Below are 230686 nucleotides of genomic sequence, written 5' to 3'. Positions count from 1 at the left end.
ACCGGGGGCGACGAACCTCGTCACGGGGATCGCGACGGCTTACATGGATTCCGTTCCGCTTGTTGTCATCACAGGGAACGTTGCAACGAACTTTATTGGTACGGACGCTTTCCAAGAAGCTGACATTACAGGCATTACGATGCCGATTACGAAGCACAGCTACCTGGTTAGGGACGTAAACGATCTGCCGCGCATCATTCATGAAGCGTTCCATATTGCGAACTCCGGTCGTAAAGGTCCGGTTCTCATTGACATACCAAAGGATGTCTCCGCTCATAAAACGATATTTAAGCCCGTAACGGAAGTCAACATCCGCGGCTACAATCCGACGGTACAGCCGAACAAGCTGCAAGTCGACAAGCTGCTTAAGGCGATTGAAGAATCGGAGCGTCCGGTCATTATCGCAGGCGGCGGCGTTGTATACGCAGACGCATCCAAGGAATTGATCGAGTTCGTGAATGCGACGCAAATTCCGGTAGCAACGACGCTGCTCGGACTGAGCGGCTTCCCAAGCGCGCACGAGCTGTGGCTCGGTATGCCGGGGATGCACGGAACTTACACAGCGAACACCGCTATCCAGAATGCGGACCTCATCATCTCCATCGGCTCGAGATTCGATGACCGCGTAACGATGAACTTGAACGGTTTCGCTCCTAAGGTGAAAACGATCGCTCATATCGATGTGGATCCTGCGGAAATCGGCAAGAACGTGAAGACGGACATTCCGTGCGTCGGCGATGTGAAGACCGTTCTGGCTCTGGCGAATCAGAAAGCCAAGCCGGCTAAGAGCGCAGCATGGATTGCCGAAGTTCAAGCGAACAAAGAGAAGTTCCCGCTGAAGTACGGCGATACCGAGACGGAACTGAAACCGCAATACGTTGTTGAGATGATCAGCGAGACAACGAAAGGCGAAGCGATCGTAACGACGGACGTCGGTCAACATCAGATGTGGGCGGCACAGTTCTACAAATTCAAGAACCCGCGCTCCTTGGTAACGTCCGGCGGACTTGGCACCATGGGCTTCGGCTTCCCTTCCGCGATCGGCGCGCAAATGGGCAACCCGGACAAACTGGTTGTATCCATCAATGGCGACGGCGGCGTTCAAATGTGCGCGCAAGAGCTTGCGATCTGTGCGATTCACAACATTCCGGTGAAGATTGTGATTCTCAACAACCAAGTGCTCGGCATGGTTCGCCAATGGCAGGAAATCATTTACGATAACCGCTACAGCCACATCGATTTGGCCGGCAGCCCGGATTTCGTAAAACTTGCGGAAGCTTACGGCGTCAAAGGTCTGCGTGCCACGACGAAGGAAGAAGCAAGAAAAGCTTGGCAGGAAGCGCTTGACACACCTGGACCGGTCTTGATTGATTTCGTCGTGCCAAAAGGAGAGAACGTGTTCCCGATGGTTAAAGCAGGCGATACAATTAGCGACATGTTAATGGGGGATTCGGAATGATGACGACAACTAAACATACGATTTCCGTACTCGTAAACAATCAGCCCGGTGTTCTGCAGCGCGTTTCCGGATTGTTCGGACGCCGCGGCTTCAATATTGAAAGTATTACCGTAGGAGAGTCCGAAGAACTCGGACTTTCCCGGATGGTTATCGTCACGACGGGGGATGACAGCACGCTGGAGCAAATTTCCAAGCAGCTGTACAAGCTGATCGACGTAATCAAAGTCGTTGACCTGAGCTCGAACCCGATGGTAGCGAGAGAGCTCGCGCTGATTAAAGTGAATGCGGAGCCGATCATGCGTCCCGAAATTCTCGGAATTGTAGAAACATTCCGCGCCGCAGTAGTCGATATTGGACCTTCTTCAATCATCGTGCAAGTTGTGGGAGATTCGGATAAAATAGATGCAATGGTAGAATTGCTTCGTCCTTATGGCATCCGCGAGCTTTCCCGTACGGGAGCTACAGCCATGATTCGCGGTTCCGTCAGATAAATAGTTTGAAATTTTAAAATAAAGCAGCAACAAAGCAGCAGGCAAGGCTCCTTGAGTGGGGCTTTGAGCGGCGGACTCTTTAGCGCTTGAAAAGGGTAAACCGTTGAAACACCCACTCAAGGGGTAGACAAAACGGATTCATCATATCAAAGGAGGATTTATACGAAATGGCAGTTACAACTTACTATGAAAAAGATGCAGACTTAGCGGTACTTAAAGGTAAAACAATCGCAGTTATTGGTTATGGTTCCCAAGGACACGCTCAAGCCCAAAACTTGCGTGACAGCGGGTTGAACGTTATCATCGGTCTTCGTGAAGGCCGTTCCTGGAACGCAGCGAAAAACGACGGTTTCGAAGTCGTAACCGTAGAAGAAGCTGCTACACGCGCTGATGTGATCCAAATCTTGATGCCGGACGAAACACAAGCTCGCGTTTACCGTGAGTCCATTCAACCGAACATGAAAAAAGGCGCAGCACTTATGTTCTCCCACGGTTTCAACATTCATTTCGGCCAAATCGTAGCTCCTGAAGGTACGGATGTATTCTTGGTTGCTCCTAAATCCCCAGGTCACATGGTACGTCGTACTTATGTTGAAGGCTTCGGCGTTCCTGGCTTGATCGCGATCGAGAAAGACGCTACTGGCAACGCGAAAGCAATCGGTCTTGCTTATGCAAAAGGTATTGGCTGTACGCGCGCAGGGGTTATCGAAACTTCCTTCCGTGAAGAAACAGAAACTGATTTGTTCGGTGAGCAAGCCGTTCTTTGCGGCGGTGCATCTGAACTCGTTAAAGCAGGTTTCGAAACATTGGTTGAAGCTGGTTATGCACCTGAAATGGCTTACTTCGAGTGCTTGCACGAGCTGAAATTGATCGTTGACATGATGTATGAAGGCGGAATCTCCTCCATGCGCAGTTCCATCTCCAACACAGCGGAGTACGGTGACTATGTAACAGGACCTCGCATCATCACAGCTGAAACGAAAAAAGAGATGAAAGCTGTTCTAGCTGACATCCAACAAGGTAAATTCGCTCGCGACTTCATCTTGGAGAACCAATCCAACTTCGCGTTCATGAACGCGACTCGCCGCAACGAAGCTCAACACCCAATCGAGGTTGTTGGTTCCCAATTGCGCGAAATGATGCACTGGATCAAAAAGTAATTGAATGCTTGATTGAATCATATAGTTATTCATCCCCACAGGGAGTGATTGCGGAGAATTTCCCAGTCACTCCCTGTGAATACTATTTAGACGAGTAAATATTTAGGAGGTGACCATGGTGCGCAAAATCTACATCTTTGATACAACACTCAGAGACGGAGAACAATCGCCAGGCGTGAATCTGAACACCCAAGAGAAGGTCGAAATCGCGCTTCAACTAGAGAAGCTGGGTGTCGATCGGATGGAGGCCGGCTTCCCGGCTGCATCACCTGGTGACTTGGCGGCCGTCAATGCCGTGGCGAGAGCGGTGAAGAACGCCTCTGTCATCGGTCTGTCCCGCTCGAAGGAGACGGACATCGAGGCGGTCCGTGAGGCGCTGCAGGGCGCTCAGGATCCGTGCATTCATTTATTTCTGGCGACTTCCCCGATCCATCGCAAGCATAAGCTGAAGATGGAGAAGCACCAGGTGCTGGAAACGGCGGAAGCCGCAATCAAATATGCGAAGAAATATTTCAGCAAAATCGAGTTCTCGCTCGAAGATGCGGGCCGTACGGAGCTGGACTTCATCGCGGAAGTGACGGCAATGGCTGTACGCGCCGGGGCTTCGGTAGTGAACATTCCGGATACGGTCGGTTATATGACGCCGTACGACTACGGCAATATTTTCAAAATGCTGAAAGAAACGGTCCCAGGCATTGAGAAAATCCAGCTGAGCGCACATTGCCATGACGATCTCGGCATGGCGACGGCGAATGCGCTGGCGGCGGTTCTGAACGGTGCCGACCAAATCGAAGGCACCATCAACGGGATCGGTGAGCGGGCAGGGAACACCTCGATCGAGGAAGTCGTGCTGGCGCTGGAAACTCGCCAGGACTTCTACCAAGCGAAGACATCGCTGGTATTGAGCGAGATCTACCGCACCAGCCGTTTGGTCAGCAAGCTGACCGGCATGGTGGTGCCAGGCAACAAAGCGATCGTCGGCGCGAACGCGTTCGCTCACGAGTCGGGCATTCATCAGGATGGCATGCTGAAAGAGAAAACGACTTACGAGATCATTTCTCCGGAGACCATCGGTGTCAAGGAAAGCAAGCTCGTCATGGGCAAGCACTCCGGCCGCCACGCCTTCCGCGAGAAATTGATCGATCTTGGCTACGACCTTGCCGAAGAGCAAGTGAACGTAGCGTTCGGCAAGTTCAAAGATTTGGCCGACCGCAAGAAGCAGGTTGAAGACGAAGATATTCGCGCACTGATCGAAGAGAAGCTGATCGAAACGCCGGAAATCTTCGCGCTGGGCACGCTGCAAGTGGCGTACGGCAACCAAATGACACCGACGGCGACCGTACATGTCCGCTTCCAAGACGGCAGCGAAGTGGCGGAAAGCGCCGTGGGCAACGGTTCCGTCGATGCGATCTATAATGCGATCGACAAGGCGACGAAGGAAGAGGTCGAGCTCGACGACTATTCCATCAAGTCGGTTTCCCACGGGAAGGATGCGCTCGGTGAGGTGCATGTCGTACTCAAGCAGAACGATGTGTCCGTTCAAGGACGGGGCATTTCGACCGACATTCTGGAAGCAAGCGCCAAGGCTTACTTGGACGCTGTGAACAGGCTCATTGATAAACGCAAGACGCCGACAAGCAACAGAAGCAATGTGACGCTGATTTAATCAGCCGATCATGATATGACGGAACGATCAGGATAAGCACCTCACCTCCAAGCTAGAGGAGGGGTGCTTTCTACAAATGCGAAAGGATGCGTCCATATATGAAATATCGATTTTCTAAATCGCTAGAAGGTTTCTCATCCTCGGCGGTACGAGAAATTCTCAAGCTGACTCAAGGCAGCTCGATCATTTCTTTTGCCGGCGGACTGCCTGCCGAAGAGTTTTTCCCATTGGACGCGGTGAGCGATGCGTTTAAACGCGTTATAGGCGGCGGGAAGTCAGCGCTGCAGTACGGCCTTACAGAAGGGTACAAGCCGCTGCGCGAGTCCTTATGCAAACGGATGGCCGCCAAGAACATGCAGGTAACGCCGGATCAAATGCTGCTCACGACGGGCTCTCAGCAAGCCATTGATCTGCTGACCCGCGTCTATATTGATGAAGGCGATATCATTCTGGTGGAAAGACCGACCTACCTAGCGGCGATTCAAGTTTTTCAGGCCAAAGGCGCCAAAATCATTTCCGTCGAGAGCGATAACGATGGCATGATTCTGGAAGATCTGGCAGCTAAGGTCGCGCAGCATAATCCGAAATTGGTCTATGTGATCCCGACGTTCTCGAATCCGGCAGGCCGTGTATGGAGCTTGGAACGCCGCCAAGGGCTGCTGAACATTTGCCGCGAGGCGGATGTGCTGATCCTGGAGGACGATCCGTACGGAGAGATTCAATTCGACGGCGATGCAACCTATCCGTCCGTCTTCTCGCTGGGCGGTGCGGCGGAAGGCGGCAATGTGGTGTATACCAGCACATTCTCCAAAACAGTAGCGCCTGCATTCCGGACAGGCTGGGTCATGGGCGACGAAGAGATTATTCGCCAGCTTGCCCGTTTCAAGCAATCGGCCGATCTGCACTCCAGCACGATCGACCAGCAGACGCTGTATCACCTGTTGGAGCACTTCGATCTGGATGCGCATATCGCGTTGATCCGCGAGCAGTATCAAGACCGCATGACTTTCATGTCCGGCTTGCTGAAAGAACTGAACTGGCCTGGCCTGAAGTGGGAAGATCCGAAGGGCGGCATGTTCATCTGGGTCGAGCTTCCTGAGCATATTCGCGCAGAGGAGCTGCTCAAAATCGCCGTCAAGGAAGGCGTGGCTTTCGTACCGGGCTCGACGTTCTATGCCGAGAATCCGCAGTATAACACGATGCGCTTGAACTACACGCATACGGATCGCGAGAACACGATTCTCGGGATGCAGCGGTTGGCGAAAGCGATGGAATCTTACTTACAAAGCGTATAACACAAAAAGCATCGGCAAGTGTCATCACTTGCCGATGCTTTTTTGTTATGGCCAAACCCTACATATTGATTGCGCGCACTTGTAAGCCCTTGAGTGCGACTTTGTTACCCGACGGGTCGCTGATCTTCACGGTGACTTGCTCGCCGGCCAGTAAGTCCATGAAGTTATCGCTGAAGCGGATGTTGCCCTGCGGAACGTCGATCTTCACCATGCGGGCGTGAGCGCCTTGCGCCGTGATTTGCACCGTTTGCGCAGCTTCGTCCACGATAACGCTCAGCTTGGTCTGCGGCAGCTGGAGATCCTTCTGATCGCGCAGATAGAACAGGTTGTCCGGCGCCGCCCATGCCGTTGTGCTCAGCTTAACGACCACCTCGCTTGGCGAAGCGCCTCCCAGCACATCGGCTTCTTCCAGGCTGCCGAGCATGACGGCTGCATTCGCCGCTACTTGAGCCGGGAACGTATGGCTGAACAGCTCCTCGCCTGCGAAGTTCAACACCGTCAGCACGACATCTCCGGCCAGCACGTCCAGCGTGTCGTTAACCGCCCAGACGCGAAGCGGTTGTCCTGGCTCGTGATCGAGTGAAAGCAGCAGCGGGTGATAAAACTTTTTGGCATAGTAGAAAGAAGCTTTCGGCAGCAGCTCATAGTCGATCAGCGACCAGCTCGTTCCCGGCCAGCTGTCGTTGAGCTGCCATACGAGCGATCCGCTCGTCCGGTGCTTGTTGCGCCGGTAGTGCTCGATACCGTATTTCAAGCCCTCGGCTTGGGTCAGCATGGAGAAGTTCATATACGCCTCGATGTCGGACGGAATGCCGGTGTAGCCTTCCATAAGCAGGATGCCCTTCTGATGATTCGTATCCTTGTTCCGATACGCCATTTCTACGCTGTTCCAATAAAACTGGCCGTCCGGAATATTTTTCTCCAGCGTGTACCGGTTCGCGGAAGCGTGCATGCCGAATTCACTGCTGAAGAGGGTGAAGTCTTTCTTGTAATTTTTGAACGTGACGCCTTCGATACTGTAATCCAGAAGCGGTGCATCGCCGAACTGGCGAGGATAGACAGAACCGTGCCACACCTGCCAATTATGCCGGTCGCCGACATCGGGATCGTTCGCGTCATTGCCGCCGAATGGGGAGGAAGGCCAGTAAGCGCGGCTGTCATCGAGCAGCTCCAGCGCCTCCGGGATCAGTTCATGATAGATGATTTCCCCCCAGAACGGGCAGTCAATGTCGCCTCCGGACGATTTCATATCGTAGAGCCAGTCAATTTCGTTGTTTCCGCACCATAAAGCCAGGGACGTATAATTGCGTAACCGCTTGATGTTGTAGACGACTTCTCGGCGTACGTTCTCCATGAAGTCATGGTTATAATCAGGGAATAACGCGTTCGCGAAGGCAAAATCCTGCCAAACGAGCACACCGCGCTTGTCGCACTCTTCATAGAACACGTCTTTCTCATAAATGCCGCCGGCCCAAATACGCAGCATATTCATATGGGACGTGACGGAGAGATCGATCAAATCCCGGTAGCGCTGATCCGGAATGCTGCCGATGAAGTGATCGGCAGGAATCCAGTTCGCACCTTTGGCGAACAGCTTCACGCCGTTGAGGATGAAAGCGAACGCGTTCCTGCCTTGGTCATCCTGCAGCTGGAGTTCGATCGTCCGAATCCCGAAGGCTTTCTTATAACGGTCTACGAGCTCACCGTCGGCATAGAGCAGAACCTCCAGCTCGTACAAGTACGGCTCGCCGAGATCATGCGTCCACCATAGTCGGGGATTCGCAATATCGAGCGTGAAGGCATGGGTGGATGCCCTGCTCCCGCTTGCTTCAATCGCGCTCGCCGAGGCGGCAACTTGGCCGTCATGCGCTAGCAGGCGCACTTCATATTCCCGCTCAATGCCCTTACGGAAAGAGATGGCATCCACGTCGACCGCAATCGATGCGGCGGACTCGGAGCGCGATACCGTTCTGGCGAACACGCTGTCCAGCTTGGCCAGGCGCTTGCGTTCAAGGCGAACCTTCCCCCAGATGCCGACAGTAACCATGCGCGGACCCCAATCCCAGCCGAAATTCATCGCGGCTTTGCGCAGCCAAGGCCGTTCCTTCGTATAGGAGGACCATTGAACAAGCTCTTTGTCCCGGTTGTGCAAATATAAAGGATCGAATTTGACGGCGATCGTATTCTTGCCATCCACAAGCACACGCGTCACATCGAACGTATAGCCCATGAGCATATTGTTCGTCGTGCCGATTTCCTTACCGTTGACATAAATCGTGGCGAAGGTGTCGAGGCCTTCGAACGTCAGTTCGTGCTTCTCGCCCGGATTCGCTTCGAACGAATAGTTGAAGGCGCAGCGGTACCACCACTCCTTCTTCTCGATCCATCGGCTCTTCGCATCGTTATGTCCGAAATAAGGGTTATCGATAAGCCCGCGCTCGATAAGGGCGGAATGCACATCGCCAGGTACCTGCGCTGTAATCCAGAAGCGGTCGTCCAGTCCGGCTGCCGCTACTTCGAGCGGTTTAGCCTCGCCAACCTCGAATTGTTGAAGTCTCCATAAGCCTGATAATTCCATGTGTTGTTCTCTCCCTTGATTGTTGGTGCCTTATGATAGAGGAGTCAGCTTAACCTGTTTGACAGCTTCCTCCCTGAATTCGCTTGGCGTTTTCCCCGTGAACTTTTTGAACACTTGACTGAAATACTTGATATCCTCGAATCCTACCGCGCCCGCAACTTCGGCGACTTTGGCCGGGGATACCGCGAGAATTTCCATCGCCCGGTTGATTTTCTGCCGGGTCACATAGTCGCCGAAGGTAATGCCGGCTTCCTTCTTGAACACTTCGCTCAAATGGTTCGGATGCAGATGAACGAATTTGGCGACCTGCTGCAGACTCACGTCTTTGCCCAAATTTTGCTGGATGTAAGCCATCGCTTTCTGGGTATGCGTCGCTTGGCCTTCCCCAAGCCTATGGTGGTAGAGCTCCATGAGGGCGAGCAGGTGCTGGAACAGCACGTCTTTCAGCCCGGTGCCGCGGTGCAGGACGAGCGGACCCACCTGTTCCTCGATGCTGCCGGTGCGCCCAGTAGCGGCCATCACGCGCTCGAGCCAGCGATGCGCCGATAGCGCGGCGGAGCGGGTCAAGGACTCCAGGGATTCGATCGTCATCTGCGGATCTTCCAGCTCCGGCTGCATATACCGGTGCACCCAGTTTTTCAGTGCAATGGAGTCGTTCTCGAGCAGAATGGCGGAAAGCTCCCGTTCCTCCTCATGGGAACAGACCGTCTTGCCTCCTTTGCGAACGACAATATCCGAATAATCCAGGATGGATGTCTCCAAAAGCGGTTTATAGCTATGGGCATATTCAGCTGCTGTATAAGATTCATGCAAATCTTCAGCCCGATGAACCGGCTTTCCGATCGAGAGGCATACTTTGCATTTGAGCAGCCGCTCAATTTTGTCCAGCGCCGCCTGAGGAGGAGCGTAAGCCTCGGAGCCGGCTTTCTGCTGCATAGCGACAACAATCCGCTGCTTGTGAATCAAAGTCTCGCAGCGGATCAGCTCATGCAGCATATTATCTACGGCGAATAAGAGCAGAGAGGTCGCAGCCGCCGACTCATCCCAGCCTTCCGCGGTCACCATGCAGACGTGAAAGAGGCTGCCCTCTGCATCCGGTTGAGGAAGTAAGCGCGGCAAATATTCGGATAACAGATTGGCATCCATAGCTGCCGTCGCGCCTTCAATCACCAGCTGTTCGAATAGCCGGTTGCGGATCTCTTTATTTTTGTACTGATCTTGGTTATGGTGCTTCCACTTCTGTTCAATGCTCTGCTTGACCTTGAGCACGGTCTTCATGATTTCTTCGGGACGGCTGGATTTCAGCAAATAGTCGCTGACGCCCTGCCTGATCGCCTGCTGCATATAGACGAAATCGTCATAGCCCGAGAGAATGATCGTTTCGATTTCCGGCAGCAGTTCTTTGGCCTTGGCGGCAAGCTCCAGACCGTTCATATGCTTCATGCGAATGTCGGTCAACAGAATATGAGGATGCTCCTCCGGCATACGCCGCAGCGCTTCTTCCGCCGAGGCGGCCGGTGCCAGCAAATCGATCCCGATCTCTTTCCATTTGATGACTTTCGCAAGTCCCGTACGAATGATGACTTCATCGTCAACGATCATGATTCTCATGGCGTTCCTCCAATATTGGTATGACAAATGAAACGCAGGTGCCCGCTTGCCATTTGCTCTCGACCGTCAGGCCGGATTCAGGTCCATAATGCAGCTGCAGCCGTTCATGCACATTGCGCATACCGTAGCTTGCATCGGCTGCAGGCAGGCCATGCTGCGGATTCAAGCTGGCCCGGACTGCGTTCAGCTGCTCCTCGGTCATCCCGATGCCGTCATCCATAACTTTGAAATGGATCATAGATCCTTTTTGCTCGATATAGATGGCTATGTTGCCCTTGACCTCTTTCTTCTGAATGCCATGAATCATCGCATTCTCCACCAGCGGTTGAAGCAGCAGCTTCAGCATATAGGTGTTATTCAGCGCAGCGTCGACGGTGTAGGCAACCTCGAATTCATCGGGGAAGCGAATCGACTGCACGAGGACATAATTCCGAATATGGGCGATCTCTTGAGCGACGGTGCAGTATTCCTTGCCTTTGTTCAAGCTGAACCGCAGGAAGTCGCTCAATGCCCCGACCATCTCGGCAATGCGTTCCTCCTCAGCGAGCAGTGCGATCCAATGAATGGACGACAGCGTATTGTACAGAAAATGCGGATTGATTTGCGCCTGCAGCGCTCGCATGTCCGCTTCCTTTTTGCGCGTCTCCTCATGAATGAGCTGCTTCTTGAGCGCTTCGATATGCGTGCCCAGCATATTGTAGCTCTGTGCGAGCCTTCCGATTTCATCCCGCGAATCCGCTGCATATTGCGGCAGGGGCTCGTTGGGATTAATTTTGCTGAGCAGACGTGTTAGAACGCGAAGCGGATTCGTCACCCGTTGAATCACGAACAATGTCAGCACAACGTTCGTCAGCACAGCCAGCACGACGGCGATGCCGGATAGCTGCAAAATATACCTGTTTTGTGCGCGATAGAGCTGAGAGGGGATGATACCGAGCAGCGTCCATCCGATGGAAGGCTCCCGGTAATACAGCACATTCTGCTTGTCCTTCCCTTGGCCGTAGGTCCACTCGCCGGAAGGCTTCGCTTGGATGTTCTTGCTGACGCCGGGGAAGATCGACTCGACAGGCAGGGTAAGCCAGCTCTTGTCGGTCGCCGACATAATGTCATTGCGTGTGTTGAGCAGCGCTACCTGCCCGTGGCCTTCGGCCAGCTTCGGTTCGGACCAGATGCGGGACAGCACCTGCTCGTCGAGCGTAATCGAGAGCCATCCCAGCGTTTGATAATTGTTATAGCTGCGGTAAGGACGAATGAAGGAAAACACCCGCCGATCGCCTAAATAATTTTGGATATGATACAGATTCGTCCACGTTTTATCCTTGATCTGACCGATATCGACCATTTCAAGCATGTTCGTTTTGTAAATCGTCGACGTGGAGAGAGGGTCGCTTGCATTCGGATTGTTTGAAAAGATCGTAATGTTTGAAATGTAATCCTTGGAGTAAACGAGATTGGTCATGAGGCCTAAAATTTTGATTTTGGCCGTTTCGTCCGGTCTATTCATATACGCCTGAACTTCGCTTTGTCCGATGAGGAAGAGCGACATGTTCTCCACATCCTGCAAAATGAAACGGAATTTGGCGTCCATCTGCGCCAGTGTGTCCAGGCCCGCCTGCTGGGCCTTCTCCTCCGTAATGTTGGAGGAGATGACGAAGGCGAACGTACCGAGGAACAGCAAAGGGATCAATGTCGTCATGAGCATAATGACGGATAGTTTGCTTCTCAGCGAATCGCCGAACCATTTGACCATAACGCTATTGACCTCCTTAGCTGTGTGTTTCGATCCGAATTAGCCTTTCACGGCGCCGGCGGTCATGCCTTTCATCACCTGCTCTTGGAAGCCCAAGTAGACGGCGATGGTCGGAATAACGGCAATTGTCATGGCGGCAAGCGTCAAGCCGTAATCGGTTTGATAGCCGTCAGCAAAGTTGGCGATGCTCAGCGGCAATGTTTTCATGCTGCTTTTGGAAATGAAAACGAGCGCGAACGAAAAGTCGTTCCAGAAATGCAGAAAGCTCAAGATGATAACAGTTGATAGAGCCGGTAGTGAAATTGGCAGCATTATGCGCCAGAATACACCCCAAAGCCGTGTGCCGTCAATATAGGCGGCTTCTTCGATCTCTTTGGGCACCGAGGACAGGTAAGCCGTCAGTACGAAGATCGCCGTTGGCAGAGCGAAGGCGGTATAAGGCAGAATAAGTGCCCAGTACGAGTTCAGCAGGCCAACCTGCTTCAGCAGAATGAAGAGCGGAACCAGCGTGCTGTGAATCGGAATCAGCATCCCGATCACGAAGAACGTCAGAATGAGGCCTTTGAAACGGAACTTCAGTCTGGCAAGCACATAGGCGGCCAGGGAGCTGACGAATAAAGTAAGTGCCAGCGATACCAGGGAAACAATGACGGAGTTTAGGAAGGCCGTCCCCATTTTGGACGATTTCCAGGCTGTAGCGTAGTTGGCGAATTGCCAGGAAGTCGGAAGCCCGAACGGACTGTTGAAGAATTCCCCTGTCGTCTTGAAAGAGGAAATGATGAGCCAGAGCAATGGAAATAACGTTAGAACGGCGTAGATGGTTAAAAAGGTCCACAGCACGCCTTGCTTGATCAGCCCGAATGACAAGGCTGTTTTGGATGATCTTGCTTGTACAGGTTGTGCGGCAATAGGTTGCATGCGCGCGTTCCTCCTTTCATTATGCTTTCGATTTGCGGCTGGTAATCCATTGGCTTAAGCCGATGAAGATCAAGCTGATGAGGACGATTGACGTAGAGATCGCACTTCCGAAGCCGTAACGGTAAGAGGAGAACGTCGAGTTATACATATACGTTGCGAGCAGCTCGGTCGCGTGAGCAGGACCGCCCTTGGTCATCACATAAACGAGATCGAAGGATTTCAAGCTGCCGGAGATACATAGAATGATGGCGATTTGCACGGTCGTCCAGATCATAGGCAGCGTGATCGAGAACATTTTGCGGGCTCCCTCAGCGCCGTCGATTTGAGCGGCATCGTGAATTTCGCCGGGAATGTTTTGGAAAGCGGAAATGAAAATAATGAGATATAGTCCTACGAAGCTCCAGATGAGCGGAGGCGCTAGCGCGAAGATGGCGATTTTCGAATCCGACAGCCACTGCAGCTTCCAGCTAGACAATCCCAGCTTGTCGAGCAGGAAGTTCAGGATGCCGATTTGCGGGTGATAAATGTACTGCCAGATCATCCCGATGACGACGGAGGAGAGGACCATTGGAACGAATACGGCCGAGCGGATGAACCTTTGCAGCGCATTGCTTTTATGAAGCAGAATAGCCAGTATAAGCGCGATAGGAAGCTGGCCGAAGACGGATACGATCAAGAAAATAAAGTTATTTTTCAATGATCTCCAGAAAATCGGATCGTGGATGATCTCCACATAGTTTTTCAGACCGATAAATTTCGCCGCTCCGATTCCTTTCCAGTCAAAAAAGCTGTAGTACGAGGACCAGATGACGGGGACGAATACGAATAAAGCATAGATTAAAATGGCAGGCGCAAGACTTAGTATAACGAACCTGCGGACATAGGATGCATTCATTATGCTCACTTCCTTTGCATGTGAAAGTATCTAGCCCTGCCACAGATGTGGAGGGCTGGATATTTTTAGTATAAGTGTTTATTTACCGACTGCGCTTGCTTGCGAATCTTGAATCTTCTTCGCGATCGCTTCGGCGTTACCGCCCATCAGCAGCTCTTGCAAGCTGTTATTGATGACTTCAACGGTCGCTGAACTCAATTTGGAATCGTAAACTGGCGTGATTTTCGTCGTTTTCATCAGTTCGTTCAACTCAACGAAGAGCGGATGCGCTTTGCTTGGGTCCAGATCGATCTTGTAGCTCACGAGCGTAGAGCTGTTAAGCGTTGCTTGCTGGCCTTCCGGTCCGGATAGAGCATAGAACAGCTTAAGCGCAGCGTCTTTCTTCGCGCCTGTCAGCTTCTTGCTGACGCCAAGGCCTGTTCCGACGACGCCGGACGTTGTTTGAGCTTCGCCCTTACCGCCGTTAACCGGAGGCAGCAGCGCGATGTGCGTGTTCGCAAGTACATCTTTCGGTGTGTTCTGCACAACGTCGGCCATCGCCCAACCGCCGTCGATGAACATAGCGGCTTTGCCTTGGAAGTACAGCTGTCTCATCTGATTTTGATCGATGCTGTTGAAGCCGTCTTGGAACGCTTTGTTGTCGCTGAGCGATTTGAGCGTATTCAAGGATTGGATGAATTCCGGATCGGTGAATTTGGCGCCATCTTGCTTCGCCGCTTTCAGGAACCAGTCCGTGCCTGTCGTCCGGTCGGCAATCGCACTGAAGATCGTGGATTGAACCGCCCAGTTGGCTTTGTTGCCAAGCGCGATCGGGATGATTTTGTTGTCGTTGAACGTTTTGATCGCCGCGTTAAGCTCGTCCCACGTTTTTGGCACTTGTACCTTATATTGATCGAAGAGCGCTTTGTTGTAATAAATGAAAGAAGTCGGCGATAAGTTCATCGGAACGGAGTACACTTTACCGTCAACGGTATAGCCGTCCAGCGCGTTCGGAATGAAGTTGTTTTTCCACTCCGGCTTGCTGTCCAGGAATTCATTGATCGGCTGCAGCAGGTCTCCGCTAACGAATTCCTTCGTCATCGCATCCGGCCACATCACGAACAGGTCCGGCATTTCGTTTGCCGCGGCTACCGTTTTCAAACGGGTTTTCAAACCGTCTGTCGGAAGTCCTTCAACCTCGAGCTCGATATCGGTGTTTTGCGCTTTGAAGTCGTCGAGAATTTTGCGCATCGCGATCGCTTTCGCATCTTGACCGGACCAGTTATGCCAGATGGAGAGCTTGACTTTCTCTTTGGAACCGCCGGCTGCAGCTGTTGCCGCTGCGCTGTCTGCCGCTTTCTCGCCGCCGCCGCAGCCTGCAAGCAGGACGCTCGCCGCGAGCAATACAGTTGATATTTGAGTGAATTTTTTCATGGTAGACCTCCTAGTTATGCATCTATTTGTATATTTTACGGATTCGGTGGAATTTAGTAAGGAGAAGAGGATAAGGAGCAGGGTAGAAAATGATCGGATTATAGCTAGGTCTTAAGAACTGGTGGCGGGACTTCAGCTCCTTATGCTTATTCTTATAGGTGGTACCTATTAAAGCAATAGCTTTTATATCTAATGACCAAGGCAATCTTATGTTACAATGAGAGCATCATATAGTCGATAGAGATGCTGATCTAGCAGCTTTACTAATTGAAGGAGTGAATGACAGTCATGGCAGATGTGAAGAAAATCGCCGTCATCGCTGGAGACGGTATTGGTCCAGAAGTCGTTGCAGAAGCGGAAAAAGTGTTGAAACGTACCGAAGAGCTTTTCGGTTATCAATTTGAAACGGAACATGCGTTATTCGGCGGAATCGCCATCGATCAAACAGGCACACCGCTTCCGGAAGAAACATTGAAGGTTTGCCAATCCGCAGACGCTGTTCTTCTAGGTGCTGTAGGCGGACCTAAGTGGGACAACAACCCGAAAGAAACTCGCCCGGAGACAGGACTTCTTGGTATTCGTAAAGCGCTTGGTTTGTTCTCCAACATTCGCCCGGCTTTCATTTTCGACTGCTTGAAAGAAGCTTCCACGCTTAAGCCTGAAGTTCTCGAAGGCACGGATTTGATTGTTGTTCGTGAATTGACCGGAGGCATCTACTTCGGTGAGAAATTCCGCCGTGAGTCTGCGAACGGTCAAGAAGCCGTCGACACTTGCACATACAACGTGAACGAAGTTGAGCGTATCGCCCGTCAAGCGTTCGACATCGCGCGCACTCGCCGCAAGAAGCTGGCTTCCGTCGACAAGGCGAACGTCTTGGAAACATCCCGCCTGTGGCGTGAAGTGGTTAACCGTGTAGCGGTTGACTATCCGGATGTTGAGCTTGAGCACGTGCTCGTCGACAACTGCGCGATGCAATTGCTGCGCCGTCCGTCTTCCTTCGACGTCATCGTGACGGAGAACATGTTCGGCGACATCCTGAGCGACGAAGCAGCGATGCTGACAGGCTCGATCGGCATGCTGGCGTCCGCTTCCCTGGGCGAAGGCAGCTTCGGCTTGTACGAGCCGGTGCATGGCTCTGCCCCTGATATCGCGGGTCAAGGCATCTCCAACCCGATCGCAACGATTCTTTCCGTTGCTCTGATGTTCCGCTTGACGTTCGGTTACCACGACGCTGCGGATTCCATCGAGCGCGCCGTGAAGGAAGTGCTGGATGCGGGTCACCGCACAGGCGACATCGCCGTTGATAAGAGTAAAGCGATCGGTACGTTGGCTATGGGCCAACTGATCGTTGACGCTATGCGTAAATAAGGAAGAGAGCTTGCCTGCTGAACTAGCGGGCAAGCTTTTTTGTTTTTGCTTGCTGAGCTGGAGCTCGTAGACGGCGTAGGTGCAAGTGCGGCGGTGGGCGAGGGTGCCGAAGGCGAGTGGGGAGGCGGAGTTCCGGCGGTGGGCGAGCGTGCTACCGGTGAACGAGGCACTGGCGTGCTGGCAGGACATCGACTCGTAAGTACTCCTGATGAGAGGGGATAGTGGTGATAGTAGCGGTCGCGAAATGACAGTGGGGTAGGCCAGCCGCTGCTAATCTGTATGATTTTTCGAGTAGAATAGCCGTCGCAGTTACGACAGTGCTCCTGACGAGAGGGGATAGTGGCGATAGCGGAGGTCGCGGAGTGACAGTGGGGTAGGCCGGCTGCCGTAAATTACGCTGAAGGCTGATTGTAAGCTATTTTTCATATACAATTGCTGCTTTTTACCCTTATTGCGAAGATTCTATATGAAATTTCATATAGAATGGGGCGGGCTGGTACTCAGCGACCGTGTCATGAGTCAGGCAGAGTGAGATAGCGAGGAATCGCAGTTACGACAGTTCTCCTGACGAGAGGGGATAGTGGTGATAGCGGAGGTCGCGGAGTGACGATGGAGTGAGGTTGCTCAGGTGAAAAAGCAGCTGAATCATGCACGTTCATAGAGCTTTCATATATTAAAATAATTATTAATTAATATGGTCTCTAATTATTGACTTTCACCTATTCGGATGATACCATTTTATACGAATAAGATAGATTTGAGGAGGAATTATACACATGGCAGAGCGTTTAGTTGGTAAACAAGCTCCAGACTTTACAATGGAGACAGCTACCGGTGACGGTAAAGGATTTGGCAAAGCATCTTTGTCCGACTACAAAGGCAAATGGTTAGTATTGTTCTTCTACCCGCTTGACTTTACATTCGTATGTCCTACAGAAATCACAGCGCTTAGTCAAGCTGCTGATCAATTCAAAGAGCTGGACACTGAAATTCTTGGCGTGTCCATCGACAGCATCCACACGCACAAAGCATGGATCAATACACCAGTCAACGACAACGGTCTTGGCCAATTGGCATTCCCGCTTGCTGCTGACATCACGAAATCCGTTGCACGCGACTACGGCGTTCTGATCGAAGAAGAAGGTATCGCGCTGCGCGGTCTGTTCATCATCGATCCAGAAGGCGAATTGAAATACGAAGTTGTTAACCACAACGACGTAGGCCGCAGCGTGGAAGAAACACTTCGCGTTCTTCAAGCTCTGCAATCCGGCGGATTGTGCCCAATGAACTGGAAACCAGGCGACAAAAACCTTGTCGTAAAATAAGCTTTTCATACATAGAGAAGCTCCTCTTAGCTGGCATGCGAATGCGGGCGGGGGAGCTTTTCTTCGTCAGAAGGAGAACGAAGGCATATGACCGTACCTGCGCAACTGCGCTATACAAGGGACCATTATTGGATTCGTCAGGATGGAAATGAGGCTGTCATCGGACTGACGGAACTCGGATTGATCGAATGGGGGATGATTCTGTTCATTGAGCTTCCGGAGCGCGGTGCGGTACTGGGACAGGGAGATTTCCTCGGCTCCATGGAAACGGCTGAGGACGAGATGGACTTGCTCGCACCGCTGTCCGGAGAAGTGACCGCTGTGAATATGCTGCTGGAACGAGCGACAATGATGCTGATCGAATCGCCTTATGACAAAGGGTGGTTAATCAGAATGGCCTTAAGTGATCTAGCCGAGTTGGAGGAGCTGTGGGACGCTCCGACGTATGAGGGCGAATATTCGCTGGAGTAGGGTGAGCGCAAGCTCAATAAACAAGAAACCGCAGGGCTGGCACTTGATCTAGAATCAAATGACGAACCCTGCGGCTATTCCTATTTGGTCATGTTACGATTTTCCTGCGAGCTGCTTATACTTGTTCAAATATTTGACAACCGCCAGCACGTACGTCGCATGCGACCATGTAAGCGGAGCGACCGACACCGGATCCCCGTTGAAAGGGTCCAGCTGCTCGGAAAGCACGCCGCTCTCCATGGCATGCTTCACGACCCATTCCAGCGTTTGGCGCGGCGCTTCGAGATCGGCGAGCGATTTGGCGTATTCGATTTCCCACTCTGCGATCCAGAGCGTACAGATGATCCAGGGGTTGCCTGGCACATTCTCGATATCGGTGGAGCGTTGGAAGTAGTAGTCATGATGATAGCGGGCAATGCCGCCGATATCGGTTTTGATGGACAGTCCGGCTTTATTCGCTTTCATCGTGCCAACGACGCGCTCATCATCCGCAGGCAGCACCCCGAATTCGAAGATGCCGTAGACGGAGCTTTCGAGCGTCATGTCTTTGACCCATACGCCGTCCTCCATATATAAGCCGCGAACGAAGCGGCCTTCGTTCTCGTCCCACAGATGCTTGAGGATGCCGGCTTTAATTTTCTCCGCCGTATGCTTATAGCGGTTGCTCCGCTCCTCATCGCCGAACAAATTGCTGAAGTTGGAAGCGGCGATCAGTCCGCCATAGACGGCTGACGCGGTAAATGTATAGATGCCGTAACGCTCTTCCCATAGATCATAGCTCGGCTTCGGCAAGTTCAGCTCCTGATCGATGTATGTGGACATGAATCTGGCCGCCCGGCGGATGAGGTTGCGGTAGAGCGACTGCGCGAACTCTAGGCTGCCGTTTTTCTGAAAGTCGGCCCATAGCGCGAACAGCACAAGCGCGGTTTCGTCCTCCTGGATTGGCAGCTGAACGCGTCCCGAATGAATGTACGGGTGCCAACTGGAGCCTACGGTGCCGTCCGGATTGTATTTATGATGCAAGTAACCTTCGGGTGACAGCACGTTCGCACAGAAGTTGAAGAAGGGAATGATCATCCCTTGGTAGCCGGCCATGGACATGGAGTAGGCGATTAAAGCGCCGTCCCGAGGCCACATATAGCTGTAATGATCGCGATTGCTCTGCATAATGTCCGAATCGTTGGCGGCGATGATCGCGCCGTTCACATCGGTCTGCGTACGGACGAGCAGAAGGCTCTGTTTGAAGAGGCGCTGTACGTCTCCGTTCAAATCGCCGTAGTCCCGCTCGATCTTGTTGGCCCAACGCTGCCAGTAGACGGTTACACGGTCCAGCAGCTTGCCGGGGTGGCTGTCTTTGACGTAGGCATCGAGCTTCTTGACTTCCTCCAGCGTTTTGCCGGCGCCCATCCAATAGTACATCGTTTGGTTGGCGTTAGGAGGGACGAACAAGCGAAAGGAGATGGTGCTGTCCACGGAACCCTGCGCGATGGCATTGCCCATGAGATGTCCGTCTTCCGCGTCGCGCCAGGTGCCTTCGGCATTATAGAACCTTTTGACCCCTGTAGAATACTGATAAATGCCTTCCGTTCCGGTGCTGCCGTTGAACATGAAATACCGGTCTTTTTTATAATGGAATACCGTATTGGTCAAAGGGTAGAAGGCAGCGGTATCGCCGACCTCCGTCTCGTTAATGAGCAGGTCCTGGTTGAAGAACATCCGGACTTCCCGCACGGTATTTTTATGATTCGTGATTTGGATTCTTTTGAGGTAAATATCTTCCCGCTGGTGAACGCCGTCATTCATAAGCAGCGTGATCCCAAGTCCGGGATGCGTTGCCGTAACTTCGGTAACCAGGGAATCTTCTACATAACCCAGTTTAAACTGCCACTCCGGGGAATTCAGCCAGGCAAAGTCACCGTCCACCCAAATACCTACACGGCACTGATAGCCGCCAATATGGTTAAGCTGGCCGACGAAAGGATAGTACAGATCTCGCATGTAGGAATGCTGATCGAGATTAATAAGAAATTTTCCGTTTCCGATGACCAGATGTCTAGGCAATACAATCACTTCCCCACTCGTTTGTTTAATCGCACCCTCTGAATGTACGCAAAGGCCTGCCACTAGGTTACCTAATAATTACCAAGGAATCAATGATTCTTTGAAAAATATCTGAAAATTTCGACCGGTTGCGCTTTCATTTGGTATAGTTACCCATATTATTTGATTATTTCCTTCTGATGCGGGAATATACCTGATAATGGTTCGCAGGAACCTTTCATTTGCGAATAGATGCCGGAAGTGACGGCCGCAATCTGCTCCCAGCGGTAACGATTCGTTACCTCGAACAAAGCGCCGGAAGCCAGCCGAACGCCTTCGGACGGATGCTGCAAGAGGCGGACGATTTGCGCTGCCAGCAGCTCCGCATTGCCGGGAGACACGGTGATCCCCGTCACTTCATGCTTCACAATCTCGGACAAACCTCCCGTATCCGATACGATCAGAGGCGTACCGCTAGCCATCGCTTCGAGTGCAACAAGGCCGAACGGCTCATAGAGGCTGGGAAAAATACAGAGCTCCGCCCTGTGCAGCAGCAGTCCTTTGTCCTTATCGTCCAAGAAGCCTGTGAATACGACGGCATCTCCAAGCGGAGCCGCCAGCTCCTGCAGCCCTCCCAGCTCCGGACCCGCACCGGCGATTATAAGCTTCGCCTCAGGGACGGCATGCAGCACATCACTCATGGCAGCCAGGAGAATGTGCACGCCTTTCTCATAGACGAGCCTTCCGAGGAAGGCCAGTATGCGCTGCGGAGGATTCCCCGGCACAAGAGAAAGCGCTTGAGCAAGTGACGGGTTATCCCCTTGATGATCGGCGGCCGTAACCCGAAACGGCTTGACGCCATTGGGAATCAGATTCACTTTATGGGATGGAACCTGGAACAGTCGAGCCACCTCCTGCTGCATCGCCTGACTGCAGACGATGAGACGGTCGGCGGTTTCCGTTAATTGCTGCTCGAGCTGATGAATACGCTTCTGTACCGGAGTATCCAGCTTGCCTTGGTTCCGTCCGGCTTCGGTCGCGTGGATGGTTGCCAGCAGAGGCACACCGAGCGCCTCCCGGCATTCCTGAGCTGCATGGTACACGAGCCAATCGTGCGCATGCACGATATCGAACCGGACGCCTTGCCCGGACAAGCGCAGGATGGTGTCGGTGAAAGCCAGGTTCATTTGAAACACCCAGTCCAAGAAAGGCAGCGTTCCGGGTGCGGAGAGCACTTCCACACGGTGGACGTGCACGCCGTCCGCCACTTCATAGGGCGCGCAATCCGGCGCCAGGCACGTGACGACATGAACGTCGTGACCGTCGGCCGCCAGCGCTTCGGATAAGCCGCAGACGGCTCTGGCGAGCCCGCCGATGACCCGGGGCGGATATTCCCAAGCAAGCATGAGAATCCGCAGACGCGACGCTCCTTCGGGCAAGGCGGAAGGGGATGGAGCAAGTATGGAAGGGGGCTGAAAGCAGCGATAATCGACCTCGGGCAGCAAAGGGGATTTCTTCTCCAGTGCAATGACAAGCTCAGAGAGCTCGCGAGCTGCCGAGTCCTGTTCAGCCTCCGTTAAATTTAGCAGATTGTGGAAATTATCAATATGAGTCTTTATGCGCATCACCGCATAGCTTGTTACCGTCTCAGCGTCCAGAATGAACGTCCAGTCGCTGCTTTGGGCCAGCATGAGCTCGCGGACGGCCTGATTGAGCGCGCGGAGCTGCAGCGGCTCGGGCTTGCGGTGCCGCTGCGCGGCAAGCACCATGCGGTCCTCCGCCGCGTGCAGCAGCGGCTGCACCCACTGGCTGCGCGGCTGCAGCCAGACCTCGGCATAGCCGCCGCGGCCCCAGCTCGACTCCGGCAGCACCGCTGCCGCAGCCGGCGCATGAGCGGCGGCGTAGCCGCCAAGTGTCGTCATCTCGATGGTGCCGACACCGGCATCGCGCTGCGCAGCGAACCCGCGCAGCACTGCTTCCAGCCACTGGTGGCCCTCATGCCACCAGTGGCCGAACAGCTCGGCATCGTAGGGACATACGATGACCGGAGGCTGAACCGCGCCGTCGGCGATGCGGCTCAATTGCGCCACCCGGGAGGCCACGAAATGCTCAGCGTGCAGCTGAGCTTTCTGCGCGGCCCGCGCCGGGTGGTAGGGCGCCTTGGCGTCACCGCTGCCGGTGACGCGGTAGTACTTGAAGCCCGTGTGGACGCGTGCGCCGTCCGGCAGCACATAGGGCTTCAAGTACTCCCACTCGGCCCCGCCGTCGCGGCCGAGGTCGAAGCCGATATCGCGGTAGTACTCGCGATAGTCGGCATCGCCCGGGTACCCGGACTCGGCGCTCCATACTTGAGCGCCGGCTTCATGGTCCCGGGCGAAGACGCAGGCGCCGCCTGGCGAGCGCAGCGGCAGCCCCTGCCCGGCGGCGGGGTGCGCGTGCGCGTCGACGACGAAGTAGCGCAAGCCGAGCGCCTTCAGGTGGGGCTCCGCCGCAGGCGTGTAGCCGCACTCCGGCAGCCAGATACCGGCCGGAGGAGACCCGAAATGCCGCCGGAATTCACGGACGGCGGCTTCCAGCTGTGCGCGCAGCGCGGCGTCTTGCTTGATCAGCGGCAAGAATGCATGCGTCGCAGCGCACGTGATGAGCTCGAGGCAGCCTGAGAAGCTTAGGCTGCGGAATTTCCCGATGAGATCGCCCCGCAGGCGGTCGTACAGGACAAGATGCCGGTGATAGCGGTCGGCGTAGCTTCGGGCCACGGGGCCGAAGTCGGCGTGGCCCCACAGCCGGATGACCTCGCGCTGAGCCAGCTCGCAGAGCGTAGCCAGATGCTTGCGCGTCCGGCGCTGCATGCGCGGATCGTCCAGCATGGCGAGCAGCGGCGGAGACAGGGATAATGTAATCCGGAACGGCACGCCCTCCTCGAGCAGCCGGTCCATCATGTCGATCAGGGGAAGATAGCTGTCGGCAACAGCTTCGAAAAACCATCGTTCTTCCAGAGTGACGGTCGCTTCATCATGGCGAACGTAAGGGATATGGGCATGCAAAAGCAAAGCTACATAACCGTGTACGTCAGATCTCAATCGCAATCGCCTCCGAATTCGGTTTCTGCCGTGTACGTACGCTTGGGGACGTACACCGAGTAGGCAGAGAATTGCTCATCGGCTTCAGGCGCCAGGAGCTGTAAGGGAACGGCCGCAGGCCGATAAGTTACTTGATCTGTCAGGTTGGATGGAAATACTTGATGCGTATGTATATGGGGAGTCTGAATCGGATTAGAACGCAGAAGCGGAAGAAATTGTCCCTGTCCATTCCGAATGCCGAGTTCTGCGAAGTATCGCAAGCCGGGTTCAAAGCCGCTTAGGAAACAGGAATCTCCTTGCGGCAGCGGCAGCTCATACGCTTGAAGGGAGGGCGGCTCGCATCCAGCCTGTTCATCGATTTCATAGAACCGCAGCAGCGGCTCTAGCATAAGCCAGTCCCGATTGAAGTGCTCCTGCACCATTCTTTTTTTTCTGGCGGACAGCTGCCAGTAAGCGAACAGGTTGGTAGGAGTTTGCACGAGCAAGTGGAGGGCGTCCCTGTCACTCAAGTGGGCGTTGAAAGCTTGGGTTGGAATCTGACTCACCTTTTCTCAGGATAATTATGGCAAATAACCGGGAAAACCTGTGGACAATATTGTAGCATATGCACCCGCGAAACGAAAAATCTCCGCCTTTTATACAAAAGGGGAGATCTCCTGTATCCTCGCTACTTCGCCGGAGGCTGGTCTTCCATAAAACGGGTTTCCGTCAGTCGCATTAAAGAATCATATCGGTTGACTGAAGATAGGATCGACAGATAGTCATCCTGTTTAATGTTCGTATAGGATGCTTTGAAACCGGTATGATATTGAACCGTCATACTAGAAGACTGATCGTCATACTGGATAAAAGCAATCTGCCTGGAAACGCTGGGAATCATATTCACGCCGCTCTCCCCTTCATCTTAAGACTTCGAAACACCCGGTTTGGATATGTCTGTCATATCTTATGCTTATTGCAGCGCATTTAGAATGTGGTTTCGATAAGACTGTACAAGCTCCCGGGCTGCCGTCCGGTCTGCGGATTGGGCGATGAGCTGAACAACGGGATCGTCGCTGTCAGGCAGCAGTAGAATCCACCCGTTATCGTGATAAAATTTGATGCCGTCAACAAGATCGACGGGCGTATTTTTGGATCGTTCCATCATGCTGCGCATCACCTGGCCCTTCGCTTCCCAAGGGCAGTCGATGGCTTCGCGGTGCAGATAGAAGCTCGGAATCATCGCCAGAAGCTCGGAGAGCGGTCTTCCGGTTCGATTCAGATGAAGGACAACGAGTCCAATGGCCAGAAGCGAGTCGAACAGCGGGTGCATCCGCGCTTCAGGCGTCGCTTCCAAGATGGCGCGCTCCCATTCTTTGGTTCGCACGATTGTCGCTCCCAGCCCTTCGGCCATGCTCTCCAGGAGCGCGGGGGCGCTGACCGGAGCACCTATCGTCGTGCCAGGGCGGCCGTGCAGGTAGCACAGGTAGAGGAAAACCGTCTGCATATCGGGATCGACGATTTCCCCTTGCTCGGTAATGAGCTGCAGCGTCCGCCCGTCATCGGAAATATGGAGCCCGAGATCGGCTCCGGTCATCGAAGTGAAGACGGGAAGCGGCTCCTGCAGCGCGGCGGCAGATACATGGACCGTTTCGCTGCCCAAATTCTCGAAGAAGGGCAGCAGGTACGGCTGCAGCCAAGCACTGGCTTGGACAACGATACGCAGGGCAGGGGTGCGCGAGCTGTCGGCTTCTTCGGCGATTTCCCGGGAGAGCGCATCCACATACGTTCGCAGCCAATGCGTTTCATCCCGGTAGCTGCCCAGCTGCTTCATGGAAGCGCGTCCGTAGTCCTCCTGCCAGAAGCTGTTCTCCACCTTGCGTTCGGCGGCTCTGGTGATGGGCAGTCCTTCGGCGTCCATGCACGCCAGCCGGCAGGCTTCGTTCTCGCTGCCGGACCAATCGAGATGAATGCCTCCGGCGGCGCCCAACTGCCGGATCGCGAAGGAGGCGGCGGGCGCGAGGCAATCCCCGAGATCAATCACGTGCGTCCCCACGGATTGGAGGCTGGCGGTCAACGTTCGCTTCAATAAGCGAGTGAACGCATTCGGGGCGCAGCTGACGGTCAGCGTATGGCCGGAAGCTAGCGTGGCCCCGTAGGCGGTGCCGAATCTGGCGGCCATTTCGGGAGTGAGTTCCAAGTTGGGTAAGCCGCTTACGCCGCTGGTTCGGTATAGCGTTCTAGCGGCGTGATCTCCCCATATATAAGATGAATGAAGACGGGATTTATCGCGAATTTGTTTATGCGGCCATATTTTCACGTGAGGCTCGACGCGGCTGTTCGCCCCGATGATCACGTGGTTGCCTATGACGGAGCCTTCACCGAGGAAGGAGGCTTCTTTGCAAATGATTCGGCTGGTTAGCGTAGAACCGGACAATTCATTGTTCGGCAGCAAGTGGTTATGATCCCACAGCACGCTGCGGGTAAGCTTGCTTCCCTTGGCCAGCCGGTTATTGCTCCCTACGATGCAGTACTCGCCAATCTCCACCTCATCGCCGATGTGACTTCCAGGACCGATGTAGGCCGGACCGACGATGCGGGCGGAAGAGCTCGTCTCTACGCCGTCTGCGATGTAGACGCCGGGACGCAGCTCCGTACCATGAATGTCAAGCTGCACTTTGCCGTCCAGCATATCGAATTGCGTTTGCCTGTACTGCTGCAGGTTGCCGATATCCATCCAATACCTGGGGGAGACATAGCCGTACAGCCCTTCTTGATCCTGAAGCAGGGCCGGGAACAGCTGCGTGCTGAAGTCGAATTCCTGATCGAACGGCACCCTGTTCAAAATTTCCGGTTCGCAGATGTAAATGCCCGTATTGACGGTATCGCTGAATACTTCCCCCCAGCTGGGCTTCTCGAGAAACCGGGTGATGCGGCCGCTCTCGTCGGTCATGACGACGCCGTACTCCAGCGGATGGGAGACGCGGGTCAGCAGAAGAGTGGCTTTGGCTTTCTTCTCCTTATGGAAGGCAAGAGCCTCATGCAAGTCGAAATCGGTCAACGCATCCCCGCTGATGACGATGAACGTATCGTTCAGAAATTCATGCGCTTGCTTGACACTTCCGGCTGTCCCCAGCGGGGTCGTCTCTTCATAGTAGTGAAGCTTCACGTCATACCCTTCGCCGTCGCCGAAATAGTTGCGGATCACTTCGGGCTTGTACTGCAGCGTGACGGCGATGTCACGAATGCCGTGCTTATGCAGCAATTCGATAATATAAGCCATGCAGGGTCTTCCCAGGAGAGGCACCATGGGTTTGGGAAGATGGCAAGTAAGGGGACGAAGCCGCGTGCCCTTGCCTCCAGCCATAATAACAGCCTTCATATGGGAACCTCCTTATTTGCAGCCTAGTGTTTAAGTGACGACAAGTTCATAGGTCAGCTTCCTGTATTCCTCCTGAATCTCCTGAGCGATGCGGTCCCATTGATAACGCTTCTGCAGTAAGTTGTAGGCGCTGTCTGCCAGCTTGACAGCCACGCGGGGCTGCAGCAGCAGTTCCGTAATGTGCCAAGAGAGCGAGTCCGCATGTCCAGGCAGCGCCTTGTAGCCGTCCACACCGTGCCGGATAATCTCCGCCAGACCGCCCGTATCCGAGAGCACGAGCGGCTTGCGGTGTGCCATGGCTTCCAAGGCAACGATGCCGAAAGGCTCGTAGAGGCTGGGAATGACGCAGACGGAGGCAGCTCGATAGAGCTGTGCCCGGTAGTCGTCATCGATGAAGCCGGTAAAAAGTACGCGATCGTGCAAGCGGGCGGCGGCAGCGCGCAGCTCAGGCTCCATCGGACCTGATCCGGCGATGACGAGCTTCGCTTGGGGCACCTGCGCGAGGATCGAGGGCATCGCCTCGATGAGCACGTGAACGCCTTTCTCATACACGAGTCTGCCGATATAGAAAATGATCGGATCCTCTCCGGCAAGAGCGGGAGGACGCTCGCTTGCATCGGTTGGAGCGGGAAGCCGAATCCCGTTGTGATGAACGCTTACCTTCTCCACCGGGAGCTGGAAGATGCGCACGATCTCCTCTTTCATATAGGAGCTGCAAACAAAAACGCGGTCGGCCTCATAGGTCAGCTTCCATTCGATCTCATGAATATTTCGCTGCAGCTCCGAGTGCAGATGGCCTTGGTTGCGTCCCCATTCGGTCGCATGGATGGTCGCAATGAGCGGAATGCCGTAGCTGGTCTTGATTTCTCTAGCGGCATGGAACACCATCCAGTCATGCGCATGCAGCAGGTCGATGCGGCCGCCGCTTTCATGCCAGCGGACGAGGTGGTCCGTCATCGCCAGATTCAGTTCGAACGTCCAGTGGTAAAAAGGTGTAGGCCCCGAATGTTCCACAGGGAGCCGGTGAACGTATACGCCGTTCATCTTCTCGAAGGAAGGTGCGCCGTCATGGGCCGTCGTGACGACATGCACAATCTCACCGCGGGCGGCGAGCGCCTCGGCCAGCTCATGAACCGCCTTGGATAAACCGCCGACTTGCTTAGGCGGATATTCCCAGGCGAGCATGAACACATTGGCGCTGTGCTGCGTCTCCGCCAGCACAGCGTCCCAATCTTGGCGGCGCTCCATAATGGGAACAGGGGAGAGCTGCCGAATACTTACATAGTCGCGATAGTGAATATCCGGCAAGCAACGGTCCGCCTCTTCAATGGAAGCCAGCCAACTCTCGTCTACCGTCTGGCGTTCGATCTGGTCGCATAGGCGGTGGAAACAGCCGAGATGTGCGGTCGTCCGTTCAGCGGCATACTCGCTTAGAACGGATTCCGGCCGCATCATGAGCGCCCAATCGCTGGACTGCGCCAGCATCAGCTCGCGTGCCGCCTGATTCAAAGCCCGCTTGAGAACGGCGGCATCCAGCTTGCCGTGACGGGCGAGATGCTCATGACTTGTCGCCAGCTGAACCATACGCTTCTCGGCTTGGTGCAGGTGCCGGTAGATCCAATCACAGCCGCCGTGCAGCCATGGGTGAAAGAGCGACTCCCGGCCCAGGCTGGATTCGTTCAACTGGGCGGTACCTGCGGACTCGTATTCCTCGAGGTATTCGCCGGGTGTTACCATTTTGACCCCGGAATGTTCGTGGAATAGTTTGCGGCAGAGCTGATCCAGGAAGAGCGGGCCCTGCTGCCGCCCTTGTCCGAACAGCTCCGCGTCATAGGCAGCCGTAATAAGCGGCTCCCGGTCCAGCCAGCGGCACCCCCGTACGGCCTGCCTGCCCAGCTTGGCGATGTAGGCATCGGCATCGTCTCCGGCCTTCTCCAGGGCAAGCAACGGATGCAGCGGAATACCGGCATCATCTTTGCTCGCCCTGCTTGCCGCTTGCCCGGCTCTCTCCATGGCGGCGGAGCCGCAGGGAAACGCCATGACGCCATAGGGCGTCAGGGTCGGTGCCAGCAGTCCCCGAAGGGGCTGCGGCGATGCGAATTGCACGGCGAGGGCATCCGTGAAGAAGTAGCGGATGCCGGCTTGCTTCAGAATCCGCTCCAAACCAGGCGTATAGCCGCAGCCGGGTAACCACATGCCGCGGGGCTTCAGCCCGAAGTGGCGCTCGTAGTCTCTGACGGCCGTCAGGACTTGAGCACGGACCCCCTCCGCGGTGCTCATCAGCGGCAAATAGGCGTGCGTCGCGGCGGATGTGACAATCTCCACATAGCCAAGCTCTTGATAGTGCTTGAAGGCCGCAATCAAATTACCCTGGAAGCTTTCGTACAAGGTCTGGAGCGTCTGAAGCTGAAGCGCATGCTGTTTGGCCAGCGGCAGGAGCGAGGGGGTCATTAGCGAACGAACCTGCTCTTCGGCCTGCGCGATCCGCTCGCTGAGGGCTCGACGGTACTTGGCTTGCAGGAGCGGATCGCTGAATAGGGAGAGAAGCGTCGGTGTCAAGGCAAGGGTGATGCGGAAGCGCGTTTCATCCTGTACAAGCTGTTGGATAACGTCCAGTATCGGTAAATACGTTCCTGTCATGGCTTCAATGAACCATGGCGCTTCTAATGTCTCCTGTTCCCGAAGGAGGAGATAGGGAAGATGAGCATGCAGCACAAGTGCGAAATATCCCTTCGGCTCCGGCTTCGGCTTGATGCGATCGATCAAAGCGTAAGTCACCTCGCATAAGGAGAGTAGGCTTGAATGTTTTCGTAAACGAGCGGCACGCTTGGCGAGGCCCCCGTATCCGGCTGAGCCGGTGTCTTCGGGCCTTCCCACGCTGCTTCGGTATCTCTTGGCGTGACAGCGCAATTGGAGCGCAGCAGGGGAATGAATTCGCGCTCCCAGGTATAGGTGCCGACATCCACGATGTAGCTGCGATTCGCGCTCAACTGATGGAAGTACCAGTTATTCGTATCCGGCTGCGCCTGCATATCCCAGCTGGCATGAGCGTTATCGCCGCCAAAGATCACATCGGTGACGTCGTACAAACGCAGGATGCTCGGCATGTCCCGGTAATCGCACTGGAAATGCTGCGAGACCAGCCATTTGCGCCTGTCGGAAATTTCCCAATATGCATAGAGCGAATGCGCGCCTAAGGCCATAAGATGAAGGAAGTCCTTCTGATATCGCACCGGAATTTTATCGTCCTGAGCAGGTGAAGACTTCAAGCCGGTTCCTCTTTCCTGACATAATTTTCAACGGCTGATTGACTGTAAAAGTATTCGCCCCCACCCAGCAAAATATGCGCGGATTGCTAAAATCTAGATGTCCCGCAAAAAAGGAATTTCAACCTTTTCCGGCGAATATATTGGACTAATCCGGGAAAACGAAGATGATACTGACGATGCCGGCTTTCCTCCGCGGAAAGCGCTAAGGAGTGATTACGATGAGTTTTTGTTGTGGAGCTAGTATGATAGGCACGAAAGGCACGCTCAAGCACATTCGTACGCAAATTCACAATGTGCCCATCCTCTTCTGCCCGGTATGTCACCGCATTGAGGTTCATTATCTGGTGGAAAATGAATATGAAATATTGGCGGAGTATGCCCACGGGGATGGCGCTGCTGAAGTTGATTTCGTTGAGTATGTCGATGGCAAAGACCATCTGCTGCACGATAATTGTGTGAATCATGAGGGCGAGGAGCCTTTGGATATTGTACGCAGCCAAATTGATATGGCGCTTGATCTGCTGGGTGTGGCCAAGTCCTTGAACGACGCCGAGTGGGAAGACCAGTTGATGAAACGGTTGAAGATGCTGAGTGTGCGCCGGGATAAGCTGAAAAACAAAAAAACCTCCAAGAGGATGTAGGGACCCCAAAGTTAAACACGTTTAACGATCGAGGGGCCGTGCGGTCTTGAGGTTCTTGCTAGTAGATAGGGCTGCTTCTTCCTTAGTTGGAAGTTAGCAGCCTTTTGTTTGGCTCCAGATGTTCAGTTCTTGACGGCCATGTTCTGCAGCAGTTGTCCGAACTCTTTTTGCAGGCTGCGGCTTAGCGGAACTAATACCGGTGTATGATTCAAATGGATAAGAAACCGGCGGGAAGCGGGAAATCCGCTTTCTTTGACATAGGAGACAACGTGCCGCAGATTGACGAGAAATCCTTTGAACGGGCTGAATATGAGGGGAGAGCTCTGGGCCGCGATTTCCGATAAATTCGTGCTGGTCTCCACTTGGGCGCCGTTCATCAGATGAACCCGGGTCAACCGTTTATCCTCCTTCTCAACGAAGAGGATCGATTCCTCCGAGATCGGCAGATGCGATTTCTGATTTTTGACAGTAATCCATGTTGTTGGCACGGGAGTCGGCATTGCGCTCAACTGGCTGCGTTCCGACTGTATTTCATCGATGGCTTTGCGGATAGCCGCTTGAAATTTGGGCAGCAGCACAGGCTTGGACAAGAAGTAAAGCGAATCCAGGTCGTGAAAGCTTGTGAGGATATGCTCGATATTGGTCGTACCGCTGACCATAATGACCTTAGGCCGGTAGCCCGCGCTGTGTAAGGACCGCACCATCGCAATGCCGTCCAGGGAGCCTTCGAGTCCGATATCGACAAGCAGGATATCCGGACGCAGCTGCTCATATTGGCTGATGAATTGTTCGCCGTCGGAAACGACCGCAGTTACGCGCAGCCCGCATTGCTCGCTATAGCTCTTGAGCAGCTGGCCTACCCAATAATTATCTTCGACGATGGCAACCGTGAAACGATGCCCCATACGATCATCGCACTTCCTTCCTCCGCTCATTCGCCAATGCTTGCTGTCAACTTATGCGCAGAAACTGCCATCTTAGTCCACATTAAACGATAAAGCTTCGTTATGCTGTATAATTACCAGATGTAGATAAGTGAGTGTAATCTCCTGGAAGCAAGCTTAGAAATGAGGGGATTGTAATTGTTAACATGGGCGGAATATATACTAACCTGTTTTGATTTTGTTCCCATGATCCTGCTGTCATTAGTACTGTTCAGACAAAAAGTAAAACCACATTGGCTGGCTGTATCGCTAGCCGCTTGCGCCGGGGCGATCGTAACCAGGTTCGACCAGTGGCCTATCTTGTACATAAGCATTCTTGGTTTCCTGCTCATGGCCGTTTGGAAATTTCGTCTGATACCTGCAATCGTTATCGCCGTATCCGGCTATGTGGTATCGATCATCGTATCTACGGGCGTACTTCTCCTCTGCCAATGGGTATCTCTTACCCCGTATACCGAATTGCTGGCGAATCCGCAAGCATCCGTTACCGTTCTGACGATGATCCTCATCGCCAAATGCGCCGTCCTGATCGGCATGCGCAAGCTCCGGCTGGGATTCACCTTTCTTACGCACTATACCCGGATTCCGTTATCCAAAGAAAATGCGGGCTTCTACTTATATATCGCGGTTGTGATCGTCGGAATTCTCCATCGGCATGCCTCGCCCGAGAACGTCATCAGCGCTTTGATGCCTGTTCAATTGTTAGGGATGGCGACGGTGCTATTCGTTTATGCGATGTTAAGTAAGGAATTTCGTTTTCAAAGATGAACGGCGGGAGCCGGCTTCAACCTCTGCGGGAAGACCGTTGTTCCTGGCCTCGTACTCAAGCAGTGTCTGATGGTATTTCATTTGCGGCAGTGCGGCAATACCGACATAATGATCTGCATGTTCATCGAAATAAAGTTTGCCCTCTGCGGGGGCATACTTTTTTATTTTGTTCAGATTCACAAACAGATGCATATCCACTTTCGCAAATTGCTGCTCCATCAGTGCTTCTATGAAACTCGTAAAAGCTACGAGAGATTCTACGTTTTCTTCCACGACACCTTCAGCCGAATAATATTTAATAGATTTCGCGCCGAACTCCACGTACCATATATGCTCCAACCGGATGTCCCGATTCGTTTGCATGGACGACGCTTCCTCCAAATAACCCGCTTTCATCAAAAGATCTGTATATGGATACTGATAAGCTTGCGAAAGCTTACGCAAGGTGTCAGGAGATGGCTTGATGATGTCATTCGTGGTACGATTACGTCCTAGCTCCAAATCTCGTATATAGGCATGGGAAAGGCCGCTTTTGCTGGCAACTTTGCGCAGGGACATTTTCCCCCGCAGCGACTCGAGAAACTTGCCAAGTTGATTTCCATGTTCCAACGGAAACACCTCCTCTCCCTAATTGTAATGGATTCTATGCTAAAATGAAATCGCAGCCAAAGGTTTTATTTGCCAGTAGGTGCTCATTTGAACATCTATGTTATAATAAATTTGCTTTTTATTTGTATTTTACTTGAACCGTACCCCCCGAATCAGGATACATAAGGACGAAACTACTATATTGTGAGGTGGAAAGGTGCTACTGGTACTATTCAAAAGATTCCTTGGAAAAAAGGAATCCCCGGGACAAAGTGAACCCCATGCCTCTTCCCTTGAGGTTACCATACATCAAATTCAAGCAGGAGACCTAAGACTTAGGAACCAATTTATTTCCGATTACCAGCCTTACGTTGCCAAAGTGACAAGCAGGTTCTGTAAAAGATATATAGACCCGGCTCGTGACGATGAATTCAGTATTGCTTTGGGGGCGTTTAATGAAGCTATTAATCAATATTCCTCCGTGATGGGGAGATCCTTCCTCGGGTTCGCCGAAACCGTCATGCGAAGAAGACTTATTGATTTTCTGCGGAAAGAACAACGTTTCAAAGGACAGATTCCTTACAGTTCATTCGATCAGGAAGATGATGAAGATAATCTACTCAATCCGATTGAGGTTCATCAAGCCATTGAAGCTTATGAAAAACAAAAAGGACTTGAAGAACGGCGAAGCGAAATTATGGATTTCAGCCGCTGCCTAAGTGATTTTGATATCGATTTCTCTGAATTGACGGAAGCATCACCTAAACATGACGATTCCAGACAAATGCTATTCGGCATCGGTCGGACGCTGGCACAGGATGCGGAACTTATGCGGACTCTTCTGACGAAACGGCAGCTGCCCATTAAAGAGCTGCTGGAGCGAGTACAGGTATCGAGAAAGACATTGGAGCGCAACCGTAAATATTTGATCGCAATTGCTCTCATCTATAACGGTCCATACCCTTACTTGCGGGATTATTTACAGATTCGAGAATGAGGACAGCATAAAGAAAGGAAGAACAGCGCATGAACAAGGGAATCGTAATGGAAATCAGCGACAACTCCATTATCGTCATGGGTCCAGAGGGTCGATTTGAGAAGCTTCCTAGGGGGACGCGAAGTTGTGAAGTAGGGGAAGAAATTTTGTTTGCGCCTGCGCGCCGGCGCTTCCGTGTACCACAGATGGCCATTCTTTCCGGATTGGCGGCAGCAATGATCATGTGCTTCGTCTTGGTGTCGACATTGACGGGAGGCTTGCCAAGCGGCCAGGTGGTTGCATACGTCACTATCGACATTAACCCAAGCATCGAGATCGGCATCGATAATGATGAGCTGGTACAGGACTTGAAAGGGTTAAACCCCGACGGGGATGCGTTAATCAGCACGCTGGAGTACAAGGGCAAGCCGCTGGAAAACGTGACATCGGACATTCTCGATAAAGCCGAGCAAGGCGCCCTGGCCAAAGGGGAAGGGGACATCATTATCTCTTCCACCATCGTAGAGACGAGAGCCAATGTTGATGATGAAGCTATCGCCACCAAGCTGAAGGCTCAGGTCAGCAAACATATCGAAAAGGCTCATCCCGATCAAGTCCAAAATTATGAGGTGACAGCGTTCGCCGCCCCGCAAGAAGTGAGACAAGAGGCGAAAGCGAGCGGCGTGTCGGCAGGGAAATATGCGATTTATTTGAACGCTGTCAATAACGGAGCCAAAGTTTCCCTCGACGATATCAAAAGCGTCTCTATTCACCAGCTGGCCAAAGATAACGGAGGCCTCGACAAGCTCGTGACGCCGTCGAAGCCGATCGACAAATCGTCCCTGTCCAAACTGGTCGCCGAAGAGAAGTCCGGCAAGCTTAGCGAGCGCCTGCAGCAAATGCAGAGGGAGCAAGAGAAAGATAAGAACTCCCAGAGCAATGACAAGAACGCGAAGAGCACGCCTAAGTCAGGCAAGAGCGATGACGGTAACAACGGCAACAGCAACAACAACAAAGTCAGCTTTAAGCCGACGCCGACGTCAACGCCAAAAAATGCCCGCAATGACAGCAGGAATGACAACAACAAGAACGACAATAAGAACGACAACAAGAACGACGACAGGAATGACGACAAGAACGACGGCAAGACCGATAACAAGAATGGCAGATGGAATGATCGAGACGATTCGAAGGATCGTGACGATAAGAACGGCAAGAGTGACGACGACGATAAGAAGCCGGCACCAACGCCAACATCAACGCCAAAGACGGACCGCAAAGATGACGATGACTCCAAGAGTGGGTCATCGTCAAAGCCGCGAGAAACACCAAAACCTAGTGTAAAGCCAACCGTCAAGCCGACGAGCTCGAGCAAGCCTACGGCCAAACCGACGTTGAAGCCGACGCCGAAGGACGACCGGACCCCCGATTTCAATTGGAACTGGGGCAATCGTGATTGGGACTCCAAAAAAGATGATGACAATGATCGATGATCGGATCGCCCCCCCAAGTCTCTCTGATGAGCGGCTTGGGGTTATTTGTGCTGCCTGAACGGTAGAGCCGTCTGGCGGGACGACAACAGCTCGGCATGTTAGGGGACTCTGCTCAAACCCCACTTGATGGATCCCCAAAATTGAACTACGTTACCCTCATCAATTGCAATCTCTGCTCAACACCCACTTGATGGATCCCCAAAATTGTACATATAACAGAAAGAACAAGGGCGATGGTGGTTATAGCGCAGACTGTGATCCCAATGATTGGAGTAGATGGAATTTCTCCCGTTAATGGAGTGAGATGGGAGGCGATTTGGTCAAATAACTGGAAAGGCTCCAGTTATTTCATGCGATCTTCCACACTATTTGCCTTAAACGAGCAAATTAACGGGAGTAATTCCTGCTATGGGGCTTGTGAGAGGCGCTACAGATGAATTTAGCGGGAGAAAATCCAGCTAAGCGGTTCCGCTTGCTGCCTTCCATGATGGTTAAGCCCATACAGGAATCAGTCTGGCAACACCTTGGCAACACCTTGGCAACACCTTGGCAACACCTTGGCAACACCTTGGCAACACCTTGGCAGAGCCTAGCAACTCCCAAACAGATTTAGCCGCAGCAAGAGCTCAATGGACCGACTGCTTGAGGCACCTCTGGATATGTAATTGCGATGGAATTTCGCCATGTACATTCCTTATCCTGCAATTTTCCCCACATAGCTGCCAATAGCTCCCTGTAGTTCCGTGTAGTTCCCTTTACCGCTTAACGACTGCATGGAAAGTAGGACCAAGTTGTATTACAATGGTTGCATGTGCAATTATTCATATACCCGTTAACTGACAAGGGAAGGGAGCTACTCGCTTGAGATACTCTAGATTTGGAAAATCCGGCTACAACGTATCGTCACTTGGATTCGGTGCTATGAACCTGCCCGGCGTACCGCTGGAGCAGGCCAGAGAAACGCTTAATTATGCCTTGGATCACGGCATTAATTATATCGATACTGCTGCGGCGTACCGGAACAGCGAGGAAATTATCGGCGAATGTATTTCGCATCGCCGGGATGAATATTTTCTGGCGACCAAAACAGGCGCCCGCGATTATGCAACTGCAAAGTCGGAAATCGAGCGAAGCTTGGTGCGGATGAAGACGGATCATGTGGATCTGCTCCAAATTCACTATGTGAACTATGTGAGCGAGTTCAAGAAAGCGATGGACGTCGAAGGCGCATATAAGGCCGCCCTGGAGGCTCAGCGCGAAGGGAAGGTGCGCTTCATTGGCATCTCCGGACACAGGCCCGATTTGCTGACGCAATGGATTCAGAAGTATCCTTTCGATCAAATTTTGTTTCATTTGAACTTGGCGCAGCCCTTCGCCTTGGAGGAGCTAATCCCGAAAGCAACTGAGCTGGATCTGATGAAGGTGGCGATGAAGCCGTTGTCCGGGGGATTCATTCAACCTGTCGACCGGGCCATTCGCTATCCGTACAGCCAGGACGTGCATGTCACTATCTCGGGGATGGTCAGCATTAAGGAAGTACAGGAGAATTTGGCAGCCCAGGAGCAAGAGGTCGGTGTCGAAGAGCGCCGGGAGCTGGAGCAATTAGCGCTTGAGCTCGGACAACACGATTGCAGACGGTGCAATTACTGCTCCTGCCCGCTCGAAATTGCGATTCCGGATGTGATGATTGCGAGCCGGGTTCGGGAGAAATTTGGTTTGCTGCCGAAGGGCGATGCATTTTTTGAGCGGCAGAAGGAAAGAATAATAGGCTGTGCAGATCACGACCCTTGCAAAGAGCAGCCGCTCTGCGAACAGAAATGCCCGTATCATCTGCCTATGCAGTCCGTCATTCAGAAGGCGGCATCTTTTTATTAATGTGACAGGGAGAATGCCAGCATGTTTGCCAAAACAACGATCATCACAACGGACGTGTTCACGTCCTTCACGGATAACAAACACGGGGCAGACGCCATCCTCGTCTGCCTGAGCGAAACCGAGCTGCGCGAGGACACCGTCCTCGGCCACCCGCAGCTCGATCAGGCCCTTCAGCGCATGCGCGCCAAGGGCCTGATCACCGGCGCTTCGGGCGAGCTCGAGGCGCTGCCCACCCACGGCTTGCTGCCGTACGCGTACGTGCTCGTGGCCGGGCTCGGCCCGCGAGCCACGCGCGAATCGCTGCGCGCAGCCGCCGTCTATGCAGCGCGCGAGACGCTCGCGCTGAAGCTCGAAAGCTTGGCGCTGAAGCTGCCAAGCGGTATCGACAGCCGGTCCGCCGTCATGGCGCTGACCGAAGGGCTGCTGCTCGGTACATACCGCATCGCGGTGTACCGCAAGAGCGAGCCGGCGCGCGATGAGCTGCGCCGGGCGGTGCTGCTGGCCGAAGCAGCTGCAGATGCAGCGCTGCTATCGGCTGCGATCGCAACCGCCGAGACGGTTGCGGAGGGCACGAACTACGCCCGGGATCTGACGAACCTCCCGGCCAACAAGCTGCTTCCGGCTACGCTTGCCGCGGAAGCCTTGAAGCTCGCCCAGCACTACGGCTTCGCCTGCGAAGTGCTGGACGAGCGCGAGATTGCCGCCAAGGGCATGGGCGGCCTCATCGCGGTTGGCGCAGGGAGCGCCAACCCCCCAAGGCTGATCACCCTGCAGTACAAGGGTGATCCCGATTCCGCCGACGTGCTGGGCCTCGTCGGCAAAGGCGTAACCTTCGATACCGGCGGCATCTCGATGAAAAGCCCCGACGGCATGGAGGAGATGATCAGCGATATGGGCGGAGCCGCCACGCTGCTCGGAGCGCTGCATGTCGTCGGTCAGCTGAAGCCGAAGATCAACTTGGCCGTTGTCATACCGGCCGCGGAAAATATGACGTCCGGCACCGCTTACCGTCCCGGCGATATCGTCACGCTGCTCAGCGGCCACTCCGTCGAGGTGCTGAATACGGATGCGGAAGGCCGCATCATCTTGGCGGAGGGCGTGACCTACGCCAAGCAGCTCGGCGCTACGAAGCTTATTGATGTAGCCACGTTGACCGGCGCGATTCTGATCTCCTTCGCCGATGTGGCGACAGGGGCTGTGACGAACGACGACGAATTCCTGAAGCCGCTGCTGCAAGCGGCCGGTGAAGCGGGGGAGAAGCTGTGGCAGCTGCCGAACTACCCGGAATACCGCGACATGCTGAAGAGCGATGTAGCCGATGTCAAGAACTCCCCTTCCACCGACCGTTGGGCAGGCGCCATTACCGGCGGCTTGTTCGTCGGCTACTTCGCCGAAGAGACGCCTTGGATTCATCTCGACACCGGCGGCACCGCTTGGCTGTGGTCGGCCAAAGGCATCGAGCCCAAAGGAGCGACAGGCGTGATGGTTCGTACACTAGCCGCTTACTTGTGTGATTTGTATAAATAAATAAAAACACCTGGCTTTGCGATTTCCGCAAGGTCAGGTGTTTTATGTTTGTTAGGCGCCCACACTGCGTCCGGCCGCGGCCTGTTTGGCTGATGGGCCTTGCAACAGCTCGGCGATATCGGACATCTGAATGACGATCCGGTTAATTTCGTTCGTTGTGTAGGAAAGCTGGGCCATACGCTCTTGAAGCTGGGTGAGGGAGATACCGACCCAGTTTTTCTTTCTACGGTGCGGGAACAGGTCATATTTCAACACCGTCATTGTAGCGGCGAACGGATCAGGCTTAATATATACGTCTTTCATCACGTCGTCCAGATTGAAGAACAGCTTGGAGTTCTTCCATTTGACATAGCCGGGCTCGAATAAGATGACAAGAAAGTCCGACCCGGACTTGTCCTTGTTCTCCATCGTAATGAGCCGGACGGCGCCTTTGGCTTGATTCGGCTTGATGTACTGACCCGAACGGAGATCGGGCAGGAAAGGGACGATCAGTAACGGGCAGAAGCTGGCGATATACAAATAAACGGTTGACTCAAACAAAAGAGAGAGTACAATAAAAGTCAAAAAGAGCAATATACTTGCAATAAGGCCAATACGGTTTGGTTTCATAGTATTTCGATGATCCCGCCTGACATGATAGATTAGGTAGACTGTCCTATTTTAACATAAGCGCCCTATATCTTGTAAACTATTAGATCAGTCACGAGGCTTTACATTTGCAAAATGGAGGCGTCAGCTTATGAAAATGCTGGATAGCGTGTGGAAGCCTAGGAAAAAAATGTCTTACTACCGCAAAAGTCTGCTCATCGCCACGTTGGAGGGATTTCCGGCTGTCGTCATCTTCCAGCTTCTCGGCGGTCCGTTTTTAACCGGGTATTTGCTGTACCTTGGTGCGACATCAACGGAGATCGGATTTATTTTGGCCATTACGACCGTAGTGAACATCATCCAGATCGGCATGGCCGTCCTCATGCAAAAGTTCCGTAACCGCAAGCGGATGCTGCTCATCTTCGGCTCCACGCATAGACTGCTGTGGGCTTCCGTCGGCTTGATCCCTTTCCTTGTTCCCGAACATCTGTGGGTTGTGACGTATATCGTGCTCTATACCGTCGCTCATTTGGGCAATGCCGCAGGCGGCGTGGTATGGACCTCGTTGATCAGCGACGCGGTGCCGGGACCGGTTCGGGGGCGCTATTTCGGGCTGCGCAATACGATACTCGGTGCAGTCAGCTCTCTAGCTCTGTTCGTCGGCGGGCAGCTGTTGGACCGGTATCCCGGCGGGCAAGGGTTCCACTATTTATTCGTCATTGTCGGTGTCTGTGCGCTGCTCAACGTGCTGGCCTATTGCTTGTATCCGAACCCGCCGTTCGAGCCGTCGACGGCATCGAATCCGCTCGGGATGATCGGTAAACCGCTCAAGGACAGCGCTTTTCTGAAGGCGATTATTTTTCTGGCGGTGTTCTTATTCGTACAGAGCTTGACGGTGCCGCTCTTTTCGTATGTGATGCTCAAGCTGATGGCTATTAATTATGAAACGGTTTCCTATATTACGGTCGTTCATACGCTCGTGATGATGGGCAGTTATTATGTTTGGGGTAACCTAAATGCACGTTATTCCGCACAGACCCTGCTTCTGTGGTCGCTGCCGGTCATCGCCCTGGCCTGCCTGTTGTGGGGGGCGATTGCGTTCATTCCTGCGATTGCCGTGCTGTATGCGGTACATATTGTGCTGGGGGTCGGTTTGGGCGGCTTTAATCAAATGGTTTTTACGTTCACCATCGGCGATACGCCGAAAAGTGAAAGACCCATGTATATTGCGACGTATTCGGCGATTACCGGCGTTGCAGCATTTCTGGGCCCGATCGTCGGGGGCAAGGTGTATGCCTTGATTGCGGCAGCCCCGATCTGGATGCAGATTTATGGCGTTTCGACGCTCGTCGGCGCCGTGCTGCTCCTGCTGGCCTTGGTCATGGGACGCAGGGTACTTGGGAAACAAATAAGGAGTTGACGAACGAGGTATGGCAAAAAGAAGAATCGGAATCATCGGGCTAGGCGACATTGCCCAAAAAGTATACCTGCCCCTTCTTTCGGTGAATGAACAGGTAGAGATCGCAGGAATCATGAGCTTCACGCCGGCAACGGTTGAACGGATGGCCGCCAAGTACCGGATACCGTTCGGTACGACGCAGCTGGATGAGCTGCTCGCTCTTGGCTTGGATGCCGTCTTCGTACATAGTCCGACTCCGACGCATTATGAGATTGCCATGAAGTGCATGGAACGCGGTATAGCCGTCTATGTCGATAAGCCATTGTCCTATGACTGGGCGCAGTCCGTGGAGATGGCTTCTTACGCGGAGCGCAGAGGGGTGCTGCTGGCGGCGGGCTTTAACCGCAGATTCGCTCCGCTCTATATGGAAGCGCGCGACTGGCTTCGCAAAGCGGGCGGCTTCGACTGGTGCTCAGCCGTGAAGCACCGGATCAAGCAGCAGGGGCACAGTGCCAAAGAGACGCTGTATGACGATTTGATCCATATGCTGGATGTGCTGCTATGGCTCGGCGAGACTCCTTACGAAGTCGCCGTCCGTCATCAGCAGGTCGATCCCGAGGGCAGATTGCTTCATGCGTCAGGTACGCTTGCGTTCGACAGCTCGATGGGTACATACAGCATGGTGAGGCTGGCCGGCGTGGATTTGGAGAAGGTTGAGCTGCACGGAAGCGGGCGTTCGGTGGAAGTGACGAACCTGGAGACCGCGGTGTTCTATGAGCAAGGGGCCGCTCCGCGCGTGCAGACCTTTGGGAGCTGGGACACGGTGCTGGAGCGCCGGGGCTTTGCCGGTGTTGTGCAGCACTTCCTGGATAGCATAGATAATCCCAATGCCTGCACGATTCGCGGCGACCTTGTGCTGCCGTCCCATCAGCTGGTTGAACGTTTATCCGAGTAAGTAACGAGAGGCTGTCCGAAGTAGCGGAAACTACTTGGGATGGCCTCTTTTAAGTTGCGGAGAGCAGTAAACGGACAGTAGAATGATCGGCAAGAGAGCCGGGAACATGCTATGATGGAAAAAATGGAAACCACACCCAAGGAGGACTGCGCGGCGTGTCCAAAGCGGATCAAATGCTTGCCATATTATGGCTCATCAAGTCACACAAGCGAATCACGGCCAAGCAGCTGGCCGACAAGCTGGAAATCCATGTCCGAACCGTATACCGGTACATCGACGCGCTATGCGCGAGCGGTGTTCCGATTATTGCGGACTCCGGCCACAACGGCGGCTACCGCCTGCTCGGGCAGTTTAGCGATGCTCCGCTCGTATTCGATCTCGATGAGCAGAAGGCGCTCATTCATGCGGCGGCCTTCGCCATGGAAGCCGGTTATCCGTATGGCGAGAAGTTGAGTCAGGCCGTTGCCAAGCTGAAAACATACACGAATCAAGAGCAGCTGGAGCAAATTCGTCTGCACGAACAAGGGCTGGACGTCATTCAGCCGCAAGCGGATGCAGCGGAGGCTGCGCTGCTGCAAGAAGTGGAGTTGGCGGTTGCCCAGCGGGCTACGCTGCACATGCGGTACCAGAAGGGCTACGGCTCGGTGGCTGAGGACCGCGATCTGGACCCGTATGGCTTAGTCTGTTGGAAAAACAAGTGGTATGTTGTAGGCTATTGCCGTTTGCGGCATGCAATCCGCAGCTTCCGCGTCGATCGTATGAAAGAAGTGTCCCGAACGGAGCTGACCTTCGAGAGACCGGCCGATTTCTCGGCCCGCCAATTTATTCTCGACAGCGTACTTCCTGACCGGGATACCCCGGAAGAGCGGATCGATGTCGTCATTACAGGCCAAGAGCAAGCTCTGGACGATCTGTGCGGGCATTGGTACCTGGCTCATACGCTTGCGGAGCGGACAAGGCATGAAGCCCGTTTTCAGTTATCGGAACAAGCGATACGCGCCCAGCTGCCCTATTATTTGCTGAGTTACGGGGGCACCGTCCAAGTGAAGGAGCCGCAGCTGCTCATTCGGCTTCTCTTGGACATTACCCAAAATTTGCATCAATTTTATGCGTCGTCGTTGATTGACTGACCGTTTCTGTCAGTGAAGAGGAGGTACAATGTCGTTATCAAGCAACAACATTTCAACGCCTCGTTACTTCGGAAGCGGGGGTTCATTCTTAAGGAGGATGACGTATAATGACGAATCAAACGATTAAAACGTATAACTATCACGTGTGGGCGAATCAAAAGGTATTCGCGCGCTTGCAGGAGCTGCCGGAGGCCATTGTGCATCAAGAGGTTAAGGATGTATTCCCGACGATTCACCATGGACTGGTGCACATTTACCATGTCGACAAGGTTTGGTTGACGGGGATCCAAGGGGGCAGCTACGAGCAAATCAAGGAGCTGGCTGGCGTCACCCAAGCCAAGACCTCGGGCAAGAGTCTACAAGAACTGGAAGCGGCCTATGCGGAGTTGGCGGGTGAATTTCGCGATTTCCTCGAAAGCGTCGGCGATTTGCAAGCGGTGCGGCAGTTCAACCATCCGACATTCGGCGTGCTGAACGCTGAGATCGGAGAGTTGGTGCAGCATGTCGTGAACCACGGTACGTATCACCGCGGCAATCTGTCTTCGATGCTTCGTCAACTGGGACATGCAGGCGCTCCGAGCGATATGGTTTACTATTTATATGAAGTGAATAAATAGCTTTATTTGCCGAATGGGGTGTGTCGAGATCGGCCTCCATTGAGTAATTAACAACGCCGGTGTCCGTTAGCGCGGCGCAGGACCGTCAGCTCGGCCGGTTAGCGAGCGAAACAAGGGGCTGCCATCGAGGCAGCCCCTTTGTTTTATCCGCACGAACAGTTGAGCACAGGCTTGCGCGCGGCCAATGCTTCGTCCAAGCGGCTGACGACCGTGGTGTACGGCGCATTTTTGACGATATCCGGATTCTCCTCGGCTTCCTTGGCGATCAGGATCATCGTGTCGATGAAAGCGTCCAGCGTTTGCTTGCTTTCGGTTTCGGTCGGCTCGATCATGATGCACTCTTCCACATTCAGCGGGAAGTAGATCGTCGGCGGGTGATAGCCGAAGTCGAGCAATCGCTTGGCGATATCGAGCGTGCGGACGCCGAGCTTCTTCTGGCGGTTGCCCGACAGCACGAATTCATGCTTGCAGAAGCGCGGGTGCGGCACATCGAAGTACGGCGTCAACCGAGCCAGCATGTAATTGGCGTTCAGCACGGCGAACTCGGACACTTTGCGCAGACCTTCCGGACCGTACGTCCGGATGTACGTGTAAGCGCGCACGAGGATGCCGAAGTTGCCGTAGTAGCCTTTGACGCGGCCGATCGATTGCGGATAGTTGTAGTCGAAATAAAAGCTGCCGTCCTCCTTCTTCGCCACAAGCGGCGTCGGCAGGAACGGAATGAGCTTCTCTTTGACGCCGACGGGACCGGCTCCCGGACCGCCGCCGCCGTGCGGCGTGCTCATCGTCTTGTGCAGGTTAAGATGCACGACGTCGAAGCCCATGTCGCCGGGACGCGTGATGCCCATGATGGCATTGGCGTTGGCGCCGTCGTAATAGAGCAGCCCGCCGGCTTCATGCACGATCGCTGCGATCTCGACGATCTGCTCCTCGAACAGGCCGAGCGTGTTCGGATTCGTGAGCATCAGCGCGGCCGTATCCGGTCCGACCGCTTGGCGCAGCTCATCCAGATTCACGAGGCCGCGTTCGTCGGACTTGATCGTAACGGTCTCGAACCCGGCGACCGTAGCGCTGGCCGGATTCGTGCCGTGCGCAGAATCGGGGCAGATGACCTTGGTCCGCTTCTCGCCGCGGCTCTCATGGTAGGCGCGGATCATCATGAGCCCGGTCCATTCGCCGTGAGCGCCGGCCGCAGGCTGCAAGGTTACGCGATCCATTCCGGTGATGGCTTCAAGATCTTGTTGGAGATTGTACAGCAGTTCCAGGGCGCCTTGCAGCGATTCTTCCGGCTGGTACGGATGTATTTTGGCGAAGCCCGGGAAGCGGGCTACGTCTTCGTTGATTTTGGGGTTGTATTTCATCGTGCAGGAGCCCAGCGGGTAGAAGCCGTTGTCGATCCCGAAGTTGCGCCGGGACAGAGCGGTATAGTGGCGGATGACGTCCACTTCATAGACTTCCGGCAGCTCCGGGGCGCTCTGGCGCTGAAATTTGGCCGGCAGCGCTTCGTTCAGTTCCACTTCCGGGACGTCGGATTCCGGTAAGGAATAGGCGACACGGCCGGGGTGGCTCATTTCGAATATGAGCGCTTTGCCGTCGCTACTCACATTCACGTTGTTGTTATCGCTCATCGTCATACGAGTTCCTCCAATGCGGCTGCGAAGCTGTCGATTTCTTCGCGGGTTCTTTGCTCTGTGACGGCAATCAGCATATGGCCGGCGAGCTCGGGATCATCACGGCCCAAGTCATAGCCGCCGATGAAGCCGCGCTGCAGGAGCTTACGGTTCAGCTCCTGCACATCTGTGCCGTCAGGCAGCTTGACGGCGAATTCGTTGAAGAAGCTGCCGGTGAAAGGCAGCGAGAGCTTCCCGCCGGCTGCGAGACGGTTCGCGGCGTAGTGGGCTTTCTGGACGTTCAGCTTGCCGACGTCCTGTATGCCTTGCTTGCCCATCGTGGACAAGTACACGGATGCGCAGAGCGCGAGAAGCGCCTGGTTGGAGCAGATGTTCGACGTGGCTTTCTCACGCCGGATGTGCTGCTCCCGCGCTTGCAGCGTCAGCACGAACCCGCGCTTGCCCGCGCGGTCTACGGTTTGCCCGACGATGCGCCCCGGCATGCGGCGCATCCAGCTTTCGGCGACGGCGAAGTAGCCGCAGGTCGGCCCGCCGAGCGCGGCCGGGATGCCGAGCGGCTGGCAGTCGCCGACGACGATGTCGGCGCCGAGCTTGCCCGGCGCCTCCAGCAGCCCGAGCGTGAGCGGGTTCGCGCTCACGACGAGCAGTGCGCCCGCGCCGTGCGCGATCGGCTCTGCCGCCCGGATATCCTCCAGACAGCCGAAGAAATTCGGCGATTGGAGGATGACGGCGGCCGCGCCTTCGGCCTTGGAAGCGAGGTCGGCGAAGTCGGTCACGCCCTCCGGCGTGAGGCCGATCTCGACCACTTCCAAGTTCAGCCCGCGGGCGGTCGTGCGCAGGATAGCGCGCGCTTCCGGGTGCACCGCGCGGGAGACGAGCAGCCGGCTGCGCTTCGTCGCGCCGCTGGCGAGGGCGCCGGCTTCGGCCAGCGCCGTGGCCCCGTCGTACATCGAGGCGTTCGCTACGGCCATGCCGGTGAGCTCGCAAATGTACGACTGAAACTCAAAAATCGCCTGCAGCTCCCCTTGGGAGATCTCCGGCTGATAAGGCGTGTACGCGGTGTAAAATTCCGACCGCGAGATCACATGGTTAATCACCACAGGCAGGTGATGATCGTAGATGCCCGCGCCGAGGAAGCTGGCGTAGCGGTCGAAGTCGGCGTTGCGGGAGGCGAGACCGCGCATATAGCGCAGGAGGCCCTGCTCGTCGAGCGCCTTCGAAACGTTCAGCTCGCCCTGGAAGCGCACTTGCTGCGGAATATCTTGAAACATCTCTTCCATGGAAGAGATGCCGATCGTTTCCAGCATGTCTTGCTGATCCTGCTCGGTAATAGGCAAATAGCGATGGCGGTACGTCATGATAAGGGCTTGCTCCTCTCTGGTCACGGCTTTCTTTTGTAAAACGGGGTGGCGACGACCTTGGCCTTCACCTGTGCCCCGCGAATTTCCACAAGCAATTCCGTCCCCGGCGCGCTGTAGGCGGAATCGATTAAGGCGAGGCCGACATTCGTTTTGAACGTAGGGGATTGGGTGCCTGTGGTCACCTCCCCGATCGGGCTGCCGTCCGTGTTGAATACTCGGTAATGCGGACGCGGGATGCCACGCTCGATCATCTCAATACCGACGAGCTTGCGCGGCGTGCCGTTTGCTTTCTGCCCGGCAAGGACCTCGCGCCCGATGAAGTCGCCCTTATCCAGCTTTACGAAATAAGAGAGACCGGCCTCCAGCGGCGAAATGTCTTGGGAAAGCTCCTGTCCGTAGAGGGGAAGACGCGCTTCGAAACGCAGCGTATCGCGGGCGCCTAAGCCGGCCGGAACCAGGCCATGTTCTTCGCCGGCCTTCAGAAGCAGCTTCCACAGTAAAGCGGCGTCCTTGGCGTCGATATACAGCTCGAAACCGTCTTCGCCGGTGTAGCCTGTGCGGGACAGCAGAGCGTTAATGCCGGCAACGTCTACATTGGCGAGGAATCGAAACGTTTTCAAAGTATGAACGGGAGCCTTCGTAAGTTTGGCTATAATGCGCTCGGCATGAGGACCTTGCAGCGCGAGCATGGCGGTTTCATCGGAAATGTCCGTGATCGTGACATTGTCCATGGCGTTTTGCCGCATCCAGGCCACATCTTTATCGATGTTGGAGGCGTTGATGACGAGCATGTAGTCATTCGTGCCTAATTTGTAAACGAGCAGATCGTCTACGACGCCGCCGTCGGGATAACACATAAGGCTGTATTGGCAGCTGCCGTCTTCTAGCTTGGCAACATCGTTGGTGGTGATTAGCTGCAGGAAAGGCAGGGCGCCTACGCCGGTAACCTTGACCTCCCCCATGTGCGACACATCAAAAAGCCCGGCTTGCTGCCTGACGGCGTCGTGCTCTTTTTGAATCCCCGTAAACTGCACCGGCAGCTCCCAGCCACCAAAATCAATAACTCGCGCTCCATGCTCCGCATAAACCGGAAAGAGCGGTGTTCGTTTCAGCATGCTTTACCCTCGCCTTCGATAATGTACTTACCCTAGGTTGCCCAAAATCACCAAAAATTGCAGGCACGCAAAAAAGAGCAAAAGATATGCAACACAAACATACCTTTTGCCCTGTCCTTTGTACCTGAGAGTTACCTCGGCCGCTCGCCGAGTTTCCCCTTGGGTGTCCGACTCCCCGCTGCCTGCGGTGATCGAAGCTCTCCAGAGATGCGTCCGATACAGGTCCTTTTGCCTGAGAGATTCACCACATCCGGGCTTACTCCTTCGGCGCCGCTAGCTTGCCTTGCGGTCTCTCCCTGTACCATCATTCGCCAATATTCAATTTGTAGTATAGTATTAATATTTGCCTAGAGTGGTGTGAAATGTCAATTGTAAATTTGAATAAATTTTTAGCCGAACCAACCAAACGGGCTTGTTCCGTACAGGCTTGCGCCGCCGGTTGTCCTTGCCTATGTCCGCCTTGACATGGATGTTCCCGTTAGATTAAGCTATAAGCAAAATTTGGATGTAAGCGAGGGTGTAAACGATGAGTAATGTACAAGCGAATTTGTTATATACCAAAGAGCACGAGTGGGTAGAAAAGCTGTCGGACACGGTAGTCCGCGTCGGTATTACGGACTTCGCCCAGGATCAATTGGGGGATATTGTATTCGTCGAGCTGCCGAAAGCCGGCGCATCCATTACCGCGAACGAAAGCATCGGCAGTGTTGAATCCGTCAAGACGGTTTCGGATATTTTCTCGCCTGTGTCCGGTAAAGTGACGAACGTGAACGGAACCTTGGAAAGCTCTCCGGAACTGGTCAACAGCGCACCGTTCGGCGAAGGCTGGATGGTCGAGGTTGAGGTTTCCGGCGCTGACGCTCTTGAGGGTCTGCTTACAGCGGATGAGTATGCCGCTTACATCGGCAACGAGTAGGAGGCCGTCATGCAATTTGGTCATAAGCCGTCACAGGAACATGAACAGAATGACCGTATACCGCCTGGGCAAACGCTGACCCAAGGCTTCCCGGTGCTTCATTACGGATCCGTGCCTTATTATAACGATATGAGCAAATGGGATTTGCGCATCTTCGGCTTGGTTGAGGAGGAGGTCACGCTATCGTATCAAGAGTTCCTGGCCCTGCCGCGTCAGGAGTTCACGAATGATATCCACTGTGTGACGACGTGGTCTAAGCTGGACAACGTCTGGGAGGGCATCGCGGTTGCGGAGATCATGAAGCGGGTGAAGCTGAAACCGGAGGTAACGCATGTGATGCTGCATGCGGAGCATGGCTGGACGACGAACCTGCCGCTGGAGGACTTCCTGCGGGAGACGTCCTTCCTTGGCGTCCGCCACAATGGCGCGCTGTTGACCCCGGACCATGGCGCTCCGGTGCGTATGGTCGTGCCGCATCTATATTTCTGGAAGAGCGCTAAGTGGCTGCGCGGCATTGAGTTTATGCCGAAGGATAAGCCGGGCTTCTGGGAGCGGAACGGGTACCATATGTACGGCGATCCCTGGGCGGAGCAAAGATACGATTTTGATTAATTGCAGCTTCCAAGCACTGGGCGGATGGACGGCTCGGTGCTTGGGAGCTTTGTTATTTCAAGGCCTATGGATCGGGAAACAGCAGCACGCCTTCATGCGTCTTCCACTCACTTCACCAACCGCAGCAGTTCCGCTTTCACACTCTCGTAAGCGTTCCGGTCGTCTTTCTTGGCATAGAATCGCAGTCCGTCGATGCCTTTGAAAAGCAGGGCGCACTTCAGCCGATCTTCGAAATGGGGGATCTCCTGCCCGCGGTCGGCCCAGGCGCTGCGCACCATGTCGGGAATTTGCAGCTGCGGGGTCCAGAGGTGCTGGGAGGCCAAATCGAAGACGAAGTCACCGTAGAAGGCCATCTCCCAATCGACAATACCGGTTACCTTGTTACCGTCCGAAAGCATGTTCCCCAGATGAAAATCCCCATGTACGACATAGCGCTGCTCAGGTGAATGCTTGGCCAGCTCCATCATGACGCCATACAGCCTGTCGAACACTTTCTTTTCCAGGAAGGTGGTCTCGAATAGCGCAAACCACCCCTCCCAGAAGCCGGTCTGCTTCTCGAGAAAGAAGGATGCCAGGAAGTCCGTCCACGTATCGTGGGAGCCGTCGCCGGATGGCTGAATCCAGCCGTATCCTTTGGTTCCCCCTAATTGTAAGCGGTTAATTAATGCGAATTGCTCAACGACGTCCGGAAGGATCCTCCGGATATCCTCAATCGGATACGAAATGATCGTCCGTCCGGGCACTTTATCGGCAATGGCATAACATAAATCTTCGTTCGCCCGGCCGATCTCGCGTACGCGAGGAGCCGGTACGCCTTGTGGCGAGAACGTTGCGTGGATATATCGCTCGCGCACGAAGCCATCGCTGCCGCTATTGAAATGAACGATGAAGGACTGCTGCTGCTGTCGGAAACTGAACACTTTGCTAACTTCGCCTTGGTCTATCGGCTGTACGTCGGTAACCGGGCTTTTTAAGATTCGCTCCAGTAGAGCTTGGGCTGTTGCCGTATCCATAATCGGTTTAATTGGTGCCATGTCATCTTCAGCCTCCTTCGTCCATCATAAGTCCATCCTATGCTTGGATTGAACGGACTAGCCATGGTAAACAGGATACTAAACAGTCTAACACGAATTAGCGCTTATTTACAGGTATTCCCATCCCCTTCGTTCCCTCGATTCCCTCCATGCGACCTTCCGGACACTCTCCCATCGGCTCAGGAAACGGCTGCAGCTTGAATGTTGGTGAGCCGGAGAAGAGGAGTGCGGCATGCATGCAGGTTTGAGCAGCGAAGGCAGGTTACTTGTGCGCAGCTTTAACGCTAGGGGAGCAAGCGGAGAAAAGACTTCGACGCGGCTGATAGCGGAACGCCTCTTAACGTTGCGATGCCGATTCGCCGCTCGGGAATCGGCGGAGATAGCGGCACCTCGAAGAGCGCGCCGGCAGCGATCTCGTCCGCAACGTATTCGCGGATGACGAAGGCGAGGCCGAAGCCGCTACGTGCGAATTGCCCGAGCAAATCGAGGCTGCCCAGCTCGAATTCCGGCTTAAGCCGCACACCGTGCGCAGCCGCGTAGTCATCGATATACCGCCGCGTGCTGCCTCCCGGCTCCAGCATAAGCAGCGGGTAATCCATCAGCTCGCTAAGCGGCAGCGGCTGCCCGGAACCAGCCGCAGCGAACCGTTTGCCGCCGACGAGGCAGTCGTGAATCGCGGAGCTCTCGCGAAATTCGATTGCTTTGTCTGCGGCGGGCAGGTGGACGAGGCCGAAGTCGATTTTACCGTCCTTGAGCAGCGCAAGCGTCTCAGGCGTCGTTCTGTTCGTGACGTGAATGCGGATCGCCGGGTAGCGCTCATGAAATTGCTCCAAATAGGGCAGCAAAAAGTGTCTGCACAGCGTATCGCTTGCACCGATGTTGATCTCCCCGCTGTGCAGGTTGTGCATCTCCGCAATCGCCTTTTCGCCGCTCTCCATGAAGCTGAAGGCTTGTTCCACGTACCGGAACAGCACTTCGCCCTCCGCCGTAAGCTTAACACCCTTGGATGTCCGAAAAAATAACGGACCGCCAAGCTTCTCTTCCAATTGCTTGAGCGTGTGGCTTACCGCAGGCTGCGTGATGTGCAGACGCTCCGCCGCCCGGGACAGGCTGCCTGACCGGGCAGTCCAATAGAAGGTGCGGTACCACTCCATGTTAACGTCCATTTAGCATTACTTCCTTTTATATCAAGTATTAGTTATATCAATTTCTCTAATGCCTTATCTAGACATTATAATTAGCGATGTAATCAATAACAAGGCTGGGAGGCGAATACATTGACAGTAAAGGCAATTGTAGGCGCGAATTGGGGCGACGAGGGCAAAGGGAAGGTAACGGACGTGCTGGCGGCAACATCGGCTTATGTCGTGCGGTTTCAAGGGGGGAGCAACGCAGGCCATACGATCATTAACGACTATGGCAAGTTTGCTCTGCGGATGCTGCCATCGGGTGTGTTTTATCCGAAAGTGACGAATGTGATCGGTCCGGGAGCGGCGCTCGACATCGAGGTGCTGTTAGGCGAGCTGCAGGAGCTCGCATCCAGGGGAGTGCCGCAGCCGCAGCTGTGTGTTTCGGAGAGGGCGCAGGTCGTGCTGCCGGTTCATCGCCTGTTCGATGAGCTGGAAGAAGCGCGGCTTGGCGAGCGGAGCTTCGGTTCGACGAAGCGCGGTATTGCGCCATTTTATGCTGACAAGTATGCGAAGCTCGGCATTCAGGCCGCCGATTTGCTGGACGAGAAGAGGCTTCGGGACCGGCTCGATCACCTGCTTCCGGCCAAAAATACGCTGCTCCAGCATCTGTACGGTCGCCCCGCGATGTATGCAAGCGAGATGCTGGACCACCTTCTAGGGTTGGGCCAATCCATAGCGCCGTATCTGGGCAATACGACGGAGCTGCTACATTCGGCAATTCGGCGGGGGGAGCCGATTCTGCTGGAAGGGCAGCTTGGAGCGCTGCGCGATCCGGATCACGGGATTTATCCGTTCTCGACGTCTTCGTCAACGCTGGCCGGCTTCGCGCCTGTCGGAGCGGGCATTCCCGCGCATAGCATCACGGATGTGGTTGCAGTGGTCAAGGCGTACGCCAGCTGCGTTGGAGCAGGGCCCTTCGTGACCGAACTGCAGGGCGATGAGGCAGAAGAGCTGAGACGCCGGGGCGGGGACGCAGGCGAGTACGGCGTAGTGACAGGCCGCCCTAGACGCGTGGGCTGGTTCGATGCGGTAGCGACCCGGTATGGCTGCATGATTCAGGGGGCGACGGAGGCCGTGTTGACGAATCTCGATGTACTAGGGTATCTGGATGAGATCCCTGTTTGTATCGGTTACGAGCTGGAAGACGGCACGGTTGTCGATCGGTTCCCCGTAACCGCGAAGCTGGCCGGGGCGAAACCGGTTATCACGCGGCTGCCTGGATGGAATTGCGATATTACGCAAGCCCGGACGCTGGATGACCTGCCGGAAGCAGCCATTCAGTATATCGACTTCATCGAGTCGGCGGTCGGCGTCAAGTTCAAGACCGTTTCTGTTGGTCCAAGGCGCGATCAGATGATCGCCCGCGTGACCACCTAACATTGTGGAGCCGGCCACTGACGGGCTAGCAGCAGGAAACCTAGAACTCCATAGCGAAGATCTGGGAGAAGGTAAAAGCTGTTAATTCCCTACAGGACGGAAGGAGTGGCCCATGCAGCTGTATCATTTCAGTGAGGAAAGCGGAATTGAAGTTTTCATGCCGAGAGTGAAGGACAATCGCCGAGATATGCCTCCGGTCGTCTGGGCGATCGATGAGGAACATGCGTTTACGTTTTATTTTCCGAGAGATTGTCCGCGAATTGTGTACACCAGGAACGGGGGCATGTCCGCTGCGGATGAAAAGCAATTTTTCGGCCTAACTTCCTCCAATATTGTCGTGACGGTTGAAACCGGCTGGTATGAACGAATTCAACGCACAACACTTTATAGATACAGGATGCCGGAGGACACGTTTCAATTGTTCGATGCTTGTGCGGGCTATTATATTTCCCGGGAGACCGTCGTGCCGCTTGAAGTTGAGCCGATGACCCGGCTCCTGGACCGCCTCATGCAGCTGAACATCGATGTCAGATTTACACCGAATCTGCATCCGTTAAGGGATGCCATACTCGCCTCGTCGATTACAGACTTCGGCATTCATCGTTTCGGCAATGCGAAAGCGGTGAGCGGCGAATGAATGAGCAAAGCGCGCTGAATAAGAGAGCCTGGGAATATCGCGCCTATGAGTTTTGGACGAAACACCATGGTTCGCCGGAAGAGAAAGCGGCTGAGATCGTAAGGAACCCGCTTGCCTGCCTCAAAAAGCACCAAACCTATCTGGCCCATGCGGCGGGACGCAAGATTGCCAATCTGTGCGGTTCGAACGGCAGGAAGGCGGTTCCTCTCGCTTTGTTAGGTGCGGATGTCACCGTTTTCGATATATCGGAGGAAAACCGCCGATATGCCTTGGAGCTGGCCGCACATGCCGGCGCGTCGATCGATTATGTGGTCACGGATATTTATGAAATTGACCGGGAGAAGTATGGCGGGTATTTCGATATCCTATATTTAGAGGGCGGCATTCTGCATTATTTCCATGAGATCGGGACCTTCATGTCGATTCTGTACGCGCTGCTCCGAACGGGAGGCCAGCTGGTGCTCAGCGATTTCCATCCCTTGAGGCGGTGTCTTGGAGCTGCGGGGCCGGAGGAAGTGAAGTATTTCGATACGGAGCTGCGCCGTGGGGATCTCGCTTATAAAGGCTTCTTCGAGGAGGAGGAGCAGGAACAGTTTCCCCCTGTCATGCTTCGCTCGTTCACGCTCAGCGAAATTATCAATGCCGTTATAGAGGCGGGATTTGCGCTGGAGAGATTCGACGAGCATCGCGGATGGAACAAGGAGAATATCCCATGGGAGTTTACGATCGTGGCGGGGAAAAAGGCGGGCGCTGCGGAATAGGCGGAACTTACGCGAATTCTATGTTTCGTGGAAAATAAGAAAGATCAGCCAAATCTGTTGATTTAGCTGATCTTTTTGTTAGTCAGGAACCTGTGTATCCTGGAACGGTAATCGTGGCGGAACGGTAGCCGACGTCGGAGCCATGCGTAACTCTGAAAATGACCGTTACGTACTGGGTAGTAGCACCTAGTGTAATAGCGCCGCTTGGCGATATTTTCAGCACATCGTTGCTGCTATCGATAGCGACTGTATAGCCGGATGGAACTGCCGGCATGGCCAATTGCTGCTGTCCTGCGGCAGGCTGTGGAATTTCCATTGTGTGAGCTATTTGCTGTGCCGTGTATTCCAAGCTGAAATTCAGGAAAAACGGAGCCGCGTTCGTGTCGACGGTGAACGACTGCGGCGCATATTGGCCGGATCGGGAGGCAGTCACCGTGTAGGTTCCGAAGCTCAGATCTTTAAACCGGTAGAAGCCGCTGCCATCTGTATATGTCGTAGCCGTTGACGCTCCGCTTAGTTGAACCGATGCCATAATCACCGTCTGATTGTCAAACGATCTTACGAAGCCGAAAATATCGCCATAATCGACCTGCCTCACGTTCGTCCAGCTCAAGGAGGACGCCGCAGGCAATGTGGCTTGAACGAACCGGTCCGTGCCGCTGACGATGCTGACCGGACGGGACGGGCTGACGATTTCTCGAGGCTGTGTACCGGCGATCGATTGGTAAACATAAATGGTGCTGACTGTCGGATCGAGCAGGGCTGCGTTCAGTCTGTCCAGATCGCCGACGAATGCAATCTGGTTATTCGGTTCATCCAGCCTCTCCGAAATCAGGTACGAGTACGTCGAATAGCTTCGCCGAACGGGGCCGGCGTAGCCCCCGAGGTCGACGTTAAAGCGATCGACATTCACGCCGGCGGCATATGCAAGATCGTGATCCGTACGGACGGGAGTGTGGCTTACCGTTAGGAAGTACCGGTTGTGGACGTCGGTTGGACTCGAAGCCATGAGTGTCATGGCAGCATCCATATACCCCTGCTTACTCATATGCCAAGTGAAGGTCATCCCCTTGACGGCGTTCGAGAAGGAGAATGTGCCGTCAGCTGCCGAGGTCGTCGTCGTAACGAGATTGCCGTTAGCCGTCACCATCGTAATCTGCGCATCGGCCAGCGGGGTGTAATGGGAATCATAGGCAATGCCTGTGACGGTCACATATTGAGCCCCTATGATCGTGCTCGTGTCATTGGCGCCTTCCTGCACATTTACACCGAAGGCGGTGAAGCCAAGCGGCGAGCTGGCATAGAAGCTGCGCTGGCCGACAGGCACATTCGCCATGCTGAAGCGTCCCTGGCTGTCCGTGACGGTAGAAGTCGGCGGTTCCGATACGGAGGATCCGATGCCTAATGTCACGGTGACGCCGGACATAGGAATCATGTCAGCGTTGTAGACGGTGCCCGTCACAGTGCCTGTAGGCAAGGTCACTTGAAGGGGGGCTCTCAATGAGGTCGTTTGCCCGGCCAATACGGCGAAAGGGGCCGACTCCGCGCCATAGACGGCCGATGTAACGACATTGCCTGTGGATGCGGCGATGTCCGTAATCGTATAACGCCCCTCCGTATCGGTATATGCGGAAGTAGTCGTTCCATTCAGAGCGACGGCTAATTGGGCGAGCGGCAGGCCGGTTTGATCGACCGCGAGACCTGTGACGGTGCCGGTAGTGACAGCGTGCTCCGTGCTGACAGGCGAGACCTGCGCGAGCATCGCAGATACATCCCACCGGTTGTTGAGTCCGTCCTGGTTCACGTCGGCAAGGCCGTTGGTTTGGATATGTTTCACGAGATCGTCTATGTGAATTCCGTTGCTATCCGTATCGAATGGCGCTTGAGCCTGCACGACTGAGCCGCTAGTGCCGAAGAGTAAAGTCAATACGACGAGCCGGCGCGTTAAAAGTTTCAACAATTTCACGTCCTCTTTTGGTAATAATGGCATTTGACAAATTGATCAACCTACACATGTTTCGCCATAAACCGACAAATTCCTGTTCGGCCGTAGGACGTAAATCTAATTTCCCGGAAATTCGGGAAGATCGGGAAGTCCGGGAAGTCCGGGAAGTCCGGGAAGTCTGGAAAGTCTGGGAGGTGCGGGTAGTGCGGGAAGTGCGGAAAGTGCGGAAAGTGCGGAAAGTCTGGGGTGATCGGATGACCTGCTGACTGGTAACCGGCGACCGGTGAAAGGTGACCGAACGAACGGTATTTTGAGAAAAAAAGAAGCCCGTGTTCTTTCACTGACACTATGTTGTCACTGTACCTACCTTATAATGAAGATAAGTAAGATCGATGAAAGGGAGCGATACGGATGCTGCAAGGTGCACAAGAAGTAAGAAAGATGTACGATTTCCATGTTTGGGCGAACCAGACGATGTTGACACACCTGAGGAAGCTTGGTGAAGACATTTACAGGCAAGAGGTTCAAAGCGTCTTTCGAACGGTGGCCCAAGCGATGGCGCACATCTATATCGTGGATGCAGGCTGGCTGGATATGATGAGCGGCAAAAGCATGCATGAAGCGATGGCCGATTCCCGCGTGCTGACGCCCGAAGTGGAGTCGAAGACCATGCAAGAGATCGAGGTCATGTATGCGGAATTGGCGGATCGGTTCCAAGCATTTCTGAGAAGCCAAGAGGACTTGGGACGGACGATTGTGCTTGATAATCCGTATGCGGGCGTGCGGGATACGAGTTTGGCCGAGATGATTCTGCAAGTGGTCAATCATGGCACTTATCACCGCGGGAACGTAACGGCGATGCTGCGGCAGATGGGCCATGCTTCCGTGATGACGGAGTATGCGCTGTTCTGGTATGCGGGGTAGATAGCGAAGCCGCGATATCCATCGGAATTTCCGCTAGAAGCGGAAAAATGTATGCGATAATTCGAATAGAATCACCCGATTTCCCGCCACAAGGGGAATTGTATATGATAATCCGAATACACTCACACGAGTATTCACAAGAAACAGCCGAGGCGCTAGCCTCGGTTATTTCCTGTTGGCGGGGGGAAGGCCGCCTATCCAAAAATCGTATCCCTTTATCCATAATTAATGGATGTGAGATCGGTGCAGCTGTATTACAATATGGTACATATTTCAATATTTAAGCGCTTACTCGGCACGCAATGTAGAAGGTGGTGGATTCGCTCGCATGAAGCACCGTTTGGTCCTCCAATATATTAATCAGCATTTTAAAGTGAAATTAATTTTGACTTTGTCAGTGATTATCATTGTGTGCTCCGTGGTGACCGGGTATGTGTCCTACCGTGTTTATTTGAATTTGTTCGAAAGCGAGATCAGCAAACAATATCAGAGTACAAGCGAGCAAACGATGGAGCAGATCGGCTTCAAAATCCAGGATATGTACCGGATTACGGACTTTATCTTCTTCCATCCGCTCGTGGAGCAGATAGTCCAAGCCATGAACGCGGAGCCCGCGGAAGGGGAGAGTATGGCGTACCGAAGGTTCGTGCTGGAGCGGGATTTGGCGGATATTTTGCTTCCCTTGAAAAACGAGACGCCGCAAATACGCGCGCTGTACATTGTCGACCTGCAGGGCAACAACAATTATTTCAGCCACACCAATGCTTCGATGCAGGTGACTTTTCCGGAATTTTATAAGGCGGTCAAAAAGGGAATGAACAACAATACGGCGGAAATCGTCTGGCAGCGGATGTACATCCCGGATACTTCGGATCCGTCGGGCTCGAAGAGCAATCTTGTCGCCGCGCGCGTGCTGAAATCAACGAAGCAGCAAGCGGTGTATGGGATGCTGATCATGGTTATCGACGAGTCCTTCCTCGCAAGCACGCTCGAACCGCTCATGAAAGGCCATACCTCCGGAGCTTATATATTCGATCAATATCAGCGTCTTCTCTACAGCAGAGAGCCTGAAGGGCGATCCGGGTTCGTGCCGGAATGGGGGAACCGGGAGAAGACCTTCATCGAGCGTGACGGAGGGGACGACTATTTGTTCGTGAAAAGTGTCTACGAAGCCCGGTCCTTTACGCTGGTGAGCGGCATATCCCTGGCCGATATCGAAGATAAAGGGCGGATCGTGTACCAAGTGGCGCTCATCTCCGGCCTTGTCAGCGTCTTGCTGATGGCGCTCAGCGTATCGTTCTTCAGCGGCAGGCTGCTTCAGCCGCTGCATAGGCTCGTACAAGCGATGCAGCAGCTGCGTAAGGGCAATTTGCAGGTGGAGATTGCCAAGACCTCCAACGATGAGTTTGCTTTTCTGGCAGAGAGCTTTAATAGCATGGTCGCGAACATTCAATCGTTAATTCAGGAGGTATATATCAGCAAGCTGAGCGAGAAGGAAGCCGAGCTGAAGGCGCTGCAAGCCCAGCTTAATCCTCATTTTCTATACAATGCGCTCAATTCGATCTATTGGAAAATTATTCTGCTCTATGACGATGCGGAAACGGCTTCGCTTGTCACCTCCTTATCCGAGCTGCTGCGCTATTCGTTAGCTTCGGTTTCCACGCCGAGCACGCTGCAGGACGAGTTGGCCCAAATCCGCAACTATATCACGATTCAGGAAGCGAGGCATGGCGAAGGGTTGTCGGTAAGTATCGAAGCGGAGGAAGGGCTGGCGGGCTGCCGCATGCAGCGGCTTCTGCTTCAGCCTCTGGTGGAGAATGTGTTCGTTCATGCTTTTCGGGACCAGCCGGACAACAAGTTATTATGGATTCGGGCATACCGGCGGGGGGAGGATGTGTGTATCGAAATCGAGGATAACGGCTGCGGTATTGGGCCGGAAGCGATACAGAGCATTGCAGCCGTCCAGTCCGTCTATGACCCGGGCAGAGAGCGGGAGAGCATCGGGATCCGCAATGTCATCCGGCGCATCGATCTCGTGCACGGCGAGCCGTACCGTTTGGACGTAGAGCGTCTGGAACAGGGGACGTTGATGCGTTTGAGTTTGCCTTATGAAGCTGGTTATGCCCCTATAGGAGGTGCTGATGTTGAATCAGTTGCTGCTGGTTGAAGACGAGCCGTTATTTCGCAAAGGATTGGCCAAAATGATCGCCGATTCCGGGACGAACTGGCAAGTATGCGGGGAAGCGGAGAACGGCCTGGAAGCCGAGAGCTTGATTGCGGGATGTCAGCCTGATCTGGTCATCACGGATATTCGTATGCCGCTGATGGACGGCTTGGAGCTGCTCAAGCGGATGAAGGTCCGATTCCCGGATATAACGTTCGTCGTGATTACAGGCTATCAGGATTTCCAGTATGCCCAAACCGCGCTGCGTTACGGGGCTTTCGACCTGCTGATTAAGCCATGCAGCAAACAGGATATTTATGACGTCCTGGACAAAGTGGAGATCGCCCTACAGGAGCGGCATGCCAAGTTAAGGCAGAAGGAAAACGAGCATCAGCTGTTACTCGAAAATACGCTAAGGGGAATGTTCCTCAGGTTCCCGTACAGGTTCGAGGTGGCGGCGGAGCTGGAACATGCATGGATCGGCACGAGGCTGTACGTCTTATCCGTCACGGATTTCTATCCGGCGCACAAACAGTATCATAAGCGGGATGTGCCAGTGCTGCAGTTTGCGATGCTGAACATCATCAGCGAGGTGCTGGACGCCCACGGCGTTGCCGGCAAACTCCTGCTGATCGAATACGGGCGCTTTGCGCTGCTGCTGCCGCAGGCGGTGGATGGGCTGCATGTCGGTCAAGCCGCCTCTGCGACGGTCCAGCGTCTGCTCGGCATTGCGATCTCTCCGCAGCCGGCCGGCACGGTTATGAGCCTGAACCGATTGGCCGACTTATATGAGGCTGCGGTGGCCGGGAACGGGCTGCCGGCGGAGCCGGAGCAGGAGCCGTCTAACGGTCCTGCTGGGGAATACGGGATCAACCGCGTTCGCCAGCAGCTGGTCTCTAACCAAATCGCAGCTTATATCGCTGCCGGACAGATAGAGCTATTGAAGCAGTATTTGGAGATGAGGCTGCTGGACGTGCAGGGAATGCCGCCGGAAACGGGCAAAATCGAAGCGTTGTCGCTGAGCTTCGCCCTGCAGGATACGGCCCGCAAGCAGTTCGAAGGCGAGCATGAGCCCTATCTGCTGACGGAGCGCATCGGGAAGCTCCACAGCCTCTCCTCCGGAGACGAAGTGTACGCCTGGGTTCGACAGGAGCTGGAGCGGTTCCTGGGCAGCTTCTTGAAGTGGCAGGACAAGTACAGCGAGACTGCCGTCAAGAAGGCGGCCCGGTACATGGAGGAGCATTATGCGGAGCCGCTGCCTCTGCAGTTGGTCGCCTCGCAGGTTCATTTGAACGCGACGTACTTCAGCCATTTGTTCAAAAAGGAAACGGGGCGGAGCTTCGTCGATTATCTGATCGAACTCCGTATGGAGAAGGCGAAGCAGCTGCTGGCCAATACCGATCTGAAAATTACGGAAATATCCGGCATGATCGGCTATGATTTGCCGAACTACTTCGCGAAGCTGTTCAAACAAACGACCGGTCTGACACCGAAGGATTACCGAAAGCAGATGCAAGGATCCACGACCTAAAAATAATCTCTGTTTCCCCATAAATTGTGAATGTTAGCGCTTTCTCCACTCCTTACAATAAGAGCATAAGGTGCTTCAGGATGCCCGAAGCGAAAAGGAGATGATAGCGTACTCTTGTGAGCAGAAAGGTGGAAACCGCATGCCAGCTCGATGGCAACGATTATTCCTGCTACTGTCGCTCTCTGCATGTCTGCTGGCCCTGGCTGCGGGCTGCTCCGGCCGGCCTCCCGGCCAAGCGCCGGAGACGCCTGCGGGGAAACGCCCCCACATTACCGTCTCCATCTACGACCGGGGTAATATTACGTCCGGCGAGGGGACGATCGACAATAATATCATGACGCGCTGGATTAACGATGCCGGGCCTGTCGACGTGAAGTTCGTCCCGGTGCCAAGGACGCAATCCGAGCAGAAGCTCGCCACCTTGTTCGCCGGCGGCGGGGCGCCGGATCTTATCTTGGAGTATGCGCCGCAGATCAAGAATCCGCTCATCGACCAGAAGCTGCTGCGTCCGATCGATGACATGATCGAAGCTTACAGTACCGAGTATAAGGCGCTTCTGCAGAAATATCCGGCTCTGAGGAAGGCGGGGACGGGAGCCGACGGCAAGCTGTATCAATTCGGCCGCATCAACGAAACGATTCCGCAGCGCGGATTGTTTATCCGGATGGATTGGCTCCGGAAGCTGCATCTGGACATTCCGACCACGACGGAGGCGATGGTTCAGGTAGCGAAGGCGTTCACCGAGCAGGACCCGGACGGCAACGGGCGGGACGACACGTATGGAATGGCTCTGTCCTATAATGCCGGCGCCAGCGTGGACGAGATGTTCGGCATCACGTATCCCGGCTTCATCGTGCATGACAACGAGCTGATCCATGGGTGGGACAATATTGCGGCGGCAACGGCTTTTAAGAAGCAGCTGTACGGCGCTGGTTCGGTGGATAAGGATTATTTGAGCGACAAAACGGGCTCGAAGGCAAAGCAGGATTTCATCTCCGGCAAAATCGGCATCTACATGGATCAATTTAATGTTCCGGTCACCTTTTACAATGATTATTACGTCAAATTGAAAAAAAACGCCCCCAGCGCAGAGCTTGCGGTTATCCCCTACCCGAAGACGCCGGTCGGCCGGTTTAACCCGATCTTCGTGAATCCGGTGCAAATGACGGCCGTGGTGAATGCAGAAACGAAGAACCCGGAGGCGGTCATGAAATATGTTGACTTTGCTTCCTCCGAGACGTTCATGAAAACGATGTATTACGGCTTCGAAGGCGTGCACAGCCGAACATTGCCCGGGCAATGCCCGCAAGTGACCGATTTGAGCCGCTGGCAGCGGGAGTTCAATTACGCATCCGGCGATTTTGCGATGCTGACCTCCCCGACCTTGGCGGGCAAATGTTATTTCGGCACGGAGAAGCTGGATCCGAACGATCCACTGCAGCAGCAGGTGAAGACCATGTTCGAGCTGAATTCGTCTTATGTGAACTTCGACCTTCCGGTTGCGGGCCCGACCCACTCGGAGCAAATGCCGCAGCTGCCGAAGGAGCTTCAGGCCATTATGACGAACACGACAAGGCATGTCGGCGTAGGCGAAGGCGATATATGGATTAAGTCGATTGTGACGCCGGGCTACAGTCCGGAGCAGGCGAGACAAGATGCGATTGCTGCCTGGGAGAAGGCCGGAGGCCAACAGGTGGACGACTGGTATCGAAGCTTTTATGCGAAGAACAAGGACAGCATCATTTTAACGAAAGATATTTATGACATTTTCCGGGAGCAGCGCGCGATTCAGCACAAGTAAGCTAGCCGAGTCGTTAGATATCCCAGTCAGGCGGTGGTACACAGTATGGCATCTTTATTGGCCAAAAACATGAAACTTACGCTGCGTTATATCAATAAGAAAAAGTATCTATATCTGCTTCTGATCCCATGCGTCATCTATTTCCTGATCTTCAATTACGTTCCGATGTACGGCATCATCATTGCATTTAAAGACTTCAATTTTTCCAAAGGAATCCTGGGAAGCCCGTGGGTCGGCCTGGACAACTTCAAGTATATGTTCGGGCTAAGCGATTTCTATACGGTGTTCTGGAACTCCCTATATTTAAGCTTCCTGAGGCTTGTGTTCGGATTCCCGTTTCCGATCCTCCTCGCTCTGCTGCTGAATGAAATGCGCAACCGCACCTACCAGAGGGTGACGCAGACGATCATTTACTTGCCGCATTTCATCTCCTGGGTCGTGATTGGCGGCATTCTGGTTAATTTCCTGTCGCCTTCCTGGGGAATTGTCAACATATTCATCAAGCAGCTCGGCTTCGAGCCGATCTTCTTTCTCGCCGACACCAACTACTTCCGACCGTTGGTTATTCTCAGCAGCATCTGGAAAGAGTCCGGCTGGGAGAGCATTCTATACCTTGCCGCGATGGTCGGCATTAATACGGAGCTGTACGAGGCTGCCAGCATTGACGGGGCGGGCCGGCTGCAGAAAATCCGCTATGTCACGCTGCCGGGCATCAAGTCGACCATTGTCATCCTGCTCATTTTGCGGCTGGGGCACATTATGGGGAACGGCTTCGAGCAGATCTTCGTGCTCCAAAATCCTTTGAATCTGGGCGTTTCCGAGGTGTTCGAAACCTATGTGTACCGCGTGGGCTTGCTCGGCGGCAGGTTCTCGTTCGGGACGACGGTGGGGCTGTTCACGTCCGTGATCGGTTTAATCTTCCTGCTGGTCAGCAACCAGATCGCCAAATGGATGAAGGAGGACGGGATATGGTAAAAGGAGGTGGTCCGAGTGGTTATCCGTTCGTTTGGCGATAAAATTTTCGACGCTCTGAATTATATAATCGTCACCTTGTTTGCTCTGGCTTGTTTATTCCCATTTTTTTATGTAGCCTCCTTCTCCATCACACCTTATTCGGAATATCTCGAGAACCCGCTCAAGCTCATTCCCAATCAAATCGAGCTTTCCGCCTATAAGCAGATTTTGCAGATGCCTTTGATGTGGACGGGGTACAAAAACACACTCATCATCACGATTGTCGGCGTAGCGCTGAATATTACCCTACTAATCATATCGGCATACCCGCTTTCGAAGAAGGACCTCAAGGGCCGAAATGTCATCATGGTTCTGATCACGTTCACGATGTTTTTCAACGGCGGGTTGATTCCGAATTTTTATTTGATCAAAACTTTGGATATATACAACACGCTGTGGGCTATGATTTTGCCCGGTGCCCTGGGGGCTTACAATCTGATTTTGATGAAAAACTTTGTAAGCGCTATCCCGGCGAGTTTGGAGGAGTCCGCTTTCATGGATGGGGCCAATGAGCTGAAGGTGCTGTTCCGCATCATCGTACCGTTGTCCAAGCCGGCGATTGCCACCTTCGTCATTTTCCATGCCGTTACGCAGTGGAATACATTTTTCTCGGCGATCATTTACACCTCCAAGCGGGGCTTGTGGCCGCTTATGCTCATATTGCGAGAAATGGTTGTGGACGACGGCGGGATTGCCAAAGATGCGATGGATATGAACAATACCGGGGTGACGGTGTTCACGATTAAGATGGCGATCATCATCTTCGCGACGCTGCCGATCCTACTGGTGTATCCGTTTATGCAGAAATATTTCATGAAGGGCGTTCTCGTGGGCTCGATCAAAGGGTAATCGGTTTCGGTTCGGTTTCGGTTAAATCTGCACAGTCCCGCAGTTTTAATACAAGCTTTCATACAAAGGAGATGTTGAATTTGAAACGGTCCGTCAAAAACATTGCAAGCAGTTTGGTTTGTGTTGGATTGCTGTCTTCACTCGTCGTCGCCTGCTCCAATTCCAATGAGCCGGCCAGCGGCACAGCGACTTCGGCTCCGGGCGGCAGCTCGGCCGCACCGGCGGCAACGAAAGCGGCGGCGCCTACCACGATCCGGATGTTCAACAGGGTGAACGCGCAAGTCGTCATCGACAACAACCCGGTTATTGCCGAAGCGGAGAAGCTGGCGAATGTCAAATTGTCCATAGAAGCGCCGCCTATCAACAACTATGTCGATAAGCTTCAGGTACTGATGGCCTCGGGCGATTTACCAGACCTCATTTATAACTGGGGCGGCGCCGATGCCAACCTGGAGAAATGGGCGAAGGACGGCTTGCTTACACCTCTCGACGACCAAATTGCCAAGTATCCGAATTTAACGAAAAATATCTCCAAAGAAATGTGGGACGCAGTCAAATCGATTAACGACGGCAAAACCTATCTCATTCCGAGAACGAATGTGCTCAATCATTGGGGATATATTATCAATCAGCAATGGCTGAACAAGCTGAACCTGAAGGCTCCGACTACCTTGGATGAGTTTACTAACGTATGCAAAGCATTTACCGCGAACGATCCGGACGGCAACGGGAAAGCGGACACGTACTGCTTAAGCATGTCCAATCCAGCGCTGGGCAGCAACACTGTCTGGAACTCCACCTTCTTCCTGGCTTCCGCGTTCAATCTGCCGATCATCAATGGCGTCAAGGACACCGACGGCACCTACAAAATCAGGGAGAAGATGTCGGGTTACATTCCGTACCTGACGTATATTAAGAAATTGAACGATGAGAAACTCATCGATCCCGAGTTCTTGATTAACAAAATTTATGTGGATCAAGAGAAACAGAACCAGAACCGCGTCGGTATCATTTATGGTCACCAGTATGCGGTGATGGCGAACTTATCGAAGGACAAAGAATCGGATAAAAAATATTCGTATCAACCGGTGCTGAAAGACAGCAAAGGCGTCGCCACCGATTTGGTATCACCGGCGATGTGGGGCGGCTGGATGATTCCGAAGTCGACCAAAAACGCGGATGCCGTGCTGAAATTCTTGGATTGGGGAAATACGACGGAAGCGAATGCGCTCTTCCAGCTCGGACTGAAAGGCGTGACGTTCGACAATTACGATCCGGCGACCAAAAATATCTCTCGTACCGCCGATCAAGCGACGAAGCTTGCCGCTGTCACGAGCACGTACATGACGCTGGCCAACGCCATTGACGGCAACGGTGCGATCATTGAAGGCGCCGATACGCCTGAACGTTTGAATACGTATAAATCGCAGCTGGATGCTGCGTTGAAGCAAGTGACCGTGGTTAACGTGCCTGCGGTTCGTTCTCCGAAAATTTTGAACCTTAACAGCACGATCCCGGATTTGGTGAAAAAGAAAGATGATCAGGAGCTGAAATTCATCATGGGCCAAATTACGGAGGCGCAGTTCAAAGACTTCCTGTCCAAAGAATGGTACCCGGCAACCGCGGATGCCGAGAAGGAATATGTTGACTACATGAATAAGCTGGGGAAATAAATGAATGGGCCTAAGGGGGCGTTCCCTTAGGCTTTTTTTAGCTTGTCTGTCGGCGGACGAGTGGTAGGAGTGGCGGGGGGAGGCAGTGTAACGAGTAGTGTAGCTGGCAGGGCGGCAAGCAGGGGGCAGGCGGGTTAATGGCAGGGAGGCCATAAGTGGGGTAAGAAGTAGGTAGCAAGTAGAGTAGCAAGCAGGGTAATAGGTAGAGTAAAAAGTAGAGTAACAAGTGAGGTAAAGAAGTAGAGTGATAAGTACAGTAGCAAGCAGAGCAAAAGGTTGGGTAACGAGTACGGTAACAAGGGGGCAACAAGTAGAGTAACAGGGTAACAAGCATGGCAGCAGGTAGGGTAACAAGTACGGGGTAGAGTAAAAAGTATGGTATCAAGCTGGATAAGTGGGGGAAGAAGTAGAGTAACAAGTACAGTAGCAAGCAGAGCAACATGTAGAGTAAAAAGTACAGCAACAAGCGGGGCAAAAAATGACGTGTCCCTATTGGAGTACGGGTGGACCACGAGCGGAAAGACCAGCAGGGCAGCCTGATAACTGGAAATACTCCCGTTAATTATGGCTAATTGGCTGGCTGCAGTCGCTTTAGCTGGATATACTCCTGTTAATCCAGCTCACTTCGCGGCTCCCAAGGGGAAATGGGCGAAATTAACTGGAGGAATTCCAGTTAACTGTGCCCAACCCCTTAGGCGGAAAGAAATTAACGGGAGGAATTCCCGTTAAGGTTCCATAGTCTCAGATAAGCTGCCGAACGTCTGCTTCACGAGTAGGCTAACCAGCCGGATAGAGAGTTCAGTTCTTCGAGCGGCACCCGGCTGGGCTATCCAGCCGAACGCCAGCACGTTGCTTTACCCCCATATAGAAAAAGCTGCCCCCTTTCTTGAATTTCTATCATGTCGAACAAGGTTCATGTGCACTATAATAAAATAGGTAGAGTCTGTATTTTCGCAACAGGAAGGGTGCATGAAACCGCCTATGAATACATTGTGGCCGTTGTTGTCCCGCATGTTTCATTCGTTCTCGCTGAAGCAAAGAATATGGTTGACGTTCGTTGTGCTCATCACATTGGGACTCATGGCAACCGGGAGCATCGCCTATTTGATCGCTTCCAAAGAGATTGGGCAGAGGACGCTGCAATCAAGTCAAGATACGGTGAATCAGTCCTCGCAGATCGTGAACGAGAGGCTGAAAAATATCGGCATCGCCGTCAGAGCGCTGATGTTTAACGATGCCTTCAAGCAATTGATGAAGGATGTGGAGAGCCGGGACAAGAGCACCTACTACAAGTCGCTGACGGCTTTGCAGAATGTGTTCTCTCAAGTGAAATTCAATGAATCCATGATCGAGAGCATCTTGATCGCGACGCCGATCGGAGATTTTTATCCGACCTCCTACGTGAGGAATACGGCGAACTCCTTCTATGACTCGGAGATGTACGAGCATTTCAAGCAGTTGAAGCGGGGCTTTTGGAGCAAGGGGCATGTCGATCGGTTTTTTACCGGAAATCAGAAGGTCATCTCTCTCGTCGTTGAAGGCGTAGGCGATTATTCCTTCATGGGGTATGAGCCGACCGGCGTGTACGTCGTGGTGAATGTGAAGGAAGAGGCGCTGCGCGAGCTGTATATGGCCAATTTGTCCAAATCGAATAAAAGGTACGCGTTCATTGATGCCGGAGGCGAATCTGTGATCTACGGCGATCAGCCCGAGGAAGGAAGCTTCATTCAGGATGCTGCCTTTATGGCTCAATTCAGCGGAGAGATGAAAGGGTCGTTTTATTATAAGGATAGCGGCAAAGATTTCCTGGTGAATTATTCGCGTCTGGAGGCGAAGGACGATTGGATGATGGTGTCCATCCAGGCGAAGGACGATTTGCTCGCGAAGCTGAACAATATTAAGAAAGTGACGACCTACGCGATTCTTGGCTTCATCGTTCTCTCCCTGTTCATTGCGAACAATTTGACGCAGCTGCTGCTGAAGCCGCTTTACCGTTTGCAGAAGCTGATGAAGAGGGTAGAGGATAACGATCTGACGGTACGCTTCGAGAGTGCTTATCAAGACGAAGTGTCGCAGGTCGGGTTCCGGTTTAACCGGATGCTGGACGAAATTCAGCAGTTGATCGAAGACGTGAAGAACCGGGAGCGGGACAAAAGAAAGGCGGAAATCAAGGCGTTATCGGCGCAGATGGACCCGCATTTTTTCTATAATACGTTGAATACGATTTATTGCAAATCGGTGTTGGGCGAAAACGAGGACGTCAATGAAATGATTTTGGCATTGTCTCAGATGTTTCAGTTAAGTTTGAGCGGAGGCCGGGATCTCATCACACTGGCCGATGAATTGGACTATGTCCAGCAGTACTTGGCGATCCAGCAACGCTCGTATGAGCGCTTGTTCGAATGCCGCATGGAGGTCGATGAAGAGCTGCTTACTTGTCTTGTGCCGAAAATTATCATTCAACCGCTTGTCGAGAACAGCATTTTGCACGGGTTCAAGGATATGACCGCCGGCGGGGAGATTGCTCTGACGATCCGGCTGGATGGGGATTGGCTGCATATTATGGCGGAAGACAACGGGCATGGGCTTGTTCCGGAGAAGCTGCTGCAGAGCATGACGCACCCGGCTGCTTCGAAGCACGGCTATGCGCTGCGCAATATATTTACGCGATTGCAGCTATATTATGGGGACCGGCAGCGGATGGAGATTACGAATACGGAGAAGGGCGGAGCTCGTATTGAGCTGTGGCTGCCCTGCTATGGAAGCGAGGAGGAGTTTCATGAGCCGGCTGGTTAAGCTGTGTGTGGTGGATGACATTCGCAGTGTCGTCGAGATGATTGCAACCAAAATTCCGTGGGCGAACCATGGGATTGAAGTCGTCGGCAGCGCGACGAACGGCGAGGAAGGGCTTGCGATGATCCGCGAGAGCCGTCCGGACATCATTCTGACCGATATTCGCATGCCGAAAATGGATGGTTTGGAGATGACCCGCCGTATTCTGGAGCTGCTGCCCGGCAGCAAGGTCGTCATACTCAGCGCGTATACGGATTTTGATTATGCCCAGAAGGCGATTCAGTACGGCGCGCTGGACTATGTGAAGAAGCCGTTTTCCATCGATCAGATTGTGGCAGCGGTGGTCAAAGCCAAAGAGGTGTGGGAGCAGGAGAACCTGAACCGCAGCCATGTTCTGGCCTTGGAGCAGAAAATGAAAGAAAGCATGCCCGCGCTGCGTCAGGAATACTTGTCGCTGCTTGTGCATCACCAGATGAACGAAGCCGAGCTGGCGAAGCTGACGAGCTTTCTGGACATTCATGCCCTGAAACCGCCCATGGTCGTGCTGACGATCCAGATCGACCAGTTTACGGACAAATATGCTGAGGTTCCCGTGAAGGAGCTGGAGCTCGCGCGATTCTCCCTGCAAAATATCGTAGAGGAAACCATCGCTTCCTATACGTCGGCGGTCGTTTTCCGGGAAGCGTTCAACCGGTATATTTGCATTCTGAATATGGGGAATAGCGAGCTTCCGATGACGATTGCGGATCAATGCTGCGCCAATATCGCACGGCATACGAAGTTCACGATCTCCATCGGCATCGGCCTCGCAGCGGGGAAGGTGCAGGAGCTGCCCAAGAGCTATCAGCAGTCGCTTAGCGCGCTCTCTTATCATTTCTATACGGGAGGGAACGGGGCGTTCAGCTATAAAGCGGAGACCTCCGACCTTCCGGTTGAATGGATTTATACCGAGGAAAGCGAGAACGAGTTCATGTTCGCGTTCCGCTCCGGCAATCAGGATAAATGTATGGCCTGGATTCAGCATATTTTCGCCGAAATGGGAAGGGCGGCCGCCAGGCCGCAGCCGGGGATGGTGGAGCGATTGCTGCAAGGACTGGCGCTGCGTATGCTGCGCGTGCTTTCGGAGAAATTCCCGCGTGCTTCCTTGGCGGAGTTCGAGGCGGGCATGCAGGCGATCCGAAGCGACGGCGGCGCGGATTGGCAGGAGTATCAAGAGTGGTTCGTCCGTCTCTGCGCAACCGGCGGCCGGATGATTCATCAGGAGCGCGCCAGCGAGTCGCAGAAAATCATTTACCGTTCGATGGACTATATCAAAGCGAATCTGCATCAGGATTTGACGCTGGAACATTGCGCCAAACAGGTGAATTTAAGCTGGGGATACTATTCCAATTTGTTCAAGAAGGTGACAGGCACGCCATTCCAGCAGTTCGTCACACAGGCGAAAATAGAACGGGCGAAGGCGATGCTCATCGAGGATTTTCAGGTGCAAGAAATTGCACAGGGGCTTGGGTATGAGCACAGGCGCTATTTCAGCGAAGTATTCAAGAAGCAGACCGGCATGACGCCGACGGAATTTAAGGAAACGGCTCTGGGCAAGCCTTCTCCGTGAGGAGGGCTTGCCTTTTGTTTTAGGAGGGGCTGTTCAGCCTTATGGGAGGTCCTCTCCCGATGCAAATATAGAAAAACCTGCCCTCGTTCACGAGTCCACCACATTATCAGAGGATGCGAATTCTTTTAGTATAAGAAGTGTAAAGAGAAGGCACAATCGCAGCTAGCGCTGCGGGTTCGCAAACCAAAGGGAGGATTACAACATGGTAAAAAGATTAGGGACGGTCACGTTAAGCGTACTGCTCGCAAGCAGTCTGGCGGCATGCAGCTCCGGCAACAATGCCGCAACTACCCCGGCAGCTTCCGGCAAACCGGCGGAAGGAGCCGCCAGCTCAGCGCCTGCGAAGAAAGATAAAACGAAGCTCCAATATTGGACGGGCGACCGCCACGATATGGATTATATCAAAAGCGTTGTTCAGAAATTCAACGAAACGAACACCGATAACATCGAGGTCGAAATGGTCGTTAAAACGGAGGATTTCAACCAAGCGATCGACCTGGCCTTCGCTTCCGGACAAGCACCGGATGTTATGCGCGTGAAGGAAAATACGATCCAGCCATTCGCGCAAAAAGGCTATCTGAAGCCGATCGATTCGTATCTAACCGACGATATGAAGAAGAAATTCCCGATCATCGACGACTTTAACCGCATCGACGGCAAAATGTACAGCCTTCCGAACTACGGTTCCACGCTGCGCCTCGTGTATAACAAAGAGCTTTTCGCGAAGGCCGGCATTACCGCTCCTCCGAAAACTTTGAAAGAAATGGTCGAGGATGCGAAGAAAATAACGGCAGTCGGCAAAGCTTCCGGCTCCTACGGCTTCGCCCTTAATTTCAAGAGCCCGGAAAGCGCGCTTGGCCGTTCGGCCCGCGTGATCGCGGAAGCAAGCGGATTCGGCGGATTCGGTTACGATTTTAAAACCGCCAAGTTCGATTTCACGGGTTACAAAGATATCATTCAATCGTTCAAGCAAATGGTGGACGACGGCAGCACGCTGCCAGGCATGGAATCGCTGGATATCGACCCGCTGCGCGCGCAGTTCGCAGAAGGCAAAATCGGCATGTACATCTCCTTCTCCTCGGAGCCGGGCGTATATGCGAATCAATTCCCGGCCAAAATCGAGTGGGCCGCGGCACCGGTACCGACGATTGACGGAACGGTCAAGGGCGCAAGCTCCTTCTTGGGCGGCCAATGGCTCTCTATCTCCAATACGACCAAAAACGCCGACCAAGCATGGAAATTCATGCAGTTCATGTATGCCGACGAAGTGTTGAAAACGTACCATGAGAAAGGCTTCGGCTTATCGATGGTGCCGTCGATCTCCTCTGTTGCCAAAAAACCGGAAATCAAAGGCATCGAGGGCTTCCTGCCGACCGGCAACGACGGCACTTGGCCGCTGCAGCCTACGGTTACGGTGGAAGGGATGAAATACAACGATGCGTTCTTCAAATATATGATCAGCGGCGGGAACCTGGATCAAATTACGCAAGATTTGAACAAACGCTACAACGAAGCGCTCGATAAAGCTGTGGCCAAAGGCACTGTGAAAGTTCAGCCGAATCCGAACTTCGATCCAATGAAATTGATGGCGAAGTAAACCGCATAGCCGGATTTGCCGCGAGGGTGGAGTGATGAGCTCCACTCTCGCTCTCTAATGACAGAGATAACAGGAGGGGAATGGGATGAACCGGACTCGTCAGATCGGGTTTTCATATTTGTTTTTGTTTCCAAGCTTTCTGCTGACCATGGTGCTGGGGGTCTATCCGATCGCTTGGGCGATCCGTTACATGTTTTACGATTACAAAGGCTTTGGGGAAGCCTCGTTTATCGGTTTGGATAATTTCCGAAGGCTGATGGAGGATTCGCAGTACTGGCATTCCGTATGGAACACGTTCATTTATGCAGGCGGAAAGTTGATCATTACACTGCCATTATGCTTGGTGCTGGCCGTTATTCTGAACGGGAAGCTCCGCGGCCGCAACTGGCTGAGGGCGATTTATTTCATGCCGACGATTATTAGCTCCGCCGTTATGGCGGTCGTTTTCTTCATTATTTTCAACTCATATAACGGTATCTTGAATCAATATTTGCTGAAGTTTCATATCATCTCCGAAAGAATCGATTGGCTCGGGCCTCAACACGCCATGCTGACGACGATCATTATCGCCGTATGGGGGGCTGTCGGCAACTACATGCTGCTGTTCCTGGCCGGTCTTCAAAATATTCCTAACGACGTTTACGAAAGCTCATCGCTCGACGGTGCGAATAAATGGCAGCAGTTCTGGTATTTAACGATCCCGATGCTGGGTCCGGTGCTGCAGATCGTGATCATGCTGGCCATCATCAACTCGCTCAAGGGGTACGAAAGCATCATGGTACTCACGGAAGGCGGACCTGTCGGCAAGACGGAAGTCATGTATCTATACGTATACAAGCTGTTCTTCCCAACGCCATCCGGCACCGTGACGGATCAGCAGTTCGGCTATGGCAGCGCGGTCGGATTCGTGACAGCCGTTATTGTAGGCATCATCACGCTGGCATACCACGCGATGTCCAGACGCTTGAACAAACTTCAATAGGGAGGAAGCGGGGATTATGGAAGTTATGGAAACGGCTCCGGGGAAGCTCGGGGTCAACAAGAGAACGCAATCCTTCTCGATCGGCCAATTCGGCGGAAGATGCCTGCTTTGGATCTTCTTGCTGCTTACGGCGGTGCTCATCGCCTTTCCGGTCGTTGTCACTTTTCTGGGCTCGCTCATGTCCAATCATGAGATTACGAAAGGGGGCTCGATAATTCCGGCCTCCTGGCAGTTCATGAATTACAAGGAAGCCTGGATACAGGCGAACTTCGCCCGTTTTACATGGAACTCTCTGTTCTTAAGCGGCATGACAACGATCGGCACGCTGGTCGTGGCCTCGATGGCAGCGTACGTGGTAGACCGGATGAGCTTTCCCGGCAAAAAGCTGTTCGTCGGCATACAAGCCGCCACGATGTTCATCTCCATCGGCGCTGTCGTCATCCGGCCGCAATTCGAGCTGATGGTGAAGCTCCACCTGCATACGAATCTTTGGGGCGTCGTCCTTATTCTCGTAAGCGGACATGCGTATATTTTCTTTATTTTGCTAAGTTTCCTGCAAGGTATTTCCCGGGAATTAGATGAGGCTGCGCGAATTGACGGCTGCAGCAGCGGCGGCATATTCTGGCGGATCATTTTGCCGCTGATGCGTCCGGGGTTGGGCGTAGGCGCCTTGTTTACATTTTGCGGGGCATGGAACGAATATTTGCGTCCGCTCGTGTTCACGATGACGAATCCGAAGCTGCAGACGCTGACCGTAGGCCTGTCCTATTTGCGCTATGGCGCGTCGGCTGCGGTCCAAACACACTATATGCTGGCGGGCGCGTGCTTATCGATCCTCCCTTTGCTGCTCGTTTATATGGTTGCGAATCGATCATTTATGCAGATGACGGCAGGATCGCTCAAGGGTTAGAGCGAATCACTCCCGTATTGAAGGAGGGAAGGGTATGGATAAGAGAAGGTTGGACCGGCTCCGCGCCAACGCGGCGCGGCCGGAATTCGATGAAGGAATCGCTCTTCTGCGGAAGGAAGCGGAGGAGGCTTCGCGCATTACGTATACGATTCGAATGAACGAGCAAGGCCAGTGGACGCACTATTACTACTGTCATGAGGACGGGACGCGGCTCAGCTTCGAGTGGCATTCGCCGTTCAGTCATCAATGTCCCACCTGCGGCAAGGAACGGACAGGGGAGCCCTTCAATTCTGCATGGACGTCCATTGCGCATACGCAAATCGGCCGTGCCGTGTATCATATCGCGCTGCTGACGGCGATTGAACCCGACGTCAAGCGAATCGGCATGGTGAAGTCGTATTTAACCGCATACGCGGACTGCTATGAGTCCTATCAGACGCACGGAGACATTCCGTATAACGGTCCGGGCAAATTGTTCGCACAAACGCTGGATGAGGCGCATTGGATCATGGATCTTGCCTTGGGCTTCGATTTGATTCGGGGCCATCTGACCCCCGCAGAGGAAGCGCATATTCGCGGCGGGCTGCTGGAGCCGTGCGCCCGGTTCCTCATTCTGCACAAGGAGAAGCAGATTCATAATCACGCCGTGCTGATCACCTCCGCCATCGCAGCCATCGGGCTGCTGCTGGACGATCAGGCGATCGTGCAAGCGGGGCTTGCGGGCGAATACGGCTTGGAGGATCAATTGGCGCGCGGCGTTTATGAGGATGGCTTATGGTACGAGGGGAACGTACAGTATCACTTCTATGCCTTCCAATCCCTGCTCCACTATGCCTTGATCGCCGAAGGAACGCCATGGGAGGTGTGGTCGAACAAGGCGCTGAAGGCGATGTTCGACTACCCTCTGCATCTTGTGCTGCCAAGCGGTGCAATGCCGACGTTGAACGATGCGGGCTTGGGGGACAGCATAGGGACGTATACGAGGTACTACGAAATTGCCTTTGATGTGTACGGGGATCAGATTTATAAGGAACTGCTGCTGACAGCTTACGGAACAGAGTGGGCGGATCCGCGATTCAGCGGTGTTAGAACCGTGCGCAGGGATTCGGTGTATGCGCTGCTGTTCGGGCGGGAGCTGGAGCCGTTGACGGAACAAGTGCAGGAGCAGGAGCAGGTGCCGAGACAAGAGCAGGCGCCGGCAAGTGCAAGCGACAGCGGCAGGCTAGCGCTATGGGAGACTACCCACCGTACGCAGTCGTTCCCCGCAAGCGGGTTAACGAAGCTGGTTAACGGAGCGGGCTGGCAGGCGATCCTGAAGCACAGCAGGTTCGGCGGCGAGCACGATCATATGGATCGTCTGGGTTTATCCGTCGTATGCGGCAGCACGCCTCTTCTAGTCGATCCGGGAACGACGGCATACGGCATACCCGCGCATTACGGCTGGTTCAAGCATACGTATTCGCACAATACGGTAAGTATCAGCGGCGCCGACCAGCCTCCGCGTGACGGCAGGCTGGTGCAGCTTGTCCGGCAGCCATGGGGAGCATGGGCCGAGACAGCCGTGGATTGGTCCGGGGACGATTTCTATATGAAGGATGCGATCATCCTTCCGAAGGAACTGAGCCCGTGGGATGTGGAGGCGTACGCCGGGGTACAGATCAGGCGGGTGAATGTGCTGGCCGAAGACCACATGCTCGATATCGTGAGCGTGACCGTGCCGGAGCCCCGCGACGTGCACTTGTGCACGCATATCAGCGGCGAGCTGCGCAGCGATGCGGCAGCTTCATGGACACGAACGGAGGAGCGGCTGAGCCGGCTTGATCAGAAGTGGCTGAGGGACAAGCGGCGTCTGGCAGCCGGCGAGCGGGTGTTCCGCTACGAGCTGCGCGAAGGCGAGCTTGCACAGCTGATCTGGTGCTCGCAGCCGTCGGACATGTACGCCGCTCTCACGCCGGACAATCCGCCGAGCGGGAACCGCACTTCGCTGATCCAGCGGGCGGCTGCCGAGCGCGCCGTGCTGTTCATTCAGGCGCTGCACTATGAGCCGGCGAGCGGGGATTCGCGATCCGGGGCGCCAAGCAAGCTCCTGGTCGAGGAGCTTGGCGGCGATGCGTATCGCATCGAGCTGACGAAGCCGGGCGGCCGGCTGCGGTATGATTTGGATCTCAGCCGGGCGGAGGCCGGGCTGATCCGGGAATGAAGCCGCAGGGCTGCTTAGCACTGCTCCCGCCTTGCTGCTCCACTGCCGCTCAACTTTGCAGCGGCTCAGCCTCCACTTGCTGATTTGCCTCTTTCACCTCGAATAATCTTATGTATAATTCCAATCGTCTATTTCATGTAATAGATAGAGAGAACGATTGGAGGGGGCTGTGCAATGAGAGGGGCATGGAGGAAGCTGGCGGTTTTTACGTACCAAGAAGCAATGTGCTGCATATTCCCAGTCGGCATCTTCATGCTGCTGGCCATCACGAAGTTTGTGGATGTGCCGGGGATTTCCAGGTATGACCTTATCCTGGCAGGGTGCATCTTGATACAGATCGGCATGTTCGCGAGCAAGCTCGAGACGAAGGACGAGCTGCTGGTCATTTGTCTTTTTCACATCATCGGCATTGTACTCGAGGTATTCAAAGTCCATATGGGATCGTGGAGCTACCCGGAGGAAGCCTACAGCAAAGTATGGGGAGTGCCGCTCTACAGCGGTTTTATGTACGCTAGTGTAGCCAGTTATATATGCCAGGCTTGGCGGAGGTTGGATCTGACGCTCATCTCCTATCCCTCCAAATGGGTCTGCATTCCGTTTGGCGCCTGCATCTATTTGAATTTTTTCACGCATCACGCCGTGTACGACATCCGGTATATATTGATTGCCCTGCTGTGTCTTTTATTTTTTAAGTCGCACATCCAGTTTCGGTTAGACCGGAGCCTGTACCGAATGTCGATACCGGTTGGTTTTCTGTGTGTCGGATTTTTTATATGGATTGCCGAAAATATCGCGACCTACTTCGGAGCCTGGAAGTATCCTAATCAAAGCCATGCGTGGCATGTGGTGCATCCGGCCAAAATCGTGTCCTGGTTCCTGCTCGTCATCGTATCCTTCGTCATTGTCGCGGAGCTGAAACGGTTGAAAGCAAGAACCCAATAACGCCCGCGGGCAGAGGTGTGAATAACTTGCCATTATCCTTCTTAAGTCTATGGTCCATTAATGATGCCCTGCATCTGAACACACTGCAGGCGCAGCTTGATGAGCTGCGGCTTGCGGGGCTGGAAGGCGTCATATTCCATCCCCGGTTTTATCCGGACAGCCCTGCTTATCTTAGCAGCGGGTACTTGGACATCGTCTCCGAGCTGATTCTCTACGCCAAAGCGACGGGCATGTCGTTCTGGATCTATGATGAGAACGGCTGGCCCTCCGGCACGGCGAACGGCGAAGTGCTGAGGCGGCTGCCGCAGTCTGCGTGCGCCTGGGTGGAGTGGGTTCCACAGCCCTCCGAAGCCGGCGGAGGCCGTATCGCTTTCGGCTCGAAGACGGCCGTCTCCTCCTTGGATCCGTTGGCGGCTCAAGCCTTCCTCGACATTACGTACGAAGGCTACCGCCAAGGCTTAAGTGCAGAAGCGTTCGACTATGTGACGGGCTTCTTCTCCGACGAAGTCGCCTTCCTTGACGGACACGGCCTCACGGTCAAGACAGGCGCAATTCCGTGGGATGACCGGTTCGCCGAGCAATATGAGCGGCGCTATGGGGAAGCTCTGCTGCCCTTGCTCCATCTCCTATTCACCGAGGGAGAAGGATACGAGATCGTGCGGGTCCGCTACTGGGAGATGCTGACGGACGCAATTATCACCGGCTTCTATCAACCGGTCGCAGCTTGGTGTGAGAAGCACGGGAAGAAATTCACCGCTCACTTGAAAGCGGAGGAAAGCCCGTTCTTCCAGCTTGCCTACAGCGGATCCGCTTTTCAGGTGCTGAAGGGCGTGGAAACGCCTGCCATCGATGCGCTAGAACGCTTCCCGGGCAACAACTTCTATCCGCGGATCGCGCATTCCGTGGCGGTGCAGCAGGGACGGAGCGCTGCGCTGGTCGAGGCGATGGGCGGAAGCGGCTGGGGCATCTCTCCGCAGACGTTCACCGACTATTGTCTGTGGTTGGCCAGCCACGGCATCGAGATGTTCGTGCTTCATCTGAACCAGCTGAAGTTGACAACCAAAGCCGTACAGGACTGGCCGCCATCCATGCCAAGTCATGTGACTTGGAAAGCGGCGTTCCCGGCTCTGCTGGCTTCGATCAAAGAGCAGGCGGCGCGGCTTCCCGATTTGAAGCAAAAGCCGGATGTGCTCATCGTGACGCCGACTCGCGGCGTTATGGCTGCCTTCGATCCGATGGACTGTATGGTGATGAACGAGCATGACGGATCGAATATTCCCTCTACGCCGGCAGGTCTCTTTAATGCGAAGCTGCTCGCCTTGGTCGAAGCTAGCTATGCCGCCGGGGTGCATTACGAATTGACCGAGGAGCGGGTGATCGAGGAGGAAGGCGTCCTCCTGGACGGAATGCTGCGTATCGGGAAGCGAGATTATGATTGCGTGCTGTTGGCCGACGGCTGCAGATGGGAGGCAGAGGGCTATCCAGGGAAGCTCCGCGCTGCCGGTGTTACTGTTCGTGAAGCCCGCGACTGGCTGCGGGAGCTCCCTGCGAGAGCCGCTGAACAGGCGGACGCCCGAATCGCAGCTATTGTCTTACAGCAATCGCCATGGCGCGCAGAGCCTTTGACGACGAACCGGGTTTACGTAGAGCTTATTCCTGTACCGGAAGGGAGGCTTGCAGCCCAGCTGACGCTGGAGCAGCCTGACTTGATCGGCGGCTTGACGCTGCTGCTCCTCGATCCCGTCCAGGAAGCAAGGGTGAACGGTGAAATACTTTCCCTTGAACGAAGGGAGAACGGCTGGGAAGCGCAGCTCCCGAACCAAATGGCCGATTTAAGCGGCACGCTGCTTATTGAGGTCACCCCTTGTGCCGGCGGGGAGGCGCGTCCGATTGCTTTTGTGAGCGGGGGCTTTGCCGTCAAAAGCCTATCGCCCCTTATTGCCAAAGATGAGCGGCAATGGTTGACGGACGGGCCTTTCCGGCTTGTCCCGCTGACTGCCGGCGTTGACGCGGCGGATCTCATCGCGTCGGGCTTCCCGTTCGCCGCTGCGCCCGCAACCGTGACGAAGACCGTCACGCTTAGCGCTGCAGACAGCGCTGCCGCCATTCGGTTGACGGATGTACAAGGTGATGCGGCCTATGTGCGGCTGTCGGGTGAGGAGCTGGGCTGGTGCTGGGGACCGCATTGGACGGTCGCCTTGCCGCAAGCTGTGACAGCCGGGACCTGGGAGCTGGAAGTCAGCTTGTATCCGAGCACATTCAATTCCTACGGCCCTCATCGCCATTATGAAGGCGACCGTTACTTAACGAGCCCTGATCAATATCGCGGAGTCAGGAATTTCGCCGATCGCCCCAATGCCCCTGAGCATACGAGCGTGAGTTCGCTGCATTTCGTCAAATGGGGAATTTCCGGCGATGTAGAGCTTGTGCGAAGCGAATAGAATCGGATTTGCCGCATGCCGGCATGAAGGCAGTGGCCAGCGCCATGGTCCTGGTGCAGGTTCAATTCAAAAGATGTCCCAGGCTGATTCAGGCTCTTGGGGCCTCTTTTTTTTCATAAGGGGGTCTGTTAGCGGAATTGTCATTATTTTCAGTGAAAATGATTCTCAAACTCATTGACAACGGTTATCATCACCTTTACACTTAGATTGTAAAGCTAATTTCTCCTATAACTTGTACATAAACGAAGATGTGCGACATGTTCGTTTCTCAATATATGACCCTGGGAAGGATTGATACCGATGCATGCGATCGAGGCTCAAGAATTAACGTTAACCTATGGAGAATCCAGTATCTATGAGAATTTGGATATTGCGATTCCGAAGGGAAAGGTCACGGTGTTCATCGGCAGCAACGGCTGCGGGAAATCGACGCTGCTGCGCTCCTTGGCCCGATTGTTGAAGCCTACGAACGGCAGCATCCTATTGGACGGTCAAGCCATCGCCAAGCTTCCGACCAAAGAGATTGCGAAGCGTCTGTCCATTCTGCCGCAAGGTCCGGTAGCTCCCGAGGGATTGACGGTGCTGCAGCTGGTGAAGCAGGGCAGATATCCGTATCAGAGCTGGCTGCAGCAGTGGTCCGCCGAGGATGAGGATATGGTGAACAAAGCGCTGAAAGCGACGAATATGCAGCAGTACGCCGATCGCACGGTCGATTCCTTATCCGGGGGGCAGAGGCAGCGCGCTTGGATTGCCATGACGCTTGCCCAAGGGACAGATACGATTCTGTTGGATGAACCTACGACATACTTGGATATGTCGCATCAGGTCGAAGTGCTCGACTTGTTGTTTGACCTGAACATGAAGCAGCAGCGCAGTATAGTGATGGTCCTTCATGATATCAATTTGGCTTGCCGCTACGCGCATCATATCGTTGCTATTCACGATAAGAAGATCGCCGTTCAAGGTAAGCCGGAAGACATCATTACCGAAGAGACCATCCGTACGGTGTTTAATATGGAGTGCCAAATCATTCAAGATCCGTTGTTCGGCACCCCGCTATGCATTCCATTCGGCAAAGGCAGGAACGTAAACGGCCTTCAAGAGAGTCCGTTCAAGAAGCAAGCCCAAGCCGCCGCGCTTACGGTTTAACGGGAATTATAGACGAATCAAAGCCTCTATGTACGCTTCACGCGTACGTAGGGGCTTTTTATTTGTTTGGGGTGGCTTGCTCGTGTTTTCAGGGGCTTAACCAAATATACCCCATTTGGGGTATGGTGCTTAGGTCGCATAAACATGTATTTTTATAATTGAAAATGTGACATATTGTCGGAATCTGGTACTTGCCTACATAGAGAAAGGCCAATAGCGAATAGGAGGTATGTATGAGAAAAATAAGTTCATTACTGCTGGCGCTTATCCTTAGCTTTATAGGTATTATGCCTAATCCGAATCAGGCCCAAGCGGCTACGGCTTTAATCCCGGCGGCTATGAAGCAGCCGATCGCCGTGCGGAATATGAGTTTTAGCGCCATCGACCCGCAGACGAACCGATTTTTCCTCAAGGCGGGCGATTTGGGACTCCTGCGTGTGGAGTTTGAATCAGGAGGTTATGTGCTGTGTCATAGGGACAGCATCCTCATGACAGAGTCGGGGGGAAGCGGCAAAACGACGCAAGCGGCATTCCGCACTTCGTTGGATCCGCAAAGCGTGAAGGATTATATACCTGACTTTGTTTATCGGGTAGGAGCCTCCGACGCATCAGGGCGATTGACCCTGAAGCAGGGTCCGGAATTATGCTATACGAATGGCAAGCTGGATAATTCTTGGCATTCGTTCCCGAATTACAGAACGTACTTCAGCGACGGTACATCGATGGACAACGTGACTTACTTCAAGAGCTTGCTCAAGGAAGAGGTGTACATCGATAACGACGCGCCGGTGATCACGTTCGGACAAGCTTCGAATTCAAGTTACCTAAGAAATCACGCGGTTACGATCACGACAAAGGACCTGCCGGCAGAAGGCAAAGTAACGACTTATTACAAGTGGACGCAAGAGGCTGCCCCGCCTGCTCCAGGGGATATCAATACGGTCATTGCGAGCGGAACGTCCGCACCGGATCCGGAAGGCAACGGCGCTTATTATTTGCATGCCCGTGCGGTCGACATTGTCGGACACGAGACGATCTCAACGGCAGGGCCGTTTAACTACGATCATGAACCGCCGACGATCACGTTCGGGCAAGCATACAATTATATTTTCAAAAAGAGTCATGCCGTTACCGTAACGGCAGCGGACACACCGTCGAACGGAAATATCGCGCTGTTCTATACATGGACGCCAAGTTCCCTCGCACCGCCTGCCGCCGAAATTACGACGAGCATGATCAGCGGAGCGCCGGCGCTGGATCCGGCAGGCTCAGGCGTATTCTATCTTCACGCCAAGGCCATCGATGCCGCCGGGAACGTAACCGTTCAATCGACGGGACGTTTTTTCTTCGATAATGATCCGCCTGTTTTAAATCTGACGCCTTTATCGGGCAAGGCCAAGACAAGCCACACGATTTCGTATCAGATGTACGATAATCTTTCGTCTACGAAGTTGGACTATGCATGGCTCAAGGACGGGGCGGCTTATTCGACAGGCACAGCGACGGCGAGTTCGGGAACGCTTCAGGTGCCTAACAGCCTGGAGGGCAGCTACAAGTTGAAAGCGACTGCGGCGGACGATTCGGGCAACACCAAAACGATAGAGACACTGGCGTATATTATTGACAAATCGCCGCCTGTCGTGACGTTCTCCGAGCTGGGGAACAATACGCCGGCCAAGAGCCGTCAAGTGAAGGTCACCTTGCAGGAAGCTGGAGGGGGGCTGGCTCAATCCTCCTACATCTGGTCGAACAGCGTAACCGTTCCGCCCTCGAGCACCGCGGGCTGGATGCCGTTCGCGGACGGAGGCGGTACGGCGACGACGCAGAGCGCTACGCTCACTTCACCGGCAGGAGCCAATACCACGATGTACTTGCATCTTAAGACGGCTGACAGCGCAGGGAATGTCGGATATGGAACGACCACGCAAGGCTTTGTACTGGACAACACGAAGCCGACGGCGGTTTTCAGCAAAGCAAGCACATCGTCCTACAGCCATTCGGTGACGACAAGCTTGACCCTGTCCGACAACGTTACAACAGCGCTTGGTCAATATGTCATCAAATATCTCGTCTCGGATCAAGCAACCACAGACGGCACCGATGCCGATTGGAGCACGTCAACGAGCGGCGCCTTTACGATCACCGGCAAATCAGGCACTTATTATATTCATGCCAAAGTATACGACCAAGCCGGCAACTGGCAGCTCGTCAGGGGAGGACCTTATCTGCTGGATAGCGTGGCTCCTGAAGGAACCATCCATATCCCGGCCGAGCAGACGAATCTTAAAGCGGTTCCTGTTGAACTGACCGCGACGGATGCTCATGGGCCTATCGACATGAGTTTCTCCGTGAACGGCGGATCGACTTGGAGCAGTTGGGAGCCTTTCGCCGCCGCGAAGACGGTAACCATTCCGGAGACGGAAGGCACACGGACGATATCGGTTCAATACCGCGATGCGGAGGGCAATATCTCTCCCGCATATTCGGACACGGTCATCTACGATCTAACGAAACCGGCTGCGGTGAAGATCACCTACAGCACGGCGCAGCTTACGAACCAATCGGTCACAGCGACGCTGCAAGCTTCCGATAATATAACGGCCGCGGGCGACATCGACGTGCTCAATCTCACCGGCTTCAGCTATGAGTTTCAAGCGAATGGCACCTACACCTTCGTGTTCCGCGATAAAGCCGGCAATGAGAACACGGCCGTCGCTACCGTAACATGGATCGATAAGATCAAGCCGCAAGTTCAATTCAGCAGCGAGGGTGTTTCGGATAAAAGAAAAACGGCAAGCTCCGTTATTACCGCGACGGACAACGTCTCCGGAGCTAACGAGATGACGTACGCGTATGCCTGGTCCACGAGTGCGAACACGGAGCCCGAGACATGGACGGCGCTCCCCAGCAATCGCCAGGCCGATCTGAGCGGGGCGAACGGCATCTGGTATTTATGGGCCAAAGTGAAGGATAAGGCCGGCAATGAAACGATACGGCACACGAATTCGTTGTTCCAGCTGGACAATACAGCACCGGTCGGTACAGTCGCTTACAGCCCTCCGGGGCGCACCGCGGGCAACGTCAAAGCGGTCTTGTCGACCAATGAGTCCGTTCGTGTGACGAAGCCCGTTAGCGGCAGCAGAGAGTATGTTTTTACAGACAACGGAACGTTCGAATTTGAATTTGCAGATGACGCAGGCAACGTCGGCAGAGCGACGGCTGTTGTAACGGGCATCGATCGCAGCCTGCCTTATGCGGAAGTGACCGTAACGCCAGAGGATTGGACCAACGGACCGGTACGCGTAACGGTGGATGCCTCCGGCAATTCGGCTTTATCGTTACGTGGAATCGTCGTTCCGGAGGACGCGATACCGGTCTCGCAAACCGTCCAGAAGGTCGTCTACGATTTCGTATCCAACGGATCGCTGAGATACACGCTGCTCGATACCGCAACCATGTTGACGAGCGAGGATGAAGTTATCGTCGATCATATCGATGTGACGCCGCCGACCGGAGAGCTCATCTACAGCACAGAGAGCAGTACGAATGAGGACGTTACGGTAACGCTGGTTACGTATGATGAGAATCACGGTATCGTCTCCGTGGTCGGAGACCGAACCTTCACCTTTACCGACAACGGCACGCATACGTTCGTTTTCGCGGACGAAGCAGGCAATGTGTCGCAATTGACGGCCGTTGTGGATTATATCGACAAGACGCCGCCAGTTCCCGTTGTCACCTATAGTGCGACGTCATGGACGAAGGAAGACGTCAAAGCGACACTAACCTTCACAGGCGAGGATGCGCCGGTCAAGATAACGAACAACGGAGGCAGTTCGCAATATACGTTCAAGGAGAATGGAAGCTTCGTATTCTACTACCGCGATGCCGCCGGCAACGAAGGCGAAGTGACCGCTCAGGTGACGTATATTGACCGCACGCCGCCGACAGGGACGGTCACGTACAGCGAAGCGGGGTGGACGAACCGGGATGTGATCGCCACGCTGACCCCGCAGGACGACTCGGGGCAGCTCCCGACCATTGTGAACAACAGCGGTTCGACTGCCTTTACGTTTGTGCAGAACGGAACGTTCACGTTCGTCATGGAAGACGCAGCAGGTAACAGACGCGAAGTCAATGCGGCCTTTGACCGGATCGACAAGACACCGCCGGTCGCGATCGTGCAGTATTCGACGCCGATGTCGGCGAAGACGAATGCGGATGTGCGTGCGACTGTGGAAGCGAATGAGCCGATTGTCGCCATCAATAATAACGGCAGCATCTCGCGTGATTTTGCGGCCAACGGCAGCTACGGCTTCCGAGTGGCGGACCGCGCAGGCAATGAGGCGACCGTTACGGCGAATGTGTACAATATCGACCGCACGCCGCCTGTACTGACATTGTCTTACAGCACGGCTGCGCCGACCAAAGACGATGTTATCGTGACGGTAAGCGGCTCGGAAGCCGTACAGGTGCTGAATAATAACCGGGCGAAGCAATACGTGTTCAAAGAGAACGGCACGTTCAAATTTGTCGTTCAGGACTTGGCGGGCAATATCGCCGAGGCGGTGGCTACGGTAGCGAACATCACGAAAGCTACGGCGAAAGTAACGTATACGTTCAGTGAGACACAGCCGACACGCAACAACGTTACCGTTACATTCAACGCGGACCGTCCGCTTACATACGCAGGTATCACAGGCAATACGGTTACCTTCACGGAGAACGGCACCCGCTGGATTGAAGCGACGGATCAGCTCAATAACCAATATGTGCTGCGTATCGATGTGAATAATATCGACCGGGAAGCGCCTAAGCTGACTTTCCAGAAGGGGGACCAACTGCTGCTTGCCGTTGGCGAAGCCGTTAATCCGGGGGCGGACGTCCAAGTGTCGGACAATCTCGACGGCAGCTTGAACGATAAGCTGACGGTCACGCATGCGATCGATACGCGAACGCCAGGCGAGTACGACGTTACCTATAGCGTAACAGACCGTGCAGGCAATGTGGCTCGTATCGTGCGCAAAGCGATCGTCATCGCGCCTACCGCATTCTCGGTGTTCGTCAACTCCAAGCAGCTGCAGGAGACGGAAGCGGTCGTCTACGGCGAGGCGATTCAATTGCAATTATTTGGCCAGCAAGGAACAACCGTAGTCAAATGGGCGCGCGGATTCAAGAACAAAGGGGACTTCAAAGCCCTTGGGCAGGAACTGACAAGCGGCAGCCTGCCTGTCAAGGAATATGGCTTATACACGTTCTACATGCAAGATCAGGAACGGCAAACGAAGCTCGTTCATGTGTATATATTACCGGTCAAAGCTTCGGAATAACGGACAAAGCATCAACTGGACTAGGAGGGTTGATGCTTTTTCTCATGGATCGAGGAGGGGAAGTCATGCAAGCATGGCGAGTGAAATTGTGGAAGAAAATGACACTGGCGATCATGGCGATCGTGCTGTGTCTGCCATACGGGGGCGAGCTCGCGTTCGCCATTGATGCGGAGATACAGCCGCTGTCAGTGGCCAATGAGTTCATGGACGTCAGCATTAACAAGCAGAACGGCCGGTTCAGCGTCACAACGAAGACGGGATCTCCGCTCAAAGCGAGCGACGATAACAAACCGCTCTTGTTCCGCGACAAGCTGCCAGAGACATCGTTTACAACGTTCCGCATCAACGGTCAAGATTTCATTTATGGGAACGGCTACGGTTTCATGGGGTCCAACGGGTATTTTACCTATTCGCCTGAAAATAAAGGTCTATCCAACCAATCCGTATGGCATGTCGAAGGTCTGGAAATCATCCAGACGCTTACGCTCGTCGATGACCGGACGAACCCGAACGCCGGGAATATTAAAATTTCCTATAAAGTTAAAAATACGACCAAACAAAATCAAAGCGTCGGTTCCCGTATTTTGCTCGATACGATGCTGGGTCCGGAGGATGCCTCACCGGTGTCATTAGCCGGCGGCACTACGTATATTCGCAACGAAACGAAAATCGAAGGTTCGCTTCCGTATTATTGGCGGGCGACGGATAATCCGTTGAATCCTAAGGTCATGTCTTACGGTTTCCTGCAGGGCTGGGGAAATACATCCCCGAACCGGATGATTATTGCCCATTGGAACGGTATTTCCGAAACGAAATGGGATTATACGGTAAATCCGCAGCTTGATTTCACATCGGTGCAAAATGCCTATGGTTCGGCGGACAGCGCGGTCGCCATGTACTGGGATCCTTCCGGTTTGGCTCCGGGCGCAGAGGCCGTTTATGAGACGTACTACGGCTTGGGCAGCTTCTTCACCTCGCAGAAGGAAGCGGCGTACGGGTTGCAAATCGGAGCGCCGAAGCAGCTGAAGGTGAACGGCGCCGGTAACGGCTATCAGGAGTCGGCTTTTGAAATTCGCGTAGATATCGATAATACCTTAGACCGGTCGATGGCACAGCAGAACGTACAGGCTGTACTGGGGTTACCTGCTGAGCTTGAGCTCGTTCAAGGCGAGAAGACGGCCAAGGCTATCGGAGATCTGAAGGTCGGTGACATGAAGACGGTCACGTGGCATGTACGTCCGAAGCCGCAGAAATCGTACAAGGCGGCGCAATTCCAGGTGATCGTCCAAGCGGCGGGCGGAGCCGAAAACATTCAAGCTTCTTACGTCATCCTGCCGGGTTTATCGGGACAAATCCCGGAAGTGCAGCTGCTCGAAGCGCTGCCCAAGAAGCTGTACATGAAGGACGCCAACCCTTCCATCGCTCTGCAGGGCAAAGGCTTCGAGGTATTGAAAGGCGCTGCCGATTTGCAGGTACAGATGGTCAGAGCGCGGGACGGTGCTGCCGTTGTCGTGCCGAGTGCCGATGTCACGGTTGTCGATGACAAGCAAATGTCGGTCCGGCTGGATGATACGCTCTGGCCATCGCTGAAGGATGAGCCGGGAACCTACATCGTGCGCGTGAATGCAGGCAGCATCGGGACATTTGAGCGGACAATCGAGCTTACCCTGGACAAACGCTATCAATCGAGAGATTACGGCATTCTGCTCGTCGTCGGTGAGAACATGGACGCAGAGGGCAGTGAGACGTACACCCTCGTGCCGGTCGACAACGAAACCAAATTGGCTGAGCTGAAGCATCAGTACGAAGCCGCCTCCAAAGAAGCGCTGCTGGAATTCCGCGGTCCGATTCGCTCCTTGGATGCGAGCCATACTTACTTTGAAATTGGAGCGGGGGCCACGATCAATTCGGTCATTCGCCATGATGCGTCGAAGGATTTGAGCGCGATATTCGGGCAAGCTTCACAGAAGATGGTCATTCGCCAAAATTCACAGGATCTTACCCATGAAGGCGATTATATCGAGCTGAAAGGTAATGGCGTGCTGTCGATTCCGGGCTTTCCGTTCTCCTTCGGTCCATTCAGTATCGAGCTGGTGAATGGCAGCCGCTATTCGCTTGAAGCGGACGAGGATGCCGGCGAGAAGCCGATAGAAATTAACTGGGAAGTGCTCAAAGGATTGTCGGTCATCCAGCATATGTCGTTCTTCCAAGTGGAGATTAAGAATGCCGTAATCGGGGAGGAGAGCGTCTCGTTCGGCGGTTCCGTCTCTATGAATTTCAATCCGGGTCAGAAGCAGGAGGAAGAGGAAGACAACTCGGGGCAGAACGGCCAGAATCCGCCGCCCCCGCCGCCGGCCAATAACGGCGGCCAGCAGGGGGATGACACGGAGAAAGACCAGACCGACGACATGCTTCAGCTGGGCATCGCGCTGGATGAAGCCAAGTTCGGCATGCGGAAGGAAACGAACATGTTCGGCCGGGCGAACACCTTCGGCTTCATGGGACTCCGCGCCGAAGGCGAGGCCGGTCTGCCGAAGGGCATGGTGCCGGGGCTTGATTTCGGCGCAAGCGGGCGTGTTCTGCTGGACACGTTCGACCGCAAATTCGAAATCGAAGGCCATGTCCAGTTCCAGGTGGTCGAACTGGACGGCCTGCTGACGCTGCGCTTCACGGAAAGCGGCGTGCCGATCCCCGACAACTTCGTATTCGTTGTCGGCGGCGAGCCGGGCATTCCGTTAATACCGGTTGCTCCTGTTGCCTTTATCACCAAAGGCGGAGGGGGCTTCCGCAACCTGTATGATACCGTTATGGGCAATTTTACGATTTTGCCTCCGCTCAAGGTCGTCATGGTCGGCGGGCTGAGCGTCGCCAAAGTCATAACGGCGGATAATGTGACGCTCGGACTATCGATGCAAGGATTGGAGTTTTCCGGTGAGTTTGAAATATTGAAATTTCCGATTCTCAAGGAAGTATACGGCAGCATCGATTTCAAGGATTCTCTAACCAGCTTTGGCGTAGCGCTCAAGGCCGGCGCAAGGATGGAAGTGTTCGATGCCATCATCGGCGAAGTGTACGTCGTATTCGAATATGATTCCTCTAAGCACGGCTTGCTGGGTCCGGTCTATATGGCGGGCGGAGGCTCGCTGACGGTCCGCATTCCTAGGGCCGTGCCGATACTCGGCGGCAAGGAAATCGCCCACGCCTCCGGGGAGATTTCTTCAGAGAAGGTATGGGGCAAAGTGCGCATCATCGGCATTCCATTCGGTTATCAATATGTATGGGGCAGCCGCAGACCGACGCTGGCTTCCGCGCGCTTGACGGCCGACATGCTGCCGGAAGCGGAAGGACTGATGGAGAAGGAGTACATCGACGAATCCGGCAATGTATCCGCCATGACATTCGGAACGAACATCAAGCGGGTGGCCAGCTCCGAGTCCGCGAAGAAAACGGACGGTCTTGTACGCACGTTGTCGGCCTCGAACGAATACGAGCTACCCGTTTCAGCGGATCAGGAAGCAGCGCTGTTCGAGCTGACATACACGGGGGAAACGCCGCCGAAGCTGCAAGTGACGGACCCGGGCGGCAACGATTATCCGCTTGTACTGGACGAGAACTATCTGGTGCAAGAAATTTCACCGGAGGATTCCGAGACAGGAACTCTGGAGAAACGGGTATATATATCCGTTCAGAAGTCACAGTCAGGTTCAATCGAAGGCAGCTGGAAAGTGAAGTCCGATCAAGCGTTGGCGTGGACTCTAATGGATGTGGCCGTACCGGCAACGCTGACGGAAGTCACGGCCTCGGCAGTTGCATCGAGTCCGAATAAGGTGAGAGTGAATTGGACAGGCGATCACGCAACGAATGAACGAGTATCGCTGTTCCTAAGCTCGAATAACGAGAACGACCCGGGCCGTCTATTGGTGAAAGATATTCCGGTTCAAGACGGTACGGCGGAAATCACCGTTCCCGACACGATGGCAAGCGGGGCCTATTATATCAAAGCGGTCTTGTCGCAGGGCGATACGAACCTGGACAGCCGCTATAGCAGCGGAGCCGTTGAGTTCGTCAATCCGCATCAGCCCGCGCAGCCGCAAGAGGTACAAGCTGTGCCGGCGGGCAGCGGACTGCTGGGCGTATCTTGGTCCATGCCGCAGGAAGCGGACGGGTTTACGCTCCAACTGCTTGACGCAAGCGGGCAGCCCGTACCAGGCATCGGGACGGTGGATGTTGCGGGAGACACGAAGCGAACGACGCTGGGCGGCATGATTCAAGATCAGGCCGGTGTGAATTCCGGACTTGTACCGGGCGCCTCGTACAAGGTATCGATCGGTGCGTTCAAGAATGTGGACGGAGGCAAGGTGTACAGCCAGCCGGCCGTCTCGGCGGCGGCTTATGTGCCGGTGCCGAATCCGGCAAGCGTTCAGCTTACGCATTGGAAGATGAACGATGAACCGGTGACGAACGCCTACGGGGACGAAGGGCAGAGCAGTCCAACGACGTATGTCGTGAATGAATCCTCGTTCCAATTGCAGATGCATGCGGATCAGCCGGTAACTACCGAAGTCCGTGTGAACGACCGGACCGTAGGCACCTACACCGGGGGGGACTGGAAGAAGACCTTGGCCTTGGAGGAAGGGACGAATCTAATAGAATTGATTTCCGTCAACAGCAACGGGGATCAGACGCGCACAGGCACGCGGGTGTTCTCGGATACGACTGCGCCGGACTTGAAAATCGAGAGACTGGGCTCCATTTCGACGGATAAAACGGTGCTCGTCAAAGGCGTGGCGGAGCCGGGCAGCACAGTCCGCATCAACGGCCAGGCGGTATCCGTCGAGTCGGACGGCTCCTTTGAGCATGCCCTGGGAATGGCGGGACATTTGTCGGAATCCATCGTCGTCACGGCTACGGATGATGCCGGCAATGAGACGACGGCAAGCTCCGAAGTGATGAACCCTGTCGTAGACGGTATCGCCAAAGTTGAGCTTCGTCCTGTGGATGCTGCACCAGGCAGCGTCTCGCAGGATGGGGAAGAACTGAGTCTTCCCGCCGGAGGCCGGCAGGCGTTGGAGCTGGTCGCCACGGATACGAATGGCGTAGCGACCGTTCTCGATCCGAACCAGGTGAGCTGGAACGTCATGCTGGGCGAGGCCAACGGCTCCGTTTCGGAGGAGGGACTTGTCGGCGCTGATGCCGAAGGTGAGCTCGTCGTCAAGGCTTCCTATGCAGTGACGACGGATTACGCCTTCGAGGATACGCTCATCGTGAAGGTTGGCAAGCAGGCGGGTGCACCGGATCCGACTGCACCGGACTATGACGATTGGTATATCCCGCCGACACCGCCAAACCCGGATAGCGGCAGTTCTTCAGGCGAGGAACGGGAGCCAACGGACCAGGCCGTTGACGAGACGCTGCGCAGCATTTTGAAACGGCTGATCGAACAGGAGCATAATGTAGAATTCGTTACTTCCGCTGAGCTCCGGTCGAACGAGGAGGCGATTGTCACAATCCGCGACCGGGCGGTACTGAGAATTCCTTCGCAGCCGCTTCAAGATCGTGTGGGGCTGGGAGTCGGCATTGTCCGCAACCCGAGTGCCTATGAAACGGAAGGACTCAAGGTCATCGGGGATATCTACGAATTTAAGTTCGATAAGCAGGTGGCATTGAAAGAACCCGCCGAGCTGACGGTCCGCTATTCGCTGGACGAGATCCCGGACCCGGACAAAGCGGGCATCTACTGGTACAACGAGCGAACGAAGAGATGGGAATATGCAGGCGGCACGATTCAGCCTGTAGCAGGTACGATAACGGCCAAGCTGCCTCATTTCAGCAAATATGCACTCATGTACGATGCGCATAAGATAGAATTCCGGGATATGGCTAACCGTTGGTCCCGTTCGTTCGTTGAGCGGCTCGCGTCTATCGGCGCAGTGAACGGCATCCAGCAAAGAGATGGTCTTGTCTTCGAGCCGCTTCGTTCCATCACGAGGCAGGAATTCGCCAAGATTGCCGTCGGCGCTTTAGGAACGAAGCTATCCTACGACAGGCTTCCTGAAGAGTTCGCGGATCGTGGGGATGTTGCGGCATGGGCTGAGCCTTATATGCGGACAGCACTTGCGAACCGCTGGTTAGCAGGCGCCTCCAGTGAGAATAAGCTGTATCTTAATCCCGGCATGCCGATAACGAGAGCGGAAGCGATAGCCATCATCGGGCGTATGCTCGAGGGGCAGGAACTACCATCGGCAGCAGATCAGCCGTCCTTCCTTGATGCCGAACAGATCCCGGTGTGGGCTGGCGGTTATGTGCCGCTTCTCGCGGGACATGGGATCGTTAGCGGATATCCGGACGGTACGCTGCGTCCGAGCATAGAAATTACACGTGAAGAGGCGGCAGCCATGATTAGCAGATTCTTGGATTTGAAATAGCGTGTGGACCGGCTGGAATGCTCCAGCCGGTCCTTTTTGCAGGTGTAAGGTTATTTGCTGTTTTCTATGGTACTATAATGAGGAAAATCACCATAGTTTTCGAAGGAGCCGAACTCATGCTAACAGTGACAGGCTATCATATACAGCAAGTAATTTTTGAGGACCCGACGATTGTCGTTTGCCACGCATTCTCAGAGGAGCATGCTTGTGAGGTGCTGCTGAAAATTGTCAAAGAAGGCCATCGGGCCATTATCGAGAATGCCAAGCTCATCAACGAATACGAAATAGCCGGAAGCTTGCAAATGCCGGGTATTATCAAACCGATTGCACTCCTCAGGCAAGGGAATGGACTTGTTCTGGCCAGCGAGTGGGTGCACGGCTTGACGCTGCGCCATTTCGTACAGACAGCTCCGCTTACGGTTCCCGTGTTCTTGAAGCTGGCGGTTCAAATCGCCAAAATTCTCGAAGGGCTGCATAAGCAGCATATCGTCCATATGAATATCCGGCCGGACACTATTGTCGTCGTTCCTTCCTCGTTGAAGGTCAGCCTGACCGGCATGGGGCATTCCGTTCTGTCCATGGATGGAGGCCGGCAGGCAAGAAATATGCCGCTTATCGAAGGCTCTCCGCCTTATATGGCGCCTGAGCGGACAGGCCAATTAAACCGGGTGGTGACGGGCAGCACCGATCTGTACTCCCTCGGCGTCACCTTCTATGAAATGCTTTCCGGCGGGCTGCCTTTTCAAGCCAGAGATCCGCTGGAATGGGCGCATGCTCATTTGGCCAAGAAGCCGCAGCCCTTATCGGCCGGGCATCCCGAAATACCGGCGATTCTCGAAGAGATCATCATGAAGCTGCTGGAGAAAACCGTTGAACGCCGATATCAGAGCGCGTTCGGTTTAAGAGCGGATCTGGAAAGCTGCTTGCACATGTGGGAGCAGAGCGGAACCTTCAGCGCCTTCGAAATCGGCCGGCAGGACGTGCCCCGTCTGCTCGAGATATCGGGCGGAGACGATTCGGCAAGCGGGACTGCGGGGCATGCGGCTCCTGTCCTGCAGCCGAATGCGGCCGAAAGCGGCGATGCCAGTAGCGGATATGCACAAGTGCTGGAGCTGGCGGCGGTCATGCGGGCTTCGCAAGCCTTCTCGGAGGAGCGGGACTCGGCGCATCTGCTCGGTAAGCTGATGAGCATTGCCGTAGAAGTTGCCGGTGCGCAGCGAGGCTGCTTCGTTGCCATGCGGGCGGCGGAGCTGTATGTCGAGCAGGCGGTTGATACGGACGGCGGGATGGAGAGCGGGACGGAGAACAGGACGGAGAACGGGACGGAGAGCGGAATGGACAACGGGTCGGGCAGCCTGGGCGGCGGCTCGAAAGGCAGTGTGCCGCTAAGCCGGTATGAGGGAATTTGCCAAAACTTGGTCAGTTATGTAGCGATTAAGCGGCAATTTGTTATTTTGGACGATGCATCGAAGGTCGGATTATTCACGCAGGATCCTTATGTGGTGAAACATAAGCCAAGATCTGTGCTAGGCCTGCCGATCATCGCGCAAGGGGAACTGCAGGGCGTTCTCTATTTGGAAAATAACTATACAACCGGTGTGTTTGCGCCTGAACGTCTCGGCGTACTGCACATGCTCGCCTCGCAAATCAATTATGTCCAGAGGTTGATCGGGTATTACGGCGGTACGCCGAATCTTCAGGAGCCTGCGCTCGGCGGCGTGCTTACGGCACCGGTGCAGGGGTTGACGGAGCGGGAGATCGAAGTTCTGCAATGGATGGCCGCCGGCTTGTCCAACAAAGAAATCGCCGAACGGCTAGTGATGTCCGCAGGGACCGTCAAAGTGCATATGCGCAATTTGTTCGCCAAGTTACAGGTTAATAACCGCGTGAAGGCGGTTGCCGTCGCCACGCAGTTGAATTTGCTGCAGCCGGTCCCCCAGCCGAATGAAAGCGGTGCTCAAACGGGAGAATAAGGACAAGGCAGAAGTCCTTGTCATTCCTAGAAACTCTTCATACAATAATCATATACGACTTCCATCTCATACAAGATTGGGGAACTCCAGGATGCGCTTTAAAGATGTGTTTTCCATTATCGGACCTTCTATGATAGGTCCTTCCAGCTCCCATACGGCGGGAGCCGTCCGTCTCGGACGCGTCGTCAGACAGCTGCTGGGGGAGCAGCCGGCCAAGGCCGAAATGACGCTGTACGGATCTTTCGCGGATACATACCGGGGGCATGGCACCGACCTGGCGCTGATCGGCGGACTGCTGGATTTCGAAACGGACGATCCGCGCATTCCGCATGCCGCCGAAGAGGCGGAAGCTCGCGGTGTAGAGATTGCATTCCTGACGAGTAAAGATAAAGCGGATCATCCCAATACCGTCAAATTCCATCTATCTGCCGGAGACAAAGAAGTGGTCATGATCGGAGCGTCCATCGGGGGCGGCAATATTGAGATTGTGAGTGTGAACCAGTTCGATGTGAAATTTACCGCGGTCTACCCGACGCTCGTTATTTCACACCACGACCGTCCGGGCATGATTGCCGAGATTACGACATTGCTCGGGCGCAATCAAATCAATATCGGCTTTATGGATTTGGACCGGAAAGGCCGGGACCGCGAAGCGATGACGGTCATTGAGACGGACGTCACGGTTTCGGATGCATTGATAGAGGAGCTGGGCTCCCTGAGCATGATCTACGATATCAAACGCGTGGATCTCGCGGAAAGAGGCGAGTAATTTGAGATTCCGAACATTGAAACAATTAACGGAGGTATGCGCCTCCGAGGGGCAGACAATTGCAGACGTCATGCTGGCGGACCAGAGCCAGGAATCCGGCAGACCGCCGGCGTATGTCTTGGAGAAAATGCGGGCTTACTACCGGATTATGAAGGAAGCCGTGGAGAAGGGGCTGACCGAGGACACGACGTCCCGCAGCGGACTGACGGGCAGAGACGCTCAGCGCGTTGCCGGCTATATGGCGGCGGGTGAAGCCTCCCTGGGAGAGGAAGCTTGCAAGGCGATGGCTTACGCGCTTGCCGTCTCCGAAGTCAATGCGTCCATGGGACGTATCATTGCCACACCGACGGCCGGATCCTGCGGAATCATTCCGGGTGTCTTCATCTCCTCCCAGCAGCGGTTCGGCTGGGACGACGACCATATGGTGCGGGGACTGCTGTGTGCGGGGGCGATCGGTTATGTGATCGCGAACAATTCCTTCGTCTCCGGCGCGGAAGGCGGCTGCCAAGCGGAAGTCGGGTCCGCCATCGGTATGGCGGCGGGAGCGCTCGTCGAGCTCCGCGGCGGTACGCCGGAACAGGCGATGCATGCCGTAGGGCTGGCGCTCAAGAACACGCTGGGGCTTATATGCGATCCGGTCGGCGGGCTGGTTGAAATTCCCTGCATCGTCCGCAACGGCTTCGGCGCCGTCAACGCGATGGCGGCGGCGGATATGGCGCTTGCCGGCGTCCGCTCGGTCATTCCTTCGGACGAGGTCGTTCAAGTCATGTACGAGGTGGGCACAGCGATGCCGGAGAAGCACCGGGAGACGGCCAAGGGCGGTCTCGCACAGACGCCGACAGGCCGGCAAATTATGAAAGAGCTGAACCTGGGGAAAAAGCGGTAATGTCGGAAGACTCCGGAAGAGCCAGCGCTTGGCTAACGGACACAGAGGCCCTTATTCGATGAGAAGGGGCCTTTTTGCGCGTTCCGCGGTTTGATTTTCCAAAAAATTGGCATCCTAATCCTATGACGGACAAAGGCCAAGGAGTTCGATATGCGGAAAATAGCCATAACTTTCGTGATCATCACAGCATTCACAGCGTTGAGCGGATGCTCCGGAGCCCCCCAAGAATCCGATATCAAGGCGCTCGGTACGGAAGAAGTCCGGAGTATATCGGGTGAGCATGAGACCGACAACCGGATGGCCGACTGGAACCTGACCAGCGGCGACGCGGAGCTGTACATCGGAGATTTGGGCGTGGAACAGCTCTATGCCTCGAATCAGGTGAGAAGCATGGCGGCGGGAAGCGCTAAGCAGGCGCTGCTGCCCAACGGATTCCCGTTGATCAAAGCCGTGCCGAATCCGGACATCGCGCCCAAGGCCGGCGGATATGCGGAGAACGTGATCGAAACCGCCAAGAGTTATCTCGGCACGCCCTACGTGTACGGATCCAACCGCCTGGACCCGAGCTCCTTTGACTGCTCGGACTTTACGCGTTGGGTGTTCTTGTATGCTCTGGGCATGGACCTGCCTTGGGATGCCAAGAACCAAGCGGCTTACGTCGAGACGCTTTCCAAGCGGAAATACCGCGATCTGAAGCAGGCGAAGCGGGGTGATCTCCTGTTCTTCACGAGCTTCCGCGGCAACCGGGCGGCGGATTATGCCGATCTCGATCCGTCCCAGAAAACGATCAGCCATATGGGCATTTATTTGGGCGACGGCAAAATCATTCATTCGGCCTCGAAGAAAACCGGAGGCGTTCGGATCGATCACCTGTTCTTTAAGCATTTGGAGTATCGTTTTGTGTTCGGAGGCAGTGTATTGGAATAACAAGAAGACCCGCCTGGGCGAACAAGGCCTTGCAGCGGGTCGTTTTAGTAGGCTCCGGTTCCCCTTCCCCTCATTTCGGTATATAGTAGAGAGGTTGATATGTAGGAAGGGAGCTCATACGACATGCATACATCGATGACGGAAATACTTGATGGCGTTTTTCCCGCGGTCTGTTCGCTGGATTGTCCGGATCAATGCGGCTTGCTGCTCCATAAAGAGGCGGGCAAGATCGTTAAAATAGAAGGAGACCCCGACCACCCGGTTACGCAAGGGGCGATTTGCAATAAGGTTCGCAACATGACGGCGAGATTGTACGATGAACAGAGGCTGAAGTATCCCATGAAGCGGGTTGGCCCCAAAGGGGAAGGCAGCCGGTTCGAGCGCATTACTTGGGCGGAAGCGATCGCGGCGATCACCGGCCGCTGGAAGGAGCTGATCGCCGAAGAAGGCGCAGCATCCATTCTGCCATACAGCTTCTATGGCAATATGGGACGGATCGGGACCGAGGGGATGGACCGCCGCTTTTTTAACCGGATGGGCGCTTCGCGGCTGCTGTATGCAATCTGCGAGTCCGCCGGCACGGAGGGCTACAAATATACGATGGGCGGCAGCTTCGGGACCGATCCGGAGGATACGGTGCATGCGAAGCTTATCATCATGTGGGGGATCAACGCGGTCAGCACGAATATGCACCAGGTAATGCTGGCCGAGAAGGCGCGCAAGAACGGTGCGCAGATTGTCGTCATCGACGCCCATAGGAATCAGACCGGACGCTGGGCGGATTGGTTCATCCCCATCATGCCGGGGACGGATGCCGCATTGGCGCTCGGGTTGATGCATATTGTATTCGCCGAAGACATGGCGGATGAGAACTTCCTGCGGCAGCACACCGTAGGTTATGATGAACTGAGAGAGCACGTTCGTCAATACGAGCCATCCGTCGTATCGGCCATCACGGGGGTACCGGTGGACGATATATACCGTCTTGCCCGCTTGTACGGCCGGACGTCGCCTTCGTTCATTCGGATCGGGAACGGGATTCAGCATCATGACAACGGCGGCATGTGCGTGAGAACGATCGCCTGCTTGCCGGCCGTGACGGGACAGTGGCTGCACCAGGGGGGCGGAGCCATCAAGGGTAACGGCGCCTATCTGGAGCACAACATCGCTGCCTTGCAGCGGCCTGACTTGCGGAAGCAGGATGCCCGGCAAATCAATATGAATCTGCTGGGGAGCGCTTTGCTGGAGCTGGACCCGCCTATTCGTTCGCTCTATGTGTATAATTCGAATCCGGCGCTGGTCGCGCCTCACGCCAATAAAGTGCGAGAAGGACTGGAGCGGGAGGATTTATTCACAGTCGTGCACGATCTGTTTCTGACGGAAACGGCCAAATACGCGGATATCGTGCTGCCAGCGACTTCATCCTTCGAGAATACCGACTTCTACCGTTCCTATTGGCATCAGTATGTGCACTTGCAGCTGCCTGTGGCGGCGCCGTACGGCGAAAGCAAAGCGAACGTCGAAGTGTTCCGCTTGCTGGCTGCGGAGATGGGGTACGAAGACAAAGCTTTGCAGGACAGCGACGAAGCTTTGATCCGCCAAGCGCTGGATCATCCGGGTAATCCGGCACTAGCTGACATCACTTACGAGAGACTGCTGGAACGAAAGTTCATCAAAGCGGACGTCAAGCCGCTATTTCCAGAGAAATTGCGGACGCCGAGCGGCAAGATTGAATTGTATTCCCGAGAGATGGAGGAGAAGGGCTACCCGGGTTTGCCGACGTATATGCCGCTTCCCGACGAGGATGGCCTGCCGTTCCTGTTCATTCCGGCGCCGAATCACAACTTCCTGAACTCGACGTTCGCGCATAATGAGAAGCATGTGCGCATGGAGAAAACGCCGAAGCTTCATCTTAACGTGAAGGATGCCGATGCGCTGGGCATCGTCAGCGGTGATAAGGTGCGCGTATGGAATCAGCGCGGCGAATGTGAATTGACAGCCGCTGTAGGCTCCGATGTGCTGCCGGGTGTCGTGGTGAGCCAAGGCCTGTGGGCGGATAAGGCCGGCGGCAAAGCGTTGGTCAACGCCCTGACGCCGGATCGCGTAGCCGATATGGGCGGCGGCGCTACCTTTTTCTCCGGCCGTGTGCAGGTGGAGAAGCTTGATACGGAGTGACTTCTAGGCGCCTCTCTGCATAAGGTATGGCAGGAGGTGGTGATAGCCATGTCATTGCAGCACAAAGCATATGCCTGGATCGGCAGCCCGGTCGGTGTATCCATGATGGACGGTACCGGTACTTCCGGCATTCTGTGCAGTATACAAGGCGGATCGATCTACTTGATCGAGTACTTATACCATACGCAATTCGCGACGAAGCACTATGCGTTCAGCCAAATCCGGGACATCCTTCCGTTCCCGCAGTGCCCGCAGCCGCAGGTGCTGTATCAGTCGAAACCGCTCTACTAGTTAATTAAGCATATGAGATTCCGCGGGCGGAGCTGACCTGCATCTATAAAGGAAAAAAGCTATCTCGGAGGTTTTCGGACCTTCAGGGATAGCTTTTTTATTTCGGACAAATGGAACGATTGAATTTGTGCAACAATTGAGCGAAGTTCTCGGCATCCTCGTCGGACCAATCCTGGAGCAGCTCCTTCAGTTTGTTAGAACGGACGCGTTTATATTCGGCCATTTCCGTTAGACCCAGCTCGGTGAGCTGCAGGGAATACGACCTTCCGTCCTGAGGGTCGGGTAATTTGGAGACATAGCCTTTTTGTTCCAGAGCTGCAGCCTGACGGCTGACGGTTGAAATATCCAGCTGAAGCTGTTCGGCAAGAATCTTGACTCCTGTAGGAACCTCTTTGGATATACGGTGCATTAATAGGTAAGCGGCTCTGTCGAGATTGCCTAATTTCCGATGCGAGGAGAACGATGTAACGCGGCGGATGAAGATAGCCAGCTCTTCCTCTATCGTCTCTATGGATTGTTGATGCAAGTGGGTTCACCTCTCTAGCTTTACTGTGCCATGGTAACATCATCATACACAATTCCCTTTTCGGGCGCGAATTCGATAATTGTACATGAAATATCGAATATATTTCCGCTTCTAGCCGGCAGCATCGATGATTCAATTCGAAAAATCACATACGATTCGCGTTCGCGGCAGGATTTTGGATCCGGCATCCCATTGAAATTGTAAACGAATATTCATTGACATGGTCGCGATTAGTTGTATAATACAATATCATACTTTCATTATACAACTATTTTAGGGGGTTCGAAAACAAAAGTCTAAAACTTCAAAGAACACGCGTGATCAAAATTGCCCAGCTTGAAGATTAGGTCGTACGAGTACGATGATCAGTTGCGGTAATTTATTTGTGTTTAAGGCAATGTCTTATTAGATTTGCATGTCATATCGAAGAGAAGGTAGAGGAGAAAACATGAAACGTAAAGGAATGTTGTATGTCATTTTAATCGCTCTAGTTGTCGTAGGTGGAGGAATCGGCGGTTATTTCTGGTATGAAGGCCAAAATTACATTTCTACGGAAGATGCTAGACTTGCCGGAGATATTTATAAGGTCATGCCGCGTATTACCGGGAAAGTGACGTCGCTTGATGTCAATGAAGGCGATCATGTCCTTGCCGATCAGATCATCGGCCAACAAGACACCAACAATTTGGCGACCAGCAATTTAGATCAGGCCGCACTTCGTTCTCCCATTGAGGGAACGGTCATCAAAACGTTGGTGAAGGCCGGTGAGGTTTCATCACCTGGCCAAACGGTCGCGATGGTGGTGGATACGCACCAATTGTACGTGTCGGCCAATATCGAGGAGACGGAAATCAACCGCATCCAGCCGGGTCAAAAAGTCGAGTTTAACCTGGACGGATATTCAGGTAAAACGTTCATCGGCAAAGTGAAAGAAATCAGTAAGGCGACTGCGTCGACATTCTCTCTGCTGCCTTCAACGAATACAAGCGGTAATTTTACGAAAGTAACCCAACGTGTACCTATTAAAATATCAATCGATGACAGCCAAGGCATCGAGTTGTCTCCGGGAATCAGCGCCACGATCAAAATTCATTTGAAGGACAAATAAGGAAAGAGGTTAGAACCCGATGAAAAATTTAAAGAAATGGGTCGTTCCCGCGGCACTCATGCTGGCCGTTGTTAGTATTGTGCCCGGATGCGGCGATAAAGTTACAGGAGCGACGAATGCCGCGGCAGCGGTTAGCGTCAAAACGATCAAGCTCGGCCAACCCGTATCCGCCGGTTTAAGCGGTAAAATTATTCCGGACCAAGACATTAAAGTCGTATCCAAAGTTGCAGGCAAGGTAGCCCAAGTGAATGTGCAAGAAGGCAGCAAAGTGAAGAAGGGCGATTTGCTGGTGCAGATTGAGACCGGCGATTTCACCCAACAGGCGAAACAAGCGGAGTCCGCTCTGCAAGCATCTCAAGCCAAGCTGGTCGATACGCAGCAGGGTGCCCGCAAGCAAGAAATCGACGGGCTTCAGAGCGCGGTATCCGCTGCTCAAGGCGCTAACCAACAAGCGACAGCGGCGGTAGATCAGGCGAAAGCCGCTTATGATTTGGCGACGAGCGCTTATAACCGGCTGCGTAACGCTTACGACAGCAACTCGGGCGTGACGCAGGAAGATTTGGACAAGGGCACGATGGAATTCGAAAGGGCTAAGGCTGCTTACGATCAAGCGCAAGGGGCGCAAAAGGCGTCGCAAGCCCAATTGCAGGGAGCCGAAGCGAAGCTTCAACTGGCCAAAATCGGTGCGACGGATAATACGATTAAAGCTCTGCAGGCCGATGTAGACCGTCTGCAGGCCGGTCTGGACCTTGCGAACAGCAACTTGAGCAATGCGACCATTACAGCTCCGATCGACGGCGTCATCGTGAAGAAGAGCATCTCTGAGGGGGAACTGGCCCAGCCAGGCGTTCAATTGCTCTCTCTTGTCAATATGGATCAAGTCCAAGTCGAGCTGAGCGTTGAAGACAGCCAAATCGCGCAAGTGAAAGCCGGTTCACAAGTCGACGTTACCGTGCAAAATTTGCCGGGCAAAACGTTCAAAGGTGAAATCTCTTTCGTCAGCCCTGTTTCCAACACGAACAGCAGCACATTCCCCGTTAAAGTGAAAGTCGACAACAAGGACGGTCAATTGTTTGCCGGTATGGTAGCGGAAGTAACCATGAACGCTTCCCAACAAAGCCGTCTGGAAGTTCCAGCAAGCGCGGTTATGAAGAAAGACCAAAAAGAATATGTGTTCGTCGCCGATAACGGTACGGCACATCGCATTGAAGTTACGACGGAGAAGAAAAACGAAGATTGGGTTTATGTTCAAGCGAACGACAAAATTAAAGGAAGTCAACAAGTTATCGTGAATCCGACAGATCAGATCGCGGAAGGCACCACGGTAAAAGCCGAATAGGAGGCGCAGCTATGGCCGAAACATCGGCAGTACACCAACAACAAGCAGAAGGCAACGGAAAGATGTGGCTATCGCTGATTGCCATCGTGATGGGAACTTTCGTGGCGGTGCTCAACAGCAGCTTAATGAACGTTGCTATGAATAAATTCGTCGCTGTATTTGGCTCAGATATCAATACGATGCAATGGGTGATCACGGGCTATACCCTGGCTTCGGCTATGGTCATTCCGATGAGCGGATATTTGGGCGCGAGGTTCGGTAATAAAAACATTTTTATATTTTCTGTTGCGGGATTTACTATTTTCTCCGTAGTTTGCGGGATGGCCTGGAGCGCAAGCACCATGATTCTCTTTCGGATCCTCCAGGGCTTCGTCGGCGGCTTCATTATGCCAATCGGTATGTCTATCATTTATACGACGTTTCCCAAAGAGAAGATCGGTACGGCGATCGGACTGTGGGGGGTTGCCGCGATGTGCGCCCCTGCGCTTGGTCCGACGTTCGGCGGTTATTTGATTCAAAACTATAGTTGGCGGCTGCTTTTCTTCATCAACGTGCCGATCGGGATCCTTGCCGTTATTTTAGGCAAAGTTTTATTGAAGGACTCGCCTGGTAAGAAAGGATTGAAGTTTGATACGCCCGGGGCCCTTCTGTCGATGACCTTCTTCGGCAGTTTGCTGCTTGCTTTGAGCAAAGGGCAGTCTGAGGGCTGGGGTTCGCTGTTTATCGTTTCCTTGCTCTATGTGGCATTCTTCAGTTTACTGCTGCTCATTTGGGTAGAGCTTGGGACGAAGCAGCCCGTACTAGATTTGAAACTATTTACGAACTTCAAATTTACGATCTCTGTAATCTCGGGATCCTTGGTCATGATGGGGATGATGGGCGGCACGTTCCTGACGCCGCTGTATTTGCAAAACATCCAAGGGCTGTCCGCCATGCAGACCGGTTTGCTGATGATGCCGCAATCAGTGGCGATGGCGGTTATGATGCCCATAAGCGGCAAGCTGGCGGACCGGTTCGGCATTGTTCCATTATGTATCGTCGGACTTTCCATACTTGGCGTGACGACGCTGGAGCTTCATCATTTGACAACCGAAACGCCCAATCATTGGCTCAATGTCGTACTTACGATCCGCGGCTTGGGGATCGGCCTGTGTATGATGCCGCTCACGACCGCGGGAATGCAGGCTGTTTTGCCGCAGCAGGTCGGCAATGCCTCGCCGCTCTCCAACGTATGCCGGCAAGTAGCCGGATCGCTCGGTATCGCGATCTTCACGGCGCTCATGAGCAATCGTCAGCTCGTGCATTACCAGCATATTTCGGACAGCGTGCCTGTTGATTCCGTTACGGCGAACAGCGTGACATCGATGCTGTCGGGCGCGATCTATTCATGGTCGGTCGATATGGGCACTTCGGCCGGAACGGCCGCCGTATACCTGGCTGGCTTCATGCAGAAAGAAGCGTTAGTCCGCTCGATTGCCGATACGTTCTTTATTTCAGCAATTCCCGCTTTTATTTGTATTCCATTCGTTCTATTATTTATCCAAAGGAAGAAAGCGCCTGTTGAATTGAAAAAGTAATTGAAAGTAGCAGGTAATGGAAGAGATGTACAGATTTACTACGAGAGGGGCACTAACATGAAAAAGAGTTTATCCGTACTCATGAGTACGACAATGGCTGTGACGATGTTCTCAACAGCGGCATTAGGCGCTTCAGCGTCTAAGTCCTCGGCTGATTTTGGCGATTTGGCGAATCTCGATGCGGGCACCAAGGTGAAGTATGATGCGATGATCGCCGCGGGTATATTTGACGGGGTGAGCGATGGTGTCTTCGGATTGCATGATAAAATGAACCGCGCACAATTCGCCAAAGTGGCGGCTTTGATTTTCGGATTGAAGGTAGACAATGCCTTACGGACATCCAGCTTCAGCGATGTGAGTGCCGACGATCCCGCTAACGGCTACGCGCTTCCTTATATTGAAGCGTTGAAGGCGGCTCATTTGACCGACGGCTATGGAGCCGGTACGTACAATCCGGCGGGCGAAGTGACCAAAGAGCAGCTCGCCGCTTTCTTGATCCGCGGGCTGAATAAAGAAGCGCAGGCGAGTGCTGCCGCAGGGTCGAAGGATAACACCGTATCCGATTGGGCGCAGGGTTATGCGGCTTTGGCCGTTCAGTTGAATCTGCTGGGCAAACAAGCTGACGGCACCTTCGGCGGCGTTGCGCCGGCTACACGCGACCTGCTGGTGACTTCTTCTTATGAAGCTCAAAAGCAGTATGTGCCAGGAAGTCATCCGGCAGTCTCGGTGCTTCCCGCTGACGATATGAAAGCATATGCCATCACTAGCGATACGCAAGCGCAAATCAAAGGGATCCTGCAGGAAAAAACGTTGGACGGTTGGCGAATTGGCGCCGTTATTAAACTGAATAACGGGACAAGCAATACGATCCGGATTCCGGATTATGAGCTGCGCGTCAAGGCGGCTGACGGCACGGTGTATACGCTGCAGCCGAGCGCTAACAATGCCAAGTCGATTCTTCCGCAGAGCGATGCAACAATGAACTATATGGCGGACGTGAGCTTGAAATCGGACCTGAATTTGACCGATCTTCTATGGATTAACGTCGATACCAAAGTGTATCCTAAAAAGGAAACCTTATTGGCGGACGCCCCGGTGCAATCCATGATTTGGCGCGGCAAAGACGCAGTCATCAGCGATCCGGCCTTACTTGGCGATTGGGGAGCGGTGTTCTCCGCACCGGGTGAAACCTCCGGCTTGAAGTATTCGGCGACAACGTTGTCCAAGCAATTCGCAGGGCAATCGCCGACTTATGTCGTTCAGGTGAAAGTAGAGAATACCGGCAGTTACACCGAAACCGTGCCTGATTTCACTTTGGGCGGCAAATCCGACGGACAGCTATTTGTAGGCAAACGCGTGGAGCAAGAGGCAATTAGCTTGAATGCGGGCGAGCAAAAAAACATTCATTTCGCCGTCACGACCGATCCGACAGCTACGCTGAATGCTTTCTATGTACTATCAGCCCAAAGCTTCCTGAAGCAAGGACAAACGGCTCCTGTGCAGTTCAATACAGGCCGAATCGGCTTCCGGCTTCCGGCTAACGCAAGTTCCGGTACAGGTGCAGGAAATACTGCAAGCAGCTATGCATTCGGCACGCCGATGGCATTCGATTCGTCGAACGACTTCATCAATCCGAACTTGGCCGTGTCCTTGGAAGAGCTGCATGTCACGAACAATGAAGAAACGGGCAATAAAGTCGGCCTAGCGAAGTTTAAACTGTTCAATAACGGCGACAAGCCGATTCCAGTCCCTGTGTTCGCGGCGGAGCTGGCGGGCAAAGACGGGTACACATACTCGGGCAACCGCCAGACCGTCAGCGCGCAAGATATCGCTCCGGGAACGGGGATTGTCGTCAGCTATGGCTACACGCTCCCGTCGACCGATACGAACGAACAATATGCGCTGAATATTCAAGGCGTGCTGCCGGGACAAGGGCAACAAGCTGGATACAAATCAACCATTGCAAGCTATCAAGTGAATGTTCAGAGCAATACCATGGACCACAGCAATATTTCCTTATATCCGTTTAATTTGAATGTCAAAAGCTGGACCCTTTCGCAATTATCCAACATGGGCGCAACCGGATTCTCATATACGTACAAATTGAATCTGGATTTGGATCTTACCCGTGATGAGGCTGTGACTCTGGATAATAGCTTCTCCAAGCTGAAGTTGGAGCTGGTGGATGCGCTGGGTAAATCCATCGGATCCACGTCTTTCCCGTTCATAGGAGCCAACCGCTTGATGAGCGGCACACAGAAATTAACGTTTGGTAATTTGACGGATGATCAAATTCGCAGCAACGTTTATGTGAAGGTTTATGAAACGATCAGTACGCCGACCGGCGATGTTGACAGACTTATTACAGAGCTTAAATAAGAAGCGTTCGTTCAAGCTTGATTGCCGGACGAATGAACAAGGAGCTAAGCGCTTGAATGTGCTTAGCTCCTTTGTTTTTGAAATTCCTCTTCTGCCTGCGCGCGATCTGCAGAATATTCGGACATCAAAACAGCAGAAAACGGCCTTCCCCTCTATCATTAGCATGATTTCGGGGAAGGCCGTTTTTCATTTAGCGATTAGCCTTGGCTTGGTGCATAGCCAGGCGTGTTAAGAATATCGGCAAGCTTGGCAGCTCCTTCGGAGTAATATTTATCTGCCTCTTCTTGCGTGGCGCGATCCAGAGCGACTTGGAAGTCGAGCTCTTGTCGAAGCACATTCAAAACTTTCTCTTTCAACTCGCCTGGATCCAAGCTTGTGGCGGAAGCAACAAGCGTTTTGCCTTGGCGAAGGTCCGCAAGCACATCTTTCTCTTCCTTCTTGCCGAAGACGGCGGTGTCGTTGATCACGTGGTTAATGCGGTTGGTGATCACCTGCTCCAGATCGGCTTTGGCTTGACTCGCGGAGGCTGGTTGGTAGCCAGGTGTGTTAATGATATCCGCAATCTTCGCAGCCCCTTCAGAGTAATACTTGTTGGCCTCTTCTTGCGTTGCGCGATGCAGCGATACTTGGAAATCCAGCTCTTGTCTAAGCACGTTCAAGATTTTCTCTTTCAGTTCCCCAGAGTCCAATTTAGCGGCGGAAGCGACCAGTGTTTTGCCTTGACGAAGGTCTTCACGAACATCGCTTTCTTCTTTGCTGCTGAAAACAGCCGTATCATTGATGGCACGATCAATGCGGTTTTGAACGATTTTTTGCAGATCGGCTTGAACGGCCGTACTCGATGCCGGTGTAAATCCTGGCGTATTGATAGCGTCGGCGATTTTGGCGGAAGCTTCCGAATAGGCTTTATTCGCATCTTCTTGGGTTGCACGGCCCATCGCCACTTCGAAATCGAGGTCTTGGCGAGTCACGTTGGAGATTTTCTCCTTCAATTCACCTGGATCCAGGCTTGTAGCGGAAGCGACAAGCGTTTTGCCTTGGCGCAAATCTTCCCATACGTCGCTCTCCTCTTTTTTGGCGAAGAAAGCAGTATCGGTAACGATGCGGCTCAAGCGGTTGGCAATGAGCTTGCTTAAATCAGCGGCCTGCGCTTTCACACTTTCAGGATTATAACCGGGCGTATTAATCATATCGGTAAGCTTGCCGGCGCCCAAAGCGTAATACCGGTCAGCGTCGGCTTGCACGGCGCCTTTGGTAGAAACTTCAAATTGGAGGTCCTGTTTAAGCAGGGATAATAGATCCTCTTTCAGCTCGCCTGAATCCAAAGATGCTGCGGATTGAACTAGAGTTTTCCCTTGACGAAGATCTTCCATCACGTCAGTTTGCTCTTTTCCTGCATAGCTGGCCGTGTCACGAACCACGTTATCCAAACGGTTCAACACGAGGTGGGCCAAGATGGCATTATTGCCGGCAGACGGCAATTGGTTGCCTTTGGTTTCCAGAGCGGAGCCTAGCTGCTCAGCGAGAACCGCTTCACTGGTTTGAATTTCGTTAGCCGTAATGAAACCGTAGCTCTGTGCTTTATGTAAATCAAAGTTGATGATCGGGGTCAAGTCAGTGAGCAGCTCCGCGCTGCTAACGCCGGTTGCTTCCGTCAGCGTGCTGCCGGCGGAGAGAGCGTCTCTAATATCGTCTTCATCTTGACCTGTCGCTTCAGCGGCATTTTTGGCCAGAATGGATAAATGATAGTTAATAATTTGACTTGCAAAAGAATCGGCTTGAAGGACAGCCTGGGAAGCGACCGCTTCGTCAGCATGAGCTTTGCCGGCAGAGAGAGCGGAGCCGGAGAACAAGATGGCAGCGGCGAGTGTACCTGTGGTTAAAATTTTAAACGGTTTTTTCATGAAGAACATCTCCTTTGGAAAATAAAAAAGTAAACTAATTAAATATAATTAGTTATTATCGTTAACAACATTGTTAATGATCATAATATAAAACGCGGCAACCGCCATGTCAATTCAGAAACCCGAAATGTTGCACAATGTTCACATTATCGAAAAATGTCAATACTTTGTCATAAAAAGTTGACTGATAATTTATTTTTCACTATGATAATCATTGTCACCTAAATTATGTCGCAATGAGGGGAGAGTACGAGATGGAACAAGATGAACTGACTTTCTCTGAGTGGAAGCAAAATATTAGTGATTTTTTATCTTTGAATTATGAAAAAAAGGGATTCAGTCCCTTAGTCGGCAAAATTTTTGCGCAGCTGCTGTTTGCCACAGGACCTCTCAGTTTGCAGGATATTGTCGAACAGCTGGGTGTAACCAAAGCCGCTGTAAGCGTTCAAATACGCCATATGGAACGAGTGGGCATGTGCAGGAAGATGCCGTCCACCAATGACCGCAGGGATTATTATTACATGTCTGAGAGTTATAGTGTGAATCATATCCGCCGAATTGTTCAGGATTTGGAATTGTTTCATATATGGGCAGAGAAAACGATGAAAGATATTTCATCGATTGAGACTTGCAGTGAGGCTCAGCAAGAATCTCTCGAATATTTCGAGCAAAGGTTTTCATTGCTGGCTGCCATGTACGATATGCTGCATCCGATGATCAAGGATGTCGAGAAGAAGTGGGAACAGATCGTTCTGAACCGTAAGAAAGCCAAAGAAAAAGAATAGTTAATGCCCGGCGTAACCGATTTCATGGAGGCGGCGGGCTTTTTTTATGAAAAGAGGATTCAATACGCCAATTTTCCAATAATATCCCTCCTTCACCTAAACAAATGACAATGAAATGTGGGAAAAAGGGAGTAGTATGGTGAAATCGCAGTATATTGTATGCGCTTACATACATATGGGCAGCGTTCCTATTCACATAGGCCGTCGCTCATGTATCAGTCAATCGTCCCTGTATACGGTACTTGCGAGAGTAAACTGAATAAGGAGCATTGCGGCATGAATCATTTCTTTTTGCGACAAAGGCTAGCTGTGTTGTTAATGGTTTCGATGGTCTTATCTCTCCTGGTCCTTCCTGCCCCGGGCAGGGCTGCGGATGTGGAGGTGGATGTGGCTGCGCTGCCGACAAGCGCCGATGCGGCTATAGTGATGGATAACGCGAAGCCGGAAGTGGCCAATACCAATTATGACAGCAGAACGAATCTGTCCAGTTCGACGCAGGGGCTATTCAGTCTTTCGACCAGCAGCTCCAAGAAGACCGAAGTCTACTTCAAATTTGACGTATCTTCCGTTACGGACGCAACTTACAAATTCTACTTGCAAGTCTCTGCCAAAAAAGGCAGCAGTGACATCGATACCGCCCTCCAAGTATACGGGCTATCGAATAACGACTGGCAGGAATCGACCCTTACTTGGAACAATGCTCCGGTAACGGATCTGTCCTCCATGAGTCCGATAGGTCAATTCACAGTCACACAACCGAATGCCTCCAAGCCGGTTTATTACAATGTGGATGTAACGGATTATGTCAGACAGCATCTTCCGAGCCAATCGCTGTCTTTCCTCCTAGCGTCCGAATCTTCGAATCCGGTCAATATCTACGCGAAGGAGAACACATCGGCATCGAATCCGGAGCCTCAGCTGCTCGTAAGGCGCATCGTTCAGAGCGACACTACACCGCCGTCATGGGCCCCGGGATCTGCGCTTAAATCGCTCAATCTGGGCACGGACTTCGTTCAGCTGGCTTGGCCTGCAGCGACCGACGACAGTGCGGTTACGAACTATAAGCTGTATCAAAATGACGAGCTGCTAACGACGGTCACAGGGAGCACTTACTACACGGTTCAAGGACTTGCTCCCCATACGAACGTCATTTATAGCGTTTATGCAGGGGATGCCGTAGGCAACTATTCCTTAACGCCGCTGACGTATAACGTTATGACACTATCCGCGCCTGTGGCGCCTCTGCAGATCGTTGAAGTCAATGCGAGCAGCAGCGACGGCAATGTGGAAAGCAATACGCTGGACAACAACTTGTTCAGCCGCTGGTCAGCCTCTGGAGACGGTCAATACATTATGTTTGATTTAGGGCAACCGAAGACGATTGGCTATGTAGGTATTGCATTTTACAAGGGTGATTTGAGAACGACGTTGATTGATATTCAAACCTCCAATGATGCACAAAGCTGGACCAACGTATTCACCGGCAACAGCCGTCCGGGGACGGTTGATATGCAGGCTTTTGACATTCCGGATACGAATGCTCGCTTCGTGCGCATTGTCGGTCATGGCAATTCCGACGGCAGCACTTTCACGAGTTTAACCGAAGTCATGATCTACATGCCGTTTCCTTCCGGAGATACGCCGGTAGCGACCGTGCCGAACGTGACACCGACGGCGCCGCCGGGAACGGCTCCGTTCACACAGCCGGGCCTCACGAAGCCGGATGGCAGCCCGCATCCGGTACATACGCCTCATCCGGTTACGGGCGCTACGCTGAACGTACTTGATTATGGCGCGAACCCGGCTGACAACGGTCAGGATGACCGTGCGGCGATTCAGAACGCGATCGATGCTGCAGCTTCCGGAGACGAGGTCTACATCCCGAACGGTGTCTATAACCTGATGTCCTCGCCGGACGGGTTTATTAACCTTAAGCTGAAATCGGGCGTCAATTTGCGCGGGGAGAGCGAAGCGGGGACGATTCTGAAGTCGAGCATTGACGATGTGAAGAACAGCTCCGTCCTGAAATCGTCCAATCAGCATGATTTGCTGGTTTCCAACTTGACCGTTACATCGACTTGGAACCGAACGTTCTCGCTGGACCATGTGACGAACAATCCCGCAGCCGGGGGACCGGACAGCATGATCGCCATTGCCAACTATGGGGAAAATCCTTCCTATAACGTAACTATTGATCACGTAACGGTCGAGCGTTTTAGACGGATGGCCATTCGGATTGAGAACAGCCACGATGTCGTGGTTCGCCATGCCACCTTCCGCAATGCGACGGACCTAGGCGGCGGCGGCGCCGGCTACGGCACGTCGATTCAAGGAATGCCGAAGGTTGACAGGCTCGGGTTCGATAACGATACGTATTGGAACGTGGTTGAGGATTCGACGTTCGAAGGGCCGTATTTGCGCCATGGCTCGCTCATCCAGAACGTTGCGCATAATAATGTGCTCAGAAACAATCACTACAACCAAACAAAGCTGGATGCGATCGATCTTCATGGGGAACTCGAATATTTGAACGACGTATACGGCAATACGATTGAGAATATTTATACGGGCGGGGGCGTAGGCCTCGGCAACACGGGCGGTACCGCACCGAGCAACCATAGCAAAACGGGACCGAATAACTATATTCACGACAACGTAATCCGCAACTCACGCGAAGGCATCGTTGTCACGATGGGAACGCCGGATACGCGGATCGAGCGCAACATCATCGAGCAGACAACAACCGTTAATAATGGCGTTGGGATCAATATTTTGAACGGGCCCGGCACCCGCATCGTCAATAACATCATCCGTAACAATACGGCGCCCGGTTACTGGGGAATTTTGCTGGAGCACGATAACGGCGACCAGAATGCCGGCAATATCGGAGCGGGAGACCCTGCCAATGTGCTGATTTCCGGCAATACGATTACGGGGAACACCGGTGGCATTTATTTGCAAAAAGGGACGGATATTACCGTAGCGAAAAATATTTTGAGCAGTAACGGCACCGATTATTTGAAAGCCGATGGAGTTACGGCCACTGAAACTTGGCCTTCGGCAGACAATGCGTTGAGTGAATTAACCGTTAGTGCCGGGACGTTAAGCCCGCTGTTCGACCGCACTGAATCGTCCTACTCGGTTACCCTGCCCGCAGGTGTGCGGGAAATTCAAATAATCCCGACAGCTTCAAGCGCTGAAGCAACCGTAACCGTAAACGGAACTGCGGTGGACAGCGGAACCGCATCTTCGGCCATCCGACTGAACGTCGGGGCTAACGTCATCGGCATTGTAGTTACCGCAGAAAATCAAACGGCCAAGACGTACCAGCTCACCGTTACGAGATTGAAATCGGACAATACGAATTTGAGCGGACTAACAACGAACGCAGGGACACTAAGTCCTGTATTTAGTGCTGATAATACGGAATACGAGCTATCGGTCTCAAATGCGATAAAAGAGATTAGTCTTACACCGACTGCGGCGGATAGCGAAGCAACCGTAACCGTAAACGGAACTGCGGTGGACAGCGGAACCGCATCTTCGGCCATCCGACTGAACGTCGGGGCTAACGTCATCGGCGTTGTAGTTACCGCAGAAAATCAAACGACCAAGACGTACCAGCTCACCGTTACGAGACTCGCAGAGGAGTTTGACAACGACGACGATGACGACAACGACGCGCCGGTCAATCAAGGACCGTCAGGAGCGGTGGCTCCAAGCCCCGCTGCTCAGTTAAAAACGGAGGTGATGGAGAAGGACGGCAAGACCGTCGTTACCTCCAAGGTGGACGAAGTGACACTGGACGCCATCCTGAGAACGCAAGGAGAAGGCCCTCTGACACTCGCGGTCGGCGGTCCAAGCGGTACGGAGCAGGTACGGGTCGAATTGACGTCTTCCGTCATGCGTAAATTGGCGGATGTTCCATCCGTAACCCTGACCACTCCATTGGGCGGCGTTAAGCTCCCCGTCAAGCAGTTGAGCCTGGACCAGCTGGCGGCTCAGCTTGGAACGAAGCCGGAGAACGTACGCATCGAAGTGGTCATTACGCATCAGGATGGCGCCGCTGCGCAAGCAAAAGCGGACGGCCTTCAAGTCGTTGCATCCATCGATTTCGCGGTTCATGCTGTGGCAAGCGGTAACCAAACCGTGGAGATTGCCGGCTTCAAACGATACGTGCCGTACACAGTGAAGCCCGCGATCGCCGCGATCGCGGAGCGTAACTTGGCAGCGCTGCGAGTTGTTCAGGATGCTAATGGGACAACGAGCTATGAACCGGTGCCTTTTACAGTGATTAATGGTGAGATCACTTTCTACAGCCGCACGAACAGCACGGTGATGTTTATTGCAAACGAGATTTCTTTCAGTGATACGAGGCATCATTGGGCCCAAGACAGCATCGAACGGATGGCGAATAAATGGTTCGTTCAAGGCTTTTCCCAAGATGAATTCCGGCCTGACCAACCGGTCACGCGAGCTGAGCTAGCGGCGATGATTACCCGTGCGTTTGGATTGAAATCAGCTTCCAACAACGGGGCGTTTCGAGATACCGAAGAGACGGCTTGGTACAGTGAGGCTATTCATGCGGCCGTAGAAGCGGGAATCGCAACCGGCTATGAGGATGGAACGTTCCGGCCGGACCAGACGATTACCCGGGAGGAAATGGCGGTTATGATCGACCGCGCTTTGCAGGCGGCGGGATACAACGAGCAGCAAGAGCAGGGGCAGGCGCAGGCGCAGGCGCAGGCGCAGGCGCAGGACTATGAAGATCGTACGCTTATTCATTCCTGGGCCCAAGAGGCCGTTAAACGGCTTGGACAGCTGCAATTGATGGATGGTACAACTCCATCTACATTTGACCCGAAGAAGGAAGCTACACGCGCTCAGAGCGCCGTCCTTCTGCAGCGTCTTCTGCAAGTTTTAACATTTAAATAGCAGCTATAGCAATGATGGCAGAAAGGCTTCGACTAGAAGTCTTTTCTGCCATTTTTTATCTTTCCTAGTTTAAATCCAATGGTCAATAGAGGAATTTACCCGTTTTTGCAGAATTTACAAAGTAAATTATTCAAGAGCAGAGGGCGGGGAAAGAACTATGCTGCTGGAAAAATTGTTCCTGAACATCCTGATCGTTCTTGCACCTGTGTTGTTGCAAAGCGTGTTCGGAGAGAAATGGCGCTATGCGAAGTCGCCGGTTGTGATGGGCATGCTATATGGCATCGCCACGTCCCTCTGTTTGCTCTTTTCGTACAAAGATCTTAATCTATATTGGGATTTGCGGTACGTCCCCCTCGTCATTTCGACGATCTATTTCGGACCCGCTGCGGGATTCGTCAATTATGTGATGATGTTACTGACACGTACGTATCTCGGAGGCGACTCGGTCTGGTTCGGATATGTAAGTATGACGTTAAGCTTCCTGTTCCCGCTTATCGCTTCGAAGAAAGTAAGGCTGATGACCGGCCGTGCGAGGATTAAGGCGACGGTTGCGGTTTCATTAGGTCCTTTACTGGTTATGCTTTTCATTTTGCTATCGTATATGTTTTATGCGCATGAAGGTCATTTGGACAGCTTCGAAATGCTCACGGCATTACTTGCTTTCGGCATCATGCTTGTTCTGGGGGCGTGGCTGTCGGCTATGCTGATGGAAATTAACGTAGAACGAGCCAGGATGAAAGCGCAAATCCAAAAAGCTGAAAAAATGAAAACGTTAGGGGAGCTGGCGGCTTCTATCGCACACGAGGTTCGCAATCCGCTGACGGTGGTGAAAGGCTTCTTGCAGTTGATGCGTCCGAATGAACTAGGCAAAAACCAGCAGTACTTAACGATCGCGATGGAGGAGCTGGAGCGGGCCGAGGCTATCATTCATGATTATTTGAACTTTTCCAAGCCAAAGCCATTGAAGATGGAATCGTTCTCATCATCGGATATGCTGAACAACATTCTGATTCTGCTATCGCCTATGGCGATAAAGAATGGCGTAACGCTGACCTGCCAGCTCGACGAGCACATTTATATGCATTCGGATCGGGGACAACTGCAGCAAGCGTTGGTCAACGTCATCAAAAATGCTATCGAGGCAACGACAGCTGACGGTGAAGTGAAGGTTTGGTTAACGGGTATGACGGACGAGGTTCAATTCCGGATCAGCGATAATGGGAAAGGGATGAGCAAAGAACAGCTGTCCCGGATCGGCCATCTGTTCTATTCCACGAAGGATGTCGGGACGGGTCTGGGGACAGCTGTAACGATGCGCATTATTGATACGATGAACGGGAAAATCATATATGAAAGTGAAGAGGGCGTCGGAACGACGGTCACGATCACACTGCCCGTAAAGTCAAATTAGCGGTTGTCGATTTTCTCCGGGTACATGTCATGGTTCATTAGACGGTGCTCAGCCATCGCCTCGAATTTCGTGCCGGGCTGACCCCAGTTGCAGTAGGGATCGATCGAGATGCCGCCGCGCGGCGTGAATTTGCCCCATACCTCAATGTAACGAGGCTCCATAAGCTTGATCAAGTCGTTCATAATGATGTTGACGCAATCCTCATGGAAATCGCCATGGTTACGGAAGCTGAACAAATACAGCTTGAGGGATTTGCTCTCCACCATTTTGATATTAGGAATGTAGGAGATGTACAGCGTAGCGAAATCCGGCTGCCCGGTTACGGGACATAAGCTCGTGAATTCAGGGAAGTTGAATTTGACGAAATAGTCCCTGTTCGGATGTTTGTTATCGAAAGCCTCCAACACGGACGGATCATAGTTGAATACATATTTCGTGCCCTGATTGCCCAATAAAGTAATGTCTTTCAAATCTTCATTGCTTCTTCCTGCCATAGATGAATCCTTCTTTCATAGTTTTTTATAGAGGGAGTTTGCGAACCTCTTCTAGGAGCAAATAGTACCATATACAGGCCGAAAATGCACCATAGGAACATTTGGCATATGGCGGGGACGGGTTGGCTGTTCAGCATATTTTTCGTAAACAGGCATGGCATTGTCCGTACGGAGAAGGTAAAATAGATGGATATGTATTTAACAGGATGGAGGTTCATCAGCTTGCAAGCATTCCATGATCTCTTACAAGATATTTTGACGAATGGCATCAGAAAGGAAGACCGGACGGGAACGGGAACGATATCCGTATTCGGCCGGCAAATGCGCTTCGACTTGTCGCAAGGCTTTCCGCTGGTGACAACCAAGAGAGTGCCGTTTCGGCTCATCGCCAGCGAAATGCTCTGGTTTATTAAAGGAGATACGAATATCCGGTATCTGCTGCAGCATAATAACCACATTTGGAACGAGTGGGCGTTCAAGAGGTGGGTGGAAAGCAGCGATTATACCGGACCTGACATGAGCAACTTCGGTCTGCGCTCCCAACAGGATGAGGCGTTTAAGCTTCAATATGAGGAGCAGATGGCGACTTTCGTGCAAAAGGTGCTGGAAGACGAAGCGTTTGCGAAGCAGTACGGGGAGCTTGGAGACGTGTACGGCAAGCAATGGCGGGATTGGACGACGACGCAGGGCGGCACGATCGATCAGCTGAAGGATGTTATTCATATGATCAAAACGAACCCGGATTCCCGCCGGCTCATCGTCTCCGCTTGGAATCCGGAGGATGTGCCGAGCATGGCGCTCCCGCCATGCCACACGATGTTCCAATTCTACGTGGCGGACGGCAAGCTGTCCTGCCAGCTGTATCAGCGCAGCGCGGATACGTTCCTGGGCATTCCCTTCAACATCGCCGGGTACGCACTGCTCACGCATCTGATCGCACAGGAGTGCGGGCTCGGCGTCGGCGAATTCGTGCATACGCTCGGCGATGCGCATATTTACACCAACCATATCGAGCAGATTCATACGCTGCTCAGCCGAGAGCCGAGGGAGCTGCCCAGGCTCAAGCTGAACCAAGAGGTAGCTTCGGTCTTCGACTTTGACGTTAGCGATATTGAGCTGATCGGCTATAACCCGCATCCGACGATTAAGGCGCCGGTCGCCGTCTAGCGTATCTAGCGTACCGAGCGAGAGGAGAGACATGTTGCAATGAGCATATCATTTATTTTTGCCATGGACCGCAACCGGGCCATTGGCGTGAACAATACATTGCCTTGGCATTTGCCGGCGGACTTGAAGTTCTTCAAAGCGGTGACGATGGGGCATCCGATTCTGATGGGGCGGAAGACGTATGAGTCCATCGGCAAGCCCTTGCCAGGCCGGCGGAACATCGTCCTCACACAAAATCCCGCGTACCGGGCCGAGGGATGCGAAGTCATTCACTCGGTCAGCGAAGCGGTTCAAGCGTTCCGGGACGAAGAGCTGTTCGTGATCGGCGGCGCCGAAATTTTCCGCTTGTTTGCCTCCGAGGTGGACCGGATGTACATTACGTTCATCGAGCATGAATTCGCAGCGGACACCTATATGTCCGAACTCGATTTGTCCGATTGGACTTTGGTTTCTAGCGAGCAAGGCGAACGGAACGAGAAGAATCCGTACGAGTACTATTTCCGCATCTACCAGCGTAAACAATAAAGGCCCTGAGTTCCTCGTCGTGATGACGGAGAGCTCAAGGCCTTTTTGCTAGCTGCGTTTTCTAGTCAGCGAAACGATCAGGGACAGCGCGCCGAGCACGACGGCCGCGATGGACAGGTACAGCGGCGCCTTGGATTCGGAGCTGCCTGCGGCAGCCGGCGCAGCACCGGCAACGACATTGCCGTGGCTGTCCGTTACGGCGCCCGCTTTGGCTTTCACCGTCGTGACGGAAGCGGGCTTGTCTGATCCATCCGCGCCCACCCATTCCACGACACTGCCGTCTTTGTACGTCTGGTAAGCTTTCCAGACGATCTGGGTCGCTGTATCCGCGACTTTCCCCTGCAGATTGAATTCGCCGAATTCCGTGCTGGCCAGACCGTCGCCGGTTGCCGTCCATGTGACGCCGGTAATCTTGCCTGCGGAATCGTTGGCCAGCTCGTACTTCCAGCCGGCTTTCGGCTCGAAGCGGGAGATCGCAACGGCATCCAGCGGGAATTTCACTTCCACCTTCACCGTAGGAATATCTTTCTCCGATGGGACGCGCACGGTGAACTTCTCATAGCTGCCCTGCGTAGCTTCTTTCGGATAGACCGTAACGTGGGCGCTTGCCACTCCGGCCAGCAGCATGGAACCGATCAGCAGGATGCCGGTATGGAGCATTAATTTTTTGAACATGGTAAATTTCCCCTTTCGAATCACTCTTCTCATGTTGTCCATGTTACCTGTTCGGTAAGCGTCTGAGTATGACTCTAGTGGGCTATTTTTTCGACTAGTTTTGTCCTTTTCGTGTCAGGCCGTGTTTGATGGCGAATGCGGTAAGCTGAACGCGGTTCTCTAAGGCAAGCTTTACCAATATATTTTTCATATGGTTCTTAACGGTATGCTCGGAAATGAGCAGCTTTTCTGCAATTTGCCGGTTATTGTCTCCCTGCGCCACATAGGCGGTAATTTCCTGCTCCCGGGACGTCAGCATACTCGGGGTCGGCCCTTCGGCAGGGTTGCCCGCCGGGGCGCGAAACCGCTGGAACAGCTTGTCCGCCATCCCCCTGGCTACTTCGGAATTGTCGTCCAGCAGCGCGCGCAGGTAGGTGAGCCATTCGTCGGGATCCATGTTTTTGAGCAGATACCCCTGGGCTCCGAACTGCAGCGCCGTGAAGAGATCGGCGACGTCATCGGAGACGGTTAGCATCACGATGCGGATCCCGCCATACAGCTGCTTGATGCGCCGCGTCGCTTCGAGTCCATTCATGGGCGACATATGAATATCCATTAAGACAACGTCCGGCGCGGCTTCTCCGCACAGACGAATCGCTTCTTCACCGGAGCTGGCCTCGCCGACGATTTCGAAGTCGGCTACCTGCTGCAGCATGCTGTGTATCGCTTTCCGCGCCAGGGGATGATCGTCCACGATAAGAACGCGGTACGGTTGAATGTGTGTCATGATCCATTCCTCCCGTCCGTGGATCGCACGATCAGCGCAGTGCCGGGTTCGCTGCCGCCAGCGCCGGGGACCGCGGACTGGAACTCGAGCACTGCCCCTAATTCCTCCGCACGCTTATGCATCAGCTCAATGCCGTATTTCTTGCCTTTGGCTTCGTCATGCCGGACGCCGCGGCCGTTATCCGTAATCTCCAACCGCCAGGAACCTTGCTCAGCCGTCAGTGCCACTGCCGCTCTCGTCGCCATGGAATGCTTGCGGATGTTCGTGAAAGCTTCTTGGATAATACCGAACAGCTGCACTTCCTCCGTAGAGGAGAAGCTGCCCTCTTCGATGCTCAGCTCCTCCTGCAGCTCGATTCCGGTCACAAGCGTCCAGTCTTTGAGAAACTTATGGATGCGCTGCTCCAGACTCGTTCCTTCCTCGGGAGGGGTGCGAAGATTGAAGATCGCCTGCCGCAGCGAGTTATCAATCTCCGACACCGCCGCTTTCGCTTCCTCCAGATCGCCCTGCTTCAGCTTCACGTTCAGGAAGAACAGCGTCTGAGCCAGATCGTCGTGCAGGGCTCTGGCAAGACGTTCCCGCTCTTCATAGACGGCCCTGCGGGCTTCGCCCATCGTGAGCTGCTCATTGCTGCGTTCAATGCTCTGAAACATCCACGAAGCGAACAGATAAGACAGCAGCAGGGTGATGACGGTAATGGAGAAGTTGCCGGCTTCCATCGTCAAGTAATTCAGCAGAAATTCATGGCGAATATATTCGAAGCCGCCGATGATAATGACCGGTATAAGGATCGTAAACCATTTGAAAAGACGCAATGACATCGTGCATGTCCACTCCTAACTTGAGATTTCGATGTTTGGAACGGTTCCATTATAACAAATAAATGTTCGTTTTCTTTACAAAAATGTAAGCCGGGGACTTCTCAATGTGTGAACACGTGTGCTACATTGTTAATTAATCGTAACACGAAGATGGAGAGGCGGATGGAACAAGCATGTGGAAATCTTGGATGCAGCAGAAAAAAAGCTGGGGCGGATACGTGGGTTTTATTTTGCTCCTTCATATACTAGGGATCTTCGGGCTTTTCACCGTGGCCCAATCGTCTCCGGCTTTCTGGGGAATCGGGCTTCTCGCCTATACGCTCGGCATGCGGCATGCTTTCGACGTGGATCATATTGCCGCGATTGACAATACGGTGCGCAAGCTTGTGCAGCAGAAGAAGAACCCGCTTGGCGTCGGATTTTATTTCTCGCTCGGACACTCCTCGGTCGTCTTCCTGATGGCGATCGTTACGGCCTTCTCCGTACAGTGGGCCGAGCGGGAGCTGCCCTGGATGCAGCGCTTCGGCGGCGTCATCGGTGCGTCAGTGTCCGGGTTGTTTCTGGTGATCATCGGAATTATCAATCTGCTGATTTTGATCAACCTGTACAAAATGTTCGTGAAATTTCGCGGCGGCAAGCACAATGACGAGGAGTTCGAAGCGCTGCTGGAATCCAGGGGCTTCATTACCCGGATCATCAAGCCGCTGTTCTCCTTCATAAGCAAAAGCTGGCACGTATATCCGCTCGGCTTTCTATTCGGCTTAGGCTTCGATACCGCCAGTGAAATCGCGCTGCTGGCCATTTCCGCCCATGCGGCGAAGGAAGCCATTCCGTTCATCGGCATCATCTCGCTTCCACTGCTGTTCGCGGCAGGGATGAGCCTTTTCGACACGGCTGACGGGATGTTCATGACCAAAGCGTACAGATGGGCCTTCCATACACCGGTTCGGAAGCTGTATTATAACTTGACCGTCACCGCTTTGGCCGTTGTTGCCGCTTTAATTATCGGCGTCATCGAACTGGGCCAGGTGCTTTCGGAAGAGCTGGGAATGAAAGGATCATTCTGGGCATGGCTGCAGGAGATTGACTTCGGCGTTCTCGGCTTTATCCTGGTCGCCTTGTTCATCGCGGCCTGGATCGTCTCGATCGCCGTATGGAAATGGTTGAAGATTGAGGAACGCTGGAGCGCGAAAGCTTAATATACGACGATTGTCCTGGGTCCCGGAGCTAGCATCCGGGACCATTTTAGTACTGGTGAACATTGGAATATGAATTTTTTCTAAAGGTTATCCTATAAAGAAGGATTTTGCCGAAAAAAGTGGAATTTAATTGGTCTGATCTTTGATACCATATAAAGAAAGTAGGACTTATATGATTGAGTTTAAACATATTTCCAAGGTATATCCTAACGGAACTGTGGGTCTGAACGACATTAATTTAACGATTAAGCCTGGTGAGTTCGTAGTTATCGTGGGTCTTTCGGGTGCCGGGAAATCGACGCTGCTGCGTTCCATTAACCGCTTGCATGAAACGACGGCCGGTGAGATTCTGATCGACGGCAAATCGATAACGAAGGCGAACGGTGCCGAATTGCGCCGCATGCGGCGGGATATCGGGATGATCTTCCAGACCTTTAACCTCGTCAAGCGCTCTTCTGTGCTTCGCAACGTACTCTCCGGCCGTGTAGGCTATCACTCCACACTGCGTACTGTACTGGGTTTATTCCCTAAACACGATATCGAGCTTTCCCTGAAAGCGCTGGAAAGAGTGAACATACGGGAGAAAGCCTATTCACGCGCCGATGAATTGTCCGGTGGTCAACAACAGCGCGTATCCATCGCAAGAGCGTTGGCGCAAGAAGCCAAAATCATTTTGGCGGACGAGCCGGTAGCTTCCTTGGACCCTTTAACGACCAGACAGGTTATGGATGACCTGAAACGCATCAATACCGAGCTGGGCATTACGACGGTCGTGAACCTTCACTTTATCGATCTAGCGCGCGAGTATGCGACCCGGATTATCGGTCTTCGCGCCGGCAAAGTCGTCTATGACGGACCTGTGGCGGAAGCGACGGATGACGTATTCTCCGAAATTTATGGCCGTGCCATTAAGAAAGATGAGCTCTTGGGGGTGCAGGAGGGATGAGTGCGACGATCGTCAAAAGACCTCCTCGAACGAAATTATATCTTACAGCGATTATCATGCTGCTGTTCCTGGCCGGTAGTATCTACCAAACGGATGCAACCTTGACGAAGCTGGTGACGGGTACACCGGAAATTTTCAAATTTGTCGCGGAAATGTTCCCGCCGGACTGGGCGTTCTTCGGCGATATTTGGAAGCCGATGATGCAAACGATCCAGATGTCCATTATCGGGACAACGGTTGGCGCGCTGTTCGCGTTCCCGATGGCGCTGCTGGCAGCCCGCAACGTAACGACCAACCCATGGCTGTTCTATCCGGCAAGGCTGATCCTGAACTTGATCCGCACCATTCCGGATTTGCTGTACGCGGCACTCTTTGCCGTCCTCGTCGGCTTCGGTCCGACGGCAGGTACGCTAGCACTTATTTTCTTCACTTTCGGGATTCTGTCCAAGCTGTCCTACGAATCGACGGAAGCGATTGATCCGGGACCGCTGGAAGCGATGACCGCCGTCGGTGCGAATAAGCTGAAGCTCATCCGCTTCGGGGTCATTCCGCAAGTAGCGCCTACGTATTTGGCTCATTTCCTGTACACCTTCGAAGTGAGCATCCGTGCTTCCGCTATTCTCGGTCTCGTAGGAGCGGGCGGTATCGGCTTGCTGCTCAAAAATACGCTGGACCTGTTCCGCTACGACCAGTCCTGCGCGATCGTTATTTATACGCTGATCGTCGTTGTCATCATCGATTTGGTAAGTACCCGTTTCCGTACGTACCTGCTCAAAGGCAGCGCGAAACCGATGCCGGCTGCGCGTGCGCGTACCTTCAAAATTATCGGTTGGTTTGCCGTTGTCGCTCTGTTCATCTGGTCCTTGACCGGTCTTGAGCTTACGGGTTTCCAGCCCACGACCTGGATTTTGACGAAAGCGATGATCTCCGGTTTGTTCCATCCGGATTGGGCTTATGTCTACATCCCGGAAGGGGAAGATTTGCTTCGCTCCCTGCTTGAAACGTTATCGATCTCCTACTTGGGCAACTTCGTTTCGGCCGTCGTCTGTTTGCCGTTCGCTTTCTGGGCGGCAGCGAATATGAGCCGGATCCGGGTGGTTTCCGGGACAGGCAAGCTGTTCCTGAGCATCGTTCGGACGATTCCGGAAATCATCATGGCTTTGATCTTCATCAAAGCGGTCGGACCCAATGCTTACGCCGGCGTTATGGCGCTAGGCCTGCATTCCGTGGGGATGCTCGGCAAGCTGTATGCCGAAGCCATCGAGAATATGGATATGGGGCCTACGGAAGCGATGAATGCCGTTGGAGCGAACTTCTGGCAGCGGATGGCCTACGCCGTCGTGCCGCAGGTGATTCCCGATTTCATCTCGTATACGCTGTACCGGTTCGAGATTAACGTCCGTTCGGCAACGCTGCTTGGGATCATCGGCGCGGGCGGTATCGGTACTCCGCTTATCTTCGCGCTGAATGCCAGACAATGGCCGCGCGTTGGGATTATTCTCATCGGTATCATCGTCACCGTATCGATTATTGATTATGTCTCAGGGACGCTTCGCAAACGCATCGTATAGAAGCAACAGACGCCGCAAATGCGGCGTCTGTTTTGGTTTATCCCTATGCCAATGACCACTAGTTGGAAAGTCTCTTCTGTGCAACCAGGCGAAGCGGGCCGCGCCGAATCTGTGTTGCTGCAGAGGAAGGGCTGGCTGGTGTCAGCACTTCAATCTGTTCGATCAGCTCGATCGGGATCAAAACGTTGCTTATTTTCACGAGTCGAAAAGCCGAGTAATAATTGGTGATGACTCCTCGAATCTCGTCTTTTCCGCACCGGATGGAGACTTCATTTTTGCAGCTGATTAGCTTTTCGAACATCTCATTTTCACCCCACTATGATATATGACAAGTCCAGGTAAACATTTGTCATGCAAAAGTAAAAAAAAATTTGCGGACGTGCCACACTCATAGTATGCAGGCGCAGAACGGAGTAGAATGAAAAAAACCTCCGCATGGTTCATGCGGAGGTTTTCCGGGTTTCAATTCGTTATGAAGCGAGAGGCTTATTTCAAGCCCATTTCTTTGTTGGCATCACGGACGATGTTGAAGTCAGAGTCATTCGCTACAACATAGCCTTTGTGTGTGTAAACGTCGAAAATAACTTTTTGACCTTCCGGATCTTTCCCGATGGCGATGAAAGCGTCTTGGATTTTCTTCTTCCAAGCTGCATCCATATCGGAGCGAACGGCGATCGTATCGTTAGGAATTTTGTCAGAGAAGGCCAGAACTTTCGTTTGTTTGAAGATCTCCGGGTAATCCTTGATCATGTTCGTACGAATATCTTGGAATACGCCGACAGCGTCAACTTGACCGTTCAGCAGCGCGATAACCGCTTTGTCATGGCCTTGGAATTGTACGCCTGTTACATCTTTCACCGGATCAACGCCGGCTTTCTTCAGCAGAAGACCTGGGTAAACGTAACCAGCTGCGGAAGTTACACCTTGCCAGCCGATTTTCTTACCTTTCAAATCAGCCACGGATTTGATCGGGGAATCCGCTTTGACAAGAATTTCGGATTTGTAGAAGTTGACCAGCTCAGTCGTCGGTTGGCCTGTTGCATCGTCAACTCCGAAGCGTGTCGCTTGCGCGAGCAGGTCAGCCGCTTTGCGCGTATCGTGAGCAACAACGTAGTTGCTCGGAGGCAGGAAGCCTACGTCAACTTGTTTGGAAGCCATAGCTTCGATAACAACGTTGTAGTCAGTTGAAACCGACACTTTTACCGGGATGCCAAGCTTGTCACCGAGAAGTTTCTCAAGCGGCTTCGCTTTTGCTTCAAGCGTCTCTGCGTTTTGGGAAGGAACGAATTGCACTTTCAGTTCTTTAGGAACGAATCCTGCTGCTGCTGCCGGAGTAGCTGTAGCTGCTGCACCTGCGGAAGCGGAAGGAGCCGGAGTTTCTTTCTTTGCGCAGCCTGCAAGAAGACCAGCCGCAACAACCATGGACAAGGAGATAACCGTTAATTTCTTCATTTCTTTTTGACCTCCGTTTAATTTAATTTACTTTTTATCTATGATGTACTATAACATTAACATAAAATATATGGAAGATAGTGTGAAGTATTTGTTAAACTGACAAGGGATATGTATCTTCATACAAAATAATGTTATGGAGTGGAGAAATTGACGCAATCAATCGACAAAAACCAATGCAGCCTAACCATACTGGAGACAAGCGATCTGCATGGCAATATGCTGCCTCTGCATTATGCGAATAACAAGCCGAACGACGTCGGGTTATCCAAAGTGGCGACCCTGATCGCACAGGAGCGCAAGCAGTCGGCGAACGTGCTGGTCATCGATAACGGTGACCTCATTCAAGGCACGCCGCTAGCCTACCATCATGCCAGACTGGACAACGAGCCTATGGATCCGATGGTGCTCGGCCTTAACTATATCGGCTACGATGCGGCTGTGATCGGTAATCATGAGTTTAATTACGGTCTGGGTGTGCTGGGCAAAGCGGTCAAGGAATCCGACTTCCCCTGGTTATGCGCTACGATCCTCGATGAGAAGACGGGAGAGCCTTTCTTGGGCAAGCCCTATCTCGTCAAAGTGCTTCCGGAAGGCGTGCGGGTCGGCATACTGGGGCTGACCACGCCTTATATACCGAATTGGGAGAATCCTGCGCACATCGAGGGCTTGCAATTCGTGGATGCCGTAGAAGCGGCGAAGCGATGGGTGAAAGTGCTTCGGGAAGAGGAGCAGGCGGATGTCGTCGTCGTTTCCTATCACGGGGGATTCGAGCGGCACTTGGAGACAGGCGAGCCGACCGAGCCGTTGACCGGGGAGAATCAAGGCTACCGGCTGTGCATGGAAGTCCCTGGGATCGACGTACTGCTGACGGGGCATCAGCACCGGAGCATTGCAGGTCAGACGGTAGGGGGCGTCATTGTCGTTCAGCCGGGAACAGCGGGGGTCACCCTCGGCAAAGTGCGGCTGGCGTTGTCGAAGACAGACGGCGGCCAATGGGCGATCGCGAGCCGAACCTCCGAGCTGCTCCCGGTTGCGGGTGTCGAGGCCGATGCCAAGCTGATCGAGCTGGTGAGCGCCTACGAGGCCAAGACCCAAGAATGGCTTGACCAGCCGATCGGGAAACTGACCGGCGATATGCTGGTTAAAGACCCGATGGGGATTCGGCTCAAAGACAGCGCGCTGATTGAATTCATCAACCGCGTGCAAATGGAGCTGTCCGGAGCCTCGATATCGAATACGGCGTTGTTTGACAACGTTTCGCCGGGCTTCCCTGCGGATATTACGATGAGGGACATCGTATCCAATTACATTTATCCGAATACGTTGAAAGTCATCCGCATCTCCGGACAAGACATTAAGGATGCGCTGGAGCAGTCTGCGGAATATTTCGAGCTTACAGACGGCGGCGAGGTTCAAGTGAGCGCCAAGTTCAGGGAGCCGAAGCCGCAGCATTACAACTACGATATGTGGGAAGGCATCACGTATAGATTAAACATCTCCCGTCCCGTCGGAGAGCGCGTCGTGCTGCTGGAGTACGAAGGCCGGCCGCTGGACCTGGAAGCATCCTATGATGTGGTAATGAACAACTACCGGGCTGCCGGCGGCGGCAATTACGCCATGTTCCAGGATAAGCCCGTCATCAAGGATATTCCTACCGACGTAGCGGAGCTGCTTGCCGGATATATCATGGAACGGGGCACAATCGAAGCCAGTGTGAACGGGAACTGGGAAGTCGTTTGGGAATAGGCAAGACATGAAGAAGACCTCCGGGATCTGTTGCCTGGACGGTCTTCTTTTCGTAAATCGGTACTAGGCGATTCCTTGCGGATTGGATATGATTAGCATAGTACATACGATATGCACAAGGAGGTTTCACAAGTGAACAATGCAAATACGATCGAATTGTGGCCCGGAGCATCCAAGGATAGCATCGGTGAGGAGAACCAAGGATGCCCGAGCCTGACTTTGTATCCTGTAGCAAGTGAAGGCTTGAGCTCTGCCGTCATAGTATGCCCAGGGGGCGGCTACGGTAGGCGTGCGCCTCATGAAGGCGAACCGGTCGCGAAGTGGTTGAACGGGTTGGGCATCTCGGCGTTCGTTCTTAATTACCGCGTAGCGCCGTATGAGCATCCCGTTCCGCTCCAGGATGCCCAGAGGGCGATTCGCACGGTAAGACATCATGCCGAAGAATGGGGCATCGACGCGAATCGTGTAGGTATTCTCGGCTTCTCGGCCGGCGGACATTTGGCTTCCTCGGCAGGTACTTTGTTCGATGCAGGCAACCCGGAAGCCGCAGATCCGATTGACAGACAGGGCAGCCGGCCGGATGCTTTAATCCTGTGCTATCCCGTCATTTCGTTCTACGAGTTCGGACATGTCGGCTCTAAGCGGAATTTGCTGGGTGAGAACCCGGATGAGCAGTTGGTCAATCTGCTATCGACAGAGAAGCAGGTCTCGGCTCATACACCGCCGACGTTTCTGTGGCATACGGCCGACGATGCCGCCGTTCCCGTAGAGAACAGCTTGCTTTTTGCCGGCGCCCTTAGCCGCCATAAGGTGCCTTACGATCTGCATGTGTTCGAGAGCGGACGCCATGGCATAGGAATGGCGCAGGATCATGCGGAAGCGTACCTATGGCCCGAGCTTTGTGCGAATTGGCTGAAAAAGCAGCATTTTGCATGAACAAGCTCATCTATGAATGCCATCATGTTGGAGATGCAGCCATCGCGCTGACGTTAGGCACTGGCATTGACTTGACTACGTTAGATCTGGTGCAGCAAGTGAGCGCCTATTTGGAGAAGCATCCTTTCGACGGGTTCATGGAATTGGTAACGGCTTATACGACGATAACGATTTACTATGACTGCGTTGCGGTTTATCGGCATCATACGGATAAGGAACAGCTTCGCAAGCAGGAGAATGAGGCAGATGAACTGCTGCCCTACGAGATTGTGCAGCGGCACATACAGGCGTGCCTGGAGGGCTTTCAGCCGACCCCGCAAGGCAGCTCCGGCAGCGGGACGGATGTCATGGAGATTCCGGTCTGCTACGGCGGCGAGTTCGGCCCCGATTTGGACGAGGTTGCGGCTTATCATCATGTGACTGCCGAGACCATCATCCAACTGCACACCGCACACATATACCCGGTGTATATGATCGGCTTCGCCCCGGGGTTTCCTTATTTGGGCGGTTTGCCGGAAGGGCTTGCAACGCCGCGGAAGCCGAATCCCCGGGAGCGTATTCCCGCAGGCTCTGTAGGGATCGGCGGCGCACAGACGGGCATCTATCCGCTTGAGACGCCCGGCGGCTGGCAAATCATCGGCCGCACGCCGCTCGCACTCTTCCGGCCGGAATACGAACAACCGTCTCTGCTGCGAGCCGGCGACCGAGTGAGATTCGTGCCGATCACGCCGGAGGTCTTCCATGCTGCCGCGGAAAGGAGTGGGCGCAATGGGCTTTAGAGTCGTAAAGCCGGGACTCTTGTCGACGCTGCAGGATGAAGGACGCTTCGGATACCGCAAGTATGGGGTTATTGCTTCGGGGCCGATGGACTATTTCGCTCATCGGACGGCGAATCTGCTTGCGGGAAACAGAGCGGACGCGGCTGTTCTGGAGATGACGCTGAACGGCCCTGTCTTGTCCGCACAGGCCGATATGCTGCTGGCGCTATGCGGAGCGGATATGGAAGCGGATGTGGACGGAAGGCCGGTGTCGTCATGGCAGCCGTTTCACATGGAGAAGGGAGAGACGCTGCATGTCCGCTATGCCGTTCAGGGATGCAGAGCTTACCTGGCTGTGCATGGGGGCTTCGTGGCGAACAAGGCGCTGGGGAGCACAAGCACGTATTTGCGGGCGGCGTTAGGCGGTTATGCCGGGAGAGCGCTGCGAGCGGGCGATGAGCTGTCCATAGGCGACGCAAGGCAGTACCCGATGAAGCGGACCCCATCCGGTTATGTAAGCACCCATATCCGTCCTCCTTACGATGCCGCTCCTGTGGTCAGCGTCGTTGCGGGGAAGGAAGCCGGCCGTTTTACGGAGCAAGCGAAGGCCGCGTTGTATGCCAACAGCTTCACGGTTACCCCGCAATCGGACCGGATGGGGTACCGGTTGGAGGGGGAGGCGCTGTCCCTTGATAACGGCTGTCCCTCTGAGATGATCTCGGAAGCGGTCACTCCGGGAACGATTCAGGTGCCTCCGGGCGGGAATCCGATCCTGCTGATGGCGGATTGCCAAACCACGGGCGGTTATCCGAGAATCGCCCAGGTGATTACCGCGCATTTGCCCTTGGTCGCACAAGTAAAGCCAGGCGCTGCGCTGCGTTTCCGCGAAGTGAGCCTCAGAGAGGCTCAGGAGCAGCTCTTGCTGCAGGCGATGGATTTGAGGCTGCTGGAGGCTGGACTTAAGGCTTGGGCCAAGAACGGGCGCCATACCATATAAACTTGCTGGGGGTGTTCACGATCACGCTGCGTATTGATTTGAATTGCGACATGGGCGAGGGCTTCGGCGCCTATCGCCTTGGCCGTGACGCGGAGCTGCTGGATTACGTCAGCTCCGCCAACATCGCCTGCGGGTTCCACGCAGGCGATCCGGCCACTATGCGCAGCACCGTGCAGCTGTGCATGCGCAAAGGCGTTGCGATCGGGGCCCATCCGGGCCTGCCCGATCTGCAGGGCTTCGGCCGGCGCGAGATGGCGATCACGCCGGCCGAGGCTTACGAGCTGACGCTGTATCAGCTCGGGGCGCTGCAGGCGTTCGTCCATGCCGAAGGCGGCCGCCTGCAGCACGTCAAGCCGCACGGCGCGTTCTATCACATGGCGGCGAACCGCCATGATCTGGCCGCGGCCATTGCGGCTGCGACACGCAGCGTCAGCGCGGAGCTGACGCTGTTCGGTCCGCCCGGCAGCGAGCTGCTCCGGGCGGGCGCCGCCGCAGGGCTGCGGACCGCGAGCGAAGCTTTCGCGGACCGCACCTACCGGCGGGACGGCGCGCTGACGCCCCGGGACCAGCCCGGGGCGCTGCTGGCGAGCGCCGCGGATGCGGCGGCGCAGGTGGTGCGGCTTGTCCGCGAGGGGAAGGTCCTCTCCCTGGAGGGGGAGGATCTGAGCATGCGCGCGGACACGATCTGCATCCACGGCGACGGTGCGCACGCCGTGGAGTTTGCGCGCGATATCCGCGCGCTGCTGGACAGCAGCGGCATCGCGGTGCGCGCGCTGGGGCATTGACCGGGAAGAGAAGCCTCCGATTCCATAGAGTCGGGGGCTTCTCTTCTTTGCTCCCGCTGCGCCCAGCTCCCGCTGCGCCCAGCTCCCGCTGCGCCCAGCTCCCGCTGCGCCCAGCTCCTGCTGCGCTCAGCTCCTGCTGAACTCGCCTGCGCGAACCGCCTGGGAAAGAATCCTTATAACCATTCTTTCACTTGAGACCGGGCTGGGAATATGAGTAAATAGATATGTAGCCGGCCGGCTAATGACTTCGGAAAGGAGTGATCAAGGTGATTACAACAAAAGCGGAGGTGATCTCTGCGTAAGCAGAGATCATCGTTACAAAACCGGGGGCTCCTGGGCCCCCGCATAATTTTAACTTTGCGAGTAGACAGCGAGAAGCTTTTTACATATAATGAGAATTGTGAACACGAAGTGAACACAGGCAAGCAGGAGAGAACTTGCTCTCCACCCCCCAATTAAATTCCAATATTAGGTGAAAGGAGTGCTTTTTAATGAACACAATGACTAACACAGTAGCGATGATTGTTGCGGCCGCCGCAGAGGTACTCGTCTCCTAACTGAATATCATTCGTGGAATAACCGTTCACCTGAATTTGTATAATTGAATATACAACCCACAGGCACGATTATGGTCGTGTTTTTTTTATTCCATTTTGATAAGAATGGTATGAGGTTTAGGGGCGATGAGATTACACTCTGCAAATCATAACAAAGGTTCAACTTTGCGAAAATTTGAGGAGGTTTCCATCCATGAGTTACAAGAACGGGAAAGACGTTCTTCCCCCTAACCTATTGAAACAATTGCAAGAATATATCCAAGGTGAAATCGTATATATCCCTAAGAAGGAGCAGAAACGCGCCGGCTGGGGAGAAAATAACGGAACACGCATTATTATCGAGCGTAGAAACCAAGAAATTTACCGGTTGTACCAAACAGGTTCAACGGTGATGGAATTGATCAAGGTCTTCCATCTGTCGGAGGATTCCATCCGCAAAATTATTGTGAAAACGCGCGAATTGACGGCAAATCAAGCATAGAAGCAGCATCCATTGCGATGTTGCTTTTTTTCTTGTTTAATCAGGATAGAGGTGGGGGTTTCGTGATATTCGTATTCGTTTACGGCACATTGCTCGTTGGGGAAAGCAACCATGCGGTCGCCGCTCCCTATGTGAAATCGGTGCAACCCGGCACGGTTTACGGGCGTCTATTTGATGTCGGCGCTTACCCTGCGCTTGTGCTGGCGGAGGCCAGCGAAGGCCGGCGTGTGACGGGAGAGTGGCTGGAAGTGACGGAAGAAGGCTTGCGGGCGATGGATGCCCTGGAGGACTACTACGGTCCTGGCGAAGATAATGAATATGACCGGGTATGGGTTCGGGATGCCGATGGCGTGCGGGAAGGCTGGGTGTACACATACGCTCAGGCAGAAGGGCTTCAAGTCATTGACGGCTCTTCGTGGAAAGTATATAACGCCCGCAAAAGGAGTTGATTTTTTTCGTTTTTTTTCGACAAGTTCCTATCCTGCCTGAAGGCATGATGCTATAATTAAACTAATTAATTTGACTGAGGGAGATCCGTTTATGTCTGTTTACAAAATTTTGCTGGCCGACGATGAACTCGCACTCCGCTTTCTGCTGACGGAAACATTGTCTGACGAAGGTTATCAAATAACGGAGGTGGAAGACGGCGGACAGGCGATCGATCAGCTGCAGCAGGAAACGTTCGATTTAATCATTCTGGATTATATGATGCCTGAGCGCACGGGTGTGGAAGTATGCGAATGGCTTCGTCAGAGCGATAATGCCAACCGGGAGCTGCCTGTCATCCTTCTGACAGCCAAAGCTTTGGAGAAGGATAAGGAGAAAGCCAAAGCCGCAGGCGTTACCACGTATATTGTGAAACCCTTCAGCCCGCTGCAGCTTCTGGATACGGTCGGACTTTTATTAAATAGATAATAGGAATAGTTTAGAGATTATTTTATGAGCACGAAGGGTGATTGTCCGTCATGAATCATACGCATGTTGAGCGGTTGACCGGTTCTAAGTCAGAACGGGAAGATAAAGATGCAAGAATATTAAGACAAGGCAAGAAATTGTTTATCCGTGAGTTCGAGAAACAGCTGGAGCAACTGCAAGCGCTTCTAGATACGATCCGCCAGGAGCCGTCCTTGGATGACTTACATAAGTTTTATCGTATTGTTCATACGCTGAAGGGCAGTGCCCCGATTTTCGAATATGACCGAATCGGGAAGCTGGCCGAGGAGCTGGTTCGCATCTGGGAATGGACGCAAGCGGCCGATCCTGAGAAGGAAGACGTTCTTGAAGCGATGTCGCCGGTTCTGGAGATCGCAGGGCGCACACATAACCTGCTCCGCGAAATGACGATGGAATACGACATTGCTTTAACGGAAAGCCAGTTGGATGAGCAGAAGGATTCCGGCGCAGGCTCCATGCTCAGGACGCTGAAGAGCCGGCTGCTGCTTGTCGATGACGATGCAGTGCTCCGCTCCTATTTGACCCGCCGTTTGCAGCTGGATGATTGCATCGTCGATGAGGCGGCGGACGTGGAGTCGGCTACGAAGCTATTGCGCACCCACACGTATGATCTCGTGACGCTCGATCTTATGATGCACCCGCAATCGGGGTATGAGCTGTTCGAATTTCTCAAAGAGGATCCTACGCTCAAATGGCTTCCGCTCATCGTACTGTCAGGCCGTAACGACTTGCACGATAAGGTGCGCTGCTTCCATCTGGGGGCTGACGATTATGTGACGAAGCCTTTTCAATATGAGGAGTTAGCCGCAAGAATTTACGGTCTGCTCAAAAGAACGAGAAACTTCGAGCAGCTCGCTTTCCGCGACCCGCTTACAGGCGTCTTCAATCGCCGTTATTTCGACCTGCAGATCGGCATTGAGCTGCAGCGGGCTGAGCGGGAATCAGCGCCGATTTCGCTCGTTTTTATCGATATCGATTTTTTCAAAAGAATCAATGATACATACGGACACCATGTAGGCGACCTGGTGCTGCAGGGTCTTGCGCATTCGGTGCAGGTCAATCTGCGATCGACCGATTTGCTGGCGCGCTTCGGCGGAGAAGAATTCGTGCTGGCGCTGCCGAACACGACGCTGGAACAAGCTCATCAGGTTATGCAGCCCATTCTGGACTTCGTTCGCGAGAACCCGGTCGCCCAGTATGAAGGGCGCACCTTCTCCATCACGTTCTCAGCAGGTATAGCCCAGTGGCACGACGGGATGACGTTGGACGACTGGGTGACCGGTGCCGATGGAGCGATGTATCAAGCCAAGCAGCAGGGCAGGAACCGTATCGTAAGCGCCGTTATGGAGAAGGAAGCACAGACGCAGCCCGGGAAGTCCGGGACGTTGTCCGAGCCTGAGAAACGTCTGCTCATTGTGGACGACGATCCGATTCTGAGGGCTATCGTCACCTCGAGATTGGAGAATTTGCCGGTCGCGATTTCACATGCTTCGGACGGGGAAGAGGCGCTCTTCTTGCTGCAGGAGAGCAACTACGATGCCTGTATTCTTGACGGCATGATGCCGAAGCTCGACGGGTTCTCCTTATTGGACCGGATCAAGAAAGATTCGCGCATCATGAACGCCGAGATGAAGGTGCTGATGCTCTCCGGGAAGAAGAAGGAAGATGACTTGCTCAAGGGGTATCAGATGGGGGCGGATGATTATATGACGAAGCCGTTCTCTCTCGTCGAACTGGAAGTGCGCGTGAAGAAATTGCTGAACTTGATCTAAAGGCAGGGGCCGGACGTAAGTCCGCTCCTTTTTGCTTTTTTCATAGGAATGAGAGGAATGAGTGGAACGGGCTATTTTGCGGCGGCGGCACTTTCTGGTAGAGTAGGAATAGAGGATTCGGACAGAGATGAGAGACAGAAGGAAAGGAGCGATAGCCGCATGTCGGACAAAGAAGCGCTGGTACGCTTCGGCATCTCGATGCCGCAATCGTTAATTGAGCAGTATGACAAGCTGATCGCGACGCAGGGCTATGATAACCGTTCGGAAGCGATTCGCGATCTTACACGCAAGGCGCTGTTAGCCTCCAGCTCCATGCAGCCGGAAGAAACGGTGGCCGGAACGATTGTGATGGTCTACGATCATCATATCAGCGATCTGCCGATTACGTTGATGGAGCTGCAGCATGAGTATCATCATGCCATTATATCTACCATGCATATACATCTGAATCATCAGCAATGCTTGGAGATTTTGGTCGTACGCGGCAAAGTGCAGAAGCTCCGGGAGCTCCAGCAGCGCATTCAGGTGCTGAAAGGGGTCGGCTATGCCGAGCTGTCCGTCACGCATGTAGAAGAGCACGGACAAGCCCATACGCATTCGCATGGTCACACGCACGAACCTGCGTAGAGTTCGAATTTTTTTGCTAAAATGAGGGATGGAGGTGCGAAATGTCCCATACAAAGTGGTTCAGTCTGGAGGAAGCAAACAGCATGCTTCCGTTCGTCGACCAGGAGCTGAAGAAAATGCAAGCTTTAAAGCGTACTTTTGAGCAGAAATATATGGAGCTTCGCGTCAAGAAAAATGAGTTGGCCGAGAAGCCCGGCACGGAGAAGGACCCGTTCTTTATGCAAGAAGCCGAACTGGAATTTCTGCAGATCGAAGCGCGCGGACTTATTCAGCATTTTCAGCAAACGGGTGTAGAGCTGAAAGACATCGATACGGGTCTTGTTGATTTTCCGGCGCTCATCGGCGGACAAGAAGTATTGCTGTGTTGGAAACAAGGAGAGGACAGAATTCGTTACTACCATGGCAAAGAGGATGGTTTTGCCGGTCGTAAGCCGATTTCGGATTAGAGGAACTTATCTATGTACAAACAGAAACATCATACTCCCAAGCGCAAATGGTTCTCAGCTGCGGTTTTCATGTGTATATTAGCAATGATGCTCCTAAGCGCGCTTGTCGCTCCGCAGTCCGCATCAGCCCATGCGTCATTAGTACAGGCAACTCCCGAGTCGGGTGCCAAGCTGGCAAGCTCGCCGCCTCAAATCGCCATTACGTTCAACGAACAGCTAGATGCCGGACTTTATTATATCAAAGTCTTTAACCATGACGGCGATGAGATGACAAGCAATAAAGCGGTCTTGAATAAAGAGCAGACGGGTGTATTCCTGGATTTGCCGAAGCTGCCCGAAGGGGTTTATCTGGTTAGCTACCACGTCATTTCGGCTGACGGGCATCCCGTAGGAGGCTCCTACCCGATCACGATCGGGAATCCGCCGCAAGAAGATGCGCTTGATCTTCCAACGGCCCATGCTAACCATGATCACGGCGCAGGACCGCTGACGACCAAGGTTTTGCTGCAGTACGCCTCCCGCGGTTTATGGTATTTGATGGTGCTGGCACTCGCGGGCTGGGTGATTTGGCTGCGAATGCTAGGGACTGAGAACGGAAGAGCTGCGCGCACGGCGCTGGCATCCTGGACGCTGAATTTGCAGCGGGCCCAATTGGTTTCCTTATTATTCCTGATTTTCACCCACGTCGAGGATCTGCTTGGCGGCGGTGGCGTGGAAGAGCTGTGGAAGCTGCTCACAGCAACGAATGTCGGCATTTCGTGGCTGCTGCTGCTAGCCTTATCCTTCCTTGGTTTCGGTGTGATCGGCAGATGGGCATGGCTGGACCTGGTATGGCCGTTAGGCTTGCTTGCGGCCAAAAGCTTCAGCGGACACGCGGCCTCTTTTACCCCTGTATGGGCAACGATCGGCTTGGATTGGATTCATTTGGCGGGAGCAGCCATGTGGGTTGGCGGTCTGGTGCTGCTTTACGCGAAGTGGCGGAAGAGAAGCGCGGACGTCGGCGACTACATGCGCAAATTTTCGAACATGGCTTTGATTTCCATTGCCGTTCTGACGGTATCCGGCGCATTGTCGGTCCTGTTGTTCCTTCCGAGCTTGCGTTACTTGCTTTATGCCGGATGGGGAATTCTGCTGCTTGTTAAGGTCGGTGCCGTCGTGCTTGTTGTCATCACAGCTTCCGTAATCAGACTTCTGATGCGAAGGAAACAAGCGGTTCATTCTTTTATTTGGGTAAGGGTCGATTTAACGCTGATGGTGCTCATTATGCTGCTGGTCGGAATTCTCACTTACATTGCTCCGATCCCGCCGAATGAACCGCTGCAGTGGCACCAGATGGGCGAGAAGGTCCATGTTTCCGCAGATATTACGCCGAAGATACAAGGAAACAACACCTTTACGGCGAAAGTATTTTTACCGGAGAAATCCGGCAAACCGAAGCAAGTGCTCATGATCCTGCACTATGTGGACGATGAAGAAATTGCGCCTATTTCTGTTCCGATCGCGTTTTATGAGGATACGGAGCAGGAAGAATCTTATGGCTTCGCCAAATTCAGCTATCGGGCGGAAGGGGCGTACCTTCCTTTCCGCGGTAACTGGGAGCTGGAAATGCGCGTGATGGATACCGAGGATAATGAAACGGTCTACCGGAAAGACTTCATCGTGTACTAGTCCCGTACTCGTACGAGGATGAGAATGAAACCTAACCTAGCGGAAAGTAGGTGCTGTCATGGCTTGGATTAATATGCTCGAGAGAGATCAATTGTCGGTAAAATTGGATGAGAAGGATGAGATGGCCTTGCTGGAAGTCAACGATGGAGGAATCTCCCCGAACTACGTGACGATTCGACTGGACGAGAACGAGATCGATGAGCTGATCGAAGCTTTGCAGCGGATCAAACGAGCCATTCAATAGCATGAGAAGGTATATAACGAAGAGCGGTATTCGTCATCGACGAGTACCGCTCTTCTTAATTAAAATAAGCTCCAATCAAATTCCTGCGAAAGCTTGCCGAGCAGATGAACGCCCGCGGTGCTGTTGCCCTTGCGGTTAAGCGGAGGACTGACAAGACCGATGCCGTATTGTCCCGGCACCATCGTCAAGATGCCCCCGGACACGCCGCTCTTGGCGGGAAGGCCGACGTTCATGGCGAATTCCCCAGAGGCGTTGTACATTCCGCACATGAACATGAACGTCTTGGCGATCTGTACGAAGCGCCGCGGGATCAAGCGCTTGCCCCGCACAGGATCGACGCCGTTATGTGCCAGGACCAAGGCCATTCGCGCCAGATCCTTGCAGCTTGCCTGGATCGAGCAATGGCTGAAATACACGCGCAGCACATCCTCCACCTCGCCGACGAGGACGCCGTTATCTTTGAGGAAGTAAGCCAGTGAACGATTGCGGTGGGCGGTATCCGATTCCGATTGGAAAACTTCCTGATGGATAGCTAGCCCCGGGTTGTCTGCAATCTCCCGGAAAAATCCAAGAATACGATCGATCTGCTCGGTAGGCGTGTTTCCCGCGATCAGAGATGAAATCGCAATCGCTCCGGCATTGATCAGCGGATTGAACGGAATACCCGGCTCCACCAGCTCCAGCTTCAGCATCGAATTGAAGTCGTCGCCTGTCGGCTCCATCCCGACCTTAGAGAAGACCTGCTGTTCGCCATTATCCATCAAAGCCAGAATCAACGTGAATACCTTCGAGATGCTTTGCAGGGTAAAATGGTAATCGGTTTCGCCGGCTTGGACGGTGTTCCCATCTGCATCCATTATGCAGATGGCGAGCACATCCGCAGGCGCGTTGGCAAGCTCAGGAATGTAGGAAGCTACTTGGCCTTCCGCCGTGTGGATCTTATTGTCCGCAACCCACTCCGCCAAGCGGTCACTCAGGCGCTTCCATGTTGTGGATGACTCGTGTTGAATCATAAAGCTCTCATTCCTTCCTATGGATCAGGCTTTCCACGCTTGCGGGTGGTTGTCGCTGATCAGGTCCGTTGCGCTGGCATTGGCGATGACTTGCTCGGGATTTTTGCAGCCCGGGATCACCGTCGTTACGGCATCGTGCTTCAAGCACCAGGCTAATGCCCATTTGGCCATATCCATGCCTTCCGGAACTTCTTCCTTCTGGATGCGCTGCACTTCCTCCAGCTTCTGTCTCACGCTTTCCGCATCATGGCGGTGGCGAACGTCGGTATTGCTGAATACGGCGCCAGGTTTATATTTGCCGCTAAGATAGCCGCTGGCCAGAGGCACGCGTGCCAGAACGCCAAGGTCTTGCTCGATGCAGGAAGGGAATACAAGCTCCTCCGGCGCCCGGTCCAGGCGGTTATAAACGACTTGAATCGCTTTGGAATTCACTTGGGTCGAAGCTCCGGTCTGATGAATGTTGCTGTTGCTGCCGATGGAAGTTCCAAGATGGCGGATTTTCCCGGCTTGCACCAGCTTGTCCAGCGTCGTCCACAAGGCATCGTTGTCGAATACGCTGTCCGGTCCGGAGTGAAATTGATATAAATCTATGTAGTCCGTTTGCAAAGCTTTCAGCGAAGCATCCAGCTGTTTCACGACACTGTCCGCGCTGAATTCGTCGGTTCTGGTAAATAGATCATGGAAGTGGTGTCCGAATTTGGTCGCCACGACCCAATCTTCACGCTTGCGTCTGGTCAAATAGCTGCCAATGAAGGATTCGGACAGATGGTCCCCGTAGCACTCTGCGGTATCAATCAAGTTAATGCCTAGATCAGCGGCTTGATCAAGAATAGCGTCCGCTTCGGCTTGCGTGTACGTCAGTCCCCATTCTCCTCCGAATTGCCAGGTTCCGACACCAACGATGGAAACTTTCAGATCTGTTTTCCCAAGTCTGCGATATTTCATGGCGAGCACTCTCCTTTTTATAGTATCCAACCTCATTAAACGCTATTGACAGATTGATGTCAAAACAAATGAAACCATTATTTACAACAAAAAGCCCCCATCCTGGAATTTAAGGAGGGGAGCTCGTGGGCGTGCATTAAGCAAGGCCTGGCGAAAGGTCTTTTTCACCTTCTTCATTCGTCTTCTTGGATTTACGGCCGGACACTTTGATATTGCCGATGAACAGTGTGAGAACCGCGCCAAGCAGGACAAATACCAAACCGTACAGGAATACTTGGTGGAGCGAAGAGACTAGGGCGTTTTTCAAAATCGGAAGCATATGGTCCACGAATTCTTTCGGCATTTTGGCCAGCGCCTCTGGACTGAGCAGCGATGAATACAAGCCTTGCGGATTCGTATGGATCATGTCGCTCATCTGCGCCGCAAGACCGCCGGCTTCTGCGGGAAGCTGCTTGACGACAGGGGTCAAGTCTTGCTCCAGCAGCACCGATGACTTGTGATTCATGATCGCTCCGAGGATGGTCATCCCGAAGGTACCGCCGATTTGCCGGAAAAATTGGCTTGAAGAAGTGACGACGCCAAGCTCTGATTTCGGGAAGCTTTCCTGCAGGGCCAGGGTCAGAATCGGCATAACAAGCCCCATACCGAGTCCGAGCAGCACCATGTACAGGGAAGCCGTCAATTTCGTCGTATCGATGCCCATCGTACTTAGAAGATAGAAGCCCAATGCCATCACGAACATGCCGATCAGCATTTGCTTGCGAACGCCGACTTTATGAATGAATTGCCCGGACACGACGCTCGCGGCGATCATCGTAATCATGAGAGGCGTCATAACGGTACCGGAAGCGGAAGCGGATATGCCGACGATGCCTTGCATGAAGAGCGGCACGAACATAATCGCCCCGAACATCCCGATAGACATCAGGAAGCCTACGCCGTTAATGGTTGTGAACGTTCTGTTTTTGAATAAGCGGACGGGTAGAATCGGCTCTTCCGCTCTGCTCTCAATACGGACGAATGCCAAGAGTGAAACGATCGCCAATGCGAATAAACCGATGATTTGCCAAGAGAGCCAAGGGAAGTCTTTGCCGCCGAAAGTCAGCGCGAGCAGCAAGGAAACCACACCTATGATCATGGTGACGATACCGGGGATGTCGAACTTCACTTTGCCGGCTGCTTTATGCTTAGGCAGGGCAATGGCAATGAGAATAACAGCAAGAATACCGACAGGTAGGTTGATATAGAACACCCAGCGCCAGTCAAAGGCATCTACGATCCAGCCGCCGACCTGCGGACCGACGACGGAGGAGAGACCGAAAATGGCACCGAACACGCCTTGCCATTTGGCACGTTGTTTACCGGTGAACAAGTCACCGATAATAATCATCGCCATCGGCATCATGATCCCGCCGCCGAGCCCTTGCAAGCCGCGGAATAGAATAAGTTCCGTAATATTTTGGGACATCCCGCAGAGCGCGGAAGCGACGATGAAGATAATAAGTCCCGTCACATAAATGACGCGCCGTCCCATTAAGTCAGCGAGTTTACCGGCGATGGGGACAACAACGGTTGAAGTTAGCATATAGGCTGTCGTCAGCCAAACCATCAGCTCCAGGCCGCCTAGTTCGCCGACGATCCGCGGCATCGCCGTACCGACAATCGTGCCGTCTAGGGCCCCGAAGAGCATGGCGATGATGAGTCCTGTTAACAATAGACCGCGGTTTTTAAACGCGGGGGCCGAGGCATCGGCAAGATTGGCGCCCTCGGAAGAGTTCTTTTGCAAGTTTGTCATATGATGTTCACTCCTTTAAGCGTTTAGTAGTAGGATCTGAGCTTCTCGAAGGCAGCAACCATAATCTCGAGTTCGGCCGGCGGAAGCTTGGACAGACCGCGTGCGATAACCGCCGCTTGGACTTGTTCCGCTTTGGCTAACACCGCGTTGCCGAGCTCCGTATTTTCGACCAGAACGATGCGCCGGTCCGTTTCATGATGTTTCCGTATAACATGCCCGCTTTGGACAAGACGGTCGATCATGACCGTGATCGCACTGGGCTTTACACCCATTTTCTCAGCCAGAGCGGTCTGCTTGGGAGATCCGATTTTGCCGATCATGAAGAGCATGAAGAGCTGCGGTCCCGTTAGCTCGGAGTTCAATTCCGCGAGCACAAGCGAGTTGATTTTGCGATGCACCGTCTCGAACGTTGTACGGAACCGGTTGGTGTAATCTAACATCAAATCATCTTCCATCGTCGATCTCCTTTCCGATAATTAGATCATCAAATATTTCTATAGTAAAATATTTGAATAAAATAATATTTAAATTGTTTAAGTAAAATATACGCCTCGAAGCATTTGAAGTCAATAGGGAAAATAAGAGATTTGGAGGCGTCCGCACTTGCATATGTGTTGTATCTTGCATATAATAACTGGTACATATACGTGAAAATGCTTTGACGGAGAAGAGTACGCAGTGCTTCTTGACAGGGAGGGAAAGCCGATGATTGAGAGCTGGCCCCGAGAATCAGGCTGCCGAAGTTCGCTCCCGAGCAGTCCTTTGAACAACGGGTGAAGCCCCATGCTTCATCTTAAGTAGAGGGAACCGGACGCATTGTCCGTTATCTGGAATGAAGTGAGACCCGTCGTTTGTCGATGATTTGGCATGTGGCGGATCTAATTAGGGTGGTACCACGGCTTTTCGTCCCTTGCGAGGGAGCGGAAAGTCTTTTTTGCGTTTTCATTTCAGGGTAATTTGAGGGGCCTAAATCAGGAGGGATTTCAATGAAAGAGCGGTTAGAAGCTTTGAAGCAGGAAGCGCTGCAAGAGCTTAGCGGCGTTCAGAGCCAGCAAGAGCTGAATGATTTGCGCATTAAGTATTTGGGGAAAAAAGGTCCGCTGACCGAAGTTTTGCGCGGGATGGGGGCGCTAAGCGCGGAAGAGAGACCGATTATCGGTCAAGTGGCGAACGACGTTCGCGCGGCCATTGAAGCCGTGATTGAAGAGAAGCAGGCTGCTTATTTGCAGCAGGAAACGGAGAACAGATTACGTGCCGAGATGATCGACGTCACGCTGCCGGGCCGTCCTTCCCAACAGGGAGCTGTTCACCCTTTGAGCAAAGTGATTCAGGAGATTGAAGATATTTTCATCGGTATGGGCTATACGGTTGCGGAAGGCCCGGAGGTGGAGCAGGATTACTATAACTTCGAGGCGTTGAATTTGCCGAAAGATCACCCTGCCCGCGATATGCAGGATTCCTTCTATATTACGGAAGAGATTCTGATGCGCACGCAGACCTCCCCGGTTCAAGTAAGAACGATGGAGAAGCGCAAAGGCGATGTTCCGATCAAGATCATTTGCCCGGGCAAAGTATACCGCCGCGACGACGATGATGCCACACATTCGCATATGTTCACGCAGATCGAAGGTCTCGTGATCGACCGCAATGTGCGGATGAGCGATCTGAAGGGCACCCTGCTGCAATTCGTGCAGGAGATGTACGGCAAAGAGACGAGAATCCGCTTGCGTCCGAGCTTCTTCCCGTTCACCGAGCCTAGCGTGGAAGTCGATGTAAGCTGCGCGATGTGCGGAGGCACAGGCTGCCGTACCTGCAAGCAAACTGGCTGGTTGGAGATTCTTGGAGCGGGTATGGTTCATCCGCGCGTGCTCGAGATGGGCGGATACGATCCGAAGGAATATACCGGATTTGCTTTCGGAATGGGCGTAGAGCGTATTGCCATGCTGAAATACGGCATCGAGGACATCCGTCATTTCTACACCAATGATTTGCGTTTCTTAAAGCAATTCTTACATTTGTAAGCACCAGGAGAAGGAGGGGTTAAGCATGAATGTTTCATACCAATGGTTATCGAAATATGTAGATGTATCAGGCTTCACAGCCGAAGAATTAGCTGAAAAGCTGACCCGCAGCGGGATTGAAGTTGATATCGTGGAAGATCGCAATAAAGGCGTGACAGGCGTAGTCGTCGGCTTCGTGAAATCGCGTGAAAAGCACCCTGATGCGGATAAGCTAAGCGTTTGTATCGTGGATGCCGGACAGGGCGAAGATCTGCAAATCGTCTGCGGCGCCAAAAATATCGATGCCGGGCAAAAAGTGCCCGTCGCCATGATCGGAGCGGCGCTGCCTGGCGGATTGCAGATCAAACGCGCCAAGCTGCGCGGCGTTGAATCGCAGGGGATGATCTGCTCGGCCAAAGAGCTCGGATTGAACGACAAACTGCTGCCCAAAGAAATTCAGGAAGGCATTCTAGTACTCCCTGAAGATACCGAAGTCGGCAGCTCCATCCTGGATGTGCTTGCCATCAATGACAAAGTGCTGGAGCTAGACTTGACACCGAACCGCTCCGACTGCTTAAGCATGCTCGGAGCGGCTTACGAGATCGCTGCAATCCTCGGACGCAGCGTGAAGCTTCCGGATGCGGAAGCGGCATTGCAAGCGGCTGGTACAGCCGGCTTGAAAGCTGCGGACCGCATCAGCGTGAACATCACAGCGGCGGAGCAGTGCTCCCACTACGCAGCCCGCCTGATCGAGGGCGTTCGCGTAGGGACATCTCCGCTGTGGATGCAAAACCGCTTGATGGCGGCCGGTATCCGTCCCATCAATAACATTGTCGACATCACGAATTTCGTGATGCTGGAATACGGCCAGCCGCTGCACGCTTTCGACGCCGATCAGCTGAACAATGGCCACATCGACGTACGCCTTGCTCAGGCCGGCGAGAAGCTCGTCACGCTTGACGATGTAGAGCGTACGCTGGAGCCGCACATGCTGCTCGTTACGGACGGCACGAAGCCTGTAGCTATCGCTGGAGTCATGGGCGGCGCCAACTCGGAAGTGACGGGCGGCACGACGCGGATTCTGCTTGAATCCGCCAAATTCGCCGGCTCTTCCGTGCGCCGTACGTCCCGCCAGCTGGGCCTTCGTTCCGAAGCGAGCCTGCGCTTCGAGAAAGAAGTGAATCCGGAAGCGGTCCTCCCGGCATTGAACCGCGCCGCTGCGCTTATCGCTGAGCTCGCTGGCGGCCAAGTGGCGGACGGCATCGTCGAAGCCGTTGCCGGATCCCACAAGCCGGTCAGCATCGAGCTCGGAGTCGGCCGGGTCAACAACTACCTCGGCACCACGCTCTCCGTTGCCGAGATCGGACAAATCATCGAACGGCTGCATTTCACGTATGAGCCGGCAGGCGAAGACAAGCTGCTCGTGCATGTGCCGAGCCGCCGCGGAGACATTACGCGGGATGTCGATTTAATTGAAGAAGTGGCACGCCTCTTCGGCTACGATAACATCCCGACTACGCTGATGACCGGTGTGACGACGCCCGGATCCTTGACCAAAGACCAGTCGATCCGCCGCGTTGCCCGTAATCTTCTGACGCAGAGCGGGCTGCATGAAGTCATCACCTATGCCTTCACGCACCCGGACCAAACCGTTTCGCTGCCGAGTCTATACCCTGCAGCGAAGCCGGTCTCCCTCGCAATGCCGATGAGCGAGGAGCGCAGCGAGCTGCGGACCAGCCTGCTGCCGCATTTGCTGGAAGTGGTCAGCTATAACCGTAACCGTACGATGGATGACGTTGCCATTTTCGAAATCGGCAAGGCATTCGTGACGGAAGAAGCGGCTCTTGCAACGCTGCCGGAAGAAAAGCTGCTTCTTTCCATCGTACTGACAGGCAAAAGACGTCAAGCCCACTGGGCGCAGAAATCAGAAGCAGTTGATTTCTATGACCTGAAGGGAATTTTCGATCGTCTAGTGAGCTATTTGGGCGTTAAAGGTCTTTCTTACGCTTCTGCGGCACCTGAAGGCTTCCACCCGGGACGTACGGCAGAGCTTCTGCTTGACGGCAAAGTGATCGGCCGCATGGGCCAATTGCATCCGACGGTTCAACAACAGCGCGATCTGGACGACACCTATGTGCTTGAAGTCGAACTGGCTCCAATCATGGACGCGGCCGGAGATGCCATTGTTTACAAATTGCTGCCGCGCTATCCGTCGATCGGCAGAGACCTGGCCGTCGTTGTCAATACCAGTGTTCCGGTAGGTCATATGGAGCAAACCATTGCCGAAGTGGCCGGCGACCTGTTGGAATCCATCCAGGTATTTGACATCTATACTGGGGAGCGTCTTGGCGCAAATCGCAAAAGCGTAGCCATCTCACTCGTATACCGTCATGCGGAAAGAACACTGCAAGATGAAGAAGTCACCGAGCTCCATGCCAAAGTGGTTCAAACCCTTGAACAGCAATATGAGGCGGAGCTAAGAAAATAAAGCAACTTTCATGATAGTTGCAGGAGAATAGGCTGGTCTTATCGAAATTAACGTCGATAAGGCCAGCCTTTTCATTTAAGGGGGAAATAACGCATGAACGCTGAGGACAAATCCAAAATTACCGTTGAAATATATGGCAATCAATATAAATTGAGAGCAAGCAACAGCACTGGATATATGAAGCGAGTAGCCGAATACGTGAATGACCAAATGTTTCATATCGCCAAAGGTTACCCGCGTCTGGACTCCCAACGAATTGCTGTACTCGCCGCGGTGAACATGGCGGATGAATGCTTCCGCATGAACGAAATCATGGAAGAGTTGAGCGCATCACAGAAAGAACACGAAGCGACCAAAGCATCATATGAGAAGCTAAACGTCACCTTCAACCAGCTGAAGCATGACCACGATAAACTGCAATCTTTGGCAAACGAGCACAAAGGCAAACTGGACCAAAGCAAAGAGCAGCAGGAACAGCTGAGCCAAGAATTGCAGAAGAGAAAACAAGAGCTGGAGCAAGCCAATCAACAAGTGCAGCAAGCCAAGCAGCAGCAGGATCAAGCCAAACAGCATTATGAGGGGCTCAAACAGCAGCTTGAACAGGAAAAAAAGCAGACCGCTCAGGTGCGGCAGCTGCTTGAACAAGAGAAACAACAGCATGGGCGGGCTTCTCAGCTGGCGGAGCAAAGCAAAAAAGAGCAGGAACAGCTCAAACAGCAGCTTGGACAAGCCAAACAGCAGCAAGAGCAGGCGAAGCAGCTAAACGATCAGCTCAAGCAGCAGCTGGAGCAGGAAAAAAAGCAATCCACTGAAGCGCGGCAACTGCTCGAGCAAGAAAAACAGCAGTTTGAGCAGTCATCTCAACAAATAGAACAAGCCAAGCAAGAGCAGGAGCAGCTCAAACAACAGCTGGAGCAAGAAAAGCAGCAGCACGCACAAGCCAAACAACAGCTGGAGCAAGAAAAGCAGCAGCACGCACAAGCCAAACAGCAGTTGGAGCAATTCAAGCAGACGCAAGCTCAAAATAATCAGCAGCTGGAGCAAGAAAAGCAGCAGCACGCACAAGCCAAACAGCAATTGGAACAGTTGAAGCAGCAGCAAGCTCAGAGTAAGCAGCAATTGGAGCAAGAAAAGCAGCAGCATACACAAGCCAAACAGCAATTGGAGCAGTCCAAGCAGCAGCAAGCTCAAATTAAACAGCAATTGGAGCAAGAAAAGCAGCAGCATGCACAAGTCAAACAACAATTGGAGCAGTCCAAGCAGCAGTTGGAACAGTCCGAACAGCAGCAAACGCAGTTCAATAAGCAATTGGAGCTAGGAAAACAGCAACAAACAGCAATCAAACAGCAATTGGAGCAAGAACAACTCATGCACCAGCAAACCGCGCAACAGCTCGAATTGATGAAGCAGCAACAAGCAGAATTCAAAGAGCAGCAAGAACGGTTGGCACTGAGCTTGGAAGAAAAGCAGCAGCAATCGCAGGAAACGAAGGAGCAGCTGGAACAGTTGAAGCAGCAGCTTCTTGAAGCTCAGCAGCAGTTGGAGCAACAGAAGCAGCAGCAAGCCAAAGCCTTGAAACTGCAGGAGCTGGAAGTCAAGAGATTCGAAATGGAACTGCAGGAACAACTGCAGGCCAAACAAGAAATCGAAAAAGAAAAGCAGCAGCTCGTTCAGCAAATTCAGACTGTCAATCAGCAGCATCAACAGGAAAAAACTGCTTTATCTCAGAAGCATGAACAGGATAAAAAGCAGCTGAGTCAACAATTTAACTTGGATATAGAAACACTCGAGCGCCGGCACACACAAGATAAAGAGGCAATCAACCAGCAATATCAAGATGAAGTGGAGGTCCTCAAAAATCTGCACAAAGAGGAGCTTCAGGCTAACATTCACCGTTTGGAGCAGGACAAGGTCACCCTGGTCGAGCGTTTCCAAGAACAACAAAACAGTATTGTCCAGAAGTATGAGGAGCAAAAAACAACCATCATTCAACATTACCAGTCTCAGCTGGAGTCGCTCATTAAGCAGCAACAGGGAGAGCGGGCTTTGTTGAATCAGTACTTTGCAGAAGAGAAAGAACGCTTGGCGGAGGATTTCCAGAAAGAAAAAGAAGAGCTATTGGCTCAAAACAGGAATGATGCGGCTCAGCAAAAAGAACTCGAACAGATAACCAAAGAGTATAATGCGTTAAGAGAAGAATATGCTAAGCTGCAGACCGAGTATAATGAGTGGATTGAGCTGGTTGAAGCGGATAGTCCTACAAGGTAAATCAACTTGACGATGAACACATTAGATTACATCTTGCTGGCTATCGTTGCTTTGGGCCTGCTCTTGGGATATTTTAGAGGCTTTATCGCTCAAATCGTTTCGCTCTCGGGCTTTGTATTAGCCTACCTGGTTGCTTTTTATTTCTACAAAGATGTGGCCCCGTTCCTTCGCAGTACAGTTTCACTGCCCACCTATGAGAACTATGAAAAATATGAATTTATCGTAAAAGGTCTCAACCTCGACACGTATATTTTAAATGCGCTAGCTTTTGCCATCTTATTTTTCGGCGTGAAATTCACGCTGGTTATTATCGGAAGAGCATTGAACGTTTTGGCCAAAACACCAGGGTTGAACTTTATTAATCGTTGGAGCGGCGCACTTCTTGGTTTAGCCGAAGCATTGTTAATCATCATCATTGCAGTTAACGTCATGACCATCATTCCGTCGGACGGACTCCAGAAACTCCTTTCAAGCTCGGTCACAGCTCCTTACTTGATCAATGAACTTCCTAACCTTGCAGGTATGCTGCAAGAGCTTTGGAAGCAAAGAATAGCCCTCTAGAAGCTGCCTACTTCATCTATTTGAAGTTGGTGGCTTCTGTGCATTCTTGCCGCGAATTCAATCCGGAGCCAAACTATCAAGCTCTACCTATCCTCATCAATTCCCTTAAAGCCCCAACCCCAACCTATCCTGATTTAGCCCCTTCTAACTCAGTCCTACTCTCGTCGCCCCCTTCATATTGCACAAGCCCATTTTCTGAAGTATCTACAAGCAGCCATAATCGCCACAAAGTCGTGCCACCAACCCGAACCCCAACCCCAACCCGAACCCCAACCCCAACCCGAACCCCAACCCCAACCCGAACCCCAACCCCAACCCGAACCCCAACCCCAACCCGAACCCCAACCCCAACCCCAAGTATCCCTAACATTGGTCCTGCGAACTCCTACGCTACCTCGTTGTAGATATCACAGAAAAGGGCGAAAATGAAAGAGTTCCCCCTCCAATAAAGTAAAATTTTGCTTTACATGGGAACTTATGTTCGATATAATGGAAATATAGGAATGAATGTTCGCATCGAACTGCAAGGAGGAAATTTTATGAACTTATATGAATTTGAATCCTTGGAGGAAGTTTTTAAAACAGAGGAAGATTGCGAAAGCTTTTTGATGAAGAGGCGTTGGGGAGACGGCTTTTGCTGCCCGCGGTGCGATAACCATTTATTTTATAGAGTGAAAACCCGTAAGCTGTTGGAATGTAAGGAATGCCGTACACAAATATCGTTAACAGCCGGTACCGTAATGCATAAGTCCAAGCTGCCACTAATGCTTTGGTTCAAGGCCATTCAAGCATTAATTCGTGAAGGCCAAGCGTATTCCATTGCACAGTTTGCCGAGCTTTTGGGGGTGAATTACCGTACTGCTAAATTAATGCTGGAGAAGATCCAGTTAGCTTTATCTAAGGTACATAGAAACAAGTCTCAGGAAAAAGAAGCAGACAACTCAAAATCGCCTATTTTGATAACGAATTTTGGCAGTTTCATGTTTAAAAATTCCAAGAACATCAAATATGACGAAATAATTCTGTTTAAAAAATGGATGAATGCCTTTGTGTCCGTCCGATTATTCCCACTGTTCCTAAGATGTTACCAAATGTTATGAAAATAAAATGAATACAAAAAAACCTTACCGCTGAATGCCGCGATAAGGTGTGGAATTTCCGTTATAACTACTCGACAATCAGAGTAGATTTCATATTGGCGTGACCGCTTCCGCACATGATGGAGCAAGTAATAGGGAATGATCCCGTTTTATCCGGGGTGAAGGTAAATGTTTTGTTGCTGTTGTCGAGCTTAACATTGAATTCTTTAATAGATGCACCATGGACACCTTGGGAGTTGTCAAGGGAAATGGTAACAGGTTCACCCTTTTTGACATGATACTCGGCTTGGTCAAATTTGAAGTTCGTTGCTTTCAGAACGACGTTTTGGCCACCAGAAGCTTGGGTTGTAGCCGCAGGTGTTGTTGTTTCTGCAGGTTTTGATTCTTTGCCTCCGCAAGCTGTAAGCGCAATGATTAAGAAGACCCCCGTCATTAGAACGAGTAATTTTTTCATATGTATATACCCCTCCGAACAAATGTATTTGTTTCCCTATTTATTGTACAGTACCTGTTTTGAAAAAGCAGTGACAAACTAGTGAAGAAAGAGTTCCAATACTAGAGCAAAAGAAAAGATCGGCCCGGCGATTAATTACGCAGCAGACCGATCTCTTTTGGGCCTTATCAATGGATATCAGAAGTGAAAACTGATGATATTATCGACGATCTTCTCTTCCTGTGATCCCTTGCTCAAAAGGGGTTTTCACAGGAATGAACAGGTCGATGATTCCAATGACTAAAGCAGCTAGAATGGCACCTATGATGCTCGTCGACACATTGCTAACGACAAACTGAGCGGCCCAAATGACGAGCGCACTTACTAGAAAGCCTACGATTCCTCTGCCAAAGGGAGTGATCTGTTTGCCAAAGACCCCTTCGATGATCCAAGCGGCAATGGCAATGACCAACGCAAGGAAAAATGCACTCCAGAATCCACCAACTTGAAACCCCGGAACCAGCCAGCTGACAAACATTAATACCAAAGCAGATACAATAAACCTAACCAGATGTCCTAGAAGATGCATTCAAGAACCTCCTTTTTTCTGCCGCGAGAAATGGTTTGCGTCTCACGACTAGAAATGATGATTTTGTTGAACAATGCTTGGTGTGTTTGAAGTTTTACGGTTCCTTTGGCAGAAGGAATAGGTGCACAACTTAGTGTATCCAATTGTCTAAAAGTTTATGGTAGGTAGCATCTTCCATATAATCATTGTCTCCATAGCTAATCATGCTCCATTTGGTTTATAATAATGGGTAGAGAAAAGAGGTAGGGACAGTTGAACAAGAAAATTATTAAAACCTTGGAATATGGGAAAATCTTACATAAACTATCGCATCATGCGGCTACTTCGCTGGGGAAAGACGCGGTAGAGAAGCTCGAGCCGAAAGGCGATTTTGAGCTTGTGAAGCTGCGGCTGCAAGCAACGGATGAAGCTGTGAATGTGGAACGTTTGAAGGGTAACGCTCCTTTCGGCGGAATCAGGGACATTCGTGCTTCATTACATCGGGCAAGAATCGGCGGTATGTTGAATCCCAGCGAGTTATTGGATATAACTACGACCATGTTTGGCACGCGGAGACTCAAACGGTTCATTCTTGCTGTACATGAGGAATACGCAATTCCTATGCTTAAAGAGCAGGTCGAACTGCTCACTGAGAACAAGCCGCTGGAAGACAAAATCAACAGCTGTATCGATGAGAATGCGGTAGTTGTTGACAGTGCGAGTCCGGAGCTAGGCCGAGTGCGGAGTGAACTCCGCACAGGAGAGAGCAGGGTACGCGAGCGCTTGGAGCAAATGCTGCGCAATTCGTCCGTGCAGAAAATGCTGCAAGATGTCCTGATTACAATCCGCAACGACAGGTTTGTTATTCCGGTTAAGGCGGAATATCGTTCCAACTTCGGCGGAATGATTCATGACCAATCGGCTTCGGGAGCAACGTTATATATAGAGCCGGATGCCATTGTTCAATTGAATAATAAGATTCGTGAGCTTAAGTTTAAGGAAGAGGCCGAGATTGAGAAGATTTTGCGTGCGCTGACAGCACTCGTTGCTGAACAAGTGGATGTGCTCGTTTATGATGTTGATCAATTGGCTGAGCTTGATTTCACCTTTGCGAAAGCGGGACTGGCAAGAGAGCTGAAAGCGACGAAACCAAGATTGAACGACCGTGGATTTATCAAAATCAAACGCGGCAGACACCCGCTGATTGCTGCGGACATTGTTGTTCCTCTTGATTTGGAGTTGGGGAATGATTTTACGCAAATTATTGTTACGGGTCCAAACACGGGGGGTAAAACGGTATCCCTCAAAACCGTAGGTCTTCTGAGCTTGATGGCCATGTCCGGGCTGTTCGTCCCAGCGGAGGAAGGTACGCAATTATGCGTATTCGACGCGATCTACGCGGATATCGGGGACGAACAAAGTATTGAGCAAAATTTGAGTACTTTTTCAAGTCATATGACGAATATTATTAGTATTTTACGGGATATGACGCCGAAGAGTCTTGTCTTGCTGGATGAGCTTGGCGCAGGTACGGATCCTGCTGAAGGTTCTGCATTAGCGATTTCTATTTTGGATTACATTCATCAAATAGGCTGCCGTATCATTGCGACAACGCATTATTCCGAACTGAAGGCTTATGCGTACCAAACACGAGGAACCATTAATGCAAGTATGGAATTTGATATACAAAAGCTTAGTCCGACTTACCGTTTGCTCGTCGGTGTACCAGGGCGAAGCAATGCCTTTGCCATTGCGGAACGCTTAGGACTATCGCGGCGCATTATCGAGCATGCCCGTAATCAGGTCGGCGAGGAAGAGAAGCGCGTGGAGTCCATGATCGCTTCGCTCGAGGAGAATCGCCTCATCGCGGAAGCGGAACGCAACACGGCCGAGAAGCTGCGGCGTGAAGCGGAGGCGATGCGCCAAACGCTGGAAGCGCAGCAAGCGAAGTTCGACGAGCAGCGCGATAAGCTGCTGGAGAAGGCCGAGCGCGACGCCCGAGATGCCGTCGCCAAAGCGCGCCGCGAGGCGGACGAAGTCATCGCCGAGCTGCGGCGCATGGCGCTGGAGGAAGCCGGCGGGGTCAAGGACCACCGGCTGGTGGATGCGAAGCGCCGTCTGGATCAAGCTGCGCCCGAGCTGCGCCAGAAGCAGGTTCGTGCGGCGAAGAAGCGGCCTGAGCGTATCGAGGCCGGAGATGAAGTGCGGGTTGTGAGCCTTGGCCAGAAAGGTCACGTGGTCGAGGTTGTCAGCTCCACTGAAGCTACCGTGCAGCTGGGAATTATGAAAATGAAAGTCGAGATTGCCAATCTCGAGAAAATAGGCAGCGCAGCGCCGAAGAAACCTGCGCAACAGGTAGCGGCGACAGTTAAACGGACGCGAGATGAGAGCATCCGTATGGAACTGGATATGCGAGGCATGAATGTGGAAGAAGCATTGATTGAGGCTGATCGCTTCCTGGATGAGTCCTTCCTGGGCAATCTCGGGCAGGTATATTTGATTCACGGCAAAGGCACAGGCGTGCTTCGCACGGGGATGCAGGAGTACTTACGCCGTCATAAGCATGTGAAGAGCTACCGCATGGGGAACTACAACGAAGGCGGAGCCGGCGTGACGGTTGTCGAGTTGAAATAGCTTTTAAAAATATTTTCATCTTTTTGAAACTTCAATCTTCGGGGTTGCGTATGTAATCAGTGTAAGCACCGGTGACTAGATGACAACGTAACTCAACTATAAAAGATGGATCATCCTTAGGAGGAATTGAAAATGGGTATTTTTAAAAGGCTTCGCGATATGACAATGGCATCGATCAATGATTTGCTGGACAAAGCGGAAGATCCGGTTAAGATGTTGAATCAGTTCTTGCGCGACATGGAAGAAGATATTTTGGAAGCAGAGTCTGCAGTAGCCAAGCAAATTGCCATCGAGAAAAAGTTTAAGCTGCAGTATGAGGAAGCCGAAGAAATGGTTACGAAGCGCACCGAGCAAGCGATGAAAGCACTCGAAGCGGGAAACGAAGAATTAGCTCGCCGCGCGTTGGAAGACAAGAAAGAGCATCAAGTTCGTTTCGATGAGCTCAAGAGTCAATACGATCTTGCCAAAACAAATGCCGATCAGCTTCGCGGTCAATTGTCCGAGATGAAAGACGAATTCAACAAAATGAAAAATAAGAAAGATTTGTTGATCGCACGTGCTGAAACGGCAAAAGCGCAAAAACAAATCAACCAAGCGATGTCCGGATTCGGGACTGACAATGCGGCTAAAGGTTTTGACCGTATGAGCCAAAAAGTGCTCCAAATGGAAGCTGAAGCTCAAGCGAGCGGCGAGATCCGCGCGAAGAACCGCAGCTTGGACGACGAGTTGGAAGGGCTTGGCGCTAGCAAGAGCGGTATCGATGACGAATTGGCGGCAATGAAAGCAAAGCTTGCTGAAAAAAAACAATCTTAATGATATACTAAGAGTACCTGCGAGAGACTGAGCCAAACTCAGTCTCTTCTACCGTATATAGGGATTTTTAAACAAAATTTAAACTCTATACAGGAAAGAGGGGCAGGGAGACAAGATGAACGAAGAGGTGGATGTGTTGTTGAGTAATCCGTATTTATCGACGCTTGCATTTTTTGCAGTTGCCGTTGTTGCGCTTGTGATCTTTTTAACGATTTTCGAAATGGTCACCAAGTATGATGATTGGGCAGAAATCAAAAAAGGCAATCTCTCTGTCGCAATGGCGACAGGCGGGAAAATTTTTGGTATCTGCAACTTGTTCCGCTTTGCTATTTTAAACAACGATACGATGATGCATTCCCTCATTTGGGCGGGGTTCGGTTTCTTGCTGCTGCTCGTAGCTTACTTCATTTTTGAATTTTTGACGCCTTATTTCAAAATTGATGAAGAGATTAAGAACGACAACCGCGCAGTCGGTTTCTTGTCGATGACGCTATCTGTCTCCCTTTCTTACGTAGTGGGTGCTTGCGTAACTTAGAAACATACATAGTTTTGGAGGCTTGAAGATGAAATACCTGTGGGGCACTTTGTTTGCCATCGCATTTGTGTTCGTGGCGGCAGGGATTTATTATTTAATGAAATTTGCTTGATGCATAACTGGAGGATTAGAACATGAGTGCCAACGATGAAGTTGTATGTCCATGGTGCCAAACGGAGATTGTTTGGGATCCGGAGATTGGGCCGGAGGAAGAGTGCCCGCATTGTTTCAATGAGCTCGGGGACTACCGGAGCGTTGATTTGAAGGTGAAGCAGACCGGTCAGCCGCTGCGCTTCCAAGAGCAGGATTATGTGGATTCCGACGAAGATTTGTCGCTTGCTTGGGACAACTCTGATGAACCTTTAGATAAGTACGGAGAGAATGTACAGCATATTACTGACGAACAGGAAGAAGCTCCCGAATGCTCCAGCTGCCACGAATTGATGCTGCATGCCGGTAACGAGGTGGTTAGCGAAGCGGTGTTCACGCCGGTTATTCCCAAAACGCTCGGCAGTGCGTTCCTGACCGGACCTTTCACGATGAGTGTATATGTATGCCCTTCCTGTTTTAAGGTGGAGAAAATATTGTCCGATACGGATCGCCTGCTTATGGTTGAACGGATTAAATCGGAGTCCTAGTCGAAAGATGAAGAGTGAAGAACCGAGTCCCTATGGATTCGGTTTTTGTTCGTTTCAACCTCATATTTTCACTCGAATGGGGAAGCTTAACTAGAGCTATTCTTATCGCGGGGAAAGGTGAGGAGTATGCACAACGACCAGAGTATGCAGCGTCTGCATCCGGGAAAGACTGGAGCACGCGCAGAGAAGAATTATTTCGAGGATCGAGGACAAGTCGGTCAAACGGAAGGAGAGCCTAAGAAAGGCCGTCTGGACTCGCAAGCGATCCTCCTGCTTATTGTCCATACACTGTTTGGCTGCGCGAACGCTTTATCGGGCACCTTTGTCGGCGTCTACTTGTGGAAAGCGAAAAATGACTTCACCTTAATCGGATGGTTTACGTTAGCGACGCACCTGACGATGGCCATCACGTTCTGGTTGGCTGGCAAGTGGGTGAAAGAGCATAATAAAATGAACTGTCTGCGCATCGGCGTCGCTGTATCGGCTGTATTTTATATGCTGGTCCTTTGGCTTGGCGCAAATAGTATTCATTATTTCGTATGGCTCGGAATGGTGCAGGGAATTTCCGCTGGGTTGTTCTGGGTTGCCTTTAATGTCGTATATTTCGAGGTGACGGACCCGGATAACCGCGACCGATTTAACGGTACGGTGGGACTGCTTGGCTCGGGAGCCGGCATTTTTGCCCCGTGGATCTCAGGCTTTCTGATCGTTAAATTGGGAGGTGTGGCCGGTTATCGGCTCATTTTCTCCATTTCGCTGGGGATTTTCCTGGCTGGGGTCGTCATCAGCTTCTTCCTGAAAAAAAGGAAAGTACAAGGCCGCTATGAATGGATGTTTCCTATTCGCTGCCTCAAACAAAACGAAACGCCTTGGAAACGCGTCAGCTTGGCGCTTGTATTTCAAGGTGTACGGGAAGGCGTTTTTGGCTTTATGATCGCTCTCCTCGTCTATATCTCAACCTCCAGTGAAGCAAGTCTGGGAAATTTCGTACTCATCACGTCAGCGGTTTCGCTGGTAAGCTTTTGGGCGGTAGGCCGGTTTATCAAACCGCGATTCCGTAAGATCAGCATGCTGATCGGTGCGACGATGGTGGTCGCCATCATTGTGCCGTTCTTCTGGAGTGTCGGGTGGTCGACGCTGTTGATTTTCGGCTTGGGCGCAGCGCTATTTTTTCCGATGTACTCTGTACCCATGGTTTCAGCTGTATTCGATTTGATTGGTTCCACGGAAGAAAGCGCCAAACAAAGGGAGGAGTACGTCGTTCTGCGCGAGCTCTCACTTAATGTTGGTCGTGTATGCGGGGTGCTGCTGTTCATCAGTGTTATTTCATGGAATAAAGATCCGCTTGTTGTGAGTGTGCTGCTGCTCGTTATCGGCAGCTCTCCGCTCTTCAGTTGGTTCTTCATGAGAAAGCAGCTTTCCGTAATAAAATCTTGACATCTCCGGGGCTTCCCGATAAAAATGTGTGTAGAGTTGTATGGGGAAGAGGAGGGAGCAAGACCCTTGACACATCGTAAAATGGTAAACAGCATCACGGAGCTGATCGGGAATACGCCGGCGGTACGGATCAACCGATTGGTGCAGCCGGGGGATGCTGAACTTTATGTGAAGCTGGAATATTTCAATCCAAGCGGCAGTGTGAAAGATCGCGCGGCGTATAATTTAATTGCGCAGGCCGAGAAGGACGGGCTGCTCCGTCCGGGCGCGACGATTATCGAGCCGACGAGCGGCAACACCGGCATCGGACTGGCTATGAATGCCGCTGCCAAAGGCTATAAAGCCATCCTCATCATGCCGGATAATATGACCAAGGAGCGGATTAATCTGCTCAAGGCTTATGGCGCTGAGGTTGTGCTGACCCCCGCCGCTCTTCGGATGCCGGGGGCGATCGCGAAGGCGAAGGAGCTCAGGGATCAAATCCCGAATAGCTTCATCCCTCAGCAATTCGAGAATCCGGCAAATCCGGGCATTCACCGGACCACGACGGCTCCAGAGATATTGGAGCAGATGGAAGGGCGTCTAGATGCCTTCGTAGCCACTTCCGGCACCGGAGGAACCATTACCGGAACAGGCGAGGTACTCCGGGAACAGCTCCCGGACATCCAGATCTATGTGGTGGAACCGAAAGGCTCCCCGGTTCTGTCAGGGGGAAGCCCGGGGCCTCACAAGCTTGTCGGAACGAGCCCGGGCTTTGTACCGGCGATTCTGAACACGAGTGTCTATGATGAAATCGTACAGGTTGCGGATGAGGATGCGATCCGAACGATGCGGGACTTGGCAAGCCGGGAAGGCATCCTGGTTGGCCCGTCTGCCGGGGCTTCGGTATGGACGGGACTGCAGGTGGCCCGCAAGCTTGGTGCCGGGAGAAGAGTGCTGTGCATCGCGCCGGATACCGGAGAAAGGTATTTGAGTATGGAGCTTTTTGAATAACAGTGCCTGCAATTGCGTCCGCTCGGATCTTATGAACCGGCGGGCGTATTTATATTATGTAAATTATTCGAAAAAGATTGAATAAAAATTCATCATTAGGTATAATTATAGAAGTAAGAACGTTCGTATCGAGAGGTGGATGGATTGTGAAACTAGCCTATATTAACGAGATTCCGGAATACGATCAATGGAATGAATTTATTCGAACATATACAGAAGAATGCATAATGAATGGATGCGGGCATCCCGTGGACTGGAATCAGCTTCAAGCGGGACACGTCATATCCGTCTATGACGAGAACAAGCTGGTCGGCATCGGCTGCCTGGCCGGGGAGCCAAGCATCCATGTTCGCCCTGCTTACGAGCATCGCGAAATAGAACCGATGGTGACGAAGCTGCTCAAAGCCGAATCCAAATTCGGGTCGCTGCATGGATAATTTTAATATGGAACGATAGTAAGCTGCCTGATTATCAGGCGGCTTTTTTGTTAGTACGATAGGATAATTTGAATATACACAAATTATCTGAAAATTTGCTTGGCAGAGTAATTGAATTGGGATGGCAATTCATTGTAAGATTAAAGGATGAACGTATTAAGATTCTAGAAAGGTAGGTTTAACCATGGATACTTTGAAGCTCAAAATTCTCGAATTACTGAAAGAAGACGCCCGCCGCAGTGCGGAACTCATCGCCACAATGTTAGGAACGGCGGTGGAAGAGGTGGCGCGAGCGATAAGCGAGATGGAAGCGGATAAGGTCATCGTCAAGTACGCCACAGTCGTGAACTGGAGCAAAGTGGATGACGAAAAGGTTACCGCCCTGATTGAAGTGCAAATTACGCCTGAACGCGGACGCGGGTTCGACGCCATTGCGGAAAGGATCTATTTATATCCTGAAGTCAAATCAGTCTATCTAATGTCCGGCGCTTATGACTTGCTTGTTGAGGTCGAAGGCAATTCCCTGAAGCAGGTTGCTTCCTTCGTGTCCAACAAATTGTCGCCGATCGATCGCGTGCTTTCGACCAAAACGAATTTTATTTTGAAAAAATACAAACAGGACGGCATCATTTTCGAGGATCAAGCGGACGATCATCGGATGCTGGTCTCCCCGTAAAGGTGAGGTAGAGCCATGATCAAAAATGAGACAGTAATCCAACCGAGCAAAATTAAATCGATGCAGGACTATTTGGCTCCTGCCGTACGCGAAATGAAGCCTTCGGGCATTCGGAAGTTTTTTGATTTGGTCAGCAATAGCAAAGACGATATTATTTCGCTTGGCGTTGGTGAGCCTGATTTCTCCACCCCTTGGCATGTGCGTGAAGCGGCGGTGTACGCCCTGGAGCGCGGCAGAACGAAATATACGCCGAACTCCGGTATTCCGGAGCTTCGCGAAGCGATTGCCAATTATTTGTACACGTCGTTCAAAGTGAAATATGAGCCGTCGAATGAAGTGCTTGTGACCGTCGGGGGCAGTGAAGCGATCGACTTGGCGCTGCGCGCGTTGATTACGCCTGGCGACGAAATTCTGATCCCGGAGCCATGCTACATTTCATACTCGCCGATTACGAGTATTAGCGGAGGCGTTGCAGTCGGAATCGAAACTTTCGCGAAGGACCAGTTCAAATTAACGGAGCAGGCGCTTCGCGATGCGATCACGCCGCGTTCCAAAATTTTGATTCTGTGCTATCCGAGCAATCCGACCGGCGGCATTATGAGCTACGAGGACTGGCTGCCGATTGCCAAGGTTGTGGAGGAACACGATCTTATCGTTATTTCCGATGAAATTTATGCCGAATTGACTTATGGTCAGAAGCATGTCAGTTTCGCGGCGGTTCCGGGCATGAAGGATCGGACGATTCTGGTGAGCGGGTTCTCCAAAGCTTTTGCCATGACAGGCTGGAGAATGGGCTATGCATGCGGACATCGCGAATTGATTTCGGCTATGACCAAAATTCATCAATACACGGTGATGTGCGCACCGATTATGGGGCAGGTTGCCGCTCATGAGGCGCTGACCAACGGTTTGGAAGAAAAGGACCGCATGATGGAATCCTATAATCAACGCAGACGGCTGGTGGTCAAAGGATTCCGGGACATCGGACTCGAGTGTCATGAACCGCAGGGCGCATTCTATGCCTTCCCGAGCGTTGTCGCAACGGGACTAACATCGGATGAGTTCGCGCAGAGACTTTTATTCGAAGCCAAAGTGGCTGCCGTACCAGGAGATGTATTCGGATTAGGCGGCGAAGGCTTCCTTCGCTGCTCCTATGCGTACAGTGTTTCTCAGCTGAATGAAGCCTTAGAAAGAATCGGAAATTTTCTGAAAAAATTGTAATTGTACAGGAAAAATGTATATGAATTATTCATGAAAACTGGTATTCTTGTAGTAAGGAGGGATAAGCATGGCTTTTCTTGAATACCAACTATCAACCTATCGAAATCAGATGCAAATCAATGAACAAGAATTCGGACAACGTTGGTTGACTAAGCGTGCCAAGAAGCGAAACTCCCTTAACTTACTGGAAGAAGAGATTCATTCTCTGCGACGCAGGCTAGAGCAGATGGTGATCGACGGGGAAGAAATGACCTCGGATGCTGTCGTGGAGCTCAGCACGATTCTTGATCTCAAAATAAATGAATATATGAATAGCGGGAAGAAAAGTCGGTGAAAGCCGGCTTTTCTCGCGACTATCGATAAATGCAGACCGAATACGGAGGTACTAGGACAACATGAAAGTGAAATTGCTTGTTGTAATGCTGATGTCGGCTTTGATGATCATGCTGGCGGGATGCGGCGGACCGAAGCCGGATGTTTCCATATTTGTCATGGGTGCAAACGGATTTCCAAGCGAAGCAGGCGAGAAGCTGGAAGCTTCCCTCAAATCGAAAATTGGCGAGACGCCTACCGTCAAGCTGAATACATCCCCTATTTTTTCAATGGAGAAAATGATTGTCGAACTCGCGGCCGGAGGCAACGGTATCTTCATCCTGGGCGAGGAGCAATTCAAAGGCTTGAGCCAGCAGGCCGGATTCGTTAACCTGGATGAGACGATTAAGCCGGAGGATTACCCGGAGGGGGTCATCGAGATCGCCGAGGAGGGCAAGCCTGCCGAGAAGCATCTGTATGGCATTCCGCTCGCCGGGAACAAATGGATGAAAGAGCAGGGCTTCGAAGGGAAGGGCCTTATCGCCTTCATTCCTGTCAATGCGCCGAAGCTTGAAGAAGCGAAGCAAGTGCTGAAAGTGATTGCACAAAAGTAACAAGACGTCTATAATCGACGAATAGACTGATAGTCAATATGCAGCCATAGGTGCCGGCAAGCCAGCTTGAAGCGTCTCGCGAGAGATGTCCGACGGGGGTTGCCGCTTAATAGGGAAGCCGGTTAGAGTCCGGCGCGGTCCCGCCACTGTAATCCGGTCATGGATGATGCCGGAAAGTCAGGATACCTGCCTATGGTGCCGTTACGACATCCTTCGAGGAAAAGGATCGCGTTAAATCAGGAGGCAACGCACAGGTTGCTGAGCGCCACGATTTATCGTCCCCTTTGTTCTTCGGAACAGAGGGGCTTTTTGCGATTGAGGTTATTCGAATATCACGAGAGAAGAAAGAGGGTTTACTTATGCAGCAAAAGAAATGGATGCGAAGAGCGTTAGTCCTCACCGTCGCTCTAACGACGGCGGTTAGTTTGGCGGCCTGCGGCCAGAAAGAAGCGGAGATTACGAACCCGTCGAAGCTGGGCGGAGAGGCGACGAAAGCGCCGGTTGCGACTGCAACGCCGGCAGCGGCCAAGAAGACGGCATATCCGCTCAAAATTAAGGATGCTACGGGTAAAGAGTTTACGTTCGATAAGGCGCCTGAGCGGATTGCATCGGTGTCGCCGGCCGAAACGGAGGCGCTCTTCGCGCTTGGCTTGGAAGCCAACATCGTAGGCGTATCCGATTTCGACGATTATCCGGAAGCGGCGAAGTCGAAGCCCAAGTTAGGCAGCATTACGAAGCCGAATCAGGAAGCATTGATCGCATCTGGTGCGAACATCGTGTTTACCGGTGTTTCGATGAAAGCGGACACGGTTGAGAAGCTGCGTCAACTAAACATCAATGTGTTCAAAGTGGAGCCCAAAACGCTGGACGATGCGATGGCGAATATTGAAACGTACGGCTTGATTACAGATCGCCAGGAGCAAGCGGCGAAATTGGTGGCTAAGATGAAAGCGGACCGTCAGAAGGTTGTCGATGCCGTCAAAGACGTGAAGCAGGAGAACAAGAAGAAAGTATACATTGAATTCAGCCCGGGCTGGACAGTCGGCAGCGGCGAATTCATGGACGAGCTCATCAAGCTGTCCGGCGGCATTAACGTAGCCAGCGACACGAAAGGCTGGTACCAAATCAGCGAAGAGAAAATTATCGCACAGAACCCGGCGGTCATTCTGTTCGCGAACGGAGTCATCGACAGCAAGAGCAAGAAGTCTCTTGACGAAATCATTCGCACGAGAAGCGGATGGGATGCGATTGATGCTGTGAAGAACAAGCAGGTCATCGGCCTTGATCAGAACCTGCTGAGCCGCCCGGGTCCCAGATTGACGGACGGACTGCTGGAAATGGCGAAAGGCATCTATCCCGAACTGGTGAAATAAATGAAAAGAAAACTGATGCTGTGGGGAGGAGTAGGAGCGATACTCCTTCTTCTTTCTATTCTGGGAAGTTTATCGCTGGGGACGGCCAGCCTTCCGGCGATGCAGATCGCCGGCATCCTCGGTAAACATATCCCGTGGATTGGAGATTATATCCCTGTCACGTGGGAGCAATCCGCGGAGCAAATCATTAATAAAGTACGCTTCCCGCGCGTACTGCTCGGCATTCTGGTCGGAGCGTCGCTCTCTGTCGCCGGCGCGGCGTTTCAAGGCGTGCTCCGCAATCCGCTGGCCGATCCTTATGCGCTCGGCGTTTCTTCGGGCGCTTCGGTCGGTGCGGCATTTCTAATCTATTTCGGGCTGCAGATGGCCTTGTTCGGTCAATGGACGGTCCCGATCGTCGCTTTTGCGACAGGGCTCATTTCTTTGTTTCTCGTTCTCAGGCTGGCACAGATCGACGGGAAATTGAAGATGGAGACGCTCATTCTCTCCGGCGTCGTGATGCAGGCTTTTCTGGGCGCTATCGTTTCCTTCATGGTATCGATTTCCAAACAGGTCATCAATGAGATTATTTTCTGGCTAATGGGCAGCCTGGCCATGCGGGGATGGCCGTACATCACGATTATTACGCCGTATTTGCTCATCGGACTTATCATTCTGCTAGGCTATGCAAGGTCGCTCAACCTGCTGGCGCTCGGCGAGCGGCAGGCATCGCATCTGGGTGTGCATGTTGAACGGACGAAGCTGATTGTCCTTATCGTTGCCACCTTCATCACGGCAGCCGCCGTATCGGTAGCCGGGGTCATCGGATTCGTGGGGCTTATCGTCCCCCACTTGGTGCGCTTGCTGGCCGGCCCGGATTACCGGCTCATTATTCCGCTGTCGGCGATCGGCGGCGGCATTTATGTGCTCTGGGCGGATACGCTCGCACGGACGCTGCTTAGTCCGACGGAGATTCCGTTAGGTGTGATTACAGCCTTCCTGGGAGCGCCATTTTTTGCGTATTTGCTACATAAGGATAAGAAAACGTTAAGAGGTTGAACACATGATTAAAGTGGAGCAGCTTTCCCAAAACTTTCATACCCAGCAGGTGCTGGCCAATCTTTCTTTCGAAGTCAAGCACGGCGAGTTTTTCGGTATCATCGGACCTAACGGCAGCGGGAAATCAACCTTGCTTCGCCTGCTCTCGGGCGTGGATCCGGTCACCAAAGGCTCGGTCCATCTGGACGGACGCCCAGCTTCTTCGTATTCTCGCAAGGAGCTGGCCAGGTGGCTCGCCGTCCTGCAGCAGGATGCGCTGCCGCCGATCGGCTTCACCATTCGCGAAGTGGTGGAAATGGGGAGGTACCCGTTCCAGAATTGGCTGAGCGAAGATACCGCGGATGCGGAGGGTTTGATTGCCGGAATTATCCGCAAGCTGCATTTGGAAGGGCTCGTAGAGCGTACGATCGAGCGCCTCAGCGGAGGGGAGCGGCAGCGGGTCGCGCTGGCGAAGGTGATGGCGCAGCAGCCGCGGCTTCTCATGCTGGACGAACCGACCACGTTCCTGGATATCGGCTATCAGGTACAAATGATGGACTATATCCGGGAGTGGCAGCAGGAATCGCAGTTGACGGTCGTCGCCGTCCTGCATGATTTGAATTTGGCTGCCCAGTACTGTACAAGGCTGATGGTCGTACATAACGGAACGCTTGCCGCCATTGGAACACCGGCCGAGATTATGACGAGCGAGTTGATTGCCAAAGTATACGGAACAGAGCCTATCGTTCTGCAGCATCCAGTGAACCAAGCGCCGCAAATTTTGCTGCAGCCGGGGAAATAGTGGAGAAGCCAATCGGAGGATGAATGATGAGATGAGCAAACTGAATGCGATTATTGAAGCAATCGAGCCTATCGATCTGGACGTCGTGAAACAGGCTAACGACCATTTGAATCAATTGACCAAGCCGCAGGGCAGCCTCGGCAAATTGGAGGATATTGCCCGCCAGGTTGCGGGAATTACGGGAGAAATCAAGCCGGTGTTCGATCAGAAGGCGGTCATTGTGATGGCCGGCGATCACGGCGTGTGCGAGGAAGGCATCAGTGCGTTCCCGGCGGAGGTGACACCGCAGATGGTCATGAACTTCCTGCAGGGCGGCGCCGCAGTCAATGTGCTTGCGCGTCATGCCGGTGCGGATGTGGTGTGCGTGGACATGGGCGTTAACGCCGATCTGGAGCATCCGGGTCTCGTTTCGCGCAAAGTCAGGAAAGGTACGCGCAACATGGCCAAGGAAGCGGCGCTGACGCCGGAGGAGGCCGTACATGCGGTTGAGGCCGGCGTTCAGCTGGTGGATGAGCTGGCGCAGAACGGCTACCGTCTCTTCGCCACAGGCGAGATGGGGATCGGCAATACGACGGCCAGTGCAGCCATGCTGTGCGCGCTGACCGGCGCAGAGGCGGCAATCGCCGTAGGCCGCGGAACCGGCATCGACGACGCGAAGATGCTGCATAAGCAGTCTGTCGTGAACAGAGCGCTTAGCGTGAACGGACTGCTCCCGGAGCAGCTGGAGCAGGCCGGGGCGGGTTCAGATAGCGCAGACTTCGCGCTAGAGGTGCTGAGCAAAGTCGGCGGGCTGGAGATCGCCGGACTGGTGGGGGTTATTCTGGGCGCAGCGAAGAACCGGTGCCCGGTTGTCGTCGACGGCTTCATTTCGTCGGCGGCGGCATTGGTGGCGAGCCGGATCGCGCCTCGAAGCGCATCGTATATGCTCGCCTCGCATTTGTCGCAGGAGCAGGGCCATGCCGCCATGCTCGAAGCGGTCGGCCTCTCGGCGATGCTGCAGATGGATATGCGGCTGGGCGAAGGAACGGGCGCGGTGCTTGCTTTTAACTTGATCGAAGCCGCAGGCAAGATCATGAGGGAGATGGCGACCTTCGAAAGCGCAGGCGTGTCGCGGGAGTAGCCATAAGCGGCAGGAAAGCGGGAGAACATCAGGAGAACAGCAGGTTTCCTCCCAGGAAACAAGAGAAGGAGGCGAAAGCGGCATGGCGGTACTGGTAACGGGCGGCGCACGCAGCGGCAAGAGCTCGTTCGCCGAGAGGCTGGCGATGCACGGAACCGAGCGCGGATTATATATTGCCACCTCTCAAATCTACGATGAGGAGATGAGGGAGCGGGTGCAGCTGCATAAGCAGCAGCGGCTTCTCTCCGGGTTTCCGTGGGATACCCGGGAGGAACCGTACGAGCTGCAGGCGCTTCTGCAGCAGCTTCATGAGCGCGGCGGGGAAGCCGTCGTGCTGGTGGATTGTTTAACGCTATGGCTCAGCAATTGGCTGCTTCACTATGAACACGAACAGGATGCTTCGGCGCTCGTCATGAAGCATGTGGAGGAGCTTGCCGCCACGGTGTCTATGTACAACGGACAGCTCGTCCTGGTGACCAACGAGGTCGGAGACGGCATCGTGCCGGAATATCCGCTTGGCCGCATCTACCGCGACCTGGCCGGACGAATGAACCAGCGCATGGCCGAGGTGTGCGAGCAGGTGTTTCTTGTGACGGCGGGTATCCCGATCGAGCTGAAAAGCAGAGCCTACCGGTTGGACTCGCATCCGGGGGAAAGTAAATCGTTTCTGGAACGGTGAATGTAAATGATGATATGGATATACTCTTGGCAGGAACTCGTCTGCATGACGGCCGCCGCCATCGCAATCGATTGGATCATCGGCGATCCGAAGTGGCCGACGCATCCTGTCATTTGGATCGGCAGGTGGATCCGTAGGTCCGAGGACCGGCTGCGGGTAGCCGGAGACCGGCCTGCCCTGCAAAAGGCCAAAGGAGTCGTGCTGACGGTCTCGACGGTAGCGCTAAGCTTCGCCGCGGTGCTGCTGCTTGTGCTCGCTGCACGGGAAGTTCATGTGTGGCTGGGCTACGCCGTCAGCACGTGGCTGATCTCGACAACGATAGCGATCAAAGGTTTGAAGGATGCGGCGTATCTCGTTTATCATCCGCTGCGTACAGGCGATCTGGCCGGCGCCCGCAAGTACACCGGCTACATCGTAGGCCGCGATACGGCAGCGCTCGGCGAGGAAGAGCTGACACGCGCGGTCGTGGAGACCGTGTCGGAGAACATCGTCGATGCGGTGATTTCGCCGCTCTTCTATGCGCTCATCGGCGGGGCGCCGCTCGCGATGCTGTACCGGGCATCGAATACGCTGGATTCGATGGTCGGCTACCGAAATGACCGTTACCGTCATTTCGGCTGGGCGTCGGCCCGCTGGGACGACGCCATGAACTGGCTGCCGGCCCGGCTCACGGGCCTGCTGCTCATTCTCGTGGCCCTGCTGTCGCCGGGCCTCTCGGGCAGGCGCGCAGCGGCGGCGATACGCCGCTTCGCGCACCTGCATCCCAGCCCGAACAGCGGCATTCCGGAGTCGGCTGTCGCCGGGGCTCTCGGAATTGAGCTGGGCGGGCTGAACGTCTATGGCGGCGCGGCCAGCGAGCGCGCCCGTATGGGCTGGCCGCTGCGGCCGCGGACGCAGCGGGATATCGTCACCGCCGTACGCATGCTGTACGGCGTCAGCTTCGTCGTGATGGGAGGATTGCTGTGCATATGGCTCGTACGGTTGTAGATTGGCTGCGTGCTTGCATCGCAGCCTTTCAATTTCTTACCCGGTTGCCGGTTCCCGTGCAAATCGATTATACAGACGCTGTCTTCCGGCGGAGCGTGATGTTCTACCCGCTTGCCGGAGGCGTCATTGGCATATTGCTGCTGCTGGCGGCAAAAGTTTTGATGCTCGTCCTGCCGGCCATGCCCGCCGCCGTGCTGCTTCTGGCGCTCTGGGTCATCCTGACCGGCGGCCTGCATCTGGATGGGCTGATGGACACCGCTGACGGTATACTCAGCCACAGGCCCCGCGAGCAGATGCTGGAGATTATGAAGGACAGCCGTGTCGGGGCGATGGGCGTTATCGCCGCCGTGCTGCTGCTGCTGCTCAAGTTCTCGCTGCTCTATTCGCTGCTGACGGCTGCAGCTCACGGGACGGGTTGGCTCTTGCTCGCCGTCGTGCCGGTCTGGAGCCGCTGGTTTATGGCAGCTGCGATCGCTTGGTGGCCCTACGCCCGGAAGGAATCTGGACTTGGAAGTTTATTCCAAAGTGTGAAGGGCCGCCATGTGGCTGTTTCCTTCGTAGTAGCACTGTTCACTACTACGCTTCTAGCGGCAGGAACAGGGATAGATTCGAGCCCGCTCTTGTGGGCGGTTCCGCCCGTATTCGCCTTCGTCACGGTCATGGCCGGCTGGTCAGGCGCCGCCTACATGAGCCGCCAACTGGGCGGATTGACCGGAGATACCTACGGGGCTTTGAATGAGCTGCTGGAAGCTGCTCTGCTGCTTGGCGTTTGCATTTGGATCAGCATTTGATAAGGAAAGGTGAGGTTGCTGCATGTTAGAGCGTTACGGGCACGGAGGCGATCTGTGGACAGCCGAAGAAACGTTCGGCCGGCCCAAAGAGCAATTTCTCGATTTCAGCTCGAATATGAATCCGCTGGGCCCTCCCCCTGTTGTGAAACAAATCTTGTCGGAGGCTTGGCTGGATATTGTGAAATACCCGGACCCTGCGGTTCGCGAACTGCGCAGCAAGCTGTCGCAGAAATATCGAATCCCGATGGAGAGCATTCTGGTCGGCAACGGGGCGGCTGAGCTGATCGACCTGACGGCGAGGGTGCTGAAGCCTGCCGTAACGGCACTGGCAAGGCCGTCTTTCAGCGAATATGAAGAAGCGGTTCACAAGGCGGGCGGCCGGACGTACAGCATTCCGCTGCGGGCCGAACACGGCTTCGAGCTGCAGCAGGCGGACGTAGAGGCGGCTTATGAGCATGCCGAGCTGTTATTCCTGGGTCATCCGAACAATCCGACAGGCCGGCTGATTCCCCGCCCGACGCTGAATGCCTTAGTGCAAAGCGGTCGCAGCGTTGTGCTGGATGAGGCGTTCATGGATTTCATCCCGAACGAAGAGGAGCATTCCTTGCTGCAAGCGGCTTCGGCCAACCGCCGGCTGTTTGTCATCCGTTCGATGACCAAATTTTATTCGATTCCGGGCATTCGCCTTGGCTTCATGGTTGCGCATCCCGATGCGATCCGTCGAATCCGGCAGGAGCAGGTGCAGTGGAGCGTCAACTATTTGGCTCAGCGGATCGGTGCCGCCGTGCTCGAGGATGAGGCTTACGAACAAGCGAGCCGTTTATGGCTGCAGGAAGAGAAGGCATGGCTCGCCGGCCGGCTCAAGCAATTGGGTCTGGAGGTTGTGCCGGGTGAAGTCAATTATCTTCTCTTCTCCTTCCCGGCCAAGCTGGGACTGACGGTTCAGCATGCCCAACGGCTGATGGGCGAGCAAGGAATTCTCATTCGGGACGCGTCGCTCTTCGAGGGCTTGAACGAACGGTACTGCCGGGTCGCGGTCCGGCGGCGCGAAGATAATGAACGTTTAATTGAAGGGCTGCGCCTGACACTGGATGCAAGTGCGGACAGCGAACCGGAGGTGCGAACATGATGCCTAATCGGGAACGGGCGGCAACACTCATGGTTCAAGGAACCGCTTCGGATGTCGGCAAAAGTATTCTGACGGCGGCCCTATGCCGTATTCTTGTGCAGGATGGCTGGCAGGTCGCGCCCTTCAAGTCGCAGAACATGTCCCTCAACTCTTATGTCACTTATGACGGGAGAGAGATCGGGCGGGCGCAGGGCGTCCAGGCGGATGCGTGCCGCATCCTGGCGACAACCGATATGAACCCGATTCTGTTGAAGCCGAAGCAAGACATGGTCGCACAGGTCGTCGTGCACGGCAAGCCATATTCGGATCTGGATGCGAGAACGTACCGCGAATCGTACCTTCCGCAGGCGGAAGCGATCGTCAAGGAATCCCTGAGCCGGCTGCGCAGCGTGTATGACATTGTCGTGCTGGAAGGAGCGGGCAGTCCGGCCGAGGTGAATTTGAAGGATCGCGATATCGTCAATATGAGGCTGGCGGCTTGGGCCGACGCACCGGTCATTCTCGTCGCCGACATCGATCGCGGAGGGGTATTCGCCTCGATCGTCGGGACGCTCGAGATTTTGACGCCGGAGGAGAGGGAACGGGTCCGAGGCTTCGTCATCAATAAGTTTCGTGGCGACGTCAGCCTGTTGAAGCCTGGGTTGGATTGGCTGGAAGAGCGGACGGGGAAGCCCGTGCTCGGAGTCATTCCGTACTTGCCGCAGCTTGGCATTGAGGACGAGGATTCCGCTTCGTTGGATGCGAAGCGCATGAAGAAGCGGAATGCGGTCCTTCCAGAGAAATCCGCCGATCAGTTGGATGTTGCGGTCATTCGTTTGCCACGGTTATCTAACTTTACGGATTTCGATCCGCTGCAGGAAGAGCCCGACGTGCATTTCAGATATATTACGCACCTATCGGAGTGGGGAAATCCTGATGTTGTGCTGCTGCCAGGCAGTAAGAACACGATGGACGATCTGAGATATTTGACCGAGTCCGGTTTGGCTGACCGCCTAAAGGCCTATGCCGGAGAGGAGCATGGCTGGATCGCCGGCATATGCGCAGGCTATCAGATGCTTGGGGAGAAGCTGCTCGATCCGCAAGGCTTCGAATCCGATCATAAGGAGCTTGAAGGCTTGGGCCTGCTGCCGACAGAGACGGTGTTTACGGCCGAGAAGCGGACGGTGCGGGTGCAGGGAACCTCGCCGCTCTTCGCAGAGGATGGCTCCGAGCTGTTCGTAGACGGCTATGAAATCCATATGGGGCGAACGCGATTTTTGGAGAATGCCGTTATTCCTTTTCAAATTAGGGCGTATACTCAGGATATAGACCCTGCAAGTAGCCATGGCGACGGTGCCGTCGTGGATGAGGGGCGAATATGGGGCACCTATATTCATGGTATTTTGCATAATGACGATTTCCGCAGAGCTTGGTTAAACCGCATTCGGCTGCAGAAGGGGCTGGCGCCGGTTCACGGAGGCCTCCGGTACCAAGAGCGCAGGGAGGCTGCCTTCGACAGGCTTGCCGACCATGTGCGGAATCACTTGGATATGCAGCGCGTTTATGAGATGATGAACGTAACAAAGGGAGGACGCTAAAGGATGAAAATTTATACGCGCACCGGCGACGCCGGACAAACGGGAGTTATCGGCGGCCGGGTGGATAAAGATGATGCCCGTGTGGAAGCTTATGGCACAACGGACGAACTGAATTGCTACGTAGGCCAGGCGATGAGCTTCATGGATCCGGCCAAGTACCCCGATCTGCTGCCGGATTTGCTGCAAATTCAGCATGAGCTGTTCGACTGCGGCTCCGATCTCGCTCTCTTGAAGCAAGAGCTGCGTCCTTACAAGGTGACGGCGGCGATGGTGGATGCGCTGGAGGCCTGGATCGATAAATACGATGCGGAAACGCCGGATATTACACGGTTCATTCTGCCTGGAGGCGGAACCGTTTCCTCTACGCTGCACATTTGCCGTACGGTATGCCGCCGGGCTGAACGCCGGGTCGTTACACTGGCGCGCACACAGGAAATCAATCCGGAGGTACGCCGGTATTTGAACCGGTTATCCGACTTGTTCTTTACGATTGCCCGCACAGCCAATCACCGCGAGGGAATAGCTGATGTGGAGTATGTGCGCAGCGCCGAGGTGTTCAGACGTAAATCATGAGTTATTATGAGCCGCTAGTGTATATCGTGCCGCCGGAGGAAGAAGGCTTCATCCTCAAGACGGTGCTGCAAAAAAGATTGATGGTCTCACGCAAGCTGCTGTCCCGCCTCAAACTGACCGAGCAAGGGATTATGGTGAACGGGGTCCGGCAATATATCAATGTGAAAGTCAAAGCGGGAGACCGCGTCGAAATTCGCATGGAAGAGGAAGAGTCGGAGGATATTTTGCCTCAGGACCTTCCTCTGCACATTCTTCATGAGGATGACCATTTGCTGATCTTGGCGAAGGATGCCGGCATCATCGTGCACCCGACGCATGGTCATTATATGAACACGATTGCCAACGGTGTCGTGTATCATTGGCAGCAGGCCGGCATCACTTGCCGCTTCCGGCCGGTGCACCGGCTGGATCAGGAAACGTCGGGGGTGCTCGCCATCGCCAAAACTCCGTATGTACACCAGCAGATATCCGAGCAGATGATCCAGCATCAAGTGAAGAAAGAATATCTTGCCTTCGTATGGGGGCGCTTCGTTAATCGCAAGGGGACGGTCAATGAACCGATCGACCGGGATCCTGAGCAGCCGCATGTTCGCATTGTCACGCCTGACGGCTATTCGGCCGTGACGCACTATGAAGTCGTAGAGCAGTATGGACAGGCAGCGCTTGTCCGCATTTGGCTTGAGACCGGAAGGACGCACCAGATTCGCGTTCATATGAGACATCTCGGGCATCCGCTGCTGGGAGACAAGATGTACACGCTGCCCCAATTCGAGCAGGGACAAGCTGCGGAAGAGGTGGGCCGGCTGCTTCACCGTCAGGCGCTGCATGCATACAAGCTGGGCTTCGTGCATCCCGGAACAAGGGAATGGGCGGAGTTTAACGCCCCGCTGCCTGCCGACTTGGCGGCCTTGCAAGCATGGCTGCAAACCAATGAGTAGCGCAACCACACAACCATCCATCTCTTAGGGGTGGTTTTTCTTTGGAATAACTTGACATTCCTTATTATTTAGCCCAAAATTTTAAATAGATCCTCAATCTAACTCTAAGTCAACCCAAAGGAGCCCTTACATCATGGGAGTTAAAGTATATTGTTACGATAAATGCGGGACATGCCGCAGCATGCTGAAATGGATGCAGGCCCATAACGTCGAGGTGACGGAGAACGTTCCGCTATTCGAGTCGCCGCCTACCGCCGGGGAATTGGCCAAGCTGCTGCGTGACAGCGGGCTGCCTATCAAGAAATTTTTTAATACATCCGGTGAGGTCTATAAGGAAATGAATTTGAAGGACAAGCTTCCGGGCATGACCGAAGAGCAAATGCTCGCGCTGTTAGCTTCCAACGGCAGACTGATCAAGCGTCCGATCGTAACGGACGGCACGCGGGTCACGGTCGGATTCAAAGAAGACGAGTTCAAGGATGTATGGTCGAAGGGGTGATGTGAGGTGGAAGATCAGAAGAAGCCATCGCGCAAGAAGTCACCCTTGGCCATTGGCGGTTTTATAGCCGTCTTGCTGTCGCAAGGCAAGCTGCTTCTCGGATTTTTGAAGTTAGGAAAGGTTGGCGGGGCCGTCATTTCGATGTTTATTACGATTTGGGCTTACGCCTATCTCGCCCCGCTGCCATTCGCCATCGGGATCGTCGTTATGATCCTGATTCATGAGCTGGGGCACGTAGCGGCTGCCAAATTGAAAGGGCTTCCGGTATCGGCGCCTGTGTTTATTCCGTTTCTTGGTGCGCTGATTACCATGAAGAAGAATCCGACGGATGCGGCCACAGAAGCTTTTATCGGGATCGGCGGACCTGTGCTCGGGACAGTAGGCGGCGTTGGGGCGTTCGCGCTCGGCGTCTATCTCGACTCCCCTGTAATCGTTTCGGTCGCCTATGCTGCTTTCTATTTGAATTTGATCAATTTACTGCCGGTCCATCCGCTCGACGGAGGACGTATTGTTACCGCTGTCACCCGCTGGTTGTGGATAGTCGGATTAATAGGCGGTCTGGTGTTTATTTTTTATTTAGACTATTACGTCAATCAACTCATATTTTTCGCGATCTGGGCGATGTTCGCCTGGGATTTGTATAAAAAATATGTCAAATACAGAAATAAAGAGCAGCTGGTCTCGGTAGGCTCCCGTTTCGAATTCGCAGCGGACCATTTGCTTCAGCAGGGCTATATTATCCCCGGCGAGAATCATACGCGCGAGCTTGAATTCACGACCTATTCGGAGCTGCAAGGGGATGGCGGCGGCCGCCAAACGATCGTCATGTACTGGCAAGGGATCGGCTTCGAGGGCCATGCTTATTTGCCGGAGCAATCGATCGTTCGCCGAGTGCATCTGACCAAAGTGGATCACGTGCACAAAGAGGAAGGCTTCTACTTAGGTCTGCAAGTGCAGGTCGATTTCGTGCCGCTAGGGATCGGGGAACAATACTACGAAGTTCCGGCTGCCACCCGCTGGAAATTCGGAGCGGCTTATCTGGCGCTCGTGCTGTTCCTGCTTTATATGATAAGGCTCGTTCATCAGTCGGGCATTATCAATTAGTCCGATGAACCTGTTCAAACCAACATAATGAGGATAACAACCATGACATTTAAAGGATCCAAACGTTTAAATCAGCTAGGCTCTGCTATTTTTTCGGAAATGGCGGAATGGAAGCGAGAGGTTATGAACCAAGGGGTAGACGTCATAGATTTAGGTATAGGAAGTCCTGATCTCCCCCCGTCCGAACGCATTATCGAGGCGATGACCGAGGCTGTGCGCAATCCGGCCAACTACGGTTATCCGACATCGGAAGGCAGCTTGGCTTTCCGTGAAGCTGTAGCCAAATGGTACCGGCACCGGTTCGGCGTCGAACTCAATCCCGAGAATGAAATCCTGACATTGATGGGCTCGCAAGACGGCCTTGCTCACTTGGCGCTTTCTCTCTGCGATCCGGGCGATATCGCTATCGTGCCTGATCCGGGTTATCCCATATATTCGGCAAGTCTCGCGCTGGCGGGTGTTGAGCCTTATTTGCTGCCCCTCCGCGCATCCAACGACTTTTTACCCCAATTCGATGACATTCCAGATGATGTGGCTGCCAAGGCAAAATTCATCCTGCTTAACTACCCGAGCAATCCGTTATCTGCAATTGCAGATCGCGCTTTCTTCGAGCGATTGATAGCCTATGCGAAGAAGCATGAGCTGCTTGTCGTACACGATCTTGCCTACTCCGAAATGGCTTTTGACGGCTACAAGCCCATCAGTATTTTGGAGATCGAAGGCGCTAAGGAGGTTGCTGTCGAGTTTCATTCATTGTCCAAAAGCTTCAACATGGCAGGTTGCCGAATCGCGTTCCTGACCGGAAATGCAGATGCGGTGAAAGCTCTTAGAACGCTGAAATCCAATATCGATTATGGCGTATTTGGAGCCATTCAAGCGGCCGGCATCGCCGCATTAGAGGAAGATATGGAGAACGATCACTCCGTTGCCGCTGTTTACGAAAGAAGACGAAATGTATTCATTTCGGCTCTACAGGAAGCGGGTTGGGTCATACCGCCGCCGAAGGCAACCATGTTCATCTGGGCACCGATTCCAAAAGGATGGACCTCTCGACAAATTTCCCGGGAAATGCTGTTTCGCGCAGGTGTTGTCGTTATACCAGGCGACGCGTTTGGTGCGGAGGGAGAAGGCTTTGTGCGCATAGCGCTGGTGCAGGAAGAGGCCAGACTGCTGGAAGCGGCAAGGCGAATAGGCGATTGGCTGCGAAGCGTAGAATGAAAGTCTGAGATTTTGGTAAAAATAGGAGAATGAGAGATAGATGAAATCATCGTGTCAAGAAATTTGATGAATTGAAAGGGGTATGCATATGGATGCCATTTCCTCATTATCAGAACTGCTAGCTGAACAGAAACCATCTTCGTACGTAGAAATTCCCGGAGTATTGGGGCAGACATTCGGGCAGGCGACAATTGCCGCTACATTGCCTATGAGTAAGTTGTTTTCACTCTATGAAGTTGATTTAGAAGTTCAGCGTGCGATTATTCCGCGCAATCTTTCTAAACTCATCGATTATGTGAATCTGTATTTGGAAGATCGCCAACCGATCTATTTCCCAGGCATTATTTTCTCGGCCCGAGGCGCCGGACAATATGATGAAGACTTGCAAGCGCTTCGCTTGCAGCCAATTGAGAAATTGTACGTTGTCGATGGCCAGCACAGGCTGGCAGCGTTCCAGCGCATCATGGAAAATCTGCAAAGCCAGATGGCCCGGGCCAAGGATCGCCGCGAATATGACAAGATGGAAGAGATCACGGAGAAACTGCGCCGTTTGTACGCATTCCCGATTTCGACAATGACTTATCTGGACATCAACGCTCGTCAGGAGCGCCAGCTGTTCTCGGATATCAACAAACTTCCGCGCAAGCTCGGCGGCAATCTGGCCGTGCTTCGCGACCAGCGGAGATTTTATCACGTTGCGGCAACGGAGCTTGCTTCCAAAGCGCCTGCGATGCAGAAGCTTACGGTGGATATGTTCTCGGAACGCGGCAAATCGCCGGAGTACTTGTTCTCCTATCATCTGCTGATCGAAATTCTGGTCGCGCTGTTCGAAGGAAGAATGAAGTCGGCCGCCCGCAACAACGGCTACCAGTATGAAGAGAAAGACCTGCAGGAGTTAGTAGCCTTAGCCGGCACTTACTTCAACGGACTGCTGAATTATTTGGAGGCGCCGGCCAAAGGCGAGCTGGTCTGGTCGGAGAACATTCAAATCGCTTTAGCGTTGTTCATTCACGACGAAGCGACGAAGACAGGCAAGTTCAACCGTTACGCGCTTGAGCATGCGCTCAAAATTTTGCCGCATGTGAATTGGAACGCGATCTATGCCGGGGACGAGAAGGATCGTTTGCCTAGACGGACCCGTATTATGAAAGCATACAATTACATCAAAAGCTTCTATCAAGAACAGAATGCATTCCTGATCAGCGATAAGGAGGACGTGGGCTAATGGAAGGATTACGCCTGAAAATGACGATTCATCCGTTTTGCGAGAAATTCGGTCTGGCTACCGTAGCCTTGCGTGTGCAGGACTTGCTCAATTATACGATGATCGATCCGATGGTACAGCGCAAGCTCAGCAATATGCAAAGGCGCAAAATCTCGACGTACCTGCAGGAGCGCGAGCTGGATCATGTGTTCTTCGGTCCTGTTACCTTGTCCTTGCGGGAAGTGAATCAGTTGTCCAAAGGGGAGAAGGAATTCCTGCTGAAGCATGGCTCGAAGCTGTCGATTCTGGACGGTCAGCACCGGATTCTGGCTCTCGGCTATGTGAATGAGCAAATGCAGAAGGAAGTCCGGCGCTACGAGAAGAAGCTGGTACTGCTTAAGATCAAGCAGCGCAAGGCTCCTGAGGATACCGATATCCGTCAGGAAGTCGAGGAAACTGAAGGCACCATTAATCAATTGGAGAGCAGACGTCTGGATTTGATGGAAACGCAGCTCGCCGTGCAAATCTATATCGGCTTGACGGAAGAAGAAGAGCAGCAATTGTTCGGAGATATCAACTCCAAAGTGCAGTTGGTCAGCAAGGAGCTGGGCCATTCCTTCGATTCCATCGATCCGCTCAATCTCGTGATTCAACAGGTTGTTGATCATAACGTGTACTTGAAAGCGGTCGGTGTGGAGCGCCGCAGCAATTTGACGTCGTTCAACCGCAACTTTACTTGTTTCAGTTGGTTGTACGCGACAGCTACGATGCTGTTCTCGGGGCGGATGCAGCCATCTTACGAGCTGCAGCGCAAAATTCGCCACGATCCGTCGACGTACGTTGAAATTTTGCACCAATTCTTCAACACACTGCTGCCGATGATGCCGGAGCAGCCGGGGCTTGCGCAATATACGTCGGCGAACCGCGTCATTCAGGAAAGCATCGCGCTCTATGCGAACCGGTTCTTATTCCCGAACGGACAGTATAACGAGGATTGGACGGAATGCCTGCAAATTTTGGAAGGCTTCGACTGGTCCCATGAGAATGAGGAATTGATCTATGTCTTCGGTTCGCTGGATAACGGCAAGATTAACCTGATTCACGAGAAATCGTTGAAAAAGCATGTGAAGCTGGTGCAATTCTTCCTTGAGGGCACGGATTCGGCGAACAACGAATCGGAGCAGGAAGAATCTACCGCATAGGCTTGTAACTGAAAAACTTTCTATCTCACAATGTGTGAGCTAGAAAGTTTTTTTTGTTTTTTTGGAAATATACGAATTCCTACTACCATTTGTCTATACCAAATTATGAAAGCTAGAATACGATATCGTATAAAGTTTGAAAGGAGGAGAAAACGATGAGTTGCTCCGTATATGCTACTTTGGCTCGTATCAGCCTTGGCACTGTAATCACTGTTCATGCAGGTACTACTCCGAACCACACTGGTAGATTCCTAGGTATTGAAAATGGTAATCTTGTAATGGCTAGCACAGGTGGAACTGTATTCTTCATCCCAATCGACAGAATCTCCGTTATCCACATCCCTTAATTCATGTAAGAAAAAAGGAACGCAACAGGGTACAAGCCCTGCTCCGTTCCTTTTTTAATTAAAGACGAAAAGCGCAGGTGGTTTCAGCCACGTCAACTTTGTCCATACTGCATAATGACAGCAATTACAGTAGCAGGAGGGTCATGGAACCATGTTGGCCGTTCATCAACGTATGGCGGAGTTATGGACTTTGCGCAAGAAGCGGGAGTTAACCAAAGCAGAGCAGGATGAGCTGATGCTGTGCATGGAAGCGAACGCGACCTATGTCTGGATGCGAATAAAGCTGGAAAATTTATCGCTGTGCGCCTCGCTGACCAGCGACTACGAATGGCTGCATGAAATTTGCGAGCGCATCGAGAAGCTTGAACCTAAGCACTGACCAAGCCGGTCGGTGCTTTTTTCCTTTTCTGCTATAGTGTGGACGAGTATAATGGTAATAGTCTATATCTAAGGAGATGTCGCATGGTAAGCTGGTTCAAGCAAGCGGGGGAAGCCCCTTACAAATTGTTACTTCTCGGTTTATTGCTATTGACAGCGCTATACTTAAGACTATACCTGGCTCCCATCTGGATCGGCTACGACACGGATGTTCGCACCTTCCTGGCGTGGGCTGACAGAGCTTATACAGTTGGCTTATCCGGCATGTATACGAACGCCAAAGACTATTTCCTGGATTACCCGCCCGGGTATATGTATGTCCTGTATCTCATAGGCTTGCTTCATCATAAGCTTTCGATCCCGTGGGAGAGCGGAGCCTCTCTTCTCCTGCTGAAATTGCCTGCCATTCTGGCGGACATGGGGACTGTCATCCTGTTGTTCCGGCTGGCCGTTAACCGCAATGAGGGAGCGCGCACCTGGCTGCAAGCGATGGGCATTGCGGCATGGTTTGCTTTTAATCCGGCGATCTGGTCCAACTCTGCGATCTGGGGACAAGTCGATTCGTTCTTCATGCTGTTTATTGCAGCGACCTTCCTGCTTCAACAGCGGGGGAAGCTTCCGCAGGCCTCGGTCTGCATCGCATTGGCGCTGCTGTTGAAGCCGCAGGCGCTGCTCTTCGGCATTTTTCTGCTGATCGACGTCATCCGCAAGCGGAACCTGATGGTTCTGCTGCTCAGCGTTCTGAGCGGGTTGACGACGGTTGCCGTCATCTCTCTGCCATTTGCCATCGGAAGAGGCTACGGCTGGCTGATCGGGCTGTACTCGGGGACATTGGCGTCATACCCTTATGCCTCTTTGAATGCCTTTAATCTGATGGCGCTGCTCGGCGGTAATTTTATCGATATGAATACGAGCTTCCTGCATCTTTCCTATGCGAGATTGGGCATCGTGCTTATGGTTCTCTCCATCTTGTATTCATGCTATGTATACATACGCAGCAAGGGTCAAAGAGGAGCTCTATTGTATGTGGCGTTTCTATTTATTACAGCGGTGTTCATGTGTATGACCAAAATGCACGAGCGCTACCTGCATTACGGCTTGCTGCTGGCACTGCTCAGCTTCGTTTATACGAGGGACCGCCGTATCTTGGGCTTATTCATCGGTTTCAGCTTGACGCATTTCATCAATATCGCCGATGTGCTGCTGCGCAGCTTTCATCAGGATTACCATATTCCGCGTTATGACCCGCTGATGCTGGTCGTTTCGGGAGTTAATGTTATATTATTGGTCTATGCTTGTATATTGGGATGGAGGCTTTTCGTGCAATCACATCAAGAACCGAAGATCGAGGAGGATCACGTTCCTGTTCGGAAGACTCAACCGCCGGACATGAGGGAGGGGCGCTGGAACGCCATCTTCCAACCTAGCCGGGACGGGGTCGAGAGAAGCCCGAAGGGGCGCTTTTTTACGAAAAAAGATTGGCTGTACCTCGGCGCACTGGTCGTCGTCTATTCTGTTATCGCCTTGTTTCATCTAGGCGGTCATAAGGCTCCCGAGACGTTCTGGAAGCCGACAAGCGCAGGCGAATCGGTCATCGCCGATTTGGGCAGCTCGCATAACATTACCCGTATTAACACCTTTGGCGGTGTGGGAGAGGGCTCGTACTCTTTCTGGTTTTCCCAGGACGGCCAAGAGTGGCACGATCAGATCACAGTCAAATCCGATCATACCAAAGTATTCACCTGGAACACGGTGGAACCGAGGAAGGATGCGCGCTATGTGAAGCTGGTCATCGACGGGCAAGAGAGCGCGCAGCTGCACCTGCACGAGATCGGCATATTCGGGGACGGAAGCCCTGAGCTGCTGCCGGTACAACAAGTGCAGGAACAGGACATCAACCCGGCGGATGAAGGAAAACCGGTGAATTTGTTCGATGAGACCGGTGTAGTCCCTTATACGCCTACATACATGAACGGCACTTATTTCGATGAGATTTATCATGCAAGAACAGCCTATGAGCATATTCACCAGATTGAACCGTACGAGAGCACGCATCCGCCGCTGGGCAAAGTGCTGATGGCCGTCGGCATCTACATCTTCGGCTTGAATCCGTTCGGCTGGCGCATTGTCGGAACGTTGTTCGGCGTCGCGATGATTCCGGTTATCTACCTATTCGCGAAGCGCATGTTCGGACGGTCCGAGTATGCCTTCATTGCCGCCTTCCTGCTTACGTTCGATTTCATGCATTTTGCGCAGACGCGTATTGCGACCATCGATGTGTATGGCGTGTTCTTCATCATGCTCATGTTCTATTTCATGTACCGGTACACGACGCTCAGCTTTTACCGCGATAAGCTGTGGACCACGCTGATTCCGCTGGGACTCTCCGGCTTGTTCTTCGGCATCGGAGCCGCTTCCAAGTGGATCGTCATCTACGGCGGCGCCGGTCTTGCGCTGCTGCTGCTCTTGTCGCTGATCGAGCGGTACGGTGAATACCGGTTCGCCCGGCGGTTGCTGCGGGAGGCGGAGCAGCCGCATGATCCTGAAGGCGACGAGCTTTCGGCTCCGGAAGAGCCGAGGAAACCGCCGCTGACTGAAGAGGAGCGCAGCCGGCTGCAGATGGTGCAGAAGCTGTTCGCGCGAAACACGCTCTTCACGCTGCTGTGGTGTGTCTTGACTTTCGTTATCATTCCGTTAGGCATCTATACGCTGTCTTATATTCCGTTCATGATGGTGCCGGGACCAGGGCATAAATTGAAAGATGTCGTGACCTATCAGATTCACATGTACAAATATCACAAAGATCTCGTCGCTACGCACCCATTCTCGTCGCCATGGTGGGAGTGGCCGCTGATGCTGCGTCCGATCTGGTATTACCAGGCGAAATTCATGCCGCAGGGCATGCTCTCCAGCATCGTCTCGTTCGGTAACCCGCTTGTATGGTGGCCCGGCTTCGCCGCCGTGCTGCTCTCGTTCTATGTGGCGGTCAAACGGAGAGACAAGCTGCTGCGCGTGCTGTTAATCGCGTACTGCTCGCAGTACTTGCCATGGATGCTCGTACCTAGGCTGACATTCATCTACCACTACTTCGCGATGGTTCCGTTCCTTGTGCTCATGCTGACTTATTACATCAAAGAATACATGGAAGAGGGGCATCTGCATAAGCGCAGATGGGTATACGGGTATTTGGCTGCCGTGTTCGTCATGTTCGCACTGTTCTACCCGATCCTTTCGGGGATGATCATTCCGTCGACCTATTCCTTTTTCTTAAGATGGCTGCCGGGTTGGAACTTCTTCTAACTAAAAAGGAATTGACGCTTTCATTCTGTGGTGGTATGATAATTCCAAGTTAAATACTATGAATTAAAATGTCGACCGAACAGCAGGAGACTCCCACTTTGTATGGAACAAAGGTAGCGGAGTCTCTTTTGTCATCTAATCGAATGGAGAGTGAAGTTCATGGCCAAAATCGTAATTATTTCCGGAAGTCCAACCCCTACGTCCCGGCTGCATGGGGTGATTGAAGTGGCAAAAAGTCAGCTGACGCAAGCCGGTCTTACCGTGGATTGGATCAAAGTGCGCGATCTTCCGGCAGAGGATTTGCTGTATGCGAAGTTTGACAGCGAAGCGATCGTGCATGCGAATGCGCTCGTAGCCGCAGCGGATGCTGTGCTGGTAGCTACGCCGATCTACAAAGCTTCTTATACCGGCGTGCTGAAGGCGTTCCTGGACCTGCTTCCGCAGAAAGGGCTGGAGCATAAGATCGTGCTGCCGCTTGCCGTCGGCGGAACGATTTCCCACTTGCTGGCCATCGATTATGCGCTGAAGCCGGTGCTCTCTGCGTTAGGTGCCCAAAATATTTTACAGGGCGTCTATGTGCTGGATAAACAGGTCACGTGGGGCGAGCAGGGACAAGCCATTCTGGATGATGAGATCTCTGCGCGCTTGAATGAGTCGGTGACTCAATTCGTGCAGGAGGTTAAGTGGCATACGAGCCGTTGAGGTAGATAAAAGGATGAACCGCCATTGGTAACTTTTACTGATGGCGGTTTTTGCGTGCCGGGAAGCGGGCTGCCGTGCTATAATTAACCTATATTATGATGCGATAGGAGCGATTAGATTGTCAGAAACTTCACCTGGCTCCGTGCTGCTCGTCGATGGCATGGCCTTATTATTTCGCGGCTATTATGCGACTTCATCCAGCGGTTATATTATGAAAACAGATCATGGCGTCCCGATTAACGGCGTTTACGGTTTCCTCAAATATTTCCTAGATGCGATACAAACGTTCAAACCGTCTCATGTGGTGTGCTGCTGGGATATGGGGAGCAAAACCTTTCGTACCGAGAAGTTCGATGCGTACAAAGCGAACCGCGGTCCTGCACCGGATGAATTGATCCCGCAGTTCGATCTGGTTAAGGAGGTAACCGCCAGCTTCAACATCCCGAATGTCGGAGTTGCCGGATACGAAGCGGATGATTGCATCGGAACGTTAGCCCGTACATACAGCCCTTTGACGAAGGTTCAAATTTTGACGGGAGATCATGATATGCTCCAGCTTGTCGATGAGAACACGGAAGTCATCATTATGAAAAAAGGGCATTCCAATTACATGGTCTATACGCTGGAAACGCTGATGGCCGAGAAAAGCTTGACGCCTGCGCAAATCATTGACTTGAAAGGCTTAACCGGCGATACGGCGGATAATTATCCTGGTGTCAAAGGTATCGGTGAGAAAACGGCGATTAAGCTTTTGAACGAGTACCAGGATATCGGCGGCATTCTGGAGAACTTGGCCTCGCTGCCCAAAGGCGTTCGCGCCAAAATCGAAGCCGAGCTCGACATGCTGCACCTATCGCGTGATCTGGCCACCATCCGTCTGGATGCGCCGGTGGCGTGCGCGCTGGAGGATTGCGGCTGGGCGATGGACCGGGAGAAGGTTATCGCGAAGTTCGAGGAAATTGCCTACAAAGGGTTATTGCGATTGATCGGTTAAAAAAGAAGGGACAGTGCCTCTGGGGAGGTACTGTCCCTTTTGTGTTCGGGGGATGGGGGCGCCGGGGCGAGGAATAAGCACCGACTCCGGCGCCGAAACGAGAAATGTATATGATATTTCATATACAACCGCTCACTCCGGCCAAGCCGGCATCCAATCGGCTAGTGCTAAGCCCAACAACGCCCTCGAGATCACACGTCAATTAGCCGATTGCCTGTAGCGCAGCGGCGTCGTCTTCGTGATGTGACGAAACACACGGCCGAACTGCACCAGGGAGCCGAAGCCGACCTGCTCGGCGATGAGGATGACTTTCATCCTAGTCTGGGTCAGCAGACGCTGCGCTTCCTGCACGCGAACGAGGTTGACGTATTCGACGAGCGAGAAGCCCGTAATCTCCTTGAACATCCGGCTCAGATAAGCGGGAGAGATCTCGAAGCGTTCTGCAAGCTCCTCGAGCCGGACAGGTTCGGCGAAGTGCGTATTGATATGGCGCACGATTGTCGATATTTTCCGGTGGAGCGGGGAGACGTGCTCGGGCGACGTGACGGGATGCATGTGCACGAAGCGCGCAGTGAACAGCAGCAGCTCGATCAGATAATGCCGCAGGGCGAAGGATTGTCCAAGCTGCGTCTCCTTCGCTTCATGAATCATTTGGCCGAGAATGTCCTCGACGAACCGCCGGGTCGGTAAATCCAGCCGCAGCACGGGCGTTGCCCCGGTGAAGGCATCAAGCAGGAAAGGAGCGTCCTCTTTGGCGCTCTCCAAATAACTCTCGCTGAAATTCATGACGACACGCGCATGGCCTAACCGTTCCGAATCCGACGTGGCATGAAGCTCCCGGCGGTTGATGAGCACCAAGTCTCCCGGAAGAATTAGATAGGAGCGGTCGCGAATGAAATACATGCGCTCACCCTCATATAAATAATAGAGCTCATACATATCATGCATATGCTGCGTTCGTTCGAAAGAACCGGACCGGTGGATATGCTGGATATAAAACGGACCTTCGTCTTCATTGCCGAAAGTGACGGTGCTGGGCATAAGAATGACTCCTTCATACCGAATGGACTAACAGAAGTATACCATGATTGGAGTGAAAAATATGAATAGTTTCTGCAGAAAATAGGAATAGATGAAGAGAAAAAGCTCCTAACTTGCGATATGATAAAGCTATACCATTTTAGCAACCGTTTGCAAAAACAAGGAGGAACAGACAATGAAAGAACTTATAGCCGCAATCCAAGCAGGCAATCTATCCACATATTCGGCACCGGGCGTGAAAGTATACGAGGCATCCCTTACGCAAGTTGGCAGCACTTCGCTTCTGATGGTTCGCACGGAGGCAGGCAAACGTATTGTCGCTGTCGGTGAAGGCGAATTGTTCGATCAATTGAACGGAGAAGTTACAGACGGCGCGAAAGTAGCTCCATTGACGCATGCTAACCGTCTTGTTTTGAACCAATTCCTTCCATATACAGCTCCGCAAGCATTCGGAACGCAAGTCGCGACGATGGGTCTCGGCGACCGTCTCGGCATTGCAAGCCCTGGTCACATCCAAACGATCCGCGGCAAAGACATTCGTCCTGTGCTGGCTCAACAAAGTATCCGAGAGCTTGCGCTGACAGGCAGAACCTACGAAGACGTCTTGGATGCAGCGGCTTACGCCGTGTTCCAAGAAGGCTACAAAGATGGATATGGCGCAGACGGCGACCACTTGAAGAAAGAAGAAGACATTGAATACGCGCTTCGCCTCGGCTTCACGATGCTGACGCTCGATTGCTCCGAGAATATCGACAATACGATCGAAGGCTTATCCGCGGCTGAAGTATCCGCCAAATACGAGCAGCTTCCTGCGAGCTTGCGCGAGCACTATGAGAAGCGCTACCTGGAGACACCGGCTAACGTTCCGGGTGCGGCACTGAACTACACACGCGAGGCGCTCCAGAAGGACGTTCTGATCTATGATGCGGCAATCAACTTCATGGAAGCTATTTACCGCAAATATATTGCGACGCTGGACCGCGCGGTTGATTTTGAAATTTCAATCGACGAGACGGCTACGCCGACATCGCCGGAAGCGCATTACCTGGTAGCGAACGAGCTTCGCGACCGCGGCGTGAAGATCTTCAGCATGGCGCCGCGTTTCTGCGGAGAGTTCCAGAAGGGAATCGACTATATCGGCGATATCGCGCAATTCGAGCGTGAGCTTGCGAGCCATGCCGCGATTGCCGTGCATTTCGAATATAAGCTGAGCATTCACTCCGGCAGTGACAAATTCAGCGTATTCCCGCTCATCGGGCAATACACGAAAGGTCTGTTCCATATCAAAACAGCCGGCACGAACTGGCTTGAAGCCGTACGCGTCGTAGCGAAAGTAAACCCGTCGCTATACCGCCGCATGCATCAATACGCGTTGGAGCATTTCTCCGAGGCGACGGCTTACTACCATGTAACGACAGACATCGATGCAATCGTTCCGCTCGCCGAAGTGTCGGATAGCGATCTGCCGAATTACATGGAAGAAAACAACGCCCGTCAGTTGCTGCACATCACGTACGGTTTGCTGCTGCAAGCGAAGAATGCAGATGGCAGCAAAACGTTCGCGGATGAGTTCTTCCAAACGATGGCCGAGCAGGAAGAGGTGTTCGCCGAAGGTCTTCGCAAACATATCGGCAGACATCTGGAGCTGCTGGGTAAATAAGGCTAAGAGCCTGTCTCCGATTAGGGAGGCAGGCTTTTTGCTATTCTTTCACAGCACCGGCCGTTAGTCCGGCGACCATATATTTCTGGAAAAACAAGAATAAGATAACAATCGGGATCGTCGCCGTGACGCAAACCGTCATAATGTTAGCCCAATCATAAGCGACTTCACCCATATACCGGATGGATATGCCGGGGTTCAGTGTGCGAAGGTGATCCTTATTGATGAGCGTCAAGGAGTACAGCAAATCATCCCATGACAAAATGAACGTATAAATGCCGACGGAGAAAATGCCGGGCTTCGACAACGGGAAAATGATACGGAATAAGATGCCGAACCGGCTGCATCCATCGATTTTTGCCGCTTCCTCCAGCGAGTGCGGGATGTTGTCGAAGAAAACCTTGATCATCCAGATCGAGAAGGGCAGGGATGCTGTCGTCAGGGCGATAATGAGTCCCAAATGCGTATTTAACAGCCCGTACGACTTGTACATCGCATAAAGCGCAATGAGCAGAGAGACGACAGGCAGCATCTGCGTCGATAAGAGCGAGAACATGATGGCATTTTTGAATTTAAAATGAAAGCGGGAGAACCCGTAGCCGGCGAACATTGCGAAGAGCAGAGTCACCAGCGTTGTGCTTCCGCTGACCAACAGGCTGTTACGGTAATAGATCAGAAACACGTTATCGGACAGCAGCTTCACATAGTGCGACATAACGGGCTTCGACGGCACCCACTCCGGCGGAATTTGGAATAGCACGGAGTTGTCCTTGAATGAAGTCACGAACATCCAGTACAGCGGAAAGATGAGAAATAAGACGAATACGAATAAGCCTACATATTGTCCCGTATTATGCAGCGTGTTTTTGCTTGACCGGCTTGGACTTGGCATAGCTGTTCCTCCTTCCTGCAGCGGGTTCCTCGCCCAATGAGAACAGCTTGTTGTAGAGCATGGAGATCAGCAGCATGATGATAAGCCACACGGCGCCGATTGCAGCGCCTTTGCCTAAATTCAGCTGGACGAAGGCGGCTTTATAGCTGTATATCGCAAGCGTAGTCGTCGTGTTCAGCGGGCCGCCGCCTGTCATAATCCAGAACAGCGGGAACATTTTGAAGTTCTCGATGATCGAGATTAAAGTGATGGTTTTGATATTGTTTTTGAGCATAGGCAGCGTAATATACAATAAAAGCTGCCTCCGGTTGGCGCCGTCGATTCGTGCGGCTTCATACATATCCTCGGAGATCCCCTGCATTCCCGCCAAGAGCATCGTGCTCATGAAGGGAAGCTGCCGCCACAGCGCCGTTACGATCACGGCCGGCAAGGCCAGATCCAGATTGGTCAGCCAATCCTGCGGCTTGCTGATGAGATGCAACTGCTGCAGCACGTAGTTGATGAGTCCGTACTGCGGCTGAAACAGCCACATCCATAAGAGTGCCGATACGATCGTCGGCACAATCCATGGGATGAGAATAAGCGTACGGAACAGCTTCTTGAAGCGAATGTTGGCATTGAGCAGCAGGGCCAAACACATCCCCAGTACAAATTGCACGCTGACAATGCAGACGACGTACGTCAAGGTTACACGCAGAGCCTCGAAGAACTCCCCGTCTTTGAAAATCTCCGCATAGTTGGCGAAATCGTTCCACGGCTGGTTCTTCATACTGAGCAGTGTGACCTTAAAGAAGCTCATGTAAATCGATTTCACGATGGGAATCCCGATCGTGAACAGCAGCATCGCCAAAGCGGGTACGATGAGAACTAGAAGAAACAGGCGGTCCTTCGCCAGCTCCGATATTCCTTTAACTCGCATATGATGTCCACTCCCAGCAGCTTTATTTCAGCGTTACTTTCAATTTGGCGTCGAGCTCCTGCGCCACCTTATCCGTCGGTGCGTAATCCGTCGACACTTTGAGCAGGGCATCGGCGATATCGATATACGCCTGTTCCATCCCCGGATGATTTTTGGGCAGCGGTTGAATAAGGTTCATTTGTTCCATCAGCACTTTGTCGAATTCCGTTTCCGTGAACATGGAACTGAGTGATTTGCGCGCAGAGATGACATCGCTTTGCTTGTGGTAAATGGAAATCGCTTCTTTATCGGTCAAATATTTAATGAAATCCGCTGCAGCCTGCTTATGCTTGGAATCCGCAGAAATCACGAGTCCATGCGCCTCGCCGATCGAGACACTTTTTCCGGAGACACCGGCAGGTACAAGGGCCGCTCCCCATACTTTGTCATATTCAGCGCCTTTGCCGCTCAAGTTGCGGAATACGGCTTTTCCGTAGTTGCCGTCTACGTACATGCCTAAACGGCCGATGGAGAACAGATTCCTCAGGTCTTTCAGCTTGGCGCCGGAGGGGCTGATGCCGTCTTTCACTAATTTTTTATAATAGTTTAATGTGTTGACCATTTCAGGGGTATTGGCATTGACCTTCCCGTCTTTGTCCAGAAGCGCTCCTCCGAAGCTGTACAGATTGCGCAGCGCGATCTCGCCGTTGATGGCGAGCTTGTCGGAAGGCTCCCCGAACCCGTAGATTTTCTCTCCGCTGTCGGTCTTCAACTCCGAAAGCGCCTTCGCTGCTTTCAGCATCTCGTCGATCGTTGCCGGTGCCTTGGCTTCGAGCCCGGCTTTCTTGAACAGGTCTTTGTTCCAGTACAAAATGTAAGGCGTCGGCGCCCAAGGAACTCCCATTAATTTGCCGTTGTACGAGAAATCTTCCTTGAAGCTTGGCATCAAATCGTCTACATATTCTTTGCCCATCAAGTCGTCGAGCGGCGTTACAATGTCTGAGGCTGCATAGGACCCGAACCAAGCGGGGAACGTTTGAATGATGTCAGGCGCATTCCCCGTCGAAGCCATCACGAAGGTTTGCTGTTTAATATCAGCGAAAGGAATGCCGATAAACTCGATTTTGACATTCGGCGTCTTCTCTTCATACTTTTTGACCATTTCCTCCAGTGCGCCTTTCGTTGCGGCTTCACTGATACTCCAAGAGGCGAAGGTCAGCTTGATCGGTTCATTCGGTTTTGCGGATTGTGCAGCGTTACCGGTTGAATCCCCTGCAGCATCATTGCTGCTGTCGGTTGCGCACGCCGTCAGCGTGCCGGCCAGCAAAATTGTGGATAGCGTTATGGATGCGGCTTTGCTCATGTTCATTTTTAAATATCCTCCCCTGGATGCTTATGGAATACGGTAAATTTGAGTTGCGTCTCACACTTTTTATTATGGGGACGGGAGGTCTGCACGCCTATCTCCAATCCATGAAGGTTGTAGAGAAATCGTGACTTATGGAATCATCAAGTTATGACATCGTTCATCGATTCGTGACTTCCTCGCCACAATTGCATCCGTTACGGCATTTTTATGGCATAATAGGATTACTTTGAAGAAAGCAGGTGAAACGATGCCGCCGGTTGTGTCGATCAGACAATATCTCCGAAATTTGCCCAGAGTGTTCTGGACTTATTTTATCTCCTATCTGGTGGTCATCCTGCTTCCGATCATGATTCTGAGCTATGCTTCCTATAGTTTTACCATTTCTACGTTGGAAAACGAATTAAGTCAGGCGACGATCCAATCCGCCAAGCAAAAAAACGCATCGGTTGAGAAAATGATCGAGGAGATGCAGTCAATCGCCATTCGCATCGGACTCGACGGACGGATTGCCAGCTATGTCAACGATCCGGCCAACACGTTTCTTCTGAATGAAACCCGTGATATTTTGAAAACGGCGGCAACGGCCAACGAGGCTATTCAATCCATCGATTTCTATGCGACAGGAGCGAATCTCATCATCGCCTCCGACGGTTATACGAGGACGTATGCCCAGTCCCCAAGAGATATTTGGATTCAAGAAGGCATGTCCGCGGCCGAATCCGGATTCTGGCTCAGCTCCCGCCAAGGGAATGAGTTGGATCAAATCGTGACGTATGTGCTCAAGGTTCCTGTTCAGCGTAAAGATTTCAAAGGGCTGCTGGCCGTTCATATGCATGAATCCGCGCTGAAAGCGTCCTTGCGGAAGATGGAGGGGAACCCGCACACGACGACCTATATTTTGGACCGCAGCGGCAATGTCATCACATCATCGTCTCTGAATCCGCTGGATGCCGAGCATGTGGGGCGCATCGTACAAACGATCGGGAGCGCACAGGATGCTATCGGTTACACCATTGCGAAGCAAGATGGAGACCGGAATCTGATCACTTATGTCAAGACGCTTCATAACAAGTGGAGCATCGTGTCCGAAACACCTTTGCAGTATTTACTTTCCAAGCTTGCCTACGTTCGCAGTGTGGCCTGGATGACTTGCACGCTTCTGGTGGCGCTTGGCGTCATTCTGTCTTATTTTATGTCAAGGAAAATGTACAGTCCGATCAAATCGTTGATGGATAAAACCTTGCCGTATAACCGCAATGGAGAGGGGCAGCCGTCAGGCTCTCCGCAAAAGAACGAGCTGGAAACGATCTCATCTGTCCTTGATCATGTATTCAGTAAAAATGAGGCTTGGGAGCGTCAATTTCGCATGAATCTGCCGGCTCTCCGTGAACGATTCCTGCTGGCGCTCTTGGGCAATAAATTTAGCAATATCCAAGAGATTAACGGCAAGCTGGAATTCTTGCATATCCGTTTCGCCGAGAACGGGCTGGTTGTTTTCCTTATTGAAATCGATGAATACAGCTCGCTTGCGGGCAGTTATTCCGTGACCGATCAGAACTTGTACAAATATGCCATGCTCAATATCGTCGAGGAGCTGGCTTCGGCCAAATACGAGTGCTTGTCGGCTGAAACCGATGAGAATCGAATCGTCCTGCTGATTAACTTGGATACCGCGGACCTTACGCATCGCCAGCTGAAGGAGGAGCTTGCTCGTTTCGGTGAAGCCATTCAGCAAGTGATCGCTCAACTGTTGAAAATATCCGTCACGATCGGCGTTGGCACCCCGTTCTCGCATATCCTGGAGACGCACTATGCCTACAAAGAGGCGAGCGAGGTCATTCGCGCCAAGATGGTGGCAGGAATGAACACCGTGCTGTTCTATGAAGATCATGCCCGAGAAGCCGACTATGAATTTTATTTACCGCCGCATTTCTCGCAGCATATCATTAATTTTGTGAAGGCCGGGCAAACGGAGGAAGCGTTAGAACGGTTCATGGAGCTGTATTCGCAGATTAAAGCGCGTACGAAGCTGAATGAAGAAGTTATTTTTCGCACCTACAGTCTCATCGTGGAAGATATGCTGCGGAATTTGAACGACTTGAATGTGAATACGGAGCACATCTTCGGCACGAACCACAACCTGTTCCGCGAACTTGCGTCCAAAGAGACCCTTCATGCCATTCACGAGTGGATATGCGGTATCGTGAAGAGGGTCGGCGAAGGCTTGCAGCAGCTGCAGCCGAAGAAGAACACGTATATTGAGACGGTTATTGCCTATATGGATGAGCATTATCATTTGGATCTATCCGTAGAAATGATCGCTGAGCAGGTGAAGCTGAATCATGCCTATTTGAGCCGCATGTTTAAGCAGGAAATCGGGAAAACGATGCTGGAGTACTTAACGCTGCGGCGGTTGGAAGTCAGCAAGACGCTGCTGCAGGATACGGATCAAACGATCAACGAGATTGCCGCTAACGTGGGGTATAACAATGTCAACAGCTTTATTCGCTTTTTTAAAAGGTATGAGGGGCTTACGCCCGGCGATTTCAGGAAATCGATCCGGTAATCCCACCTGCCGGAACGAAAGAAAGCGGCCGCCCCCAAGCAGAATTACCTGCTTAAGGACAGCCGCCGTTTATTTCTGATTCAATGGCTCGTTCCGCTTGTCATCTTCACCCGGGTAGTCGCGCTTGATGCCTGCGTGCAGCTCGTGGTTCTCGTAGGAGAACCGGTTAGGCGGACGCTGATCCTTCCGCCATGGCGAGCTTTTCCCGAGTGATTCTGCGTTCAGGCTTGTGCCATACGGCCCTTCGGGAAATTCCTCGGGTATCAGATCGTTGCGTTGGGATTCCACCGTCTCCAAGTCGGTGTATTCATCCCGCTGCTCGGACATGAAGCCGGGCGTCTCGCTATACTTATCGTTCTCGGATTCACTGGTCATCGGATAAAGCCTCCTCGTCTGGGATGGGAAAGCGTGCTTTCTCCAGTGTCCCCCGAGGCAGCATTAAATATCCGTGAAGTGAATGGATCCGATGATTTGCGTCAAGAATTCGTTCAGTTCCTGTGCCTGTTCTTCATTCAGTTTAAAGGCATATTCCAGGTAGCCTTCCTCTGCCAGGTCATCCGGGCCGATCACGGCGCTGCGTCCGCTCTGCAAATCGATAATGAGCTTCTTGCCATAATAGCGGGTTGTGGTCATAATCGCGAGATCGAAGCGGTGCAGCGCTTTGCCGACGAAACAGACGAAGCGGGTAGTTGTCTCTTCCTGGTGGTCGTATAAAAAGTCAAAATCAGACATAAGGGCCCTCATTTCATTCTAGTATGCTTATCATTATAACCGATAAAGGGCTGTCAACAAAACAGAGGTTGCGCCCATCTGTCAAACATGGTATCATTTGGATATAAGAAAAAGGGAAGCACCTTTTCAGCCTGGGCTGAGAAGGTGCTTTTTCGTTTTTCTCAACCATTATGAGATCGTCAGGAGGAGGCAAGCATGAACATTGTATTTCTAAGCACATTGGAGAAAGAAACGGGGGAACATGAGAGACTGTCGGCACAAGTATCGATTGGTGAAGAACAGGGGATATGGCACGTATTCTGGAGTGAGCCGAACCATGCCGGCAAGCTGGAGCAGATGCAATGGTATCAGGGCATGAGCTGGGACGAAATGCTGAGCACGTTCCGCCATGGCCTGCGGGAGAAGATCCGCAGCGGCTTCCGCCCTTTGGTCAGCTCGGATATGGAAGCCGCGCAGACGCTATCCGGCAAAGCAAGAATGACGCAAATGCTGACGTATTATTGCGATGACCATCCGAACGAGGAGATGTACGAGAAACTTCGCACATGGCGGCGGGAACAGGCGTCGCGGGAGGGGAAAGCGCCCTATTTGCTGGCCACGAACAGGGTGCTGCGCATGCTGTCCGTCTTCCTGCCCAAGAGCAAAGACGAGTTAAAGCAAATTCCGGGCTTCGGTGAGCAGAAGACGAACATGTACGGGGAAGATATGCTGAAACTGACCGCCGATTGTACGCGTATGGGCAGCTTCCCGCTAGATTGGGTGGCCAGAAGCATTGACCCGGCCAAGTTCGAGTCGTGGCTGCTGACCCAGAAGGAGCAGAAGCTGCGCATCGAGCTCGACCGCGAGGCCGGCAAGCGCAAGCTGCTGGAGATTACTTCCGGCGGCGGAAGCTTGGCGGATCTGCAAGCCGGGCTGACGATGCCGCGCAGAGAATTGCTCCAGTGGGTCGAAGAGCTGGAGCGGGAAGGCTACGACATGGACCCGCTCGTGGAGGCCGAGCTTGCGCAAGTACCGGAGGAGGAGCAGATCAAGGCCTGGAACGCCTTCGAATCCGTAGGCGACCGCTACTTGAAGCCGGTACTGCAGCGCATGTGCGGGACGGAAGAGCTGAAAGGCAAGGAGCTGGACCGCACGTACGAATGGCTGCGTTTGCTTCGTCTGCGCTTCCGCAGGGAAAAGGAAAGCATGGCGTCGCAGACGGCCAGTTAAGCAGTTGACAGAGACCGTCTTCATGTGATTAAATGTTGGATAATCTAAATATGAATTAAAGCGATGACGAACTGGGGCGATGCCCACAGTAGGAGTAATGCCGCTGCTGCAGAGAGTCGGTGAAGGGTGCGAACCGATGCAAGCATGGCTCCGAATTACCGTTCCGAGTTGGTTGAGGGAACATGCTCGGCTAAGAGCATCAGTAGCTTATACCCGGCATTCCATGCCGTTATGATGCTAAGTGAAAGAGAAGCCTGCGCCGGAGTGCCGGAGAGCTGTCATTCTCTTTAATTAGGGTGGTACCGCGAGACAACCTTCTCGTCCCTTTGTGGACGATGAGGTTGTCTTTTTTGTTGTTCAGATGACAGGAGGAGAAGCGACATGACAATGATGGAATTAACGGCCGCACAGAAACAGGAAGTAGAGCGTCAACTGCAGCTCATTCGGCGGGGAGCGGCGGAAGTGATCCCGGATGAGGCGCTCAAGCTGAAGATCGCCCAATCGGTTGCGACAGGCAAGCCGTTGAAAGTGAAGCTGGGCTTGGATCCGTCTGCGCCGGACATTCATATCGGGCATACGGTCGTGCTGCAGAAGCTGCGCCAGTTCCAGGAGCTGGGCCATGAAGTCCAGCTGATCATCGGCGATTTCACCGGGAAGATCGGCGACCCGACGGGGAAATCGGAAACCCGCAAGCAGCTGTCCGAGGAGGACGTACAGCGCAACGCGCAAACGTACCAAAGCCAGCTGTCCAAAATTTTGGACTTCAGCAAGACTACCTTTTGCTACAATTCCGCTTGGCTCGGCGAATTGAAGTTCGACGATGTGCTGAAGCTGGCCGGCAAGGTAACCGTAGCGCGTATGCTGGAACGGGACGATTTTGCCAAAAGATATGCGACCAACCAGCCTATTCATGTGCATGAATTTTTTTACCCGCTGATGCAAGGCTATGACTCCGTATCTCTGGAAAGTGATATCGAGCTGGGCGGTACGGACCAGACGTTCAACATCTTAATGGGCCGCACTTTGCAAAGCGCATACGACATGAAAGAAGGTCAGGTGGCCATTCTGATGCCGCTGCTCGAAGGGCTGGACGGCACGCAGAAGATGAGCAAGAGCCTTAAAAATTATATCGGCATTGACGAGAGCCCGAACGAGATTTTCGGGAAAACGATGTCGATTCCGGATTCGCTGATGGTCAAGTACTATGAGCTGACGACAGCGATCCCGAATGAGGAGCTCCGAGAGCTTCGCCAAGGACTGGAGACCGGCTCCGTCCATCCGCGGGACGCGAAGATGAGGCTCGCCAAAGAATATGTCCGTATGTATCACGGGGCGGAAGCTGCGGAAGAGGCGGAGCGGCATTTTGTCACCGTCTTCCAGAAGCGTGCTCTGCCGGAAGATATGGAGGAGACGCTGCTAAGCGCCGGCTTGCTGGAGGAAGGTCAGATTTCGCTCATCAAGCTGCTGGTTTCGCTAGGGCTGCAAGCATCCAACGGGGAAGCCAGACGCAGCATCGAGCAGGGGGCTGTGAAACTGAACGAAACGAAGTTGACGGATATTCATGTGCTGCTTCGTCCGCAGGAAGGCGATATCATTCAGGTGGGGAAACGTAAATTCGTGAGAATCAAGCTGCATTGATACAAGCAAAAAGGGCTCCTTGACAGCAGATAACTGCTTCAAGAAGCCCTTATATTTATAACCATTCCTTCTTACGGAATAAAATATACATCCCAATGCCCAGCAATCCCATGACAGCTAACACATATTCGTCGCCATGCGGGATCTGGAGCCCTAACACGTTATCGAAATTCATTCCGAACACACCTGTAATGAACGTCAGCGGCATGAAGATCGTGGTTAATGCGGTGAAGACGCGCATGATATCATTCGCGCGGTTCGAGAGGGAGGACTGGTACGCTTCTCGCAAGTTCCCCATGAGATCGCGGAGCGTGTCGAAGGTATCGACAATTTTGACGGCGTTCTCGTAGACGTCGCCGAAATATTTCTGCAGCTGATGATCGATCAGCCGAAGATCTTTCTTGCCCAGCATGCCGATGACATCGCGCTGCGGCACGAGCACTTTTTTGAGCCAGAGAATTTCGGAGCGGAGCCCGATAATCTCATTCAGATGCGATTTCTTGGTCGCTACTAAAATATCTTCTTCCAGCTTTTCGAGCTTGGCCTCGATACGGTCACCAACCGCAACGTAATTATCGACGACAAGATCGACCAGATGGTACAAGAAACGATCGGCGCTGTTCACCTCCTCTTCCCAGAGAAAGGGCTTCAGAGCGCGCAGTTCATTAATTTTCTGCCGTGTAACGGTAATGATGTAATGTTTGCTTAGGAATAAATTAAGTCCGCGAAGGAAAATCTCTTCATCATCGAAACGTATGGAATTAATCACGATAAAATAATGCGAATCATAAAATTCAATCTTAGGACGCTGTTCTTCTTCGCTCAAACAGTCCTCCACGGCCAAATCATGAAGATGGAACATAGGTTGTAGAAGTTCTAAATCCTCGATTCCTGCATCAATCCAATAAAAGCCCTGTTCTGGAGGTGTTAGTGCGACAGACACGTCTTCGACCAATGTGAAAATGCCATTCTGAACCCACCGTGTTTTCATCTGATCCACCCCTTTGCATGGAATCAGCCGGTTATATTCATTAATGGCCTAGGCTACGAATGATGGAATAACCGGTCTGCATTCCTACACTATAAAATTTACATTTCTTGCAGGTGCTACTCCTCGGTTCCCCGTCCAAACGTATGCCCCCCTTTATTAATCCGTGTCGAATAATACTTGTCTAGTATAACCCTTCATATATTACGTTTCAAGCCAAAAAGTTTGCCGAAATAAGCAGCAATGACGGCCTGAGATACTCTATGGAAATACAGCTTGGCTTGTGCGAAAAAAAAGAGCCGCCGGAACGAAAACGGCACCTCCGATGTTAGATCGCCGCTAACAACGGAGGTGCCGTTCGCCATTACATGGCGGCTTTCAAAATTTTGCTCTTGATTTCCTTATAAGTATCAATCAACTCAGGATCGGCATGCTGGAGCAGCTGCTCTTCACTTTCCGCGCCGTAAACGCGGCACAGGATAGCGGCCGCATCTTCAGCCTGCTGGCGGGTCGGCTTCGCTTGCTCGCTGAGCGCGAAGTACCGGTTCAAGGAAGCGAAGGCGGAGAAGCTATCCGAAGAAGTTGTGGTCATAATAAACCTCCTTTGATCTCTTGGATTCAATCAGTTTGATAATGTATTTACCCGTTTGCAGGCACTCTTAAACATTTGAATATGTTACGTTTCGTATCAAGAATATCATGTGGAGACAATCCTATGCAAATTCTTTGCGAATAGAGCTTGTTCGGACGGGGTTGGTGTCTTGACATTCATTCATTTTATAGTATGATGATTTTAATCACATACGTTTCATTTTCTTATCAAGAGTAGGTGGAGGGACTAGCCCTATGACACCCGGCAACCGACAAACCTTTGGGAAGCAAAGGTATGCACGGTGCTAATTCTTGCGGAGACGCTTGACCAAGCGAATCTGGGAGATAAGAGAAGGACATTGACTTTGACTTTCCATGGCCTTTCTCTGATTCCAGAGAGGGCCATTTTTGCATTTATTTGACGCCAAAATCTAACAATGAAGAGGAGTGAACAGGATGCCGATCAAGATTCCTGACAACCTGCCTGCCAAAGAAGTTTTAAACCAAGAGAACATCTTCACCATGGACGAATCGGTCGCGTATCACCAAGATATACGTCCACTTCGCATTGCATTGCTGAATCTTATGCCGACGAAGGAAACGACCGAGACGCAGCTGCTGCGCTTGATTGGAAATACCCCGCTGCAGGTGGAATTCGTACTGCTGCATCCGAAAACGCATACGTCCAAGAATACGTCTGCCGAACATCTGGAAACGTTCTACAAAACCTTTGACGATATTAAACACGAGAAGCTGGACGGCATGATCATTACGGGTGCCCCGGTAGAGCAGATGGATTTCGAAGATGTGAATTACTGGGAGGAACTGACGCAAATCCTGAACTGGAGTAAGGAAAACGTCACTTCAACCCTGCATATTTGCTGGGCGGCCCAAGCCGGTTTGTACCATCACTTCGGCGTTCGCAAGCTGGCGCTGGATAACAAAATGTTCGGCGTATTCCCGCACACGGTGGCGGTGCCTAATACGAAGCTGCTGCGCGGCTTTGATGAGATTTTCCAAGTTCCTCAATCGCGCCATACCGACGTTTGCCGTGCAGATATCGAGCGATGTCCGGAGCTGGAGATTTTGTCCGACTCGGAGGAGTCCGGCGTTTATATTGTAGCTACGCGCGACGGGAAGCACATTTTCGTAACAGGCCACTCGGAATATGATGCGAATTCATTGAAATGGGAGTACGATCGCGATGTGAGCAAAGGACTTCCGATTGAAGTTCCTAAGAATTACTACCCGAACAATGATCCGAGCAGACAGCCGTATAATACTTGGAGAGCTCACGCGAACCTGCTGTTCTCCAACTGGTTGAACTACTACGTATATCAAGAAACGCCTTTTGAATTAAATGCCAACATTAATGAAAGCCTGGCAAGTGCGCAATTGTAATGCAGGAATCGTCATTCGTACCCTAAACCCTTAAGGAGGAACCCCCTTTGTTGAAAATCGAAAGTCGTCTCGCCCAAATTGGCTCGATCCAAGAACCTGTAACCGGAGCCGTATCCTTCCCTGTTTATCAAGCAACAGCTTTCCGTCATCCGAAACTCGGTCAGAGCACAGGATTCGACTACGCCCGCACGAAAAGTCCGACTCGCAAAGTGCTTGAAGACGCGATCGCGCAATTGGAATCGGGAGATGCCGGCTTTGCCTGTTCCTCCGGGATGGCCGCGCTGCAAACGGTGTTCGCATACTTCAGCCAAGGGGATCACTTGATCGTATCTCTGGATCTGTATGGCGGTACGTATCGTCTGCTTGAGAAAATTATGTCGCGTTTCGGCGTCACCGCCACGTATGTGGATACCAATGACCTGGACGGCTTGGAATCCGCATATCGTCCGAATACGAAAGGGCTCCTTATCGAAACGCCGACGAATCCGCTCATGATGATTACGGATCTCGAGCTCGTATGTACTTGGGCCCGCAAGAAGGGCATCGTGTCCATCGTAGACAACACGCTCTTGACGCCGTATCTGCAGCGCCCGATCGAGCTGGGTGCCGATATCGTCGTTCACAGTGCGACCAAATATTTGGGCGGTCATAACGATGTGCTCGCAGGGTTGATCGTGACCAAGGGCAAGGAGCTTTCCGAGCAAATGGCGTTCCTGCATAATTCCATCGGAGCCGTGCTTGGGCCGCAGGACAGTTGGCTGCTGATGAGAGGGATGAAGACGCTGGCGCTTCGCATGGAGCGGCATGAGCAGAACGCAACGGCGATCGCGAACTTCCTGCTGGCGCACCCGCTTATCGATGAAGTTTACTACCCGGCATTGGAGTCCCACCCCGGCTATGCCATTCAGAACAAGCAGTCCAGCGGAAACACGGGTATCTTCTCCTTCAAGGTGAAGGATGCGAGACTTGTGGAGCCGATTCTGCGTCATATTCAGCTGATCGCCTTCGCGGAGAGTCTGGGCGGCGTTGAGTCGCTCATGACGTACCCGGCTGTCCAGACGCATGCGGACATCCCGCTCGAGATTCGTCAGGCTATAGGCGTAGATGACCGCTTGCTGCGCTTCTCTGTCGGCATCGAGCATCAGGACGATCTGATCGCCGACTTGTCGAATGCGCTGAACCAGGCACAAGCCGAACTCGAAGGAGAATCACGTTCATGAGCCATGCATCCGGAAATAAAGACAAACGCAAACCGCAAGGTAAATTTGCTACTCAATTGATTCACTTCGGGGCCGAAATCGACGAAGCTACAGGGGCCGCCAGCGTCCCCCTGTACCAAGCTTCGACATTCCACCAAGCGGATTTGGAGGTTTCCCCGGAGTATGATTATACCCGTTCCGGCAACCCTACCCGCCAGGCGCTTGAAGATTACATCGCTGTGCTGGAGGGCGGAACGCGCGGGTTCGCTTTCGCCTCCGGGATGGCTGCGATTTCGTCGGCTTTCATGCTTCTCTCACAGGGAGATCATGTGATTGTCACCGAAGACGTATACGGCGGCACCTACCGCTTGCTCACCACCATCATGAACCGGATGGGTGTGGAATCTACGTTCGTCGATATGACCGATATCGCGCAGGTGCGTGCGGCGCTGCGGTCCAACACGAAAGCGGTGTTCCTCGAGACGCCGTCCAACCCGACGCTGAAAATTACCGACATCGCGGAAGTTGCGGCTTTCGCCAAGGAGCACGATCTGCTGTCGATGCTGGACAATACCTTCATGACGCCGTATCATCAGCGTCCGATCGAGCTGGGCATTGATATCGTGCTGCACAGCGCGACGAAATTCCTGGGCGGGCACAGCGACGTGCTGGCTGGACTGGCCGTCGTGGCCAATGACAGTCTCGGCCGCCGCATGAAGCAGATTCAGAACGGGATGGGCAACGTCCTCGGCATCCAGGATTCATGGCTGCTGATCCGCGGCATGAAGACGTTGAAGGCCCGTATGGAAGCGTCCGAACTGAGCGCCCGCCGATTGGCGCAGTGGTTGGCGGAGCAGCCGGATATCGACGTCGTCTATTATCCGGGACTTCCGAACCATCCGCGCAGGGAAATTCACGAGAAGCAGTCTCTCGGCTACGGAGCGGTTGTTTCCTTCGACGTGGGCTCCGGTGAGAGAGCGAAAAAGCTGCTGAGCAAAGTGCGCGTTCCGCTTGTGGCCGTCTCGCTCGGCGCCGTAGAGAGCATCCTGTCCTATCCGGCTATGATGTCTCACGCGGCGATGCCGAAGGAAGTCCGGTTGCAGCGGGGCATTACGGACGGGCTTGTCCGTTATTCGGTAGGCCTGGAGGATATTGAAGATATCATCGAAGATTTGGAGCAGGCGCTCCGCGGCTAGACGGCATTTCTTTTTCTTAAAATAGCCATATTTGAAACAGGTACATCCTTCCGAAAAGCAGCATTTTGCTGCTTTTTTGTCATGAGTATGATACGATTAATAGATACGAGCCCTCAAATTAAAGGAGTGAAGAGCTGTGAAACCGATCGATCGCATTTTAAATAAAGCACAATCCGGCGGACGAATTGATGTGGAAGAATGTATTACGCTGTTCGAATCCGATCAAATAGAGAAAATTGGCGATACCGCGAATCAAATTATGAAGAAGTGGCACCCCGACCCGGTTACGACGTTCGTCATTGGACGCAATATTAACTACACCAATATTTGCGATGTGTACTGCAGATTCTGTGCTTTCTATCGTGCGCCTGGCTCAGCCGAAGGGTATGTGCTGCCGGACGAAACGATTTTCCAGAAGATTCAGGAGACCCTCGATGTAGGCGGTACGGAAATATTGATGCAGGGCGGTACGAATCCGAATCTGCCGTTCAGCTATTACACGAACATTTTGCGCGAGATTAAGAAGCGCTTTGATATTACGATGCACTCCTTCTCTCCTGCGGAAATTATGAAAATGAAGGACGTTTCGGACGGATTGTCTCTGGAAGAAGTCGTTCGTCAATTGCATGAGGCTGGACTTGATTCCTTGCCTGGCGGCGGCGCCGAAATTCTGGATGACCGGACAAGACGCAAAATCAGCCGTCTCAAAGGCTCGTGGCGCGATTGGATGGACGTGATGCAGACCGCTCACAAGATCGGCATGCATACGACCGGCACGATGGTTATCGGCTTCGGCGAATCGATGGAAGAGCGCGCGCTGCACATGCTGCGCATCCGCGACGCGCAGGACGATGTGCTGCTGCATAAGCTGAACACGCCGGGCTTCCTGGCGTTCATTCCGTGGACGTTCCAGCCGGACAACACGAACATGAAGGCGGACAAAGTAGCGCCGGAAGAGTATTTGAAGACATTGGCGATCAGCCGCATTATGCTCGACAACGTACCTAACTTCCAATCCTCCTGGGTGACGATGGGGCCGGAGATCGGCAAGCTGACGCTCAGCTACGGCTGTAACGATTTCGGTTCGACGATGATTGAAGAGAACGTTGTGTCCGCGGCGGGTACGACGCATAAGGTCAACATCTCCTCGACGCTGCAGATCATTCGCGAAGCCGGCAAAATTCCGGCGCAGCGGAATACCAAATATGAGATTCTGCGCGTGTTCGATGACGAGAATGCTCAAGTGGACAAAGATTTCGTGATGCAGAATTAATCACTTCTAATAGCAAAGCCTCCAGACCGCTTGTCGCGGCCAGGAGGCTTTCTTTTATTTCGCTTCCTTCAATGAAGCGGAGTAAATCACGGTCTTATTTTTCCCTGTCTTCTTAGCGGTGTACAGCGATTGGTCGGCTCCGGCAAACAGCGATTCCTTCGTCGTTCCCGGCATATACTCGCAAAGCCCGATGGAGATCGTAACGGACTGCCCGAGCAGCTCGTCATAGGCCACTTGGGAAATTTGCCAACGGATTCGTTCCAGCAAGGTATACACCTCGTCCGTGCTTTGCTCCGTGAAAATAATGGCGAACTCTTCGCCGCCATATCTCGCGACAAAGTCATTGAGGCCAACGCAGTGCTTCAAGGTGCTGCCAACGCTCTGCAAAACGGCGTCGCCGGCCCGATGACCGTAGGAATCATTCACCTTCTTGAAATTGTCGATATCCAGCAAGGCGATATGGATGCAGAAATGACCTAATGCATTCTGGACGATAAGCTCATCCAAGTACTCATGAAAGGTGATGTGATTGTACAGATCGGTCAGCGCATCCGTCTTGGAAAGCTTGTCCATTATGATATTTTTGATCATGAGCTCTTGTTTCAACTCGGTCGTAGCCTGCAAATTGTTCAGAATTTCGACGCCGCGCTTCATGATCCCGGATATAACAACCGAAATGATGCATAACACAGGCAGTATCGTTAAGAAATCGGCCGGCGTATACGCGGTCAGTACGTTTAATCTTACAGCATAAAGAATTGAAAACGATGCCAATGTAATGGCTAAGGAATAAACAATTTTGGAGAGTTGAAAATAAAAGATGGATACGAATATCGGGAGAAACATATAGAGGATGATAGGCTTCATTTCGTGATTAAAGAAAATGATCGTAAATGATAGAATCGCGCCGCCGCTAATAATTTGGTAGTCGAGCAGCTTCGTATAATACTTGTTGGTCGTTTCTAGAAGCAGCAGGATGAGGATCATGATGAGGACGGAAACGTACAAATGTTTGAGCATAGCGGAAGTATCCCGCTTGGCAGCGAAGGAATAGATGAATTCGAAGGGCAATTGAATCATGACAAGGAACCAGTATGTGTTTAGCAGCTTGCGGTTCCAGGCTTGTTTGTGCATTTGATATGCGTCAATATGCATAGATACTCACTCCAATATACTACTAAAGCACTATTACATTTATCATAGCATGAAAGATTACGCGATTGGAATAACTTTACTTAAAGATTTCATAAAGAAAACTGAAAGGAAATGGCAATTGGATCTTTGTATATCTCCTACCTATCGACCATATACTCTTAAGAGGAGGATGTATAGATGGAAGGAGTGAGGACATGGATCTGTTTACAATAGTGATTATGAAAGCCGACGAGCCCAATATACGTTCATTAAGCGCCGCAATTGAACGTGAGCTGAAGCTTTTACATACTGTCCGCAAGGGTTGGAACATCGGGTACGAAACGTTTGAAACGCACGCAAGTATCCGTGTTGAGGCGAAGGCGACGGACCAAGAAGCTCTGTCCATCCGCAAACAAATGCTGCCTAGTCTTGCCGGTGTGCTGGCTGATCACATTATGACGGACAAGGAATCGGGCATATTGAGAAATCTGATCGTCAAAGATTTTAAATATGAAGCCATCGAAGACATTGAAGCGATTGAAGGATATTGCAAGCAGAGTCTGTACTCCGAAACCGGATTAGAGAACTCGCCTGCGCTGAATGGCTCCTTCGGCAGGCAGCGGCGCAAACAAGTGCTCGTCGAGCTGCTCATCCAGACGATGGAGGAGACACCTTCGTTCAGCTTGGACGGGTTTCTTCATTTCCGCTTGCAGGATTACTTGGACGAGCTGCGGGAAATCGCCGAGTATGCCATTGACGAGTATATGATGGACCGCCAATATCAGGAATTTATTTCTCTTTTGCAATATTTCGTGTATATTCAGGAAGCCAAAATCCCTGTTGCACACCTTATTCACAAAGGCGGGCACGAGTTCGTTATTCTTAACGACCGTCTGGAGCTGATCGATGCCAGTGAATTTGACGCAACCTTCAAGCTGGAAGTGCTGGAGAAGGATATCAATTTTGAAGATATGATCGTCAGCACATTGATTACGGTCTCTCCGGCAACGATTTATATTCACACGCGAGATCCCGAGGTGACCGTCATTAAGACGATCAGGCAAATCTTCGAGGACCGGACGACCGTGTGCTCGTATTGCCGAACATGCGATATTTATTTAGGGGAAGCCAAGAAACAGGATCAACTATCCCCTTGACCTTGGCCGACGAGCCAATTATAATAATGAGCGAAGGCGTTAGGAACAAAGACAACAACTTTCTGTAAGACCTGCTCAGAGAGAGGAGACTCGGCTGCAATCTCCTTCAGCGAATCAGATTGTTTACCCCTTTGTAGCCGTGTTGTGGAATATGCCCTGAACTGCGGACATTAGTATACAGCACCGGAATCATTCCCGTTATCGAATGCTGATGAGGATTCGCCATGTGCGGATCGAACTAGGGTGGAACCACGAGCTGAGCGCACTCGTCCCTTATGGGATGCAGTGTGCTTTTTTGCGTTCAATTCATATTTGGCAGGAGGAAACAACATGGTTGTACAAGTGAAATTACCGGATGGCGCAGTGAGAGAGTACGCAGTTGGAACGACCATCGAGCAAGTGGCGGAATCCATATCTTCCGGACTTAAGAAAAATGCGGTGGGCGGCAAAGTGAACGGGAAATCCGTCGATTTGTCCTTCCCTTTGGAGCAGGATGCCGACGTTGAGATTTTGACATTGGATACGGAAGCCGGCTTGGAAATGTATCGTCACAGCACAGCTCACTTGATGGCACAAGCGATCAAGCGCATCTATGGCGAGAAAGCCGTCAAATTGGGCATCGGGCCTGTCATCGAGGACGGCTTCTACTATGATATCGATTTGGATACTCCGCTGAACCCTGAGGATTTGGTGAAAATCGAGAAGGAAATGGAGCGCATCACGAACGAGAACTTGGCGATTACCCGCCGTGTTGTATCCCGTGAGGAAGCCATTCGCATTTTCACGGAAATGGAAGATCCGTATAAGCTTGAATTGATCCGCGACCTGCCGGAGGATTCGGTGCTTACGATTTACGATCAAGGCGAATTCTTCGACTTGTGCCGCGGACCGCATTTACCTTCCACCGGCAAGATCAAAGCGTTCAAATTGCTGAGCGTAGCGGGTGCTTACTGGCGCGGCGATGCGAAGAACAAAATGCTGCAGCGTATTTATGGAACAGCATTCCCTAAGAAAGCTCAGCTGGATGAGCACCTGCATTTGCTGGAAGAAGCGAAGAAGCGCGATCACCGCAAGCTGGGCAGAGAGCTCAAAATGTTCGCTTTCTCCCGCGAGGTCGGACAAGGCCTGCCGCTGTGGCTGCCGAACGGTGCCAAGTTGAGACGCACAATGGAACGTTACATTGTTGATCTGGAAGAGCGTTTGGGCTACCAGCACGTGTACACGCCTGTACTGGCGAACGTCGATCTGTACAAAACTTCCGGACACTGGGAGCACTACAGCGAGGATATGTTCCCGAAAATGGTCATGGACAATGAGGAGCTCGTTCTTCGTCCGATGAACTGCCCTCACCATATGATGGTGTACAAAAGCGATATGCGCAGCTACCGTGATCTGCCGATCCGGATTGCTGAGCTTGGCACGATGCACCGTTACGAAATGTCCGGCGCGCTGACAGGTCTTCACCGTGTACGTGCGATGACATTGAATGACGCGCATATCTTCTGCCGTTTGGACCAAATCAAGGAAGAGTTCTCCCGCGTTGTGAACTTGATCCGTCAAGTGTATGCGGATTTCGGCATTACGGATTACCGTTTCCGCCTATCCTACCGCGATCCGAAGGATACGGAGAAGTATTTCCAAGACGATCAAATGTGGGAAACGTCCCAACGCATGCTGCGCGAAGTTGTTGAAGAGCTAGGACTTCCGTTCTTCGAGGCTGAAGGGGAAGCGGCATTCTACGGTCCTAAACTGGACGTTCAGATCAAAACTGCGCTGAAGAAAGAAGAGACGCTCTCGACGGCGCAAATCGATTTCTTGCTGCCGGAGCGGTTCCAGCTGGAGTATACCGGAGAAGACGGCCAGAAGCATCGCCCGGTTGTTATCCATAGAGGAATCATCTCTACTATGGAGCGTATGACAGCCTTCCTGCTGGAGAACTTCGCAGGCGCATTGCCGACTTGGTTGATGCCGGTTCAAGCCAAAGTGATTCCTGTTTCTCCAGCTTTTGAGGAGTTTTCGAATAAAGTGACGGAGCGCCTGCAAGCTGCCGGCATTCGGGTAGAGGCCGACAACCGCAACGAGAAGCTGGGCTACAAAATTCGTGAAGCGCAGCTGGAGAAAATTCCGTACATGCTCGTCGTCGGTGAGAACGAAATGACGAATGACAGTTTGTCCGTCCGTAAACGCGGCCAGGGCGACTTGGGTACCCATCCGATTGACCAAGTTATCGGCATGATCAGGGACGAAATTAACGAAAAACATTAATACCATAAAAAGGAAGCAGAGAAGAGCCATTCTTCTCTGCTTTTTTTGTTTCAAAAAAAACCATTTGGGTATGAATAAGGGAGCGGATTTGGGACACCTTATACAGGGAGTCTGCATATGGAGGTTTAATTCTGGCATGAACTGGACAACCTGCAATAGTAGGGGAGGTATCAAAACGATGTTTACTGGCTTATTTACTCAACCCAAATGGCTCGGTACATGGATGATCATGATTGTGCTAATCGCGCTTTTCGGACAAGAGACAAGGAGTACGGGAGACACCGTAGCTCATATACAAGCGCCGCGTCAAATGGACGTTCCGGGGAAAGCGGGACCAGCTTCCGTGCCGGTCGCGCAAGAAACGAAGCAGCAATCCAACTACCGATACGTGCCGAAATTGGATTCGGACTTGTCCAAGCTCACAGCCGTTGAAGTAACGGCAACCGGGTATTACGCGGGCAAAGAGTCGACAGGGAAAAATCCGGACCACCCGGAATACGGGATCACCTATTCAGGGATCAAAGTGAAGCGCGACGATAAAGCTTTGTCGACGATCGCCGCCGACACGAAGGTGTTCCCGCTTGGTACGGTTCTGTACATCCCGGGTTACGGCTATGGCGTAGTGGCGGATACGGGCAGCGCCATCAAGGGGAAAAAGATTGACCTTTACTTTGACACGAAGGATCAAGTCTATAAAGAGTGGGGCAAGAAAACCGTCAAAGTTTTTATTGTCAAGCAGGGTAGCGGCAAGGTGACGGAGGTCATCTGGAATCAATTGAAGGATGAGATCATCACTTCGACCAAAGCGCTGTAGACCAAATTGGCGGAACATTTCCAACATAAAAACTCCTGAATGGGAAACCATATACATCAGGAGGTGATTGAAGATGAAGAACAAAAACAACAAGAACAGAAATTTGAGCTCCCAAACAGCTCAAGACGTAGAGTTTGCTTCGGAAAATACGGTCTCTAACAACCAGCAACAAAACAACAACCAAAATCAAAACCAAAACCAAAATAAATAATGCACACTTACTTATAGGAACAAAAGAGCAGGGGCCTTGAAAGGCCTCTGCTCTTTTGCTGCGGATAAAGCGGCTGACCGCTCGGTTTAATTTTCTTTTCATCCTCGCCTATTTTCGATATAATGTAGCAAAATCTAACATTTGTCCTTCTGGGGGGAGTGCCAGTTGCTAATGCAGGCGGAGACGAAACGGAAAGCTTGGTTCTACGGTCTAATTCTCATCGGTATTGCAGTAAGTGTAATCGCTTTATTGTCGGCAACGCGTTGGTTTGCGGCAGCAGGGGCGGCCGTTTTTGTGTTGGTGGGCGTGTTGGTTGCTGTTACGAATAAAGCGTCCAGCGTCTCGCAGCAAGCTGAGGTTGATAAACAGGAGCAGTTCCGCACGTTTATTCAGGAATCGCAGGTTGTCGCAGATCGATTGGCTGCAGCGGTGGAGGAAGTGAATCGTTCCATCGGACAACTGCTGTTCATTGCAGATGCCTCGATTCAAGGGGAAGAGGTTCTGAAGGCGCGCAGTAATCAAGCCGTCGGGCAGCTGCAGGAGGCTTTCGCGGCGATCCAGCAGGTAGCGGCGGCGGCCGATCAGATTCTGGATTCATCTCTACATATGCACCGAGAGAGCGAACAAACGAAGGATTCCGTCGTTGACGTATGCCGTTCCTTGAATGCGACGGATGAGGTGATGAACGATCTGCATGTCAACAATGACACGATGCAGCGAAAAATTCAGGATTTGACCGAGCATACGTCCAAAATTGAAGAGATCAACGTATTTATTGCGGAGGTCGTTTCGCAAACCTCGCTGCTGGCTCTCAACGCTTCTATTGAAGCAGCTCGAGCGGGCGAACAAGGGCGCGGCTTCTCGGTCGTTGCGCAAGAGATTAAGAAGCTGGCTGCTCAGAGCCATGAAGCGGTAACGAAATCGTCGGAGATTTTGGCGTCCATCGAAAGCGGCGTAGAGCAAGTCGTGGCTGCAGTCGCCGAGGAGAAGAAATCCGTCGCTCACGGGATTAATGAAATGAAGGTAATGAAAGAAAAGATCGACACGATTTTCTCGCTGATCCTTCATGTGAATAATCTTGTCGCGAGTACGGCCACCTCAACCAAGACGCAGTCTTCGCTGGCAACGGATACGAGGTCTTCATTAGGCCAGGTCGTGGAATTGATGAATGAGACGATGTCCAGTGTGGAGAATACGTTGGAACAGATGAAGAAACAGCGTCAGGAAGTTTCCATGCTGCAGCATATCAATCACAATCTTGACCGCTCCTCCACCGAGCTGATTCAAGCGATTCAAGCTGTCGGCCTGCAGAACAAGCAAGGATCGGCGAATGTGAATACGCAAGAGATGAAGCAATTGCTCAGCTCTCTAGTGCTCATACCTGACATCAAGTCATTGGCTGAGGAGAAGCATGCTGCCCAGTTAAGCGCGGTTTTGAACAAAACCGAGGGGGTTGAAGCAATTTGGTCCAATCGTGCCGACGGCACATTCATCTACTCGCTTCCTGAAGCCGGATTGGTCAATGCGAAGGGAAGAGAATGGTGGAAGCGCGCGATGGCAGGTGAGCTTTTCGTTTCGCAAGTATATGTGTCAGCTATTACGAAAAAACCGTGTATCACGCTCTCCAAAGCGATAATAGATGACATGGGAACCCCTGTTGGTGTCGTAGGAATCGATTTAATCTTGAAATAATGGTTCTCAAATCCGTTATTTTAGTGTAAAATAAGATTACTGTGATGAATGTTGACATGGGGAGACAGGTGAAATGACGATGCTGAATGCTATGCGATTGGACGGTAATTCTCAACGTACTCCACGGAAAGCCGCTGAGGTGTTTCCTTTCTTAGAAGCTTACATTGCCCGCAAAGAGCAGCAGGCTTTAGAGATTGAGCAAGTTGTCGAGCGATACGAAATGAAGAGAATGAAGGAAGAGCGTGCGTATCAGGCGATGTCGTCGCTTCGCCGCATGTTCACCGGCAAGAAACCTGACCACCATCTGGCCGTCGAGTACATTCATTATGTGAAGAAGCCGATGGAGCAAGTGAATAAGCTGCGTGCGGAGATTGCCCGTGCCAGGCAGATCATGAATGAATCCAAACCAGGCGACGTGATCACGATCCCGGATGATTTTGAAGATTTAATGTCTTGAATACATGGAAATGGAACCCTTCCTTTATGGAAGGGTTTTTTGCGTATGATGCGATAGGTATGATGCCAGCCGAGTGGTAGGCGTGGGTGCACACTATGCGCCGCGATGTAAGGCGTGTCCCTTACAAGATAACTCTAGCCCAGCTTTTCTGCTGCCGAATGGACTTGCGGAACGAATTACTCCAGTTAGAAAAAACAATCGTGAAGGGAAACGGCACTTTCACGAAAGTTAACAGGAGTTAGACCAGTTATTGTGATGAGAGGAGGGGGACAAGGTGGGAATAGCAGGAGTAATTAAATTCAGTTGCAATTTCGACGCGGGGGGATTTCGATGTTTTAACTGGATAAATTCAAAGTACGGGTGATACGATGCAAGGGGCGCTCCCTGAGCTAGCTTGTTTACGTGAAAGTAGCAATGTGGTTCTTGTGATGCAGCAGTGGATACCGAGCCCTCTATCAGGTTGGATACCCCTTCGCTCGTCCGCCTCTCCCCCCCCCTCCCCCGGGAGCATAGATGGAAAAACTCCCGTTACTCCACCACCTAACTCTCTTACAGAGTGAATAACTGGAATGTCTCCAGTTAATAACCAAACTAGTTGAACAAACGTGGCACTTTTGGCGGAATTAGCAGGAGAATTTCCAGTTGTGGCTGCAGCGCGAGGTGGATTTCGATGTTTTAACAGGAGGAATTCCAGTTACGGTGACCAGGGGTAAGGTTCGCTCTCTGAGCTAGCTTGTTTACGTCGAAAGTAGGTTGATCCCCTTCGCTCGTCCGCATCTCCGCCCCCGCCAGCGATATATGGGAAAACTCCCGTTATTCCGCTACCTAGCTCTATTACTGTAAGAATAACTGGAATGACTTAATTCAAGTTACGTGCTTCTGGAAGAGGAGCCGCAGCCGAAATGTGTATGATTATTCGGATAGAATCACCGGAAGAAGCGGCTAATAGCCGAAATGTATATGATTATTCGAATAGAATCACCGAAAGAGGCGGCTAAGCGCTGAATGTGTATGATTATTCGAATAGAATCACCGGGGGAAGCGGCTAAGAGCCGAATTGTGTATGATTATTCGAATACAAATACAATCGCTTTTGCACCCCCGCGCACACAAAAAAAGGTGCAGTTCACAAAAGGAACCGCACCTTCAACCAATTACCCTCGCTTCAATTGCTCCAAATCGAGAAATCCGTCCTCCTGGCTGTACGCCGGAACCCCGTGGCTCCCCACATCCAAGCCGACGAGCTCCTCGTCACGGCTCACACGCAGCGGCGTAATAAGCCCGATCAGCTTCATAGCGCCCCAAGTGAGAGCGAAGCCCCAAATACAAACCGTCACAAGACCCAACGCCTGAACACCGAGCAGCCCGAAGCCGCCGCCATAAAATAAACCGGCCGTTCCCTCGCGGATCGAATCGGGTTGGGCGAACAACCCGACTGCCAGCGTGCCGATGCTTCCGCTAATGCCATGGACGGGAAAAGCTCCGACAGGATCGTCGATTTGTTTGGCTTCCAGCATTTCCGTTGCATAGACCATGGCGATGCCGCAGACGGCGCCGATCAGAATGGCGGCGGCGTCACTGACAAAGGCGCAGCCGGCAGTGATGCCGACCAGCCCGGCCAACGCGCCGTTGATCACCATCGGCGGGTCCGCCTTGCGGTAGCGCAGCATCGTGAACAGGATGCACGTTGCGCTTCCCGCTGCTGCGGCCAGCATCGTCGTGACGGCGATGTGGCCGATCGACGTATTGGTGGCGCTGAGCGTGCTTCCTGAATTGAAGCCGAACCAGCCGAACCAAAGGATGAAGGCGCCTACGGAAGCAAGCGGAAGATTGGACGGCGGAACGATATTGGCCGAGCCGTTCTTCGAAAATTTGCCGATACGCGGACCGATAATAATGGCCGCCGCAAGTGCGGAGAAGCCGCCAAGGGCGTGAATGACGGCCGAACCGGCGAAATCGACCATCCCAAGCTTTCCGAGCCAACCGCCAACCGCCCATACCCAATGGCCCGCGATCGGGTAGATCAAGCCTGTCATAGCAATGGTGTATAGAATGTAAGCACGGAAATTGATTCGCTCTGCAACGGCTCCCGAAACGATGGAGATCACCGCGATGACGAAGGCGCATTGGAACAACCAGTAAGTCTCATGTGAGATGTTGAGCACGATATGCGACAAATCTCCTCCCATGAAGAAACCCGATGTCCCGATGAATCCGCCCGCATCCTTGCCGTACATAAGGGCGAAACCGATAAAATAAAAAATGAGTGCTCCGAAAGCGATATCAACAAACACTTTCATAATGATGCTTACCGCATTCTTCTGTCTGACAAAGCCTGCCTCAAGTAAGGCGAAGCCCCCTTCCATCAATAGAATCATCGCAGCTGTCAAAACCACCCAGATGGTATCTAGACCGCTGGAAAGCTGTTGGATTTGATCCATGGCATCATTTCTCCTTATAATGATAGCGTTCTAATGGAACAATTATACGGGTCTGATGATAAACATGTCAACGGAATGCGTAAGAATATATGACATAACGACTCAATTGTTCGTTTTTACCATTTCCGTGTTAGGTATTGTCTAATTTCTATTGAAAACTCAGTCTCCAGACCGAGGTGCGCTTCAATCCTTCGTCTCTTTTCATTCCCGTTCGTATCTTATAGACTAGAAGTAGCTTAACGACGATCTACACAAATGGAGGAAGAAAGTATGAATCCGCATCTGTTTCAGCGCATGATTTGGGGGCTTGTCCTCGTCACGGCAGGTATCCTTTTTTTACTTAACCAATTAGGGTTCATTCATGTTGATCTTGCTTATATCCTTTCCACGTATTGGCCTGTCATACTTATTTTTTACGGGCTGGTGGGGTTCATATGGCAGCGAAAGTATCATTGGGGAGGCTCGATATGGAGCTTGCTTATTTGTGGAGCCGGGACGATCTTTTTGCTGAAAAATTTAAATTTGACCGACCGGTCCATTGGGGACATGTTCAAAATATTGGCACCTGTCGCGCTGATACTGGTTGGCTTGAATGTGATTTTCCGTCCGGCACGCCGGGAGTCGCCGGATTGGACGGCGATGCGGGAAGCCAGAGATCAGGCGAGAAGAGAGAGACGGGAAGCAAGAAGACGGCAGCATGAGCAGCACCGTAACCCGTGGGACGCTTCCAACTGGCATGAGCCGAAGAAGCCTTCAGACCACACGGAGAAAGAGACAACCGATCATTTCTCGGGAAATGAAGCGAAGCATACGCTAAGCGATGAAGAGAAAGAGGTCCTGAAGGACATCCATGGTGAATTCCACCATAAGTACGCCGAGGAGTGGCTGGGAACGGAGTCCGGAACCAAGTCCAACTCCCCGGTCAAGTCCGCAGATCAGCCGAAGACACATGATCTTCACCGCCATGGACACCGGTATGGCGAGTTCGTCCGGAACTTCGATAACGGCGATGTGCTCCACCGTCACGGTTTCATCGGCGATGTGCATCTCGGCCAGGAAGCGTGGGAGCTGAAGCCCGTTCAAATCTCCCACTTCATCGGCGATTCCGTCATTGATCTTACCCGCGCTTCCATACCGCTAGGAGAGACGACGATCCATGTAACGGCTTTTATCGGCGATGTGAAAATTTTTATCCCGAACGATCTGGATGTCGAGGTCCGCGTCATGGCGAGTTCTTTCATCGGCGATATGAAAGTGCTTGACCGCCGCGAGAGCGGATTTCTGCGCAGCGTGAGAACGCAAACGTCGCATTACGAAGAAGCGGAGCGGAAGATTGTTGTGACCACGAGCATGTTTATTGGCGACATTACTATTAAAAAGATAGGGTAAGGATGAAGCATGTACAAATTGCGAATGTTCAATATGAAGTGGCAGCTGCTGAATTACTTTCTGATATCGAGTTTAATTACGGTTTCCAGTATCTTCATCGTGCTGGAATATTATACGCAGGAGCTTGCCTCATGGGAGTTCCGGATATGGTTCCTCATTGCCATTTTGGCGGTCTGCTTAACCGTCGGATATGTGGCGACCAAAAGATGGCAGCGCAAGGTTGATGAACTTCACGTAGCCATGCTCGAATTATCCAAAGGGAATTTCTCCAGCAGGGTGGATATCGAACCCGTTGAACCGTTCATGTATTTGTATGATGCTTTCAATCAAATGGCCGAATCGGTCGAAGAGCGCGTCCAACTTCTGCAGAAATTGGGCGAGGCCGAAGCGATGCGCGATCAGGAGCTCACGGAGAGCGCCGTGATGGAGGAGAGGCGCCGGCTTGCGCGGGATTTGCATGATACCGTCTCCCAAGAGCTGTTCGCCATTCATATGTCGGCATCGTCGCTGCCGAAGATTCTGGAGAGAAATCCGGATGCAGCGCCAACCGTTATGAATCAATTGATTCAAATGTCTCATCATGCCCAGAAGCAGATGCGTGGACTGATTTCGCAGCTTCGCCCGATCGAGTTGAACGACATGAGCTTGCAAGAAGCCCTGGAGAAGTGGTTTCCGGAATACTGCCGGACGCACGAGCTGCAGGGCCAGCTTGATGTTTCGCTGCACGATACGATCTCCGAAGCGATCGAGCATCAGTTTTTTCTCATTGTTCAGGAAGGTCTCGCCAATGTTGTGAAGCATGCTTCAGCCAAAGGCGTACGGCTAGCGATCTATGAAAGAGAACACCAGTATGTCCTGCAATTGCAGGATGACGGTCAAGGCTTCGAGCGCAGCGACATTCCTTCCGCTTCGCACGGGTTGTCGACGATGAGAGAGCGGGCGCAGAAGCTCGGCGGAGATGTTGAAATCGATAGTAAAATAGGAGCCGGCACACGAGTACGTGTTCGCATTCCGCGTTTCACGGGAACGTCGGGCGCCGACCATGGGGAGAAAGCGGGGAAGAAGAATGAGCAGCATTAAAGTGATGATTGTGGATGATCATGATATGGTACGGGTAGGACTTCGGACGTATATTTCGATGGAACCGGATATGCAAGTTGTCGGGGAGGCAAGCAACGGTCAAGAGGCGTTCGATAAGTTGAACGGTGAATTAGCACAGAAGCTTCCGGACGTCATTCTGATGGATCTGACGATGCCGGTGCTCGATGGCATTGGCGCCACGAAATTAATAAGCGGTAAATTTCCGCAGGTCCGCATCATTATGCTGACGAGTTTCCTTGAAGAAAGCAAGGTGCTCGAAGCGGTAGAATCCGGCGCGATCAGCTACATGCTGAAGACCGTTTCCTCCGACCAGCTGATTCATGCGATCCAGAGCGCTTACCGCGGCATGCCGGTCATGAACTCGGAAGTGTCGCTCGCACTGACCCGTGGCGTCAGACAACGCAGTGTCATGCCGGAGGAAGAAGGCTTAACTTCCAGAGAGAAGGAAGTGCTGCTGCTCATCGCCGAAGGCAAGAGCAACAAGGAGATCTCCGAGGAGCTCTTCATCAGTATCAAGACGGTCAAAACGCATGTCAGCAACCTTCTGATGAAGTGCGAATTGGATGACCGCACACAGCTTGCTATTTTCGCTCACCGCAAAGGATGGGTTTGATTTCGCAGGCAGCATTGGCACATAAAAACTACATTTTGGCACATTCTATGCGTAAGACAATTAAAAGAAGCGCTTAAGGAGTGTCGGCATGAAAACAATATCTTCATCATTGGAGCAGGTCAAAGAATCTTTCGACAGTGTGAGAGACCACCTGCATGAGTTCGAATTTACATTGGGTGGAAACTGGGATTACGATCACGGATATTTCGACCGGTATTTGGATGAAGCGCATAAGGTATGGCTGCGAATTCCTTTCCAGGTCGTGACCGGGCGAATCGAGGGCGATACGGAGGCGACGGATGCGATTGTCGAGGTCGGTACGCCTTTCGTCCTGAAGCATGTCTATAATGAAGGGCTGGATCATGAGGCGGAAGCGGAAACATACGGCGCCATGGTCGACCAGTTTCAAGCCCCGTTGGATCCGGATGCCCAGGTGGAAGACAAATGGGTGAAGGAAGCGGCCGGACTGCTCAAGAAGGTCGAACAAGCCTGGATCCACTAGCACAGTCCTTTTTTTACCTCCATTTTATTGATTTTTAATATTCGTTTAAGGTTGTGAGTGCATGATAGAACCATAGACAGCAAGACATCATTCAACTGACAATGAAATGCACATCATAACAATTATTAGACGGTGGAGGTAAGAAAGACTATGGACGACAACAAAAAAGACTACAGCGATTTCTTCAAGTCGCAGAATAACAATAGCGAGAACGACAATGATGCAATGAACCGCAGGGAAGTAGGTCAGGGAGATCAGCACGATCCGAACAAAGAGAGACCTTCCTACTATTACTCTTACGGGCCGTACAAATCGGCTTTCAACGACAACCACGAGCAGGAAGCCTTGGTCACTTCCGCCTCCGGAACGGAAGGCACATCCAGTGTAGAAGTTACGCCGCCGAAGAACCTGCGTCCGTTCAGCTTCGGACCGGATAACGGTTCCTCCCAAGGCGGAGGGCACTGGGACCCGCAATCCAGAAGACGCACCTCCGTGAAAAGCGTATTCGCGGCCTTCCTGGCAGGCGCGCTAGTCGTAGGCGGCCTGATGTTCAGCGCTGACAAGATGAACCTGTTCACGGGCAATCAGCCGCTGGCGTCCAGCTCTACGGCGACTGCGACAGCGAAGAGCTCCAGCGACAATGGCGATGTGAAGAATGTTGCACTTGACGTCGTTCGCCCCGGCAACATTTCCGCTATCGCCCAGAATGCCGGACCGGCGATCGTGAAGGTCGAAGCGCTGGTGAAGCCTAAGCAGACTTCACGCGGCGGCAATTCCCTCTTCGATGATCCGTTCTTCCGTCAGTTCTTCGGTGACAATGGCGGTACGGTTCCGAAGAGCAACCAGCAGGATTCCTCCAACGGTGAGCTTCAGCCGGCAGGAATGGGAACCGGCTTCATCTTCGAGAAGACGGGATATATTCTAACGAACGAGCACGTGGTTGACGGTGCGGATGAAGTTCAAATCACAGTTGAAGGCTACGACAAGCCGTTCAAAGCGAAGCTGCTGGGCAACAGCTACGATCTCGATCTGGCCGTGCTCAAAATTGAAGGCGACAAAGACTTCCCGATTCTTCCACTAGGTAAAGCGGAAGATGTGAACGTCGGCGACTGGGTTGTAGCCATCGGGAACCCGTACGGCTTCGACCACACGGTAACGGTAGGAGTGCTCAGCGCGAAGGAACGTCCGATCTCCATCCCGGATTCCAAAGGGACTCGCGAGTACAAACATTTGCTGCAAACGGATGCTTCCATTAACCCGGGTAACTCCGGCGGACCGCTGCTGAACCTGAATGGTGAAGTGATCGGCATCAATACGGCGGTTAGCTCGCAGGCGCAAGGCATCGGGTTCGCCATTCCGACTAGCACGATCTCCTCTGTGCTGGATAACTTGAAAAACAACGTTGAAATTCCGAAAGAGCCTGTTCCATATCTCGGTGTAGGCTTGCAGGATATCGGCAAAGATTGGGTCAGCGAATTGAAACTGTCCAACACGGATGGAGCTTTAGTAGGCAGCGTTCAACGGAAGAGTCCGGCGTTCCAAGCGGGTCTGCGCCAATATGACGTCATCGTGGATATCAACGGCACGAAGATCAAAAACTCGCAGGAGCTCATCACCAAGGTTCAAGCAACGAAAGTCGGCGATAAAGTAACCTTGGGTCTCATTCGCGACGGGAAGCGCATGGAAGTGCCTGTAACCGTCGGCGACAAAAACACACTGGCTGAAACTCCGGCTCAATAAACAATCGACATCTTAGATATAGACAAAGGTTAGTACGGATAAAAAAGGAAGTGGAGACCCGCGGCCGTAAGCTTGCAGGCTCCGCTTCTTTTTTTGCTTGGATCGCGCAATTTGAATACAATGGAAGGAAAGGAACGAAGGGGGCATACCGATGAGAGAAAACATTATGGTGATCGATGACGATGAGAAAATTACATCCATGCTGCGGCGCGGCTTGGCATTCGAAGGATATTCCGTAGAAACGGCCAGCAACGGGGCAGAGGGACTGAAGCAAATGCTGAAATCCGAGCCCAACCTGCTCATCCTGGATGTCATGATGCCGCAGATCGACGGATGGGAGGTCGTTCGCCGCATTCGCGAAAGCGGAAGCGAGGTGCCGATCTTGATGCTGACGGCCAAAGATGAAATCAGCGACCGTGTCAAAGGCCTGGACCTGGGGGCAGACGATTACTTGGTTAAACCGTTCGCACTGGAAGAGCTCCTCGCCAGAGTGCGTGTGCTGCTGCGCCGCAGAACCGAACGTACCGAGCAGCCGACGAACCGGTTGATCTTCGAGGATACGACGCTGGACTTGGATACCCGCGAGGTGTTCCGCGGCGATAAATTGATTGAGTTGACAACCAAGGAATTCGATTTGCTGCATTTGTTCATGCAGAATCCGAAACGTGTCCTGTCGCGCGATATTATTATGGAGAAAATATGGGGCTACGATTACAGCGGAGAATCCAATGTGCTCGAGGTTTATATCGCGCTGCTCCGTCAAAAGACGGAAGAATACGGCCATAAGCGGTTGATTCAAACCGTCCGGGGAGCGGGTTACGTACTGAGAGGAGAAAATTGATATGTCGCTTCGCTTGCGGCTGACACTCTGGTATTCGGGGGTATTGGCGCTGACGATGCTGCTGTTCGGTATCGTGCTGTATTTTTTCTTGAATTATTTCTTGTATGATCAGATTCGTCAGGACGTGCAAAGAGAGGCGGGGAATACGTTCTCGCGTATTCAAAAAAGCCTTGCCCTTTCACAGAAGGGGCTCGTAGTGGAATTGGAGCTGGAGAGCAGAGACTTCTATTCAACCAATACGTTCCTGCAATTATATAATGTTAAACTTAAGAGTTATAACCGCTCGGCTAACTTGGAATTTTATGATGTCATCCTTCCGCTTGAGAAATCGAATCTCGATAAATTAATGGGAGACGATGACGGCTTCTTTCAAAAGACGAAAGTGTTAGGGCAGGATTTCCTCATCTACTATCAAGGCATCTATGACCAGCATAACCTGATTGGCGTTCTTCAAGCGGCCGTACCTATTGGCAGCTATGAGAAGACGGCGGTTACGCTCAAATATATTCTCATGATCTGGGCGCTGCTGACGATCATCGTTGCCGCGTCGCTGGGCTGGTTCTTATCGCGCAAGGCGCTTCAGCCGATCGAGCGCGTTATCGACGCCGCGAACCAAATCGGCAGCGGAGACGATCTGGAGAAGCGGATCGAATATGAAGGGCCGCTGGACGAAATCGGCCGTCTAACCGAGACGATTAACGGGATGCTCTCGCGTATCCAGATTACGTACTTGGAGCTGGATGAAGCGTACCGTGCCCAGCGGAGATTCGTTTCCGACGCTTCGCATGAGCTGAGAACGCCGCTGACGACGATCCGCGGCAATGTCGATCTGCTCGAGAAGATGTGGAAGAAGACGGCCGGGACGGAGCTGGCGACACCCGAGCAGATGCAGATGTCGCTGGAAGCGATGCATGATATCGCCGGTGAAGCGCAGCGCATGAGCAGGCTTGTCAACGATTTGCTGGCGCTGGCCAGAGCGGATGCCGGCGTCGTGATGGAGAAAAGTCCGGTCGAGATGCTTCCGCTCGTTCAAGAGGTAGCGCGGAGGGCGCAGCTGCTGGATCATACGGCCGATTGGCAGGTAGGCGATCTGGATGCGCTGGAGCATGCCATCGTGGAGGGCAATCGCGACTATTTGCAGCAGCTGCTGTTTATTTTCATCGAGAACGCATTCAAGTATACGCCGTCAGGAACGGTGTCGCTGCAAGCATCAAGGACGAATAATTTCGTCGGCATTCAGATTGCGGATACGGGGATCGGCATAGATAAAGAGGATGTTCCGCACATTTTCGACAGATTCTATCGGGCGGACTTATCCAGAGGGGTTACATCAGGGACCGGCTTGGGATTATCGATTGCCAAATGGATTATTGACGAACACGGCGGATCCGTGGAAGTGACGACGCGCAAGGATGAAGGCACTACATTTATGATCTGGCTTCCGGCTAACTTTCCTCTACCTGTGTAATCAGCTATAATGAATAAGAAAATAGATTGCTTAGGCAGGTGGAAGTCATGGAAGTCGTTCGAATATCTCCAAGAGGCTATTGCTATGGTGTCGTTGATGCGATGGCATTGGCGATGCAAACAGCCAAAAATTTAAATCTTCCCAGACCTATATATATATTAGGCATGATTGTGCATAATGCACACGTCACGGATTTCTTCAAGGAGGAAGGCGTCATCACGCTGGATGGCGAGAACCGTCTTGAGATTTTGGAGCAGATTGAAGAAGGGACCGTCATCTTCACCGCGCACGGCGTTTCGCCTGAGGTTCGGCGCCGGGCCAGAGACAAGGGCCTTACTGTCGTGGATGCGACCTGCCCGGACGTAACGAAGACGCACGATTTAATTCGCGAGAAAGTAGCGGACGGCTACGAAGTGATCTATATTGGGAAGAAGGGGCATCCGGAGCCGGAAGGCGCCATGGGTGTCGCTCCTGACAAAGTTCATTTGATCGAGAAGCTTGAAGAAGCCGACCGGCTGCAAGTACGGGCTGACCGCATCATTATTACGAACCAAACGACAATGAGTCAATGGGACATCCGACATATCATGAACCGTCTGTTGGAGCTGTTCCCCAAAGCGGAAATTCATAATGAAATCTGCTTGGCGACACAGGTGCGCCAGGAAGCGGTGGCCGAGCAAGCGAAGGAAGCTGATCTCGTCATCGTGGTCGGCGATCCTAAGAGCAATAACTCCAATCGTCTGGCGCAGGTTTCAGAGGAAATTGCAGGCGTTAGAGCGTATCGAATTGCGGATATTACGGAACTGAATCGGGAATGGTTGAAGCATGTACGGAAGGTCGGTGTCACTTCGGGCGCTTCCACGCCGACACCGATTACCAAAGAAGTCATATCTTACCTTGAGCAATATGATCCGAAAGATGAAACCACTTGGGCTATTATACGTAGTATCAATATGAAAAAGCTCATACCGGCCGTTAAATCCAAATCAGCCAGCAGTGAGTGATTCTTATTATTCCACAGGGCGGGATCGTGACCAGCATGCAGAGCACTCAGAAGGTGAAAATGATGAAAACTCGCTACGATTGGAAAAGCACTAAACGCTGGTTCAGGTATAAGTATTTGCTTCTACTACGTGCCAAAGGCGGGCCATCCAAAGTTGCAAGGGGCTTTTCGATTGGCTTAGCGATAGAAATGTTTACACTACCGACAGCTGGGTTTGCATTCGTTCTTATTTTTCCATTGGTGTATTTGTTGAGAGCTAATTTGCCTGCCGCATTGATTGGGTTCGTGTTCGGGAAGGTGATCTATCTCCCGCTGTCGATCCTCAATAAGCAGGTCGGGGATTGGTTAGTCCCTAAGCATGTCAAGGTGTATCTGATTCATCATCTGCCGCACATTCTCTCCAATATAATTCGCAGCGGTTTGGATTTGATAGTGGGTGGCATGGTGGTTGGAGCCATACTTGGTCTTATCGCTTATTTCCCCGTCGTGCTCGTGCTTCAGTATCATACGAATCGCCGCAAGGAGAAACGCAGACTACGCAAAGATCAACTCGCGCCATCCAAGATGGAAGAATAGCAAATAAATTAACGCTTGACGAATCTTCGTCAAGCGTTGTATATTTACTTTAGTGATTAAAAGCGTAGAAGCGAACAAGCGTTGAAGTGTTTAAGTGAAATGACCCATATATAAGGAGCGTGTATATTATGATCGCCATTACTTCCAACAAAACGTCTGATGAGCGTATTCAAGAAATCGTACAGTTTATAGAGAAGCAAGGTGTGCAAGCTCACGTATCCAAAGGTGAAGACCGTACAGTTATCGGAATTATCGGTCAAGCGGATCCCAAATTAGCAGAACAACTGCGCCAAATGTCAGGAGTCGAACAAGTCGTGAAAATTTCCAAATCATACAAACTAGCAAGCCGCGATTTCCATCCGGCAGATACAGTTATTAATATCAAAGGCGTTGAAATCGGCGGCGAGCAGCTTGTTGTCATGGGCGGACCTTGTGCGGTCGAATCCCCTGAGCAGATCGATGAAATCGCTCGTCTGGTGAAAGCGGCCGGAGGCCAAGTATTGCGCGGCGGCGCGTTCAAACCAAGAACCGGACCTTACAGCTTCCAAGGCGTTGGCGTCGAAGGCTTAATCATGATGGCGGAAGCCGGCAAGAAGCACGGACTTCTGACCATCACCGAAGTGATGACGCCGGAATACGTAGATGTGTGCGCCGAGTATGCGGACATTCTCCAAGTAGGTACGCGCAACATGCAAAACTTCGATCTGCTGCGCAAGCTGGGCACGATTCAGACGCCTGTCCTGTTGAAGCGCGGTTTCAGCGCTACTTACGACGAATTCCTGAATGCCGCGGAGTACATTCTTGCCGGCGGTAACCCGAACGTTATGCTGTGTGAGCGCGGAATCCGAACATTCGAGACTTACACGCGCAATACGCTCGATTTATCGGCGATTCCGGTATTGAAACAGCTGAGCCACCTGCCGGTCATCTCCGATCCGAGTCATGGCACAGGACGCAGAGAGCTTGTCGTCCCAATGACCAAAGCTTCCGTTGCAGCCGGAGCGGACGGATTGATCATCGAGATGCATACGGATCCGGACAATTCGATGACGGGAGATGGCGTACAATCGCTATTCCCTGACCAATTCGCGAACTTGCTCGTTGATCTGGAGAAGCTTGCGCCGCTGCTAGGCAAAAAATTCGATACCCACAAAGAAGCTATTCTGGCCTAATTCATATGTTCAAGGAAGCGTGTTTCTTCTATAGAAGAAACACGCTTCCTTATTTTGTATATAAGAAAACTATGTGAAATAGTGTGAGCATATCTTACACATCGATAAAAAATACCTGACATAAGTATTGACTGTGAAAGCTTAATCGCTATATAATATGTGCAAGATAACAACAAAAAGTTGAACATTAATCATGTAAAGTACGTTGAATGTACGGAAATGGGAGGGTTTTTTAAATGTCAGTTCAAAACGTGTTGAACCTTATCAAGGAAAAAAACATTGAGTGGGTAGATTTTCGTTTCGTAGGTCTTTCCGGTAAAGCACAGCATATTTCTTTGCCAGCTTCTGAAGTAGACGAAGAAACATTCGTAAACGGCGTAGCTTTTGACGGTTCCTCCATCCCAGGATTCCGTGGTATTGAACAATCTGACATGGTAATGATGCCAGATACGGAAACTGCATATGTAGATCCTTTCACAGCTCACCCAACATTGATCATTATGAGCAACATCCATACACCTGAAGGCGAACGCTATGACCGCGATCCGCGCAGCATCGCTCAAAAAGCGGAAGAATATCTGCAAACAACAGGCGTTGGTACGACAGCATTCTTCGCACCGGAATCCGAATTCTTCATCTTCGATGATGTTCGTTTCGAGAATGGCATGAACAAGTCTTACTTCGAAGTTGACTCCGAAGAAGCGGGCTGGAACACTGGCCGTAAAGAAGAAGGCGGCAACCTTGCTTACAAAGTTCCAGTTAAAGGCGGTTACGTTCCAGTAGCTCCAATCGATTCCCAACAAGACATTCGTTCCGAAATGTGTAACAGACTTGCTGACGCGGGTCTTCGTATCGAGCGTCACCATCACGAAGTGGCAACAGCTGGTCAAGCTGAAATCAACTTCCGTTTTGACACTTTGACTAAAACAGCAGACAACCTGCTCAAATACAAATACATCGTTGCTAACACAGCTAGAGAATATGGCAAAGTTGCTACATTCATGCCTAAGCCGCTGTTTGGCGACAATGGTAGCGGTATGCACGTTCACATGTCCATCTTCAACGAAGGCAACCCTTTGTTCTACGAAAAAGGCGGATATGCTAACCTTAGTGAACTGGCTATCAACTACATCGGCGGTATCTTGTACCACGCTCCTGCGTTGATTGCGATCACAAACCCAAGTACGAACTCTTTCAAACGTTTGGTTCCTGGTTACGAAGCACCGGTTAACTTGGTATTCTCCAAAGGTAACCGTTCTGCAGCAGTTCGTATTCCAATCGCGGCTGTTACACCAAAAGGCTGCCGTATCGAATTCCGTACACCGGACAGCACAGCTAACCCATACCTTGCTTTCGCAGCAATGTTGATGGCTGGTCTTGACGGTATCAAGAAGAAAATCGATCCGCGCGCTCTTGGATATGGTCCTTTCGATACTAACATCTATGAAATGTCCGATGCTGAGAAAGCTGAAATTCGCAGCGTTCCTGGTACATTAGATGAAGCTCTTGATGCTCTTGCAGCTGATTCCGACTTCTTGACTGAAGGCGGCGTATTCACACAAGATTTCATCGATAACTACATCGAATTGAAACGCGGCGAAGCGAAACAAGTTGCAATCCGCATTCACCCGCACGAGTACAACCTGTACTTCGACTGCTAATTCTTTAGCACTTCTATCTATCTTCATAACGAATAAAGCTGTTTCTGCCGTAGATCGCTATGGCGGGAGCAGCTTTTTTTATTTTTAAATGATAAAAGTGATGTATAATGGAAGCAATAGTCAATTATGTCCTTATTATCAACGTAGAGAGGAAGATTTTTCATGAAAATAGCACTTCTTGCCGGCAGTAATCACCGCGCAGCGACAAGTACGAAACTTGCTGCCTACATTCAGCATTTGATTAACGCGAACGGGCACGTATCCACATTGATTGATTTGTACCAAACGCCCGTTCCTTTCTATTCGCCGGAGAATGCACACGGAGGGCATGAAGCACTGGAACATCTGAAGCGGACTATGCTCGAAGCGGACGGCATTGTACTTGCGACTCCAGAGTATCATAGCGGAATTTCCGGCGTGCTCAAAAATGCGCTCGATCATCTTGGACAAGACCATTTCCATAACAAGGCCGTTCTATCGGTCAGCTCCTCAGGCGGTGCTATTGCGGTAAGCTCATTGACGCAGCTGCAAACGATCGTGCGCAACCTGCATGGTGTTAACAGCCCGGAATGGATCTCCATCGGCGGCGATGCGCGCAAAAGCTTCCAGCCAGGCGCGGCATTCGACGATATCAACCCTGATGTCGATTTGCGCGTTCGCCGTGTCGTTTCCTCGTTCCTCGATTTGACAAGTTTACTGAGTGTTCGACAATAACTTATTTTCGACAGCAGCAGTTATTTTATAACATAAACAGACAAGAGCGATGCGAAGTGTCGGGTGATACTTCGCATCGTTCTTTTTATATTGTTAACCAAAAGTGATGAACAATTGGTTTACAATGGTGCTGTGATTTGCTAAAATTATCCTCGGTCTATTGTTAACCATAAAAACAACTTATAAGTTGACAATTAAGAAGAGGTGATCATCATGACAACGGACTATGATCGGCTTGCCGCTCTGAATAAGTCGCACGTATGGCATCCTTTCACACAGATGAAGGATTACAACAACGAGGACCCGCTCATCATTGAACGCGGAGAGGGCGTCAAGCTGTATGATATGCATGGACGCGCCTATTATGACGGTTTTTCATCCGTCTGGCTGAATGTGCATGGGCACAATGTGCCGGAGCTCAATCAAGCAATCACCGATCAGTTGGGGAGGGTGGCGCATTCCACCTTGCTGGGGATGGCCAATATACCGGCTATCGAGCTTGCGGAGAAACTGGCAGGCATAGCGCCGAAAGGTTTAAATAAGGTGTTTTATTCGGATTCCGGAGCGACTGGCGTTGAGATCGCCATCAAAATGGCGTTTCAATACTGGCATAACAAGGGAGCGACCGGCAAAAAGACGTTTGTAACGATGAACGGAGCGTATCACGGGGATACGATTGGCGCGGTCAGCGTAGGTGCCATACCGCTTTATCATGACGTGTTCAGGCCGCTGCTGTTCCCGTCGCACGTTATCCCCTATCCGCACGCTTATCGCCATGAAGGCGGAGCGGAAGGGGCGAAGGAAGCGGCTCTCGATGCTTTGCGCGGGCTGCTGGAGGCTCGCGCGGACGAGATTGCGGCTCTCATCGTCGAGCCCATCGTGCAGGGATCCAGCGGCATCCTGATCATGCCTGAAGGCTGCCTGCGCGAGATGGCGGAGCTATGCCGCAAGCACGACGTGCTGCTGATCGCCGATGAAGTTGCGACGGGCTTCGGCCGCACGGGGGCGATGTTTGGGTGCGAGCTGGAGAACGTAACACCGGATCTAATGGTCGTTGGTAAAGGTTTGACCGGAGGCTATTTGCCTGTGGCGGCGACACTGGCTTCCGATAACGTTTATGATGCGTTCTATGCTGATTATGAGGCTCAGAAAACATTTTTCCATGGTCATTCCTTTACGGGTAACCCTCTGGGATGCTCGGTTGCGCTGGCCAGTCTGAGGCTGTTCGAGGAACGAGCGCTTCTGGAGGGCGTGCGAGCGAAATCCGTCTTTGTTGAAAATAAACTCGCCGCCTTGAAACAAAGACCGCATGTCGGCGATATTCGGCAGAAGGGTCTAATGATCGGTATCGAGCTTGTGCGGGATCGAGAGTCCGGCGAGCCTTATGCATGGGAGGAGCGAATCGGCGTCCGAACGTGCCGGAAAGCGAGAGAGCTCGGCATGCTGACCAGACCGCTCGGCAATGTGATCGTCTTCATTCCGCCGCTGGCCAGCACGGAATCGGAGCTAGACGCGATGACGGATATTTTGGCGGAAGCGATTGTTAGCGTTACGGAAGGGAGCGGTGCTTAGGATGGAGAACATGCGAGGTCTATTCGTAACGGGGACCGACACCGGCGTGGGGAAGACGCTGGTCACCGCGGCGATCGCGGCAGCGCTCCGTGCGGAAGGCTGGCAGGCCGGCGTTTGGAAGCCGGTGCAATCAGGCGCGCTGCTGGGCAGCGGGAACACCGATGCCGAGCGGCTGGTGCGGCTCGCGGGAATCCCGGAGCCGCCTGAAGCCGTGGCGCCGTACACGTTCGAGGCGCCCCTTGCGCCGCTGCTCGCCGCAGGACGCGCCGGGGTGACGCTGACGCTGCAGGCGCTTATTGCCGCCGGCAAGCCGCTGGCGGCGCGCAGCGAAGCGCTGCTCATCGAAGGTGCAGGCGGCGCTGCGGTTCCGCTGACGGAGGACGCCCTCGTGGCGGACCTGATTGCGCAGCTGCAAGTTCCGGCGCTCATCGTAGCCCGGTCCGGATTGGGCACGATTAACCATACGCTGATGACGGCAGCCTTCCTGCGGCATTACGGCATTCCCGTTGCAGGCGTCATTCTGAATGACGGCGCGGGTACCGTTCAAGACGATCCGAGCGTCGCCACGAATGCGGAGATGATCGCCCGGTATGGCGGCTTGCGCATCATCGGCCGATTTCCACGGCTGGGGCCTGATGTCAGCAGGGACATTTTGGTACATACGGTTCGGCAATCGATTGACTTGGAGGCTGTTCGACAAGCGCTCAAGCTTACATCCAAATCCAAATTTATGGAGGGGCCGCAGGATGACGACAACGGTATTTAAAGATTGGCAGCTACTGGCTCGGAAAGCGTTAGAAGGTGAACGTTTGACGATAGAAGAAGGATTGGCGGTACTTCAAGCTGATAACGATGAAGTGCTGCCGCTGCTGCAGGCGGCTTTCCAGGTGAGAAGGTACCATTACGGGAAAAAAGTGAAGCTGAATATGATCATCAACGCCAAAAGCGGGCTATGCCCCGAAGACTGCGGTTATTGCTCGCAATCGATCGTCTCAACGGCGCCAGTCCGGAAGTACACCTTGCTGGACAAGGATACGCTGCTTGCGGGAGCGCGGGAGGCTTTGGCACGGAAAGCGGGTACCTATTGTATCGTTGCCGCCGGAAGAGGACCGACAGATAAAGAATTGGAGCAAGTGGCCGATGCTGTCAAAGAAATTCGCGCGACGATGCCGCTCAAAATTTGTGCGTGCCTGGGGCTCCTGAAGGATGAACAAGCACGGCGTCTAGCCGAAGCGGGCGTTCACCGCTACAATCACAACCTTAATACAAGCCAAGCGAACTATGCCGCGATTACGACGACGCATAGCTATAACGACCGCCTTGAGACCGTCGAAAAAGTCAAGACCTACGGCATGTCGCCCTGCTCCGGTGTGATTATCGGCATGGGGGAAAGCGATCGCGAAATCGTGGAAATGGCCTATGCGCTGCGCGACCTGGACAGCGACTCCATTCCGATTAATTTCTTGAATGCCATTCCGGGCACGCCTCTCGAGCGTGCAGGGAGAACGCCGGCAATGAAGGCGCTTAAGGTGCTGGCATTGTTCCGCTTCCTATGTCCGGCCAAGGAAATCCGCGTGGCCGGCGGCCGGGAAGTGAATTTGCGGGCGCTTCAGCCGTTGTCGCTTTATGCGGCTAACTCGCTATTCGTAGGCGACTACTTGACTACGGCAGGCCAAGAAGCCGGCGCGGATCATCGGATGATCGAAGATTTGGGCTTCGAGATCGAGCTTAATGCGCTCTGAGGAGGTGGAACCTTGACTTGGATGGAACAAGAACTCGCTGCACGGCAGGGGACCGCGATGCTGCGTTCGCTGCGCACGTGCCACACGGTTCCGGAATATCCGGGCTATTTGAGGCGGGAGGAACATTCTCCCCCGATCCTCAATTTATCCGCTAACGATTATCTGGGGCTCTCGCGCCATCCGGCCATTGTGTCGGCGATGCAAGCCGCGCTTTACAGAGAAGGTGCGGGTGCAGGAGCATCGCGGCTTGTGACAGGGAATCGTCCGGCTTATGATGAGCTTGAGCGGGCTATCGCCGCCTGGCAAAACAAAGAAGCTGCGTTGGTGTTCGCGAATGGCTACATGGCGAATACCGGCGTAATTCCGGCAGTCGTCGGCCGGGACGATGCCGTATTCAGCGACCGGCTGAACCACGCCAGCATCGTGGACGGTATTCGGCTCAGCCGGGCGAAGCTGGTGCGCTACCGTCACAATGATATGGAGCATTTGGCGGCGCTGCTGCTCGAGCATCGTGACCGGCGGAGAAAGCTGATCGTGACCGACAGCATTTTTTCTATGGACGGAGATCAGGCCCCCCTTCGGAGGCTGGCGCTTCTTAAGCAAGAGCACGGCGCTATGCTGATGGTGGATGAGGCGCACAGCGGAGGGATGTATGGCCGGTATGGCGAGGGATTATGCCATGAGCTCGGCATTCAAGATATGGTGGACATTCATCTGGGAACATTCAGCAAAGCTTTCGGCGTTTACGGCGCTTATATATGCGGGAGCCGGACACTGATTGACTTCCTTGTCAATCAAGCCCGGCCACTCGTCTACTCCACGGCGCTGCCGCCATCGGTGCTGGCGGGGATCGCACAAGCGCTGACCCTTGTGCGGCAGGAGCATGGGCGCCGGACCAGGCTGCGAGCGGCAGCCCGCCGGTTCCGCGCCATGCTGGGCAAGGCCGGGTTCCAAGCCGGCTCAGGCGACTCGCCGATTGTGCCGGTCGTCGTCGGCGGCAACGAAACCGCCCTGCGCTTCAGCGCCATGCTGGAGGAGCGGGGAATCGCAGCAGTCGCCATTCGGCCCCCGACGGTGCCGGAAGGAACGGCTCGTATTCGCTTTACCTTATCCTTCGCTCACACCGATAAGGATCTGCAGGATGCCGCCGAACGCATTCGCGAGGTCGGGCTTGAACTAGGAGTGCTGACGTCATGAGCGGGACCCTTCTATGGCTCCCGGGGTGGAGCATGACGCCAGCGGTCTTCAGCCGGCTGCAGGAAAGGCTGCCGCTGTATCGCCACTTGCCCGTCGATCTGAGCGATGCACAGACGCCGTACGAATTGCTGCGGCGGGCTGAAGCGGCAGCTAAGGAAAGCGGCGGCCCCTTGCTTATCGGCGGATGGTCGCTCGGCGCGCTGCTTGCCTTGCGGCTGGCGGCTCAAGGCTTGGCGGACGGTTTGATCCTTTTTGCGGCTACGGCATGCTTCGTCCGTTCCAAGCATGAGCAAGCGCTCGGCCAGCCGGATTCGATAGTCAGGCAGATGATAAGAGCGCTCGATTATGATGCGTATGCGGTCGAAACGGCTTTTCGAAAGCAGCTTCTGACGGATGCCGAGCGAAGGGCTGGGGTGGAGAAGCGGCTAGCCCCTGCAGGCAGCTGGACATTGCCGGCACTGCATGCCGGACTCGAGCTTTTGCGAAGCGAAGATCTTAGGCAGATGCTGCCGGACATTCAGTGCCCCGTGCTGCTGTTCCACGGCTTGGCGGACCGGATTTGCCCGTTTGGCGGCGTATCCGAGCTTGCAGCCCGGCTGCCCTATGCCTGTCTGTACGCTATCCCCGAGTGCGGGCATGCCCCTTTTTTGGACAGAGAGGAAGAAATAGCGAAGGAAGTGAGGAGATGGCTCCATGCACAGCAGTCCGATAGCGCGTCAATTTGACCGAAGCTCTGTAGGTTCTTATGACCGGCATGCCGCGGTGCAGCGAACTATGGCTATGCAGCTCGGGGAAGAGCTGCCTTATGAGGTTGCCCAGCCGGCAGTCATTCTGGACGTTGGCTGCGGGACAGGCGATCTGACGGGCCGGCTGGCGGCTGCGTGGCCCCAAGCGGCGATTACCGCTCTGGACATCGCGCCCGGGATGCTTCAGGCAGCGCAGAGACGTCTCCAGTCCGCGCAAGCGGCAGGCGTAGGCGTGCGATTCCTGCAAGCTGATGTAGAGCGCTGGTCCCCTTGTGCCGAAGAGGCTTCCTTCGATTTGATCGTCTCCAGCGCCTGCTTCCAGTGGCTGAGAGATCCGAAGATGACCCTGCGGCATCTGCGGCGGATGCTGCGTCCGGGAGGCCAACTCGCGTTCTCGACGTTCGGGCCGGATACATTTTATGAGCTGCATGCGTCTTTTCACGAAGTTTATCGCAGTCTGAACCTGAGACCGCAAAGGCACGGACTCGCTTTCCGGTCCGGTGCCGAGTGGTGCGAGCTGCTCGCGGAAGCCGGATTCACCTCCGTACATGAGCGCCGAAGCATGTACCGCGCCACCTATCCGAGTCCGCGCGATTTCCTGTTGGCCGTCAAAGAACTGGGGGCCAGCGCGTCCGAAGCAAGGGCTGTTCCTGGCGTAAGCGCGCGCCGCTTGTTTGCCGGGATGTACCAGGCGTACACGAACAAGTTCAGTACACAGGAGGGCGTGGGTGCGACTTATGAGCTTTTAACGCTGCGAGCAAAGTGGGATTAGAGCGGGGGGAAAGCACGTGAATGCACGGGATAGCGGGTTGATCATGAACAAGGCTGCGTGCTCGTCACTCTGTGTGATCTGCAAACGACGAACCGCTGGGCACGTAACCTCGTCGCCTGAACCGAGAGCACGTAACCCGTCACCTGAACCGATGGGATAGTGGACGTAGCGTGGCTGAGCACGTAACCTCGTTGCCTGAACCGACGGGATAGTGGGCGTAGAGGGGCTGAGTACGCAACTCGTCACCTGAACCGACGGGATAGTGGACGTAGAGTAGCTGAGCACGCAACTCGTCACCTGAACCGACGGGATAGTGGACGTAGAGGAGCTGAGCCCGTAACCCGTCACCTGAACCGACGGGATAGTGGAGATAGAGCGGCTGGGCACGAAACCCGTCACCTGAACCGAAGGGATAGTGGAGATAGCGTGGCTGAGCCCGTAACCTCGTTGCCTGAACCGACGGGATAGTGGACGTAGAGTAGCTGAGCCCGTAACCCGT

At 52.9% G+C, this 230686-nt stretch carries 187 protein-coding genes, 5 riboswitches and 1 other annotated feature (1 of these 193 running past the window's edge); of the genes, 141 read left to right on the top strand and 46 right to left on the bottom strand.

Going from position 1 to position 230686, the window contains the following annotated elements; genetic code table 11:
* The 5 genes from ilvB to PUT07_RS05235 form a co-directional block, all read left to right on the top strand.
* Positions 1-1459 carry the 3' portion of a biosynthetic-type acetolactate synthase large subunit gene (gene ilvB, locus PUT07_RS05255; RefSeq protein ID WP_274466751.1) on the top strand. The gene continues 287 nt to the left of window position 1, outside the view, so 1459 of the gene's 1746 nt are visible here — the last part of the coding sequence; its start codon lies beyond the left edge, outside the window; its stop codon occupies positions 1457-1459.
* A complete protein-coding gene (ilvN, locus tag PUT07_RS05250; protein ID WP_274467472.1) occupies positions 1459-1950 on the top strand; it encodes an acetolactate synthase small subunit in 492 nt (163 codons plus the stop codon). The genes ilvB and ilvN overlap by 1 nt, the downstream gene beginning before the upstream one ends.
* Positions 1951-2117: 167 nt before the next feature.
* On the top strand, positions 2118-3110 hold the full coding sequence (ilvC, locus tag PUT07_RS05245) for a ketol-acid reductoisomerase (protein ID WP_274466750.1): 993 nt from the start codon (positions 2118-2120) through the stop codon (positions 3108-3110).
* 118 nt (positions 3111-3228) lie between these two features.
* Complete coding sequence (locus tag PUT07_RS05240; protein WP_274467470.1) at positions 3229-4776, top strand: 2-isopropylmalate synthase; 1548 nt, start codon at positions 3229-3231, stop codon at positions 4774-4776.
* A 98-nt stretch (positions 4777-4874) separates the two neighbouring features.
* Positions 4875-6071 carry an aminotransferase-like domain-containing protein gene (locus tag PUT07_RS05235; protein WP_274466749.1) on the top strand — a complete coding sequence of 399 codons (1197 nt, stop codon included), beginning with the start codon at positions 4875-4877 and terminating at the stop codon, positions 6069-6071.
* A 58-nt stretch (positions 6072-6129) separates the two neighbouring features.
* Here PUT07_RS05235 and PUT07_RS05230 read toward each other — a convergent pair whose 3' ends face one another.
* The 6 genes from PUT07_RS05230 to PUT07_RS05205 all read right to left on the bottom strand — a co-directional run bounded on the left by PUT07_RS05230 (position 6130) and on the right by PUT07_RS05205 (position 15236).
* Positions 6130-8649, bottom strand: a complete 2520-nt coding sequence (locus PUT07_RS05230) for a beta-mannosidase (RefSeq protein WP_274466748.1) — start codon at positions 8647-8649, stop codon at positions 6130-6132.
* 30 nt (positions 8650-8679) lie between these two features.
* Complete coding sequence (locus tag PUT07_RS05225; RefSeq protein WP_274466747.1) at positions 8680-10260, bottom strand: response regulator; 1581 nt, start codon at positions 10258-10260, stop codon at positions 8680-8682.
* Complete coding sequence (locus PUT07_RS05220; RefSeq protein WP_274466745.1) at positions 10241-12010, bottom strand: sensor histidine kinase; 1770 nt, start codon at positions 12008-12010, stop codon at positions 10241-10243. The genes PUT07_RS05225 and PUT07_RS05220 overlap by 20 nt, the downstream gene beginning before the upstream one ends.
* Before the next feature lie 39 nt (positions 12011-12049).
* Positions 12050-12928 carry a carbohydrate ABC transporter permease gene (locus tag PUT07_RS05215; protein ID WP_274466744.1) on the bottom strand — a complete coding sequence of 293 codons (879 nt, stop codon included), beginning with the start codon at positions 12926-12928 and terminating at the stop codon, positions 12050-12052.
* A gap of 19 nt (positions 12929-12947) precedes the next feature.
* The gene (locus PUT07_RS05210; protein WP_274466742.1) at positions 12948-13823 is read right to left on the bottom strand and encodes a carbohydrate ABC transporter permease; all 876 of its coding nucleotides are present in this window, start codon (positions 13821-13823) and stop codon (positions 12948-12950) included.
* A 78-nt stretch (positions 13824-13901) separates the two neighbouring features.
* Complete coding sequence (locus tag PUT07_RS05205) at positions 13902-15236, bottom strand: extracellular solute-binding protein (RefSeq protein WP_274466741.1); 1335 nt, start codon at positions 15234-15236, stop codon at positions 13902-13904.
* 288 nt (positions 15237-15524) lie between these two features.
* On the opposite strand from PUT07_RS05205, the gene leuB reads away from it, so the two are divergent.
* The 4 genes from leuB to PUT07_RS05185 all read left to right on the top strand — a co-directional run bounded on the left by leuB (position 15525) and on the right by PUT07_RS05185 (position 18400).
* On the top strand, positions 15525-16604 hold the full coding sequence (gene leuB, locus PUT07_RS05200; protein ID WP_274466740.1) for a 3-isopropylmalate dehydrogenase: 1080 nt from the start codon (positions 15525-15527) through the stop codon (positions 16602-16604).
* A gap of 39 nt (positions 16605-16643) precedes the next feature.
* Positions 16644-16826, top strand: a complete 183-nt coding sequence (locus PUT07_RS05195) for a hypothetical protein (protein ID WP_274466739.1) — start codon at positions 16644-16646, stop codon at positions 16824-16826.
* A gap of 554 nt (positions 16827-17380) precedes the next feature.
* Positions 17381-17929: a peroxiredoxin gene (locus tag PUT07_RS05190; RefSeq protein WP_274466737.1), complete on the top strand. Its 549-nt coding sequence runs from the start codon at positions 17381-17383 to the stop codon at positions 17927-17929.
* 87 nt (positions 17930-18016) lie between these two features.
* Positions 18017-18400, top strand: coding sequence for a glycine cleavage system protein H (locus PUT07_RS05185; protein WP_274466736.1), 384 nt, complete (start codon positions 18017-18019; stop codon positions 18398-18400).
* Positions 18401-18493: 93 nt separating this feature from the next.
* Here PUT07_RS05185 and PUT07_RS05180 read toward each other — a convergent pair whose 3' ends face one another.
* From PUT07_RS05180 to PUT07_RS05150, 7 genes are all read right to left on the bottom strand, one after another.
* The gene (locus tag PUT07_RS05180; RefSeq protein ID WP_274466735.1) at positions 18494-20461 is read right to left on the bottom strand and encodes a glycoside hydrolase family 15 protein; all 1968 of its coding nucleotides are present in this window, start codon (positions 20459-20461) and stop codon (positions 18494-18496) included.
* A gap of 158 nt (positions 20462-20619) precedes the next feature.
* Entirely contained in the window at positions 20620-23520 is a 2901-nt protein-coding gene (locus PUT07_RS05175) for a 1,4-alpha-glucan branching protein domain-containing protein (RefSeq protein ID WP_274466733.1), read from the bottom strand.
* On the bottom strand, positions 23517-24065 hold the full coding sequence (locus tag PUT07_RS05170) for a DUF4912 domain-containing protein (RefSeq protein ID WP_274466732.1): 549 nt from the start codon (positions 24063-24065) through the stop codon (positions 23517-23519). The genes PUT07_RS05175 and PUT07_RS05170 overlap by 4 nt, the downstream gene beginning before the upstream one ends.
* A gap of 122 nt (positions 24066-24187) precedes the next feature.
* Positions 24188-24406, bottom strand: a complete 219-nt coding sequence (locus PUT07_RS05165) for a hypothetical protein (protein ID WP_274466731.1) — start codon at positions 24404-24406, stop codon at positions 24188-24190.
* A gap of 66 nt (positions 24407-24472) precedes the next feature.
* Positions 24473-26881: a sugar phosphate nucleotidyltransferase gene (locus PUT07_RS05160; RefSeq protein WP_274466730.1), complete on the bottom strand. Its 2409-nt coding sequence runs from the start codon at positions 26879-26881 to the stop codon at positions 24473-24475.
* A gap of 30 nt (positions 26882-26911) precedes the next feature.
* Positions 26912-29647, bottom strand: a complete 2736-nt coding sequence (locus PUT07_RS05155) for a 1,4-alpha-glucan branching protein domain-containing protein (protein WP_274466729.1) — start codon at positions 29645-29647, stop codon at positions 26912-26914.
* Between the two features lie 8 nt (positions 29648-29655).
* Entirely contained in the window at positions 29656-30150 is a 495-nt protein-coding gene (locus PUT07_RS05150; protein ID WP_274466728.1) for a DUF4912 domain-containing protein, read from the bottom strand.
* A 218-nt stretch (positions 30151-30368) separates the two neighbouring features.
* Between PUT07_RS05150 and PUT07_RS05145 the strand changes: the two genes are divergently transcribed.
* Positions 30369-30791 (top strand): hypothetical protein, encoded by a 423-nt coding sequence (locus PUT07_RS05145; RefSeq protein ID WP_274466727.1) that lies wholly within the window; start codon positions 30369-30371, stop codon positions 30789-30791.
* Between the two features lie 122 nt (positions 30792-30913).
* Here the strand turns inward: PUT07_RS05145 and PUT07_RS05140 are convergent, their stop codons facing one another.
* Positions 30914-31696: a LytR/AlgR family response regulator transcription factor gene (locus tag PUT07_RS05140; protein WP_274466726.1), complete on the bottom strand. Its 783-nt coding sequence runs from the start codon at positions 31694-31696 to the stop codon at positions 30914-30916.
* Between the two features lie 177 nt (positions 31697-31873).
* On the opposite strand from PUT07_RS05140, the gene PUT07_RS05135 reads away from it, so the two are divergent.
* Positions 31874-32503, top strand: coding sequence for a hypothetical protein (locus PUT07_RS05135; RefSeq protein WP_274466725.1), 630 nt, complete (start codon positions 31874-31876; stop codon positions 32501-32503).
* On the opposite strand, the gene PUT07_RS05130 is transcribed toward PUT07_RS05135, so the two are convergent.
* Positions 32474-33112: a helix-turn-helix domain-containing protein gene (locus PUT07_RS05130; protein WP_274466724.1), complete on the bottom strand. Its 639-nt coding sequence runs from the start codon at positions 33110-33112 to the stop codon at positions 32474-32476. The two genes, PUT07_RS05135 and PUT07_RS05130, sit on opposite strands and share 30 nt — an antisense overlap.
* 196 nt (positions 33113-33308) lie before the next feature.
* Here PUT07_RS05130 and sigI point away from each other — a divergent pair, with 196 nt between their 5' ends.
* From sigI to PUT07_RS05110, 4 genes are all read left to right on the top strand, one after another.
* Positions 33309-34088: an RNA polymerase sigma factor SigI gene (gene sigI / locus PUT07_RS05125; RefSeq protein ID WP_274466723.1), complete on the top strand. Its 780-nt coding sequence runs from the start codon at positions 33309-33311 to the stop codon at positions 34086-34088.
* Positions 34089-34117: 29 nt separating this feature from the next.
* The gene (locus PUT07_RS05120; RefSeq protein WP_274466722.1) at positions 34118-35560 is read left to right on the top strand and encodes an anti-sigma-I factor RsgI family protein; all 1443 of its coding nucleotides are present in this window, start codon (positions 34118-34120) and stop codon (positions 35558-35560) included.
* 861 nt (positions 35561-36421) lie between these two features.
* Entirely contained in the window at positions 36422-37435 is a 1014-nt protein-coding gene (locus tag PUT07_RS05115) for an aldo/keto reductase (RefSeq protein WP_274466721.1), read from the top strand.
* 21 nt (positions 37436-37456) lie between these two features.
* Positions 37457-38962 carry a leucyl aminopeptidase gene (locus tag PUT07_RS05110; RefSeq protein ID WP_274466720.1) on the top strand — a complete coding sequence of 502 codons (1506 nt, stop codon included), beginning with the start codon at positions 37457-37459 and terminating at the stop codon, positions 38960-38962.
* A gap of 51 nt (positions 38963-39013) precedes the next feature.
* Here the strand turns inward: PUT07_RS05110 and PUT07_RS05105 are convergent, their stop codons facing one another.
* The gene (locus tag PUT07_RS05105) at positions 39014-39571 is read right to left on the bottom strand and encodes a hypothetical protein (RefSeq protein WP_274466719.1); all 558 of its coding nucleotides are present in this window, start codon (positions 39569-39571) and stop codon (positions 39014-39016) included.
* 130 nt (positions 39572-39701) lie between these two features.
* On the opposite strand from PUT07_RS05105, the gene PUT07_RS05100 reads away from it, so the two are divergent.
* From PUT07_RS05100 to PUT07_RS05085, 4 genes are all read left to right on the top strand, one after another.
* Positions 39702-40970 (top strand): MFS transporter, encoded by a 1269-nt coding sequence (locus tag PUT07_RS05100; protein WP_274466718.1) that lies wholly within the window; start codon positions 39702-39704, stop codon positions 40968-40970.
* A gap of 10 nt (positions 40971-40980) precedes the next feature.
* Complete coding sequence (locus tag PUT07_RS05095; RefSeq protein ID WP_274466717.1) at positions 40981-41904, top strand: Gfo/Idh/MocA family protein; 924 nt, start codon at positions 40981-40983, stop codon at positions 41902-41904.
* 155 nt (positions 41905-42059) lie between these two features.
* Entirely contained in the window at positions 42060-43034 is a 975-nt protein-coding gene (locus PUT07_RS05090) for a helix-turn-helix transcriptional regulator (protein WP_274466715.1), read from the top strand.
* A gap of 107 nt (positions 43035-43141) precedes the next feature.
* A complete protein-coding gene (locus PUT07_RS05085; RefSeq protein WP_274466714.1) occupies positions 43142-43651 on the top strand; it encodes a DinB family protein in 510 nt (169 codons plus the stop codon).
* Positions 43652-43794: 143 nt separating this feature from the next.
* Here the strand turns inward: PUT07_RS05085 and gcvPB are convergent, their stop codons facing one another.
* Genes gcvPB through gcvT form a run of 3 tightly spaced genes read right to left on the bottom strand, consistent with a single transcriptional unit; the run spans position 43795 to position 47758 of the window.
* Positions 43795-45285, bottom strand: a complete 1491-nt coding sequence (gene gcvPB, locus PUT07_RS05080) for an aminomethyl-transferring glycine dehydrogenase subunit GcvPB (protein ID WP_379239616.1) — start codon at positions 45283-45285, stop codon at positions 43795-43797.
* Positions 45282-46640, bottom strand: a complete 1359-nt coding sequence (gene gcvPA, locus PUT07_RS05075) for an aminomethyl-transferring glycine dehydrogenase subunit GcvPA (RefSeq protein ID WP_274466713.1) — start codon at positions 46638-46640, stop codon at positions 45282-45284. The genes gcvPB and gcvPA overlap by 4 nt, the downstream gene beginning before the upstream one ends.
* 23 nt (positions 46641-46663) lie before the next feature.
* A complete protein-coding gene (gene gcvT, locus PUT07_RS05070; protein ID WP_274466712.1) occupies positions 46664-47758 on the bottom strand; it encodes a glycine cleavage system aminomethyltransferase GcvT in 1095 nt (364 codons plus the stop codon).
* Between the two features lie 109 nt (positions 47759-47867).
* Positions 47868-47965, bottom strand: a riboswitch (glycine riboswitch).
* A gap of 3 nt (positions 47966-47968) precedes the next feature.
* Positions 47969-48066, bottom strand: a riboswitch (glycine riboswitch).
* A gap of 218 nt (positions 48067-48284) precedes the next feature.
* On the opposite strand from gcvT, the gene gcvH reads away from it, so the two are divergent.
* Positions 48285-48674 carry a glycine cleavage system protein GcvH gene (gcvH, locus tag PUT07_RS05065; RefSeq protein ID WP_274466711.1) on the top strand — a complete coding sequence of 130 codons (390 nt, stop codon included), beginning with the start codon at positions 48285-48287 and terminating at the stop codon, positions 48672-48674.
* Positions 48675-48683: 9 nt separating this feature from the next.
* Positions 48684-49286, top strand: a complete 603-nt coding sequence (locus PUT07_RS05060; protein WP_274466710.1) for a sulfite oxidase-like oxidoreductase — start codon at positions 48684-48686, stop codon at positions 49284-49286.
* Between the two features lie 107 nt (positions 49287-49393).
* On the opposite strand, the gene PUT07_RS05055 is transcribed toward PUT07_RS05060, so the two are convergent.
* Together PUT07_RS05055 and PUT07_RS05050 are read right to left on the bottom strand one after the other, a co-directional pair.
* Positions 49394-50320 (bottom strand): phosphotransferase family protein, encoded by a 927-nt coding sequence (locus tag PUT07_RS05055; RefSeq protein ID WP_274466709.1) that lies wholly within the window; start codon positions 50318-50320, stop codon positions 49394-49396.
* Positions 50321-50604: 284 nt separating this feature from the next.
* Positions 50605-51486 carry a LysR family transcriptional regulator gene (locus PUT07_RS05050; protein WP_274466708.1) on the bottom strand — a complete coding sequence of 294 codons (882 nt, stop codon included), beginning with the start codon at positions 51484-51486 and terminating at the stop codon, positions 50605-50607.
* A gap of 111 nt (positions 51487-51597) precedes the next feature.
* On the opposite strand from PUT07_RS05050, the gene PUT07_RS05045 reads away from it, so the two are divergent.
* The 3 genes from PUT07_RS05045 (at position 51598) to PUT07_RS05035 (ending at position 54285) form a co-directional block, all read left to right on the top strand.
* A complete protein-coding gene (locus tag PUT07_RS05045) occupies positions 51598-52887 on the top strand; it encodes an adenylosuccinate synthase (RefSeq protein ID WP_274466707.1) in 1290 nt (429 codons plus the stop codon).
* A 112-nt stretch (positions 52888-52999) separates the two neighbouring features.
* A complete protein-coding gene (locus PUT07_RS05040; protein WP_274466706.1) occupies positions 53000-53524 on the top strand; it encodes a DUF6886 family protein in 525 nt (174 codons plus the stop codon).
* Positions 53521-54285, top strand: coding sequence for a class I SAM-dependent methyltransferase (locus tag PUT07_RS05035; RefSeq protein WP_274466705.1), 765 nt, complete (start codon positions 53521-53523; stop codon positions 54283-54285). Before PUT07_RS05040 ends, PUT07_RS05035 begins: the two co-directional genes overlap by 4 nt.
* 82 nt (positions 54286-54367) lie before the next feature.
* Here the strand turns inward: PUT07_RS05035 and PUT07_RS05030 are convergent, their stop codons facing one another.
* On the bottom strand, positions 54368-56245 hold the full coding sequence (locus PUT07_RS05030; RefSeq protein ID WP_274466704.1) for a carboxypeptidase regulatory-like domain-containing protein: 1878 nt from the start codon (positions 56243-56245) through the stop codon (positions 54368-54370).
* A 396-nt stretch (positions 56246-56641) separates the two neighbouring features.
* On the opposite strand from PUT07_RS05030, the gene PUT07_RS05025 reads away from it, so the two are divergent.
* The 24 genes from PUT07_RS05025 to PUT07_RS04910 all read left to right on the top strand — a co-directional run bounded on the left by PUT07_RS05025 (position 56642) and on the right by PUT07_RS04910 (position 99585).
* Positions 56642-57154 carry a DinB family protein gene (locus tag PUT07_RS05025; RefSeq protein ID WP_274466703.1) on the top strand — a complete coding sequence of 171 codons (513 nt, stop codon included), beginning with the start codon at positions 56642-56644 and terminating at the stop codon, positions 57152-57154.
* Positions 57155-57482: 328 nt separating this feature from the next.
* Positions 57483-59321: a cache domain-containing sensor histidine kinase gene (locus PUT07_RS05020; RefSeq protein WP_274466702.1), complete on the top strand. Its 1839-nt coding sequence runs from the start codon at positions 57483-57485 to the stop codon at positions 59319-59321.
* On the top strand, positions 59296-60849 hold the full coding sequence (locus PUT07_RS05015) for a response regulator transcription factor (RefSeq protein WP_274466701.1): 1554 nt from the start codon (positions 59296-59298) through the stop codon (positions 60847-60849). Before PUT07_RS05020 ends, PUT07_RS05015 begins: the two co-directional genes overlap by 26 nt.
* A gap of 139 nt (positions 60850-60988) precedes the next feature.
* On the top strand, positions 60989-62650 hold the full coding sequence (locus PUT07_RS05010) for an extracellular solute-binding protein (RefSeq protein ID WP_274466700.1): 1662 nt from the start codon (positions 60989-60991) through the stop codon (positions 62648-62650).
* A gap of 45 nt (positions 62651-62695) precedes the next feature.
* The gene (locus tag PUT07_RS05005) at positions 62696-63625 is read left to right on the top strand and encodes an ABC transporter permease (protein ID WP_274466699.1); all 930 of its coding nucleotides are present in this window, start codon (positions 62696-62698) and stop codon (positions 63623-63625) included.
* 15 nt (positions 63626-63640) lie between these two features.
* Positions 63641-64513: a carbohydrate ABC transporter permease gene (locus PUT07_RS05000; protein ID WP_274466698.1), complete on the top strand. Its 873-nt coding sequence runs from the start codon at positions 63641-63643 to the stop codon at positions 64511-64513.
* 80 nt (positions 64514-64593) lie between these two features.
* Complete coding sequence (locus PUT07_RS04995) at positions 64594-66186, top strand: extracellular solute-binding protein (RefSeq protein ID WP_274466697.1); 1593 nt, start codon at positions 64594-64596, stop codon at positions 66184-66186.
* A gap of 981 nt (positions 66187-67167) precedes the next feature.
* A complete protein-coding gene (locus PUT07_RS04990; protein WP_274466695.1) occupies positions 67168-68982 on the top strand; it encodes a sensor histidine kinase in 1815 nt (604 codons plus the stop codon).
* Positions 68966-70588, top strand: coding sequence for a response regulator (locus tag PUT07_RS04985; protein WP_274466694.1), 1623 nt, complete (start codon positions 68966-68968; stop codon positions 70586-70588). The genes PUT07_RS04990 and PUT07_RS04985 overlap by 17 nt, the downstream gene beginning before the upstream one ends.
* 202 nt (positions 70589-70790) lie before the next feature.
* Entirely contained in the window at positions 70791-72185 is a 1395-nt protein-coding gene (locus tag PUT07_RS04980; RefSeq protein ID WP_274466693.1) for an ABC transporter substrate-binding protein, read from the top strand.
* Between the two features lie 85 nt (positions 72186-72270).
* Complete coding sequence (locus PUT07_RS04975) at positions 72271-73167, top strand: carbohydrate ABC transporter permease (RefSeq protein ID WP_274466692.1); 897 nt, start codon at positions 72271-72273, stop codon at positions 73165-73167.
* A 16-nt stretch (positions 73168-73183) separates the two neighbouring features.
* Entirely contained in the window at positions 73184-74077 is an 894-nt protein-coding gene (locus tag PUT07_RS04970; RefSeq protein ID WP_379239615.1) for a carbohydrate ABC transporter permease, read from the top strand.
* Between the two features lie 34 nt (positions 74078-74111).
* Entirely contained in the window at positions 74112-76277 is a 2166-nt protein-coding gene (locus tag PUT07_RS04965) for a heparinase II/III domain-containing protein (RefSeq protein WP_274466691.1), read from the top strand.
* Between the two features lie 174 nt (positions 76278-76451).
* Entirely contained in the window at positions 76452-77219 is a 768-nt protein-coding gene (locus PUT07_RS04960; protein ID WP_274466690.1) for a DUF817 domain-containing protein, read from the top strand.
* A 26-nt stretch (positions 77220-77245) separates the two neighbouring features.
* The gene (locus tag PUT07_RS04955; protein WP_274466689.1) at positions 77246-79660 is read left to right on the top strand and encodes a hypothetical protein; all 2415 of its coding nucleotides are present in this window, start codon (positions 77246-77248) and stop codon (positions 79658-79660) included.
* A 300-nt stretch (positions 79661-79960) separates the two neighbouring features.
* Positions 79961-80809 (top strand): ABC transporter ATP-binding protein, encoded by an 849-nt coding sequence (locus PUT07_RS04950; RefSeq protein ID WP_274466687.1) that lies wholly within the window; start codon positions 79961-79963, stop codon positions 80807-80809.
* 233 nt (positions 80810-81042) lie between these two features.
* The gene (locus PUT07_RS04945; protein WP_274466686.1) at positions 81043-86139 is read left to right on the top strand and encodes an Ig-like domain repeat protein; all 5097 of its coding nucleotides are present in this window, start codon (positions 81043-81045) and stop codon (positions 86137-86139) included.
* A 65-nt stretch (positions 86140-86204) separates the two neighbouring features.
* A complete protein-coding gene (locus PUT07_RS04940; RefSeq protein ID WP_274466685.1) occupies positions 86205-92564 on the top strand; it encodes an S-layer homology domain-containing protein in 6360 nt (2119 codons plus the stop codon).
* Between the two features lie 116 nt (positions 92565-92680).
* Positions 92681-94537: a protein kinase domain-containing protein gene (locus PUT07_RS04935; protein ID WP_274466684.1), complete on the top strand. Its 1857-nt coding sequence runs from the start codon at positions 92681-92683 to the stop codon at positions 94535-94537.
* A gap of 91 nt (positions 94538-94628) precedes the next feature.
* Positions 94629-95306, top strand: a complete 678-nt coding sequence (gene sdaAB / locus PUT07_RS04930; protein WP_274466683.1) for an L-serine ammonia-lyase, iron-sulfur-dependent subunit beta — start codon at positions 94629-94631, stop codon at positions 95304-95306.
* Between the two features lies 1 nt (position 95307).
* Complete coding sequence (gene sdaAA, locus PUT07_RS04925; RefSeq protein WP_274466682.1) at positions 95308-96192, top strand: L-serine ammonia-lyase, iron-sulfur-dependent, subunit alpha; 885 nt, start codon at positions 95308-95310, stop codon at positions 96190-96192.
* A 150-nt stretch (positions 96193-96342) separates the two neighbouring features.
* Positions 96343-97119: a C40 family peptidase gene (locus PUT07_RS04920; protein WP_274466681.1), complete on the top strand. Its 777-nt coding sequence runs from the start codon at positions 96343-96345 to the stop codon at positions 97117-97119.
* 123 nt (positions 97120-97242) lie between these two features.
* Positions 97243-99294, top strand: coding sequence for a molybdopterin oxidoreductase family protein (locus PUT07_RS04915; protein WP_274466680.1), 2052 nt, complete (start codon positions 97243-97245; stop codon positions 99292-99294).
* A gap of 48 nt (positions 99295-99342) precedes the next feature.
* Positions 99343-99585, top strand: coding sequence for a hypothetical protein (locus tag PUT07_RS04910; RefSeq protein WP_274466679.1), 243 nt, complete (start codon positions 99343-99345; stop codon positions 99583-99585).
* A gap of 97 nt (positions 99586-99682) precedes the next feature.
* On the opposite strand, the gene PUT07_RS04905 is transcribed toward PUT07_RS04910, so the two are convergent.
* Positions 99683-100111 (bottom strand): MarR family winged helix-turn-helix transcriptional regulator, encoded by a 429-nt coding sequence (locus PUT07_RS04905; RefSeq protein ID WP_274466678.1) that lies wholly within the window; start codon positions 100109-100111, stop codon positions 99683-99685.
* A 448-nt stretch (positions 100112-100559) separates the two neighbouring features.
* Here PUT07_RS04905 and PUT07_RS04900 point away from each other — a divergent pair, with 448 nt between their 5' ends.
* The 4 genes from PUT07_RS04900 to PUT07_RS04885 are packed head-to-tail and all read left to right on the top strand — an operon-like array spanning position 100560 to position 106514.
* The gene (locus tag PUT07_RS04900) at positions 100560-101219 is read left to right on the top strand and encodes an efflux RND transporter periplasmic adaptor subunit (RefSeq protein ID WP_274466677.1); all 660 of its coding nucleotides are present in this window, start codon (positions 100560-100562) and stop codon (positions 101217-101219) included.
* Between the two features lie 19 nt (positions 101220-101238).
* On the top strand, positions 101239-102558 hold the full coding sequence (locus PUT07_RS04895) for an efflux RND transporter periplasmic adaptor subunit (RefSeq protein ID WP_274466675.1): 1320 nt from the start codon (positions 101239-101241) through the stop codon (positions 102556-102558).
* An 11-nt stretch (positions 102559-102569) separates the two neighbouring features.
* The gene (locus PUT07_RS04890; RefSeq protein WP_274466674.1) at positions 102570-104135 is read left to right on the top strand and encodes a DHA2 family efflux MFS transporter permease subunit; all 1566 of its coding nucleotides are present in this window, start codon (positions 102570-102572) and stop codon (positions 104133-104135) included.
* A 57-nt stretch (positions 104136-104192) separates the two neighbouring features.
* Positions 104193-106514 carry an S-layer homology domain-containing protein gene (locus tag PUT07_RS04885; RefSeq protein WP_274466673.1) on the top strand — a complete coding sequence of 774 codons (2322 nt, stop codon included), beginning with the start codon at positions 104193-104195 and terminating at the stop codon, positions 106512-106514.
* 197 nt (positions 106515-106711) lie between these two features.
* On the opposite strand, the gene PUT07_RS04880 is transcribed toward PUT07_RS04885, so the two are convergent.
* The gene (locus PUT07_RS04880; RefSeq protein WP_274466671.1) at positions 106712-108418 is read right to left on the bottom strand and encodes a hypothetical protein; all 1707 of its coding nucleotides are present in this window, start codon (positions 108416-108418) and stop codon (positions 106712-106714) included.
* A gap of 254 nt (positions 108419-108672) precedes the next feature.
* Here PUT07_RS04880 and PUT07_RS04875 point away from each other — a divergent pair, with 254 nt between their 5' ends.
* The 3 genes from PUT07_RS04875 (at position 108673) to PUT07_RS04865 (ending at position 115549) form a co-directional block, all read left to right on the top strand.
* Positions 108673-109203, top strand: coding sequence for a GbsR/MarR family transcriptional regulator (locus PUT07_RS04875; RefSeq protein ID WP_274466670.1), 531 nt, complete (start codon positions 108673-108675; stop codon positions 109201-109203).
* 276 nt (positions 109204-109479) lie between these two features.
* On the top strand, positions 109480-114138 hold the full coding sequence (locus PUT07_RS04870) for a cadherin-like beta sandwich domain-containing protein (protein WP_274466668.1): 4659 nt from the start codon (positions 109480-109482) through the stop codon (positions 114136-114138).
* A 157-nt stretch (positions 114139-114295) separates the two neighbouring features.
* The gene (locus PUT07_RS04865; RefSeq protein ID WP_274466667.1) at positions 114296-115549 is read left to right on the top strand and encodes a sensor histidine kinase; all 1254 of its coding nucleotides are present in this window, start codon (positions 114296-114298) and stop codon (positions 115547-115549) included.
* Here the strand turns inward: PUT07_RS04865 and queF are convergent.
* Positions 115546-116043, bottom strand: coding sequence for a preQ(1) synthase (queF, locus tag PUT07_RS04860; RefSeq protein WP_274466666.1), 498 nt, complete (start codon positions 116041-116043; stop codon positions 115546-115548). The genes PUT07_RS04865 and queF overlap by 4 nt on opposite strands.
* Positions 116044-116054: 11 nt before the next feature.
* A riboswitch (PreQ1 riboswitch) is annotated at positions 116055-116098 on the bottom strand.
* 137 nt (positions 116099-116235) lie between these two features.
* On the opposite strand from queF, the gene PUT07_RS04855 reads away from it, so the two are divergent.
* Entirely contained in the window at positions 116236-117210 is a 975-nt protein-coding gene (locus PUT07_RS04855; RefSeq protein ID WP_274467466.1) for a thymidylate synthase, read from the top strand.
* Positions 117211-117249: 39 nt separating this feature from the next.
* Positions 117250-117735 (top strand): dihydrofolate reductase, encoded by a 486-nt coding sequence (locus PUT07_RS04850; RefSeq protein ID WP_274466665.1) that lies wholly within the window; start codon positions 117250-117252, stop codon positions 117733-117735.
* 48 nt (positions 117736-117783) lie between these two features.
* On the opposite strand, the gene PUT07_RS04845 is transcribed toward PUT07_RS04850, so the two are convergent.
* From PUT07_RS04845 to PUT07_RS04835, 3 genes are all read right to left on the bottom strand, one after another.
* The gene (locus PUT07_RS04845) at positions 117784-118410 is read right to left on the bottom strand and encodes a YcnI family copper-binding membrane protein (protein ID WP_274466664.1); all 627 of its coding nucleotides are present in this window, start codon (positions 118408-118410) and stop codon (positions 117784-117786) included.
* 94 nt (positions 118411-118504) lie between these two features.
* Positions 118505-119167: a response regulator gene (locus PUT07_RS04840; protein ID WP_274467465.1), complete on the bottom strand. Its 663-nt coding sequence runs from the start codon at positions 119165-119167 to the stop codon at positions 118505-118507.
* Between the two features lie 5 nt (positions 119168-119172).
* A complete protein-coding gene (locus PUT07_RS04835) occupies positions 119173-119997 on the bottom strand; it encodes a sensor histidine kinase (RefSeq protein ID WP_274466663.1) in 825 nt (274 codons plus the stop codon).
* A 173-nt stretch (positions 119998-120170) separates the two neighbouring features.
* Between PUT07_RS04835 and PUT07_RS04830 the strand changes: the two genes are divergently transcribed.
* From PUT07_RS04830 to phnE, 3 genes are all read left to right on the top strand, one after another.
* On the top strand, positions 120171-121196 hold the full coding sequence (locus tag PUT07_RS04830; protein ID WP_274466662.1) for a HoxN/HupN/NixA family nickel/cobalt transporter: 1026 nt from the start codon (positions 120171-120173) through the stop codon (positions 121194-121196).
* 172 nt (positions 121197-121368) lie between these two features.
* Positions 121369-122142, top strand: coding sequence for a phosphonate ABC transporter ATP-binding protein (gene phnC, locus PUT07_RS04825; RefSeq protein WP_274466661.1), 774 nt, complete (start codon positions 121369-121371; stop codon positions 122140-122142).
* Positions 122139-123713, top strand: coding sequence for a phosphonate ABC transporter, permease protein PhnE (phnE, locus tag PUT07_RS35550; RefSeq protein WP_379239614.1), 1575 nt, complete (start codon positions 122139-122141; stop codon positions 123711-123713). Before phnC ends, phnE begins: the two co-directional genes overlap by 4 nt.
* A 58-nt stretch (positions 123714-123771) precedes the next feature.
* Here phnE and PUT07_RS04810 read toward each other — a convergent pair whose 3' ends face one another.
* Together PUT07_RS04810 and PUT07_RS04805 are read right to left on the bottom strand one after the other, a co-directional pair.
* Positions 123772-124014 (bottom strand): hypothetical protein, encoded by a 243-nt coding sequence (locus PUT07_RS04810; protein WP_274466660.1) that lies wholly within the window; start codon positions 124012-124014, stop codon positions 123772-123774.
* Between the two features lie 185 nt (positions 124015-124199).
* A complete protein-coding gene (locus tag PUT07_RS04805; RefSeq protein ID WP_274466659.1) occupies positions 124200-125165 on the bottom strand; it encodes a phosphate/phosphite/phosphonate ABC transporter substrate-binding protein in 966 nt (321 codons plus the stop codon).
* Between the two features lie 150 nt (positions 125166-125315).
* Here PUT07_RS04805 and PUT07_RS04800 point away from each other — a divergent pair, with 150 nt between their 5' ends.
* The 13 genes from PUT07_RS04800 (at position 125316) to PUT07_RS04740 (ending at position 137139) form a co-directional block, all read left to right on the top strand.
* Complete coding sequence (locus tag PUT07_RS04800; RefSeq protein ID WP_379239613.1) at positions 125316-126914, top strand: bifunctional metallophosphatase/5'-nucleotidase; 1599 nt, start codon at positions 125316-125318, stop codon at positions 126912-126914.
* Between the two features lie 132 nt (positions 126915-127046).
* Positions 127047-127850: an alpha/beta hydrolase gene (locus PUT07_RS04795; protein WP_274466657.1), complete on the top strand. Its 804-nt coding sequence runs from the start codon at positions 127047-127049 to the stop codon at positions 127848-127850.
* Positions 127847-128629, top strand: coding sequence for a 5-oxoprolinase subunit PxpB (pxpB, locus tag PUT07_RS04790; RefSeq protein ID WP_274466656.1), 783 nt, complete (start codon positions 127847-127849; stop codon positions 128627-128629). The genes PUT07_RS04795 and pxpB overlap by 4 nt, the downstream gene beginning before the upstream one ends.
* Complete coding sequence (locus PUT07_RS04785) at positions 128619-129605, top strand: biotin-dependent carboxyltransferase family protein (protein WP_274466655.1); 987 nt, start codon at positions 128619-128621, stop codon at positions 129603-129605. Before pxpB ends, PUT07_RS04785 begins: the two co-directional genes overlap by 11 nt.
* A gap of 20 nt (positions 129606-129625) precedes the next feature.
* Positions 129626-130390: a LamB/YcsF family protein gene (locus PUT07_RS04780; RefSeq protein WP_274467463.1), complete on the top strand. Its 765-nt coding sequence runs from the start codon at positions 129626-129628 to the stop codon at positions 130388-130390.
* 750 nt (positions 130391-131140) lie between these two features.
* Complete coding sequence (locus tag PUT07_RS04775; protein WP_274466654.1) at positions 131141-131428, top strand: CD3324 family protein; 288 nt, start codon at positions 131141-131143, stop codon at positions 131426-131428.
* Between the two features lie 62 nt (positions 131429-131490).
* The gene (locus PUT07_RS04770) at positions 131491-131877 is read left to right on the top strand and encodes a gamma-glutamylcyclotransferase family protein (RefSeq protein ID WP_274466653.1); all 387 of its coding nucleotides are present in this window, start codon (positions 131491-131493) and stop codon (positions 131875-131877) included.
* A 91-nt stretch (positions 131878-131968) separates the two neighbouring features.
* Positions 131969-132343 carry a response regulator gene (locus tag PUT07_RS04765; RefSeq protein ID WP_274466652.1) on the top strand — a complete coding sequence of 125 codons (375 nt, stop codon included), beginning with the start codon at positions 131969-131971 and terminating at the stop codon, positions 132341-132343.
* A gap of 50 nt (positions 132344-132393) precedes the next feature.
* Entirely contained in the window at positions 132394-134154 is a 1761-nt protein-coding gene (locus tag PUT07_RS04760) for a response regulator (RefSeq protein ID WP_274466651.1), read from the top strand.
* A gap of 159 nt (positions 134155-134313) precedes the next feature.
* Positions 134314-134781 carry a nickel-responsive transcriptional regulator NikR gene (gene nikR / locus PUT07_RS04755; RefSeq protein ID WP_274466650.1) on the top strand — a complete coding sequence of 156 codons (468 nt, stop codon included), beginning with the start codon at positions 134314-134316 and terminating at the stop codon, positions 134779-134781.
* Between the two features lie 41 nt (positions 134782-134822).
* On the top strand, positions 134823-135227 hold the full coding sequence (locus PUT07_RS04750) for a DUF2203 domain-containing protein (protein ID WP_274466649.1): 405 nt from the start codon (positions 134823-134825) through the stop codon (positions 135225-135227).
* A gap of 12 nt (positions 135228-135239) precedes the next feature.
* Entirely contained in the window at positions 135240-136895 is a 1656-nt protein-coding gene (locus PUT07_RS04745; protein WP_274466648.1) for a copper resistance CopC/CopD family protein, read from the top strand.
* A gap of 58 nt (positions 136896-136953) precedes the next feature.
* On the top strand, positions 136954-137139 hold the full coding sequence (locus PUT07_RS04740) for a hypothetical protein (RefSeq protein ID WP_274466647.1): 186 nt from the start codon (positions 136954-136956) through the stop codon (positions 137137-137139).
* A 59-nt stretch (positions 137140-137198) separates the two neighbouring features.
* Here the strand turns inward: PUT07_RS04740 and glsA are convergent, their stop codons facing one another.
* The 4 genes from glsA to PUT07_RS04720 all read right to left on the bottom strand — a co-directional run bounded on the left by glsA (position 137199) and on the right by PUT07_RS04720 (position 141347).
* Complete coding sequence (gene glsA / locus PUT07_RS04735) at positions 137199-138152, bottom strand: glutaminase A (RefSeq protein WP_274466646.1); 954 nt, start codon at positions 138150-138152, stop codon at positions 137199-137201.
* Positions 138153-138176: 24 nt separating this feature from the next.
* The gene (locus tag PUT07_RS04730) at positions 138177-139097 is read right to left on the bottom strand and encodes an aldo/keto reductase (protein ID WP_274466645.1); all 921 of its coding nucleotides are present in this window, start codon (positions 139095-139097) and stop codon (positions 138177-138179) included.
* Between the two features lie 136 nt (positions 139098-139233).
* The gene (locus PUT07_RS04725) at positions 139234-140892 is read right to left on the bottom strand and encodes an MDR family MFS transporter (RefSeq protein WP_274466644.1); all 1659 of its coding nucleotides are present in this window, start codon (positions 140890-140892) and stop codon (positions 139234-139236) included.
* A gap of 23 nt (positions 140893-140915) precedes the next feature.
* Positions 140916-141347, bottom strand: a complete 432-nt coding sequence (locus PUT07_RS04720) for a MarR family winged helix-turn-helix transcriptional regulator (RefSeq protein WP_274466643.1) — start codon at positions 141345-141347, stop codon at positions 140916-140918.
* Between the two features lie 531 nt (positions 141348-141878).
* On the opposite strand from PUT07_RS04720, the gene pheS reads away from it, so the two are divergent.
* From pheS to PUT07_RS04695, 5 genes are all read left to right on the top strand, one after another.
* Complete coding sequence (pheS, locus tag PUT07_RS04715) at positions 141879-142913, top strand: phenylalanine--tRNA ligase subunit alpha (RefSeq protein ID WP_274466642.1); 1035 nt, start codon at positions 141879-141881, stop codon at positions 142911-142913.
* Positions 142914-142938: 25 nt separating this feature from the next.
* Positions 142939-145380, top strand: a complete 2442-nt coding sequence (gene pheT / locus PUT07_RS04710; protein ID WP_274466640.1) for a phenylalanine--tRNA ligase subunit beta — start codon at positions 142939-142941, stop codon at positions 145378-145380.
* 93 nt (positions 145381-145473) lie between these two features.
* Positions 145474-147648, top strand: a complete 2175-nt coding sequence (locus PUT07_RS04705; RefSeq protein WP_274466639.1) for a hypothetical protein — start codon at positions 145474-145476, stop codon at positions 147646-147648.
* Positions 147649-147660: 12 nt separating this feature from the next.
* On the top strand, positions 147661-148209 hold the full coding sequence (locus PUT07_RS04700) for a CvpA family protein (protein WP_274466638.1): 549 nt from the start codon (positions 147661-147663) through the stop codon (positions 148207-148209).
* Positions 148210-148748: 539 nt separating this feature from the next.
* Positions 148749-149309, top strand: a complete 561-nt coding sequence (locus PUT07_RS04695; RefSeq protein ID WP_274466637.1) for an IS1595 family transposase — start codon at positions 148749-148751, stop codon at positions 149307-149309.
* Positions 149310-149376: 67 nt separating this feature from the next.
* Here PUT07_RS04695 and PUT07_RS04690 read toward each other — a convergent pair whose 3' ends face one another.
* Together PUT07_RS04690 and PUT07_RS04685 are read right to left on the bottom strand one after the other, a co-directional pair.
* The gene (locus PUT07_RS04690; RefSeq protein ID WP_274466636.1) at positions 149377-149763 is read right to left on the bottom strand and encodes a cupredoxin domain-containing protein; all 387 of its coding nucleotides are present in this window, start codon (positions 149761-149763) and stop codon (positions 149377-149379) included.
* A 199-nt stretch (positions 149764-149962) separates the two neighbouring features.
* Positions 149963-150331: a phage holin family protein gene (locus tag PUT07_RS04685; RefSeq protein ID WP_274466635.1), complete on the bottom strand. Its 369-nt coding sequence runs from the start codon at positions 150329-150331 to the stop codon at positions 149963-149965.
* 252 nt (positions 150332-150583) lie between these two features.
* Between PUT07_RS04685 and PUT07_RS04680 the strand changes: the two genes are divergently transcribed.
* From PUT07_RS04680 to PUT07_RS04530, 31 genes are all read left to right on the top strand, one after another.
* Positions 150584-152944 carry an endonuclease MutS2 gene (locus tag PUT07_RS04680; RefSeq protein WP_274466634.1) on the top strand — a complete coding sequence of 787 codons (2361 nt, stop codon included), beginning with the start codon at positions 150584-150586 and terminating at the stop codon, positions 152942-152944.
* Positions 152945-153076: 132 nt separating this feature from the next.
* Entirely contained in the window at positions 153077-153757 is a 681-nt protein-coding gene (locus PUT07_RS04675) for a PspA/IM30 family protein (RefSeq protein ID WP_274466633.1), read from the top strand.
* A gap of 115 nt (positions 153758-153872) precedes the next feature.
* Complete coding sequence (locus tag PUT07_RS04670) at positions 153873-154292, top strand: DUF350 domain-containing protein (RefSeq protein ID WP_274466632.1); 420 nt, start codon at positions 153873-153875, stop codon at positions 154290-154292.
* A 134-nt stretch (positions 154293-154426) separates the two neighbouring features.
* Positions 154427-154930 carry a hypothetical protein gene (locus PUT07_RS04665; RefSeq protein ID WP_274466631.1) on the top strand — a complete coding sequence of 168 codons (504 nt, stop codon included), beginning with the start codon at positions 154427-154429 and terminating at the stop codon, positions 154928-154930.
* A gap of 126 nt (positions 154931-155056) precedes the next feature.
* Positions 155057-156367 (top strand): MFS transporter, encoded by a 1311-nt coding sequence (locus PUT07_RS04660; protein ID WP_274466630.1) that lies wholly within the window; start codon positions 155057-155059, stop codon positions 156365-156367.
* A gap of 81 nt (positions 156368-156448) precedes the next feature.
* Positions 156449-157360: a cysteine synthase A gene (gene cysK, locus PUT07_RS04655; RefSeq protein WP_274467462.1), complete on the top strand. Its 912-nt coding sequence runs from the start codon at positions 156449-156451 to the stop codon at positions 157358-157360.
* Between the two features lie 146 nt (positions 157361-157506).
* A complete protein-coding gene (locus PUT07_RS04650; protein ID WP_274466629.1) occupies positions 157507-157797 on the top strand; it encodes a hypothetical protein in 291 nt (96 codons plus the stop codon).
* 184 nt (positions 157798-157981) lie between these two features.
* Positions 157982-158473, top strand: a complete 492-nt coding sequence (locus PUT07_RS04645; RefSeq protein WP_274466628.1) for an Lrp/AsnC family transcriptional regulator — start codon at positions 157982-157984, stop codon at positions 158471-158473.
* A 15-nt stretch (positions 158474-158488) separates the two neighbouring features.
* Complete coding sequence (locus PUT07_RS04640; protein WP_274466627.1) at positions 158489-159694, top strand: aminotransferase class I/II-fold pyridoxal phosphate-dependent enzyme; 1206 nt, start codon at positions 158489-158491, stop codon at positions 159692-159694.
* 67 nt (positions 159695-159761) lie between these two features.
* On the top strand, positions 159762-160028 hold the full coding sequence (locus tag PUT07_RS04635; protein WP_274466625.1) for an aspartyl-phosphate phosphatase Spo0E family protein: 267 nt from the start codon (positions 159762-159764) through the stop codon (positions 160026-160028).
* 61 nt (positions 160029-160089) lie between these two features.
* The gene (locus PUT07_RS04630; RefSeq protein ID WP_274466623.1) at positions 160090-160620 is read left to right on the top strand and encodes a hypothetical protein; all 531 of its coding nucleotides are present in this window, start codon (positions 160090-160092) and stop codon (positions 160618-160620) included.
* A 79-nt stretch (positions 160621-160699) separates the two neighbouring features.
* Positions 160700-160828: riboswitch (cobalamin riboswitch) on the top strand.
* A gap of 151 nt (positions 160829-160979) precedes the next feature.
* Positions 160980-161993, top strand: coding sequence for an ABC transporter substrate-binding protein (locus PUT07_RS04625; RefSeq protein WP_274466621.1), 1014 nt, complete (start codon positions 160980-160982; stop codon positions 161991-161993).
* On the top strand, positions 161994-163031 hold the full coding sequence (locus PUT07_RS04620; RefSeq protein ID WP_274466619.1) for a FecCD family ABC transporter permease: 1038 nt from the start codon (positions 161994-161996) through the stop codon (positions 163029-163031). It begins immediately after the preceding gene.
* 4 nt (positions 163032-163035) lie between these two features.
* Positions 163036-163812, top strand: a complete 777-nt coding sequence (locus tag PUT07_RS04615; protein ID WP_274466618.1) for an ABC transporter ATP-binding protein — start codon at positions 163036-163038, stop codon at positions 163810-163812.
* Between the two features lie 31 nt (positions 163813-163843).
* On the top strand, positions 163844-164932 hold the full coding sequence (gene cobT / locus PUT07_RS04610) for a nicotinate-nucleotide--dimethylbenzimidazole phosphoribosyltransferase (RefSeq protein WP_274466617.1): 1089 nt from the start codon (positions 163844-163846) through the stop codon (positions 164930-164932).
* An 82-nt stretch (positions 164933-165014) separates the two neighbouring features.
* On the top strand, positions 165015-165611 hold the full coding sequence (cobU, locus tag PUT07_RS04605; RefSeq protein ID WP_274466616.1) for a bifunctional adenosylcobinamide kinase/adenosylcobinamide-phosphate guanylyltransferase: 597 nt from the start codon (positions 165015-165017) through the stop codon (positions 165609-165611).
* A gap of 45 nt (positions 165612-165656) precedes the next feature.
* Positions 165657-166598 (top strand): adenosylcobinamide-phosphate synthase CbiB, encoded by a 942-nt coding sequence (gene cbiB / locus PUT07_RS04600; RefSeq protein WP_274466615.1) that lies wholly within the window; start codon positions 165657-165659, stop codon positions 166596-166598.
* Positions 166580-167389 carry an adenosylcobinamide-GDP ribazoletransferase gene (cobS, locus tag PUT07_RS04595; protein WP_274466614.1) on the top strand — a complete coding sequence of 270 codons (810 nt, stop codon included), beginning with the start codon at positions 166580-166582 and terminating at the stop codon, positions 167387-167389. Before cbiB ends, cobS begins: the two co-directional genes overlap by 19 nt.
* A 22-nt stretch (positions 167390-167411) precedes the next feature.
* Positions 167412-168518, top strand: a complete 1107-nt coding sequence (gene cobD, locus PUT07_RS04590; RefSeq protein WP_274466612.1) for a threonine-phosphate decarboxylase CobD — start codon at positions 167412-167414, stop codon at positions 168516-168518.
* A complete protein-coding gene (locus PUT07_RS04585) occupies positions 168515-170095 on the top strand; it encodes a cobyric acid synthase (RefSeq protein ID WP_274466611.1) in 1581 nt (526 codons plus the stop codon). The genes cobD and PUT07_RS04585 overlap by 4 nt, the downstream gene beginning before the upstream one ends.
* A 3-nt stretch (positions 170096-170098) precedes the next feature.
* Positions 170099-170668: a cob(I)yrinic acid a,c-diamide adenosyltransferase gene (locus PUT07_RS04580; RefSeq protein WP_274466610.1), complete on the top strand. Its 570-nt coding sequence runs from the start codon at positions 170099-170101 to the stop codon at positions 170666-170668.
* Positions 170665-171606, top strand: coding sequence for an RluA family pseudouridine synthase (locus PUT07_RS04575; RefSeq protein ID WP_274466609.1), 942 nt, complete (start codon positions 170665-170667; stop codon positions 171604-171606). Before PUT07_RS04580 ends, PUT07_RS04575 begins: the two co-directional genes overlap by 4 nt.
* A 133-nt stretch (positions 171607-171739) precedes the next feature.
* The gene (locus PUT07_RS04570) at positions 171740-172105 is read left to right on the top strand and encodes an arsenate reductase family protein (protein WP_379239612.1); all 366 of its coding nucleotides are present in this window, start codon (positions 171740-171742) and stop codon (positions 172103-172105) included.
* 6 nt (positions 172106-172111) lie between these two features.
* Positions 172112-173209 carry a site-2 protease family protein gene (locus PUT07_RS04565; RefSeq protein WP_274466608.1) on the top strand — a complete coding sequence of 366 codons (1098 nt, stop codon included), beginning with the start codon at positions 172112-172114 and terminating at the stop codon, positions 173207-173209.
* A gap of 42 nt (positions 173210-173251) precedes the next feature.
* Positions 173252-174427, top strand: a complete 1176-nt coding sequence (locus tag PUT07_RS04560) for an LL-diaminopimelate aminotransferase (RefSeq protein WP_274466607.1) — start codon at positions 173252-173254, stop codon at positions 174425-174427.
* Between the two features lie 88 nt (positions 174428-174515).
* Positions 174516-175652 (top strand): DNA sulfur modification protein DndB, encoded by a 1137-nt coding sequence (locus tag PUT07_RS04555; RefSeq protein WP_274466606.1) that lies wholly within the window; start codon positions 174516-174518, stop codon positions 175650-175652.
* Positions 175652-176833, top strand: coding sequence for a DNA sulfur modification protein DndB (locus PUT07_RS04550; RefSeq protein ID WP_274466605.1), 1182 nt, complete (start codon positions 175652-175654; stop codon positions 176831-176833). The genes PUT07_RS04555 and PUT07_RS04550 overlap by 1 nt, the downstream gene beginning before the upstream one ends.
* A gap of 498 nt (positions 176834-177331) precedes the next feature.
* Positions 177332-177559: a DUF7667 family protein gene (locus tag PUT07_RS04545; RefSeq protein ID WP_274466604.1), complete on the top strand. Its 228-nt coding sequence runs from the start codon at positions 177332-177334 to the stop codon at positions 177557-177559.
* Between the two features lie 83 nt (positions 177560-177642).
* Positions 177643-180858: a glycosyltransferase family 39 protein gene (locus tag PUT07_RS04540; RefSeq protein WP_274466603.1), complete on the top strand. Its 3216-nt coding sequence runs from the start codon at positions 177643-177645 to the stop codon at positions 180856-180858.
* Positions 180859-181017: 159 nt separating this feature from the next.
* Positions 181018-181560: an NADPH-dependent FMN reductase gene (gene ssuE, locus PUT07_RS04535; protein ID WP_274466602.1), complete on the top strand. Its 543-nt coding sequence runs from the start codon at positions 181018-181020 to the stop codon at positions 181558-181560.
* 118 nt (positions 181561-181678) lie between these two features.
* Positions 181679-182554: a 5'-3' exonuclease gene (locus PUT07_RS04530; RefSeq protein ID WP_274466601.1), complete on the top strand. Its 876-nt coding sequence runs from the start codon at positions 181679-181681 to the stop codon at positions 182552-182554.
* Between the two features lie 198 nt (positions 182555-182752).
* Here PUT07_RS04530 and PUT07_RS04525 read toward each other — a convergent pair whose 3' ends face one another.
* The gene (locus PUT07_RS04525; protein ID WP_274466600.1) at positions 182753-183595 is read right to left on the bottom strand and encodes an AraC family transcriptional regulator; all 843 of its coding nucleotides are present in this window, start codon (positions 183593-183595) and stop codon (positions 182753-182755) included.
* A gap of 175 nt (positions 183596-183770) precedes the next feature.
* On the opposite strand from PUT07_RS04525, the gene PUT07_RS04520 reads away from it, so the two are divergent.
* The gene (locus PUT07_RS04520) at positions 183771-185255 is read left to right on the top strand and encodes a tagaturonate epimerase family protein (RefSeq protein WP_274466599.1); all 1485 of its coding nucleotides are present in this window, start codon (positions 183771-183773) and stop codon (positions 185253-185255) included.
* 40 nt (positions 185256-185295) lie between these two features.
* Here the strand turns inward: PUT07_RS04520 and PUT07_RS04515 are convergent, their stop codons facing one another.
* The 3 genes from PUT07_RS04515 to PUT07_RS04505 are packed head-to-tail and all read right to left on the bottom strand — an operon-like array spanning position 185296 to position 188414.
* Positions 185296-186147 carry a carbohydrate ABC transporter permease gene (locus tag PUT07_RS04515; RefSeq protein WP_274466597.1) on the bottom strand — a complete coding sequence of 284 codons (852 nt, stop codon included), beginning with the start codon at positions 186145-186147 and terminating at the stop codon, positions 185296-185298.
* Positions 186107-187066 (bottom strand): carbohydrate ABC transporter permease, encoded by a 960-nt coding sequence (locus tag PUT07_RS04510; RefSeq protein WP_274466596.1) that lies wholly within the window; start codon positions 187064-187066, stop codon positions 186107-186109. Before PUT07_RS04510 ends, PUT07_RS04515 begins: the two co-directional genes overlap by 41 nt.
* A 22-nt stretch (positions 187067-187088) precedes the next feature.
* Positions 187089-188414, bottom strand: coding sequence for an ABC transporter substrate-binding protein (locus tag PUT07_RS04505; RefSeq protein ID WP_274466595.1), 1326 nt, complete (start codon positions 188412-188414; stop codon positions 187089-187091).
* Between the two features lie 247 nt (positions 188415-188661).
* Here PUT07_RS04505 and PUT07_RS04500 point away from each other — a divergent pair, with 247 nt between their 5' ends.
* The gene (locus tag PUT07_RS04500) at positions 188662-190980 is read left to right on the top strand and encodes a helix-turn-helix domain-containing protein (protein ID WP_274466594.1); all 2319 of its coding nucleotides are present in this window, start codon (positions 188662-188664) and stop codon (positions 190978-190980) included.
* A 69-nt stretch (positions 190981-191049) separates the two neighbouring features.
* Here the strand turns inward: PUT07_RS04500 and PUT07_RS04495 are convergent, their stop codons facing one another.
* Positions 191050-191355: a hypothetical protein gene (locus PUT07_RS04495; protein ID WP_379239611.1), complete on the bottom strand. Its 306-nt coding sequence runs from the start codon at positions 191353-191355 to the stop codon at positions 191050-191052.
* Positions 191356-191418: 63 nt separating this feature from the next.
* Positions 191419-191712: a DUF3055 domain-containing protein gene (locus PUT07_RS04490; protein ID WP_274466593.1), complete on the bottom strand. Its 294-nt coding sequence runs from the start codon at positions 191710-191712 to the stop codon at positions 191419-191421.
* A gap of 195 nt (positions 191713-191907) precedes the next feature.
* Between PUT07_RS04490 and PUT07_RS04485 the strand changes: the two genes are divergently transcribed.
* Positions 191908-192921, top strand: a complete 1014-nt coding sequence (locus tag PUT07_RS04485) for an HRDC domain-containing protein (protein WP_274466592.1) — start codon at positions 191908-191910, stop codon at positions 192919-192921.
* 54 nt (positions 192922-192975) lie between these two features.
* Positions 192976-193250, top strand: a binding site (T-box leader).
* Positions 193251-193302: 52 nt separating this feature from the next.
* Positions 193303-194559 carry a tyrosine--tRNA ligase gene (gene tyrS / locus PUT07_RS04480; protein ID WP_274466591.1) on the top strand — a complete coding sequence of 419 codons (1257 nt, stop codon included), beginning with the start codon at positions 193303-193305 and terminating at the stop codon, positions 194557-194559.
* Between the two features lie 55 nt (positions 194560-194614).
* On the opposite strand, the gene corA is transcribed toward tyrS, so the two are convergent.
* A complete protein-coding gene (corA, locus tag PUT07_RS04475) occupies positions 194615-195550 on the bottom strand; it encodes a magnesium/cobalt transporter CorA (protein ID WP_274466590.1) in 936 nt (311 codons plus the stop codon).
* A gap of 361 nt (positions 195551-195911) precedes the next feature.
* Positions 195912-196139: a hypothetical protein gene (locus PUT07_RS04470; RefSeq protein WP_274466588.1), complete on the bottom strand. Its 228-nt coding sequence runs from the start codon at positions 196137-196139 to the stop codon at positions 195912-195914.
* Positions 196140-196360: 221 nt separating this feature from the next.
* Positions 196361-196490: riboswitch (SAM riboswitch) on the top strand.
* Positions 196491-196594: 104 nt separating this feature from the next.
* Between PUT07_RS04470 and metA the strand changes: the two genes are divergently transcribed.
* From metA to mqnC, 4 genes are all read left to right on the top strand, one after another.
* On the top strand, positions 196595-197539 hold the full coding sequence (metA, locus tag PUT07_RS04465) for a homoserine O-acetyltransferase MetA (RefSeq protein WP_274466587.1): 945 nt from the start codon (positions 196595-196597) through the stop codon (positions 197537-197539).
* A gap of 50 nt (positions 197540-197589) precedes the next feature.
* Entirely contained in the window at positions 197590-198759 is a 1170-nt protein-coding gene (locus PUT07_RS04460; RefSeq protein ID WP_274467459.1) for an aminotransferase class I/II-fold pyridoxal phosphate-dependent enzyme, read from the top strand.
* Complete coding sequence (locus tag PUT07_RS04455) at positions 198756-199934, top strand: trans-sulfuration enzyme family protein (RefSeq protein ID WP_274466586.1); 1179 nt, start codon at positions 198756-198758, stop codon at positions 199932-199934. Before PUT07_RS04460 ends, PUT07_RS04455 begins: the two co-directional genes overlap by 4 nt.
* A gap of 136 nt (positions 199935-200070) precedes the next feature.
* A complete protein-coding gene (mqnC, locus tag PUT07_RS04450; protein ID WP_274466585.1) occupies positions 200071-201207 on the top strand; it encodes a cyclic dehypoxanthinyl futalosine synthase in 1137 nt (378 codons plus the stop codon).
* Positions 201208-201261: 54 nt separating this feature from the next.
* Here mqnC and PUT07_RS04445 read toward each other — a convergent pair whose 3' ends face one another.
* Positions 201262-202362, bottom strand: coding sequence for a GGDEF domain-containing protein (locus tag PUT07_RS04445; RefSeq protein WP_274466583.1), 1101 nt, complete (start codon positions 202360-202362; stop codon positions 201262-201264).
* 194 nt (positions 202363-202556) lie between these two features.
* Here PUT07_RS04445 and PUT07_RS04440 point away from each other — a divergent pair, with 194 nt between their 5' ends.
* The 6 genes from PUT07_RS04440 (at position 202557) to PUT07_RS04415 (ending at position 208937) form a co-directional block, all read left to right on the top strand.
* On the top strand, positions 202557-203498 hold the full coding sequence (locus PUT07_RS04440) for a putative sporulation protein YtxC (RefSeq protein WP_274466582.1): 942 nt from the start codon (positions 202557-202559) through the stop codon (positions 203496-203498).
* Positions 203499-203828: 330 nt separating this feature from the next.
* Complete coding sequence (thrS, locus tag PUT07_RS04435; protein ID WP_274466581.1) at positions 203829-205763, top strand: threonine--tRNA ligase; 1935 nt, start codon at positions 203829-203831, stop codon at positions 205761-205763.
* Positions 205764-205941: 178 nt separating this feature from the next.
* Positions 205942-206577 carry a 3D domain-containing protein gene (locus PUT07_RS04430; protein ID WP_379239610.1) on the top strand — a complete coding sequence of 212 codons (636 nt, stop codon included), beginning with the start codon at positions 205942-205944 and terminating at the stop codon, positions 206575-206577.
* A gap of 73 nt (positions 206578-206650) precedes the next feature.
* Positions 206651-206788: a hypothetical protein gene (locus PUT07_RS04425; RefSeq protein WP_274466580.1), complete on the top strand. Its 138-nt coding sequence runs from the start codon at positions 206651-206653 to the stop codon at positions 206786-206788.
* A gap of 171 nt (positions 206789-206959) precedes the next feature.
* Positions 206960-208480: a methyl-accepting chemotaxis protein gene (locus tag PUT07_RS04420; RefSeq protein ID WP_274467457.1), complete on the top strand. Its 1521-nt coding sequence runs from the start codon at positions 206960-206962 to the stop codon at positions 208478-208480.
* 73 nt (positions 208481-208553) lie between these two features.
* Positions 208554-208937: a hypothetical protein gene (locus tag PUT07_RS04415; RefSeq protein ID WP_274466579.1), complete on the top strand. Its 384-nt coding sequence runs from the start codon at positions 208554-208556 to the stop codon at positions 208935-208937.
* 1154 nt (positions 208938-210091) lie between these two features.
* Here the strand turns inward: PUT07_RS04415 and PUT07_RS04410 are convergent.
* Positions 210092-211378, bottom strand: coding sequence for an ammonium transporter (locus PUT07_RS04410; RefSeq protein ID WP_274466578.1), 1287 nt, complete (start codon positions 211376-211378; stop codon positions 210092-210094).
* A gap of 270 nt (positions 211379-211648) precedes the next feature.
* On the opposite strand from PUT07_RS04410, the gene liaF reads away from it, so the two are divergent.
* The 18 genes from liaF (at position 211649) to bioC (ending at position 230187) form a co-directional block, all read left to right on the top strand.
* A complete protein-coding gene (gene liaF / locus PUT07_RS04405; RefSeq protein WP_274466577.1) occupies positions 211649-212767 on the top strand; it encodes a cell wall-active antibiotics response protein LiaF in 1119 nt (372 codons plus the stop codon).
* Positions 212768-212776: 9 nt separating this feature from the next.
* Entirely contained in the window at positions 212777-213847 is a 1071-nt protein-coding gene (locus PUT07_RS04400; protein WP_274466576.1) for a HAMP domain-containing sensor histidine kinase, read from the top strand.
* The gene (locus tag PUT07_RS04395) at positions 213834-214481 is read left to right on the top strand and encodes a response regulator (RefSeq protein ID WP_274466575.1); all 648 of its coding nucleotides are present in this window, start codon (positions 213834-213836) and stop codon (positions 214479-214481) included. The genes PUT07_RS04400 and PUT07_RS04395 overlap by 14 nt, the downstream gene beginning before the upstream one ends.
* A gap of 88 nt (positions 214482-214569) precedes the next feature.
* A complete protein-coding gene (locus tag PUT07_RS04390) occupies positions 214570-214983 on the top strand; it encodes a YugN family protein (RefSeq protein ID WP_274466574.1) in 414 nt (137 codons plus the stop codon).
* Positions 214984-215133: 150 nt separating this feature from the next.
* Positions 215134-216723, top strand: coding sequence for a S1C family serine protease (locus PUT07_RS04385; RefSeq protein WP_274466572.1), 1590 nt, complete (start codon positions 215134-215136; stop codon positions 216721-216723).
* A 151-nt stretch (positions 216724-216874) separates the two neighbouring features.
* Positions 216875-217564, top strand: a complete 690-nt coding sequence (locus tag PUT07_RS04380) for a response regulator transcription factor (protein ID WP_274466571.1) — start codon at positions 216875-216877, stop codon at positions 217562-217564.
* 1 nt (position 217565) lies between these two features.
* Positions 217566-219032 (top strand): sensor histidine kinase, encoded by a 1467-nt coding sequence (locus PUT07_RS04375; RefSeq protein WP_274466570.1) that lies wholly within the window; start codon positions 217566-217568, stop codon positions 219030-219032.
* A gap of 47 nt (positions 219033-219079) precedes the next feature.
* A complete protein-coding gene (locus PUT07_RS04370) occupies positions 219080-220036 on the top strand; it encodes a 4-hydroxy-3-methylbut-2-enyl diphosphate reductase (RefSeq protein WP_274466568.1) in 957 nt (318 codons plus the stop codon).
* Positions 220037-220095: 59 nt separating this feature from the next.
* On the top strand, positions 220096-220611 hold the full coding sequence (locus PUT07_RS04365) for a DUF2062 domain-containing protein (RefSeq protein ID WP_274466566.1): 516 nt from the start codon (positions 220096-220098) through the stop codon (positions 220609-220611).
* A 128-nt stretch (positions 220612-220739) separates the two neighbouring features.
* A complete protein-coding gene (aroF, locus tag PUT07_RS04360) occupies positions 220740-221783 on the top strand; it encodes a 3-deoxy-7-phosphoheptulonate synthase (protein ID WP_274466565.1) in 1044 nt (347 codons plus the stop codon).
* A gap of 236 nt (positions 221784-222019) precedes the next feature.
* Entirely contained in the window at positions 222020-223444 is a 1425-nt protein-coding gene (gene glnA / locus PUT07_RS04355; RefSeq protein ID WP_274466564.1) for a type I glutamate--ammonia ligase, read from the top strand.
* Positions 223445-223606: 162 nt separating this feature from the next.
* Positions 223607-224158: an NADPH-dependent FMN reductase gene (locus PUT07_RS04350; protein ID WP_274466563.1), complete on the top strand. Its 552-nt coding sequence runs from the start codon at positions 223607-223609 to the stop codon at positions 224156-224158.
* A 213-nt stretch (positions 224159-224371) separates the two neighbouring features.
* Positions 224372-225730: an adenosylmethionine--8-amino-7-oxononanoate transaminase gene (gene bioA / locus PUT07_RS04345; protein WP_274466562.1), complete on the top strand. Its 1359-nt coding sequence runs from the start codon at positions 224372-224374 to the stop codon at positions 225728-225730.
* A 1-nt stretch (position 225731) separates the two neighbouring features.
* A complete protein-coding gene (gene bioD / locus PUT07_RS04340; RefSeq protein WP_274466561.1) occupies positions 225732-226496 on the top strand; it encodes a dethiobiotin synthase in 765 nt (254 codons plus the stop codon).
* Entirely contained in the window at positions 226477-227472 is a 996-nt protein-coding gene (bioB, locus tag PUT07_RS04335; protein WP_274466559.1) for a biotin synthase BioB, read from the top strand. The genes bioD and bioB overlap by 20 nt, the downstream gene beginning before the upstream one ends.
* 21 nt (positions 227473-227493) lie before the next feature.
* Positions 227494-228669 carry an 8-amino-7-oxononanoate synthase gene (gene bioF / locus PUT07_RS04330; RefSeq protein WP_274467456.1) on the top strand — a complete coding sequence of 392 codons (1176 nt, stop codon included), beginning with the start codon at positions 227494-227496 and terminating at the stop codon, positions 228667-228669.
* Complete coding sequence (locus PUT07_RS04325) at positions 228666-229394, top strand: alpha/beta fold hydrolase (protein WP_274466558.1); 729 nt, start codon at positions 228666-228668, stop codon at positions 229392-229394. Before bioF ends, PUT07_RS04325 begins: the two co-directional genes overlap by 4 nt.
* A complete protein-coding gene (gene bioC / locus PUT07_RS04320; protein ID WP_274466557.1) occupies positions 229363-230187 on the top strand; it encodes a malonyl-ACP O-methyltransferase BioC in 825 nt (274 codons plus the stop codon). Before PUT07_RS04325 ends, bioC begins: the two co-directional genes overlap by 32 nt.
* Positions 230188-230686 lie beyond the last annotated feature (499 nt).

The sequence above is a fragment of the Paenibacillus sp. MAHUQ-63 genome (assembly GCF_028765165.1).
Classification (GTDB): domain Bacteria; phylum Bacillota; class Bacilli; order Paenibacillales; family NBRC-103111; genus Paenibacillus_E.
The sequence above is the reverse complement of the archived record's forward strand: the minus strand, read 5'-3'. Positions and strand labels throughout refer to the sequence as shown.

What these genes read in the sequence shown, in the direction of transcription:
- ilvN (WP_274467472.1), top strand. Translation starts at nt 1,459, where the DNA reads ATGACGACAACTAAACATACGATTTCCGTACTCGTAAACAATCAGCCC.
- ilvC (WP_274466750.1), top strand. Translation starts at nt 2,118, where the DNA reads ATGGCAGTTACAACTTACTATGAAAAAGATGCAGACTTAGCGGTACTT.
- PUT07_RS05235 (WP_274466749.1), top strand. Translation starts at nt 4,875, where the DNA reads ATGAAATATCGATTTTCTAAATCGCTAGAAGGTTTCTCATCCTCGGCG.
- PUT07_RS05230 (WP_274466748.1), bottom strand. Translation starts at nt 8,649, where the DNA reads ATGGAATTATCAGGCTTATGGAGACTTCAACAATTCGAGGTTGGCGAG.
- PUT07_RS05225 (WP_274466747.1), bottom strand. Translation starts at nt 10,260, where the DNA reads ATGAGAATCATGATCGTTGACGATGAAGTCATCATTCGTACGGGACTT.
- PUT07_RS05220 (WP_274466745.1), bottom strand. Translation starts at nt 12,010, where the DNA reads ATGGTCAAATGGTTCGGCGATTCGCTGAGAAGCAAACTATCCGTCATT.
- PUT07_RS05215 (WP_274466744.1), bottom strand. Translation starts at nt 12,928, where the DNA reads ATGCAACCTATTGCCGCACAACCTGTACAAGCAAGATCATCCAAAACA.
- PUT07_RS05210 (WP_274466742.1), bottom strand. Translation starts at nt 13,823, where the DNA reads ATGAATGCATCCTATGTCCGCAGGTTCGTTATACTAAGTCTTGCGCCT.
- PUT07_RS05205 (WP_274466741.1), bottom strand. Translation starts at nt 15,236, where the DNA reads ATGAAAAAATTCACTCAAATATCAACTGTATTGCTCGCGGCGAGCGTC.
- leuB (WP_274466740.1), top strand. Translation starts at nt 15,525, where the DNA reads ATGGCAGATGTGAAGAAAATCGCCGTCATCGCTGGAGACGGTATTGGT.
- PUT07_RS05190 (WP_274466737.1), top strand. Translation starts at nt 17,381, where the DNA reads ATGGCAGAGCGTTTAGTTGGTAAACAAGCTCCAGACTTTACAATGGAG.
- PUT07_RS05185 (WP_274466736.1), top strand. Translation starts at nt 18,017, where the DNA reads ATGACCGTACCTGCGCAACTGCGCTATACAAGGGACCATTATTGGATT.
- PUT07_RS05160 (WP_274466730.1), bottom strand. Translation starts at nt 26,881, where the DNA reads ATGAAGGCTGTTATTATGGCTGGAGGCAAGGGCACGCGGCTTCGTCCC.
- PUT07_RS05145 (WP_274466727.1), top strand. Translation starts at nt 30,369, where the DNA reads ATGAGTTTTTGTTGTGGAGCTAGTATGATAGGCACGAAAGGCACGCTC.
- PUT07_RS05140 (WP_274466726.1), bottom strand. Translation starts at nt 31,696, where the DNA reads ATGGGGCATCGTTTCACGGTTGCCATCGTCGAAGATAATTATTGGGTA.
- PUT07_RS05120 (WP_274466722.1), top strand. Translation starts at nt 34,118, where the DNA reads ATGAACAAGGGAATCGTAATGGAAATCAGCGACAACTCCATTATCGTC.
- PUT07_RS05110 (WP_274466720.1), top strand. Translation starts at nt 37,457, where the DNA reads ATGTTTGCCAAAACAACGATCATCACAACGGACGTGTTCACGTCCTTC.
- PUT07_RS05105 (WP_274466719.1), bottom strand. Translation starts at nt 39,571, where the DNA reads ATGAAACCAAACCGTATTGGCCTTATTGCAAGTATATTGCTCTTTTTG.
- PUT07_RS05100 (WP_274466718.1), top strand. Translation starts at nt 39,702, where the DNA reads ATGAAAATGCTGGATAGCGTGTGGAAGCCTAGGAAAAAAATGTCTTAC.
- PUT07_RS05095 (WP_274466717.1), top strand. Translation starts at nt 40,981, where the DNA reads ATGGCAAAAAGAAGAATCGGAATCATCGGGCTAGGCGACATTGCCCAA.
- PUT07_RS05085 (WP_274466714.1), top strand. Translation starts at nt 43,142, where the DNA reads ATGACGAATCAAACGATTAAAACGTATAACTATCACGTGTGGGCGAAT.
- gcvPB (WP_379239616.1), bottom strand. Translation starts at nt 45,285, where the DNA reads ATGACGATGAGCGATAACAACAACGTGAATGTGAGTAGCGACGGCAAA.
- gcvPA (WP_274466713.1), bottom strand. Translation starts at nt 46,640, where the DNA reads ATGACGTACCGCCATCGCTATTTGCCTATTACCGAGCAGGATCAGCAA.
- gcvT (WP_274466712.1), bottom strand. Translation starts at nt 47,758, where the DNA reads ATGCTGAAACGAACACCGCTCTTTCCGGTTTATGCGGAGCATGGAGCG.
- gcvH (WP_274466711.1), top strand. Translation starts at nt 48,285, where the DNA reads ATGAGTAATGTACAAGCGAATTTGTTATATACCAAAGAGCACGAGTGG.
- PUT07_RS05060 (WP_274466710.1), top strand. Translation starts at nt 48,684, where the DNA reads ATGCAATTTGGTCATAAGCCGTCACAGGAACATGAACAGAATGACCGT.
- PUT07_RS05055 (WP_274466709.1), bottom strand. Translation starts at nt 50,320, where the DNA reads ATGGCACCAATTAAACCGATTATGGATACGGCAACAGCCCAAGCTCTA.
- PUT07_RS05050 (WP_274466708.1), bottom strand. Translation starts at nt 51,486, where the DNA reads ATGGACGTTAACATGGAGTGGTACCGCACCTTCTATTGGACTGCCCGG.
- PUT07_RS05040 (WP_274466706.1), top strand. Translation starts at nt 53,000, where the DNA reads ATGCAGCTGTATCATTTCAGTGAGGAAAGCGGAATTGAAGTTTTCATG.
- PUT07_RS05035 (WP_274466705.1), top strand. Translation starts at nt 53,521, where the DNA reads ATGAATGAGCAAAGCGCGCTGAATAAGAGAGCCTGGGAATATCGCGCC.
- PUT07_RS05025 (WP_274466703.1), top strand. Translation starts at nt 56,642, where the DNA reads ATGCTGCAAGGTGCACAAGAAGTAAGAAAGATGTACGATTTCCATGTT.
- PUT07_RS05020 (WP_274466702.1), top strand. Translation starts at nt 57,483, where the DNA reads ATGAAGCACCGTTTGGTCCTCCAATATATTAATCAGCATTTTAAAGTG.
- PUT07_RS05015 (WP_274466701.1), top strand. Translation starts at nt 59,296, where the DNA reads ATGTTGAATCAGTTGCTGCTGGTTGAAGACGAGCCGTTATTTCGCAAA.
- PUT07_RS05010 (WP_274466700.1), top strand. Translation starts at nt 60,989, where the DNA reads ATGCCAGCTCGATGGCAACGATTATTCCTGCTACTGTCGCTCTCTGCA.
- PUT07_RS05005 (WP_274466699.1), top strand. Translation starts at nt 62,696, where the DNA reads ATGGCATCTTTATTGGCCAAAAACATGAAACTTACGCTGCGTTATATC.
- PUT07_RS04990 (WP_274466695.1), top strand. Translation starts at nt 67,168, where the DNA reads ATGAATACATTGTGGCCGTTGTTGTCCCGCATGTTTCATTCGTTCTCG.
- PUT07_RS04985 (WP_274466694.1), top strand. Translation starts at nt 68,966, where the DNA reads ATGAGCCGGCTGGTTAAGCTGTGTGTGGTGGATGACATTCGCAGTGTC.
- PUT07_RS04980 (WP_274466693.1), top strand. Translation starts at nt 70,791, where the DNA reads ATGGTAAAAAGATTAGGGACGGTCACGTTAAGCGTACTGCTCGCAAGC.
- PUT07_RS04975 (WP_274466692.1), top strand. Translation starts at nt 72,271, where the DNA reads ATGAACCGGACTCGTCAGATCGGGTTTTCATATTTGTTTTTGTTTCCA.
- PUT07_RS04970 (WP_379239615.1), top strand. Translation starts at nt 73,184, where the DNA reads ATGGAAGTTATGGAAACGGCTCCGGGGAAGCTCGGGGTCAACAAGAGA.
- PUT07_RS04965 (WP_274466691.1), top strand. Translation starts at nt 74,112, where the DNA reads ATGGATAAGAGAAGGTTGGACCGGCTCCGCGCCAACGCGGCGCGGCCG.
- PUT07_RS04960 (WP_274466690.1), top strand. Translation starts at nt 76,452, where the DNA reads ATGAGAGGGGCATGGAGGAAGCTGGCGGTTTTTACGTACCAAGAAGCA.
- PUT07_RS04950 (WP_274466687.1), top strand. Translation starts at nt 79,961, where the DNA reads ATGCATGCGATCGAGGCTCAAGAATTAACGTTAACCTATGGAGAATCC.
- PUT07_RS04945 (WP_274466686.1), top strand. Translation starts at nt 81,043, where the DNA reads ATGAGAAAAATAAGTTCATTACTGCTGGCGCTTATCCTTAGCTTTATA.
- PUT07_RS04940 (WP_274466685.1), top strand. Translation starts at nt 86,205, where the DNA reads ATGCAAGCATGGCGAGTGAAATTGTGGAAGAAAATGACACTGGCGATC.
- PUT07_RS04935 (WP_274466684.1), top strand. Translation starts at nt 92,681, where the DNA reads ATGCTAACAGTGACAGGCTATCATATACAGCAAGTAATTTTTGAGGAC.
- sdaAB (WP_274466683.1), top strand. Translation starts at nt 94,629, where the DNA reads ATGCGCTTTAAAGATGTGTTTTCCATTATCGGACCTTCTATGATAGGT.
- PUT07_RS04920 (WP_274466681.1), top strand. Translation starts at nt 96,343, where the DNA reads ATGCGGAAAATAGCCATAACTTTCGTGATCATCACAGCATTCACAGCG.
- PUT07_RS04915 (WP_274466680.1), top strand. Translation starts at nt 97,243, where the DNA reads ATGCATACATCGATGACGGAAATACTTGATGGCGTTTTTCCCGCGGTC.
- PUT07_RS04910 (WP_274466679.1), top strand. Translation starts at nt 99,343, where the DNA reads ATGTCATTGCAGCACAAAGCATATGCCTGGATCGGCAGCCCGGTCGGT.
- PUT07_RS04900 (WP_274466677.1), top strand. Translation starts at nt 100,560, where the DNA reads ATGAAACGTAAAGGAATGTTGTATGTCATTTTAATCGCTCTAGTTGTC.
- PUT07_RS04895 (WP_274466675.1), top strand. Translation starts at nt 101,239, where the DNA reads ATGAAAAATTTAAAGAAATGGGTCGTTCCCGCGGCACTCATGCTGGCC.
- PUT07_RS04890 (WP_274466674.1), top strand. Translation starts at nt 102,570, where the DNA reads ATGGCCGAAACATCGGCAGTACACCAACAACAAGCAGAAGGCAACGGA.
- PUT07_RS04885 (WP_274466673.1), top strand. Translation starts at nt 104,193, where the DNA reads ATGAAAAAGAGTTTATCCGTACTCATGAGTACGACAATGGCTGTGACG.
- PUT07_RS04880 (WP_274466671.1), bottom strand. Translation starts at nt 108,418, where the DNA reads ATGAAAAAACCGTTTAAAATTTTAACCACAGGTACACTCGCCGCTGCC.
- PUT07_RS04875 (WP_274466670.1), top strand. Translation starts at nt 108,673, where the DNA reads ATGGAACAAGATGAACTGACTTTCTCTGAGTGGAAGCAAAATATTAGT.
- PUT07_RS04870 (WP_274466668.1), top strand. Translation starts at nt 109,480, where the DNA reads ATGAATCATTTCTTTTTGCGACAAAGGCTAGCTGTGTTGTTAATGGTT.
- PUT07_RS04865 (WP_274466667.1), top strand. Translation starts at nt 114,296, where the DNA reads ATGCTGCTGGAAAAATTGTTCCTGAACATCCTGATCGTTCTTGCACCT.
- queF (WP_274466666.1), bottom strand. Translation starts at nt 116,043, where the DNA reads ATGGCAGGAAGAAGCAATGAAGATTTGAAAGACATTACTTTATTGGGC.
- PUT07_RS04855 (WP_274467466.1), top strand. Translation starts at nt 116,236, where the DNA reads ATGTATTTAACAGGATGGAGGTTCATCAGCTTGCAAGCATTCCATGAT.
- PUT07_RS04850 (WP_274466665.1), top strand. Translation starts at nt 117,250, where the DNA reads ATGAGCATATCATTTATTTTTGCCATGGACCGCAACCGGGCCATTGGC.
- PUT07_RS04845 (WP_274466664.1), bottom strand. Translation starts at nt 118,410, where the DNA reads ATGTTCAAAAAATTAATGCTCCATACCGGCATCCTGCTGATCGGTTCC.
- PUT07_RS04835 (WP_274466663.1), bottom strand. Translation starts at nt 119,997, where the DNA reads ATGTCATTGCGTCTTTTCAAATGGTTTACGATCCTTATACCGGTCATT.
- PUT07_RS04830 (WP_274466662.1), top strand. Translation starts at nt 120,171, where the DNA reads ATGTGGAAATCTTGGATGCAGCAGAAAAAAAGCTGGGGCGGATACGTG.
- phnC (WP_274466661.1), top strand. Translation starts at nt 121,369, where the DNA reads ATGATTGAGTTTAAACATATTTCCAAGGTATATCCTAACGGAACTGTG.
- phnE (WP_379239614.1), top strand. Translation starts at nt 122,139, where the DNA reads ATGAGTGCGACGATCGTCAAAAGACCTCCTCGAACGAAATTATATCTT.
- PUT07_RS04810 (WP_274466660.1), bottom strand. Translation starts at nt 124,014, where the DNA reads ATGTTCGAAAAGCTAATCAGCTGCAAAAATGAAGTCTCCATCCGGTGC.
- PUT07_RS04805 (WP_274466659.1), bottom strand. Translation starts at nt 125,165, where the DNA reads ATGAAGAAATTAACGGTTATCTCCTTGTCCATGGTTGTTGCGGCTGGT.
- pxpB (WP_274466656.1), top strand. Translation starts at nt 127,847, where the DNA reads ATGAACAAGCTCATCTATGAATGCCATCATGTTGGAGATGCAGCCATC.
- PUT07_RS04785 (WP_274466655.1), top strand. Translation starts at nt 128,619, where the DNA reads ATGGGCTTTAGAGTCGTAAAGCCGGGACTCTTGTCGACGCTGCAGGAT.
- PUT07_RS04775 (WP_274466654.1), top strand. Translation starts at nt 131,141, where the DNA reads ATGAGTTACAAGAACGGGAAAGACGTTCTTCCCCCTAACCTATTGAAA.
- PUT07_RS04765 (WP_274466652.1), top strand. Translation starts at nt 131,969, where the DNA reads ATGTCTGTTTACAAAATTTTGCTGGCCGACGATGAACTCGCACTCCGC.
- PUT07_RS04760 (WP_274466651.1), top strand. Translation starts at nt 132,394, where the DNA reads ATGAATCATACGCATGTTGAGCGGTTGACCGGTTCTAAGTCAGAACGG.
- nikR (WP_274466650.1), top strand. Translation starts at nt 134,314, where the DNA reads ATGTCGGACAAAGAAGCGCTGGTACGCTTCGGCATCTCGATGCCGCAA.
- PUT07_RS04750 (WP_274466649.1), top strand. Translation starts at nt 134,823, where the DNA reads ATGTCCCATACAAAGTGGTTCAGTCTGGAGGAAGCAAACAGCATGCTT.
- PUT07_RS04745 (WP_274466648.1), top strand. Translation starts at nt 135,240, where the DNA reads ATGTACAAACAGAAACATCATACTCCCAAGCGCAAATGGTTCTCAGCT.
- PUT07_RS04740 (WP_274466647.1), top strand. Translation starts at nt 136,954, where the DNA reads ATGGCTTGGATTAATATGCTCGAGAGAGATCAATTGTCGGTAAAATTG.
- glsA (WP_274466646.1), bottom strand. Translation starts at nt 138,152, where the DNA reads ATGATTCAACACGAGTCATCCACAACATGGAAGCGCCTGAGTGACCGC.
- PUT07_RS04730 (WP_274466645.1), bottom strand. Translation starts at nt 139,097, where the DNA reads ATGAAATATCGCAGACTTGGGAAAACAGATCTGAAAGTTTCCATCGTT.
- PUT07_RS04725 (WP_274466644.1), bottom strand. Translation starts at nt 140,892, where the DNA reads ATGACAAACTTGCAAAAGAACTCTTCCGAGGGCGCCAATCTTGCCGAT.
- PUT07_RS04720 (WP_274466643.1), bottom strand. Translation starts at nt 141,347, where the DNA reads ATGGAAGATGATTTGATGTTAGATTACACCAACCGGTTCCGTACAACG.
- pheS (WP_274466642.1), top strand. Translation starts at nt 141,879, where the DNA reads ATGAAAGAGCGGTTAGAAGCTTTGAAGCAGGAAGCGCTGCAAGAGCTT.
- pheT (WP_274466640.1), top strand. Translation starts at nt 142,939, where the DNA reads ATGAATGTTTCATACCAATGGTTATCGAAATATGTAGATGTATCAGGC.
- PUT07_RS04705 (WP_274466639.1), top strand. Translation starts at nt 145,474, where the DNA reads ATGAACGCTGAGGACAAATCCAAAATTACCGTTGAAATATATGGCAAT.
- PUT07_RS04700 (WP_274466638.1), top strand. Translation starts at nt 147,661, where the DNA reads ATGAACACATTAGATTACATCTTGCTGGCTATCGTTGCTTTGGGCCTG.
- PUT07_RS04695 (WP_274466637.1), top strand. Translation starts at nt 148,749, where the DNA reads ATGAACTTATATGAATTTGAATCCTTGGAGGAAGTTTTTAAAACAGAG.
- PUT07_RS04690 (WP_274466636.1), bottom strand. Translation starts at nt 149,763, where the DNA reads ATGAAAAAATTACTCGTTCTAATGACGGGGGTCTTCTTAATCATTGCG.
- PUT07_RS04685 (WP_274466635.1), bottom strand. Translation starts at nt 150,331, where the DNA reads ATGCATCTTCTAGGACATCTGGTTAGGTTTATTGTATCTGCTTTGGTA.
- PUT07_RS04675 (WP_274466633.1), top strand. Translation starts at nt 153,077, where the DNA reads ATGGGTATTTTTAAAAGGCTTCGCGATATGACAATGGCATCGATCAAT.
- PUT07_RS04670 (WP_274466632.1), top strand. Translation starts at nt 153,873, where the DNA reads ATGAACGAAGAGGTGGATGTGTTGTTGAGTAATCCGTATTTATCGACG.
- PUT07_RS04665 (WP_274466631.1), top strand. Translation starts at nt 154,427, where the DNA reads ATGAGTGCCAACGATGAAGTTGTATGTCCATGGTGCCAAACGGAGATT.
- PUT07_RS04660 (WP_274466630.1), top strand. Translation starts at nt 155,057, where the DNA reads ATGCACAACGACCAGAGTATGCAGCGTCTGCATCCGGGAAAGACTGGA.
- cysK (WP_274467462.1), top strand. Translation starts at nt 156,449, where the DNA reads ATGGTAAACAGCATCACGGAGCTGATCGGGAATACGCCGGCGGTACGG.
- PUT07_RS04645 (WP_274466628.1), top strand. Translation starts at nt 157,982, where the DNA reads ATGGATACTTTGAAGCTCAAAATTCTCGAATTACTGAAAGAAGACGCC.
- PUT07_RS04640 (WP_274466627.1), top strand. Translation starts at nt 158,489, where the DNA reads ATGATCAAAAATGAGACAGTAATCCAACCGAGCAAAATTAAATCGATG.
- PUT07_RS04635 (WP_274466625.1), top strand. Translation starts at nt 159,762, where the DNA reads ATGGCTTTTCTTGAATACCAACTATCAACCTATCGAAATCAGATGCAA.
- PUT07_RS04630 (WP_274466623.1), top strand. Translation starts at nt 160,090, where the DNA reads ATGAAAGTGAAATTGCTTGTTGTAATGCTGATGTCGGCTTTGATGATC.
- PUT07_RS04625 (WP_274466621.1), top strand. Translation starts at nt 160,980, where the DNA reads ATGCAGCAAAAGAAATGGATGCGAAGAGCGTTAGTCCTCACCGTCGCT.
- PUT07_RS04620 (WP_274466619.1), top strand. Translation starts at nt 161,994, where the DNA reads ATGAAAAGAAAACTGATGCTGTGGGGAGGAGTAGGAGCGATACTCCTT.
- PUT07_RS04615 (WP_274466618.1), top strand. Translation starts at nt 163,036, where the DNA reads ATGATTAAAGTGGAGCAGCTTTCCCAAAACTTTCATACCCAGCAGGTG.
- cobT (WP_274466617.1), top strand. Translation starts at nt 163,844, where the DNA reads ATGAGCAAACTGAATGCGATTATTGAAGCAATCGAGCCTATCGATCTG.
- cobU (WP_274466616.1), top strand. Translation starts at nt 165,015, where the DNA reads ATGGCGGTACTGGTAACGGGCGGCGCACGCAGCGGCAAGAGCTCGTTC.
- cbiB (WP_274466615.1), top strand. Translation starts at nt 165,657, where the DNA reads ATGACGGCCGCCGCCATCGCAATCGATTGGATCATCGGCGATCCGAAG.
- cobS (WP_274466614.1), top strand. Translation starts at nt 166,580, where the DNA reads ATGGCTCGTACGGTTGTAGATTGGCTGCGTGCTTGCATCGCAGCCTTT.
- cobD (WP_274466612.1), top strand. Translation starts at nt 167,412, where the DNA reads ATGTTAGAGCGTTACGGGCACGGAGGCGATCTGTGGACAGCCGAAGAA.
- PUT07_RS04585 (WP_274466611.1), top strand. Translation starts at nt 168,515, where the DNA reads ATGATGCCTAATCGGGAACGGGCGGCAACACTCATGGTTCAAGGAACC.
- PUT07_RS04580 (WP_274466610.1), top strand. Translation starts at nt 170,099, where the DNA reads ATGAAAATTTATACGCGCACCGGCGACGCCGGACAAACGGGAGTTATC.
- PUT07_RS04575 (WP_274466609.1), top strand. Translation starts at nt 170,665, where the DNA reads ATGAGTTATTATGAGCCGCTAGTGTATATCGTGCCGCCGGAGGAAGAA.
- PUT07_RS04570 (WP_379239612.1), top strand. Translation starts at nt 171,740, where the DNA reads ATGGGAGTTAAAGTATATTGTTACGATAAATGCGGGACATGCCGCAGC.
- PUT07_RS04560 (WP_274466607.1), top strand. Translation starts at nt 173,252, where the DNA reads ATGACATTTAAAGGATCCAAACGTTTAAATCAGCTAGGCTCTGCTATT.
- PUT07_RS04555 (WP_274466606.1), top strand. Translation starts at nt 174,516, where the DNA reads ATGGATGCCATTTCCTCATTATCAGAACTGCTAGCTGAACAGAAACCA.
- PUT07_RS04550 (WP_274466605.1), top strand. Translation starts at nt 175,652, where the DNA reads ATGGAAGGATTACGCCTGAAAATGACGATTCATCCGTTTTGCGAGAAA.
- PUT07_RS04545 (WP_274466604.1), top strand. Translation starts at nt 177,332, where the DNA reads ATGTTGGCCGTTCATCAACGTATGGCGGAGTTATGGACTTTGCGCAAG.
- PUT07_RS04540 (WP_274466603.1), top strand. Translation starts at nt 177,643, where the DNA reads ATGGTAAGCTGGTTCAAGCAAGCGGGGGAAGCCCCTTACAAATTGTTA.
- ssuE (WP_274466602.1), top strand. Translation starts at nt 181,018, where the DNA reads ATGGCCAAAATCGTAATTATTTCCGGAAGTCCAACCCCTACGTCCCGG.
- PUT07_RS04525 (WP_274466600.1), bottom strand. Translation starts at nt 183,595, where the DNA reads ATGCCCAGCACCGTCACTTTCGGCAATGAAGACGAAGGTCCGTTTTAT.
- PUT07_RS04520 (WP_274466599.1), top strand. Translation starts at nt 183,771, where the DNA reads ATGAAAGAACTTATAGCCGCAATCCAAGCAGGCAATCTATCCACATAT.
- PUT07_RS04515 (WP_274466597.1), bottom strand. Translation starts at nt 186,147, where the DNA reads ATGCCAAGTCCAAGCCGGTCAAGCAAAAACACGCTGCATAATACGGGA.
- PUT07_RS04510 (WP_274466596.1), bottom strand. Translation starts at nt 187,066, where the DNA reads ATGCGAGTTAAAGGAATATCGGAGCTGGCGAAGGACCGCCTGTTTCTT.
- PUT07_RS04505 (WP_274466595.1), bottom strand. Translation starts at nt 188,414, where the DNA reads ATGAACATGAGCAAAGCCGCATCCATAACGCTATCCACAATTTTGCTG.
- PUT07_RS04500 (WP_274466594.1), top strand. Translation starts at nt 188,662, where the DNA reads ATGCCGCCGGTTGTGTCGATCAGACAATATCTCCGAAATTTGCCCAGA.
- PUT07_RS04495 (WP_379239611.1), bottom strand. Translation starts at nt 191,355, where the DNA reads ATGACCAGTGAATCCGAGAACGATAAGTATAGCGAGACGCCCGGCTTC.
- PUT07_RS04490 (WP_274466593.1), bottom strand. Translation starts at nt 191,712, where the DNA reads ATGTCTGATTTTGACTTTTTATACGACCACCAGGAAGAGACAACTACC.
- PUT07_RS04485 (WP_274466592.1), top strand. Translation starts at nt 191,908, where the DNA reads ATGAACATTGTATTTCTAAGCACATTGGAGAAAGAAACGGGGGAACAT.
- tyrS (WP_274466591.1), top strand. Translation starts at nt 193,303, where the DNA reads ATGACAATGATGGAATTAACGGCCGCACAGAAACAGGAAGTAGAGCGT.
- corA (WP_274466590.1), bottom strand. Translation starts at nt 195,550, where the DNA reads ATGAAAACACGGTGGGTTCAGAATGGCATTTTCACATTGGTCGAAGAC.
- PUT07_RS04470 (WP_274466588.1), bottom strand. Translation starts at nt 196,139, where the DNA reads ATGACCACAACTTCTTCGGATAGCTTCTCCGCCTTCGCTTCCTTGAAC.
- metA (WP_274466587.1), top strand. Translation starts at nt 196,595, where the DNA reads ATGCCGATCAAGATTCCTGACAACCTGCCTGCCAAAGAAGTTTTAAAC.
- PUT07_RS04455 (WP_274466586.1), top strand. Translation starts at nt 198,756, where the DNA reads ATGAGCCATGCATCCGGAAATAAAGACAAACGCAAACCGCAAGGTAAA.
- PUT07_RS04445 (WP_274466583.1), bottom strand. Translation starts at nt 202,362, where the DNA reads ATGCATATTGACGCATATCAAATGCACAAACAAGCCTGGAACCGCAAG.
- PUT07_RS04440 (WP_274466582.1), top strand. Translation starts at nt 202,557, where the DNA reads ATGGATCTGTTTACAATAGTGATTATGAAAGCCGACGAGCCCAATATA.
- thrS (WP_274466581.1), top strand. Translation starts at nt 203,829, where the DNA reads ATGGTTGTACAAGTGAAATTACCGGATGGCGCAGTGAGAGAGTACGCA.
- PUT07_RS04430 (WP_379239610.1), top strand. Translation starts at nt 205,942, where the DNA reads ATGTTTACTGGCTTATTTACTCAACCCAAATGGCTCGGTACATGGATG.
- PUT07_RS04425 (WP_274466580.1), top strand. Translation starts at nt 206,651, where the DNA reads ATGAAGAACAAAAACAACAAGAACAGAAATTTGAGCTCCCAAACAGCT.
- PUT07_RS04420 (WP_274467457.1), top strand. Translation starts at nt 206,960, where the DNA reads ATGCAGGCGGAGACGAAACGGAAAGCTTGGTTCTACGGTCTAATTCTC.
- PUT07_RS04415 (WP_274466579.1), top strand. Translation starts at nt 208,554, where the DNA reads ATGACGATGCTGAATGCTATGCGATTGGACGGTAATTCTCAACGTACT.
- PUT07_RS04410 (WP_274466578.1), bottom strand. Translation starts at nt 211,378, where the DNA reads ATGGATCAAATCCAACAGCTTTCCAGCGGTCTAGATACCATCTGGGTG.
- liaF (WP_274466577.1), top strand. Translation starts at nt 211,649, where the DNA reads ATGAATCCGCATCTGTTTCAGCGCATGATTTGGGGGCTTGTCCTCGTC.
- PUT07_RS04400 (WP_274466576.1), top strand. Translation starts at nt 212,777, where the DNA reads ATGTACAAATTGCGAATGTTCAATATGAAGTGGCAGCTGCTGAATTAC.
- PUT07_RS04395 (WP_274466575.1), top strand. Translation starts at nt 213,834, where the DNA reads ATGAGCAGCATTAAAGTGATGATTGTGGATGATCATGATATGGTACGG.
- PUT07_RS04390 (WP_274466574.1), top strand. Translation starts at nt 214,570, where the DNA reads ATGAAAACAATATCTTCATCATTGGAGCAGGTCAAAGAATCTTTCGAC.
- PUT07_RS04385 (WP_274466572.1), top strand. Translation starts at nt 215,134, where the DNA reads ATGGACGACAACAAAAAAGACTACAGCGATTTCTTCAAGTCGCAGAAT.
- PUT07_RS04380 (WP_274466571.1), top strand. Translation starts at nt 216,875, where the DNA reads ATGAGAGAAAACATTATGGTGATCGATGACGATGAGAAAATTACATCC.
- PUT07_RS04375 (WP_274466570.1), top strand. Translation starts at nt 217,566, where the DNA reads ATGTCGCTTCGCTTGCGGCTGACACTCTGGTATTCGGGGGTATTGGCG.
- PUT07_RS04370 (WP_274466568.1), top strand. Translation starts at nt 219,080, where the DNA reads ATGGAAGTCGTTCGAATATCTCCAAGAGGCTATTGCTATGGTGTCGTT.
- PUT07_RS04365 (WP_274466566.1), top strand. Translation starts at nt 220,096, where the DNA reads ATGATGAAAACTCGCTACGATTGGAAAAGCACTAAACGCTGGTTCAGG.
- aroF (WP_274466565.1), top strand. Translation starts at nt 220,740, where the DNA reads ATGATCGCCATTACTTCCAACAAAACGTCTGATGAGCGTATTCAAGAA.
- glnA (WP_274466564.1), top strand. Translation starts at nt 222,020, where the DNA reads ATGTCAGTTCAAAACGTGTTGAACCTTATCAAGGAAAAAAACATTGAG.
- PUT07_RS04350 (WP_274466563.1), top strand. Translation starts at nt 223,607, where the DNA reads ATGAAAATAGCACTTCTTGCCGGCAGTAATCACCGCGCAGCGACAAGT.
- bioA (WP_274466562.1), top strand. Translation starts at nt 224,372, where the DNA reads ATGACAACGGACTATGATCGGCTTGCCGCTCTGAATAAGTCGCACGTA.
- bioD (WP_274466561.1), top strand. Translation starts at nt 225,732, where the DNA reads ATGGAGAACATGCGAGGTCTATTCGTAACGGGGACCGACACCGGCGTG.
- bioB (WP_274466559.1), top strand. Translation starts at nt 226,477, where the DNA reads ATGACGACAACGGTATTTAAAGATTGGCAGCTACTGGCTCGGAAAGCG.
- bioF (WP_274467456.1), top strand. Translation starts at nt 227,494, where the DNA reads ATGGAACAAGAACTCGCTGCACGGCAGGGGACCGCGATGCTGCGTTCG.
- PUT07_RS04325 (WP_274466558.1), top strand. Translation starts at nt 228,666, where the DNA reads ATGAGCGGGACCCTTCTATGGCTCCCGGGGTGGAGCATGACGCCAGCG.
- bioC (WP_274466557.1), top strand. Translation starts at nt 229,363, where the DNA reads ATGCACAGCAGTCCGATAGCGCGTCAATTTGACCGAAGCTCTGTAGGT.